The organism is Priestia taiwanensis (genome assembly GCF_014638355.1).
Lineage (GTDB): Bacteria > Bacillota > Bacilli > Bacillales > Bacillaceae_G > Priestia_D > Priestia_D taiwanensis.
In genome coordinates this window covers 1,587,016-1,817,701 of sequence record NZ_BMFK01000001.1, presented here as the reverse complement: position 1 = coordinate 1,817,701, position 230,686 = coordinate 1,587,016, and the positions used below count along the sequence as shown (strand labels likewise).

Genomic DNA, 230,686 nt, shown 5'->3' with positions numbered 1-230,686 from the left:
CATTCATTATGGTGAACGTCGCTCTTCGGACCATTAAAACGATTCGCCAAGATGCATTTGAGAAGTTACACACGTTGTCGGTGCGTTTCTTCGATCAACGTCCACACGGAGAATTAATGAGCCGTGTAACGAATGATATTGATAGTTTAAACAATGCATTAAGCCAAAGTGTCCTGCAAGTTATTAGTTCGCTTTTAACATTTGTGGGCGTTATTATTGCGATGGTTTCATTAAATATCACGCTTGCGGCTGTGTCATTATTCGTTGTCCCATTAATGGTATTCGCGACGAAACGAATTATTCAACATAGTAGCAGCAGCTTCGTGAAGCGTCAACGAGATTTAGGAGAACTAAATGGGTTCGTTGAAGAAGCGATTAACGGTGCAGAAATTAGTACGCTCTATAGTAAGGAAAAAGATATGGTTGAGAAGTTCCGTACGATTAACGAAGAACTTCGTCAATCAAGTATGCGGGCTGATACTTTCTCGTCATTCATTCCACCGACGATGAATTTTTTGAATAACGTAGGAATTGGTCTTGTTGTAGGAGTGGGAGCATTCATGGTGTTAAATGAATGGGCGACAGTCGGGATTGTTGCGGCGTTCATGAACTATTCCCGCCAATTCGCTCGTCCACTGAGCCAATTCGCAGTACTACTTAATACGATTCAATCAGCTGTTGCAGGTGGTGAACGTGTCTTTGAAATATTAGATGAAGTACCGGAGTTGAAGGATAAGAAGGGTGCTATTGAAGTAGACATGTTCAAAGGAGAAGTAGAATTTAATCGTGTAAATTTTGGTTATTCAGAAGAGAAACAAATCTTGAAAAATATCCATCTGCATGCAAAGCAAGGTGACACAGTTGCCCTCGTTGGTCATACTGGGTCAGGGAAGACGACGATTATTAATCTTTTAACTCGTTTCTATGATGTAAGTAATGGAGAAATTAGTATTGATGGTCGCAATATTAAAGACTACAAGATTCATAACCTCCGTAGTAAAATCGGTGTCGTTCTTCAAGATACGTATTTATTCTCTGGTACAATCATGGATAACATTCGTTACGGTCGATTAGATGCGACGGATGAAGAAGTAATTGCTGCTGCCAAGACCGCATGGGCACATAGCTTTATTAAACATCTACCAGATAAGTATTATACGGAAATTGCATCTGAAGGTACGAATTTAAGCCAAGGACAACGTCAACTTATCGCTATCTCCCGTGCTATCTTAGCAAATACAGATATTTTAATTTTAGACGAAGCAACATCCAACATCGATACACGTACGGAATTACACATCCAGCGTGGACTAAACAACTTGATGAAAGGAAAAACAAGCTTCGTCATTGCCCATCGCCTCAAAACAATCGAAAACGCCGATCAAATTCTTGTTATTGATGGCGGAGAAGTCATTGAAAGAGGCAACCATGATACATTAATGGATAGTCGTGGATATTATTACGGATTGTATACAAGTCAGTTTGGGATATAGAAAATGAGTCCTCTTTAGAGGGCTCATTTTTGTGTAGAAGAAGTTATTTTATCCTTTCTTTATAGAAAGAAGCGTGAATACACCTCTCTTTTTATAGTAATATATTTAGAAACTTTCAAAGATAAAGCCATAAACTCACTAAGGTCAGCGGATTTCTTGTTAGTTATATAATTAAAAACAATTTATCCGATATGAAAAGAAGGGATTTTGAAAACATTTGTCGAAATTAAATTGTGTGCGCTTTCAAAGTGTGATACATAGAAATGGAGGAGTTTAAAATGATAAAATCGCTAGTCCTAGGTGGTACAATCGCAACGAGTAGTCTATTCGGGATTACTCCAGTAGAATTACCAGAAATGAAATATACAGCAGAGGTATCCTCTCAACAAAAAGCACAATCACCACATATAACAAAACATTATGTACTTCCGACAAATAGTTCTTCTGAGAAAGAACCATTTTATGTCCATAAGGGACAGAAAATAACAATAAAGAAGAGCGGAGATACTTCTGTTTACTTTACACTTCATAACAAAAACGGTGAATTTATTGGACAGTACTCGTCTGCCATCACATACTATCCAAAAGAAGATGGAAATGTATACGTACAATTCCATGTCCCTTTCTTATATGAAGATCAAGTAAGATTCACAGTGGATTATACAATAAAATAATAGTATTTATCCTAAATAGAGAAAAAAAGCTCCTCAAGTAGAGGGGCTTTTTATTTTGCAAATAACAAAGAGTCATCAATCCAGAGCACACTGCTTTATCCACGTTATTGAACTATCCCACTGTGATAGAATTGAATTAGTATATAAAGTCGAAATTGGAACATTTGATAAGCCTTTATATGGTTGTGATGTAACGTGGTTAGAAGAGGATAAGGTTAACTTTACCAGAATATCTTAATTTCGATGTGTACTTAAGAGAAACTTAATGCTCTTTCTTTTAATAGTTCCAATTCTCCTTATTTAACAAAAATACTTTGGCACAACTTTGAAAGAAATATCACATGGTTATTTTATAAAAATGATACTTCTATCCCGTGCCTAAAAGTGGAGTATCCTTCCGCACATGCTTTCCTAGATAACAAAATGTTCATTGTACCCCGATGCTAGTCTTAATAGCAATGCTTAACAAATTAACTATTTTTATATCTGTGCCATCCTTTTGTTATAGCTTAATATGTGAAAGATGAAAATCCCAAAGATTATAAAACGCTTTCATTTACAAAAAATGTGAAAAATTATACTATTTTGTAGAAGGGGGAATGAAAGTGAACACAGAGTATATGATAGAGGAATTACATCGCATGGATATTCTTCCAGTGCGCCATTACAGAGTGAAGAAAATGTCTGGCACGACGGATAAGACAGTATATCGACTTACGAGCGTAGGACAACCGAGTTATGTATTTAAGAAGGATAATCCAAATGAGATTATCCATGTAGAGCGTTTCTTTCAGGCATATCAAAACATAGAGTTATTTTCGAAGTTAGGATATGTTGACCCAGAAAAGCGTTTTCTCGTGTATACACATATAGAGGGAACGACGCATATTCATTGTGGAAAGAAAATCAATTGGCTATCAGACTTAGTCACAAATTTTTTCAATCATTACAAGGAAGTAGAGGTTAATGAATCTTGGGGAAGCTTAGTAAGTCCAAGTTCATCTTGGCATGCCTTTTGTATGGAGAATATAGATTTTGCGCGTACGCGTATCCAACAACATTTAACAGATGAAGATTATAATAAAGTAAAAGACTTGGTAGATTGGTTAGCGCAATTTGAGCAAGAGGATAAAAAGTACTTAGTGCACGGAGATGTAGGTGTACATAATATGGTTTTCGATAATGAGCAGCTTGTTGGAGTAATTGATCCGGATGCATTAGTAGGAACGAGTATGTATGATTTCACTTATGCATTTTGTTCATCTCCAGATGACTTGAATGTAGAAACATTACTAGAAGCTGCGAACTTATTAAATCATGGACCAATTAACGAACAACGATTAATAGCGGAAGTGTTTGTAAGCTTATATGTGCGAATTGGTACATGTATAGCATGGCATCCGAGTGATTTAGAGGCTTATTTGGAAGTTTGGGAGTATTGGAAAGAGAAGATGAAGGGCTAAATAACATACATGAATGATAGGAGCACTGCTGACAGTTTGGTTGTTGGGAGTGCTTGTTTATTTACGAATGATTTATGATGATAATGGATGTGTTTGGCGGTAATGTAGATAGGGTTTTGAAATATATGGTATTATAAGAGGGGAGGGATGAGTGTGTTAACGGAACTATATAGGAATCGAATGAAATATGTTGCCAAGTTGGCAGTTATTTTTCTTCCAGTATTAATCGTTTTGTTTGTGGTTAGTACAGAGGAAAAGGATAAATATCTCATCGGAGCGATAATTGTTCTTATGTTGTTTCTATTCGTAGGAACGATTATAAGAGATTACTATAAAATGAAACATGTAAGTAGCTTAACGATTCCTGTTACTACTTCGCATGTAATGGACACAGAAAAACTTATTATGAAGCAAGCTGCATGGTGGTTCCCGCGGTATTGGTTATTCACGACAAAAGGAGAGTACCTTGGGGAAATAAGGCTATCTTCTATCCCATGGTATTGGCATGTGCTAGCCATCTATTTCAAAAAAGAGATTCCTAGATGGTTCCCATTTACAGCAGAACTGCGAGATCATGAAGGTAATAAGCTTGCATTTTTTACGAAGCAAGCAGGTTTCAAGCAAACAAACCTTACCTTTTTTAATAAAGAAGATAAAAAGATGGGAGAGTATATTCAGCACGATTTGAAAAGTGTAATGAACATATACGGAACATTAAACGATGCAGACGGTAAAGAAATACTGCAATCAAAGGTACATGGGAAATACGGTGATTTTCGTCTAGTAGACGCCGAGAATAAACACTTTGCAACGTTTAAGTATGGCATTTTCCCACTAGAATATTGGAAAGTTTTTGAAGATACATATAACCCAATAATAGAGATGAACATAGAGCGTACAGAAGAAGAAAAGGCACTTATGCTATTACTGATTTCGTGGTGGTTCATGAGTGTGGATGAACAATAGATGGGAGTAGGGATTTGTTAGATATAATAGCAGCATTAGATAGAAAACAAACAAAAAAAGTAGACGTACAGATAGCTGGAGAACATCTGATGGATGCACCACAAATAATGATAGAGTTAGTAGGAAGTTCTCTTCCCCGTTATATATTACTTACACCAAGTGGTGAATATCTTGGAGAAATAAAATTTCATTTTCCGTTAAGCTATGTGCATATGCTCGTTTGGCATGGTATTCACCTTTCGTTACCATTTCAAGCAACGTTATATGACCATCAAGGTAAAATGCTTGGATTTATGAAGAAAAAAGGATTTCTTACATCGAAGGGCTCATACTTTACTAACAATGGTGAGTTAATGGGTGAGTATCTTGGGAGCGGTTTATGGGACGGAAATCTAGTGGATGCCAATGGTAAAGAAATAATCTATACAGATTCAGGAAGCAATTATAGAAATACATATTTAGAAGATGCTTATGGTAATCAGGTTGTTTCTGTAAAGCGCAGTATTTCCGTAGAAGAGAATAAGAAGCTCTTCCCGGATGAAACAGTTATCGTAGAGTTTCATAAAGATCGTACAAAAGAGGAAAAATCGATGCTTTTAATGTCGTGGTGTACGGCGATGTGGATGTAGAAAAAAGGACAAACCCGAGAAGGTTTGTCTTTTTTTTATGCCTTATATTCCAAAAACTCAATTCGATTTCCAAACGGATCGTCGATAAATAATCTTTCGCGTCCTTCAATAGGAGGCTCTTCTTTAATGGTTAATCCTTGTTCTTCTAAATGCGTACGGAATGCTTGTAAATTCTCCACACAAAACGCCGGGTGTGCTTTCTTAGCTGGCTGGAAATTTTCTTCTACACCAATATGTAATTCTTGTGTCCCACAACGAAACCAACACCCACCACGTGCACGTAATTTCTCAGGTTTTGGAATCTCTTCAAAGCCTAATTTTCCTGTGAAGAATGCACGGATTTCTTTTTCCATTCCTTTTGGCGCCGCTAATTGTACATGGTCAATTCCAGTAAATACATAAGCCATACTATCACTCCCATTATCTTTCTTGTACTAATTATAAAATATTTTGAACATTTTGTTAAAATTTACAAAAAAGCTATCATTTTCACTATGTTCGCAGTGGAAATGAATAACAGACAAATAGAGATTCTTTTATAATAGAGTGGGAGGGGTTTTTATGTGGAAAAAGAAATCTGTAGATAAGCAAATTCAGAAAGAAGAGATTCTGATGAAAGATGAAAAGAGAGGAATACATGATTACGAAGACCACTTAACTGCTATTATTAAGCGTACCGGGGATGATGGCTCCATCGATCATCTAAAAGGAAAACCACTCAACTTAGATACAACCGCATCTTATAATTTAGAAAAACAAATGTATAAGACAATGAAGGACAACAACGTCTTACCACCATGGATTGAACTTGGAAAAGGAATAGACTTGCTAAAAGCAGAATTAAAAGAATGTAAGGATGAACAGAGAATCCGAGCATTGGTAGAAGACATTAATAAAAAAGTACGAAATCACAATTTAGCATGTCCGTATCCAGCACAGAAATCTGGTGTACGATTAGAGTGGTACGTAGAATAAGATTTGGTATATGATATTTCAGTAAAATTTGAGAAAGATAGAAAGGCCACACCATGCAAATCATCACACATTTCACATTAGAAGACTTTAAAGACATGCAAGAGTTAGAACGTAACTTCTATGATGACAATCATATTACGCCGTATGAAGAGGCGTATCGTTGGTACAAGGCATATCCGTATACGGTATGTGCACTGCGAGATAACAGTACAATCATCGGTTTCATCAATATGTTTCCGGTTAAAGAGCATATTTTTGAAGCGTTACGAGCAGGCACATTTAACGACCGTGAGTTACTGTTAGAGCATATCATCAACATCGATGAACCAATAGATGGGAAGATAAATATGTTCTTCTGCTGTGTTATTATTGACAAGGAGTACCGTAGAACAGATGCCTTAAGAATATTATTGCGAGAAAGCATTTGCTACTATAAGCACATTGAGCGACATATTGATTCTATTATTACGGATAATGTAACGGATAAAGGAGAAGCGTTCTCGAAGCGTCTTGGATTTACAAAAGTAACGGATAGCCAGTTTGACTCCATTATTTATATGGGAGATTATGCGGAGTTTGTCTGTGCGGTAACGGAATAGGGAAAAGAAAAAGCCAAATGCAGCAAAATGCTACATTTGGCTTTTTGTATAGTAAGCATATGTGACGTTAATTCGTGCAGCAATTTCAATATCGCGTGGGGAGATGGTTGTGCTTGCTTTTAACGTAGGGACTGATTCACTATAACTAATGGCGTGTGGAAGATTCGGTGGTTCTTCTTGAATTAAGACCGGAATTTGATGGATTGTCATCCCACTTGCAGTTGCGAGCGAAAATGCTTTTTCTCGTGCGTCTTGTACAGCAAGTGTTAAGGCACGTAAGTAGTAGGCTGCACTTTCCGTTGTACTAAAGGTTAAAGAGTGAGCGATATTTGCACCGTTTGACATAGCGATGTCATATACCTCTCCTGCTTTTTGGACATTTGGAACGGTAATTTCAAATGTTTGTTGTACTTCATAGCCGGCAATTTGTGAAGTACCATCTTTTAGTTCATATTTCGGTTGGATACGGTATGATTTCGTTTCAATTGCATCTTCGCTTAGACCGCTTCGTGTAAGGGCGGTACGCATTGCATTTGCTTTATCAGCATTTTCTTCTTGTGCTTTTTTTATGTTTTTGTTTTCTGTTAGTACTCCAACTGTTAAGGAAACGGTATCGGGGAGGACAGAAATTTTGCCTTCACCAATCACCATCATCGTACGATCATATTGTTTTGCTTGTGGGGATTGATATCCATATTGCATGCTTCTGACATCCTTTCGCTTTTAGTCTAGTTTATTCTACTTCGTAGTATTTCATGATGATGAGTTAAGGGTATAATAGAGGAAACGATATTTCGGGAGGTTAGCGAGATGAATTTACAAGAAATCATGATAGAGCTAGAAAAGTTAGGAACAGAACAGACGAAAAAAACATTTATGCGACACGGTGCACCAGAACCATTTTTTGGTGTGAAAATAGGTGATTTGAAAAAGCTAGTGAAGCATGTGAAGAAAAATCAAGAATTAGCGTTAGCGCTATATGGAACAGGTAATTCCGATGCAATGTATTTAGCAGGACTGTCCATTAATCCGAAGTTGATGACGAAGGAACAAGTACAAGGTTGGATACAGAAGGCAACGTGGTACATGTTAGGAGAGTATACAGTGGCTGGTGTTGCTGCAGAAAGTGATTATGCACTAGAACTAGCAAGAGAGTGGATACAATCAGAGGATGAAATAATCGCAATAGCTGGCTGGAGTACATATACAAATTACGTATCGATTACGAAAGACGAGAACCTTGATTTAGAAGAGATTAAGGAGTTACTACACCACGTTCAAGAAACGATTCATGAAGCACCAAATCGTGTGCGTTATACGATGAATGGTTTTGTTATTGGTGTTGGTGCATTCGTTGCACCGCTTTATGAACATGCAATGAATGTTGCAGAGAAGATTGGGAAAGTACATGTGGATATGGGAGCGACAGCATGTAAAGTACCACTTGCAACGGATTATCTTCATAAGATTGAAGCAAGAGGAACAATTGGAAAGAAGAAAAAAACGTGTATTTGTTAGGAGAGAGAGCAATAAGCTCTCTTTTTCTGTTTTTTTTGTCAAAAAATTAACAAAAAACAAACAAATATATTGACAAATTTTTCATGTTTCATTTAACATAGTGGGTGTAGTTTGTTAAGAATGAGTGATAGGGAGTGGTTAATGAAAGAGGCATCCTATTCTGTTATTTTTTATATGGTAAGGTAGTGGATATCGTTTGTTTATCTCTATGGAGTAGGGGATAGCAAGAAACGATTATTTTTATCAATTCAATTGAGAATGATAATCAATTAAGTTGATGAGGTTAGATGTGGAAGGATGTATAATGTTTTCTTTTTTTGATCATCATTGAGAATGATAATCATTAAAGGGGTTCATCTGTCCTGATTTATTGATAATAATTATCATTATCAATAAAATCTTGTTGATAAAGGAGGTTTTTACAAAGTGAAACGATTAAGAACATTGTATACGTATATGTTGGCAATTGTATGTATGATGGTGTTTACGTTAGCGCCAAGTGTCCAAGCTGCCGCCAAGCTAGAAGATGGAACGTATACAATTAACTACGTCATCAAAAAAGCGGATAAAGATTCTGTTTCAATGGCGAACGACTATTTTGAGAAGCCAGCGAAATTGTTTGTGAAAAATGGTGAAATGAAAGTTCATGTTCAAATGAATCATAGTGCGTGGATTACAGAGTTTAAAGGACCTGTTGGTGGTGGATTTGCTGATTCGAAAGTAGTGAGTGAAGACAAAAAAGCAGATAAGCGTACAGTAGAATTCAACGTAAAAGATCTGTCTCAACCTACGCCAGCACAAATTCATGTGACAGTTACATCGGTTAACTATGATCATGATTATACAATTCGTTTCGCCTTTGATGAGAAAAGTGCAAAACCAGTTGCAGGTACAAAAGCTGTAGCAGGTGAAGGAACGAAACAACCAAGTGCAAAAGCAGCTACAACGACAGGCGAATCAAAAACTCCAGTAGAAAATCCAGAAACAGGGGATTCGACGAATGTCATTGTATTTTCTGTCTTATTTGTAAGCTCACTTATTTTTTTAATAAGTAGTCAGAAATTTAGAAGAACGAATAAATCATAAGGGGAGAGTAACGTATGAACAAATTAATGAAATCTATGATGATGATGTGTGCACTTATGCTTTTAATGATAGGAATTGCTCAACCAGCAACAGCAAAGGCAGCAACATTACAAGATGGAACATACACATTGCCATTTACAGTGTTGCATGCAAGTAAAGACCAACCATCTAAAATGAATGATTATTTCGTTAGTCCAGGAACGTTGAAAGTGAAAGATGGAAAGAAATTCGTTTCATTTAAAGTGAAGAGTAGTAACCTTGTAACGGCTATTCAATTCGAGCGAAATGGTGTAATGGTTGATGCAACAGTCTTAAGTACGAACACAGCAGAGAATACAAGAGTAGTAGAATTTGAAGTTGGAGACTTATCGACACTATTAAAAGGAAAAGTAACGATTAAAATCCCAGTTATTAATTACTATTCGACATACGATATTCGCATGTCATTTGATACGTCCAACATACAATAGTCGTTAATTCATATAGAAACGGAGAGAAGTGCATGATGAGTAAATCATTAAAAGTAGTTATGTCATTCTTCTTTGTGACATTGTTAGCATTGGCGTCTGCTTGGTCACCAGCAGCGAAAGCATCTTCCACTTTATTAAACGGGGAGTATGGCATTCAGTTTAGCGTATTGAAAGATGGGACAGACCAAGTATCGATGATGAATCAATACGTAGATACTTCAGCAAAACTACATGTGCGAGATGGAAAGAAATATGCACATGTCACGCTGAAAAATAGCTCATGGATGCCATGGTTCAAAGTAGAACAAAATGGCAGCTTACAAGATGTGAAAGTAATTAGTGAAGATCCGTCAGCAGATAAGCGTGTAGTCGAATTTGAAGTAGAAGGAGACTTAGCAAGCAAAATTAATGCACAAATACGAGTAGATATTGACATGCTTAATTACCACAATACGTATAAAGTACAACTGAAATTTGATCCATCTACATTAGTGGAAGTAAATGTGCCAAAGCCGGATCCAACACCAAAGCCAGACCCGACACCGAAGCCGGATCCAACACCAAAGCCGGATCCAACACCGAAGCCAGATCCAACACCGAAGCCAGAGGTAACACCGAAGCCAGAGGTAACACCGAAGCCAGAGGTAACACCGAAGCCAAATGTAACACCGAAGCCAGATCCAACACCGAAGCCAGAGGTAACACCGAAGCCAGATCCGACATTGAATTCGAAACTAGATCCAAAGGCATTAAAAGATGGTAAGTATACGGTTGATTACAAAGTATTAAAAGACAAAACAGACCAAGTATCGATGATGAACCAATATGTAATAAGCCCAGCTGTATTGCAAGTAAAAGGCGGAAAGAAATACGCGCAAATTACATTGAAAAACAGCTCATGGATTACGTGGTTCCAAGTAGAACAGAACGGTAAATTAGTAGATGCGAAAGTAGTAAGCGAGGATAAAGCGAAAGATACGAGAGTAGTAGAGTTTGAAGTAACCGGCGAATTAGTAGATAAAGTGAACGCACGTATCAAAGTAGATATTCCACATTTGAACTATCACAATACATATGATGTACAAGTGAAGTTCGATGCAACGACGTTGAAAGCTTTCAATGGCACAACTCCACCAACGTCAGACAAGCCGTCATTTGATCGCAGTGGCGATGAAAAGAAAGAAACGCCAAAAGCAGTGGAAGTAAAAGGTGAAAACCCAAAAACAGCAGATTCGTCACAAATTACACTGTATGCAGGGTTATTTGTAGCTTCTATTCTTGGATTAGGTTGGAAGTTCAGAACGAAAAGATTATAAGAAGAAAGCATGACCCGTTCATTCCTCCATCCTTTATGAATGGACGGGAATGTTAATAGACAGTTCTCCCTCACTTAGTGAGAGCTAGGTGGGGGTATACTGTTTATTAATATAAAGAGCGATGTGGAAAGGGGAAGAGCAGTTGTGAAAAAATGGGGACGTATTATCACGTGTTTGCTTGTACTAATAGGGGTTGCTGGATGTGCAGAGCAGAAAGAAAGTACCGTAGCAGGAACAGAGCAGAAAGAGGAATCGAAGGAACGGATTGTTGCCACGACGGTTGCAGTGACGGAAATATTAGATGCCCTAGAAATTGATAATGTAGTCGGTATTCCGACAAGCTACAAACAATTGCCGAAGCGTTATGATGGCAAAACAGTTATAGGGAATCCGATGAAGCCGGATTTGGAAATAGTGAAGTCGCTTTCTCCGACGGATGTATTATCAGTGACGACATTGGAATATGACTTAGCTCCTTATTTCAAAGAAGCAAATGTTGATGCGACGTTTTTGAACTTAGAAAGTTTGAAGAATATGCAAGATGCTATTACGACATTAGGAGATACATATAATCGCAAAGAACAGGCGAAAGAACTTGTAGCAAAGTACGATAAAAAAATCGAAGAAATCCAGAAAAAAATAGAAGGAAAAGAGCGTCCTAGTGTGCTTATCTTATTAGGAGTACCAGGTAGTTATTTAGTTGCGACAGAAAATTCATACATAGGAGATCTTGTAAAGTCGCTAGGCGGTGTGAATATCGTTCAAGGAGAGAGTGTTGAGTATTTAGCTTCCAATACGGAGTATTTACAAAAAGCGAACCCGGATATTATTTTGCGAGCAGCACATGGTATGCCAGAAGAAGTAGTAGAGATGTTTAAGAAAGAGTTTAAGACGAATGATATATGGAAGCATTTCAATGCGGTGAAGAACGACCGCGTATATGACTTAGAAGAAAGAATTTTCCCAACGACAGCTAATCTAGCTGCAGAGGAAGCATTAGATGTGTTGATGAAGATGTTATATCCAGAATGAATAAAGGAAGAATACAATGAGTAGAAAAATTTGGAGTTTCATAATTGTTAGTAGTTTACTTGTAGGTGTGACGATTTTTTCAGCGATGAAAGGTAGCATTGAAGTGAGTGCAATGCAGTTGCTTCGGGGATTGTTCGTAGAATCGAATGAGCAAGTTGAAATTATTAAAGATTTACGTTTCCCGCGCATTATTATCGCGTTATTTGCAGGTGCTGCTCTAGCAGTATCTGGTGTTCTCTTTCAAGCTGTTATGCGTAATCCATTAGCGGACGCGGGGGTAATTGGGATTTCATCTGGTGCTGGGTTCATGGCGATGTTTGGAGTGACACTGTTCCCGCAGTTGTATTTTTGGTCACCGTTTTTTGCTTTTTTAGGTGGCGTACTTGCTTGCTTACTCGTCTATTCTTTCTCATGGAAGACGGGGTTGAATCCATTACGCATTATTCTTGTCGGTATTGCCATTAACGCAATGTTTACAGGGTTAAGTGAATCATTCGTGACGATTTGTAGTTATTTTATGAAAAGTATTAACAAAACATCGACATCGAATATTACGATGCGTACATGGACGGATGTAGAAGTTATCATGACGTATGGCACAATTGGTTTGCTCATTGCGTTGTTACTCGGAACAGTGTGTAATGTCTTAGCATTGCAAGACAAAACTGCAAGAAACCTCGGTTTTAATGTGAACGGATCGAGATTATTGATTTCCGCAGTGGCAGTGTTACTAGCATCTATTTCCACAGCGATTGCAGGGGTAATTGCTTTTGTCGGACTATTGGTTCCGCACATTGCAAGGCGGTTAGTTGGATCGAATCATCATGTCCTTATCCCTTTCTCTGCGCTAGCGGGGGCTTTGCTTATCGTGACTGCGGATACGCTTGGTAGATTACTTGTGCCACCGAATGAAATTCCAGCTTCTACAATTATGGCTGTCATTGGTGGACCGTTTTTAATATTCTTGCTTAGAAAGAGTGATCGTATCAATGGAAATTAAGAATGTTGTTTTTTCGTATGATAATGTAAGAGACCAGTTGAAAGATATAACAGTAGGAATTGAACAAGGAAAAGTGACGACGATTATTGGTCCGAATGGATGTGGAAAGTCGACACTGCTTAATGTGATGTCGCGAAATTATACGCCGCGTCAAGGAAGTATCATTTTGGATGGAAAAGAAATTAGTACGTATAAGGCAAAAGAGTTTGCGAAGAAGCTTGCAGTTGTTCATCAACAAAATGAAGCGCCGGCTGATATGACAGTGGAGAATTTAGTTAGTTTTGGTCGTTTGCCACATAAGAAAATGTTCAAACGCCCGAATGAAGACGATGAGCAGTCGATTGAATGGGCATTAGAGAAGACGAAACTCCAAGCAAAGCGGAAGATGGTGATCTCCGAATTATCAGGTGGCGAGAAACAACGTGTTTGGATTGCGATGATGTTAGCACAAAACACGCCTATTTTGTTTTTAGATGAACCAACAACGTTTCTCGATATGTATTATCAAATTGAAATACTAGATTTAGTGAAGCATTTGAATGAATTGCACGGGATGACAATTGTGATGGTACTTCATGATATTAACCAAGCAATTCGTTACAGTAATTCTATTATTATGATGAAAGACGGCGAAGTGAAAATGAAAGGACATCCAACAGATGTTATTACTGTCGAAGCGATGAAAGATATTTACGGGGTAGACGTCATAGTAAAGGAAGATGAAGAGGCAGGACGATACTTAGTACCGATGGGGATTTGATAGAAAGTGATACAAGAAAAGAAGAAGCGACCAATTATGCAGCGGGTTATCACGTTGCTTTGTATAGGGGTTTTTCTATACTCTGCATACGAACTAAGTAGTATTTTCTTAGGGTATTATCATAATCGCAACGTATTAGCAGAGGCGCAAGATGTGTATTATGAGAACATGGATACAGAGACGAAGGAAGAGGGAGGAATGCGCTCTTCATTTGTGCAGCTACAAAAATTGAATCCGGATATCGTAGGATGGATTACGGTAGAAGGAACGATGATTGATTATCCAATTTTGCAAGCGAAGGATAATGATTATTATTTATTCCGTAATTATAAAAAGGAAGATACGAAAGCAGGAAGTATTTTCATGGACTATCGTAACGATATAACAGTGCCTACGCGCCATACGATTTTATACGGTCATCGTATGAAGGATGGTTCGATGTTTGGTAACTTGAAGAATTACTTGCAGGAAGATTTTTTTCGCGAAAATCGTAACTTGTACTACGATAATTTATATGAAGGGTACGATTTAGAAGTTTTTTCTGTATATACAACGACGACGGAATTTTATTATATTCAGACGGATTTTCAGAACGATGAAGAGTACGGAGGTTTCTTACAACGTATACAACAACGTTCTCTCTTCGATGCAGGTGTGTCATTGACTCCGGCAGACCGCATCATTACGTTTTCTACATGTGACTATGATTTAGATCCGACAGAGGGAAGACTTGTTGTCCATGCGAAATTAGTAGAGCGTAAGTGAATAATAGAAGGAATGGTGTAAAAATAAGCTCACAGTCTCCTATCACTTTGAGCTTATTTTTATTGGACGAATGTAACACATATTTTCTTAGCATATTCGGTGTTTGCCTTGTTTTCGAGTACAGACAAATAAAAAATCGAGTACAAAATCTGTTACGACTTCATACTCGATCTTATGTGGTTATACTAACCCGAAGAACATAACAACTTGTGCGATTGTAAATGTCACACCAACCGCAATCGCTGTTGGGATAAGGAACGATAAGAACGTCCATTTCGGGCTTTTTGTTTCTTTGTAAATATTAAATAATGTTGTTCCGCATGGGTAATGAAGAAGCGAGAATAACATCATATTTAATGCCGTTAACCACGTCCAACCGTGATCTAAAAATAGTTGTTTGATGGCATTTAAATCATCGATTTCTGTTAGGGAACCGCTTGATAAGTAGCCCATTAATAAGATTGGGATAACAATTTCATTCGCAGGTAGACCGAGTAAGAATGCCATTAAAATGTATCCATCTAATCCTAATTGCTGTGCGAACGGATCAAGGAAACCAACGATATGGTCTAAGACGCTTGCATCACCAACCATCACATTCGCAAGTACCCACGTTGCTAGTGCAGCAGGTGCTGCAACGATAACAGCACGTTTCAGTACTGCTAATGTACGCTCTAGTGATGCACGTAAAATAGTATCAAGTACAAGTGGCTTGCGGTATGGTGGTAACTCTAATGTGTAGTGAGTTGGTACACCTTTTAATAACGTCTTCGATAAAACCCATGAAACAGTTAATGTCACAACTATTCCGAATAACACCATGCCAATGACAACAGCAGCAGCAACGAATGTTTGTGCACCTTCTGTGAACGAAGAAGCCATGAATAAGGATGCTAACAAAATAAGCGTTGGCCATCTTCCGTTACAAGGAACGAAGTTGTTCGTCAAAATCGCAAGCATTCGCTCACGTGGCGATTCAATAATACGTGTCGACATAATTGCCGCAGCGTTACATCCGAATCCCATTGCCATCGTTAATGCTTGTTTTCCATGTGCACCAGCACCCTTAAATAGACGGTCCATATTGAACGCAACACGAGGTAAATACCCAAAGTTCTCTAGTAATGCGAAGACCGGGAAGAAGATTGCCATTGGTGGCAACATAACGCTAATAACGGCCGTTACACCACGGTATAAACCAAGCACTAACACGCCGTGTAACCAGTCTGGTGCGTTAACTGCTGCAAATCCTGCCGTAATAGATGGTTCAAGATTACCGAAGAATGTTGCCAGCATTTCCGACGGGACATTGGCTCCGGCAATTGTAATGTAGAACACCATGCTAAGAAGTGCGAACATAATTGGGAAGCCCCAAAGAGGGGACGTCACGATTTTATCTAGCTTTTCGTATCGTACTTCGTGTTTTGTTTTTTCTTTTGTGATGACGTCGTTACAAATATGATGCGAGTTTTTATATAAGCTCGTTACAATCTCGTCTCCGATTTGGTCATTTGTTAGTTGATTTGCCTTTTGCATAAGGTCATCAAAGGCGTTATGCTTCAGCGACGATTGTCTGTCCACGAGTAGCAACCTCCTTCCTTGTTTTGTTCATATGTTTCTGTAATGTTTGGATGAATTGTACGTCGTTCTCAAGGAGACGAAGAGCGATGAAGCGAGATGGATAACGATCGCCAACAAGTGCTTTCACATCTTCCTCTAACACAGCAATTGTTGCTTCCGTTTCTTCCGTGTACGTAATAACCTTCGGTGTTGTCGTAATTTCATTGTTTGCCATGCGTTCAATTGTTTCTACTAATGTTGAAATACCAATTTTGTTTCTAGCAGACATGCATACGACTGGTACACCAAGGTGTGTAGATAATTTTACTTCATCAATTGTAATACCTTTTTTACTTGCTTCATCAATTAAATTAACACAGACAATGACGTTGCTCGTAATCTCTAATACTTGCAGGGCAAGGTTTAGGTTACGTGATAAGGAAGTTGCATCAACGACAACGAGCGTGATGTCTGGTTCTTCGAATAAAATATAATCTCTCGCAACTTCTTCATCTGCTGAGTTTGATAAGAGCGAGTACGTTCCTGGTAAATCGACAATTGTGTAAGTTGATTTGTTATGCGTATACGTACCTTCTGCTAAGCTAACCGTCTTACCAGTCCAGTTACCAGTATGTTGTTTTAACCCTGTTAATGTATTAAAAAGTGTGCTTTTTCCTGTATTCGGATTTCCTGCTAATGCAATTCGAATATGTGAATTCATTGTTCCTCACCTAGTTTTCTAGCGATAATTTGTGAACTTTCTTCTTTACGTAGTGCAATAGTTGTATTGTTTAGTTGAAACGCAATTGGGTCCCCGAGTGGGCTTCGTTGCAACACATGAACGAGTGCGCCCGGTACAAATCCAAGGTCCATTAAGCGGCGTCTCATCGTTCCTGTTATGTGCATTTCTTCAATTATTACTGTATCACCAAATTGTGTATCTGATAGTTTTATATATGTGGATGCATTCATTGTTGCACCATCCTTTATTTTTTGCTTAATGCTTAAAAAGTTTCCTTAATGCAACTTTCGTTATATTTATCATATGTATAATGAAGGAAACTGTCAATATCTTTCGTCCATTCCTTGGTGATAGAAGGGAGAAGTCATCGCAAAAAAGGAGCACCATTAAGGGTGCTCCTTGTCATTACTTAGTTATCGTCATCATCGTCGTCATTGTCATCTTGATCATCATCATGATTGTCGTTGTCGTCTTGGTCATCGTCATCATGATCATCATGATCATCGTTGTCATCATCGTCTTTGTCGTCATCATCATCATTTTGCTTTTTTACAACTGGTTGTTTATTGTTGTCATCACGATTATCATCATTGTGATTATTTTGTTGTTTCGTTGGTTGGATTGTTATCGCAGCTTTGTTATTCTTATCGTCCGTATCATCATCTTGTTTCACATGTGATTCACCAGTTTGTGCATTCACTGCAACTTCTTGCTCACCTTGTTTTGTTTCAACGTCTACTTCATATATTTGCACACCGTTTTCTTTTTCTAATTCCACTTCTTCTACTATGCCATTCACGTGTTGAAGTGCTTTTTGTTTCGCTTGCTCTTCTGTCGTCATGGCGTTAACACCGTACGTAACTCCACCAATTACTAAGCTTGCCGTTAATAACGTTACAATTGTTTTTTTCATTTTTTCTTCCCCCTAGTGATTTGTTACTTTTATCATAAAAAAAGAAGATGAAGAAAAAAGGAGAGAAAGATTAAAATTTGATGAGAAAATGAGAAAGTTCACCTTATAAATAGTTTGAAAATAAAGAAAAGTTAAATTACAATTAACTTGTACATGTAATAGCGTACGGAGAATAAAAAGAAGGGTGGAAGAAGCATGATTGAATTTCCAAAATGTGATGCTGAGCAGTTCTTTCAAACGTATAATATCGGAGCATTTGCAGTAAGTAAGGATGAGAAGCGACTTATATACGGTTCGAATATGAATGGGAAGCCGAATTTGTGGGCAATCGATTTGCCAAATACGTATCCATATCCACTTACGTATTGTAATCAAATGAGTAACTTTATTAAATTAGACTCAAACGGAAACTATATTTTACTGGGGCTTGATCATGATGGTGATGAGAATTATAAGATTCATGCTTTGCGTCCAGAGGGTGGTAAGCCATTTCCGTTAATGCCAGCTGAAAAAGGCGAGAAGCAATTTTTCTCTCATTTATCACAGGACGGAGAGCGCTTATATTATACGACAAGTCGTGACAATGAACAGTTCTTGAATGGAAGATGTTATAACTTGAAAACGAAGGAAGATACGCTTTTATATAGTGGAGATGGTGCAACTACTGGCTTAATGGCGGTAAGTGAAGATGAGAAGACATTTATTCTGCACAAGCAATTTAGTAACACATATTCGTTATCGTATGCACTACGGGATGGTGAAATGATTCCTTTAACACCTGTAAGTGAAGAGGAGTATGTGACAGAAGGGGTTCGTTTCATTGATAACGATACAGTTCTAGTCGTAACGGATTACGATGCTGACTTTGCGTACGTTGCATCGTTTAATTTACAGACGAGAGAGTTTAAAGTTGTCCAGAAGTTTGCGGCAGAGGGAGTAAACGGAGGCGAATATCACAAAGAATCAAAAAGCGCGTATATTATAACGAACAAAGGCGTAGAAGACCGCTTGTATCGCTTATCGTTAGAGGATGATTCTCTAGTGCCGATGTCATTGCCAGTTGATATTGTGAATCAGTTACATATTGCGAAGTCTGGTAATGTATATGTTTCAGGTCACAGTGCAGTTGCACCTTCAAATATTTTCATGCTAGAAAAAGATGCAAAAGAATGGAAGATGTTAACGAACAATTGTGTATTAGGGTTAGAGAGTGGTAGCTTATCTGATCCAGAAACTGTTATGTATGAATCATTTGACGGATTAGAAATTGAAGCACTCCTGTTCAAACCGAAAGAAGAAGTGGCGAATGGATATACGATTTTCTGGCCACACGGTGGACCACAGTGGGCGGAGCGTAAACAATTCCGTGCATTATTCCAATACATGACAGGACTTGGTTACACAGTATTTGCACCGAACTTCCGCGGTAGTACGTGCTACGGTTCGAAGTTTACGAAAGTAATTGAAGGTGACTGGGGAGAAGGGCCACGCCTTGATTGTGTAGCTGGTATTGAGTGGTTATTTGAACAAGGTATCTCAGACCGTGATAAATTATTCGTTGTAGGCGGTAGCTACGGCGGTTATATGACGTTGTTATTATCAGGTCGCCATTCGGAATACTTCCGTGCGTCTGTTGATATTTTCGGAGTAAGTAATTTGTTCACGTTTATTGAATCTGTTCCAGAGTTTTGGAAGCCAATGATGGAACGCTGGGTAGGCCATCCGGAGCGTGATAAGGAGAAGTTAATGGAAGACTCACCAATCACGTATTTAGACGGAATGGTGAAACCGATGCTTATTATTCAAGGTGCAAATGATCCTCGTGTTGTGAAAGCAGAGTCAGACCAAATGTACGAAGCGTTGAAAGCGAAAGGTCGCGATGTTGAATATATGGTATTAGAAGACGAAGGCCACGGCTTCTCGAAAAAAGAAAACGAAATCGCGGTGTATCGCCGCATCGCAGAATTCTTAGAGAAGCACCAACAGAAGGTGACAGAGTTACAAGTGTAAAAGATGCGTTTTTTCATAACTAGGCTACAGAAAATCCTCCTTGATTTAAAAGCAAGGGGGATTTTTTATGGGGGATTAGTGTGGCTATGAAATACATATTATTCGCTACGTATTGGGAAATGATAAATTCATGTACGTAACGGAAAGCGTCCCCTCGTAGTGCAGTATATAGGTCGTCTATGTTTTTCAGTGAAGCATGTGCCTATTGTAAGGAACGAATAAGGAGTGATACTAACAATGAAGACATTTTCACTATGCGTATTAGCAATGCTGGTCATTTGTCACACAGGAAAGGCATATGCAGTTGAGAGAGTTGTTACATCGCACATTATATCTGATGTATGGTATGATGATATCTTTTTAATTGCAGATAAGGTAGATAGTATGTCTACCAATAACTTTACTGTTCAAATAGGTAGTAGTGTTGGAGGTGCGTTATTGTATCATTTTCCAAATTGGTACAATATTAAATTTGCCCCTAAATTACATTATGAAGATATTAATAAGGATAAGCTAAAAGATGTAATAGTTGCATTGATTACCGATTCGGGAACGAGCATATCGACAAAAGAAATTCATGTATTAAATCAAGTGGAAGACCCTAATAGGAGATATGAAGAGGTTCCAGTTGAATCTATTCATGATGCTGTTGGGCGATTTGTAAAAATGGAACAAAAAGGAAATATCATTACTCTTTCAATTGGTGAAAAGAAATATGTCGTTGATTACGCGACCTTTGGTTATGCTACTCCTGTTGATTCTCCAGGAGCAGGATCAATAGAAGATTATACGCCTGAAAACGGTGTTCTGTATGGGAGTACAAATGTGTTTGTAACAATTCCTGAAGCACGTATTGGTAACTTGAAAGTTAAGTATCGGTGGGAAGGGAAAATGTATAAAGCTGAATCTGTTACCTTTGTACAAGAAAGGCCAAGGCATCGACTGAATAAATAGGAAATGACAAAGAAACATGGTTAAACCAACAAAAAAATAGGGTATAAAATCAACGACGATTTTATACCCTATTTGTGTTGCTTTTCGCTTTTTTATCGTTGAAAAGAGGCCTGAAAACGACGGAGCTTCACGTATTAGTTAATCTTAACACTTGTACGTTGACTAGCACTATTCATTAATTCATATTGGCGAACTTTTAACTTGAATAAGTGTAGTGGATTTGAATATGCTTCTAACGTTTCTTGCATTGTTTGGACAATATTATTACCTGTCGCAACGTTTGTTTCTGCTTCTTCAATTAATTCTTGTAAGAAAGCAAATGGTTGTTTGAAGAATAGGGCGATGTCACGATCTAGTGCTTTTTCAAATAGTTCAAATTGTGTAAAGAAGTCTGAGATAATGGCAGTAGTAACATCTTTATATTCTTCATTTTCCACGTATTGCTTATACTTGTTGTACATAATCGTTTTATTTGGTGATAATGTACCAAGAATTTTCCCAACGCCTTTTAAGAATAGTTGCGATGGGTTAGAGCGTAGTAAAATGTTTTGGTTCATAATTTGAACACGGCTTGTCATACGGTGTACGTCGCGTTGCCAGTCTTCGAGAATTTGGAAGTCACAGTGCAGGTTCATGCGCTCTTCTTCGTATAGTTCGTTAAATGTGTCACCCATTTCGTATAAATAAGAAGCGGCTTGGCCGAATTCATCTTGTGCTTCTTCAATCCAGTTTAGTAACGATTTCTGGAATTTCGGTAATGTTGTTTCTTGTAGGTACTCATGAATGCGTCCGTTCATTTCTTTGTTTAACTCAATATGAATTGTACCGAAGTCACTATCTTCTTTGATTGACATCGCACAGCTTTGTAAAAGTTGTGGAATGATAACAGATAGTTCAAATTCCATATCTTCTTTAATAGCCTTGTATGAATTCATAATTGTACTCATTTTTTCTTGTTCTGTATCTTGTAATCTAGCTGTGAAACCACGTAATTTCTCCGCCATATCTTCGTTCCACTCGATAGAATGAACAAGGTCTGTTTCGATTTGAACACGTGTCTCCATAACATTTTTCATCATGGAATGGATGAAGGCTAAGAATTTGTCTGTACGTTCTAGGTGAAGGTTACTTTCTACACGGATAGAACGGATGAACTGTGCTAATTCTTTCAGTTGTTGTGCATCACTATGTGTTGCAGAATACGAGAATACATGTGCATCCGGGAAGTACTCATAGATACGAGTTGTTGTATCCTTAATGACATCACGCATTTCTCTTTCCGTAGCAAGTGTATCTAGCTTGTTTAAGATGAAATGAACAGGCGTATTCTTATTTAATTCTTTTGCAATATCACATTCCATCTTTGTGAAAGGTACTTGTGCATCTAACACGAAAAGAATGCCATCAACTAGTGGTGCATACGTAAATGCAGTGTGATGACTGAATGTATCTTCGCTAAATCCTGGTGTATCAATAAATGTCACCGCTTCGTCTTGTAAGAAATCGCATGGTGTATTAAATTCAATGTACATATCTTCTACTCGTTCATCACGTTGCGTAGCAAGTGATGTGTAGAAATCATTCATTGTCGCTAGTGGACGAGTCTCTGTACGTGTTACTTCTGTTATTGTACGTTCATGTGCATCATTGAAAATAACGACAGAAGCTGTATCGTTGTCTAATACGTCTTCTTCTAAAATAGAGTTTATAAACGTTGATTTTCCGTTGCCATTTGTACCAGCGATTAAGAAGTTGCTTACATGTAAGTTGTTGAACTTATTCGCCCACACATCCCACTTATGTCCAAGTGGTAATTTGTATTTGTATGCCCATTTCGTAATGTCTTCGAATAGGTCAAGTGCATGCGTAAGTCCACGTGGATCTTCTTTGGCACTATACATAAGTTTCTCTGCATGTTCGACAGCTGATGGTTGAACATTCTCTGGGAACGCCTCATTCCATGCGATTATAGCGGCAGATACGAATAATGCTTGCTCCTTCGTTTGGATACGTAACCAGCTCGTTAAGAATGTCGGGATCATTTCGCATAAGTCTTGTACGTAGTAGTCACCGCCCATTAAGCGTGTATACGTGTCTTCATATAGACGAGAAACATCATTCCATTGATGAGTTGATTGAATCTCGACTTGTAAGAATAATGTATTAAACATCGTAATCCATGCTAAGTGGTTCTCGTTGTCATTATGGTTATTCCATAATGTACAAACTAGCTCTTCAAAGAATGCTTGGTCAATTGTTGATAAGACAAGTAAGCTCTCATAGAAATAATGAGGCGTATGAGAAGCTGTCCATCCTTTATGTACGTAAGTTTGCATTGTGTGGAACCACTCAATTGATTCTGTACGAAGTCCTTCTGAAATAGCAAGGTCTACTGCACTTTCTATATCTTCACGCTCTTCGTAGAAGTCACGCGCAAGTGTTGTAACATTGGAGTAATGTGGACTTACAGAAACAACTTCTTTCATTACTTTATCCGCAAGATCCATTTGTCCTTGTGATACATAAAGTAAGAATAGTTGAATGGAAACTTCAGCAGTAAGCGTTTCGTTATCTGAGGAGATAGATTTGTAGATTCGTTCAGCATCTTGTAAGGAATCTAGTTCAACATGAATATCGGCAATGTTTTTCTTTGCCCACTCTTGTAATTCGCCTTGTACTTTTTCCCACTTGAAAATGGCAGCCTCGAAGTCTTTGCTCTCGTGGTATAGTTCACCTTGCGCGAATCGAATAGGTGAAAGTGTCTCTACATCCGTCTCAGGCGTAGAAGCAAATGCCTCTCCTAATACGTCAATTGGTTGTTGTGTATTGTCTATCATGAAAGTTTCGTAATATTTTTTGTAAATTAATTTTAAATCTTGGCTCATGACAGTCTCCTTTCTTTTTTAAACTTATTTCTGATGTCGGTGTGCGTACATCTTACCCATTGTAACAAAAAAAGGCTACATAAACGTGACAATTTGTTATCAGTTTTATTTCAAATTAACAGTGTTTATATTAAAATTATTCACTTCATTAATAGTTTGAAAATATAAAATATTTAAATTATAATTGATTCTGTACAAGCAAGACGGAAACAGAAACAACAAAATGAAGGGTGGAGAAAGAGTGATTACTTTTCCAAGTCATGATGCAGAGCAGTTTCTAAATTCGTATGATATTGATACATTTGCGGTAAGTAAGGATGAGAAGCGCATTATTTTCAGCGCGAATATGAACGGGAAGCCGAATGTGTGGGCAATGGATGTACCAAATGCATACCCATATCCACTTACGTACTGTAACCAAATGAGCAGCTTCTTAAAATTTGATCCGAATGGACAGTTCATTTTAGCTGGTTTTGATAATGAAGGTGATGAGAACTATCAATTGTATGCTCTTCGTCCAGAAGGTGGAAAGCCGTTTGCTTTACTTCCGGCTGAGAAAGAGGTGAAACAATATTTCTCTCATCTATCAAAAGACGGCGAGCGTATGTATTACACGACAAGTAAAGATAATCAACGTTACATGAATATTCATTGTTATAACTTGCGTACGAAAGAAGACAAGTTGCTTCATGCTGGTGAAGAAGCAAGTACACATTTACTTGCGGTAAGTGAAGATGAGGAGACACTCATTATTGGTAAACATTTCAGCAACACATATTCATTATGTTATGTTATCCGCGGAGATGAAGTCATCTGCCTAACACCTGCAAGTGAACGTGAATATGTAACAGAAGGAGCTTGCTTTGTTGACAAGGATACAGTTCTGTTCGTCACAGATTATGAGGCAGATTTCCCGTATGTTGCTTCGTTTAACTTACAGACAAGAGAATTCAACGTAGTACAAGTATTTGAGCGAGAAGAAGTAGCTGGACTACAATTCCACAAAGAATCAAATAGCTGCTACGTATTAACGCATAAAGGGGTAGAGGATCGCTGTTACCGTTTATCATTAGACGATTACTCAGTAACGCAACTGTCATTGCCAATTGATGTAATGATTCAATCTTATATCGCAGAGTCTGGAAATATATATATCGCTGGGTATAGCGCGGTAGCTCCTGCAAATCTTTTCGTGTTGAAGAACGGTATGGATGAGTGGGAAATGCTCACAAATAACCGCATTTTAGGACTGAACAAAGAAGATTTATCAGACCCAGAAACGGTTACATACACATCGTTTGAGGGTTTGGAAATTGAAGCACTTCTATTCAAACCGAAAGCAGAAGTAGCGAACGGTCATACGGTCTTCTGGCCACACGGTGGACCACAGTGGGCAGAGCGCAAACAATTCCGTGCCATTTTCCAATATATTATTGGTCATGGTTATACATTATTTGCTCCGAATTTCCGAGGAAGTACGTGCTACGGAACGAGTTTCACGAAAGTAATCGAAGGAGATTGGGGAGAAGGACCACGCCTTGATTGTGTAGCAGGTATTGAGTGGTTGTTCGAACAAGGAATTGCAGAGCGTGATAAGTTATTCGTTCTCGGGCGTAGTTACGGTGGTTACATGTCGTTACTATTATCTGGACGCCACGCTGAGTACTTCCGTGCATCCATTGATATTTTTGGTGTGAGTAACTTATTCACATTCATCGAGTCGGTTCCGGAGCACTGGAAACCAACGATGGATCGTTGGGTAGGGAACCCAGAGCGTGATAGAGAGAAGTTAATTGCGGATTCCCCAGTGACATACTTGGATGGTATGGTGAAACCAATGCTTATTATCCAAGGGGAGAACGATCCACGTGTTGTCAAAGCAGAATCAGATCAAGTATACGAGGCATTAAAGAACAAAGGACGCGACGTAGAATACTTCGTGATGAAAGACGAAGGTCACGGCTTCTCACGAAAAGAAAATGAGTTAGCGGCATATAGCCGAATTGTAGAATTTTTAGCGAAGCATCAAGTGAAAGAAGTACGAGTATAAGAATATAAGCTACCTTTTCTCCTATGTGAGAAGGGGTAGCTTTTTTGTATATATTAAAAAAGGAAAAAATAATTTGAAAATATTGGATGTTAAAACTAAAATGGACATGTATCACAAAACAAAGTGGGAAGGTGGAAGAAAGATGATTGATTTTCCGAATCATGATGCGGAACAGTTTTTTCAGAACTATGACATCAATGGATTTGCGGTAAGCAAGGACGAAAAACGCCTTGTATTTAGTTCGAATATGAATGGCAAGCCTAACATATGGGCGATGGATATACCGAATATGTATCCATATCCATTAACGTACTGCAATCAAACGAGTAGTTTTATAAAATTTGATTCAGATGGGAAGTTCATCTTAACGGCATTTGATCATGAAGGAGACGAAAACTATCACATTCATGCCTTGCGACCAGAGGGAGGAAAGCCATTCCCGTTACTTCCTATTAATAATAAGGAAGATAAGCAATACTTCACCCATTTATCAGAGGATGGGGAGCGTATGTATTACACAACAAATAGAGAGAACGAGTTATATATGAATGCTAGATGTTATCATCTTAAGACGAAACAAGATGAACTAATTCATACTGGGACAGAAACGACAACGACGTTATTAGCCGTAAGCCAAGATGAAAAGACGTTTATTATTCAAAAAGATTTTAGCGCTACGTATTCGTTGTGCTATGTTTTACGTGATGTAGAGCTTATTTGTTTAACACCTGCAAGTGAAAAAGAATATGTAACACGTTTATGCCATTTTGTAGATAATGATACAGTGCTTTTTGTGACAGATTACGAGGCAGACTTTCCATATGTCGCATCGTTCCATATACCGACGAAAGAATTTAAGGTTGTACAGACATTTGAAAAAGAAGAAGCAGTAGGCATTTATGTGCAAAGAGAGACGAATAGTTGTTATGTGTTAACGCATAAAGGGGTGGAAGATCGTCTATATCATGTATCTATAGAAACAGGTGTATGTACATGTATTTCATTACCAGTCAATATGGTATACGATTTACATGTTGCAGATTCAGGGAATATATACGTGCTCGGACAAAGTGCTATTATTCCTGCGAATATATATGTAATGGGACATGATAGGAAAGAATGGAAGAGATTGACGAATAACAGTGTTCTAGGTTTGGAGAAAGAAAGTTTATCAAATCCAGAGACGATTACGTATGCGTCATATGATGATTTAGAAATAGAGGCACTTCTTTTCAAACCGAAGGGAGATGTTGCGAACGGCTACACAATCCTTTGGCCACATGGTGGGCCGCAATGGGCTGAGAGGAAACAATATATGGGGTTCTTCCAGTACATGGTTGGACTTGGGTATACCGTATTTGCACCGAATTTCCGAGGAAGTACATGTTACGGAAGTATATTTACCAAAATGGTAGAGCGCGACTGGGGAGGTGGCCCACGCCTTGATTGTATCGCTGGTCTGGAGTGGTTAATAGAGCAAGGGATTGCTGAACGAGATAAATTGTTCGTTGTCGGAGCGAGTTTTGGTGGCTATATGGCGTTGCTGCTAGCTGGACGACATGCTGAATATTTCCGAGCAACAGTTGATATATTTGGTCCAAGTGATTTATTCACAGCTATTGAAGGGGTGCCAGAACATTGGAAGCCGATGTTGGATCGTATGATAGGACATCCGGTGCGTGATAAGGAGAAGTTAATGGAAGACTCCCCAATTACGTATTTGGATGCAATGGTGAAGCCAATGTTTATTATTCAAGGAGCAAACGATGCACGCGTGCCACAAGCAGAATCAGACCGTATTTATCATGCGTTAAAAGAGAAAGATAGAGATGTAGAATATATGTTATTAAAAGATGAAGGACATGGATTTTCAAAGAAAGAAAATGAGATTGCGGTATATCGCCGAATCGCAGAGTTCTTAGCGAAGCATCAAGTGAAAGAAGTACGAGTATAAGAAAAAGCCTCTCTTAGTTAAGTAAGAGGGGCTTTTTCTCGTATATACCAAGTTAATGCAATGAAATAGCCAATAATAGGCGAAACGCCAAATCCCATTAAAGGCATTGGGAAGTTGCCAAGAAAAGTTGAAAGGATAATGACTGTTATATAGATTCCGAGACTTTGAGATAAGCGCTTGTCTGTTTCGGGTGGAAAGCATAGGAACGGCAACGGTAAAAGAAATAGTGATAGAACACCCGCAATTAACCAACCAGTCCCCATCTCTGCAACTAAGTAAAGAATATCTTCTACATGTGCTACTGGTGGTAAGTGATCGATAAATATCCATGATAAACTGATGAATAGAATAGTGACACCTAACATCATGAATCGTAACCATTTGTTAGAAGTCTTGTTCCATAATAAAATACTCATTGCGATAAGGAATGCTGATAGTTGGGATGCATCGGGATGAAGGAATAATAAAATAGCAATTCCAACTGTGATGCTAAACGGCATCCACCAATTTTGCCATTTCCATAACTGGATAAGCAGCAGTGGTATGAAGATGCTTGCTACATAAAGGTGTACCGGGCCAAGTGAAACCCAACGATGTACACCTTCCATCCCGCTATTTAGGAATGGCGCAATTAATAGATAGATAATAGCAGGAACCGTTTGTCGACCTGCTGTTTTATTAATGGATAGAATAAATGAAAAAACAAGTATTCCAACAAGTAAAATGACGATGTTTTGTCCCCATATACTAGGTGAGACATGATGAGCATTCATTGCAATCGCACCAATGATAATAGCAGGGAACATAATGAAATAAAGTGATAGTGAACGAAACATGTTTTGTTACAACCTCTCATACGAATAATCTATTTGCTTCTATTATTGTAGCATGGAAATAGTGTTCGGTCGGTTGCTAAAAGGTGGAGAAATTGTTTTTGTTGTATTTTACCAGTCTAGGAAAGAAATAAACGTTATTTTTCATCTATAATAGAAACAAGACGATGTTGAAAGGTGGTAGTGACGATGGCATATCATATGAGAGTAAGGGCAGGGGCTCTTATTGTAAAAGATGAGGCAGTTCTGTTAGTAGAGTTCAACGACGAGAATGGCTTACATTACAATTTACCAGCGGGTGGAGTAGACCCGAATGAAACAATTGTAGAAGCCGTGCGGAGAGAGGCGAAAGAGGAAGCTAGCATCGATATAGAAGTTGGCCCATTAGCATTCGTTTACGAGTATGCACCGAATATGAATGAGAATAAATATGGCCTAACACATTCTGTTGCACTAATCTTTGAAAGTACGATAAAAGATAACTGTGAGCCGAAGTTACCAGATGATCCAGATCCAAATCAAACGGATGTAAAATGGATAAAGTTATCGGAATTAAATGACATTGTTTTATATCCACGTATGCAAGATCATATCATTTCTTATATGAACACTAAGCGCAACATTACCATCATAGAGGAACATTTGTTAGAAGCATGACGATGATTCTTATTACGTTAGGTTTGGACACATTTATTTGATTTGTAGGAAAGGGTAGTAACTATGGTATTCATTATTCCACTAGCAATTATTCTAGTATTAGAACTTATTATTGAACCAATATTCAAAGTTAGACAGCGAACATTAAATAAAATTGGCATTTATCCAACTGTCATAGTGGCTATCATTACAACATTAATCATTTGGTTATGGCTAATTAAACATTATCCAGCTGTTAATGAACGGATTTTTACGTTTTCGATGATAGGGATTATGTTGCATTTTGTCCCCAAAAAATATGCGATAAAGAAGAGAGCAGGGTAAATATCCTTGCTCTTTTCTTTTACAGAATTATTAGTTATATATCTTTTGATTTTTCCATAAATTACTTGTATAATAATTTGTGAAATATTTCACAAATTATAGTTAGTTAGAAGAGTTAATGCGAAAAGGGAGAAGGGGGAGTAACGTGAAAAAAATGAAAGCAATAGTATATCTTTTGATGATTGCTTGTATCGGTGTAAGTGCAGCATATATCATGTATAAGCAAAGGAGTCCAGTTTCTCAAGACGCAGGGAATATAGATGATAAATCAAAGTCTAATTCCAATAAGGTAGGATTAGGATGGGAGTTAGGCTTATATGGCAAAGATAATAAAATAATAGATAATGGAAGCCGGTTGGCTGTGGAAGAAGGGGAAGTTAGCTCGAGATTATCTTTCTCTCACTATATGAATGATGAAAGAGAATATAAACTCATTGCGCTACATGATTTTAGGCAGTCCCCATTTGAGGTAGAGGGACAAACATACCAAAGTTATGACTTTCTAGCAAAAGCCGATGATACGGTTGATATCGATTTTATAGACACATTACAGGATAATACGAAAGAAGTTAGTTATTTAATTATCAAACAGCCACATGTTTTACTTGAAAAGTTTGAGAGTGAAGCGGTATCTTTAGGGAATCTATTGTCATTAAGATATCCTATTGAGGATAGGAACACCCCTACAGAAAACAGTTTATTGCCTTTTCTTATTTCAACTAAGGAGCCAATTGCTAGTGTATTTCTTAGTGAACAAGCGGAGGAATTAACTGCTTTAATGACAGCAAAAAGTGGACAAGAGGTATATTTGACGATTGGGAATCCAGGAAATGAGTCTGTTCAATATGCTTTAATTGCCTTTTTAGATTGGCAACAAGTACCGGTAATAAACAATGAAGTTGTCAATTATGTTACGGTTGAACCAGGCGAGAAAAAGATATATAAATTAACGTTACCTCGTGTAAGTACAAAAACAAATTATCAAGTAGTAGCTTTACCAGATCCGTATAAAGTGAGTAATTCTAATTATTCATCTCAGTCTGTAGAAGCTTCTTTAAGGACGGTGATCCAACCATTCTAAAGTGCAGTACGTAGTTAACTGTTGATAAATGGAATATGAATCACATGAAGTAAAAAGCAGGCTGAGTTCGCCTGTTTTTTACTTGTTGGAAAGTTCGTTTCGGATACAATCTCTCCATTTCTGGATATTTTCTATCGCATGCTCTTCACCGCCAGCATATATATCTTCAATCGTTATAGACCATAACCTTAACTTACGTGTTCTTTCCTCGGAGGGAAGTGGATTTGTGATTTTATCCATGTTTCGGACTAACTCACGATTTTTCTTAAGAATGTAAGCTGTGTCCCAATTGTTGTCATACGCATCCGTAAATAAGTTAACTAAATGATTATATCCTTCCTCTGTATAAGTAGAAGGATGTTGTATCATGTAACACGATACAAGCCAGAAGTGTAGAGCGTATAATTCTGGATCATGATGTTCCCAGACGAGCGGGAATCCGAATAACTCATAGCATGAAAGTCCATCTGTTTCTTTTGCTCCGCATTCGATACATCTTCCAGCTTGCATGATTGTAGTGTTGTCGACCAAGAAGAACACCTCCTATTTTCTAAAGTGTATAGTATGACGTAACGTGAAGGTCAACCCGAGTATTACTGATGTTCGTCATTGAAAAAAGTATTTCGATCAATTTCTGTTACGGTGGGTTCTGAATGGGAAATGACGTCAATGATGTGGTCTAAGCAAGGAATTTCGTAGTGGGTAAATGGTTGGTCAGGGAGAATCCATTCAGCGGAGGTACGTGATGTAACGAAATCTAAAGCTTTTGATTTTGTATAAATACGAAACGTCTTTCCTTCGCACACTTCTTCATTATCCGAAGGCATGAAGACTTCGTTGATAACGGTGTATGAAACATAGGAATAGAAATCTAGTTGAATGATTGGCAAATGTTCATCGGCCATTATTGGTGAGACATCTGTAATTGTTTGACCTGCCATCTCAATCGAGGTACGTTCTTTTGATGGATTGCATCTTTCTACAAAGATTCGTAATGAATTTGTGCTAGGCTCTGCAAGCGCAACGAAGTAAATCATGCAATCTAGTTCCATTAAATCGCGGTAATTCATGGACAATTCCTCCATTGTTTTATTTTATTAAACTAATTTTCAGTTGCGTTAACATAGATATAGTATTAGAAGTGGGCTAATAAGTAGTGAAATATAAAATTCCGCTTGTTCATACTTTCTTATAATCCGACGATTAAGTTCATTACGGATATGGTTGAATGGATGTTTATTATTAGTACAGCAACGTATGTGATTAAATTTATTGATACGAAAGCTTAAGTAGTTGATAGATTACAAATAAGGAAAAAGCAGAGTGGATTTATCTGCCTTTTTCTTGTTTATTCCCTTTTTTCGCTTCGTATACAGTCGAAGAAATACCGATACATAATATCGTTACAATTCCTACTAGTAGTACAAGTAACTTCGCAGTATCATTTTCAAGCACAAAGTTAAGAAGTGCGACAAGTATGACTGCTCCGTAAATAAAAGGTCTACGTTTTTCTGCAATGAACTTTAGCATGTACATTCTCCTTTATCATACAATCTGTTCTTTTATTATAAAGGATTTTTCGTTTATACAGAAGAAAACCTTCATCCGAAAAGGGATGAAGGTTTTCTGTTTTATTTCTCTAACACATATTTATAAATTGCATGTGCTACGCCGTTCTCATCATTTGTTAATGTCACAGCGTCGTATTTTGCTTTTAAATCAGGCTCGCCATTTTCCATGACAACGGAGAATCCTGCAACGTCTAACATTCCAACGTCATTGTAGTTGTCACCCATCGCGATTGTGTCTTCGATTGGGATATTGAAATGTTTTGCCACGGCTTTAATTCCGTTTCCTTTATGACCGTTTTTGTCCATAATTTCAACGTTGTTCCATAGGGAAGAAGTAACCATTAATTCTGGATGTGCCATTGTTTCTCGTAAGTGAGCTTGTTTATTCGTATCGAATGTTAACACGAAAAACTTATGTACGACAATTTCTTCGTCTTGAAGTAATTCTTCTACGTCATTTACATATGTCATTGTAATGGCATTTGGAATATCTTCAGTAAAGCGAATGAGTTCTTCAGGTGTACACTTCTCGTGTTTGAACTCGGCTTCGTCAAATTCTTTCTTCACTTTTTCAGACCAGTTATGCGTCGTGAAAATACCTTTGTTTGTATATAACTTGTAAGGAGCATGTTCTTGTTCTAATTGAGTCGCAATGTTGCGAACAACTTCGCGTGACATGCTAATTTCGCTGATGATTTCATTGTTGATAGACACGACAGCACCATTACTAGATGCAACTGGACAATCTAATCCACTTTCTGCTAAAAATGTCGTGATGTGTTCTTTCGCACGTCCTGAACAAATCATAACGATATGACCTGCATCTTGTGCGTCGTAAATAGCTTTTAAATTTTCTTCTGGAATCACATGCTTGGAGGATAATAATGTCCCGTCCATATCAAGTGCGATTAGTTTCATGGAATCACTTCTTTCATTAGTTTCATCGTTGTAAATAATAAATAGATATGTGAATTCGTTTACAAGTTATTATTGTATGCCTTTATGAGAGAAGATGCAACCGGTATACTTACATTAAATTAACGACAACACGACCACGGACGTTTCCTTTTAAAATAGAAGCAAGTGTATCTGGTACTTGTTCGAGAGTAATTTCTTGGACAATTGTAGTTGTTAAATAAGCAGGTTTTAAATCTGTAGCGATACGCTCCCAAAGGGGCTGACGTACTTCCATCGGGCAATAGACAGAGTCAATACCGAGAAGATTTACACCACGTAAAATGAATGGGAACACGCTACCTTGGAAACTAACTCCGCCAGTTAATCCGCTTACCGCAACTGCACCACCATATTTTGTTGTACTAAGAACATGAGCTAATGTGTTTCCACCAACGGGATCAACTGCCCCGGCCCAACGAGTCCGTCCTAGAGGTCGGATTTTCTCTGGACACACATCTTCACGTGATAAGATTTCTTTTGCACCTAATGTATGTAAATAGTCATGCTCATTCATTTTTCCTGTACTAGCAACGACATCGTAGCCTTTTTTGGCAAGCATGGAAACAGCAATACTTCCAACCCCACCAGTAGCTCCTGTCACTAACACGTCACCTTTTTCAGGTGTAACATGTGCATGTTCTAACTGTTGTACAGATAGTGCAGCAGTAAAGCCAGCTGTTCCTAATATCATCGCTTCTTTTAATGATAATCCTTTTGGCAATGGAACAACCCAGTCAGCGGGAACACGGATATATTCGCTATATCCTCCGAAATGAGATACTCCTAATTCGTAGCTTGTGACAATTACTTCATCACCAACGGTAAAACGCTCATCCGCTGATTCTTCAACAATTCCTGCTGCATCAATACCAGGAATGAATGGATAGCTTTGAACGATGTTTCCATTTGGGATGCTAGCGAGGCCATCTTTATAGTTAACACTTGAGTAATGAACGCGAATTGTCACATTACCATTTGGTAAATCGTCTTTTGTGATGTGGCGAATCTCTAGGTTCGTTTCATTGCTTTCTTTATTTACAAATAGTGCACGAAATGTATGCATAAAGAATTCCTCTTTTCTTTTTAGGGTTATCCTTATTATAAGAAGCACGATGTCATTGGTAAATGACTGTCAGCAAATCGTCATAAAAATACCTCATCTCGTATAAGAGATGAGGTATTGCATTAGCTTATTAATATGCCTTCAAAGACAATCTTACTTCCGCATGGTTCTACTTCTTTTTTACCGTTTACCGTTACTTCGTGGAAGACAGGTTCTTCCATGCGGCGGACGGGTGTGTAGCCTTCTGCTTTCATGCGGTCAAGGCAATCGGTAATTGTTTCATTTTCGTGTACTTCAAACTTTTGTTTCTTCTTCTTTGTCATGTAATCCTCCAGGTGTTATGCATCCATTGAGCGGACTGTTGTTTGTTCTTTCTTCATTTTAACAAGATATGCGAAAGAAACGAAGAGTAAAAATAAACTTGTTACCGCAAAAATGCTAACATCATCTGTATATTGAATGAATGTTCCTCCGAGAACAGGTCCTGTAATACTACCGATACTAAAGGCAATTCCGCATAAAATGTTCCCTGCTGGCAGCAAGTATTTCGGCAGTAAGTCTGTCATATAACCAAGTCCAAGCGAGAAGGAAGATCCAACCATCATTCCTGATACTATCATGCCACTAAGTGTGAGCCAATATGAATCGTTGCTAAAGGCAACAAATCCGAATGTGAACGTACTCACTGTATAACAAATTGCTAGCATCTTTCCTCGTCCATATCGATCGCTTAATATACCAAGTGGTACTTGTGTTAATAAGCCGCCAATTGAGAAGGAGGCAAGAATGATAGAGATTTGTTCAATTTCCATTCCTTGACGAAGTGCGAATACAGGGAAGTTACTGTTTAACATTCCTTCTAGTACACCATACATAAGTGGTGCAAGTAAGGCAATCCAAGCATAGCCAATTACTTTTTTGTAACGAGCGAAGCTAGAGTCATTTTTTGTTTCGTTTGTTTCTTCTGCTGGCTTTGAATTTTGCAGCGGAAGGAGTAGGAGCCATGCGAGCAAGCAAAGGACAGTTGAGATAACGAATGGGACGTTGTTTCCGAACTGGATAGTCGTTGCAACAATTGGACCAGATGCGAAGCCAAGTCCGTAGAAAAACCCGTACATCGATACGCTGCGACCGAGCTTCTCTTTCGGTGCGTTCGTCGTAATCCACGTTTGTGTTCCGACGTGTAACATATGATCGCCAATTCCAATAAGAAGACGGAGGGCAAACCAAATCCAAAATGAAAATACTTGTGTAAATAATAGAAATGATACCGTTACAATTCCAACACCGACGACAGTAATGGGCTTCACGCCGAAGCGACGCATCGGTTTTTCTAAGAAAGGTGATACACAAATAACACCGATATAAAGTGCTGTTGCGTGTAATCCGTTCAAGCTAGAGCTTACGTTTTGTTGTTCGAAAATAATAGCAATAACGGGAAGAAGCATTCCTTGTGATAATCCAGAAATAGCTACAACACTTGTCATGATCCAATATTGATACGCTTGTCGATTCACAAGAGCACCCCCTTTTGTCAAAAATATACCCAACCTCGACCTTACTATAAATAAGAAGAGATGGGAAGTAGCCACTATGAGATTAGACGACTAACCTATAGAGTGGAGACGAGGACATATAGTATAGAAGAAAAAGAAGAGCCCCCATACTCTTCTTTTTCTTTTCTTATTGAAAATGTTTCTGGATTTCTACAGAGTAGTCACCACGGATGATACCTTTTTCTGTGATGATAGCCGTAATAAGTTGACCTGGTGTGACATCGAATGCCGGATTGTATACATTCACACCAATTGGTGCAACACGTGTGCCGTGTACGTGTGTTACTTCTTTTTCATTTCGTTCTTCGATGACGATTTCATTGCCGTGTTCAAGTGTTAAATCGAACGTAGACGTAGGTGCTGCTACGTAGAACGGAATGTTGTAATGCTTCGCTAAAATTGCTAGCGAGAGCGTCCCGATTTTGTTTGCTGTGTCACCGTTTGCGACAACACGATCCGCACCAACGATGATAGCAGCAATGTTTTTCGATGCAATCGTATTTGCAGCCATGTTGTCGGTGATGAGTGTTACGTCTACTTCAGCTTGTTGTAATTCCCAAGCTGTTAGCCGAGCACCTTGTAGAACAGGACGTGTTTCACATGCGAAGGCGCGAAGTGTGATGCCACGTTCTTTCGCGATGTAAAACGGTGCAAGTGCTGTGCCGTAACGCGCTGTTGCGATACTACCAGCGTTGCAATGTGTCAAAATATTTGCGCCGTGTTCAAAAAGTGTGACGGCATGTTCTCCGATTTGGCGGCATACATCTTCGTCTTCTTTTTGAATAAGAAGTGCTTCACGTCGTAAAATTTCTCTCGTTTCTTCAATTGTTGTTGCTTCGTTAGACGCTTCCACAAGGCGGTCTAACGCCCAAAATAAATTTACCGCAGTAGGGCGTGAGCTTGCTAAGTAGTTGCGAGCTTTTTTGATTCCTACGTGTAGTGTTGTTAAGTGCTCTGTTTGAATTGCGTCCGCCGCAAGCACTAAGCCGAATGCTGCTGTAATACCAATTGCAGGTGCACCGCGTACTTTAAGGGATACGATTGCTTCCCATACATCTTGTAACGTATGAAGTTTCTCGTATTGAACCTTTCCAGGTAATAGTTGCTGATTTAATAAGACAATGTGATCCTTCTCTAGTAAGACAGAGCGAGGAATCGTTTCTAAGATACTCATGCATTCACCTCATTTTTAATGGTTTTGAATATTCTGTCATAAAATTGTGCATCAACTGTATTTACGTCATGTAAAAGAAGTGCTGTACCTAATTTTAAAGCTTGCTTCTTCGCATGAATGCGTCTTGTCTCGTCTTCTATACCATCTAAATCAGCAACATGTGCTAAGCCGATTGTACGACGAATTATTTCGCATCCTGCAAAGCCGACTGCTTCGCGGAAGATATTTGCAAGTACCGCAATGCGCCACGTATCAAGTGTCGTATATGCATCTACGCTATGTTGGTGCCAAAGCGCAGAGAATGTATCAGAGAATACGTTCCATGTTGTTTCGATATGCGTGAATAATACAGCTTGTCGTTCTTCTTCACGAGAAATTGCTTGAAGCAATAAGTTAGCGAAGAACTGACCGATATCGAAGCCAATTGGACCAAAGCATGCAAATTCAGGATCAATTACTTTCGTTTCTGTTTCGCTCGCGAAAATACTTCCTGTATGCAAGTCACCATGTAGAAGTGCTTCTTTGTGCGTCAAGAAGCTATATTTTAACTGAGCAACACGCTCTTTTAGGGAAACGTTGTTCCAAATTTGTTCTACGTCTTCTTGTAGTGCTGGTTCAAAATTGTTCGTTTCATACGGGCCAAACGGATCGGTGAATACAAGACCTTCTGTAATATCGCACAAGTCCGGATTACAGAACTGGCTATCTAGTTCACGCTTTTTCGATGCATGTAGACCGAAATCGGATGTAAAGAAAAGAGTATGTGCTAAGAATGTCCCGATGTGCGTCGATAGAAGAGGATAATCTTCACCGTCGATTAATCCTTTTCTTGCGATTGTTAAGTGACTTAAATCTTCCATGATTGTTACCGCTAAGTCATGGTCTTCGTGGAACACCTTTGGTACGAGGTGAGGAACGTATTGTCCTTGAATACGAAGTGCATGGCTTTCGATTTCGGCACGCTTTAGTGACAATGGCCAGCTTTCGCCAACGACTTTTGCGTACGGCAATGCTTGCTTGATAATGATGCTTCTTTCGAATCCTTTAATACGGAAGACAAGGTTTAAGTTTCCGTCTCCAATTTCTTCGCATGTAACATGTTCTTCTGCTGTGAAATAAGCTAGTTCTTTTGCGAGTGTAATCGCGCTTTCCTCTGTTAGTGGTGCATAGTTTTTGTTTGACATATTAGTATCCTCCTTATTTGTGGAGGTTTTTTCCGCATGAAAAAAACCTCTTTCATTTTCGTCGAAAGAGGTTTGAAGGTAGTCTTCGCCCCTCTTATCTACCAGAGAGACATGCTCTCTGTTGGAATTAGCACCGTGCCTTATAGGCGCAAATGTAGCGCCCCATTTTGCAATGGTATTACGGTCGGTTGCTGGGCTTCATCGGGCCAAATCCCTCCGCCAGCTCTTGATAAGAGAAAAATCATATGCAATTTTAAAAAGCGAGTATGTTGTGTATCCCATTGTCATTGTCGATTGACAGGAGATGAGAACTTTGTAAAAAGCTCTTGATTGGAACTATAGCAAGTTTATTGTCTGATTGTCAATAACTTTTCGAAAATTTTAAAAATAAAGTTCAGAACGCCTATCGGAAAAGACGGGAATACCTTTTCTCACATCATCAATTTTCGAGAAATCGAGTGTCCCGTAGAGAACTCCTTCTTGTTCGTCACCTTCTACGACAACCTCTCCCCACGGATCAATAATTAATGAGTGACCAGCGAAGGTGTTATTCGGGTCACTGCCAGCACGATTACATGCGACAACGTAACATTGATTTTCAATTGCACGGCTAATGAGTAATGTGCGCCAATGTGCTAAGCGAGGGAGTGGCCACTCTGCTACGACAAATAAGACAGTCGCGCCGTTTACCGTATGTGTACGAATCCATTCTGGGAATCGGATATCATAGCAAATGACACTTGCACACGGTACGTTATCAAGTTGGAATAGCCCTTGCTTATCGCCAGCTTGTAAGTATAGATGCTCGTTCATCAGTTGGAATAAGTGAGCTTTGCTATATTCGCCGGCGCATGTGCCGTCTTTTGCAAACGTGTAGAGCGTATTTGTTACACCGTCTTGATTTTTCTTCGCAATGGAACCACCAACGATGTGTACGTTATACGTCGTTGCCCATTTGCTTAGAAGATTTTTCGTGTCGTTTCCTTCTTCGTCTGCAAGGATATTGAGACGAGTTAAATCATAACCAGTTGTCCATAGTTCTGGTAGGACGAGAACGTCAGGTTTTTGTTTCATTGCTTCTTGAATAAATTGTTCAGCACGAGCAATGTTTGCATCTACATCACCGAACGCAATATCAAGTTGAATAAGGGCAATTTTCATGAGGGTGCCTCCTTTTTTCTTTACAAGTTTGTTTTCACGATATATCATGGTGCCATAAAATTTCAACAATTTTGACAAAAAAGAGGTGGGGAACATGGCGCAATTTCGTCAAACAAATGTGTTACAACAACTGCCAAAGCAGTTTTTTGCTTCACTCGTACAAAAAGTTAACGCGGTCGTACAAGAAGGCCACGATGTGATAAATCTCGGACAAGGAAATCCAGATCAACCAACACCAGAGCATATTGTGAAATCTTTACAAGATGCAGTGGCAGAACCAATTCATCATAAATATCCACCGTTTCGCGGTCACGTATCGCTAAAAGAAGCGGTCGCAACATTTTATGAAAGAGAGTACGGTGTGACGATTGATCCAGAGTCAGAAGTAGCGGTATTGTTCGGCGGAAAAGCTGGCTTAGTAGAATTACCACTTTGTTTCATCGAGGAAGAAGAGAGTATCCTCGTTCCAGACCCAGGTTATCCAGATTATTGGTCTGGTGTGGCATTAGCAAAAGCAAAGATGATTACGATGCCACTAGTGAAAGAAAATCAGTTTCTACCAGACTATGATGCGATTAGTGAGGAAGATGCGAAAAAGGCGAAGATGATGTTCCTTAACTATCCGAATAACCCAACAGGTGCGATTGCAACAAAGGAATTTTTTGAGGAGACAATCCAGTTTGCGAACAAATACGGCACGCTAGTTGTACATGATTTTGCATACGGTGCCATTGGTTTTGGTGGCAAGAAGCCAGTTAGTTTCTTACAGCAAGAGGGTGCCAAAGAAGTTGGGATTGAAATTTATACGTTGTCAAAGACATATAACATGGCAGGATGGCGCATTGCGTTTGCGGTTGGAAATGCAGAAGTAATTGAGGCAATTAATTTGCTGCAAGACCACATATACGTAAGTATTTTCGGTGGCATTCAAGAAGCGGCGAAGACAGCACTTCTATCATCACAACAATGCGTAGATAATCTAGTGGCGACCTACGAATCACGTCGCCAAGCATTAGTTGGTGCGTGTCATGAGATTGGCTGGGAAGTAGATGCACCGGATGGCTCCTTCTTTGCATGGTTACCAGTGCCAGAAGGATATACATCCCAAACATTTGCTGACTTATTACTTGAAAAAGCCCATGTTGCGGTAGCCCCTGGCGTTGGATTTGGAGAGCATGGGGAAGGATACGTACGTGTTGGATTGCTTCACACAGAGGACCGATTAAAAGAGGCGATTATTCGGATAAAAAAACTTGGTATTTTTGAAAAAAAGAATTGACAATGTGGAAAAAACATGTAAAAATCCAAGTAAGAAACATTTGTTGAAAGAAAATTACGAAAACTTCTTATCAAGAGTAGGCAGAGGGACGAGCCCGATGAAGCCCGGCAACCGACTTATTTTATAAGCACGGTGCTAATTCTCGCAGCAAATATGCTGGGAGATAAGGAGATGGTTGAGTATATCGAAACCTCTCCTTTTGGGAGAGGTTTTTTCGTGTAGAGAGGTGATCACATGGGAGGCGTAACCGCAACTTATCTCGTCCACGACGAGAAGCATCATTTAGTGAAGAAAGCGGAAGGAATTGCATTAGGCTTAACAATTGGTTCATGGACGGATTTACCAAGCTTGGAGCAACAGCAATTAAAGAAGCATAAAGGCACGATTATTAGCGTAGAGGAATTAGAAGAGGATCAATGGGTGAACACATATCTTGGCAAACGTGTGACACGAGGCATCTTAAAAATTCATTATCCAGCTGATAATTACAGCAACGATATTCCCGCTATTTTGACGACAGTGTTTGGGAAATTATCTTTAGACGGTGAAGTGAAGTTACTTGATCTTACGCTTACCGACGATATACGAGCGAATTATTTAGGACCACAATACGGTATTAACGGCATTCGTAATTTAGTCGGTGTCTACGATCGTCCGCTCTTAATGAGCATTTTCAAGGGTGTCATAGGAAGAAGTCTTGATGATATGAACGCTCAATTACGAGCGCAAGCACTTGGTGGTATCGATATTGTGAAGGATGACGAAATTTTATTCGATAATCCGTTAACACCATTTGAGAAACGCATTCGTACGTCAAAAGAAACGTTAACGAATGTGTACGAAGAGACAGGACATCGTACGTTATATGCAGTGAACTTATCAGGGCGTACGTTCGACTTGAAAGAAAAAGCGAAACGTGCGTTAGACGGCGGAGCGGATATTCTATTATTCAACGTATTTGCATATGGTTTGGATGTTCTTCAAAGCTTATCAGAGGACTGTGAATTACCAATTCCGATTATGGCGCATCCGGCATTTAGTGGGGCGCTCACACCATCTGAGTTTTACGGTGTATCATATCCGCTGTTGCTAGGAAAGCTATTACGTCTAGCAGGTGCAGACTTTTCTCTTTTCCCATCACCATACGGAAGCGTTGCGCTAAAGAGAGAAGAAACGTTACAAATTGCAGAGAAATTACGCGAAAAAGATACGTATGCAAGTACGTTCCCCGTTCCATCAGCGGGAATTCATCCTGGACTTGTCCCACTATTAATCAATGACTTCGGTATTGATTCTGTCATTAATGCAGGTGGTGGAGTTCACGGTCATCCCGACGGAGCGATTGGTGGAGGGAAAGCATTCCGCCGAGCAATTGATGCGACGTTACAAGGAATCCCATTAACAGAAGTAGATGATACACATGTACAGAAAGCATTGGCATTATGGGGGTGAGGAAATGAAGATTTTTTGTGATTTCGATGGTACGGTAACGGTGCGTGATAACATCGCGAGCATTATGAAACAGTTCGGTGACGAGCGTTGTGAACAATTGAAGAACGACGTTTTGTCTCAGCGCATATCCATACGTGAAGGTGTCGAGAAGATGTTCGCGCTTATCCCGTCCGCGAAGAAAGAAGAAATCATTCACTATTTACAAGAAACAGCGGAAATTTGTGAAGGCTTTGCGAGATTCATTGCTTTTGCGAATGTACAACGTATTCCTCTGTACATTATTAGTGGTGGCATGGACTTCTTCGTGTACCGATTGTTAGAAGGATTAATTGACGAACAAGATATTTACTGCAACGCGACAGATTTCACAAGCGAGTCTATTCACGTCCAGTGGCCAAATCCATGCGATGAATATTGTGCGACGCAAGGATGTGGTTTATGTAAGCCGTCTCTTATTCGAAAGTTAAGTACAGAAGGAGAAACAACGATTGTCATCGGTGATTCTATTACGGATTTAGAAGCAGCGAAACTTGCAGATGTTGTTTTCGCAAGAGACTACTTACAACAAAAATGCGAGGAACTGAATATCCCGCATATTCCATTTTCGACGTTTGATGATATCACAGCAGAATTACAAGTACGATTAGGAGTGACGAAACAATGAGTGTACTGTTCAAACGTTGGGAAGAAATCCGAGATGTGAAGCGAGTGCTGGCAGACCGAGACTGGTTTCCAGCGACGAGTGGAAACATCTCTATCAAAGTAAGCGACAATCCAGTATCGTTCCTCGTATCTGCGAGTGGAAAAGATAAAAGTAAAGAAACAGTAGAAGATTTCTTACTCGTTGACGCAAATGGAAAGGCGCTTCTTGAAACAGACTTGCGTCCATCAGCAGAAACACTTCTTCATATTGCTGTGTATAAGGAAAGCAGGGCAGGATGTGTTCTTCATGTTCATACTGTCGAGAATAATGTTATTTCAAGCTTATACGGGGAAGAAGGAGTTGTTCACTTTACCGATCAAGAAATTATTAAAGCATTAGGTATTTGGGAAGAAGATGGAGAAATCTCTGTGCCGATTATTCCGAATTATGCGGATATTCCGAAGCTAACAGAAGCATTCCGCCCGCATATTCAAGGTGATAGCGGGGCTGTACTCATTCGCCATCACGGTATTACTGTATGGGGTAGAGATGCATTTGAAGCGAAGCGGCATTTAGAAGCGTATGAGTTTCTATTCCGTTTTCATTTACAAAGTAGACAGTTTGCTAGTAAGTAGCTATTAAATAAACAATCGAAGGGAGAAAGATAAAATGGCATTTATTCGTATTCACGGAACAAACGAGCGTATTGAAAATCAAGAAGAGGTGCAAGCATTCCTTGACAAAGAAGGCGTAATCTATGAGCAATGGAACATTGGAAAATTATCAGAAGACTTACAAGAGAACTTCACATTAACAGATGAAAACAAAGGTCAGATTCTAGCATTATTTGACCAAGAAATTTCAGAAATCTCTGTTCGTCGTGGCTACAAAGCACAAGACGTTATCGTACTATCAGAGAATACACCAAACTTAGATCAATTATTAGTGAATTTTAAACAAGAGCATCACCATACAGATGATGAAGTACGCTTTATCGTAAGTGGTCACGGTATTTTCGCAATTCAAGGGCAAGATGATAATTTCTTTGATGTTGAATTAAGTCCAGGTGATTTAATTTCTGTACCACCGAATACACGTCATTATTTCCAATTGCAAGATGATCGCCGTGTTGTGGCAGTTCGTATTTTCGTTACGACAGAAGGTTGGGTACCAATCTATTAATGAATGAGCTTCTCTTTACCTTAAATCACTACTTATATGGTAATATATAGGTTGTTGTGATGGGTGAGGGGGAGGAAACATGAACATTCGAAATTCAATAAAAGCAGTTATTATCAAAGAAGATTCTGTATTATTGACAAAAAATCGTGGTGCATCAGGTGACTTTTATATTTTTCCAGGTGGCGGTCAAGATCATGGGGAAGTGATGCATGATACACTCCGAAGAGAATGTATGGAAGAACTAGGAGCAGAGATAGAAGTTGGGGAACTATTGTACGTACGTGAATATATTGGCAAAAACCATGAGTTTGCAGAAACAGATGCTCACGCACACCAAGTGGAATTTTATTTTCACTGTACGTTAAAGGATGATAAATTAGTGACACCAACTCAACCAGACCCAAAGCAAATTGGAGTAGAGTGGCTACGTATTGACCAATTGCAAGAATACGATGTATATCCAAAGAGATTAACAAACTATTTTATTAAAAAAACATCTTCCATCTATTTGGGTGATATAAATTAACGAAAATGTTGCTAATATTGAATGATATGATGAGAATTTCATGTACACATGTATGAATCTATAATCCCCACTGCGTTAGCGGTGGGTTTTCACTATAATTACGGTTAGAAAGTTATACTATTGACCTAGTACCCCTTCTCTATTTGTAGGTAAAATTAGGACATAAGTACCTTTTTCTACTACCCGAAACTATCAATTATATGGTAATATATAGAATGTTATAGTAAGGAAGGGGCGGAGAACATGAAAAGAGTAGATGTAGCATATGTGTGTTTGTTCAATGAAACGAAAGAAAAAGTACTAATGGTGAAGAATGCAGGACGTAATACATGGTCCTTACCAGGTGGGGCAGTGGAAGAGGGAGAAACGTTGCGCCATGCAGTCATTCGTGAAGCATTAGAAGAAACAGGCTTAGCTATTACACCAGGAAACATCATTGCAGTAGACGAAAAGAAGTTCATGGACAAAGGGCAGCATGCAATCTTCTTTATTTTCTCCGGTACTATTGCAGGTGGAGAACTTCGAATTCAAGATAATAATGAAATAGTAGATGTTGCATGGATTAATATAGATGAGGCAAAAGAGTTATGGCCATTTTATCCAAGTCGTATTCATGAGTTATATGATAATCCAGCACCATATACATATCACGGTGCAGTCTAATTAGTGGGAGGCTTGCATATGACAGAAGTGTTTCGAGCAAGAATAGAGGCAACAATTGGTTCTATTAAAACGATGGAAGTACTTGCCGAACAAGGCTGGACATCCGAAGTACGCCGTGTAATAACAGAAGAGCGCACCTATTTATTAAAGAGTGCGTTTAAATCAAAGTATAAAGCGTGGTTGAAGGCAGAAGCGAATGTCTTAAAGCAACAACTAACGGAACAATATGTCCCAGTACCGACATATTATAATTTTATAGAAGAGAAAGACAGTGCGCACCTTCTTATGTCATTTGAAAAAGGAATAACATTAACGAAGGCACTGCGAGAAGTAACTTCATTAGAAGGAAAGTATGCACTTATCCGAAGTTTTGGAGCGTTCCTACATCAGTTCCATGAGATGGATATACTCCTATCATGGCATCGGGAAGTCGGTTGGTTAGAAGAACAGATAGAAACAGCAGAGCACTATGTTGAGACAAAGCAAACAGATGGTAGTGCCAATTTACTAGCAACGCTAAAATCTACGAAGCTATCCCCTGTTCGCCAAACGATGATTCACGGCGACTATACAACCGATAACGTACTTGTTGTAGATGGTGAAGTGAAATTATTCATCGATGTAGCTGGTATGACAATTGGTGATCCGCGCTATGACGAGGCACTGGCAATTGGCAGTATTGGCAACGATGAAGATGCAAGAAAAGCATTTTATGAAGGATACACGCGCTACAAAGTGTCGGAGAAAGAATACAAGTATTTCAATGAAGGATTATATGAATTTTTTTAATAATAGGTAGAAGCATACATGAAGATTATTTCGTGTATGCTTTTTTGGGTTTGGAGAGTCCTGTAAACTAGCCAAAAAGGTATTACAGATATATTCGATAAGCATAGGTATTCTTTTCATCGTTGCAGGAAACGTGGATTTACCTATCGAATATTGTACCTATCACAGTGATAGGTAGGTGGAGGGATGCGAGCATTATTGGTGATTGATGTGCAAAATTGTATTGTGGATGCAGGGGAGTTTAAAGAAGAGCTTTCATTAATGGAGGAGACGATTAAAGATTTCAAAGCGGGAGATTGTCCTGTTATTTTCATGCAGCACTTTGATAAGGAGACAGAAAGTCCATTGCACAAAGATTCTGCTGGATCGGAGTTACATGCTTCTTTAAAAGAATATGCGGATTGCGTGATTGAGAAGGGTACACCGAGCTCTTTTTTTCATACTGAACTTGCAGATATGTTAGAAAAAGCAGGAGTGGATCACCTATTCATTACAGGATTCCAAACAGAGTTTTGTTGCATGTTCACGGCTATTGCGGCATTTGACCGTGGGTATAAAGTAACGTTCATTGAAAATGCGACAGGTACACCGAATACAGAGGAAACGTATGATATGCCAGGATTAAATGTGAAAGACTTTGTCGGAACCGTTCTCCATTGGTCGAATGTTATTGAAGTGTTAGATTACGAGGAATACGTAGATAAGTATAAGGCGGAGAATGTTGTGTAAGAGAAGGATGTTCACGCATCCTTTTTTTGTGTAGAGGAGTAGGTTATGTATACGAAACGAAAAGGTGTATACGCAGTTATTTTCCATGCAACAAATGACAAAGTAGCTGTTGTTCAAACAGAACGAGGGCATTGTTTTTTGCCTGGTGGTGGTCTAAATGGTGATGAAACGGAAGTAGACTGTTTGAGAAGAGAAGTAAGGGAAGAGACAGGATATGAGGTGTCTGTTCATTGTTTCATTGGTAAGGCAACACATCATTTCTATTCAATGACCAATGAACCAATTGAAAATGAAGGCACGTTTTACATAGCACAGTTGTTGTATCAAACAGGAGAACAAGTAGATGTAGATCATCTGCTCATATGGTTACGGGAAGATCAAGCAGAAAGACTACTTGTTCATGAACATCATCGTTGGGCAGTAAGAGAAGGATATAGGAGGAGAAGAATATGAACATATTAGTACTAGGTGGAACACGTTTCTTTGGAAAGAAATTAGTAGAATCCTTGCTTGAAGAAGGGCATAATGTGACAATCGCAACGCGTGGCAATACAGCAGATGATTTTGGGGACCGTGTAAAACGAGTGCGATTAGAGCGTACAAGTAGTGAATCATTGAAAGAAGTAGCGGATGCCGATGAGTGGGATGTTGTATATGATAATATTTGTTATAGCCCGAATGATGCGCTTTATGCATGTGAAGCATTTGCAGGTAAAGTAAAACGATATATTTTCACTTCAACATTAGCAGTCTATCCATTTGGCGCTACTCGGAACAAGGAAGAGGATTTTAATCCATTTACATACCCAATCAAATTCGGAAACAAATCGGACTTTGATTATGCAGAAGGTAAGAAACAATGTGAAGCGGTATTTTTCCAAAAAGCAACGTTCCCAGTATGTGCCGTGCGCTTTCCGATTGTACTTGGCGAGGATGACTACACGAGGCGACTAGAATTTCATAGCGAACGCATTGCACATGAGATGGAGATTGGGATGCCAAATATCGAGGCGATTATATCATTTATTCATTCAAATGAAGCAGCGACGTTCCTTTCTTGGTTAAAAGACGCATCGGTCGAGGGGCCAATTAATGCGTGTGCGGGCGGTGAGATTTCGCTAGCAGATTTACTGACAAGATTAGAAGAACAACTAGGAAAGAAAGCTATCGTTATTCAGGAGAGCACACCAGATAACCACTCTCCGTATGGCTTACCAGATTCATGGTACATGGAAACAATAAAGGCGAAAAATGCTGGATTTGTGTTTACAGAGTTAGAGGATTGGTTAGGAGCGTTAATTAGGAGATTATAATAAAGTAGCTGGGAAAGTTAGTAGGTTGCCGAAGAATCTCACAAATTAACTGTAACTTTTCATAAGCATTGAGAAACATGTTGCATTGAAATAAAAGTTGATAGAAGTGAAGTAACGAACCCTTATTTATTATCCAAAGTAAAAACTCCATTTTGATAAAACTTTAATCAAAATGGAGTTAATCTTGGTTACTAAGTATGAGAAACTTTGATTATTTCTAATGAGCGTTATGAAAGAGAAGCCCACTTTAGTCGAACAATAATATCTAAGAACGTCTAAGCTTTTTGTCTTCCCATTTTATGATAAAGAGACAAGATAATCCAAATAGCAGTTGGAAGTGCGATTGCTCCAATTACCATAGACGCTAAGAGGCGAATTGGACTGTCATGGACAAATAATAAAGTAATAACAGCAATTGAGAAGAGAAGAAATGGTATGGTTTTTAATAAATTAACTACTCCTTTTTTTTCTTTTTCCTTCCATTTGTTAGAGGATGCTGCGATTGTAGTCCACGCTGTTGGGACGGCAATTATACTGAAAATCACAGCTATTACATGAAGGAATGATTGTAAGGTACCTGAGCTTATCACTGCTCCAATCCATGTAAGTACTGTTATTAAACCTATCGGGATGGCTAGACTTTTCATGAAGCTATATAAACTCTCATACTTTTCAACCGATGTGTCACGATCACTATAAATCGGTTTTGTACCAGGATGTGCTCGGAATAAATGAATACCTCCTTTTGAGGCAATATGTGACCATCCAGAAGATGAAAAGAAGTAAAAGTATTCCTCTTCTTCCCCCTCTTTTAATAAATGATAATCTACACTGTAGATATAATCTGAGCTTTCTCCTTTTTCAAGCGTATACCCCATAAACTTAAAATCACTAACATGCCAACCTTTCAAAGAAAATCGGTGTAATTTTTCCATGTCCTTATCTTCAGAAAAGGCTAATCCACCTGACGTAATATACTTTGTTTGTCTCATGCTTCCCCCTCCTTCAATCCCGTTTCTGCTAATTGAATCATTAGCTTTCTTAGCTTCATGTCTTCTTCTAATACTTCTCTTCCTTTTTCAGTAAGCAGATATGTTTTACGCCTTGAATCCGATCCATCATGCAAATAAATCCACTCTTGTTTTAATAACTTTTTAATAATCGTGTACATTGAAGCAGGACCTATAGTAATTGCCCCTTTTGTTGTTTCTTCAATTAAGCTCATAATAGCGTAACCATGCCTTGGTTTAGTTAAAGCAGCCATAATATAAAACATTGAATCTGTTAATTGCTCAGTTATCTTCAACCAATCACCCTCTATATCAATTTTAGATATATCACATTGTGATATGTATATCTAAAAACAATATATCATAATGTGATATGTATGTACATAGATATATCATAATATGATATATTAATTTATCCAGTTTGGCTAAGTAAACCAAGCTTTAGAGGAGTGTTCTAAGAAAAAAAGGTGGGGAATAGCACGTATTCTATAGAGGTACTAGCCTCATCCGTTATGAAAAAGCAGCCTAATTGCATATACATCAAACCGAATAATAGGAAGAAAGAGTTGCTTCATCGAAGAGGCAACTCTTTTGTTATTATTTCTTATGTTCGATGGTTAAGATAAATCAACCGTCTTGTTCATTACAAACAGAGTGTAGTGCATATATCGACCATATTTTTAATTAAGAACTACTATTCTAGTTTGTTTCTATTCTTCCTCTCTTGTACTCGCCTATACCTCTATATTTTCACAGCATATACTAGAGTACGTTTGTTGATTAGTAGTAGAAGAAAAGGAGGATTCAGATGGAAGAAGTATTCAACAATGAGGCGGAGGTAGAGCAAGAATCAACCGATGAAGAGATAGTGAAACAAGAAGAGGGAAAAAAAGACGAAATAGAACAACAAGGAGCAGAAGCGGAAGTAGTAATTGCCCCGCAAAATTGTGAGATTGGACCATTGTCGCCAGAAGAACGAGTTAGCGAGGCACTTACTATTCGTATCGAAGCCGCACAAGCTCAAGCGGACATCACGCTGCCGAATCATCCGTGTAATGATGATGAAACACGTTATCCGAATAAGATTGCGAGCTACTCAAAGGGATTTCCGCATAACTATCTTGGTGAGGTAGATGTAACGGCATATGAAGCGTGGATTAATGCACTGAAATCTGGTGATTCACAAGCGTTTGAATCATTACCTATTAAAGGTGTAACAAAACTAAAGAACCCACAAGCTGCCTATGCATATAATTTAATCGGTGCGGATTCTCATCATCTTAGTATAGCACCGGCACCAGAATTTTCGAGTGCGTGGGAAGCTGCAGAGATGGGAGAATTATATTGGCAAGCGTTGACGCGTGATGTTCCGTTTGCGGAATATGATACAAATAAGTGGACACGTACAGCCGCTGCGGATTTATCGAAGTTCTCTGATTTCCGAGGGCCAAAAGGAAAAGATTGGGGCGTACAGCATCCATCTGTTCATACGAATAAACAGGTAGATGGTGCAAATCCCAATTTATTTACACAATCAGCACCTAATCCAGATGTGGAAGAGCGAGTAACGACAAAAACACTATTTCGTGGTACAACACAAGGAGATTTAATTGGGCCATACCTTTCCCAATTTCTATGTCAAAAAGTAGACTACGGTGCGGCATCATTCTTTCAAAAATATCATACAGCAGTACCGTATCGTGACTATATGACGTGCTACAGAAGTTGGTTACACATTCAAAATGGCGGAGCAGCAGGAAAGACGGTACTTGATTCGACTCCTCGTTATATTCGTAATAACCGTGATTTAGGAGAGTTTGTGCATAAAGATTTCTCTTATCAAGCATGCTTATCTGCTGGTTTAATGTTGCTTAGCTATGGACAAGAAGCACTAGCGCCAAGCAATCCGTATGTACATTCGAAGACACAGTATGGATTTGTGACTTTCGGTGGACCGCATATTCTTGATTTAGTTGGCAAAGCAGCCCAAGCAGCGTTAGAAGCAGCTTGGTACCAAAAGTTTCTTGTGCATCTTCGTCTTCGTCCAGAAGAATTTGGCGGACGCGTGCACAACGTAGTAAGAGGAAATGCATCGTATCCAATTAACCAAGAACTTCTTAGATCATACGCATTGGAAGTTGTCCAACATCGTTACGGTACGGCATTACTACCAATGGCATATGCAGAAGGGTGTCCAACACATACAGCCTATCCGTCAGGTCATGCATGTTTCGTAGGTGCAGGTGTGACGATGTTGAAAGCGTTTTTTAATGAAAACTTCATCATTCCAGACCCCGTCGTTGCGACGCAAAACGGTTTAGCATTATGTTCATATCGGGGCGCGAAGTTAACGGTTGGAAATGAATTGAATAAGCTTGCATCTAATGTTGCCCTAGGTCGCTGTGCAGCGGGCGTACATTGGCGCACAGATGCATCAGAAGGAATGAAGTTAGGAGAAGCAGTTGCAATTAGTATCTTACAAGATTTTAAGAACACATATAACGAAGATTTCTCTGGCTTCACATTTAAGAAGTTTGACGGAACGACAATTACGATTAAATAAGGAAAAGTTAGTAGCACTTAAAAGGAAGGGGGAAGTATCAACGTGGAAACACCAGCAAGAAGACCAAAACATCAGCGGAAGCTTGGTAAATACAAACGTCGATCCCAGAAAATTCAGGAGAAATTAGAAAAGTATGAGCAAGAAATTAAGCATGTTAGTGGAGAGAGTGAAACACCAAAACATCAGCGGAAATTAGGAAAATATCGACGCCTAGTACAAAAAATCCAGCAAAAAATAAATACGTATGAGCAGGGAATAAAAAGTGCAAGTGGAGAAGGAATAGTAAGAAAATCCAAAGAATCAAAATCTGAACGAAAAAAAAGGAAACATCATCGCCTGGCACAAAAACTTCGAGAAAAACTAGTAAAACATGAACAAAAAATTGGAAATATGGATAGAGAAAATGAAGCAGCGGCGAAAATCTCTGAACATGGCACGAAAGACAAAAAATATCAACGAAAAGCGGAGAAATATAAGCATAGAGCACAAAAGTTACGAAGAAAAATAGAAAAGTATGAACGGGAAATATAAAGTAGGGTGCATGATAGAAAGAAATTCAGTCTACTTTGCTATAGTGAGAGGAAGAGTCGAGCATGATGCTACGACTCTTCTTTCCGTAAGAAACTCCACCAAATCCAAATAAAGAAACAGTATATAACGGTAATACCGCCGAAATTCATGACGATTTCTAAGAAAGGTTTGGCAGACACAATACCTTGTATCGTGAACATGCCGATGGCGACAGAAAGAGGTTGGAATAGAAATAAGATGATGAAAGCAAGTTGTTTCTTGTCTAGCGGTTTATGACCGGCAATTTGAAGCAACTGTTTCATTACAAGGAACAACGCAAATAATAAGAGGAGAATGGTGCTAAATGATAGCAAGAATTGGATGTTCATCGAATAACCCCCTATTTCTTTTTCGTTAACTCTTCTATTTGTTTCATTTCTTCTTCGAATTTCTTTTGGCGCTCTGCATCCGTAAATAACATTGATTGGTTAATACCGTTTTTGACACCCCATTTGATGACAAAATATAAAGCAATAAGAAATAAGATAATACCTCCGATGGATAGTCCTGCGCTTTCCAACTTCACTCCCCCTTGTCTCTCTTTACTAAAAGAGTAACATAATTTTCCTTTTTAGACGAAAAAAAAGACGTGAAAATCCACGTCTTTCATTTCTTATAATCCTTCACCTTCATACGAGTCTAGTGGCGATACTTCGTTATTATCTTCTGTTACACGTACACCTGAAGTTAATAACCATTTCTTGTGTAAGTTCAGTAACATCGTACGTGCACTTTCTGGGCTATCTTCGCCTTCTTTGTTCTTCACTGGTGCGAATTCTTCGTCACGATTAACTTGTAAAATGGATGCACGTTCCGCAAATGGGAATACATCGAATAAGAATTGCTCTAGCTTATAGCCGTTTGGCTCTTCTGGTGTGAATGACTCACCTTGTTCATTTAACGTTTTAATTTTCTTATGTGCTAAATGGTATGCTAATGTACGGTGTGCATTTTCTACTAAGAAGTCTACATCGAACATGTGAATACCGATATTGGCATTTTCGAATAATAGATCATTCTTCTCGTTACGAGCTAACTTTAACTCATCATCTAAGTCTGAGTACTCTACGATAAATGGACGTCCGTCTTTCTCGCAAAGCATTCCTACTTTTTCATTTGGATCGATACGTGGAATACACTTATTACAAATCGGTGCACCTTCGATATCGGCAAAGCCAATTAACTTCGGATCTGCAACTTTTACTAACGCGTTATCGATGTTATTTAAGAATACCCATTTCACGCCGTTGTTTTTCATATCTTGTAAGAAGCCGTTAGCTAATAACGAGTTAAATACGCCACCGTTACCGTTTGGTGCTAACGAAATCGTTCCTTTATCCTCTAACATAATTTTTCCATCTGCATCAATCGCAGGGAATAAGTTTTGGTTAAAGAATGTTACTGCCGAACGGTCATACCCGAAGAAGTTGTGTTTCTCGAAGAAATCTTTCGTATCTTTCTCATTATGAGGGCTCGTCATAATGTACCAATGAATCGTGTTTCCAGCTTTTGCGTTAATGTTCATTAAGCGCTCTGCCTGTAAATGGAACAATGACTTATGAGATGGAAGACCGATATTGTACGTTCCTTTTGGACCGTCATGACCAAGACGGCTTCCTTGGCCACCTGCAACTAATACGATAGCTACTTTGTTTTCACGAAGAAGCTCCCAGCCACGTTCTAAGTATGTACCTTGTCCTTCTACGTCGATATCTTTCCAACGCTTATATGCGTTTGGTGTAAAAGTAGGATTCGTTTCTTCTTTATGAACAGGATTACGCACCGTATCAATCGCTTTCGTTACATCATCAAAGTTCAATGAATGAATTTGTTGCAATAATGCCTGCTGTGCTTCGGCTGTTAATTCGTTATAGTACGCTAATAAATGCTCTTGGTTATATGTTTGTAAAAGTGCTACTGTATTTTCATATGTATACATGTGATTTTCCTCCAAAATCGTTCAACTATCTTTCAAAGAAAAGACTTCTTGTATTGTATCACATCCAAAGAATTCAAGAAACATCGACACCATTAAGGTACCTTTTCGATATATTGATACTATAACGGAGGGGAGGAAAATGAACGCTTCTGTGCGTGTTTTAACGACGTTAAAAGGAGTTAACGGTGTATTAGAATTACTAATAGCTTTTCCATTTCTGATTGGATTATCATCTCTTGCGAAAATTTGGGAACTACTTGTTATCATGTTTTTCTTGCATATGCTCACGCTTTTACTGTTAATTATTACGAAACTATCCTACAAAACAGGTAGTTTATTAGGGTTACTCGCATCAATTGTCGGATTCATTCCATTCATCGGAATGTTGCTGCATATAAGCACGGCCGTGTTGAATTTGTCAGAGTGTTATCAGCTGCACAGGGGAAGAATGGATAGATGGTGAGTAGAGAGAAAAACAGAACCTTGTTTGGTTCTGTTTTTTTTGTTAGATACACAATATGGATTATTTACTGAACATAGATAAAATAATACATATTCTTCAAAAGTTGCTCTATGTACGTGCTTTCTATCATTTGCTACAATTTCAACTGATAATCATTATCAAATAAAATTGTTTCGGTTTCGAGGAGGAAATGACGTGAAAAAAATATGGATGTTCTTTGTCTTCGCACTTAGTCTATCAGTATTTGCGGTAGGTTGCTCAGACTCTAGCAAAGAAACAGGCTCTGAATCTGTAGGTGCATCTGAGAAGAAAGAGGCGAAAGAATCTATTTGGCCTAAAACATATGTAGATGCTTTAGGGAAAGAAGTGGTAATGAAAGAAGAGCCAAAGCGAGTAGTGTCTGTCATGCATTTATTGTATCCAGATGTGTTATTATCCCTTGATATTGTCCCTGTTGGAATTACGAATGCAGACAAGCAATTTAATAAATGGGAAGCATATCGGCCGTATGTAAATAAACATACATTTGTCGATGTTGGAGAACCTCGTAATCCGAATATCGAGAAAATTATTGAGTTGGAGCCGGATGTAATTCTAGCTGCAGCAGGTATTCATGATCAACTATATGATCAGTTATCAGCAATCGCGCCAGTTGTTTACTTCAATCAACGTGCGATGTCATTTGACCGTGAGTTAGGTATAAAGGAAATTTCGAAGTTCTTTGGAAAAGAAGCGAAGGGTGAGGAAGTATTAAAAGGTGTTGCGGACAAAATTGCAGATGGTCGTAAAACATTAGAGAAATTCGCAAGCAAAGGTGAAACAGTTGTATTCACGTCTATTAATCCAAAAGGTGGTTTCATGTTATATGGTGAAAACATTGCTCCAACAAATCCGAAAAATGGACTAGGATTAAAAGTCCCTAACGGATATCCAAAAGACGTAGCAAAGGATTTAAGTATGGAAGGAATGTCTGAATTAAATCCAGATCACTTATTTATTTTCTTAGATAAGAGTGGCCAAACAGTAGGAGAAGATACGCTAAAAGCATATGAAGCGAATGCTGTGTGGAAAGAAATTAACGCAGTGAAAAAGGGAAATATCTATATTGTTGATCGCTCGTTATTTGCACAAGATGCTCCAATTGCTACAAACTATGGAATTGACCAAGTAGTTACTATTTTAAAAGATAAATAAGACTGTGACGCTGTTAGTAGTTGGGACAGCGTCATCTTTTATAACTAGATGATGAGGTGAGAGAAATGGAAGCGAATGAACTTTTTGATGTTACGATAATTGGTGGTGGACCAGCAGGGTTATATGCCTCTTTTTATAGTGGTTTACGCGAAATGAAAACAAAAATAATAGAAAGCCAACCAATGCTTGGTGGTAAAGTGCATGTATATCCTGAGAAACTTATATGGGATGTCGGCGGTGTGACACCGATACCAGGTGCACAGTTAATTGAACAGTTGGTCGAACAAGCATTAACATTTAATCCATCTGTTTATGTAGATGAAAAAGTCATATCAATTTCTAAAAATGAAGCGAATAATTTTGTCTTACAAGCAGAGTCTGGAAACATACATTATTCAAAAACAGTTATTGTCGCCGTAGGAGGTGGCATTATTAACCCACAAAAAATTCAAATAGAAGGTGCAGAAGCATTCGAGACAACCAACCTGAACTATACCATTAAGTCTTATAAGAAGTTTATCGACAAAGTGGTTATCATTTCAGGTGGAGGAAATACAGCTGTTGATTGGGCGCTTGAGGTAGCTGAAGTAGCGAAGAAAGTATGCGTCGTGTACCGGAAAGATACGCTGAGCGCACACGAAGCTCAAGTGACAGAGTTGAAACATACAGGGATTACCTGTTATTTAAATTCAGAAATTACGAAATTAATTGCAAATAAAGAAGGCGAACTTATTGAATTTGTTGAGCTAACTAATATGGAAACGGGAGAAAGAATAAATGTAGAAGTAGATGAAGTAGTCATTAGCCATGGCTATGTGCGTGATAAAGCATTACTCGACAATAGTCCGCTTCCAATTGAACGGATGAATGAATATTTTATCGCAGGGAATACGTCTAGTGAATCGTCGGTACGAGGCTTATATGCAGCTGGAGACATTCTACACTATCAAGGAAAAGTTCATTTAATTGCAGCGGCATTCCACGATGCATTACATGCAGTTAATAAAGCGAAGCAATATGTAATGCCTGAAGCAAGAGAGGGAGGTATCGTTTCTTCTCACAATGATATTTTCAAAGAACGTAACCGTGATTTACGCAAAGTGATTTTTAAGTAAAGGAATAGACGTATGATACTCAAAACAGATGAAATAAAAGCAGAAATTCCATATACAGCGGGTCAAAAACATAAAAGAAATACACTCATTATCTTGACTGTGGGAATGGTACTGCTCCTATTTAGTATGTGTCTTTCTATTACAATTGGCGCTGCAGATATTAGCGTATCTGTTGTACTAGATGCACTTGTTCATTTTGACTCAAGTAATAAAGCACATAACATTATTTGGGAGCTTCGACTACCGAGAACAATTGGTGCAATGATTGTTGGTGCAAGCTTTGCGGTAGCTGGAGCAATGATGCAAGGGATGACACGTAATATTTTAGCAGAACCAGGACTACTCGGGTTAAATGCTGGTGGTGTATTTGCCTTAGCGTTATGTTTAGCATTTGCCCCCCATTTCTCTTATTTAACAATCGTGTGTATTGCATTTTTAGGAGCAGGACTAGGCGCGACTCTTGTATTTGGAATTGGTTCCATGTCGGCAGGAGGATTGACACCAATACGATTAGTATTAGCAGGAGCGGCTGTTACTGCATTATTAATTGCCCTAAGTGAAGGAGTCGCGTTATATTATGAAATTGGTCAAGATTTGGCATTTTGGTTTGCGGGCGGTGTCTCCGCAACAACGTGGGAACAGTTAGAGGTTATTGCACCATTCGTCATCATTGCGATGATTGCGTCTATTATGCTATCACGATCGATTACCCTTCTAAGTCTTGGAGAAGAAGTTGCCCTTGGGTTAGGACAAAAGACAAAGCGAATTAAATTTCTGGCTACAGTAGTTATCCTGATGTTAGCAGGAACGTCTGTCACTGTAGTAGGAGCGGTTGGATTTATTGGCTTAATTGTTCCTCATATGACACGAGCTTTAGTTGGTGTAGATTACCGTTATATTATTCCATGTTCAGCAGTTCTGGGTGGATTATTAGTAGTCTATGCAGATATCGCTGCGAGGTCTGTGAATCCACCATATGAAACACCATTAGGAGCACTTATTGCGGTACTTGGTGTCCCGTTCTTTTTATATTTAGCACAAAAAGAAAAGGGGGCATTGTAAATGGATATAAACTACGTATCACCCGTGGAGAAAAAGAGAAAAAGAAAAAATAGTTGGATAGCAGTTACCTTCGTTATTTTTCTTTTTGCCTCTTTTGTTGTCAGTATGAATACAGGATATATTCGATTAACACCGCTAGAAGTAGTTCAAACAATCATTGGAAACGGATCAGCGAAGCAAGAACTCATTTTGTTTACGATTCGTTTGCCACGTATTATTATCGCCATCTTAGTGGGTGCAGCGTTAGCCGTATCTGGCTGCATTCTGCAAGGAATGACTCGAAATGCGTTAGCAGATCCAGGGATTTTGGGTATAAATGCAGGAGCAGGCTTAGTTGTGATGCTGTTTGTTGCTTTTATGCCCACGCAAAATTTCAATACAGTTGTTATGTTACCGATTGCAGCGTGCTTAGGCGCAGCATTGACAGCCTTTCTTATTTATACACTCTCTTATAATAAAGAAAAGGGCTTTTCTCCTAAGAAGTTATTATTAACTGGGATTGCACTTGCGTCTGGTATTAGCGCGGTGACCATTATTTTGACGTTACGATTATCGCCAGAGCAATATCAGTTCATCGCGATTTGGATGGCGGGAGGAATATGGGGTGCTAGTTGGAACTTTGTGTTAGCACTATTACCGTTCATTGTCCTTCTTATTCCGTACGTTTGGCGTAAATCTCATGTACTAAACATATTAAATTTAGGAGATGCACTTGCAACTGGATTAGGAGCAACAATTAAAAAAGATCGATTCATTCTATTAGCGATAGCGGTTATTTTGGCTGGGTCGGCCGTTTCTGTTAGTGGAGGAATTGGTTTCGTTGGACTAATTGCACCGCATCTAGTACGACGTCTTGTAGGTCCAAAACATCAAGTAGTAATTCCGATCTCAGCACTAGTTGGAGGGTTCTTCGTTCTAGTAGCGGATACGATCGGCCGCTGGCTTATTCAACCTTCTGAAATTCCAGCAGGTATCGTGGTAGCAGTGATTGGTGCCCCGTATTTCTTATACTTATTAGCACGAACGAAAGTATCAAGTTAATGTATGACGCATATAGAAAGGATTTCTGTTATGACGACTCGATTAACAACAAAAGATTTAACAATTGGTTATAATAATCATATAATCATAGATAAATTGAACATAGCTATTCCAGATAAAAAAATCACCGCCTTAGTTGGAGCGAATGGTTCAGGTAAATCAACGATTTTAAAGACGATGGCGCGTGTTATGTCCCCGTTATCAGGACAGGTCTTATTAGACGGAGAACTCATTCATAGTAAGTCGACAAAAGAAGTGGCGAAAGAATTAGCAATCCTTCCGCAAAATCCGGTTTCACCAGATGGATTAACCGTTCAAGAGCTTGTTAGTTACGGACGTTATCCTCATCAAAGTGGATTTGGATCACTTACGAGGGAAGACCGACAAATGGTGAATTGGGCGATTGATGTGACGAATATGTTTGAATTTTATGATCGGCCTGTTGATCAATTGTCCGGTGGTCAACGACAACGTGCATGGATTGCGATGGCACTAGCTCAACAAACAGATATTTTATTTTTAGACGAACCAACAACGTTTTTAGATATGGCCCATCAACTAGAAGTGTTAAAATTATTAAAGAAGTTAAACGAAGAACAGGAACGAACAATTATTATGGTTGTCCATGATTTAACGCATGCAACCCGTTATGCAGATCATATTGTTGCTATAAAAAGTGGGCAGGTTGTGAATGCAGGCTCTGCCGAGATTGTCATCACAAAAGATGTACTACGAGAAGTATTTAAAATTGAGGCAGATATTATTATGGATCCGCATACAGGACGCCCACTTTGTCTACCATTCGATCTTGCAGGAAGTGGATAATCGATGTATAAATAAGGAGTTTTTCGTGATGAATATAAACCAACTAATCGATTTCTACACAATGGCCCCAATCACGTTTGTCGATGTTATCACAAATAAGTTTCTAGCGAAAAAATCGGAGAAACCGTTGAAAACAACGAAGAATGTGTGTGGCCTCATCTTTCCGCTATTAGGAACAGCAACGTTTGTTATTGATGGGGAAACATACAAAGCGAAGCCAGGTCATATTATTCATGCTGGGCCAGACTTAGATTTACAAGTAGAAGTAACGAGTGAAACGGCATTTGAATATGCCGTGATTCACTTTACATTAGCAGAGGAAGCAGTTACGAACTTTCCGTTATACACAAGCCATTTTGTAATCAAAGTAGGCGATAATATAAAACTAGCAGGTATGCTTAATCAGCTTATTCAACACTTTGTCATACCTGGAGGTTTTTCATTCTTGCAATCAAAAATGTTATTTTTGACGATTATAGAAGAACTACTTTTATCAAGCAAGAAACTTATATATAAGGAAGAATCGGAAAACATTGCTATCATTATCCGCTATATGCAACAAAGCTATCATACACAACTAACTGCTATTGATATTGCCAATCACTTCGGTATCGAGCGCCGCAAACTTACGTATTTATTTGAAAAACAAATGGGTATGACACCAAATGAATATTTAACAGATTTACGTATCCAAAAAGCCGGCGTACTTTTACGAACATCCGACCTTACGATGGCGGAAATAGCGGAGCGAGTAGGGTACACGGATTATTTCTATTTCAGTCGTGTTTTCAAAAAAGTGACAAGTCTTTCTCCATCTGATTTCCGAAAGCATATGAAAGAAGAAATGAGCAACGCTTAACTGTGGCGCCACTTCCATTGGAAGGGTGCTATTTTTTATGGGGAAAAACCGTGCACGTTCATTCGATTGACTACGTATATAGGATGTAGAGTGTTTTTATTGGGCAAAAGGAGCTGAGTATAGATGAGTGATTACATTGATCAAACACATCTTCAAATTTACAACAGCAACGTTTGGGCCTACGGTAATTCAAAGTGGCTAGGATATCCTATTTTGAAATATCCGTGTGATTTATTTCTATACCAAGAAATCTTGCATGAAGTACAGCCAGACATTATTATCGAATGCGGTACATTCAACGGCGGCAGCGCAATGTTCTTATGCTCAATATTAGAGTTGATTGGCAAAGGAAAAGTACTGTCTATTGATATTGATCCGCAACCGAATCTTCCGACGCATGAACGATTATCATACTTAAAAGCTTCTTCTACATCGATGCAAGCCCTGAAAGCAGCAAGAGAAATGATCACACTAGAAGACACAGTGCTAGTTATATTAGATTCTGATCATCGTAAACATCATGTATTAACGGAATTGAATCTTTATTATCCGCTCGTTACAAAGGGAAGTTATTTAATCGTTGAGGATACGAATATAAATGGTCATCCTGTTTCTCCTGATTTTGGTCCTGGTCCGATGGAAGCGGTGGAAGATTTTCTGCAAAGTAATACCAACTTTATCATTGATGAGGAGAAGCATAAATTTTTAATTACGTTTAACCCAAAGGGGTATTTAAAGAGGATAAAGTGATGATGTAAAAAGGCGGAAGTCCCGCCTTTTTTTGTCGAAAAAAATTGTTCCATATAAAGAGAAAAAGGAAGAGGTTTATGACAAAAAAAGTCGAAAAATAAGTCTAATAACAAAATAGAATAGGGGGAAAGTAATGAGTTATACATTAGCCGAAAAATTGGTAAAAACATACAACGTAAAACATGTCTACAACAATACGACAGGCGAGGAAGTAGAGATATGGTTTTCACTTCCGAAAGAATCAGATTCCCAGCAAAACATAATCTTCACAACACTCCCAGCACCAGATGAGAAAGACGAACATGCCTTTTTGAATACGGTCCATTATTACAAAGTAAAACCGAATGAAGAATTAACAGTCGCTTATCAATTTGACGGATATGAAGTGTCGTTAGTAGAAGGACAAGCGAATGATACAATCCGTTTGACAGACGAGGAAAAAGAATATTACTTACGTTCGACACCCCTTACTCCGGTTGATGAAGAGTTGTTACAGGAAGCGAAAGGCATCATCCAAGGAGAACAGGATGTTATTGAGATGAGTAGAAAACTGTATAACTATATTTTACAGAACTATCATTACTCGTTGAAATTTAAAGAAAGAGGAGCTCATAACTTCCGACAAAGTAAAAAGGGCGATTGTGGAGAATTTGCGTTCTTGTTCATTTCTTACTGCCGATCATTAGGAATTCCAAGTAGAGCGACGATAGGGGCTTGGGCAACCGGGAATACACAGGCCCATGCATGGTGCGAGTTCTTTTATGAAGGGGTTGGATGGATTCCAGTCGATATTAGTTCAGCTGCCATCTTAAGGCAACCTTTCCGAAGCTTTGGCCTTGTTTCCTCATACGGTATTTATACAAAGAAGGAAAAACACTTTGGTTCGATGGAGGGAAAACGAATTGTCTTTTCTATCGATACACACCGTCTTTTACGGCCTTCTTACATTAACAATACAAACTATGATAGTAATTATCCACGTTATAAAATTGGTGATCACATGCTTGCATGGGGACATGAGGCGATTGATGGTACAGCCCTATATATGCAACCTATGTACGTGAAATTCCATGAGAAAGTGAACAAGGTGACAGTGAAGTCTGGATTAGGCGAGTGGATTGTAACAGAACCACCAGTAAGTCAGTTTGTTCTATCAATGAAACAACTATCGTTTAAACTTGCCATACCGCTCGTCATTATATCTGCTTTAGTGAAAAGTTTCTTTGATGCTAACCCGATTTTCCCATGGCTTAGTGTTATTGCAAGTGTGTTGTTTATCGTATATATATCTATTAGTGTATTCAGACGTGAGTGGAATAGATACATGGTGCTACTAGCACTACTTGTTGTTCTTGGAACACTTGGAGGATTGTCAGACTTAGCGGTGACGTGGGGAAAATGAGGTTCCTTTTTGAGGAGCCTTTTTGTTTTTAGTAAAAAGATAGAATTCAGTTGTATAATGCAAATAAGGAGGAGAGTCATGAATATTCTATGGGACTTCGATGGAACAATTTTTGATACATATCCAGTCTTCGCAAGAATTATGAAACAAGTAATGGAAGAAGATATTTCCGAAGAGTACATTTACGCACAGCTTAAAACATCGTTTACACATGCAGTGAAACATTTTAATCTAGCAGACTCGCATATACAGCGTATCATTGCACGTACAAACGAAACACCAGCAGACCATTTCAAGCCGTTTAAAGGAGTAGAAGATATACTCAAAAGTGCCAATAAAAACGTTATTATGACGCATAGTACCCGAGCGGAAGTAATGAAAATCTTATGTTATTATGGCTGGGAACATTATTTTGTAGAAATCGTAACGATAGATGATGGGTTTCCGCGTAAACCACATGTCGCATCGTACGAATATTTACATAACAAGCATACAATTGATTTAGCGATTGGCGACCGTCTTATTGATATCATCCCCGCAAAAGAACTTGGCATAAAGACATGTTTGTTTCAGAATAATGAAGAAGGCGCAGATTATTATGTGGATTGTTATGAGGGGGAGAGATGGGATAATTAAATGTATCTCATTTGTGCTGTTTGATATAATATGTTGAAAAAAGTATGACAGCTTTGAAACATACAAATAATATTTGCATACATAAAAACAAAAAGAAAAGGAGTAATCATGAATAAAACAAACTTAAACTTTGATAACACATATACGAAGTTACCAAAAGTATTTTTTACACGTATAGATCCGACTACAGTGCATGAACCAGGGTTAGTTATTTTAAATAAAGAATTAGCCGAATCACTTGGCTTAGACGCCGAAGTCTTACAAAGTCAAGAAAGCATCAATGTATTCGCGGGAAACGAAATACCAGAAGGTGCATATCCAATCGCACAGGCATACGCTGGTCATCAATTCGGACACTTCAATATGTTGGGGGATGGCCGTGCGATTTTGTTAGGTGAGCATGTGACATCTAACGGGGAGCGCGTGGATATTCAGCTAAAAGGTGCAGGTCGTACGCCGTATTCTCGTGGGGGAGATGGTCGTGCTGCGCTTGGGCCAATGTTACGTGAGTACATTATTAGTGAAGCGATGCATGCGCTCCGTATTCCGACGACACGTAGTTTAGCTGTTGTGACGACAGGTGAATCGGTTTTCCGTATGGGAGAATTACCTGGTGCCATTTTGACACGTGTGGCAGCTAGTCATGTGCGTGTCGGTACGTTCCAATTTGCCGCGAAGTTTGGCGGAGTGCAGGCAGTTCAGACGTTAGCAGATTACATGATTGATCGTCATTATCCGCATGTAGCGGATGAAGAGGATAAATATTTCTCGTTATTTAAAGAAGTGATGCATCGTCAAGCACAGTTAATTGCGAAGTGGCAACTTGTGGGATTCATTCACGGTGTCATGAATACGGACAACATGACCATTAGTGGGGAAACAATTGATTACGGACCATGTGCGTTCATGGATGTGTATCATCCAGAAACAGTCTTTAGTTCAATTGATCAACAAGGTCGCTATGCGTATATGAATCAGCCATTTATTGGGGGATGGAACTTAGCACGTTTAGTCGAAACGTTATTGCCTCTGTTACATGAAGACGAGGAAAAAGCGCTTGAGCTAGCGCAAGCGGAGATTGCTAGCTTTACCGATGTATATCAATCATATTGGTATGCAGGAATGCGAGCGAAGTTAGGGTTATTCGGTGAAGAGGAAGAAGATACTGTACTTATTGATAGCCTTCTTACATTGATGCAAACGAACGAAGCAGATTACACAAATATATTCCGTGCGTTAACGCTTGGGAAATTAGAAGGAATGCCATTATTCGAAACACCAGCATTTAAAGCATGGTATGAGAACTGGCAAGCAAGAATGGATAGACAAGAAGAATCAAAAGAAGCATCAAACCAATTAATGAAAGAAAACAATCCGTCTATTATCCCTCGGAATCATCGTGTGGAAGAGGCGTTAGAAGCAGCTGAAGAACGAGGTGATTTCAGCGTGATGGAACGCTTGTTAGCGGTACTTGACGATCCGTACGCGTATTCACCAGAGCAAGAATCATATACGACAGTACCGAAATGTGCAGGATCTTATCAAACGTTTTGTGGTACGTGAAAAAAGGTACGTAGAAATATTCTACGTACCTTTTTTATTGAATAAAAACCTTATGGTAACCGAACATAAAAAGTCGTCGACTCGTTCGGTGTACTTGTTGCGTAAATTTTCCCTTTATGTTGTGTAACAATAGATTGTGCAATCGCTAAACCAAGTCCGTAACCGCCGTGCTTGCGGGAACGTGAAGAATCGGTACGGTAGAAGCGATCGAAGATCTTTTCTAGATGTTCTTGTTCGATACCTTCACCTGTATTCGTGACAGCTAGAACAGTATCGTTGTTGTGCTTTTTGAGTGTTACTGTGATGGAACCGTTAGGATTCGTGTATTTAATACTGTTATCCAATAAAATCATGATAACTTGTTTTATTTGTTCCATGTTACCGTGAACAGTTAAGCCAGAATCAATCTCGTAATCAAGCGTAAGGTCTTTTTCGAAAATAACAGCTTCCATTGTTAGAAGAACACTCTCGATAGCTTCACTTATGTTAAACGGAGCGAAAATCATACGTGATTGTGCATGATCCATTTCCGTTAAATAAAGCAAGTCGTTTGTTAATGTTTGCATTCTTCCTGTTTCCGATTTAATATGGTGCAGCCACTTTGATTGCTTACGAATGGTTTCTTCGCTATTGGCTAACAGAAGGTCTGTCGTTGTATGAATGACAGTTAATGGTGTTCTTAATTCATGCGAAGCATCAGCGATGAATTGTTTCTGTTTATGGAATGCTTCCTTAATTGGTGTAATGTGACGGTTGGCGAAAAATCGGCTCGTAAAGAAAATAACAATGAGCATGACGAATCCAACAGCAATAAATGTATAAATAAGATTAGTTAAGATTTTTAGCTGAGCGGTAATGTCTAGTGAGTAGATGGAATATCCTTCTTCTTGTTTCTCTATCATGAAAGCCCAGTCGTTTCCGTTTAACGTGAATCGTCCTGAATCTAAGCCACTTATGACAATGGTATCTTTCGCAGTCTTATAAAAGTCGTTTGTGAAATTACACATAGATTCCGAACGTAGTATGTTCCAGTTTTGATCTGTATGCAAGGCGAAAGAAAGGGATAAGCTCTGCCTTAAGGGAGAGTCTGTCTTCGTATTTGCTTTGTCAGCATTATGATAAAAGGTCGACATGCTATTTAGCTCCGTCTTGATATTCTTGTTCACGCTTTGATACATAATGAAGTAGATGGAAGCGAAAGCAGCCAACATAATGAGGGAGATAATCGCCATGTTTACAAGGAGGAATTGATTTCGAAGTTTCGTAAACATTACGTTGTCACCTCCAATATATATCCAACGCCTCTAATTGTATTAATCCGAATAGATGCCTGTAAGAAGGTTAGTTTTTTTCGTAGAAAAGAAATGTATACTTCGACGTTATTATGCTCTACATCGGAGTCTAATCCCCATAATTTCTCGATAATTTGCTCCTTCGAAGTCACTGTGTTTTTTCTTAAGATAAGTAATTCTAGTAACAGGCTTTCTTTTAAAATAAGCTTCAGTTCTTTGTCTTTACACGTTAGCTTGAGGCTACGTGTGTTCAATTCAATATCCCCAACGGTCACTGAATCTTCTGTAACGACTTCTCCTTTACGCCTTAAAGCAGCTCGTATTCTCGCTAATAACTCATCTGTTGAGAATGGTTTCGCTACGTAATCATCCGCACCGTAATCGAGTCCAGAAACTTTATCAGGAATATCTCCCTTCGCCGTTAATAGAATAATGGGTGTTGTGATTCCTTGCGTTCGAATTGTTTTTAATATTGTAATGCCGTCCATTTCAGGCAGCATGATATCAAGTAATATCAAATCATATATGCCACTCACAATATAGTCGAGTCCTGCTTGACCGTTATGGACAATATCGACAGAGTAATGTTGCTTCTTTAAAAGTTGGCCTAACGCTTCGGCCAGACCGATTTCGTCTTCTACAAGTAATATTCTCATGATTGATTCTCCTTTTCCTTATGATCATATAGCTATGTAGAATTTCTATTATAACAATTAAACCTTTAATGAACCTTAATAATGGTATGTTAACTCTTTTTCTTTTTTTCTTTGAACTATTTTATTTATTTTTTATCTGTATTTAAGATTTATTAAAGGTTTAGGTTTTACTATACAACTATGGAACGGCGACATGCCAGATCGATAGGAGGAGAAATAGTATGAAGAAGAAATACCTTATACCAGCAGTTGTAGCGTCAGTTGTGGTGATTGGAGCTGGAGGATATACAGCATTTAATAGTTATGTAGGAAATAATGTGCAGGTGGAATCGGTGCTAGATTCAACATCTAATGCAAGTGCAGCAACATCTGTATCTGCTGACAAATTAAACGGCAAGTGGGAAATTGCAGGCGAATCAAAAGTGTACTGGTCTGTTACAACGTCAAAAGAAACAGTTAACTTCGTGAATGAAAAAGTAACTGGAACATGGAATGTAGATATCAATAACCCAGCGACGATGACGGGTGAAGGAATCGTTGATATGAGCGCGTTAGATTCTGGTAATGCGACACGTGATGAGCATGTGAGGGATCGTGAAGATTTATTGGCAGTTAAGGATCACCCACAAGCAACGTTTGTGACGAAATCTTTCGCAGGTGTACCAAAGGAATGGAAAGAGGGAACAGCGGTACCACTTACAATTGAAGGAACTCTTAAAATAAAAGGACAAGAGAAAGACGTGAAGTTCGAGTCGGAAGCAATGTATAAAGGGGAACAATTATTGCTATCAGGTAAGACAAAAGTAACCTTTGCAGACTTCGGAATGAAGAGCCCACATACAATCGTTTTAGAGGCAGAAAATGATTTAGGGGTACAATTAGAGCTAGTGCTGAATAAGAAGTAAAAGATAGGAAGAAAAGGATAGATGAGCAGGGGAAATGCCTGTTTATCTATCCTTTTTTCATATTTGTCTGATCAGCTTTGGAATCCACTCTCGTATGCCAATCTACCTCGATACATTCTAAAAACTCATTGGCTAAAAGTGAATCTACCATTTCTTTGCTACCTCCGAAGAGAGAAAAGCTTAGATCATACTCTGTAGCGAGGCACCAATGTTTATTTTCTTCCCACCACCAACTTGGAGAACCTTCGGCGTGATCATCGTGTGAAAGGTCCAGAGCATCCGTTAGTTTCCCGTAATATAGTTGCTCTTCGTAATACTTTGGCACTTTCAACATTTCATAGTGGAAATAACAGTTCCCTGTCTTTGTGAATGGTTGTAAGACGGACACGATTTCTTTTATCGTTTCATCGTCGATATTTCCTTCTAATCCGCCTATTAAATATCTAGGACTGCTGTTGAATAGATGGATGAGAGAGTCAATACTAATTTCTTTCGTATAGTGAAGGTTATATTTTGTTGCTAAATCCTTCAATCTAATTCGTTCTCCTAATTCAATGATAACCCCTTCGAGTGGATCAAGATCACTCCATAACAGATTTTCATCTACAATCGTCTTATCGTGATGGATAGGATGAATGATTTTGCAATAATGGCTGTATCTTCTTGGAACGAGATTTGAAACACGACATCCAGTCCAGTTGTCAAAATCGATTTTTTCTGTTTCTTCTACAAGCCATTTTGTCGCGGAAAGTGTTGATAGCTTCTGCATAGCTTCACTCCTTTTCATTTCTGTAATATGGATGATTTCGAGATGTTTTCCCAAAATCCTTTTATTCATTGTAAAGAGAAAATGATAAACTCACAGATGGATGTAAAAGCTAAGTAGAAACAGTTCATTGTAATGGAGGAATAGAGATGGAGAGGAACAAGATATATGCTGTTATTCTTCTTAGTTTTGTTATCGCAATACTTTCGTACTCGTATACACCTACTATTAGTTTTGCTTTCATGTGTATCGGCATATTGCTTCTCTATGTGAAGCGAATGAAAGATTCGATTTTGCGAACGAACACGATCTTTGGACAAGTAGTATGGCTTATTGTATTTCCAATATTTTTCGCAGGATTAACACTTGGTATTGTGGAATTTATGTTTGTAGAAATGTTGGGAAGTGATACTACATTAAATTTATTTATGATATTCTTTTTCGTGTCATCATGGGGGATGGCAATGTACTGTTTTGAGTTGAGGAAATTGAAAGTAACGGTTCAAATTATTAATACAATTTTCATAAGTGGGTTAAGTTTGACGTTTCTTTCCTATTACAAGTTAGATGTATTGAAAGAAGTACTGACACCCGATATAATTGCGGAATTTATTTCGTACAATGTAGAAGTAGACGCGTTTATTGATATTATGATTAAAACAATTACGCTTCCATTTGTTCTTGCGGGGATGTGGTCGAATGTAGTGGTGGCGTATAGGGAATATCGAGGGGACAAATAAGGAGGATACTAAAATAGATAGAGGACCTGTTTTTACATTGGTCCGAAGTATTCAAATCGAGGTGGATGATATTACTAAAATTTCAAGAAAAGGTATTTAATTGATAATAATCTGTGATTTATTTGTAAATGTAAACCATAGGGAGTATTAGGATAATATGTTCCTATGGTTTACATTTTAAAGATATGTATTTTTATATATTATTGCGATTTTTTATCAAAAAATAAATTTAAATCAGTTTTATCTGTATCATCGGCTAAAGCATCATGTATATGATTATTTAATAATTGCATTTTTTGCTTTTCGAAAAACGGAACACTTATTAAATCAGTTTTTCCAGATTTTTCGATGTGTAATATTGTTTGAATTCCACTACCTGCAATTCCTACACCTAAAATTAGTAGTATTAAGCCAAATACAAAGCTATCACCTAAAGAACCAAATCCGATTAAAAACATTAATAGTCCTAAAATAATTGGTTTGATAAAGTACTTAGTAGATAGCATAGCCCCAGAAATATTTTTTAGAGGGATATTTTGTTGGTCTTTACCAGCAGGAATAAATCCTAAAAATGTGTTTGATAAGTTTGTTTTGACAAACCTATTGTCGACTTCTACTTTACCTTTTATCCAAAAGAATAACAGGCTAGTCGAAAATTGGATTTCTTTCATTTTTATCATCTCCTATTAATTTAATAAAATTACAATATTAACATACTATCACAAATTTTATAACATAGGTATAGGAAAATGGTTTAATAATCCTTTTTTAAAAATAGAAGGAGAAATGGGGGTTAATTGGTAATGAAATTACATATATTTACCATATGATGAAAAGGGGATAAAAGATAAGGATTTTTGCTATTTTCGATGAAAGTATATAATATGGTACTACTTTCATTTACCAATATATAACATGTTTAAGTGGTTGAATGTTTTGGGGATTCTTTTGTAATATGTTGGTGATAGTAGTTGTCTAGTACAATAAGTGTTGCGTACACATACCCATAAGAAAAAAACGCAGCGAATGTCATAATGATGAGGGATATGCCAGCGGTGAGAGCGTATTTCTATTGAAGGGTTCGTTCTTTTGTGGAAATAATCATGTTAAATCCTCCTAATTACACGAAAGTTAACTTTCATGTAATAGGAGGATAAGAATTGCTCATTGATTTAAGTTAAGAATCAGAATCATTTTTAAAAATTATATTTCCCCGGCCACAACATTTCCTTTATACATAACTGCTTGTAATTCCGTTCTTCTCGCAACAGCCTCTGCGGAACAACTAGCAGGAAGAAATACAACACTTGCTTGATCACCGATATTCGGCCAAATTCTCTTTCCTTCTCGGTTCAGTGGTGTCTTCCCACCGGTAATGAAACCAAGTGCTTGAGATAACGATAATTCGTCAATGTATCGGTATACTTCTGCCAAGCGTCCTACCAGTTCTAAGTTATCGCCCATACCAAATGGTGACCAGTGGTCGGTAATGCTATCGTTACCGAGCTCAACGTTTACGCCTTTTTCGTGTAGCATCGGAATTGGCATTGTAATGGCACCAGTTGGAACGGTAGATGTAACGGTCATGTCTAGTTCAGCGAAGCGCTCTGCCAGTTCTTCAGCTACTCCTCCTTGAACATTCGCAAAGCCGAATGCATGGCTTACTGTTACACGTCCTTGCCAGCCAGCTTCTTCTGTTAAGTCGGCAAGTCTGTTCATTGTGAAAATACCTAAAGAATCACGGTCATGAATATGAATATCGACACCTGCATCTGCTTCAACTGCAATGTCCATAATTGTATGTAGTGATTTTTCGATGTTCTCGTCGACAGTGGCTGGGTCAACACCACCTACGAGTGTTGCGCCTTGTTTCATTGCTTGTCTTACTAAAGCACTCACGTCAGAACGAAGTAGTCCGTGTTGTGGGAATGCAACAACTTCGTGTGAGAGCTTACCAGAGAATGTTTCCAGTGCTAACATCGTAGCTTCTAAGTTTTTCAGTCCTATTGTTGGATCGATATTGCAGTGTGTACGAATATGAGTGGAACCGAATCCAAGCATCATTGCGAGCATTTTCTCTGCACGTTCTTGTGCTGTTGGTAGTTGTTTTGGAAGTAGTTCGCATTCCTCTTCGATTCGCCCGAAAATACTTGTTACTGGTTTTACTGCTTTCCACGGTCCACCGTAGTATGTTTTATCAATATGGATGTGCATTTCCTTGAAGGAAGGTAGCATTAATAATCCTTTCGTATCGATAATCGGAAGGTTATTCGTTTGTGGTAATGCACCGTACACAATCTCCACAATTTTTCCGTCTTCCACCCGAATGTGAGAAAGTTCTGTTTCTGTCGCTACTACTCGGTTATTTTCATAGTGATAACTACTTTCTAAGCGGACATTTAGTAACCAATAGGCTAGACTCATCGTTTATTCACTCTTCCTTTCTAAGCTTCCTGAAGTAATGTTTCCTTTGTACATAACAGCAGGGCGTTTCGCGCGTCTTGCGACTACTTCTGCTGAACAGCTCGCATCTGCAAAGACAATGTTTGCTTCGTCACCAATTTTTGGCCACATACGTTCGCCAGTTTTCGTAAGAGGGGTAATACCGCCTGTAATAAATGAAAGAGATTGTGATAAAGCGTGTTCATCCACCCAGCGGTATCGTTCACAAAGACGGTATGCTTTCTCTAGCATGTCACCACTTCCAAAAGGTGCCCAAGAATCGTAGAATCCATCACACCCAAGTGCTACTGTCACACCTTTGTCCCGCAGTAATGGAACAGGTGGAATGACTCTATTAACTGGAGCAGTAGACATAATGGACATGCCTAACTCGGAAAGTTCATCTGCTATATCGGCAGCACGTTCATGTGGAATATCACCGAGAGAGAAGGCATGACTGACTGCTACGCGGTTGTGCCACTTCGCTTCACGTGTTAAAGCCGTTAATTGCTTAATCGTATACCATCCTACATGACCTGGGTCGTGTAAGTGCATATCAATATCCGCATTTGTCTCCACAGCAATATCCATCATTTCGTGTAAAGCCGCTTCAATGCGCTTATCAATACCAGCTGGATCAAGTCCACCGACGAGTGTAGCGCCTTCACGCATTGCTTGTCTCATTAAAGCCGGTACTTCATTGTGTAATAATCCGTGTTGCGGGAAAGCAACGATTTCATATGTAAGTTTGTCTTCGAACGTTGTAAGTGCTTGTTTAATAGCTTCTAAGTTTTTTAAACCTATGTATGGATCGATATTCACGTGTGTACGAACATGATTTACGCCTGCTTCAACGAATAATTGAAGCATAACTTCTGCTCGTTCTGGCATCGATTCAAGTAAAATAGGTAATTCTTGTGCTTCGAGTTGGAGTCGTTCGCTTAAACTTTTAACGGGTGTACATGATTTCCATGGCCCACCTAAATATGTTTTATCTAAATGGTTGTGCATTTCTTTAAAAGGCGGAAGTGCTAGCAGGCCGCGTGCATCTTTTACTTGTAAATGTGTTTCAATTGACTCTGTTGCGGGAATGATTTTCGTTATGTTTCCGTCTTCAATAAGAAGATGACAAAGTTCGGTATTCGTTCCAGTGACACGGCCATCTTCCACACGATAGCCACTTTCTAATCGTACATTTGTTAACCACATATTCGTTCCTCCTTATGTTAGTGAACCGGCAACGATCTTTCCTTTGTACATGACAACTGGTCGTTTTGCTCTTCTAGCAATTGCTTCTGCTGAGCAACTTGCTTCTACAAATACGATGTTTGCTTCGTCACCAACTTTTGGCCATATTTGATTCCCGTCTTTGTCTAACGGAGTTACGCCACCTGTAATGAATCCTAGTGTTTCTGCCAGTTCTCGTTCTGTTTTTCTTCCGAATCGTTCAGCCAAGCGTCCTGCACGCTCTAGAATATCCCCGTTTCCAAAAGGAGACCATGAATCGAAAATGTTATCACATGCCGCTGCGACTTGTACTTGTTTCGCATGTAGGAAGTTAACAGGTGGTACTGAGCCATTGAGTGGTACGCTTGTAATAATGGTTATGTCAAGTTCGGCAAGCATGTGCGCCATTTCCTCTGCCTGCTGTCCGGCCATATCTCCTAATGCGAATGCATGGCTTACTGCTACACGCCCTTGCCAGCCTGCATCTTCTGTTAGTTCTGCGAGGCGCTTAATTGTCGCAAGACCTAACTGTCCTCCGTCATGTAGGTGCAGATCGACATCTGCGTTTGCTTCGACTGCTAGCTCCATCATCTCGTGTAAGGATGCTTCCATATTTCCATCTACAGTAGCTGGGTCAACGCCACCTATTAGTCCAGCACCGTTCCGTAATGCCTCTCGAACGGATTCTTTGCAGTTATTACGGAGTAACCCATGTTGTGGAAAGGCTACAATTTCATGAGATAATTTACCTTCGTATGTTGCTAGCGCTTCTTGAATTGTTTCTAAATGGCGAATTCCTACTTCCTCATAAATATCGACGTGTGTACGAACGTGAGTTGAACCTGCTTGAAGTAATGTCTCAAGTAAATTTTCTGCGCGTTCTTTCATCGTAGTCGGTAAAGTCGGAAGCGTATTTTTTTCGATATCAAAACGCTCGAATAAACTAGAAGCAGGTTGTACAGCTCTCCATGGGTTACCGAGTAACGTTTTGTCTAAATGGCAGTGCTTTTCAATAAAAGAAGGAAGTGCTAGTAAATGCCGAGCATTCTTTTTTGGTAGTTCATCTATCAATGGTGTAGTAGAAGGTACAATTTGCGAAATAATACCGTTTACGATTAATAGATGACATTGTTCTATCGTTGTTTCGGTAATAAATCCTGACTCAAATTGATAGCCACTTTCTAAGTGGACATTCGTTAACCAGTATGTTTCGTGCATGTTGTTCTCGTCCTTTCACTATCAAATATTTAACTTCATTCACTATTGTTTCAAAAATATTCAGTTAATTCAAGTGAAGTGTTTTAACAAGGTGAAATAGCCGTTTTCTTTATGAATTCTTACACATATAACGAATGCTTTCTTCGTAATAATGAATGGAAAGGAGGAAGCACTGTATGAAGAAAGTGAAAATTCCTACGTTCTTTCATGAATTATTTGGTAGTCAGCAGTCAAAAAGTGAGTTTGTGCTCGTTATTGCCTTCACGATAGTCTCTACAAGTGTTGTTGGACTCTTTACATTGGATTATTGGGCGGGACTTCAGTGGTATCAACAACTTATTTTACTTTTGTTATATTTGGATATTGCGGGAGGGGTTATTGCGAACCTTACGTCTGGTACAGATCAGCATTATCACGAAAGGCCAAGAGCTAGATGGATTTTTATCGCCATTCATGTACAGCCACTTCTTTGTACCTTATTGTTAGGAAGTTCTACTTGGATATCAGTGGCAGTATGGTGTTATACAATTGTAGTCGCAAGTATTATTAATATCCTTCGAACAGCAAATTTTCATCGTACGCTCGCAGGATGTTTCGTAACGGTTAGCTTAATCGGATTGTTTTTTACTGGAAATGAGCTAGAAGAAGCGATTTTCATTCTCTACATGATGTATATGATCAAAGTGATTTACAGCTTTGCGGTGCATCATAACGGAAGTGTCCGATGAGGGTACAGGAGCAAGATTTTGAAGCGTGTAGTGATGTGTTGGAACAAGCATTTGTACATGACCCGTTGTTTCACTACTTATTCGATGGTAGATCAAATGGACGGATAAAGAAGTTCTTTCGCTTCGCCTTAGCGTATACGAATGTACGAGAGCAACTTGTTATTGGGCAAAAATCAGGTGAAGTGATACAAGGTGTCGCATGTATCGAAAGACCATCTTCGCCAACGAACATATCTATGCAGGTCAAAGTATTAAGACTATTCCTCGCATTTGCGTTTCAAATGAAGTGGTCTGCTTTTCTTAAAATTAACCACTATATGAAAACGACAAGTAAACGTCGACCGAAGGAAGCTCACTATTATTTAGGTTGTATTGGTGTGAATCCGAATGAACAGGGAAAAGGTATTGGGAGAAATCTATTAGAAGTAATTCATCGAATGGTGGATGAAGATTCTACTGCGGCTGGGATTGGGCTTGATACAGAAAATCTTCGTAATGTATCTCTTTATGAGAAGTTTGGATATGAAGTAGTCGGTGAAGATAAGTTAGGTGATATAACTATTTATTCGATGTTTCGGAAGAAGATGCGATGAGCAGAGTCAACATATGTTGGCTCTTTTTGAGTGGAGATAGATGAACAAGGAACAAGCATGGTCTTTGTCGAATTATATACTAATAAGGAGGGGGTCTGGTTATGGCTGTCATATTTAAACAAGTACAACAAACAGAAAAAGAGATTTTACGTAATTTGTATTCTTTTTACCTCCACGATCTTTCTCAGTTCACGTCATCCATTCAGATTGGGGAGGATGGGTCCTTCCATTATGAAGATTTGGAGATGTTTTGGGATACAGAGGGAATCACACCGTACTTTTTAAAAGTGGACGAGAGAATTGCTGGATTTCTTCTACTACTTGAACGCCCGTTTTTGACGAGAGAAAGTGACTTTAGCATTAACGATATATTTATATTGAATCAATATAAAGGTAAAGGATTCGGAAGACAAGCAGTAGAATGGTTGTTTAAGGAGAAGCGTGGGAAGTATGTCGTTGTTGAATTACAAGAAAATACACCTGCTGTTTCCTTTTGGAGAAAACTATATAACGACTTACAAATAGAAGTGAAAGAAGCAGAAGAAAATATTGACGGAGAGCGTTGTTTTGTACAGAGGTTTGAAGTGTAGGGAGGAGCGGCATGGATAAAAAAGAGTTAGAAGTATTACAGCAAAAGGTAGTACGATTACGAGCAGAAGGAAAGTATAAAGAAACAATTGAAGTGGGATATGAACTGCTTGAGCACGGGTTACGGTTAAATGATTATAAATCAATGTTGACGGCATATATTCATAACGCTATTTCTTTTTATTGTATTGGTGATATTGAGAAGACGTTTCAGAGTATTAGCGCGTACCAGGAGATTTGTAGTCAACGAGGCGATGACGATGATTGGCTGAGTTTATATAATGTATCCTTTTTCGTATATGAAATGAGAAAAGATACAGATAAGGCAAAAGCCACATTGTGGAAAAGTATTGATTTAGGGAAGAAATTAGGAAGATATAACATTGTCAGTAATGCATATAGTAATATGAGCCACGTCTATATGGTGGAAGAAGATTATGAGAATGCATGGAAGATGGCGAAATTAGGAATTGAAATGGCGATGTTACATACACCAAGAAGTGAGATTTTGGAGCTGAGGGTGAAATTGAACCTTGCGAAATCATATATTGGAATGAGTGATTTAGAAATATCGAAGGCACTCATTGATGAAATAATGCAGTCACCGCTTCTTCATTCATTTGTACGTGAGAAATCACAATGTTACGACTTACAAGGTATATGGTATGCGAAGCAACAACAGTACAAAGAAGCATTCGATTCGTTCACAACAGCAAAAGAGCTAGTAGAGGGATATAATGACGTATATTTACTAAAAACGATTCAAGAAGAGCGATGCAAGTTGTGTGAGTTAATGGGAGATGTGGAATTAGGATATGTTGTACAAAAAGAATATATTGCTTTATTGAAAGAGATTAGTGATCGGAAATTTGCTTTAGAAGCGTTAAGGTTAGACGTTAAACATAGTCTTTCTATGATGGAAAAGAAAGCGAATATAGATTCTTTAACAGGTGTGTATAGTCGGAGTTATGTAGAAGGAATAGCTAACGATTGGTTAAAACAAGCGTCTATTACAGGTGAATCAATTGTTTGTATCGTATTCGATATGGATAATTTTAAAGCATACAATGATGAATATGGTCACTTATTTGGCGATGAAATGATTAAACTAGTAGGGAAAGTTGGAGTAAGTATTCTCGGTAACGATGAAATAATTGGTCGTTATGGTGGGGATGAATTTATTATGCTATTAAAATATGCATCGCTTGAGTATGGTATGAAAAAAGCCGAACAATTAAAAGCAGCGCTTCAGAAGATTACAGTAGATAAAGAGGACAAGGCTATTACTATCCAAGTTAGTGTCGGTGTATCGGATAATGTAAGTGGAAGGGTTGCATTGTTTGAAGAGTTATTCCATGTAGCCGATACAGCGTTATATAGAGCGAAGAATAGCGGGAAAAATAGAATTTGTGCGAGTGTGTGAGAAAACAAGGGAACTTCTATGAGGATAGGGGTTTCTTTGTTTTTATTCTTCCTTTATGTAGGAGGTTGATAGTTTCTGAAGTGAAATGATACGTCATAAATTTAGACGGATGAACGCCCTCACTAGTCGCACCATCAAAACAACTTTCATTCTTCTTTTCCCTTTCAGCGATAATATAAATACTTCTAATATAATAATTGAGAGTGGTATTGGAACATGATGTATTATAATATGGTAAATAAGGGTATTTTTTACTGTTTGGATAATTAATACAAGTTGAGGGGGAATGAATGGTGCGCATTCAAGAACTTGCAAGTTTACTAGCAACGGCTACAGTAGTTGGTGATGGGCATACAAAAGTGACAGGTATTCAAATGGATTCTCGTAAGATACAGCAAGGTGATTTGTTCGTCTGTATAGGTGGAATAGATGGATTTTTGGAGGATAGACATCAATATGCGGAAGTTGCTGTGAAGGCCGGTGCAGCCGGACTTGTGGTGGAGCGTGATGTGGATGTAGATGTACCGAAAATTTTTGTACGTGATGCAAGGCATGCACTCGCGCTTTTTTCAGCGCATGTATATAACCATCCAAGCAAGGAACTTGGCGTTATTGGGATTACCGGAACGAACGGCAAGACGACGACGGCATACTTACTTGAGAAAATGATGGCGGATGGTGGTTTCCAAACAGGGATCATGGGAAGTATCGAGATGAAAATTGGCAAAGATGTGTTGCCAACAGATATTAATACACAAGAGCCACCGACGTTACAGAGAAGTTTAAGGAAGATGGTCGATGTTGGTACAGATTATTGCATGATGGAAGTAACATCGCAAGGCTTAGATATGGGGCGTGTAAAAGGTGTGCAGTTCAAAACGGCAGTGTTCACGAACTTGACACAAGATCATTTAGACTATCATGAAACGTTTGAAGCGTACCGTGCGGCAAAAGGGTTATTTTTCTCAAGATTAGGCAATATGTTTTCAGAACAGACGTATGCTGTTTTGAATGCAGATGATTCAGCATGGCGTTATTTTGCAGAGCAAACGATTGCTGAAGTGATTACATATGGTATCCACAACGAAGCTGATGTACGAGCGACGAACATAGAAGTAACAGCGAAAGGGTTGCGGTTTGATGTATCTACGTTCAAAGGCGATGCAACAATTACAATGCCTATGTTAGGTACATTCAACATATACAATGCGTTAGGGGCCATTGCGACGGCATTACTTGAAGGGATATCGTTGCAAACAATTCAACAAAGTTTAGCGAGTGTGCAACCTGTACGTGGGCGAATGGAAGTGGTAGAAGCAGGACAGGATTTCACCGTCATCGTCGATTATGCTCATACACCAGATGCGTTAGAAAATACGTTATCGACGATTAAAGAATTTGCGACAGGAAAAATTATTACCGTATTCGGTTGTGGTGGAAATCGTGATAAGTCGAAGCGGCCATTAATGGGGAGAATTGCGGGTTTATATAGCGATGAAATTCTCATCACGTCGGACAATCCACGGGATGAAGACCCATTAGAAATCTTGCATAACATTGAACAAGGAATAGAAGGAGAACACCTCTCATATGCATTAATTGTTGACCGAAAAGATGCAATTGAACAAGCGTTGAAACAAGCGCAGCTTGGTGATGTTGTCGTTATTGCAGGAAAAGGACATGAGACATATCAACTTATAAATGGGAAAACGATACACTTTGATGATCGAGAAATCGTTCGGCATGTGTTGGGAAAATGAGTTACACATATGTGAGCAAGAGGACATACGTTAACGTTGTATGAAAAAATGTAGAAAAAGACGAGGGAACATAGTATGAGAAAACTATTAATTATTACAGGGGCTATGATGTTATTTGCTACAGGATGTGGAAAGGGCGAGGAAGAGCCGAAAAAAGAACAAGAAGTATCCGCACCGTCTGAACAAGATAAGACAGAAGCAACATATAAAGAAAAATTTGAAAAAGTAGAAGCATTACGAGCAGAGAAAAAATTCGCAGAAGCGAAGAAAGAATTACAAGCAATTGTAACTGAAACGAAAGACAATGAGAAGCTGAAGACCTATCATCAACAAGCAGAAGAGAAACTTGCTGATATTACAAAAGAGGAAGGAACGCGAGTAGAGAAGAAAGTAGAAGAAACGAAGAAGCCAGATCCACAGAAGAAAAAAGAATCAGTGAAAAGTACAAAAGCAGAATATATCGCGAAATTAGATAAGATTGGTAAAGACTTAGATAAAGCTACAGAGAAGCTTGAGAGTGATACAAATGCAGACATGAGAGAAGCTGGTGACAAGAAAATAGCAGCTTGGGATAAAGCGTTGAATGAAATTTACGGCGCATTAAAGACCCAGCTTCCATCAAATGAAATGAAGGTACTACAAGAGGAACAGCGTAAATGGAATAAAGATAAAGAAGATCGAACAAAGAAAATTGCAAGTCAACCAGGAACAGCTTATCCAGTAGAAGCAAGATTCATATCCGCAGAGCTAACACAAAAGAGATGTTATGAACTAGTAGAGAAGTATATGAAATAAGTTTTGTCCATAAAAGGGAAAAGGCTAGTTTTGTCGAATGATAGAGAGTAACAGAATGTAGAGAGGAGAAATCTTATGTACGTTCGGAAATGCTCAAGGTGTCAAGAGAAAACATCGACGGTGTACGGTGGTAAGAAATTTGGAGAAGAATTTCTATGCGAGGAGTGTATTAAGAAAGCCGTAGAGGCTGGGGAGATAGAACTACCTTCTGAAAGCGATGAACCACCTAAATATACTATAATTAAAGTACTGAAAGTGGTTAATGTTCTCTATTTAGTTGTATCTCTTTTGGTTCAATTATCTATATTTTCTACGTTTTCATCTATGGCACATGATGTACCTCCTGAAATGGGAATGAGCGTATCAGTAAACGGGGTAATGGGAGGCGTTTCCGTATTAGCTCTTATACAGACGATACTTATTTTCTCTGTTGTTTGGGTATTTATTTTATTAGTTGAAACAGTAGTGAAGATCTATCATAAGATGAAATAAAGAAAGAGCTTCGGTGTACATTACCGAAGCTCTTTTCATATGCTTAGAAGTATTTACCTGAGTATGTGCTTCTTGGCATTGTATCAAAGTCGTATGCTTTTAAGCCTTCAACACCATCGACTACAGCATGGCATGACTGCGTTAACATTAAGTTTTGTGTATTAGCAGAGTTGTAGACAAGAATTACTGGCTTTTTCGTTGCAAATGCATAGCCGATTTCAAATGACGTACCTGTGTCATCATAGTTGTCTTGGATAATTGCGACAACGATGTCAGCCGTATCTAAATGTGTAATATCTGCTTCAAAAATATGTTGTGCCCATTCAGGCGTTTGCGGAGTGAAATCTGGTGTTTCTAATTTGCGTGGACTGAAGACGTTAAATGTTGGATTGCTTTCTAAAATGTGTTCCACTTGTTCGATGAAGACAATCTCTTTATCGTTGAAGAACGGGCTTGCTAAGTAAACATTTCGTTTGTTCATGTTGTTCAGCTCCTATGTATGGTAATGAAGAGACTATTATACGATACATGTAGCGCACAAGCAATGTTACGTGCATAAAAGGGACAACTTCTTAATAGGAATGAAGTAGAGTAATCAAAAGGAGGGAAAAAGATGAATAGAGAAGTTGTAGACCAGCTACAAGAGGTGAACAAACGAATGGAACGTGTAGAATTATTAATAGAGAAGCAAGCAAAGGAGAAACAATCTATGAGCTTCTTCTCAGAAGGGATTAGTTCGTTCGTTTTTGGTTTGTTCGTCTTAGGTCCAGTCATTGCCATTGCTTTCGTTATTGCACTTATGACAGCAAGTAGACTTGGAGTGGATTTATAAAATTCTTCTCTTTTCCTAAATAAGTAAAAAAAATAGCCGATAATACAGATGGCGCTTGATTTAGGAAAGGAGAGATACCATTGTCTCACCCAAAAGTCGATATGTTGAAAAGAATATACGACAAAAATCAGACAGAATTCGTAGAAAGTAGAGAAGGAATCAATCGAAATCTACAGATGGAAAGTGCTTATCATCATAATGCGTTTGAAGGAAACACGTTAACATACGCAGATGTGAGGCAAGTTGTGATGCATTCTTTAGCAGTTGGAAATAAAACATTGCGTGAACACTTTGAAATTATTAATTACATAAAAGCAATGAATTATTTATATCAACAGCCCAAGTTAAATGAACAAGTAGTAAAGCAAGTGCACCGTATTTTAGTTGAAAATATTGAAGAAGATGGTGGTGTGTATCGAACGAAGGATGTATCGATCTTCGCAGAGTATCATAAGCTACCTTCTCATCAGTTTTTGCCGACCGAAATGATTCGCTTGTTTGAATACTATGAGAATGCAGAGAAAGAACATCCGATAGATGCAGCGGTAACGTTTCATTGTCGCCTGCTTGAAATGCACCCGTTTGCACAAAAGAATGAATTGCTTGCAAAGCTAGTATTAAATTACCTTTTAATGGACGCATATTATCCATGTATTTTTATCCCAATGCACCAACAAAAAGAATATACAACTGCAATCGAGCGAGCTGTAATAGCGAAAGATTACACGCCAGCCATTCAACTTGTATCGAAGCAAGTTGAAGAAAACCTTGCAAAGCGTTTGCGTGTGGGATAAGCAGTAGAAAAAAAGGAATGGGCGTCCATTCCTTTTTTGCATTATTTATTGTATCCATGTTCTCCAAATGGCTGTAGTTTCTCTAGCCATTTCTCTTCAAGCTTTTCTAGTTCCTTTTTTAAGTTAGGATATTTTTCTTCATCTACCTTAATTGTTTCAACCATCTCAATAACAAATGCATCTTCTCCGTATTCATTCCATTCTCGTTGGAGTTCTTTGTTGTAGGATGCACCTGCTTTTAGCTCGAACCGTTTACCATTTAACGTTTTGATGTTACGTGTACTTCCGATAAAGATTTTTCCGTTCTTTGTGTTTTTAATTTGATAAATACCAGCTTCTGTTTTCATTTCTTTATATTGCATTTTTAATTCTGCTTTACGGTCCATTCTTTCTTCCTCCTTATTTCTTCAAAAAGTATTGGCTACCGTCACGATTACGATCTAAAAATCCGTACTCAATTAAATATCTTCGTACTGTTACGTAATCATTGTAGACCGCTTTAATGATTTCATTTACTTCTTTTTCGTGATAGGTTGCCTCACTATCAAAGCGCTTCACAATTTCACGTAAAACAATGATTTTATATTTTTCTTTCATAGCAAATGTTTTTAACATGCCATCTGAGAAGTATTTCGCAAGCACTTTATCACGCTCTTCCTCTGTAATGTTGTAGCGATCATCGACCATTGTTGCGTGTTTATGCACTGGGATAAATGTCGGAGCGTGTGTATCTTTTTCTTTTAGTAGTTCCATCATTGTTAAGAACACTTTCGCTTGACGTTCTTTCTCTTTTAATACGAATCGGTGATTTCGAATTGTTGAGGCACTACCAATTCCTGTATTTTCTTGAATATCCGCATCACTTTTTCCTTCATAAAAGAGGCGTAGTAAGTTGTTTTGATGTTCGGTTAATCCAGTTACTTTCTTATCTAATCCAATTAAATAATGAAACACGGATTCGTGTGTGCTCGTAATATGCATATGCATATATTTTCTAGCGTCGTACAATACGCCGTCTTCTTGATAGATGATGCCGTTCTCTGTTGTTTCTCCGCAAAGAAGGCATGTGTAATAGTCACCTTCTTGTTTGTATCCTTGCTTTAGTTCGTCAAGTGAAGCATTCCAAAATAATTGTGATACATCCATTTCTAAACACATCCTTAAATGTTTGGTTATTTATAGATATAATATTATTTTGTTTGGCAATTGTCAAACGTAAATAAAAAATGTTTGTTTGTAGGAAGGGATGCATGGACCTGTGTGGAAATGAAAAGAGGACAGGGGGTGTTGGAATGGGGAATGATTTTTACTGCGAGGAAGTATTTAGCGGAAAGACGAAGGTTGATATTGTGAAAGAAACAGAGCATGTACTAGCTTATTATCATACGAGACCGTTTTATGAGGTGCATATTGTGGTTGTACCGAAGAAGCATATTCTTTCGTTTACTAATATAGAGGAAGAAGATATGCCGATTGTATACGAGGTGATGAGCGTTATTCGAGAAGTAGCTACTGAGATGGAGAAGACATACGGAGCGTGCCGGATCATAACGAATTTAGGGGAGTATCAAGATTCGAAACATATGCATTTCCATGTTGTGTTTGGTGCGAAGAAATAAAGAAAAATTCATCTAATCTTCACATGATTTTTATTCCTTTTTTTAGGGTATATATGATACACTGTGAAAGAATGTAATTTTGATATACGATTGAGGAGAGATAGTAGAAATGTTGTGGGCGCGTTATAGGAATGGTATTGTTTTTCTGTTGTTTTTTTTGATGATGACTGGAGTTATGATGAGTATATCGTATATACAAGAGGATATAGCTGCCAATAAACTAGGCTTAGTGTTATATATAGACGTGTGCTTTTTCGTTTCATATTTAACAGCAGCGTGTTACGTGTTTTTTCGCAAGTTAATGCCAATCGTATTATCTTCGCCTTCCTATACGAGAAAAATCTCTAGCTCTATGGCGATTGGAACGATTATTGGTGTATGTGGATTAGTATCCTTAAATTAAGTTTTATTATCAGAAAAATAAAAACTAACAAACAAAAGCTATTTATGCATCTGTGTAAATAGCTTTTTTCGTAGGGGGAGAAGTAGGATGAAGTTGTATCATTATAGTGAAGAAGCATCGATTACCGAGTTTTATCCGCGTCCGGCGAAGCATTGGGATAATAAAGAGTACGTCTTTGCGATTGATGAAGAACATGCCTCTCATTATTATTTCCCACGCAATTGTCCACGTGTTATTTATTGGGAAGGGGAAGCAACGACACTTGAAGATATAAAGAAATTTTTTCCATATACAACAGCACGAAAAGTTATTGTTCTGGAGAATAAATGGTATGGTGAAATAAGAAAAGCACAACTCTATGAATATGAATTCCCTGTTGAATCGTTTTACCGTCTAGATGAAACGGCAGGGTATTACGTATCAGAAGAACATGTCTGTCCAGTATCAATGAAATCGGTAGGAGATTTATTAACGAAGTTAACTGAACGTGATATAGAAGTTCGATTCGTACCATCTTTATGGGAAATACGAGATGCCCTTATTGAATCAAGTGTCCAATTTTCAATTATTCGTATGAGCTATGCAACAGATCGGTGTGCTCAATCGGCTATTCATCGTCCGCTATCTACATATAAATAAAAGAAAGGTCCTTACCGGAAAAAAGAGGGTAAGGACCTTTCTATATATTAAGCTCGATATTGTTCGATTTTTTGTTGTAGGGCACGTATCGTTTCCATTAGTTGTTGCTTTGCTTCATCTGTCTCAGGTTCGTCTTCATGCATGTGGCAAAGAAGGCGATATTCGAGTTGTTTTCGATATTTATCGTCCTCATCTTCATGAGTATGTTCGGTATATTCTTTGTATGTGCCATCAAATGTTGTTGCTTTGCCGTCTTCAAGTGAAACAATTTTTGTTGCTAGTTTATCTGTAAAGTAGCGATCGTGTGATACGAAGACAATGGCACCTGGATAGAGATGCAGTGCTTCTTCGATTCGTTCTCTCGTCGTTAAATCTAAATAGTTTGTCGGTTCATCGAGGATGAGTAAGTTGGCCCCAGAAAAATATAACTTTACAAAAGCGACGCGACATCGTTCCCCCATGCTTAAATCTTTCATCCGTTTGTATACATCTTCTCGTCGGAATAAGAAGCAAGCAAGAATTGTGCGTGCTGCCGATTGTGTCATATTCGGTAAAGATAGTAAGGAATCGAGTATCGTTTCGTCCTCGTGTAACCCAGCTAGTTCTTGTGAAAAATATCCAATGTGACAGGTTGGATGATAATATATATCACCTGTCGTTGGTTCAAGATCGCCAGTTAGTAATTTGACAATCGTTGACTTTCCAGCTCCGTTTTGTCCGAGTAGGGCAATTTTTTCATGTCGATTCACGGTAAAGGAAATGTCTTTTAGTAAAGATATATCATATGCAAATGATATATCTTTTAATGTAATGAGCGTGTGTGCCTCGAACGATGCAGTGTGGAATTTCGCATGAATGCCAGCTTCGTTTTTGGGACGGTCAACGCGATTTTCTTCTAGTCGTTCGAGTGCTTTTTCTTTTGCTTTGTAGCGCGTCATATTTTTATTTGCTTTTTTCTTTGCAAATGGATTTCGTGTACTCGCACTGTTATGTGCTTTCGTGAACCATTGTCTGTACTGAGCGATTGCTTCTTGCAAGTGTTGACGCTCTTGTTCTTGCTTTTTGTAAAGAGTGAGCTGTGTTTCACGTTCGAATGTTTTCTGGCTGCGGTAGGCATCGTAATTTCCTTTGAACTTACGTGAACCATCTACATGTAGTTCGATAATGGCAGTTGCGACGCTGTTTAAGAACGAACGGTCATGCGAGATAAGGAGAACGGTGCCTTTATACTGTTTCAATACTTGTTCGATGTGTACAATCGTTTCATAATCAACATGGTTTGTTGGTTCGTCGAGAACGAGTATAGCGGGTTTTAGTGCTAATACGCCAGCTAATTGGACACGTGTTTTTTCACCGCCACTTAAAGAAGTGAATGGTTTCGTCCATAAATCATGCCCAATACCCATACGTGTTAATTCTTCCTGGACATGTTGTTCCCATTCATAACCGCCACTTTTTTCAAATAAATCGTAAGCATGCTGGTAAGTATCCATTGCTTGTTCATCTTGAGAAAGTGTTAAGTGCTGTTCGGCTTCGTTCAGTTTTTGTTTTGATCTCCAATACGTATTGTTTGCTTGCAAGGCCATCTCTTCAGCAGTTGTATCATTTTGGATAGTGAGGTGTTGCCTCACATATCCCCATTCATGCACGGGATGCTTACGATAAATAGTGCCATCGCTGCTTTCTAATTCCCCGCATAATAGATTTATTAATGTTGTTTTACCAATCCCATTTTTACCGATGATAGCAACTCGCTCATGCTGTTCAACCTCAATATTGACACCTTCAAAGAGTAACGTCCCATCAAATTCTTTTTTTATATTTGTTGCTTTTATCATAAACATAGTCATTCCTCCAGTTAAGGCACGAAAAACCTCTCATGCGTTTCGCATGAGAGGTTAGGGGACGACGATATGTATAACAAATAGGCAAATAAACGCATAGGTACGTTATTTGTCTTTCCGTTGAACATAGTGATAACATCCCTTATCTTTCCATAGCATACGAAACAAGCATGAGGGTGCTCATGCGAAAAAATTGTTCGTTTGTCATGTGAGTTAGATAAGGTTAATAATCATGTCGTTATCACCATGTTCCTTTCTTCATATTGCTTTTAGTATACGCTATTTTCAATGAATTGTAACTATTAATCGTTGAAAAGACGGAAAAACACCGGTAAATATGGTAATATATACATAATTGGATAAGGAGGGGGAACATTGATTGTAAAGCCATTACATGAAAAAAGAGCCATGTTGGGGGAAGGTCCAACATGGGATGATACAAATAATCGTTTATATTGGGTAGATTTCACAGGACAAGCTATATGTTTTTGGGACGAAGCGATAAATGAAGTAACCAGTGTTCCAACTTCACATAAAGTATCTGCATTTGCATTAGGTCATAATAAGCAACCGGTTGTTGCGACCGAAGCAGGCTTCCAACTATTAAATGTGGAAACAGGTGAATGTACAAAATTATTAGACCCAGAAGAAGAGAATGAGGCAAACCGTTTCAATGATGGAAAGGTAGATCCACACGGACGTTTTTGGGCTGGCTCGATTTCTGCAGACCGTTCACCAACTGCGGCACTTTATTGCATGTATGATACAGAAACGGTTATTACGAAATTGCGTGGTGTGTGTAATTCAAATGGATTAGCTTGGAGCCCTGATGCGAAGATGTTCTATCATATTGATACGACGATGTTGCAAGTATTCGCATATGATTATGAAAAAAAGAGTGGCGATATTACAAATCGTCACGTTGTGATAGATTTCAATGACCGAGGATTTGGAAAGCCAGATGGAATGACGATTGATATAGAAGGAAAGTTATGGATTGCGCACTGGGGTGGAGGAATGGTATCACGTTGGTGTCCATTAACAGGTGAACAATTGGCAGCGATTACAATTCCGACAGTGAATGTGACAAGCTGTACATTCGGCGGTATGAATCTTGATACGTTGTTCATCACAACTGCTCGTAATGAAGCAGATCAAGAAGATACAGAAGGTGGTAAAGTATTCATGGTGAAAGTAGGGGTACAAGGCTTACCGACGAACCGTTGTGTTTTCTAGAATGAGGTGATGCCGTGAAGGTTGCTAGAGGTAAATACATAGCAGAAGTAATTTTTTTGATGATTCTTTGCTTGTTCATTGATAATATTTCTAGTAGCAGTGATAACGTATTAGATACTATTATTTCCATGTCATATAAGTTCGTCATTATCATTTTGTTGTTTCGTTTGTATAAAAAGGTGAGACAGCAAAATAAAGAGCGAGAAAAAGAATGAAGTATAATGTAAACAGGGGAAAGCGTGCTATCTCTTAGTCAGAAGTATGACTTTGAGACGGCACGCTTTTTATTATTTTGAGGCAGCAGTTTCTTGCTTCGTTTTATCGTATTCATGTTCCCAGAAATCAGCGTTTTTAATCCCAAGTTCTTCTGGTTTGAATATAGGATCTTTTCCTTCTTTTTTCTGTTTCTCGTAGTCTTTTAGCGCGATGAGGGCTGGTTTTTGTAAAAGGAGAATAGCGATGATGTTTATCCAAGCCATGAGGCCGACACCAATATCACCAAGTGCCCAGGCTACTGCCGCTGTTTTTACGCAACCGTAGAAGACAACTCCTAAGAAGCAAATTTTTAAAAGATACATCATCCATGGACGATCTTTGTCACGATTTAAGTAAGCGATATTTGTTTCTGCGATATAATAGTAAGCCATAATGGTTGTGAATACGAAGAAGAATAATGACACAGCAACGAAAATGTTGCCAAAACCAGGGAAAACGGATTCTACGGCAGCTTGTGTATAGCCAGGACCAGGTTCTGCAGTACCCATGTTATTAACAAGGAGACCTTTCCCAGTTGCATCATATACGTTATACATGCCTGTGATAATCATCATAAATGCAGTTGCGGAACAAACAAATAATGTATCGATATAAATTGAAAACGCTTGCACGAATCCTTGTTTGGCTGGATGAGATACTTCTGCCGCTGCCGCTGCATGAGGGCCCGTTCCTTGTCCTGCTTCATTCGAGTAGATGCCTCGTTTTACCCCCCAAGAGATAGCGAGACCGATAATTCCACCGAAAGCCGATTCTAATGCAAAGGCGCTTTTTATAATTAACATAAATGCGTCTGGCAGCTTATCAATGTTCATTGCAACAATGACAATTGCTACTAACACGTAGCCAATTGCCATAAATGGTACAACAATTTGTGCGACACTAACGATACGCTTTACTCCACCAAAAATGATAAGTGCTAACGCAGTAATTAATAAAAATCCCGTTACAGATGTATTCATGCCAAACGCTGTACTTAAACTAGAAGCAATACTATTGGCTTGTACACCAGGAAGTAATAGGCCAGTGGCGAGGATGGTTGCGATAGCGAAAAGGATAGCATACCATTTCACACCTAAGCCACGTTCAATGTAATAAGCTGGCCCACCGCGGAATTGCCCTTTATGTTTGATTTTATAAATTTGAGCCAATGTAGACTCGACATAAGCTGATCCAGCTCCTAAGAAAGCAACTAACCACATCCAAAATACAGCTCCAGGGCCCCCGAAGGCGATTGCTGTTGCGACTCCGGCGATGTTTCCTGTACCGACACGACCAGAGAGTGATAGGGCTAATGCTTGGAAAGAGGAAACCCCGGCATCCGACTTCTCACCTTTGAAGGTAAGTTTCAACATCTCCTTAATATGTCTCACTTGCAAAAATCTTGTTCGGATAGAGAAATACAGACCAGTTCCTAAACATAAATAGACAAGCGCTGAACTCCAAATAATGCTATTTAACCAGTTAACAAAGTTTTCAAACATAAATTCCCTCCTTTTATCTGAATATACAGAAAATTATACAAGGACTTGTCTACGGATGACAATATTATTGTAAAAGAATAAGTAGAATGTAAAAAGAAAGAACTTCCGATTTAAGGAAGTTCTTTCTTTTATTTATTAAAGGATAAAGTGAAGAATTACTTGGGGGTGGAGGGACCCACACCCAAGTGTAGATCAGTGTGTTAGATTAGTCGCCATACCGAAGCTGTACCTGGTGTTTCATTTAGTGTCCACCATTTAGCTTCATATTTCTTACCTTCGAAGACTACTCGTTCGCCGCCTTCGTATGATTTAGTCGCATTCCAGTCTACTGTTGCAGTCGGAGTTACTAATTTCCATGCGTCTGATGTCGCTGGTTCATTACCTAGTGTCCACCATTTAGCTTCATATTCTAAACCGTTGAATAACACGCGATTACCTTTCACATATACTTTTGTACGATCCCATGCTGCTACTCCTGGATTTGTTGTAGATTGCTTCGTTTTCACAACAAGTGTATTACTTACTTCTGATACGTTCCCAGCAGCATCAACAGCTTTTACTGTGTATGAGTATTCTGTATTTGCTTGTAGGCCAGTATCTAATGCTGTTGTACCAGTTACTGTTTTTACTTTTACCCCGTTACGGTAAATCTCGTAATGCTTCACACCTACGTTATCAGTAGATGCATTCCACATTAAATCAACTGTCGTTTCTGTTTCTCCCATTGAATGTAGAGAAGTTGGTGCAGAAGGTGCAACTGTGTCTACTGCTGGAAGTTCTTTTGTCTTCACAGTAATAGGAGCACTTGCATTTGATTCGTTACCAGCATTATCAACAGCTTTTACCGTATATGTATATGCTGTATTCGCTGTTAAGAAGTTATCTGTTACTTTTGTATCTGTTACTGTTTGAATTTTTACCCCGTTACGGTAAACATCATAATGATGTACACCGATATTATCAGTAGATGCATTCCAAGCTAAGTCAATGCTAGTTGGTGTTTGTGCTGCTGATGCTACATTTGTTGGAACAGAAGGTGCAACTGTATCAGGTTGTACTGGACCTCCGTTTTGTAAATTTACATCAACAACTTGGTAGAAGGCATTTGGTGTATCTGCAATCTCCCATACGCCAAGAATAACATGATAGCCAGTGCGGTCTGTTGGTACATCAATTACATGTGAAACTTTCTTTGCGGGTTGTTTGTTACCACCGTCTACTTTTGAAATAAATTCTAAATCAGCACGTGTAAGCGGTTTATTTGGATCCCAGCCTTTTTTCGTGATGTAGTATTTCCATTCTGCTGTACTGTGTGCTGCTGTAAATGTCCATGCGAATGTGTTTTTTCCACCCGTCATGTTCACTTTGTGCCAGCGAGTTGCTGTTTGAACATCTAAATCTGGGAAATGTCCACCACCAGCAATTGAACCATCTGCTGGACCAGATTGTGGGAAGTTACCAATTCCTTCTACACTTTGTGGTTCATATTGAATCGGTCCACAATTTTTATTTAATCCTTGTTTACATAAAGATGAGCGTCCATTATCAATATATCCGTGTGCAGATGCATCGTTTGTGAATAATAAAGAACCAATAATACCGCATACAGCTAGTGGAGCAATCTTCAGTAGTTTTTTCTTCCAAGTCATCTTGTATCCTCCTTGTATAGTGGTCTTATAATCTTATTCTCTGAACAATTACAAGACTACACTTATTGTCATTTCACCCAAATTGTAACATGATAGAAAGAGAGAATAGTATAGGCGTCGAGTTTCATTTTTGTTCGATGAATTTCTTGTACTTTTGAAGGAGATGACGGTATATAATAAGTCCATTTCGCATGGGCATATAGAAATAGAACAGTCCAGATTCTCTATTTTATGTACAGGTATAATCCGATAAAGATGTAGCAAAAGGGATGGATGAATAGGATAATTATCCTTCATGCTAGATACTTGTGTAATTATGTACCCAAATTCGCTATAAAAATGGAAAAAATTCATAATTTATGTTATTATGCCCTAAAAGTACTAAAGTTGTTTTGCTAGAAAGAAGGGGATTACGATGGAACATATTCAAGTTGGAGATCACATTACATTCAAAAGAGATAAGGTTACATACAAAGCAACCGTTGTCCGTCATTATACGAACTCTGTGTTAGTAGAGGATATTACGCCTAGCTTAACAATTAACAATGACTCTGTAAAACGAACAGTTGTTGGATATAGTAATATTCTTAAACCGAAGAAATAAGAAGGAATGAGTACTTGTACAAGTACTCATTTTTTTTGAATATGTTAGGCTAATTATGTACATGATTAAGGTGCACCTACGAGTAGCGCAGAAGAAAATTCGTGCATGTCCGTGTCTTAAATTGAGACTGTTTTTGTTTAAATAATTTTTTAGGTAAGATGATAAGGTGGATATTGTACAAAGGGGTGGGGTAGGTGGAGAGGCTAATTGGAACAGATAGGAATGAGGATTCACCAAACAGAGAAATTACGAGAGCGGAGTTTGCGATGTTAGTAGCAAACGCATTGCAGTTACCATTACGTGAGGTGACGTTCTCGGATATTGGACAAATAGAAATTAGCCTGCAAGAAGGAATTAAAAAGGCAGCTAGTGCAGGAATTATAAAAGGTAGTGATGATGGTAAGTTTAATCCGACTAAGAAGGTCAGTCGCCAAGAGATGGCTGTTATCATTGATCATGCGATGGCATATAAGAAGATGAAATCGCCAGAAATAAATGTAATATTTACAGATAAAGCGTCAATTAAGTACCAAGATGCGGTAGGCAGAGTAGTTGGTGCGAAGCTTATGACGGGGATTGGTAATCAAATGTTTGATCCAGAAGGATTAGTAACAAGGAGAATGGCTACGGTTAGCTTGAACAACATGGTAGCGTATTTCGAGAACGGTGGTTTAATCCCGATACATTCATTAACTGGATCTAAAGCACCAATTGAATCACCAGAACCTTTCAAAGAAAAATAAGAAGTCCTTCACATCCACACTTCCTCATATATATGTAAAGGTAGTGGTGATTCACTGCCTTTCTTTCATCTCGGAGAAAGAAGGTGATTGGGACAAAAGCGACGGAAATATTAATCATGTTGTTAATTATTGTTGGAATTGTGAGTTGTAGTCGTCAGCAACAAGAAGAGCGCACAATGCCTGTTTTTTTCATGCATGACAAACGAGAGCAGTTGTACAATGAATATGTGTATGGAGTTGGTAGTGACGTTTCTTTTTGTCACTACTTTTCTTTCTGTCTGAAAATATATTCGAAACTTTTCTTGCTTTTTAGAAATATGTTAGTATAATAAGGGAACAAGAACATATACGAACAAGTCACGATAAGGACATGATTTATTTTTACGGTTTTCAGAGAGAGGAGCCTAGGCTGTGAGCTTCTTAACGCAGGGAAATAATTTACCACCTTTGAACTTCAATAGTGAACGAGCAATCTAGTAATTATTGACGGTAATAGCCGTTATGTATAACTTGAGCAACCTATTTGTATGGATATGTAGGTTGGAACAAGGGTGGAACCACGAACTTAACACTCGTCCCTTTTTTTATAGTAGGGATAAGTGTTTTTTTATTTGGTCAAAAATAATAAATAGCAAAAGTAATGATAAGGACATGAGTTGTTTTTTCGGTTTTCAGAGAGAGGAGCCTAGGCTGTGAGCTTCTTAACGCAGGGAAATAATTTACCACCTTTGAACTTCGGTAGTGAACGAACAATCTAGTAATTACTGACGGTATCAGCCGTTATCTGATCTTGAGCAGTCTTATTTATGCATGCGCATAAATGGATTAGAACAAGGGTGGAACCACGATTTTAACACTCGTCCCTTTTGATAGGGAGGAGTGTTTTTTTATTTTCAGATGGAAAGGGGGTGATAGAACAAACGTAAGGCGATAGTAGGTAAAAAGGAAACAATATATAGATATAAACTTTTTAAGGAGATGAGAAAAATGAAACAACCATTAAAATTTTCAGAACTAGTTGCAGTAGGATTAATGTTATTCGCCTTATTCTTTGGGGCAGGTAATATGATTTTTCCACCGGCATTAGGACAAGGTGCAGGGTCGGATATATGGATTGCCTTATTCGGCTTTATTGTGTCAGGTGTAGGTCTGCCGTTACTTGGTGTTATTGTCATTGCACTGCGTGGTGGAGATTTGAATGAATTAGCAGGACATATTCATCCGATATTTGCACTTGTATTCGGGTCAATTATTTATCTTTGTTTAGGCGTATTTGTAAGTGTGCCGAGAACAGCAACAGTAGCATATGAAATGGCAGTTGCTCCGTTCTTATCAGAATCATTAGCAAATCAATCAATGTTATTAGTTGCATTTTCTTTCATGTATTTCATTTTAACGTTTTATTTAGCGTTAAATCCATCTAAATTAATTGACCGCATAGGTAAATTATTAACTCCTATCTTATTATCAATTATTGTTATTATTGTGATTAAAGCACTTATGACACCGATGGGAGAGTTTGGTGAAGCGACAGAAGCGTATGCTAGTCCACTATTTAAAGGATTCATTGATGGATACTTCACGTTAGATGGTTTAGCAGCACTTGTATTTGGTAATGTTGTTATCGTTTCGTTACGTGAACGAGGTATTACAAATCAAAAGAGTATCGCAAAAATTACAATCTTCGCAGCATTTATTGCAGCAGCTGGTCTATTAGTAGTATACGTAGCGCTTGCATTCTTAGGGGCATCTAGTGTATCACTTGGAATGGGTGCAAATGGCGGTGTTATCTTAACAAATGTTGTGAATCACTTATTCGGTAACGTTGGTCTTATGTTACTTGGTGTAGCAATTGCATGTGCATGCTTAACAACTTCAGTTGGAATTGTGGCAGCGTGTGGTACATTCTTCTCAACAAGAGTATTCCCGAATGCTTCTTATAAGCAAGTTGTTCTTGTCTTCTGCATGGCAGCATTCTTCGTCGCAAACATTGGTTTAACACAGTTGAATGCAATGGCATTACCAATTTTAATTGCTATTTATCCTATTGGCATCGTACTAATCATGTTGTCGTTAGTAGAGCATTATGTTCGTGTTCCGGTATCGGTCTATGTGTGCGGTATGATTGGTGCATTCTTCATTAGTATTTTCGATGCGGTGAAAAGTGCAAACTTCAGTATCGGCAAAGCTGAATCACTATTAGCAAACATTCCGTTATTTGATGTTGGAATGGGATGGCTTGTACCAGCAATTATCGGTATGATAATTGGATACATGCTTTCTGTCATGAAGAAAACAGCGTAAAAAAAGTCCAAATGGGAGTATACCCGTTTGGACTTTTTACTTATTCTGGTTGCTGTGTATAGTAAGCATGAACGGTTAAGTAAATGAAGAAATCGAAAAACTCATTAATCTGTTCTTTAATGCCTGTATATTCACTTTCACTTGCAGCGTATTTTTCTAATAGGTTAATCATTTCTTTCGTTCCGACGTTCGTATTATAGATGAACTCAAGAATATCAACATCTGCTTCAAGACGCTGTAACGCAATTTTCTTGGCGATTTCTTCTAAATCGGTCAAGCCAATTTCGTTTTTTGTATAGGCGAGGAATAGGCAGTGAAGTTGGAGTGCGTTTTGAGCGATTTTATCTTTGTGAGGATCATGCGGCTGAACTTTAATATTTTTCATGATTTTATCAAGAAGCAAATCAGCATTCGCTGTTAATAGTGAAAAAAAGCAAGTGTTTGTTTCTTTCATGTTAGTAATTCCCTTCATTGTATTGATACATCTACCCCTTGTAGATAATAAGTCTCCAAATATCTTAGTATATAGTTGATTATTTTCTTTCGCAACTTATATGTCTTGTGCAGAGACATATTTCTATAGCTTGTATCGGTAACTTCCTACCGTTTGTTAAGTATTTTCATAAAATTAAGTAGATAGCTACTTAATTTTTTTCGAGAAGGGCATGAAGAAGAGGTTATACGACATAGAAAAAGCGAGAATATCAGGTAGGATAGAAAATTATTTTTCCCTTTTTTCGTGGGAATATTGCTATAATGAGAAATCATGGATAGGGGTGAAAGAGATGCAACTGTTTGTAACGGAAAAGGCAGAAGTGGCTATTAAGAAGTTATTTCCAGAAGAATCGACTGTGATTCGTGTTCGTACAGAATATAACGGTGGATGTAGTGTATATGTAATCGTCGATTTAGTTCGTGATGAACTGGTAGAAAGTGATGTTGTGTATGACAAGGATGGTATTGTTGTTTTAGTAAGTGATTATGGAAAAGAATACTTAGGTGAGAAAGTAACAATCGATTATGGTGTTGGATTTAGCGTTCGTACACCAAATGAAACAATTGTATACGGCTTATCAATTGCGAAATAAAAAGAAATCCCCCTTGTTCTGAACAAGGGGGATTTTCATCATGTATATTAGAAACGAGCGCCTGCTTCTTTTGCTTTTGCTGTTGCAGCAGCTTCGATTTCAGGTGCTTTCTCTGGCATAGCCGCTGTACCTTCAACGAAGATTGTTTCAACGTCATTAATACCGATGAATGCCATGATTTGGCGTAAGTATGCATCGCCGTGTGCCATGTTTGTGTTTGAGTAGATGCCACCAGTACCGTGAATGTGCACTACTTTTTTGCCTTCTAATAAGCCAACTGGACCATTCTCTGTGTATTTAAATGTTTTGCCTGCTACACATAGTGTGTCAAGGTAGCTCTTCACGCGACCTGGGAATGTGAAGTTAAACATTGGTGTTGCAAATACGATTTTGTCTGCTTCGATAAATTGATTCGATAATTGTCCCATTTGTCCAACTTTTGCTTGCTCATCAGCTGTTAAGCTTGTGAATTCTACACCACCAGCTAATTTTCCCCATGCGCTTAATACGTCTGCATCAATTTCTGGAACATCTGTTGCGAATAAGTTAATTGTTTCTACTACAGCTGTTGGATTAGCCTCTTTGTAAGATGCTACAAATGCGTCCGCCACGCGTAAACTGAATGATGCTTCCGTATTCTTTGGGTTACCTTGTACAACTAATAATTTTTCCATGTGAAAATTCCTCCGCTTTTTGTTTATTTTTAATTCGAGATATTTATTATAAAAATAGTTTGATGTAGAGATATGTGAATGTTTTTATCTCGAATTTAAGATTTTCTTGATGAATTTATCTTAACATCGAGATATTTTTTTTGCAACTATTTTTTTATGTTTTTTATATGGGGTGATGTCGAAAAAAATATCTGTATGGGACGAGGCTTTTTAGTAAGATAAAAACAGGAGGCCGAGAGATGATTTCGTATTTGAACGATTTACAATTATCACTGACCGAAATTACCTGTAGCAAAGGCGATACGAGTGCTAGAAAAGAACGGCATAAATATTTTTGCGGAAGATTGTACGTAGGTACAAAAAGAATTATAGTAGAAGGAAACAAAGAGAGAAAGAAGGCACGAACATGCTTCATTTTGAAAAACTAACAGAAGAAACAGTGTACATTGCAAGTGAGATGGTTAACTCCAATAAAGAATATAATGTATTAGAGAACGGTTGTGAGACACGAACAGAAGCGGAAATTCGTGAAGAGTTTTGCTCTGGTATTGGTGAACATTACTTCATTAAAGCGGACGATACATATATTGGTCTATTTTCATATTTAGACCGTCATGACAAAGATGGATATCCATGGATTGGTTTATTTATGATTCACGGTGATTACCAAGGGTATGGTTACGGAACGATGGCATATGTTGAATTAATGAACTGGTTAGAACAAAAAGGAAAGAAAGCACTTCGCCTAGCGGTTTTAAAAAACAACGAAAAAGGTCGTCGCTTCTGGGAAGGATTTAGTTTTACATATGTAGAAGAAAAAACAACGCCAAAGGGGCATGTTGTTGACGTATATGAAAAAACAATATAAGTGAGGAAATAAGGTGTGTTAGGTGAAATATTTGCGTTACTAAAGCTTATTTTCATGGCTATTAAAGGAAATGTATTGTTGGGAATACCTTTGTACGCATTTATCATTCCAATCGTCCTAGCAATCGGTATTATCATTTATTATAGAAGAAAGAAAAAGCGAGAAAAGAAAAATCAGTATAACCATCCTGCCAAGGTAGCAGGATGGTTTATTTTTTAGTATAGTAAGGTTTTTGCGCTAACGGGCTGAAATCCCAAATCTTCAGCCGGAAAACTCCTTTACGACAATTGCTCCAACGTCGTCTTCTTCTCACATTTATAACATATCGCATACACATCTTTCTCCTCTTCCTCCGCTTGAAGAGGGCGCGCACATGTGTGACACGAAACCCCAACGTAGTCAATATATGCTTGAAGCATGTTCTCTAACATACGAAGAATACTACCACAATGCGTACATTGGAGTCGGAAGTTTCCTTTGAACGAAGTAGCGGTACAGCGACTTGAACAGTATGGACATGTAATCCACGTCGTGACGTAGTCTTTCAACTTCATGTCACGGTTGCGGGTGAAGGAGACTTCTTGCTTATGTATAACATTACGTGTACCTGGTTGAATATCAAGGTATGTCAGCAATAAGTTCACGCTCGTTTTCCCTTTTGCAAAAGTAGTACCACCGTAGCAAATTTCCTCATAATCTACAATGACGCATTCCAATAACGTATCACGTTCGATGTAATCAAATGCTTGGAGCGGAATTGCTTGTTTAGACGGTGTTACAACTGTTGTGAGAAGTCCTTTTCGGTCAATCGCGCTCCAAATAGAAGGCGGGAGTGAAGAAGGGCTTGATGTACAAATTAGGATGTGTTTCGTCGCGTTGGCAATAAGCGTAAATAGCTTTCGTTCATCAGTTTTCCATACAGGTGTATGTGTATGCTTGCTCGTATGTTTCGTTAGTTTCGCCAATGTGTATGAAGAGGATAGACGAGCATGTGCAAATTTGTTATCCATTACTTGAATGAATTTACCTCTTGCTCGTGTTACCGCTACGTTAATAAGCCGTTCTTCATCTCGATTTGTGAACAACACACCTGGACGAATTTGTGGGAAACTATCGACCACATCAAAAAATATCATGTCTTTCTCCGACCCTTGGAATGTATGGACCGTTGCAGCAACGATATTTTTGGGGGTTTCGATATTTTCCTTAATAAGTGCGGATAGTAGACGAGCTTGTGCTTTATATGGCGTTACAATTCCAATTGACGTAATGCCGTTTTTCATTGCCTCGTGAAGAAGTTCCATCGTCATAAGTGCCGAGGCGATGTTAAAACGATCGCTTGTCGTTACGTCTTGTAAAGCGACATTTGGTAGACGCTGAATATCGACAAGTGATACTGCTTCACCAGGAAAGGGTGCAAGGTCCGCGATCGCTTGCTTTTCTTTCACAGACGGATGATTACTTACTTTATCATCATATACATGATGATTCGTAAAAGCTGAAATAGTAGGATGCATACGTCGTTGCTTCTTTAATAAGAGTAAGTGCGGGTGTTCTTCGTCATTTTCGACTGCTTGAACGATTTTTGCATGGTGGAAAATATCTTCCTTTAGCCAATGGTTTACGATTTTGTTGTCGGCTGTTGCAATTGGTGGAAGTTGTTTGAAATCCCCACACACGACGATGCGTTTTCCGTATGTTGTCGCAAAAGCGATTTGTGGGACATATGCCATGCTTGCCTCGTCAACGATAATTAAGTCGAAGTCTTTTTCTGCAAGCGATGTATCCATCGTAATTTTTGTTAATGTCGTACCGATTACAATTGCTTCATCTAAGATATTTTGTTCGAGCTTCTTTCGTTCTTTCTTCTGTTCGGAACGTTCTTTCTCGACATTTGCAATATTATATGGATTAATTTTCGTCTCTACCAATGAGGGCTCTAGGCTCTCCATATAACGGTTACATAATAATGTTGGATGGCGAAGCATCGCCGGCGTACTACTATAGCCGTAACGAATAATATGTCCTTCTTTCCATTCTTTCTCCATGATTTTTGCTACTTCTAGCATGATAACATCCACTGCAGCATTACTATGAGATAAGACAAGTACTTTTTTACGGCGACGATAATGTTCGGCGACGATATGTGCGAGTGTGTATGTCTTTCCTGTACCAGGTGGCCCCCAAATGTACGTTGTTTTGTTATACCATGCACGGTAGATGGCTTCTTTTAAGGAAGGCATCGTTTCATTTTGTGGGTGTTTTACTGCTGGTTTTCCGCTTAATAAGGCGTGTATACGCTTTTGCTTATCACGGGGTACATCATCGAAGCGTTCTGCAAGGGTAAGGAGTAGTTCCCACGGTGCACTCATTAATTGCGCTTCATGGACAGTAGTGCCGAGAGATGCTTGGATTTTCACTAATAGATGTGTACCGAGAGATGAGATGAGTTGACCGTCGTATTCTTGCTCATGGTGAATGAGACGAATTGGAATATCATCTCGAAGTGATAATTCGAACGGTGATTGGAATAAGTAATATGTATCTTCTCCGATGACAGCCATACGCTTGCCGTTTGTGAGAGGATAAATATGATTTCCATTTTCTTTTATTTCTTTCGCTTCTAGGCGTAGTGCTTTTTGCCATTGTTGTATGATTTTTTCTAGCATTTATGTTTCTCCTGTATATATGTTAAAATATAGAAAATTCTGATTAAAAGAGAGGGCGATTATGACAAAGCATGTTCAGCAAAAGGTCGAACAATTAAGGTCGTTGTTTCCGGAAGCAGTTATTGATGGGAAAATACAAGTCGATGTGCTTAAGGAGTTGCTTGGTGAACATACATATGATTTTACATGGAAAGGGAAGCGAGATGCAATGGCGTTAGCAGAAGAAGCTTCTGGATTTCAGTTTGTTCCATACGAAGAGGAAAGTAAAGAGTATGCAAAAACAAACAATCTATATATAGAAGGGGATAATATTGACGCACTGAAATTGCTTCGTGAAAAGTTAACGGGAAAAGTAAAAGTAATTTACATTGATCCGCCGTATAATACGGGCCAAGAGTTCGTATATGATGATTCATTCAAAGAAAAGAGAAGTGTATACAAGGATGACCCATATATTCATTCGAGTAGGTTACATACGAAATGGTTAAATATGATGTATCCACGTTTAAAGGTTGCGCGTGATTTGCTTCGTGAGGACGGGGTAATTTTCATGAGTATTGATTACCGTGAATTTGCTAATTTGAAGAAAATAAGTGATGAAATATTTGGTGAAGAGAACTTTATCGATGTATTCGTCTGGACGAAGACACGCACCGCTCCGTCTTTGTCTGGAAAGAGTAGAAAGACGGTGGAGTTTATACTTTGTTATGAGAAGAAACGAAATAATAGTCGCTATAAAGGCGAGCAAATTGAGAACGGAGATGCCCCGCTTTTAAACAGTGGTAACAACCGAAACATATTAACATTCCCAGCACACTCTGTTTTATTTCATGTAAAGGACAGGCTGTATGAAAAAGGGGACTATGAGAAAGTAAGATTAATAGAAGATGTATGTGTGCAAGGTGGATGGAATGAGAGTCCGCTCATTGCAGAAGGAGAATTTAAGTGGAATCAGCAAAAGTTAGATGAGGAAATAGCAAAAGGGACGTATTTTCTTGTGAAATCTAAGAAATTCTCGATTCGTTTTCAACGATTGTCTGCCGAAGGGAAAACGAAGCCGCCAACGAACTTTCTTTCGGAGTATCAATATGACATCGAACTAAATAGTACGGTTGGAATAGGTACGAATGAAACAGCGTATAAGGAACTAGCAGACTTACAGCTAGAGAAAGTCTTTCATTATCCGAAGCCCGTCTCACTCATTAAATACTTACTTCGTTTCGTTACAAAGAATGATGATATTGTGTTAGATTTCTTCTCGGGTTCAGGGACCACAGCGCATGCGGTTATGCTGTTGAATGCGGAGGACGGAGGGAAGCGTTCGTTCATTATGATTCAACAGCCAGAAGAAGTAGAGGAAAGTGCTAGTGCATATAAGCAAGGATTCGAGACGATTTGTGAGATTGGAAAAGAGCGGATTCGTCGTGCTGGTGAAGCGGTTCAACAAGTGACAGAAATAGACAATTTGGACGTTGGTTTTCAGGTATGGAGGATAGAAAATTCGCGAGATAAGTAGAATTTATGTAAAAAAATGTAATAAATTATTTACTTAATCTGAAAATTCTGATTAGATTGAAGTACTAGAATAGGGAGGAGAGAGGACATGGAACTTATTCAAATATTACGCAGTAACATTGGAAAAATAATTATCGGAAAAGAAGAGGTAATCAATCTAGTCATCACATCTATATTAAGTAAAGGTCACGTATTACTAGAAGATGTACCAGGAACAGGAAAGACTCTCTTAGCGAAAACATTAGCAAAAAGTATCGGAGGTAGCTTCCGCCGCATTCAATTTACGCCAGATATTTTGCCGAGTGATATTACGGGGATTGAATTCTTTAATCCGAAATCGATTGAATTTGAAAGTCGCCTAGGACCACTTATGGCAAATATCGTCTTAGCAGATGAAATTAACCGTGCGATGCCACGTACACAAGCAAGTTTGTTAGAGGCGATGGAGGAAAGGCAAATTACAATCGAGGCAACGACACATAAATTACCAGATCCGTTTTTCGTTATTGCAACGCAAAATCCAATTGAATCACAAGGAACATTCCCACTTCCAGAAGCACAATTAGACCGTTTCTTTATGAAGTTATCTGTTGGGTATCCAACGTTTGAAGAAGAGAAGGCGATGATGAATCGCTTTGTGACGAAAGAGCCGTATGCTGAGTTAGACGCTGTCGTTAGCGTGGAAGATATTCATCGTCTACAAGAAGAAGTAAAGTATGTGAAGATTCATGATGCGATTCAAGATTATATTTTACAAATCGTTCATCGTACGCGTAGTCATGAATACATTGAGCATGGTGTGAGCCCACGTGCAACGTTAGCGTTAATGAGAGGGATTCAAGCGAGAGCTTATATGAATAACCGTACATATTGTATTCCAGAAGATGTGCTACATCTGGTTCCATATGTTTTTTCACATCGTATAGTTTTGTCATTAGAAGGTTCACTACGCTCTAATCAAGAAGATATGATCCAAAGTATACTGGATGAAATTGATGTACCAGTGGAGATTAGCAAATGATAGATAAGCCAGTTGCTATGTATCATGGTAGTATGCAGATATTTACGCAGATGGTAATGCCATTTTTGCTTTTTTGTGCGATTTTTCTAAAATGGAATTTCCTTATAGGGATTGCTATTTGCTATTATTTATTTGTTTTGTGCACACACTTGTATCTTCAATATATTGTCCGTTATGTGTATGTAACAAATAAAAAGAAAAGTGTACATCTTTTTCCAGGAGAGGATGGAGAATTATCGCTACAAGTTGTTAATGGATCACCAGTACCGATTGTGAATGCGAAATATTCGTTTCATCTAGACGCCTCGATTAGTGTAGGAAATAAAGAGTATGAGAGATACATGTCACTTGGGCAAATGTATAGCAGCTCATTTATCCAAAAACCAAATCGCTGTAATGAATATGCAGTACCGCTATCTGTAAGCCAGCGAGGGGTATATAAATTAGAGAGAGTCAGTTTAATGGTGAATGATATATTTGGGGTTGCGACGGTTTATTATCCATCTATTCCAAGCTTATCATCGGAAATAGTTGTGTTTCCTATGTTGAAAGTTGTTCAGAATGTGCACCTTTTGCAGCAAGACGTATATGGTGTTGATGCAACAAGTCGTTCTATTTATTACGATGAATCAGCTGTTGTTGGTACAAAGAAATATGAACGAGAATCATTTCGTCATATCCACTGGAAGGCAACTGCCCGGCTTGGAGAACTACAGGCGAAACAATTTCAACCGGTCTATAATAAACGGTTCTCTGTCATTCTTTGTTTAACAGATTCTAAATGGAAGTGTATACAACCCAACGTAGAAGAATTGATTTCTTATACAGCGTTTATTTGTGAATATTTAACGAAGCAAAAAATTACATATGAAGTATTTATTAGTATTGATAAAGGGAATAGGCCATTTCATCTTCCAATGGGAGGAGGAAATATCCATTTTGCGCATGTGCTAGAGGCACTAGCACGTATTAAAAATAATTTCTCTTTACTCCTTACATCTCCGTTTCTTACGGAGTGTGCAAAACATGGAGAACAAAATTCGACTTACGTAATAATTGGAGCACACGAAGAGGAATGTAGGGGATGGACTTACCCTTACTATACGGTGAATCAATTAGGACAATTAATGAGGGGGGGCGGAAGATGAATTATATTTACCAAGTGCTAACATATGTTATTGCGTATATTAGTTTTGGACAAGTAGATAAGTTGGGAGTCTTTTTTGTCTTCTTATGTACCAGCCTTATTTTTTTGCATGTTATGAAGGGGATTATTAGTAGTCAGCCAAATGCTTTCTATGTTCTCTCCGTTGTTCAGTTTGCTACTATGTGGTATTTTCTTTCGTTGTCAATTCCGTCTCTTTTCTTTTTCACTATCTTATTCTATATCATGTATGGAGATATACGGAAAGAACGTTTTCACTACATAACGGCCTCGTTTTTCTTTTTATGTATTTCACTTTTAATTGATGGAAGTGAGGCATACCTATTATTGTTCTCACTGTTTGGTGTTCAGACTGTGTTGTATTTAATGATCACAAGTAAAACAATATATGAACGTAAGTGGAAGTTAATTAGCTTAGGATTTTTGTCTATTTGTACAATTAGTGTTGTTTATGCATTACCTATCATCCAAGCTATTACGAAAGTAATCTTTCAACAACTTGCAGCTGTATTTTTTTATCTTCTCTATTACATTATGTTATTTTTAGGACCAATCCTTCCTATTGAACCATTAGAAGCAACAGAAGAATTTAAAGATCAGTTCGGAAAAATGCAAGTAGGGGTGGAAGAAGATGCCGATCAAAAGGCGATATTTGAACGATCAGCAGAAATGGAGTATATTTCGATTATACTGACGGTTATTTTCATCGCATTAGTTGCATATTTCATCGTAAAAAAGATGAAGAAAAGCAAGAAAGAGCTTGCTCTTTCTTCCGGTACTAATTCGCTGAAGGAAACGGTTTATTATCAAAAGGAAATAAAACAACGCCCACCGAAAAATCCTATCCGTAACAAAGTGTTCCATTTAGAAAAAAATATGAAAAATTCCTATGCAAGACGAAAAGGTGAGACATTTGAGCAGTGGATGAATCGTCTAAGGGAAATACAAAAATTCCCTGAAGGTTCAGATGATATCGCCCATATTTATAACCGTGTTAGATACGGAGATGAAACGGCAAGCAAAGAAGAAGTGGCTCGTTTAAATGAGTTTTATAAGGAGATACGGAGGAGAGGAAAAGATGCTCGTGAGTGAGGGCATCTTTTTTTCATTGAGACACAACGATAGGTATACCATTTTGTGATAGTAAGACAGAGGATATGAAAAACAAGCATTGTTCATAATGATAGAGAAAAGTGGATTTTTGTAGGCAAATAGTCATGTTTTTACAGTGACTACAGACCAAATGAACGATTAATGATGAAATTATCAAAAAAGTTTTGCAAACCCGTTGACAAAAATGCGTTTATAATTGATAATGATAATTGTTCTCAGTTAAATAAAAAGTAGCTTGCCACTACTTTTTGAATACATAAAGCGAGGTGATGCGTACTCCTTTTCAGCCGGTACAAAGAAAGTTTAACAGCCTTACATTCTCACAAGAGGCATACGATAATCGTGTAACGGTGACGAAGGAAAACGTAAAAGGAAGAAAGAAGTCAGCAACAATGTGCGTACAATATGTGAAGGCCTGCCCAGCGTTTCACATGGAGTACATGTATGTTATTCGATTTCCAGATGTTCGTTTGCCCGGCGAATATCTCCTACAAGTAAGACAAGTTCAGATAACAATCTCCCTTATAATGAATAGATAGTTATGATACATGTTTGTTGCCCGCATACATGTTGACGTAACTACAAACTTTTTTAGATGTATGGCTGCTGGAACGGATAATTAGCAGCAGCCACTATGAAAAATCGATGAGTCCCCTCCTCATCGATTTTTTTCTGTTTTATGTACCTTTTTTGCTTATGGATATTATTTCCGATTTATTTTAATTATCTTTTTTATTGACTTTATCTTTATGTTCAGATAATATTGCAAGTGAATTGATGGTGATAATCATTATCAACTACTGAAGTGGGGAGTAAGAAAAATGAACAAAAAACGTAGTTTATTATTAATGCTAGTAGTAGCACTTATGTCATTATTCGCTGTAGCATGTACTTCTGATAAAGAAGATGCAAAAGCAGCAGACACAAAAACAGTTAAACACGCAAAAGGTGAAGTGGAAATTCCAGTAGAGCCAAAGCGTATCGTTGATTTATCAGGTTCAACAGAAGAATTAATTCTTTTAGACAAGAAGCCAATTACAACGGCGAACACATATAAAGAGAAAATCCAAAAGCATCTTGTTGGTGATTTAGAAGGTGTAGATCCACTAGGATGGTACTGGGGCGACAAAGTTGATATTGAGAAAGTAATGGAATACAAGCCAGATATGATTATCATCAACAACCGTCAAGTAAAGCTGTATGATCAATTAGCAAAAATTACACCAGCAACAGTTGTATTAGAGTCAGAATTAGATGATTGGCGCGGTAAGTTCAAAGAAGTTGCCCGCTTATTTGACAAAGAAGCAACAGCAGATGCATGGTTAAAAGACTACGATGCGAAAGCAGCAGAGCTTTCTACAAAAGTAAAAGAACAAACAAAAGATGAGAAGTTCATGTTCTTAGCAGTAGCAGCGAAGAACTACCGCGTATACGGTAACTTCGGATACGGTGATATTCTATTTAATGATTTAAAATTACCGAACATTGAGCGAAAAGATGTAGACAAGCCATACGATCAAATATCACTTGAAGGATTACACGCATTTAATCCGGATCACTTAGTAACAGTTAACTTCGGCGGAGATGCTGATAAGTTAAATGAAGAAATGAAGAAGAGTGTTATTTGGAACAATATCAATGCAGTGAAGAATAACAATGTGTACGAAATTGATAACGAAACATTCAACAGCAAAGGTTTCAATCCAATTGGTAAGATGAGTGCATTAGAAGATATTGAAAAAATGTTATTAAAGAAATAATAAGACGAACGAAACTGTCCATGGGTTATTAACTCGTGGACAGTTTTTTCATCATTAGTAGATGAAATGGGTGGAATCATTTTTAAATTTTCTAAAAATGTTACAAAAGTGTGAAGAGAATAATAATTTATTGAGTAAATAATGTAAAAATGGTGTCGTCATATTTTGACATCGTTCGATTTTCGTGTAGACTACTTTAATAGACTATATTGTTTTAGAGGTGGCAGTATGATTCAGAAGTTCGGGTTTTCTCAGTATGAAAGTAATGTGTACGAAGCGCTTGTATGTAGTGAAGAACCACTTGATACAACGCAAATTGTGAAGTATTCAGGTGTGCCAAAAGCAAAAGTGTATGAGATATTATCCCGTATGGCAGACAAAGGGATGATTATGGAATCGCTATCAGAGAAGAAGAAATGTTATAGTGCCTTACCATTGCCGTTAGTAATTGAAAAGTTAACAGCAGAATTTCAAGCGAATGTAGATGAGTTAAAAAGTAGTGTATCGAAGAAGAGGTATGCAGATGATCGTGTCTGGAGTTTGAAAGTTGATTCTTCCATTCAAGCACAATGTCATGAACTAATTGAAAAAGCGACAACATCTATTAAAATCTCATCATGGCATGATGACTTTATACAGTATGTTCCGGCTTTAGAAAGAAAACAACTTGATGGTGTGAAAGTAGAGGCACTTGTTGTTGGAAAAGTAGAAAGTAAATTATCGAACATTCATTTTTTAGTGCCGGCAGATGAGCACCACCTGCTAGAACGTTATCGATTAATGGTAATTGATGATAGTGAGATTATCTTCGCTGGGGTAGAGGAAGAAGCGTGGCAAGCAATTAAAACAGCGTCACCACCATTAGTAAAATTCTTTAGTGAATTCTTCTATCACGACTTAGCCCTTATGCAGATTACAGAGAAGTTCTCATGGCTCTTAATGGACAACGAGGAGATTAAAGAAACATTAATGAGATTACGTTATTAAGAGAGCTAAAAAAGGCTACACTCATATGCTGAGTGTAGCCTTTTTTAGCTCTCTTGAACTGAAAATCATTAACATAAGTCCGGCAAGGAAGATAGTCGCATGTAATGGGAGTAAGACAAATATACCAAAACCCCAGAAAATATCTGTATAATAACCAAAACTAATTGGACTAACGTGAAGAGCTAATTTGGTTTGTAGTTTCGTTCGATTGTGATAAGAGAAATCATCTGTTGTCACGTTGCCATCTGCAGAAATAGTATGCAAGGTAAAATGAATTGTATTTAGTGTATCTTTCCATGATAGGGATTCATCAGGTAACGTCGTTTTATTCACTAACACAACAAATTGTTCTTCTTCCGTTAGTTTGTCGTGAACTGTATAATAAACAACATTGTTTCTTAATTCATATAGGTTATTTGGATCTAAATAGACATTTTTGTTTATATCATGTACATAAGGAAAATCCTTTAGTATATGATATTGACTGTAATTAATAGTAATAGGACGAGTATCTAGCATATCAACACGTTCATTATTAATATAGACGTTAATGAAAGCTTGAACAAAATAATTATTGTCTGTGTTTTTTTGGATGTTTGGATTGACAGGAACAGCTACTGTTTGGATTTTCTGCTTATGAAAGTGCTGTGTACGTTTGGAATAGTCATCTTCCATGACGTTGTGAATGGTATATCGACTGTTTATGTATTTTTCATAGGCGAATATTTCTAATAGTAATGGTATAAAGAAAGTTAGTGAAATAGTGAACATGATTAAACCGACGAATAAAATAATCTTGTTTTTCATACAAATCCCCCTCTGTTTTTTATTGTAGTTTTTTTTCTATTTTCCCGCTACTTTTTTGTTTGTACCTGTTCGTGCATGATATGTAAGTATTTCTATTATTCTAGTATGCAGAGAAAAGCATAGAAAAAGAGGATGTTCCAATGGAAAGGAACATCCTCTTTCTTTTTAATTTGTCACAGTTTCTGAACTCGTGCTATTTCGTGTGAATGAGAATATAGCACATCCTAGTGCTGCGATAACGAATAGGCCACCAACCCATGCGTTGTAATATACAGAAGATTGTTCAATGACAAGTGCTCCGATTGAAGAACCGAAGGCGATACCAAGATGCATACATGATGCATTTAAACCTTGTTGAATTTCTGCTGATTCAGGAGCGGATTGGATTAAATAGTTTTGTTGTGCTGGAGAGATTGCCCAGCTTAATGAACTCCATAAAATCATAACTGCGAAGAAAATTGGTAAGGCAAACGATGACATTACCGGTAATGAGAAAATAACGAATACGAATGCAGTAACGATAAATAGAATACTTTTCTTTGAACCTAATGTATCTGCCATCCATCCACCGAATCCACCACCAGCAACAGCGGCGATACCGAAGATGAAGTATGCGATTGTTACCCATGTTGCGTCTAAATTCACAACATCTTTTAAGAATGGTGTTAAGTATGCATACAGTGTTAAGTGTCCAGTTAACATCAAGATAGAAATGAGGTGGGCACTAATAATCTTTGAATCTTTTAATGTTGCAAGTTGTTGGCGTAATGGTATTTGATTGGCTTTCGCTTCAATTTTTTCGATAAAGAAATGAATACCTATCATTGCTAAAACGGTTAAACCAGCGACCAAGAAGAATAGTGCTTTCCAATTGAAGGCATTTGTTAATACTAAGCCAATTGGTACCCCTAGTACTAACGAACCGCTAATTCCCATGAAGATAATACCAATCGCACGAGCGCGGTATGCTGGCGCGACGATGCTTGATGCGATCGTAATAGATAGAACGACTAATAACGATCCACTTGCAGCTGATACGACACGTGCTGCCATTAACATCATATAGCTTGTGCTAAGCGCCGCCAAAATGTTACCTAATAAGAAAACGAATAAGGAATACATATACAACTGTTTTCGTTCCATACGAGCTGTTGTGGCTAATAAAATTGGTGCCGCGATAGCAAATACGACGGAGAACACTGTAATCAGTTGTCCAGCTGAACTAACAGAAACGCCTAAATCATCTGCAATCGTATCGAGAATACCACCGATGATAAGTTCTACTGTACCGACAATAAAGGCCGAAATTGCTAAAATATATACTTTGAAATTCATGTTACATAATCCCTTCTTCATATAGTTACTACTGTAATGGTAACTTAAAATAAAGGGGATGACAACCAAAAATTAATCTCGTTCTTTCGACTTATTCATACTGTATTTCGTTTACAATCTTTTCTTTCATAGTTATAATTTGGAATAGTGTTTGTTTTTTGAATAAAGGGAGGGATAGAGTATGCATACCATATTGGATGTGAAAGAAATTGCCTCATTTATTGCTAGATTAAACAACGAAGAAGAACATAGTGTAGGTTATTGTGGAACAAATGAGGAAGAGATAATTGATACACTTACAAATGAGATGGATATCGAGAAATACTTTGTCACGATATATGAAAATGAGGAATTAATAGGTGTATTAGGATTAGATGTAGATGAAGAAGCGAAAGAAGCAGAAATATGGGGACCATTTGTCAAAGAAGACAAATGGCAAGAAGTAGCGATAATGATGTGGCAAGAGCTACTCGTAAAAATTCCAATCGATCTATCTACTTTCTACGGTTTCTACCATAAACAGAATAATAGAGCAACAGAATTCATGACCTCTTTAGAATTTACTAGAGGCGGAGAACATTCCATTTTAGAAGTACACAAAGATGAGTTTGTACAAGGTACATATTCTCATATTGTTGAAGAATTAAATGGGTATACAGCGGACTTTATTGCCCTTCATGATAGATGCTTTCCTTCTACTTATTATGATGGGAAAGAGATTACAGAGCGTGTGAATGAGAATCAGAATGTCTTTTTATATGTAGAGAATGATGTTGTACAAGGCTACGTATATGTAGAAGCAGATCCAGAGTTCAACGAAGGAAGCATTGAATTTATCGGTGTGCATCCAGATTCGCAAGGGAAAGGCATTGGATTACAATTAACGAAGCGAGCAATTGACTATTTATTCTCTTTTAATGGAATGGAAAGTGTTAGATTGTGTGTATCGCGTGAGAATGAAACGGCAATTAGATTATATGAACGAGCTGGGTTTAAGGAGAAGAAACAGCTTATTTCCTTTAGTAAGGAGACGTAAGGACAGGGGAATATGGGGCAACGGACACGCTTGTCCCTTTTGTATGTGGTAGAGAGGGGAGAGCAAAATGAATAAGTGGAAAGTAATGTTCCTTATGAGTTTATTTATAGCAATCGGATGTGGAATATATTCATTTGCTCAATACGGAACAATTTTATGCAAAGAGTATGTCTTGTTATTCCTTAGTGTTATCTTTTTATTTTGGGGACTAGCTGAATGGAAAGATAAAGAGAAGGAGATGGCATATATTTATTTTTGTACTTCGATTGTAAATGCTATGTATTCCCTTATAAATATAATTGTGTGAAGACCCCTGCTTTTTTAGGAAGTAGGGGGTTTTTTATGTTTGCTTTTTCTTGTAAGAACATGCCGACTGTCTATCTTTATATCATATACAAATCTCTCCTTTTCTACTAGATAATTTAGTGTCTATCATTCCATTTATTTGAAGTTTTTGGCTACCTGTAAAGGTAAATAAATTATTCTTTTAGCAATTAAGGCAATAAAGTGAAAATTGCCTATTTACTTATTGACGGATGGGCTATTTATTACTAGTATATTTATGTAGTGGGTGAAAATATTGTCATTTTATGAAAGCGATATTATTTTTGCCTCAGTAGAGGTTTTCGAGAATTTTATTTATAGGGGAGAGTTTATCGTATGTGGAAAAAACCAGCATTATCTATTGCATTAGCAACTTCATTAGTTGTACCAACAGTACTTGGAACGACAGACACAATTCAAGCAGCAGAAGAGCCAAAGTATATTGATGTACAATTTTTAGGTATTAACGACTTTCACGGATCGATTAAAAATGCAGCTTACTTAGCAGGAAGCTTTAATCAACGTGAAGCAGAAGCAACAGCTAAAGGGGCACATACGATTCGTGTGCATGCAGGAGACGCAGTAGGAGCGAGTCCAGCCGAATCATCATTATTACAAGATGAGCCTACAATGAAAATTTTAGACAAGATGAATTTCAAAGTTGGAGCACTTGGAAACCATGAGTTTGATGAAGGTCTTGGCGAGTTAAAGCGTCTATACTCTGGTGCCGAACAACATCCGAATGTAAAAGAATACACGCAAGGTACAAACTATAAGTATGACGGCATTAGCAAAGACTTCAAACATCTTGCGGCAAACGTAATTGACAAGAAAACTGGTCAGCCAGTATTTGATCCATATACAGTGAAAGAAATTGGTGGCGTGGAAGTTGGATTTATCGGTGTTGTAACGACTGAAACACCATCAGTTGTTATGCCAGAATTCGTAAAAGACTACGATTTCATCAGTGAAGCAGATGCGATTAATAAATATACGAAGGAATTAAAAGACAAAGGCGTAAAAGCGATTGTCGTGTTAGGTCACGTTGGTGCAGAAACGAATAAAACAACGAACGTAACGACTGGAGAATTTGCAGATATCGCACACAAGATTGATGATGAAGTAGATATTTTATTCGCTGCACATAGCCATAAGTATGCAAATGGTGTAGTAGACGGCAAATTAATTGTCCAATCTCAATCACATGCGAAAGCATTTGCTGATATCGATGCGAAGATAGACCCAGCGACGAAAGATTTCGTGAAAGGTGAAATGAAAGCAGAGATTGTTGATGTGACAAAAGAGAGCGTTACACCGGATGCGGAAATCCAAAAGATCGTTGATGAAGCAACTGAAATTACAAAGAAAGTAGCTGGTAAAGAGATTGCAAAAGCGGGATCTGCTAATCCGGTTGGTGAGCGTAAACCAGAAGGTGGCGAAAGCTCATTAGGTAACCTTATTACAGATGGACAACGTATTTTAACTGGTGCGGACTTTGCAATTACGAACTCAGGTGGTATTCGTGATTCATTAAACCCAACGAAAAATGAAAAAGGTGAAGACATCTTCACGTGGGGTTCTGCATATGCAGTACAACCTTTCGGTAACCAAGTAAAAACATATGAGCTTACTGGTCAACAAATTAAAGACGCATTAAACCAACAATGGCAAAATCCAGCTCGTGATATGTTCCTACAAATTTCTGGTTTCAAATATACATATACGAAAACAGATAAAGGTACACACGTTGTAGATATGTTCTTACCGGATGGTAAGAAAATGGATCTGAACCAAACATACAGCGTAGCGATGAACGAATTCTTAGCTGGCGGTGGAGATGCATTCACGAAGTTCAAAGAAGGTAGACTAATTGAGGGTAACAAAACGGATACAGAAATGTTCGTTGATTATATTACACAGTTAGGTCAACAAGGCAAAACAATTGCACCAACTATCGAAGGTCGTATTAAAGAAGTGAAAGCAGGCGAGACGAAGCCAGAGCCACCAACAACAGGTGGAGAGACAACAAATCCAGAGCCGCCAACAACAGGTGAAGAAGGAACAAAACCAAAGCCACCAACAACAGGTGAAGAAGGAACAAAGCCAGAACCACCAACAACTGAAGAAACGAAAGATACGGTGAAAGAAACAACAGATGAGAAAGAACTTCCAAACACAGCAACGAACATGTATAGCATGATGGCTGCTGGTGTAGCTACTCTTCTTGCAGGAACAGTAGTATTCTTCCGTCGTCGTAAGCAACAACAATAACAGAAAAAAAGTTCTGCCATATGGCAGAACTTTTTTTGTTAGAAATGTGACTGATAAGTAGGTTAAGCAGTCGGTAAAAGAAAGGAGTGGCTTTTAAAACCACTATCTATAACGGTAAATTCCTTCTCTTGAATAAATAAATTGCTAGTCCGTAGCAAGCTGTCCCAATTAAGAAGAAAATCAAGGCTGGCATCCAAATATCTTTCTCTCCACTAGCGATGCTTGCGCTATCGAATAATGTGAAAAGCGAAAATGACTTTAATACATCAAATGATTCATTTAAGTTCCCAAGGAAGTTGGCCATATAGAAGAATAGTGTAATGCCACCCGATAAAGCAAGTGCTCGCTTCTCATCGTTACAAATAGCCGAGAACAAGATGCTGTATCCACCGATTGCATAGAATAAGAGGAAGCCACCGGCATTTAGTTGGAAGTAACGATTTATATCTAAGTCACCTTTTTCTAATGTGAATGCGCCGAAATAACCAACGAGAAAGTTACTTACTAAGATACATGCTAATCCCGTTAAGAAAACGAATATCATTGTTGTGATAATTTTTACACGGCTTGTTGGGACAGAGAGGAGATAAGCCATGCTACCTGTATCGACTAAACGAGCGATAAGTTTTGTTGTCATTAAGATGGTGAAGATTGCTACGATAATTAAGAACATTAAGCTGAAATATTGAACCGAGAGAAATCCTTCCAGTGCAGATAGTGTATTCTCATTCATTCCAAATGCCGATAGCAATGCTTCTGGATATGCTTTTAACATTTGATTCATTGCTTCTTCATTTTCCAACACCATCGGATATATTTGAACAATCATCAACAGGAATAATGATGTGCCGACACTATAGCCTATAATGCCACCACGATTTTTTTTCATCATCGTTTTGTATAATGTCCAACTCATTTTACTCCCTCCTTTTGATAGTAATGCATAAATAGCTCTTCTAACTCTGTTTCCGCCATATGCAAGGAAGTGACATGTACATGTGCTAATTGCTTTAGAATATCGTTAATATTGTTCTGAACCGTAATTTCAACTGTTTGTTTATTTATTTTTTTGATATGAGGTAAGGTGAGAAGTGTATTCATATCATGTTCTGTTTGAACGGTAATGAGAAGACGCTGTTTCTGCTCTTTGCGTAATGCTTCCATATCATTTGTAATGATAATTTCGCCGTCTTTAATCATCGCTGCGCGGTCACATGTGCGTTCCATCTCTTGAAAGTAATGCGAGCTCATTAAGATTGTTTTCCCACGTTCTTTTTCTTCTAAAATAAGTTCGACGAATCGTTGTTGCATAAGTGGATCTAATCCAGAAGTAGGTTCATCTAAAATATAAATGGCAGGATCATGCATGAATGCTGCGACGATAGCAACTTTTTGTTTCATTCCTTTTGACATTTTACGAATTGGTGTTGTTGGATCGAACTCGAATCGCTCAACGAGCCTTTGTTGAATAGTGGTATTCCCGTCACCTCGTAAGTCTTGAAGCATGTGGAGAAAGCTCTTGCCAGTCATGCCTTCAATAAAGGCAATTTCTCCGGGTAAGTACCCGATATAGTTCTTTATCGCTGTTGCATCGCTCCAGCAATCAAGATTGTTAATTGTCGCTTTCCCACTTTGTGCTTTCATGAAGCCGAGTAAGTGACGCATCGTCGTCGATTTACCAGCACCGTTTGGTCCGATAAAGCCAAATACGTCCCCTTCTTTTACGGAAAACGTTACATCTTTAATTCCTCTTCAAGATTGGAAAATATGAGTTAAATTTGTTAACTCAATCATGTCTCCACCTCGTTTTTGAAATTTTATATAACTGATATTTCATAATTTTATCCTACGCTTTTTAGAAAAGTTTGTAAATAGGTTTTGAAATGATTTTTATTAGATATTTCAAAAATGTGATAAGATAAAAGAGAGGTGAAGTGAATGAACGGATTTGAAAGAAGGACGAACGAAAAGAAGAAGCATATTGAAGAGACGACAATGCCCTTTTTGAAAGAGGAATTAAATAATATTAAAATTGCAGATATTGCGAGGCAGGCAGGGGTATCGCAAGTATCACTTTATAATTATTATGGGAACAAAGTTGGGCTTGTCGCTTCAGCACTGAAGCGATTAATGAACATGAGGTTAGATGAAATCACTCATTTGCTTCGTAGTGAGAAGACGTTCGATCAAAAGTTGAGGGAACTTATTTTATGGAAGGCAAAGAGTACAACGTTATTTAATCCGACGACATTTAAGCATATATATGAAGCGAATACAGAGTTTCAATTGTATGTGGGGGAATATGCGTCACAAGTTGGTTATCCGTTATTTATGGAGTTAGTACAGCAAGGAAGAGAAGAAGGGTGTATTCGTCCGAACATCAAGGATGAAACATTGATTTTATACGTTCGTATCATGCAAAATGTCTTTATGACAACAGATGAAAACCTTCAACAAGCAACTGCCGTGGCGGAAGAATTCATGGATATGTTCTTCTATGGGGTTTTACGACAAGAAGAGTAAAGAAACACACGTATTTTTGGTATAATAGGGGTAATGTAGGAAGAGGGGAGTTAAGGGACATCATGAGAAAGTGGTTTGGTTTATTGTTAATGATTGGGGGAATTTCGTTGCTTGGGGTAGGTGGCTGGCAATATTTCAATACGAAACAAGCGGAGAAAGAATCACTCCAAGAAGCAAAAGAAATACTAGTAAAGACGGAAACGAAGCAAGAACGATCCGATTTCAAGCCGAAGCAAAATGAAACAGTTGGTATTTTGCGTATTCCAAAAATCGATGCAGAGTTGCCAATTGTAGAGGGTACAGATGAAAATGACTTGAAGAAAGGTGTCGGTCATTTTGCAACAACAGCATTTCCTGGAGATAAGGAGCAAATCTTGCTTTCAGGGCATCGAGACACTGTATTTCGTCGTTTCGGAGAATTAGAGGTTGGGGATACGTTCATTGTAGAGCTTCCGTACGGTACATTTACATATGAGATGCGTGATTCAAAGATTGTCCCAGCGAATGATACGTCCATTATTGGTTCCATCCAAGGAGAAGAAGTATTGAATATTTCAACGTGTTATCCGTTCCGCTTCGTTGGGGATGCACCAGATCGATATGTCGTGTACGCATATCCTGTGGATAAGGACACAACAAGATAGACAGAAAGTAGGAAAAGAAGCATGAAGAAGAAAGCAAAAGAACAAGCACCTGTTCAAGAACCAGAAAAGAAGGGATGGTTTGGCAGGAAGAAAGATCCGTCGCTAGCGCCTGTGTATGTACGTTTTGGAGCGATGATTATCGATTTATTTATTCTGTCCATTCTATATGGGGTGACAGTCTTCGCTGTAACAGGTAATTATAAAGACTTACTTGGACGCTTCGGTGCGTCAGTTGGTAATCCTACATATGATTTGCTTATTGCAACCGGTATATTAGCACTGTATTTCATTATTGTTCCATTCGTGTGGCGTGGTCGTACTGTTGGGAAGAAAATATTGAACATTCGTATTGCGAAATATCCAGATGGAAAGCTAGATTTTCAAACAATTATTATTCGTTTTGTTGGGAACATCGGTTTAAATATTGCACTTTTAGGAATACCAGCTATTGCGAACATTTACCTAGTATGGTTACGAAAAGACAAACGTGCGATTCATGACTTAATCGCAAAGACGAAAGTTGTGTACGATAAGAAATAGAGAGAAGCTAGCTCTTAAGTAGAGCTAGCTTCTTACGTAGAGGAGGTTTCTATGAATCAAAGGAGAGTAGAACTTATACTATATCTTGTAAAGTGGACAGTGTTAGCAAGTATTGTCGGAATTCTTGTTGGATCAGCTTCGGCTTTCTTCTTAGTAAGTCTCGAATGGGCAACTAGTATGCAACATACATATACATGGCTTTTATTTTTATTACCATTTGGCGGAGCTCTTGTTAGTTATACATACTGGAAATACGGACAGAATGCCTCTAAAGGAAACAATTTAATTATCGAACAAGCACAAGGGGAAGAAGAAAGTGTACCATTTCGAATGGCACCACTTGTATTAGGTGGAACAATTATCACGCATTTATTTGGTGGTTCTGCTGGCCGAGAAGGTACGGCTGTACAAATGGGTGGGGCATTTTCAGAGTTGGTTGCGAAAGTATGTAAGCTTGATAAGATAGACCGTAAAATTATCCTTATTTGTGGAATTAGTAGTGGATTTGGATCCGTATTTGGAACCCCACTTGCGGGAACGATTTTCGCACTTGAAGTATTAGCGATAGGAATGATTCGACATGAAGCGTTATTCCCAAGCTTCGTTGCGGCGTGTATTGGTAATATCGTAACGGTAGCATGGGGTGTTGGTCATCATCCTTACGACATTGGCGATGTTCCGGTGTTCTCTTGGTTACTCGTTATGAAAGTTGTGTTAGCAGCTATATTATTTGGTTTAACGAGTAGGGTGTTCAGTGGGTTAACGCATTGGATGAAGAGAGGCTTTGTGAAGTTGTTTGTACATCCTGTGTGGCGAAGTTTTGTCGGTGGTGTTCTATTTGTACTGTTAACGTTACTTATTGGAACAAGAGATTACACAGGGCTAGGCATTCCGTTAATAGATCAGGCATTTGACGGGACGGTTGCGACATTTGCTTTCTTAATGAAATTGTTCTTTACGGCACTGACGTTAGGGGCGGGTTATCAAGGTGGGGAAGTAACACCATTATTTGTTATTGGTTCTTCCCTTGGAAGTACGTTAGGAAGCTATTTAGACGTCTCGATTCCGTTTCTTGCGGCACTTGGATTTATCGGCGTATTTTGCAGCGCGACAAGTACACCAATTGCATGCTTTATTATGGGGATTGAGTTATTTGGTTCAGAAGCAGCGATATACTTCTTCCTTGTATGTATCATTAGTTATGTATGCTCAGGTCATACGGGGATTTATACATCGCAACAAATTGGTGTGAGTAAGCGAAAGGCTGTACGTGCAAAGGAGTATGATACAATTTATCCGATTAGGCAGAACAAATAGAAGCAATCAGTTCTTATATTTAGATGAGTAGATTTACATTCGGTAAAATCAAAAGGGTGAACATATTTTATATATAATATGTTCATTTTTTTATGTCTTTTTCTTAGTGTTTGTTTCTTTTAGATGCTTTCATCATAAAAATATCAGGATAATGAATGAAAGTAATTAGAGAATGATAGACTAAATCCTTCTTTTTTTAAACTATTTAAAGATAAGAAAGTATATAAGCTTGTAAAATGTTTAGCTCTACCGCCTCCTATTTCTCTTTCAAAGTGTGTCCCCGGTCACATTTTTTGCATGAATAATCTTGTATAGTCGTGTTAGGGACAAACTTTTCAACCTTATATTTTTTATAGCTAATCTTTAGTGAAAGGAACTTTTATGGTGGAAACAATAACGAAAGAACAGATTTTAGAAGAATTAGAATGTGTGATTGACCCGGAGCTTGGAGTGGACATTGTGAATCTTGGGCTTATATATGATGTGATATTCGTAAAGGTCCATCATGTGAAAGTTATAATGACGATGACATCGATGGGCTGTCCAATGGCCGGTCATATTATTGCAGATGTAAAAGAAACGTTGCTTCTTCATGTGCCTGTGTTGAAAGAAGTTGATGTGGACATCGTGTGGACGCCTGCATGGACAAAAGGTCACATGTCAAGGTTGGCAAAGATGGCGCTCGGACTGCATGCTTAATAGAAAGGAGAATGGAAGACAATGTCTTTTTACAAAACATTAACACCTTATTATGATGATATTTTTCCTACTAATGAAAAAACGTTAGCCTTTTTAGCCTCCCATTTCAAAGAAGGTGCCTCTGTGTTGGATGTAGGAGCCGGAACAGGGAATATGGCTATTTCTCTTGCACAGCAAGGATTCCAGATAACATCGATGGAGCCAGAAGAAAGCATGGCAGAACAAATTCAGATGAAAGCACAATCTCATCAGCTTCCAATCGTTGTCACAACGAATACGATGCAACAACTCGGTACGCTAGATGAAACATACCAAGGCATTTATTGTATTGGTAATACGCTTGCCCACTTACATGATGTGGAGGAAATACGCGCCTTTTTTCACCAAACGCTCGAAAGATTGCAACCGGAAGGCGTCTTTATTTTTCAAATTGTAAACTTCGATAAGAAAGATTTCTCCTTCCCGATTATTGAAAAAGATGACTTTTCATTTGAACGCCAGTATGAACGAGATGGCGAATATATGTTGTTCACGACAACACTTTCTACAAAAGAACGTGTACAAACGAATACAATTCCGTTGTATCCGACTACCGTTATGCAATTGCGACCAATGTTGGAAGCTTGCGGATTTGAGGCCGTAACTGCTTACGGGAACTTTTCCTTTAAAGCATATGATTGTAATGCCCCAGCCTTGATTATGGTGGCTAAGAAAGGGAAATGAATTTTGTCTTTTTCAGGAAAGTAAAGCTTGCAAGGCATTCCGATTGCAAATGCGTATTTGTCGAGCTGATACTGTAATATAGCCTTTCCTTTGGAAAAAGGAAAGCTTTCGACTAAGTGTTTCCCTTGATGTGCCGAGCATGGATGCAGCATCTGTTTTATTGATGGGCAGTTCGAAAGCTTCGTTCCCGCTATTTTGGCTGCATTGCAGAAGGAATGTAGCTAAGCGTTGCCCGACATCTTGGTTACTTAATTGGCTGAGTTGAAACTCTGCTTTTTCTAGCCTTTCGCTTAGCTGATTGAGCATGTTGAACTGTAAGCTCGGTATGTTAGTCAAAATATCTTTAAAGGTGTGCCCTTGCAGGATACAAACTTCGGTCAACTCGATGGCTTCAGCATTCGAGTTTAACGGACTACTGCGGAATAATGATAGCTCGCCAAAAAAGTCTCCAGCTTGAATGATGCGGACAACTTGTTCACGGCCATCCTCGGATATATGCGTTATTTTGACGGTGCCTTTATGGACGACAAATAAATGATTGTTTACATCACCAGCTAAAAAAATGACTTCTCCTTTTTTGTATGTCTTATGTGTCACGATATGAGACAGCTCCATTATTTCTTCGGTTTTTAACTGTTGAAAAATCGGCACAAAAGACAGGCAATATTTTTTATTGCACTGTAAACATTGCATTTTCTTTTTTACCTCCTTTATTTTTATGTCATCATGTCATGCTCATGCTATTTAGCAACTAAAGCAAGCGAATGGATTAGGTCTGTTCTTATTTTACTTGTTTGAAGTTCTTCTTGTTGTGATACAAATCACATTCATATCCTGACAGGTATGTTACAGTAATTATCACAATTATGAGTGAAATTGGTTTTGATAATATAGTTAATCCTGGAGTGTTGCAAACGACAATCGTAGTATTTTAACAGCATGGGTATAGGGACACACTTGAATTTATGTAATCGAAAGTGAAAAACGTATGATGTCTCTACAAATGATAAAACCAATCTTTACAGACTGTATAGATTGGTTTTATTTTTTTGCGAATTTCGCATCGTTAGTCAATTTATGTTGAAAATGATTTAGATGGTAGGAGTGATTCAGTCTGTAATCCCTTTATGTCTCGTTAAATTACGATATTCTCCGTGAATTACCAGCCACTTAAGGCGATTTTGACATATTGAACATTTTTGTAAGTAGAACGAAGCGAACACCTTTTTTCTGCATAGCTGGAATGAATTTATCAAGCGAATCGACTGTTCCTTGAAGTGGTACACCAGACGCAGAATGTTGGAGAAGTACGCTACCAGGAAATGATCCTCCCATAACTTTGTTTGCAATTTCATCTCCGCTGAGTCCTTTCCAGTCAAGTGTATCAACACTCCACTGCACAATCATCAGCTTCTTTTTTGTTGCCCAACTTAATTGTTCTTCGGTAATGGATCCATAAGGTGGTCGGACGAAGCGTGGGGAATAGCCAACTAAGTCTTTAATTAAGTTATTTGTTTTGTTAATCTGTTCTTTAAATTCTTCAAGAGAGAGCTTGGCATAGTTAGGGTGACTGTAAGAATGATTGGCGAGAAGATGTCCTTCATTCGCGATTCGCTTCACCATTTCAGGGTGTTTCTCAATATTTTGTCCGAGTAGAAAGAATGTTGCTTTTACGTTATATTTCTTCAACTTCTGTAAGAGCTGTGGTGTGAAACCAAGATCTGGCCCATCATCAAACGTAATCGCTACTTCCGCTTTGTTGTAAGGACCCGAAAATGCATAGGCATATTTCTCGACCCATGTAAAAGGTGTCCATGAGCCGCGTAGTTCATCCGTTGGCTGTGGTGTGCGTGTTGGATAAGGATAAGGTGTTTGATACTGGGGATAAGGAATGGGTGCATAGACTGGTGGTCCATATGGATACGTAGGTTGATAACGCATGTCTTGAGGATACGTATAATACATACGAGAAAGACCTCCTTCAAAAAGCTAATAATCTTCCTACATGTTTTATATGCGCCGCTTCTTGTCTATAGTAGATGTTTTTGAAAACTTGTTGGAGTGTGGGGGATTTGATAAATCCTACTAAAAAAAGAAGCCGAGGTATATACCTCAGCTTAAAGGGTCTTAATAAATCGTTCTAATCGGTCACACGCTTCTACTAACGTATCATAGCTATATGCATAGGAAATACGAATATGTCCTTCACCGTATGAAGAGAATGCAGAACCAGGAATAACAGCTACTCGTTCTTCTTCTACTAATTTTGTTGCAAAGTCGAAGGATGAAAGACCGAACTTTGAGATAGATGGGAATAGATAAAAGGCACCTGTTGGCTTTGGAACATCAAGCCCCATCTCTAGGAAACGCTTGTATACGAAATCACGGCGTTCTTCGTATGACTTTTTCATTTCTTTTGGTGTATCTCGTGCATTTGTTAATGCTTCTACGGCTGCATATTGAGAAATAGATGTCGCACACGAGACGTTATATTGATGTACTTTCAACATTTCTTGTGCTAGATAACTTGGTGCGAAGGCGAAACCAATGCGCCATCCTGTCATCGAGTGAGATTTCGATAAGCCGTTAATGACAATTGTTTTTTCATGCATTACTGGGTGAGTAGCAATAGATTGGTGTTCTTCACCGTACACAAGCTCACTATAAATTTCATCAGACACGACGAAAATGTCTTTGTCTTTTAATACATCAATGATGTCATCAAGCGTTTCTTTTGATAATGTCACACCGATTGGATTTGATGGATATGGCAGCACAACGCAACGGGTCTTCTCTGTGATAGCCGCTTCTAGTGCTTCTTTCGTTAACGTGAAGTTCGTTTCACGCGTATCGACATAGACTGGTGTTGCTCCGCATAGTCGAATAATTGGTTCATATCCAGGGTAAACAGGAGCAGGTAAAATGACTTCGCATCCTTCTTCTAAAATGGTACGGAAGCTAATATCAATTGCTTCACTAGCACCCATTGTAACGATTACTTCAGATGCTGGATCATATGTAAGGTGATAGCGGTCCGCTACAAACTCACACGCTGCTTTGCATAGCTCAGGTAAGCCAGCATTTGGTGTATAGATTGTTTTGTTATGATCAATAGCGCTTTTTCCGCTTTCTTTTACAGAAGGGGGTGTTGGATAATCCGGTTGTCCAATTGTAAGCGACAGGACATTATCAAATTTTGATACGTATGTCGCGAATTGGCGGATGCCACTAATTTGAGTTTCTTTCACAAGAGGATTAATAAGATGTTTCATCGTGTTCTTCCTTTCTATAGATGTGTATCGTTTTTTTCTATTTTATCATATGAACACATATAGCTGGAGGGGTTTGTCGACATAACACGAAAAAACAAGATATTTTTTTCAGAATATTTTGACTTAAAATGTTATAATTTAGGAAAATGTGTTGGTGGGTGAGGGACTGTGGGCGTTGTAAAGGACTTATTAATCCAATTAGCAATTGTTATTTTGCCAGTCTTTTTGTATGAAATGTTATGGATGAATCGGCACCATACGACGTTGCCGAAAGATAACAAAGTTATGTTGGCCGGGTTTTATATTTTCTCTGCGATTTTAAGTTTGTATTACTACGTATACAATGATTTTGACGGAGCAATTCATTTTTGTATGATTATTATTATTAACGCCTTTTTGTACGGTGGTTATGTGACGGGTGCTGTATTGTTATGGAGCGTTATTATGTATGCGATGTTATTTCATCCAAATCATATTAGTCCTGATAAAGTGATGATGTTTTCTTTCTTTATTATTCCAGCGTTATTACATAAAAGGTGGCAAACATTTACGAAAAATCGCCGGATTATTACGTCTTTTGTATTAGCGAGTATATACATTTCACTTAATGTTATGATTTTCCTTGTTTATTATGCAATTTATCCAGAGGCTTATTCACATCCAAATACGTTTTTGAATTATTCATTAATTATGGGGATGTTTGTGTTTACGACGACACTTCAAGTGTATTTGAAAGAATATATGCAGGAAAATGCAGTTATTCGTACGAAGACGCAACAATCAGAGAAGTTGAATGTTATTAGTGAACTAGCGGCAAGTGTAGCACACGAAGTTCGGAATCCACTTACCGTTGTACGCGGATTTATTCAATTGATGCAGCAAAATAAAGTAGATGGGAATGAAGAGTACTTTAAATTAGTGTTAACAGAACTTGACCGTGCAGAGAATATTATCTCTGATTACTTGAATTTAGCAAAACCTCAAATGGAAGAGAAGAAGCATATTCATTTAACGAGGCTCATTCATGAAATTACCACATTAATGTCTTCGTATGCGATGTTAAAGGGTGTCTTTTTGCAAGTATATGTAGACGATGATTTATATGTTGTTGGTGATGAAGTGAAATTAAAGCAAGCAATTGTAAACGTACTCAAAAATGGAATAGAAGCCATTACTGAAATGCGTGGTTATATCAAAATCAGTGCCACAAAAGAGCAAAATAAAATTGTTATTAAAGTAAAAGATACCGGAGATGGTATGACGAAAGATCAACTTCTTCGATTAGGACAACCTTTCTATTCGTTGAAAGAAAAAGGAACCGGTCTTGGATTAATGGTTACGTTCCGAATCATCGAATCACATGAAGGGATAATCGAATATTTTAGCGAAGAAGGGGACGGAACAGAAGTAGTTATTACGCTCCCAGCAGATAAAAAGAAATAGAGCATGTGATGTGCTATTAGCATATCGCATGCTCTATTTTTACGTTTTTTGTTGGATTGGGTTACCTTTTAAATCCGTTATTTTCTTTAGAGTAGAAGCTGAAATTCTCCATTTATTATCTTCTTTTACGAGGAAGTGTGTTGCGGTTGTAATATTATCTTGAAAATCTGGATTTGGCTTTTTGCTCACAGTTTTTTGGATGATTTCTACTGTAGCAGATGCTTCTGTAGATGTTGTAATCTTAATATCTGTAAATTCAACTTGCACATCAAAGGAATCAAATAACAGTTGTGTCATTTGTTTTGTTTGCTCAAGTAAAGCGGAAGATTGAGACATAGTACTCATATATGTATCAATGTCTTCTTTGTTATAGGCATCTTCATGGACTTTTAGCATTTCCTTTATCTCTGTTTCAATTGTTGCTTTGTCTTTTTCATCTTTTTTCTTGTCTATTGAGGAAGTATTTTCTTCTTTTGGAGTAGAAGTATTTTCATTTGCCTTTTCTGTACATCCGATAATACCAATGACTAATAGAATAAGTAGTGATAGTAGTCCCCATTTTTTTCGTATTGTCATTTCATATATCCTCCCATTATAGTTTTGGAATTACAATATAATTCTAAAACTTCTGTAAAATAAAGGCAAATATTTCTCTCTTCAAATAAAAATAAAAGCTATTCTCGATATGGACGAGATAGCTTTTATTTTTATTAGCCGAAAATTAAATTTCCAACGCAAAGAATAAAGATGATGGCGCTTGCAATTGCAGTCATAATTGCAAAGGATTTTGCTGTTTTTCGGTACACGATTAACTCAACTGCATATAATGCTAGCCAAATGCTAAGTGGAAGAAGTGCCCAAGCGATACGTTCTACTAAACCTTCTTCTTGTTGGCCGTTTAAGATGAGGAAAAACATTGAAATAATGGTGAGCCATTTGAATAATGATTGGATAATTTCAAAAGGTTTTTTCTGCATAGTAATGTGTTACCACCTTTCTCTGTGTACGCATATGTATTTTATTCTTGTAATCTATACTACTATATGTCTATTTTAATATATTTTGCTAAGAGCGAATAGAGATTATTTTAAGTTACCTCACATTTGTAGATAATATGAATATACTGATATATCAGGACAAGAGGGAGAGGAGCCGAGGACGATTAGTAACGTACAGAAAGTGAAGGCAAATGCGATAAGTACGTTAAGTGGCGGTATTAACATAGGAACGACAACAAATGTGACGGTATCGATCCAACGTTTTTTTGCCAGTGGTATTAATTTATCTCTTGGAACAACAACGATACAAGCGACAAGCTTTAAGAATGATAATGGTGTTACGCTTAGTGCGAATGGTTTACCTACATCACCAACATATGGATACTATAATGTGTATGTTAACGGCTTGCTGCAACCTGGGGGATCAGTAACACTTAGTTCGAATCAAGTGCAAATAAGCGGAAGTGCTCTTCTTAATACGAGCGTCCAAGTGATGGTTGTGAACTTTGGGGGAACAGCTTCTACATCTACTGCAACGAATAATTTAAGTGTTGCAACGACCATCTCGACGTAGTGTGAATATAGTAGATAAGAGAAGGGAGGAGAAGGTGATGAGCGCAGAATTAGAGAAACTAAAAATAAATGCGGCAAGTACAATAAGCGGGGGAATTAATGTAAGTACAACAACGAATGTGACGGTATCGATCCAACGTTTCTTTGCTAATGGAATTGCTCTATCTCTTGGAACAACAACGATACAAGCGACGAGTTTCAAAAACGACAACGGTGTGACACTTTCAGCAAATGGATTACCTTCTCCGCCAACGAATGGGTATTATAATGCATATTTGAACGGCATTTTACAACCTGCTGGGAATGTAACTTTAACAAATAGTAGTCTTGTTATAACGGGGACGGTTCTTACGCTGAGTACAAGTGCGCAATTAGAGGTTGTGAGTTTCGGAGGATCATCGACGTCTACAGCGACAAATAACTTAAGTGTATCGACAACACTTACAACATAATGATAAATAGAGCCTACTACGAAGGCTCTATTTGCTTTTCCTAGTAAAAAAGTATGTATTCTAAGGAAAAAAGCATAGGATTTCTAACAAAATAAGGAATCGTTATAGTATAATGTAAGGAATGAGGGGCTATGAATTAGTATGGAAAGGAGAAGATGAACGAATGAATCCAGAAAGAAAAGCAGCAGTGGAAGAATTAGCGAACAATTTTCGCTTTACTATCCGTCGATTTCGAACAGATATGAATCAAATGTTTGATTCGTACATACCGCTGAATGAATTTTTTGTGTTACGTATTTTGAAGCGAGACAAGCAACAAATGGTATCAAAAATCGCGAGCGAGTTAATCGTCTCAAATAGCCATATTACAGCGGTGACAGAGAAATTAATTAAGCGAGAGTTAGTAGAGCGTAATCGTTGTAATAATGATCGCCGTGTCGTCTATTTAGAAATTACAGAGGCGGGCATGAAGCTTGTGACAGAGATGGAAGAGCTGCAAGCGAATTATATGAGAGAGAGATTTGACTGCTATACGGATGAAGAGGTTCGTATCATGAATGATCTATTTAAGAAGATGACATAATTTATCAGCACAGGAAGCCAAAAAAGATAAGTAGGGATGTATATTCTATTTATCTTTTTTGGCTTCGCTTTGTTATGGTTGTTTCATAAACAGACTTCGTAAGCTTTTAACCCATGTACGTTCTTTCGCTGCAGCTACCGATCGTTTTGCTACTTGGAGCTCACGAATAATACGCATAAGTTGATCATCTCTTTTGTGAGAGTGTTTTGTTATCGTTTCTTCTATTGTAAGCAATCTATTGTCTTGACGCTTATGCTCATCTAACAGAAAATGATTTAGCTGAATAATTTCATTGTTTTGCTCTGCAATTTGGTTCATCTTGTGTAAAAATTCTTCCATTTTTTTTGCTTGCTCTTTCATTGTGATGCTCATATCGTGGGGAATTGGTGTAAGGGGCTTTGGAATGGCTTCTTCTAATAATTGTGCGACTAGTTCGTCAAGCTCAATTAGTGTTTCGCGTTGCTCGCGATGTATCTTCTGTAATAAGCGTACATCTTTCATTGTGTAGCAACGTTGTCCATTTGTGTTTTTTCGAATTTGGTAGCCTTGCATTTCAAGTATTCGACTGTATTCACGAATAAGAGTACTATCGATACCTATTTTTCTGGAAACATGACTAGTAGAGTAATTTCCTTCCATTGGCAGAACCTCCTGTATATAGCTTCATGCTATACACAATTCCATAAGGAGAGGAGAATTCCTTTAAGGGATTTTGTCGTATGTTGAAAATGTTTCAACATACGACATCGATGTACTACTATAGAACAATCGTATCTCTTGTCATTTGCTAATTCTTTCGTTAAGATAGTTTTCTGGGAAAATATTCTACAGAGGTATTGTGTGTAGAGGAAAGTTAGTAACCAATAGTATTACCATTCTATATTTCAAGATACAGCGACAGAGAAGTGGATGTTGAAGGGTGGGAAGAGAAGATTGTCACCATGCATAATAACAACTACGAACACCTATTATGTTATGACAATAGATTAATATGACGAAAAGTATAAAAATAAAAATAATATCTATCCTAGCATATACGCTTTTTGTATATGGATGGATTTTCTTTATTGATAACGATTTATATATGTGGACGGTAAGTATTGATTCACTTTGTATGATTGGCTCATTCGTTTGTACATTAGCTATATATAAGCGTTTGAAGACACATCAGTTGCAAAATGATTATTTTTGGCGGTTAGTTGGCATTATGGCATTTGGTATTACGATGGAGTTTGGACTAGAAACGATTTTCTCACTGCTATCCGTCGAGCATTTTCGTGTAATCCCATATATTTTATATATGTGTGTGTATGCATATATTATTTTGTGGATTAATTTCGATCAGCATGAGAAGAAACAGATGGTTCGCTTCATGTTAGATATTCTCGTTGTCTTTGTAACGGTATTTGCATTAGGTTACCAATTTTTCATTCATCCTTTATTAGATCAAGGTAAGATACATAAAGTGGATATAATTGGTGTTATTTACTTATTGTTAGATATTGGAATGTTATGTGCAATATTTGCTTGTTTCGTCCTAAAAATTTATAAAAAGCTTAGTCGTAATATTGTGCTACTATTAACAACTGCGTTTGTATTGCAATTGACGATGAATGGTATGAATATGTATGTTTTCTTTTTCCATGGCAAAAACATTTGGCACTATGTGAGTCCCGTTATCATGATAACAGGGATGCTATTGCTCCTTTGTGTAGAAATTCATATACAGGATGGGAAAAAGGGACAAGTTCAGTTGTTCTCATATGAACGTATTCAAAAAATGGAGTATATTTACTCTTATATTTTCTACTTCTTATGTAGTATTACTTTATTTGTTGCGTTTTTACATACAGGTGAGAAGTTAACAGTTAGTTCAATTAGTTTCGGTGTCGTCTTAATGATTATGTTAATGCGACAAATGTTAATCGTCATTGAAAAAGAAGAATTACTTCAAAATGTTCATCAAATGAACGGCGAGCTTCAAGAATTAGTACAAGAACGAACAAACAGATTAGAAGTAAGTGAAAATAGGGATAAATCATTGTTCCAAAACTATCCGAATCCTACTTTTTATTTAGATGTAAAAGGGAATATATTACAGAGGAACAAAGCGGCAGAAGAAATTACATCGAAAAAAATGAACAATATTAACGAGTTTATTGCAGAGAAGATGATGTTCCAAAATGAAGAGGATATTAATAATATTAACAATAAAATATTGAGTGGTTCACTGACGACCTTTGACTTTTCGATGTATGACAGTGAACTTCAGATTACTCGTTATTTCTCCATTACGTCTATTCCAATCCGTATTAAAAGGAAGTTAAAGGGGATGTACGTTATTTTGAAAGAAATAACGCAAACGATTGTTCAAGAGAAACAAATTTATGAGTTGGCTCATTATGACACGTTAACGAAATTAGCAAATAGACGTACGTTCGATGAAAAGTTAGCGGCGCACATTCGATTAGCAAATGAAGATGAGCATTCCGTAGCAGTGATGTTTATTGATTTAGACCGTTTCAAAATTGTTAATGATACACTGGGCCATCATGTTGGAGATGAATTGTTGAAAGAAGTAGCAAAACGCCTTCTATTAGCAGTGGATTCAAGTGCATTAGTTGCTAGGCTTGGTGGAGATGAATTTACAGTTCTCTTCTATAACTTTGAAGAAGAGGCGGATTTAGCAAGGATTTCAAAAAATATTTTAGCTGTATTTGAAAATCCAGTTATTATTCAACAGCAAGTGCTTAAAGTCACACTTAGCATAGGTGTTGCCATTCATGAGAAGGGAATGGACGGTGCGACATTAATGAAAAATGCTGATTCTGCGATGTATTATGTAAAAGCAAAGGGAAAGAACAATTATCAAATTTATGATGAATCGATTGCGTATCACTATCAACGTCAATTTAAAATTGAGAAAGATTTATATAAAGCAATTGAACATAACCAATTGACCCTGTATTATCAGCCGCAATATTGTATGAGAAAGAAGACATTTGTAGGGCTTGAAGCGCTAGTACGTTGGAAACATCCATCACTTGGCATTATATCCCCAGCCGATTTCATTCCAATTGCGGAAGAAACAGGTTTAATTGTGAACATGGGTGAGTGGATTATTAGAGAGTCTTGTAAGAGGATGAAAGAGTTGTTGAATAAGGGTTATAAAGTAACGAAGATGTGCGTTAACATTTCAAAGAAGCAATTAGAGAAAGAGGGCTTTGTGGAGAGGATAGCTACGATTTTTGAAGAAATAGGAATTGCTCCAACCTACATAGAATTTGAACTGACCGAGAGTATTTTATTAATTAGAGATAATGAGCTTCTCCAGAGGATGGAGAAATTAAAAAATCTCGGTATTAGTATTGCTATCGATGATTTTGGAACAGGCTATTCTTCGTTAAGTTACTTACCGAACTTTTCTTTCGATACGCTAAAGCTAGCACGCGAAATGATTGAAGGAATTGAAGAGAATGAGAAGCGTGCGACAGTTGTTGAAGCTGTATTAGATTTAGCACACTTGTTAGGATGTAAAACAATTGTCGAAGGGATAGAAACGGAAAGTCAGGCTACATATTTTCAAGACAAATGCCACTATATGCAAGGATATTATTTAAGTAAACCATTGCCACCAGAAGCAGTAGAAACATTTTTGGAAGAGTGTCATTTTGCTGTGAAGTAATGTATAAAGATAACAAAAAGAGGTGTACAACGTGAATGACTTAGCGTTGTATACCTCTTTTTTCATTATACGCACATATTTTGGAAATAATGATAAGTAGTGTGGGAAGGAGGGGGCATCGTGGTGAATATGCTCTGTATGTTGCTATTAATAACATGTATATTCCTTATTCATAAACGCTTAAAAAAAGAAAATGTGTACGTAGCTGATTTTGGAGGATTCGTAAGAATTATCTCACTGGGAATTATCGCAGCATTGACAGTTGAATTTCTTTTCTTACGTTTTGCTACTGATTATTTAAGAGTTATTTCATACATTTTATATAGTTGTTTATTTATAGTATTCGTTGTTCTTTTCATTCGTAAGATAATTATTGTGACGGAGAAGGAAGAGTTGATGCAATATACTTACGAAATGAATGAGCAATTTGAAGACCTTCTGTATGAACGAACGAAGGAGTGGAGAAGAAACGAGCATAACGACTACTCTTTCTTTCAGTATTTTCCAAATCCAATCGTTTATATCGATGTGGATGGGAATATTTTAAAGAGGAATAGTGCAGCAGAAAAAATGATTTTTGGTGACATGAAGCATATAAAAGAACTTCCTTTACATAAAGATTTTTTGCAAGGAGATAAGAAAGTTCAAGATCTTATTGAGAATGTGTTAAAAGGAGAACGTAGGAAATTTGATTTCTCTGTATATGACGTAGAGTTACGTACGACGAGATATTTCGAGGTTACCTCGATTCCCGTTCATATCCAAGCCAAATTAGATAGCATGTACGTGATGTTGAAAGAAACGACGAAAGCAATGGAACAAGAGAAACAAATTTATGAGTTAGCACATTATGACCCCTTGACGAAGCTGGCAAATAGACGAACATTTGATAAACAGTTAACAACACACCTTACATTAGCAGATGAAAAAGACCGGAATGTAGCGGTTATGTTTATTGATGTAGATCGTTTCAAAATGGTGAATGATACACTAGGTCATGATGTTGGAGATGAGTTATTGAAGGAAGTGTCGAGACGATTAGTAGTAGCAGTTACTTCAACAACATTGGTTGCTAGGCTTGGTGGGGATGAATTTACAATTTTGTTTTATGATTTTATGAACGAGAAAGAATTAATCAAAATGTCGGAAATAATTTTGGCGACATTTGATAAGCCAGTCATTTTGCAGGAACACGTGTTGAAAGTGACATTAAGTATAGGCATTGCTATTTATGAGAAAGGAATGGACAGTGCGACGTTAATGAAAAATGCCGATTCGGCGATGTATTATGTAAAAGCAAAAGGAAAGAACCACTATCAAATTTTTAATGAAGCAATTGCTCGACACTATCAATGCCAATTCACGATAGAGAAAGATTTATACAATGCTATTGAACATAATGAGTTGATACTATCTTATCAGCCATTATTTTCTTCAAGGCAATCTGCTTTTAGTTGTTTAGAAGCGTTCGTTTGTTGGAAACATCCATCGCTTGGTATTGTCTCATCTGCTGAGTTTATTCCGATTGCAGAAGAAACAGGTTTAATTGTGCCGATAGGGGAATGGGTTATTCGGGAGGCATGTAAGAAAATGAGAGACTTGCTTTCAAAAGGGTATCCTTTAATGAAAATGTTTGTGAGTATCTCACAAAAGCAATTAGAAAAAGACGATTTCTTAGAGAAGGTACAATCTATTCTTTCAGAAGTGAATATAGCAGCTACATATATAGAATTTGTAGTGATGGAGAGTACATTAGTTGCGAGGGAAGGCGCTTTGAAACATAAAATAGAAGCTCTTCGTCATCTCGGGATATGTATTACGATTGCTAATTTTGGGACGGGACATTCATCGTTAAGTTATTTACCGAACTTTTCGTTCGATACACTGAAGTTAGCTCGTGAACTTACTGAAGGAATGGAGGAGAATGATAAGCGTGCAACAGTTGTTGAAGCTGTATTGGAATTAGCATACTTGTTAGGATGTAAAACAATTGTTGAAGGAATAGAATCGGAGAATCAAGTAGAATATTTTCAACATAAATGTCATTACATGCAAGGTGAGTATTTAAGCAAACGATTATCATTAGAAGAAATAGAACGCTTTTTGCACGAACAATAAAACAAAAGATCCCCTGAGCAAAGGGGATCTTACATAATTCAGTCTATTCAGGTAAAGAGTAGTCTAGGTTTGTACGAATGAACGTGGAAGATGGTTTTTAATTTCACATAACATATAAGCTGCGAAATCCATTAATTCTTGTTGATGTAACTCGTTGTTTGTTATGGTTCCTTTGTACGCATGTAAACAGTGCTGAATTAATGGATAATACTTTGATAGTAGCATATTCAATCCCCATTCTCCTCCTTCTTTCTTAGAAGATACAACACCTTCTCGTAGGAAGAAGAGTACACGACATAGATTTAGTGTGAAGTACGTTGGTGATTGGATAATTTCTTTATACGCATTTTCCACATCAAAGAGAATAGATTGGATGTACAATTCTCTATTGATAGGAAGGAACACATTTTTAATTGCTTTTCCATATAACGTAACACCGCGATGATAGGTAACCATGACATGGGCTGCTAAGTCGACGTCATTAAATCCTCCACATATGTATGTTTCATCTGTTCGATACTTTTCCCGATGAAAATCAGAATAATGAAGTTCAAATGGTGTCGGATAGACGAAATTAGTAAGCGTAGACTGGAGTAGTATGCTGAACTCCATTCCACGCTTATTAGGCATTTTGTCGTGAAGTTCTAGCACTTGTTGAATAACACGTTTATTTGTTTCTAAGGATAGTTTTTCTTGCACAATGATTAACAAGTCAATATCACTTGTTTCTTCATGGAAGCAGCCCATTGCTAATGATCCATGTAAGTAAACGCCAATTAGGTTATTACCTATTTCTTCTGTAACTATGTCTACAAACTTTTCTACATAATAGTTCGTATCCAATGATAACAACTCCTATATTTATTTCGTGCGTACTGCGTCTTTTGGTAATAAGAACGTTAATAAGCCAAGTAGTGGTAAGAAACCAATTGCACTCATAACGGTAAATAAGCCACTCATATCAATTACTCCTCCGAGTAACACAGCCCCGATTGCACCTAAGCCAAACGCAAGTCCTGTAATTAAGCCAGATACTGTACCGACTTTTCCAGGGAATAAATATTGCCCATAAATAACGGTAATGGAGAAGCTAGATGAAAAGACGAATCCGATAATAAGCAAGAAGATGGATGCGATTACTAGTGGGACGTGCGGAAGCAAAATGGAAAATGGTGCTGTAATAATGAATGATAATATCATTACACGTCGCATGCCAAAGCGATCTGCTAACGGTCCACCGAAGAATGTTCCTAATGCCCCTGCAATTAAAAATAAAAATAAATAAAGTTGTGCATCTCCGAGCGATAAGGCGTATTGATCCATTAAGAAAAATTGATAGTATGTGCCGATGCCTGAACCATACCAAGAGCGAGCAAACACTAAGAAAATTAAAATAGAAATAAGGAAAATTGATTTCTTTTGTGTATTTGGATTAGTAGTTACTTGGCGTTTGCTCATTTGCTGAACAGTTGGTAATACGTCTTTGTACCATTTCGCAACGTACGTGAGAACACAGAAACCAATTAATGCAACAAGTGTGAACCAAATAGAACCGAATTGACCAAGTGGAATGAAGATAAGCAATGTCATTGCCGGTGCAAGGGCACTTCCTGTATTTCCCCCTACTTGAAAAATAGATTGTGCTAGTCCTTTGCGCGTACCTGCTGCCATATGTGCTACTTTCGATGATTCTGGATGGAAAATAGCCGAGCCCATTCCAATTAAAATCACAGAGAGGAGAACGACTCCGTATGTCGGCGCAAAGGCTAACGCAAGCATACCGAGTAAGGAGCAAAGCATCGCAATCGGTAGTAAATAAGGTTTTGGTTTTTTATCCGAATAGAAGCCGACAACTGGTTGTAAGACAGAAGAAGTCATGTTGAGGACGAAGGCAATCCATCCGATTTGTGTGTACGATAGCTGCAATGATTCTTTCATAATTGGAAAAATAGCGGGAATAACTGCTTGCATCGTATCGTTGAATAAGTGACATAAACTAATCGCAAATAAAATAGGGAATACCGTCTTTCGTGCGGTAATCGCTTGAATATTTGCTGACGTACTGGCCATAAAAAGACCCCTTTCCATTATTGTTGTCTTTCATTCTAGCACGACAACGAAAAGGGAAATAACAATTAGCTTGTGATTTGCTGAGCGATACGTATTCACCTTTTTTTCGGAAAAATCAAACTAATAATTTCACCAAACAATGGAAATTATGGTAAAATGATAGTAATTCGATAATCATAGAAATATAGAAATAAAGAAGGTGAAAAGCATGCAAGAAATATTCAAAGCACTTGCCGATCCATCACGTCGAGAGATTATTTTCCTTTTAATGGAGAAAGAACACGCTGTGAAAGAGATGAGTGAGAAGTTAAATATCCCGATGTCAACACTCAGTCATCACCTAGATATTCTGTATAATAGTGGTCTCGTGACAAAGCGAAAGAAAGGAACATTTATCATTTATGCTCCAGCTCTTTCCGTTCTGGATGAACTTGTCACATACGTCGTAAAATCATTCAAAAAAAAGGAAGTGACGGTGATGGATAATGAGTAAGCCGTATCGTATTCGAGATGAATGGAAGCAAACGTGGGTGCACATTACCATCCTCTGTATGAGTAGTTACGGAGCAATTCTTGTCCTGTTACGTGACCGCTTACCAGAACAAATTGCTATTCATTGGGGGCCGGATGATGTTGCTGATGGCTTTGCAGGATTTTGGGAAGGGTTAGTGTTATTTCCGTATGGATTCATGGTTCTCATGTTTTTAACGGTGTTGGTTGTCCCTAAGTTTGCAAAGAAAGGTCAGCTTAGTCCAAACAATTTAAAATCGTTACGACTTATAGCTAGTATTATGTCGCTAACAAATTTATTATTATTCTCCTACGTCGCGTTAAAAAATGCGGGTGGTATTGAGATGCAACCATCCAGCCTTGTGCTACTTATCGTTGGAAGTACAACACTTATCGGTGGAATCATTTTTCCGAAATTATCTCCGAATCCATACATCGGTATTCGTACGAAAGCATTGTTAGAAGATGAAGAGTTGTGGCGTAAAGTACATCGACTAAGTGCACCTATTTGGATAGGATTTGGGTTAATTGCAATTGTGGTAGCGCTTACTATTCCGTTGGCGCCAGCTGCACAATTAGTAATCTTGCTAGGGCCACTTGTAGTAACGGGAGTATTAATTCAAATTGTGAAGAAGAGAAGAACATGAACAAAACGCCGCTCACGTTCGTAGAGAAAAAAGCATTCATTACATTCTCAAGTATTATTACTATTTGTGGGGGATAATGGCAGTAAGATTCTTTGTAAACGAGTTCAATAGTTTCGTAGAAATTATAGAAGAGAATCGAGAACATCAGTAAAAGAATGGAAGATTAATGTTCCACGTAATTGCATGTGAAATTGTTTTGCATTTCTTTTTACATACGTTCATAAATACCGAAATGCTGAAAGGAAATAAGGCGATATCTAATGGAGTTCCGCCATACGTATTCATTGGTATGTTATTATTCTTCATCATTTGTAGCTTTCGTTTGAAATAAAATATAGAGAAGGGGGAGAAAGAAGTGAACAAACTACCACTTACTATAGCTGAAAAAATTGTTGTTGGCCTATCGATTGCATTAATCATTGGACTATTTGGATATGTAGGATATTCTTATCCATCTTTACCAGATACAATCCCGACTCACTATGATGTTTACGGTATAGCAGATAATTTTGGATCAAAAGGTTGGATATGGTTCGTACCTTGTATCATGCTTGCCATTTTCATCATGTTCGTCTTAATTGCACGTTTTGGGAAAACCTTTAATGCTCCTGTTGAAGTGACGGAGGAAAATAAGGAGCGATTATACTTGAATGGTCGTCTTCTTATTTACATGATGGCATTTGAAACAGTTGTTTTCTTTTGGTGGAACGAATTTACAGAGATACAAAGTATAAATGGAAATGGTGAAACGTTAGGAGCAGAATCTCTATTAGTTTTCGTAGGTATCTTCATCCTTACGATTATCTTTTTCGTTGTTCGAAGTCATCGTTTGAAATAGTCTTGCTGAGTAGTTGACGTAAGAATTATGCGACATATCAACCATATAACAGAACTGGTCTAATTAGTATACACACATCTACACGTTATCTTTTTCGCTCTATTGATATTTTTTCATCATAAGAAGTTTCTGTTTGAAATAATCACCAAGGGAGAGTGGACAGAAGATGAGAAAGATGGATTTAACGGTAGTAGAGAAGATTTTGATGACACTTTCATGTCTAGGAGTTGTATGGATGTTTTGGTATACGTTTTATATGTATCCATCTTTACCAGAAACGATACCAACGCATTATAACTTTCAAGGTGAGCCGGATGCTTACGGAGGTAAGGGGAATTTATGGTTTATTCCAATCGTTGCATGTTTCCTATTCGGATTGTTAACATTAATGGGTCGCTCCTCACATACTTTTCATTATCTTGTAGAATTGACAAATAAAAATCAAGAACACGTATACAAAAATGGTCGTCTTATGCTTCATGTTCTATCATTTGAGCTTATTACCTTTTTTGCATATGATACGTTTGCCATGCTAGAAGGTGCTACGGGAGACAGGTTATTTGAAGGAGGGTATGCTATCATCGTTCTCTTTATTGTTGTAGCTATAACACTTGTATTCTTTATGGTTCGCGCTATTCGTTTGAAAGAATGAGGGGGAGAGAAATTCATGAAGAAAGTACCGTTAAGCTTATTGGAGAAACTTTTAATTATGCTTTCTGGCTTAGGGATAATAGGGATGTTTGGCTATATGGTATATATGTACCCGTTGTTGCCAGAGACAATTCCTGTTCATTTCAATGCGTCAGGAGAGGCGGATGGGTTTGGTAGCAAGGGGAATCTATTTATATTACCATGTATCACGGCTGCTATATTTGTAGGCACAATGATAATAAGTCGCTTTCCGCATATGTTTAATCACCCTGTGAAAGTAACAGAAGAAAACAAAGAACGCCTATACAAAAATGGTCGTTTGATGCTTCATGTGATGAATGTTGAAATAGTACTTATTTTTGGTTATCTTGTATTTTCGACAATAGAAATTGTACAGGGGAATCAAGAATCGTTAGGAGCGCACTTCTTATGGATATTCCTCGGTCTAATAGGAGGATCGATAGCCTTTTTTATCATAAGAAGTTTTAGATTGAAGTAATCGTAATAAGAGACTTCAAACTTGATAAGTAAAGGAGCGAAGAAACATGACAAATCCACCTAAATCAACAGTAGAAAAAATATTATTTACCGCAAATAGTGTAGGAGTTATCGGAGCGCTCCTTTATGCTATTATCGCTTACTTTTCATTATCAGGTGAAATACCTACGCATTATAATTTTCAAGGTGAGCCAGACCAATTTGGAGACAAAGGATTCATCTTGTTTATCCCATGCATTGCACTATTTATTTTTCTTCTTTTTACAGGATTATCGCATTTTCCAGATGGGCTAACATATCCGAAAAATATGTCGGAAGAAGGAAAAGAGAAGATGTTTCGCTTTACTCGCTTGATGATGCAAGTATTAGCATTTGAAATTATTTCTTTCTTGTTGTACTTAACCGTAATGGACGTACAAATTGCACAAGATAACGCAAAAGGAATTGGAACATATACAGGATATTTGTTTATCGCTAGTGTCATTATCACTGTTATCGCCATAATGGTTACATGTAGAAAATTCAAATAAGCGTAGGGGAAGGGTGTAGAGTAGATGGTTAACGAAACGACAATGACGTGGATGTTAGTTGTGGCAGTATTCTCGTTCCTTGTACCAATCGTAGTACTCATTTTTCTAAAGAAAAAATATGATGCTTCTTTAAAAGTATTCTTTATTGGGATGCTGACGTTTTTCTTATTTGCGAGTGTGCTAGAAGGCTTCGTTCATAAAGTAGTGTTAGTTGATAATGAAGTAACGAAAGAGCTGTTTTCGAACCCGTGGTTATATATGGTATACGGTGGATTAATGGCAGGTATCTTTGAAGAAATTGGGCGGTATATGATGTTCAAATATACGCTTCGTGGGAGAGAAACATGGAAAGATGGTGTCACATTCGGGGCAGGGCATGGTGGCATCGAGATGATATTAATTACGGGGCTAGGCAGTATTACTTCTTACGTGTATGCGACGATGATTAATAACAATACATTTGATTCATTGATGACGACGTCCGAAATGATTGGACCGTTGCAAACAGTGAAGCAACAATTACTTGAAACAGAGTGGCATATGAGTGGGGTTGCGATAGTAGAGCGTACGATGGCATTGTTTCTTCAAATTGGATTATCTATTCTCGTTCTGTATGCGGTACGCTCTAAGAAATTCAAATATGTTCTATATGCAATTGGTGTTCATGCGATAATTAATTTCCCAGCAGCATTATATCAAAAAGGTGTCATTTCGAATATATGGATGTTGGAAGGGATTGTAACGTTAGTGGGCATCGCTTCGATTATATGGATTATAAAATCAAAGGCATTATTCAGAGGTGAGAATAATAAAATTTCTATCTAAACGAGGTATATTTGCGTGGATTGTGACGTGGGGGCTCGCGCTTTCCATGTTTGTTCTTCCTATTATTCTTTATACGGAAAATAGACCAACGGAAACAGATTTCTTCATTTCTTTATTTGTCTGTATTCCACTTGCAATTTTTTGCATCCTTGGATGGTTTGGTACGTATTACGTAGTGATGGACACGGAGTTGAAAGTATACGGTGGATTTATCCCAATGGGGAAAATTGATATTTCAACGATTACTTCTATTAGACGTACGAATAATCCACTAAGTGCCCCTGCCTTGTCATTTAAACGTTTAGAAATCACATATGGGAAGTGGGAGATGGCACTCGTGTCACCAGAAAATGAAACATACTTTGTACAGTTATTAAAAGAGAAAAATCCACATATTGTACTAGATGATAAATTGAGGTGAGGGAGATGAAGTTTCTAGCAAAATTAGGATGGTTCGTTTGTGTGCGTAACGGAGAGTGGTGACTCCTGCGGGAAAAGCGAGGAAAGTCAGACCCCGCAAGCCTTGCCCAGGAGGCTCGCTCTCGCCCGCGGAAAGTGTCCACTCGGAGTGTGGCGTATAGGTCAATCCTGCCTATTGGTTAAAAGATAAAAACTGAAAAATCGAATTTTTTGTAAAATAACATAATCGTTTGATAAGATGAAAAGCAGGAGGGGAATGTTATGGAAGAACTTGGCATATCCATGTTGCTTTTTTTAGTTGCAGTAGGAGTCTTGGCAGCATTCGTTGATGCAGTTGTTGGTGGGGGTGGGCTTATTGCGATTCCAGCGTTATTATTTGCGGGATTACCACCTGCAATGGTATTAGGTACGAATAAGTTAGCAGGAACGATGTGCTCTTTTACGAGTACAGTAGCGTTTATGAAATCAGGAAAGGTGAACAAGCGATTAGCGTTTGCGTTATTTCCGCTTGCATTCGTAGGCTCCTTATTCGGTGCTTACACCGTCCAACATATTTCTTCTGATTTTCTCAAACCATTAATGCTTGTTCTTTTAGTAGGGGTAACACTTTTTACTATTTTCAAAAAGAATTGGGGAGAGCAATCAACGTATAATGGTTTGTCGAAGCGTAAGTGGGTATTGTGTGGAGTTGTTGTCGTTGCAATTGGCTATTATGATGGTTTCTTCGGTCCTGGTACAGGATCATTTCTTATTTTTGCTTTCTTAACACTTGGATTAGACTTTGTAACAGCTGCAGGAAATGCGAAAGTATTAAACTTTGCAAGTAATATTTCTGGTCTGCTCATGTTTATGTATTTAGGTTCAGTAAATTATACATACGGTATTGTGATGGGATTAGCTATGATTGTCGGTGCACTAATTGGTTCGCACTTTGCGATGAAAAAAGGCGTGGGATACGTAAAAACCTTATTTATTGTCGTATCACTTTTATTAATTGGTAAAAATGCGTTAGATTACTTTGAGATTTTGTAAAGGCGTGTCGATACACGTCTTTTTCTATTTGGAGGAAACTATTGACAGATTATTCGTATAATGATGTATAATATGTTTAAACACTTAAACAGATGAAAGGAGTATGAAGATTGGATGCTAAAACATGTAATGACGAAGTAAGGGATGTCCTGCATCAACTACAGCCGAGTTTTCAAGCGTTAGGAGATCCTGTTCGTCAACAAATTGTGTCTCTTCTCATTGATAAAGAAAGTCTAAATGTGACGCAAATAGCAGAGCATATTCCAATGTCCCGTCCTACTGTCTCGCATCATTTGAAAATATTGCGCCAAGCTAGATTACTAGATGTACAGAAAAAAGGAACGGAAATGTATTATCGACTTGCTTTTGTAGAAGCAATTGGCTTGTTGAAAGAATTAGTGTTATTAGTAGAAAGTGAACATGGAGATATGTAGTTATATCTCTTTCTTTTTTGATTAATATGTTTAAATGTTTAAAAATATTAACGTTAACTAGGAGGATGAGTGATGGAGAAGAAAACAGTGTTAATTGTTGGAGGATACGGTGTTGTTGGAAGTCAAATTGCCCATATGTTGCATGAACGTTATCCGCAATTAGAATTTCTATTAGGAGGAAGAACAGCGAACAAAGAAGCACCTTTCATATCGGAGAGGGTGAAGTGTGTTGTTACAGATAATAAGAGTACAAATCCACTAGAGTTTATCGAAGAACCAATTGCCCTGGTCATTAATGCAGTAAATGATTCGTTAGACAATCTCTTGCGAGTGACACAAGAACAAGAAATTCCTCTTATTGATATTACTCGTTGGACAGAAAGAATGGAACACTCAATTGCGTGGTTAGAGAACAAAGAACTCCGTGCCCCAATAATTTTTTCTTCTGGCTGGATGGGAGGAACTGCTGCTCTTCTATCAAAACTGTTTGCACATAATCTTCAAGACGTTACGGTTAATATTCACGCTCTCTATTCTCTTCAAGATAAAGCAGGTCCTAATTCAATTGACTATATGAATCGTTTAACAACTCCATTTCATATCGCAAATAGAAAAGTATATCCGTTAAGTGATCCTCGCAAGGTGACGTTTGCAAATGGACATACAGCGAAATGTTATCGCATCGATACACCAGATCATCTTACTTTGCTACGCTTTCATACAATTACAGAAGCGAATTTCCGTATTACCTTTGACCATATCTTAATAAATTGGGGGCTTGTCGCACTTGTGAAGTCTAGAGTATGGAAGATGTTAAGCAACAAGGCACGCCAAAAGCTATTGTACAATCCAGGAGAAGGAGGTCCACATCGTCTTCTTATTGAACTAGATGGTGTGAATGAAAATGGGAAGAAAATAGGGCGAACGATTTCTGTAATAGATCCTCTTGGGCAGACACATTTAACGGCAGTTGGAGCAGTTGTGCAAGCGAAGTATTTACTAGAGAATGATATCCAGCCTCGTATATATTTTTCAGAAGATGTTGGATTATCGAAATCTACTATTTTACAAATCTATGATGAGTATGGTGTAACCATCAAATAGCAAATAGATGACGAGCTTCTAGTAAAGGAGCTCGTTTTTTCTATCTGTAATACTAGAATGAAAGAGAGCATGTTGTCATACATATGAAACAATAGGACGGTATAAAGGAGGAAATAATATGGGCTTTCTTTTTGTACAAGAGCATGCCCATCTGTACGGGCGATTAGTCGTTGCATTTATTTTTGGTGTTATCATTGGAATTGAACGGGCCAAACAAGGAAAGTTCGTTGGAGTGCGCACGCATGTATTAGTATGTTTAGGCTCGTGTTTAGTGATGGTTTTATCATTATTAAATGAAGGGCCGTACCGTGATCCAATGCGTCTAGCAGCTCAAGTAGTAAGTGGTATTACGTTCATCGGTGCGGGGGTGATATGGCGTGACCGTAACAATGTGAAGCACGGTTTGACGACAGCGGCGAATTTGTGGATTAGTTCGTGTCTTGGTTTAGTAATTGGTTACGGTCTATATGATATCGCAATTATTACGGGTGTATTAATGTTTATTACGATCCGTGTTTCCATGTATTTCGAGAAGAAGGGGATCGTTCCAGATAAGTCTACGTTAGGGAACGAAGAGGAGGAAGGCGATTAAGTGAAATAGGATACAAGCATCAGATTCTTCTTTCTACTACATACGGGTGTACAATGAAAGTATCTTCGAACAAAGGAAGTGTCTAGGATGAATAATAAGCAACGTATTGTTAGTCAGTTTGGACAAAATGCTCATAAGTATGTAACGAGTACGATTCATGCGAAGGGAAAAGACTTACCGTTACTAGTAGAAGTAGTGAAAGAGAACCGTCATGAACGATTGCTTGATATCGCTACAGGTGGAGGGCATGTTGTTCATACGTTAGCTCCTTTCTTCAACGAAGCGGTTGCCCTTGATTTAACGAAAGATATGCTCAAAAATGCTGAAGCTTTCATTCAAGAGAACGGACATGAGAATGTTTCATTTGTAGAAGGGGATGCGGAGAATTTACCGTTTGCGGATGCATCATTTGATACTGTTACGTGTCGGATTGCACCGCATCATTTTCCGCACGTGGATCGATTTGTTCACGAAGCATACCGTGTTGTCGAGAAAAATGGTTTATTTCTTTTAATCGATAACGTAGCTCCTGAGCGAGAAGAACTTGATGAATTTTATAACATAGTAGAGAAGCGACGAGATAGTAGTCACTTCCGAGCATGTAAGAAGACAGAATGGATTTCGATGATTGAGCGGACAGGGTTCCGGGTTGAATCCATTGTCACGTTCACGAAAACATTCCCATTCGAGTGGTGGTGTAGCATGACGAATCTACCTGAAGACGAGAAGAACGCATTGAATGAATATATGCTTTCTGCACCAGAAGCAATCCGCTCTTACTTCCAAGTAGAAATAGAAGATGGAAGTGTACAATCCTTTGATGCAGGAGCAATGTTTTTGGTGGCGAGGAAATAAAAATAGATGAATGTACTTTGTATGTAACTGGAGAGTCTATAATAGGCTCTCCTTTTTGAAGTTTGAGTTTATATGTGATGATGAATGATATAATAGATATTAGTGTAGAAAATCTTTAGAGAATCTTTAACTTTTCTTTCCTTCTATTTATCTTTTATATATATAATTGTTGGTACCAATTAATTTTCATTAGCAAAGGGACATAGAGTGGTTTTGGATGATACATTATGAGAAATAATATCGATATGGTAAGGATAAGTAAGAGGGAGGCATACGTATGGGGACGAGCATTTTAATTGTAGACGATGAGAAGGAGATTGGGCAGCTTATTTCCCTTTATTTACGAAATGAGGGATATACGATACATATGGCATTTGACGGGGAAGAAGCGTTAGAAATTGTTCATCGTGAACAGCCTACGATGATGATATTAGATATTATGATGCCTCGTATGGATGGAATGGAAGTATGTAAGTGTATAAGGGAATCTAGTGATATGCCAATCTTGATGCTAAGCGCAAAAGCAGAGGATATGGATAAAATAATGGGATTAATGACCGGCGCAGATGATTACATGATCAAGCCATTTAATCCGTTAGAGTTGGTTGCTAGGGTAAAAGCGTTACTAAGAAGATCTAATATGCAACGTGTATCTAATCCAGTAGTAGAAGATACGAGTATTTATATCAATTCTCTTGAAATCAATAAAAAGAATCATACAGTGACAGTTGATGGTAATCGTATCAAGTTAACATCGATTGAATTTGAGATTTTGTATTTATTAGCTTCGCATCCAGGACGTGTATTTAGTTCGGAGGAAATATTTGAGTTAGTGTGGAAAGATGTTGTTTGCGATTCGAATAAAACGGTGATGGTGCACATTAGTAATATTCGAGAAAAGTTAGAAAAAGCATTGAATGGTGAGAAGATTATTCATACCGTATGGGGGGTAGGATACAAAATTGAAAAATAACTTTTATCACGTTTTTCATCAAATTCCTACGTGGAAAAAATGCGTATATGTATTATTATCGATAATTTGTGCTATTGTGGCAGTGTATATACTTAAATTAATACTTGTCGGCTTCGCTGTTACATCTGTTACGTTCTATACGGTAACTACAGAAATTTCAGTAGCATATGGAAAGAGACATTTTGAGCGTCTTATTATGAATATCGAGTATGTATTATATTTCGTAGCATTCTGTCTCTTTATGGTAGTCTTTTATTTTAGGGAAAAAAGACAATACTTAAAAAAATATTTTCATCAGATTTTGGATGAAGTGAAATTTATCGATAATGTTAATCTTAATCATGAAATAAAGGTACTTCCTAATACGGAACTCGGCGAACTGGCGGAAGAAATCAATAGTATTGTGAAAAAATTGAAAGAATCCATTGAAGAGGAACGAAGAATTGAGCAAACAAAGAAAGATTTGATTACAAGTGTCTCGCATGATCTACGCACACCATTAACATCAATTATTGGATATATAAGTTTCATTCAGCAAGACAAGTATCGGGATGAAATAGAATTACGCTATTATATCGAAATTGTGCATGATAAAGTGTTACGCTTAAATCATTTAATGAATGATTTATTTGAGTATACTCGTTTTCAAAATAAGGGTATTAGCCTTAGCAAAGCTCCAATTAATATTACAGAGATGCTAAATCAATTAATCGTTCAATTCCGATTTGAAATAAAAGACGCCAATATGGAGTTTAGGCAATCCATCTACTCCTCTAAACTAATGGTGTTGGCAGACGGAGAAAAATTAGTAAGGGTATTTGAAAACTTAATTGTTAATGCAATTAAATATGGAAGTGACGGCTATTATCTTGATATTATAGCGTCCGAAGAGAATGGATTAGTCGAAATAGAATTCACAAATTACGGGAAAGAAATCCCTCCTTCTGATTTACATCATATATTTGATCGTTTCTACCGAGTTGAAAAATCTCGCTCTACAAATAGAGGTGGATCTGGACTTGGATTAGCTATCGCAAAGAGTATTATTGAGCTACATGAGGGAACCATTAGTGTATATAGTGATGTGGAAAGAACAACGTTCACAATTAAATTGAAATCAATGAAGGAAGAGACTTCTCGCTGAGAGGTTTCTTTTTTTGCTTTTCTTAAATACTCTTTAGAAAATCTTTAACTTTTCTTTCCTTTCCATTAAATAGTTTTGTTTACACTGTGTATACACAAGAAAATGGAGGGGTAGAAAATGAAAGTATATAAGAAATCTATTAGTTTGTTTGCTATTTTAATTCCTATATGTATTATTTTATTTTTTTTGGAGCCATATATTAAAGGAGCTCCTCTTCAAGCAGAAACGGCTATTTTAATGGATGCTAAGTCTGGAGAGATTCTTTATAGCAAAAATGAACATACTCCTCGTGCGCCTGCAAGTATGTCAAAAATGATGACGGAGTATATTGTACTTGAACAAATTCAACAAGGTAATCTGAAGTGGGACGAATTAGTTACAATTAGTAGGAATGCGTCACATACAGAAGGAGCAAGAATACCAGTTAAGGTTGGAGATCGACTTACCGTGAAAGATTTATTCCACGCGATGGTGTTGCCATCGGCTAATAACGCTACAGTTGCATTAGCTGAACACATTGCTAAAACGGAAGAGAATTTTACAGCAATGATGAATGCAAAGGCGAAGAAATTAAAGTTATCAAGCAAAACAAAATTTGTTAATTCGACAGGGTTAGCAAATGAATATGGGGAAGAAACAACAATGACCGCATTAGATGTAGCTACTTTGGCAAGGCAGTTACTAACGAATTTTCCAGATGTCGTGAACGTAACAAAACTTACTTCTTATAATATAAAATCACACGGGATTACGTTGAAAACAACGAATAAAATGTTAGATTCGTCGAATCAATCGTTATCTGTCCCTGGAATGGATGGCTTGAAAACTGGTTTTACAGATTCAGCGGGATATTGTTTTGCTGGCACGGCTATACAAGATGACAGAAGAGTGATATCTGTTGTAATGGGGACTAAAGATGATATAGAACGTTTTGAGGAAACAAAAAAATTATTCGCATATGGATTTAATCGTCCGAAGAAGTTGTAGTATATGTAATAAAAAGCAAGGTAGATTCCACTACCTTGCTTTTTGTTATTAATTCTCCGTCACTGTTTTTTGTACGGTTTGTTCTTGTGGTTGCTTCCCAGTGGATGCACGTGCTGTTCCCATGAAGGATACGGCAATTGCTGCGCATATAACTAGAACAAGTGACCATAAGAAGGTATCAGCAATCGAGCTAGATAGAACGTTAGTAATTTGTTCGAGAATAGGTGCTGGAATAGCTTCTCTTGCTTCAGAAGAGAGAAGTTCACGGCTACCGCCATCCATTCCCATTGGTGCACCACCTGATGATAGAGAACTTAATCCACTTGTAAGAAGATTCGTCTGTAATGTCCCGAAAATCGTAATACCAAGTGTCATACCGAGAGAACGGAAGAATGAGTTTGTTGATGTTGCTGTCCCACGTTGTGAGGCCGGTAATTCATGAACAGATGCCATACTCAGCAAGGAGAACGAGAAGCCTACGCCTACCCCAGTAAGAATCATGTATATCGTTAATAAGTGTTGCGGTGTTGTCGGTGTTAATGTGCTAAGGAAGTATATACCTATTGCAAAGAACATAACGGATACAGTCATTAAGCTACGGAAGCTTACTTTCGAAGCAAGAATTCCTCCTGCGGAACTTCCTACAACAGAACCGAGCATCATTGGCATTAAGACAAGTCCTGCGCTCGTTGCGGCACCACCATGTACTCCTTGCATATACATCGGAATGTACACTGCTGGAATGATAAATGCTGCTCCATAGAAGAAAGCGATAGCCTGGCTCGCAGCGAAGATAGGGCGCTTGAATAAACTAAAGGAAATGATTGGATCGGTAGCTTTTGTTTCTACATACAAGAATAATAGGAAAAACACACCGAATATAACGAATAAGCTAATTAACTGCCAAGAGTCCCATGCGTATTCTTTGCCACCAAGCTCTAATGCAAACATTAAGCTAACGACGGCGATGACGAGTGTACTAGCACCATACCAATCAATTTTTTGTTTTTTAAATGTAAGCGACTCTTTATAGAAGCGAGTAACGAAGAATAAAGATAAGATACCAAGTGGAATGTTAATGTAGAAAATCCATTGCCAACTAATATACTCCGTAATATAAGCTCCAAGTAGTGGACCTGATACACTTGAAATACCAAATACAGCTCCAAATAATCCTGTCATTTTCCCGCGTTTCTCAGGTGGGAATAGGTCGAAGATAATTGTGAAGGCAATTGGCATTAATGCTCCGCCCCCAATACCTTGAATTGCACGATAAATACTCAGTGATACAATACTATCTGCTAATCCACATAACATACTTCCAAGTAAAAAGATAAGTAATCCGAATACGTAAAACTTTTTACGGCCATACATATCAGATAGTTTTCCGAAGATAGGCATACCAGCCATCGTGGTAACCATATAGGCAGCAGTAACCCATGCGTATTGTTCAATTCCGCCAAGCTCAGATACAATTGTTGGCATTGCGGCTGCGACAATTGTGTTGTCCATTGCCCCCATTAAAATACCAAGCAACAAACCAGCTACGACAAGTGGGATTTTACTTTCTTTCGATACCATTGCGACAACTCCTTTCATATATAGGTTAAAATGTATATATTCATTATAAGCTAGTTTCCTTCATCATACGTAGCTAGTTTTAGAGAAATTTCGCGCGATGTTCAAAGGATTTTTGAAAGAAAAAGGCGAATAATGTTTCATAGAGAAAAGAGAGAGTAGGATGAAAAAGATGAAAAAAGCATTAATAAACATAGATTATACGATTGATTTCGTTGCGGAGAAAGGTGCATTAACGTGTGGTGAGCCGGGACAACGTATTGAAGAAGAGGTTGTACGCGTAACAGAACAATTTGTCGAGGCAGGGGATTTCGTTGTGTTCGCAATCGACAAACATGTAGAAGGAGATACACATCATCCAGAATCAATGTTGTTTCCTCCACACAACATTGCAGGTACAGAAGGAAGAGAGTTATATGGGAAGCTAGAAGTACTGTATCAACAAACGAAACAGAAAAGCAATGTATATTACATGGATAAAACGAGATATAGTGCCTTTGCTGGAACAGATTTAGAAATGAAGTTGCGTGAACGTGGTATTACAGAAGTACATCTCATTGGTGTATGCACAGATATATGTGTTCTCCACACTGCTGTTGATGCATACAATAAAGGATTCAATATTGTTGTATACCAAGAGGCAGTAGCGTCTTTTAATCAAGCAGGACATGAATGGGCATTGTCACACTTCCGTTCATGCTTGAATGCAGAAGTTAATTAATACATAAGGGGATAGAAAGTCGAATTCGCTGCAAGACGAAAATGAGAGGAGTGTAAGTAGATGGATATTGTCAAATTTCTAAAAGAACGTGTTACGTTGTTTAGCCCAGGACTAGATAGATGTATGAACGGAGAGAATGTAACAGTTGGAGGGATTGTTACAAGTATTTTAGATATTGGCTCGCTCTTACCACTTACGGAAGATGGCAAGGAACAAGAGGGTGTCTATATTTGTCTGGATGACCGGCTTGGTAGTATAACAGTTGTACTCTCCACAGAATCATTTCGTCTTTTGCAGTCGATTACTCCTATTAAACAAGGCTCTCTTTTATTAGTAGAGGGTAATGTTCATCTTCTTAATACGTCTCATACATGGTTGGAAGAAGATGGTTCAGAAGTTCGTGTGGACAATGTCATAGAGAAGACAAAGTATATCGTTTGTACGAGCATTCAGCTATGTTCGGATGACGAGAGAGAAATACAAAAATTTTGAAAAACCTTTTATTTTTGGATATTTCATTTTAATATAATAGAGAGATTATTTATACGATAAGGAGAGCAGCATGGTAGAGGGGAAAAATGAAGAAAGAACTATCAACCATACGGAAGATAATGATCAAGAAGTAGTACAGCACGAAGTAGAAAGTGTCCCGAATGTAGCAACAGAAGAGGAAATAGAAGCAAAAAAAGCACACCTTCACGAAGAAGAACGCCAAAGACATAAAGATATACTATTGTTCGTCGATCGTAATCCATTATACTATGAACGAAAATGGGGAGTGAAAGAGGATCCAAGTAAAGGGATTAGCTGGAACTTTGCAGCGTTCTTCTTAACGGCATATTGGTTCGCGTATCGTAAAATGTATAGATGGATGTTTGCTGTTGTAGGATTATACATTCTATTAGAGGCTAGCTTGTTTGGATTAGCTATCGTTACGGAATTAAGTTTGAAAGTAAATTTAGCAATGAGTATTGTTATAACGATAGCAATAAGTGTACTTACTGGATTGTATGGAAATACATTGTATTATAGACATGTCCAGCAGAAAGTGAAGAAAATAGAACAATACTCATCATTTACATCTGATATGAAGCCGTTCTTATTAGCGAGAACAGGTGGAGTTAATAAATGGGCAATTGTTGGAGTAGCATCCATGTATATTGTTGTATTCGGTGGAGTTGCTATGTATCTAGGAGCGACTGAATATGAGAATACTGTTGTTTACGATGTTCAAACATCTGATATTGGGATAGAGTTAGAGAATATGTATTCAAATGTTCAGTGGGAATACAAAAATAGTATGAATTGGGATGAAGATTTAGTTGTTTTCTCAGGTGTGAATCGACAAAATAATGAACGTGTTGAAATCACTTTTTCTTATATAACGGTATCATTGGACGAGTATGAATTATCTATTGGAGAGATTGCAGTCAATGACCGCTTGTTATCTGGCTTTGAAGTAGACGAATTTATGCGCTGGATTCTAGGTGACAATTGGATGGAAGAAGATTTATTCAAAGATAAAAGCACACCAGCTACTATTATGTAAAGAATAGTAGCCGTGATGTTGTTTTCTTAAAACAGCATCACGGTTTTTTTTCGTTGTTTTAGTCAATACTTGTTCATAGTAATATTCTGAATAATTTTGATATAATAACAAGATAAGTTAGATGGTAGGAGGAATGAAGATGGAATCTATTTGGTTCTATGTGATGATAGTAGCAGGAGTATTTCTATTTCTTGCTAGTATGTGGAACGTATTTATTTTACGAAAGCAACGAAGGCATGAGATACACGGAGATTTCGGAGAGCGTATTGCATCATTTTCTAGTTCACGGTCGGCAAAGTTTGGAATGATTGGTGCACAAGTTGTCTTAGTTATCCTTTTATATACACTTGTGAGTCGTATGAACAAATCACAAGTTGCGTTGGAAAAGGCGACGAATGCAGATATTCGTGCGATATTAGAACAGACAATAACGATGGATATAGGAATGATTGTTTTAGTTGTCGGTATCTGCTTCTTGTATGGGACAAAAGTAGTTCGAGCATTTAAGACAGTTACGATTTATGAGAAAGGCATTATTAATAGAGGGGCTTTTTCTTCTTTCTATGCAATTGGTAATATAAAAGGCGATGCGTATAGTGTATATATGCATTTTCCAGAAGCACGCCTGAAGAAACAAATGCCGGTTAGCATCAGTTCTAAAGAGGCGAAGGGGTTTTTAGAAAAGGCAACGAGTGCAAAGCAAATGTTTGAGAAAAGCAAGAAAAACAAATAAGAAAGCAGCCAGCTGGCTGCTTTCTTATTTGTTTTATTTTTCTAACAGTACTTCTAAGCGATTTACTTGTGTAGCAACTGTATCAAGTGTAGCAACAGAAGTTTCATTGCGACGATTTTCTTCTTCGACACTTGCTAGTACTTCTTCCGTTGCAGCAGATGTTTGTTGAATGACGCTAGATGCATGCGTTACGTCTTGGACAATATCAGATGTTCTTCGTTGGAAATTCTCTTGATGTTGTGCGATTTCTGCCATCAATCGATTAATCGTTTGAATAAATGAACCAAGGTTGTTCACGTTGGCTAATACGTTCGTTAACATTTCGTTACACTCTTCTTGTACACGTTCGCTATTCTTCGTTTGTTCTTCTACTTTACTTGTTTGGTTCGCAAATTCTTTCAAGATACTTTGAATGCGACTTGCTGAACGATTGGATTCATCAGCAAGCTTTAGTACTTCATTTGCTACCACTGCGAAGCCTTTTCCGTGCTCCCCTGCACGAGCTGCTTCAATATTTGCATTTAAGGCAAGTAAGCTCGTTTGTTTTGAGATGTTTGTAATAATATCAACAATTTCATTAATTTTCTTTGAGTGTTCTTGTATTTCTTTAAATGTATGAGCAGATTGTGACATAATATCATTTAACCTTCCCATATTTTTCTCAAAGTTATGTAATGTGTCAACGCTTACTTTTGAAGCCTCCAGACTTTCATCAACATTTGCGGAGGCATTATGTATTTGTGAAATAATCTGTGCCATGTTTGTTTCCATATTGTTTAATACTTCTACAGAGCGAGACATCATTTCAGCTTGTGATTGTGTACCGCTTGCGACTTCTTGGAATGCACTATTAATTTCGTACATTGATGCGCTTGATGTTGTAATGTTTAGCTTTAAGTGACCGAAATGTTGGTTGAGTGTCATAACCGTTTCTTCGATTAACTTCTGTGATGCTTCTAGTTCTTCCGCTTTTTTCATGACTGCTTCTTTTTCATTATTTAAATGTGCAAGTAAGTTCTTTCCAATCTTTGTTACTCCCCACATTGCTGTTGTAATCATTAACTGTAAGACTGCGAAGTTCACAGCTTCTGTACCATCTGTATAAGCGAAAAATTGCTCTGGCCAGTTAAGGCAAAGGATGAATGCTAGAATACTAGAAAATCCACCAAGCATAAATGTTAGACGACCATTTAAATAAATAAGTGAAATCGCGATCGTAAAGTACACCATATGGAACATCGCTGGTGTTTCATTAAATGTTTGAATCATGATATACGACATAAGGAGCGTTAAGAATGTCATGATGTACTTATAAATATGTACGGCTTTAGGGACGAATTGTAGGGCAAATCCAGCCCCAAAGACAGAGAGGCCGCAAAGCCAAAATGGTAATGCTGTCATTGTAAATGCATATCCGTAATAGCTAATAGCAGCTACTCCGAGCATAAAACTACAAATACAAATAAATAATAGTAGATTATTCTTCTGTGACTCCTGATCTAAATTTGTAAAGCATTTTTGGCGTAACCAGTTCATTAATAAGTCCCTTCCTTAAATCAAATTTTATTTTGGGAGAAAAATATACACTTCAACAAGTTAAATGGTATATTTTGTTTTTTTCTATAGAACAATATTTTACCATATATATGTTGATAAGGCTTGTATTTGCTTTCCCATATAATTTCATCGGCATAATAAGCAGCTATTTCAATTGTTTTGACTTGAAAACATTTTTATGTGACGAAAATGTAAGGAAGATGTAAGGAGAAGAAATAGTTTCATTAATGTTTTTTAAGCATAATAGCAATAGTGATTGTAATTGGAGGTATTATTAAGATGAAACGTATATTAGGATTATTTGCTGTACTTATGATGTTCGTTATTGTAACAAGTGGATGTGGTCAAATGATGGACCGTGTGAATCCGTTTATTGATATGGATGAGTATTATGTATTGTTAAAAGAGGATGGGAAGAAGCTTGACGAAAAACAATGGGAGTACGAGTTAACGGGCTATAATAAAGATGGAGACAAACAAGAGTTTGTGTTATTAACATCACGTGATTTACGAAAAGACGCGTATTTAAAAGTATTCGTGAAGGGCAGAAATGGTAAATCATTTGTCGAAGTACAAGAGAATGAAGTGCCGGAAAAAGCATTAGCCATAATTAAGAAATAATGAAACGAAGAAGCTACCTTGAATGAAAAGGTAGCTTCGTTTTTTAATAATCTGTTTTTAGCTCACCAGTTTTGTATTTGTTGCCTGGAAAAAATCGTAGTAAGTCACTATAAATAATATTGTCGGAGTACTCGAGTTCGGCTTTCGATTGATGAATATACGGTGTACAACTCCCCATCTCTGTTTCTTCTCCTGTCTTTTTGTCATAGCATACACCTTTCGTATAGATGAGGTCTTTCGTGATGAAGCTATCGTCACGGAGAATGATGAATTCCTCGCGCTTCTTCGCGAATAGTTGTTGTCCGAAATGAAAATCTTTGTTGCTGCTGATGCCAAGTAAATGAAGAATAGTCGGCTTCACATCAATTTCCCCGCTTACAGTTGGAATAACCTTTCCTTTTTTTTCCGGGATATGAACGAAGAGAGGAACTCGTTGTAATTGAATATGGTCAAATGGTGTAATCGATTCTTTATCTAAGTATGCTGCCATTGCTTTATTGTGATTTTCTGAAATCCCGTAATGATCGCCGTATAAAATAATGACAGAATTGTCGTATAACCCTGCATCTTTTAAGTCTTGAATAAATTGTTCAAGTGCCTCGTCCATATAGCGTACAGTTTGGAAGTAACGGTTCAATGTTTGGTCATTCGAGTCATAAGGTGGTAGCATTTGTTCTTCTTCAGGTAAATCGAACGGATAGTGATTCGTTAATGTAATAAGTTTCGTATAGAACGGTTGTTGCAACGACGTTAAATAAGGGATGGATTGTTTGAAAAACTCTTTGTCTTTGAGTCCCCATTGTGTAGACGTTTCAGGTGTTGTTTCGTAATCGCCATTATGGAAGTAACGGTCATATCCAAAAGCTGGATAAATGACATCACGGTTCCAGAAGCTTTTATTATTGGCATGAAAAACAGCAGAATAATAGCCATTTGGCTTTAATAGTTCAGGTAAGGCAACATATTCGTTGTTTGGATGAGTGAAGAAGACAGCTCCTCGGTCTAGTGGATATAATGAGTTTTCAATAAGAAATTCGGCATCAGATGTTTTTCCTTGTCCTGTTTGATGATAAAAGTTAGGAAAGGAATAGCTTTGTTTGGCGAATTTATTTAGGAAAGGTGTTATTTCTTGTCCGTTTATTTTTTGATTTAGAAGGAAACTTTGTGTTGATTCCATCGATACCATAATAATATTTTTTCCTTTTGCAATGCCGAAGAAAGAGTCGTTCTCCACTTCTGGATATTTTGCACTTATGTAATTTTCGACTTCCGTTAATTTGTTTCCATCTGCAAGGGCGCGCTGAACAGAGGTCTTTGATTGAAGAATAGCGTCATACAGATGATACGTGTATAGACCAAGGTTTTTTACGAGCATCTCACGATCGAATGAACGTGTTAGTAGTTGTGGGCGTTGTATTTCAGCGAGCGTTAAATTAACGAGAAAGATACATATGCAAGTGATGAAATACATGTTTTTTTTAGGGCGAGAAACAGGTCCTGTATAGATGAACGACGGCACTTTCCATATGACGAAGAGGAGAATGATAACGTCTGCGAACGCAATGAGTATTTTGTAGTCGATTAGTTGCTGGATACTAGCGCCTAAATCTCCGAAGTTGTTTGTTTGAAATAAAACAGGCAATGTAATAAAGTCATCGAAAAATGTATAGAAGAGAATGTTACTAGAAAGAAGGAGGGATAAGGAAATACTCACAAATAAGATGAATCTTGTTCTCTTTTTCCCCTCTAGAAACAAGCTAATACCTACTAAAAACAATACCGAGCTCAAAGGACTAAGGAAAAGAATGAATTCCTGCATTGTATTTTCAATTTTGAAATGGAATGAAAGTTTGTAGACGATATATGTTTTTAGCCAAATAAGTATAGCAACAAACAGAATGAATCGTAGTTGGTTTGGTGATGCCTCCTTCACGACATATCCTCCTTCGTACAGAAAATGTTCCTTGCAACCGAGTTGTCCATTCGAAAAATGGACGTGTTGTAATCAGTATATAAAGGAAGGGGAGAAGATATGAAGAAAAAGGATGAAACTTTTAGTCAGTTTATCGTAAATAGTGAGTGGAGAATTATGCCGAGCAGCGGGGAAATCAACAAAGTGGATGGTAATATTCTTCCAAAAAGCGAACAACAAAAAAAGTGACCACCTATGCGATGGCCACTTTTTATTATGCTAAATGATTCTGGTCTTTTTTTGTTTCTTGTACGTCATCACGTTGCCAGCACTCGACATTATCAAGGCCAGGTACTGTGTCAGCATAGAAGACAGGGTCTTTACCAGCTTTCATTTGGCGTGTGAAGTCTTTCAGTACAGCGAAAGCAGTTTTGCTCATTAACGTAATTGCAAGTAAATTCACTAACGCCATCAAGCCCATGAATAAGTCTGCCATATCCCATACAAATTGTAGGGCAGCAATAGAACCTAAGACAATCATTGCAATAACAGCAATACGGTATACATACGACCAACGTTTATGAATATTTAAAAATTCAATGTTTGTTTCGCCGTAATAATAGTTACCAATTAACGAGCTAAATACGAATAAGAAAATCGTGAATGTTAAGAATGCGCTTGCCCATCCACCTAATTGTTCTTGTAACGTAATTTGTGTTAATTCAATTCCTGTTAATCCAGATGTAGCATATAAGTCCGAGCACAGAATCATAAATGCCGTAGCACTACAAATGATAATTGTCGTTGTAAATACACCTAACGTTTGAATTAATCCTTGTTTTACTGGGTGAGATACTTCCGCTGTTGCAGCTGCATTTGGCGCAGATCCCATACCAGCTTCATTCGAGAATAATCCACGTTGAATACCAAGCATAAGGGCAGCGCCCATACCGCCACCAGCAAATTCGCGGAAGCCGAATGCATTTGCCATAATTGTTTCAAATACTGCTGGAAGTAACGTAATGTTCTTAAACATAACGAATAGTGCAACACCAACGTATGCAATTGCCATAATTGGTACGATTATTTCTGTGAAGCGAGCGATACGATTAATACCACCAACCACAACTACTGTGAATAGTAGCGCTAATAAAATACCTGTTATTTTTGTATCTATACTGTATGCGTTTTGTAGTGCGGCACTTACTGTATTAGCTTGTACTGCATTGAATACAAGACCGTATGTAATAGTAATAAGAATAGAGAAAATAATCCCCAGCCAACGTTTATTTAGTCCTTGTTCCATATAGTAAGCAGGACCGCCACGGTATCCGCCATTATCACGGATTTTGTATACTTGTCCAAGTGTACTCTCAATGAAACCAGTGGCTGCTCCAATCAGAGCGATAACCCACATCCAGAAGATAGCACCAGGCCCTCCAGTTGTAATAGCGATTGCGACACCCGCAATTGTTCCTGTTCCTACACGAGAAGCAATACTAATACAGAATGCTTGGAACGATGATACGCCAGATGACTCTTTTTGCTTTGATTCTCCTAATAAACGGAACATTTCCTTTATGTAACGGAATTGAACGAAATTTGTTCGTAGTGTGAAAAACACACCTAATGCAAGAAGAACGGCGATAAGGACGTATTTCCAAAGAACACTGTTCGCTGCAATAATAAAATCATGAATATTTCCCATAATGTTCCTCCTCTTTTTTATTGTTTTCCTTGTTCATGCAAAACTAAACTACATATGCTGATTTGTAAAACCAAGTGAGTGGTTATGTTGGTAGGACAAATAAAGTGTTAGTGAAAGAAGCATGTTAAATGAATATATATGTATAGTTGCCCGAATAAGGAGCACATAAATGAACCTTATTTGATTCGTATATGTGCAGATTATTCTTATAATATAAGGATAAAACTAAACGATAGTTCTTATTATAATAAGAATACTCTTGTTATTTCAAGGTTTTTCACATGAGAGTAGAGGTAAGTTACCTCATTTCTCCTTTATTATATGGCATTCCATTTATCTCTAGTCATGTATTATAAAAGCTTGCAATAGAAGGATTTAGACAGTATTTATAAGTGGAGAATGTGTTATGAATTTTAGTACAAAAACTTTTTTGAGGAAATATATAGACAAATAAATAACCATCTTCTATAATTAGCTTCTAAACAATGTATAAATATTCAATGGAATAATGAATATAGATAGATATCGGGGTGAGAGCGATTAACAACAAACTAGGACTACCTTCTTTAATCGGGGTAGTAGTTGGGGCCATGATTGGCGGGGGATTATTTAACCTTCCGAGTGATATGGCAGCAGGTGCACATAGCGGTGCTGTACTAATCGGTTGGGTGATTACAGGTATAGGAATGATAGCGCTAGCGCTATGTTTTCAAAACTTAGCAGTGAAGAAGCCGGAGCTTGATGGCGGTGTGTATAGTTATGCACGAGCGGGATTTGGAGAGTATGTAGGCTTCAATAGTGCCTTCGGTTATTGGTTATCGGCTTTCTTAGGAACGATTGCTAGTTTCACATTATTATTTAATTCATTAAGTTATTTCTTCCCAATCTTTGGAGAGGGTAATAATATGGCGTCAATGATTGGCGCTTCGGCTCTATTATGGACGTATCATTTTCTTGTATTACGTGGAATGAAAGAAGCAACGCTCGTTAATTTAGTAACAACGATTGCGAAATTAATTCCAGTTGTGCTTTTCATTATTGTTATGGTTATTGCATTCAACATGAAGACATTTACATTTGAGTTCTTCGGACCAGGTGAATTCAGTTGGAGCTCGTTGTTTGAACAGACAAGAAGCACGATGCTTGTTACACTGTGGGTATTCATCGGTGTAGAAGGTGCAGTCGTATTATCAGGTCGAGCGAAAAATAAGAAAGATGTTGGTCGTGCGACGGTTATCGGATTATTAGGTACGTTAGCAATTTATATCATGATTTCGATGTTATCACTTGGTGTTATGCCAAAAGAAGAGCTAGCAAGCTTGAAGTCTCCGTCAACAGCGTATGTGTTAGAGTATGTTGTTGGGCCGTGGGGAGCAATCTTAATTAATGTTGGATTAATTATTTCATTAGTTGGTACCTTACTTGGTTGGACAATCTTAGCATGTGAAATTCCGTATGTCGCATCTAAAGACAAGTTATTTCCGAAAATGTTCAATAAGGTAAATAAGAATGAAAGTCCAAGCGCTTCGTTATGGGTAACGAGTGGGATTATGCAAATTTTCTTCGTCTTAATTGCAGTTACATCGTCGACTTACCAAGCGTTATATTCAATGGCAAGTACAGCGATGCTACTCCCATACTTATTCTCTGCGCTGTATCAAGTGAAAATAACAGTGAATCGTGACGGATACAATCAAAATGAAGTAACAAGAAAACAACTTATTATCGGTATTATTGCATCGGTGTATGCTGCATGGCTTATTTATGCTGCAGGATTAACGTACTTACTAAGTGTAACAACGCTATACTTCATCGGACTTGTTTTCTACTGGAAAGCGAAGAAAGAGTCGAATGAGCGAATGTTTACGAAGTATGAAGCAATGTTAGCGCTTATCATTGTTGTTGCAGCTGTAACAACAGTGTATTTAATCACTACAGGTCAAATGTACCTGTAAAGGAAAACGTCTAGAAAGGTGAAACACCTTCCTAGGCGTTTTGTAGTTTTTTGGGTAAAATGTTAAAAGTTATGGACAATGTTCGACAAATTGGGGATAATAGTCGATAGAATTCAAAAGAGGAGAGTAGAAGTATGATGAGTAGAAAAAGCAACATGAAGAAATCATTGACATGGGTACATTATACCATGATGTTCATCCTCCCACTTATGACAGTTGGATTAATGGAAGGATTACATCGTCGTTCTATTGGTGCATTTCTTCATTGGATGGTAGACAGACCGGTAGAGTTTTTCTTTACGTACGTATTTGTATGGAGTGCGTGTGCAATGTTTATGGCATTTTCGGCGCAAGGATACTTCATTGGAAGTGCAGTTGTCACATTGCTATTGGCCACCTTTGCATACGGTAGTTCAGTTAAAGCAGAATTTCGTGGTGAGCCAGTTATTCCGACAGACTTTTGGATGTTGAAAGAGGCGATGGCGGTAAGTATGTACGTGCCCCTTATGACGTGGATTTTAGCAGCACTTGCAATTGTCGGTGTCGCTATTGGAGTTTTCTTTATTTCGAAATGGGGAAAAGGGAGGACTGTACCGAAGTGGGTACGTATTGTAATGCCAGTGCTGGCAGTTGTAGTAATGATTCTTTTCTTTATGGAAGATAAAGTGAAGTTACGTGAACAGGCAGGACTTCGTTTTATTTCATTTGAACAACAAACGAACTATAATCAAAACGGTTTAGCTTTAGCGTTCATTGATAACTTGCAATATTTACACATTTCAGAACCTGAGAATTACACAGAAGATACGGTAAAAGAGCTTGTTGATAAGCGAGCGAAAAGTCAGGTTGCTACAACAGCATTAGCTGGTAGTGGGGAAGAGAAGAAGCCAAATGTCATTGTTGTGATGAGTGAAGCATTTTTCGATCCAACATATTTGCCGAATGTAACCTACAGTGAAAATCCACTTCCGAACTTCCACCGCTTGCAGGATGAGCATATTGGTGGGAAAGTGAATGTATCTGTATTTGGTGGAGGAACAGCAAATAGTGAGTTCGAAGCGTTGACAGGCATGTCGACGAAATATACACCAGCAGGGGGAATACCGTACATTCATTATGTCAATAAAGAAACACCATCCATCGCATGGCAATTTAGACAAGCTGGTTATGATACGTCTGCGATGACGACATACCACAACTGGTTCTATCGATTAAAGGACGTATACAAATATTTTGGATTTAATCGCTTAGAAGGTATGGAATTCTATGCAGAGCCAGAAATGGATGGATATTATATTAAAGATAAAGAATTGATGAAGAAAATAACAAATCAAGTAGCTGACACAGAAGAACCTGCGTTTATTTATGCAGTAACGATGCAAGGTCACGGTCCATATGATAATATGCCGAAGAAAGATAAGATAAAGGTTAATGCCGAGTTACCAGACAATCAGTTAGAACAACTTAGTTATTTCGCAAATACGATGAATGAAATAGATGCATCTATTAAGCAATTAACAGATGATTTGCAAGCGTTAGATGAACCAACAATTGTCTTATTCTTCGGTGATCACTTGCCTTCGCTTGGTGGTGTATTTGAAGGTACTAAATTCAATACAGGTGGCACACCGTTTGAAGATTACATGAGAATGTATCATACACCGTTATTAATATGGGATAACTATTCGGGTGAAAAAGGCGAGTTGTCAATGAGTGCGCCATTCATTGGACCTTACTTATTAGACCGTGCTGGTGTAGAAGGAAATAACTTAACAAATTATTTAGCAGGCTTATTTAAAGAAGGTCATCGTTACATTTTAGCAGAGCAGTGGTTTAATGAAATTAAATTCCCGAAAGAAGTAATAGATGAATATAGGCTATTGCAATATGATATGTTATTTGGAGAACGTTATGGTGTAACAAAAAAAGATATTCCTGTAACGGAAGGTTTCAAACAAGGGTACAAAGGTCCGGAAATTAGCACGATTGCTAAAGATGGGGACAAACTAGTAATTACTGGGACAGTGTTCACTGAAAAATGTCGTGTACAAGTAAATGGAAAAGATATACAGACAACATATGTGAACCCTACAACGTTAGAAATCGAGGCGAAGAGTGCGGCAGATGGCGATAAAGTTAAGATTCAACTGTACGACTCTCGAGATGCGAACATTTACACAAGTGCAGAATATACCTTTTAAGGAAAAGTAGTCTGATGTTTTCAGACTACTTTTTTATTTTTCAATAGGTATGTAGACTGCTATAATGAAAGTTATTCGAGAGGAATATTTCTATCAATCTGTTAGAGGTGGAGAACTAACAGCTGATATAATCTATACTGACAAAGCAAAGGAGCGTGTCTAAATGTTATTTAAAAAGAAACAACAAGAGAAAAAGCAACGCTCACCATATTTATTTGTATTCTTATTACCACTGATTACGATGCTACTAGTTGAACTGATTCAGCGCGGTGGCTCGGTTGTAAGTTTGGGAATATGGTTAGGTATTCATCCGAAAGAGTGGTTAGTAACATACGTATTAATATTTGGTGTGTTTTCGATTTTTTTATTAATTTCCGTTCGTGCTTACATGGTAGCGGGAATTATATTAAGTATTCCACTTTGTGGATTTGCAGCAGGGAGTGCCATTAAGCAAGCGTTCCGTGGCGAGCCGTTACTTCCAGCAGATTTCTTATTAACGACAGAAGCTGGTGAAGTAACATCCTATGTTCCGACATTTGTATGGATTCTTATTCCAATTATCCTTATTCTTGTCGTGATGGCAGTTCGTTATGTATGGAAAACAATGGGCGATAAGAAAATCCATTTTGGCATTCGCGCAGCGTTAGGAATTCTAGGGCTTGTATCGGTATTCCTATTAGTGAACGAAGAGAAATATGATATTCAAGGTAAATTAGGCTTAGGATTCGTTTCATACGATCAACGTGCAAGTTACGAATCAGCAGGTCTATATTTAGCGTTTATTGACAACATTAAACATTTACATGTGCCAGAACCAGCGGGGTACAATAAAGAAACAATTGAGAATTTAGTACCACAGACAGCAGTACAGGAAGTAGTGAAGAAAGCTCCTGATACACCAGACGGAAGACAACCAAACGTTATTGTTGTGATGAGTGAAGCATTCTCTGATCCGACAGAATTACCAGGCGTAACGTATAGTGAAGATCCACTTCCAAACTTCCATGCTCTTCAAAAAGAGCATCTATCAGGAAAGATGAACGTATCTGTATTCGGAGGCGGAACAGCAAACTCTGAATTCGAAGTTATTACAGGTATGTCAGCGAAATATGTGCCAAGTGGAGTAATGCCTTACATTCATTATGTGAATCGTCCGTTACCATCAATCGCATGGCAATTTAGAGAAGCTGGCTACGACGCAACAGCAATGACACCGTGGCATAGCTGGTTCTATAAAATTAAAGATGTATATAAAAACTTAGGATTTAACCGTCTTGATAGCCTTGAGTTCTACCAAGATCCAGAGACAGCTGGCGGTTATGTGAAAGATAAAGAATTAGTACCACGTATTGCAGATCAAGTGAAGAATCAAGAGAAGCCAGCATTTATTTACGCTGTAACGATGGAAGGACATGGTCCGTATCCAGATAATAAAGATATCGGGGATATTACAGCAGAAGGCTTAAAAACAGAATCATCGAAGAATATTGTAGAATATTTCGCTAATACAATGCATTCTGTTGATCAATCCATTAAACAATTAACAGACGAATTAAGTGCAATTGACGAACCGACAATTGTTGTATACTTCGGTGACCACCGTCCTTCATTAGGTGCTGGTGAAAAAGTATATGATGAAGTAGGTATGGGTGAGAAACCAGGCGACTATGCATCATATAAAGAAATGTACAATACACCAATGCTTATTTGGGACAATTACTCTGGACAAAAAGGCGATTTATCATTAACGACATCGTTCTTAGGTCAATATTTATTAGACCGTGCAGGAGTAGAAGGGAATACAATGTCGAACTTCTTACACGAACAATATGTAAATGGTGTGAATTTCTTACCATCAGAACGTTGGTTAGATGCAGAGAACTTCTCACGTGAGAAGATGGACGAGTACAAAATGTTGCAGTACGATATTTTACACGGAAATCAATATGCCGTACCATCAGCTCAACTTCCGAATCCAGAAGGTTTCCATTTAGGAATTAAAGGTCCGGAAATTGAGAAGATAGAAGAGAAAGATGGTAATATCATTGTTACTGGTAGCATGTTCACGAAAGACACGAAAGTAGTAATTGACGGTAAAGAAGTAGATACAACGTATGAGAACCCAACGACGCTAACAGTTAGTGCAAGTAAGGTAGATAGTGGAAAGCATGCGGTAACACTGCATCTACTCGATTCACAAAAGATTAAAATTTTCACAAGTAAGCCATATTCATACGAAAAATAAGAAAAAGCAAGTTGTCCTAGTGACAACTTGCTTTTTTACATTTGACGTGGATTACGTTTTGTCTATCTAAAGCGCTGTCAATTATCGTAGGAATAAAAATAATCATATGAAATGAGAACATAATTATTACGTATTGACACGTTATTATATAGAAAAAAGGAGTAATCGTTTTGTTCTTGCACGTATTAAAACAGCTATTGACCGAGTAACATGACAAGCTGCCAACTAGAAATTGCGAATGGAAGTAATGCTACGAATTTCAACCAGCTTTTCTTTGTTACGAATCCAATTACTAATAATACTACCCCGATGATGAAAAGAATCATAATTTGCATGAACGTCATGGTGGTTCCCCCTCCACATCTTTTCGTATATATTCTTTTTCTATTTCCACATCACAAAATTTATTCGTTAGTAAATTTCTGCCCCGGAATTAATGTGGAAAAATAAATATATACTACTCTTTTTGTAACATATATTTGGTTAAGTGGGAAATAAAACGCATTCCTGAGTGAGAATAGTTATCAACTAGTTGTTGTTATGCTACAATGAAAACGAAACTAAATAGGTGGGAGTGGGATAGATGAGTTTTCGAATCGAAAGAGACACGCTTGGAGAGGTGAAAGTTCCTTCGGATAAATTATGGGGAGCACAAACGCAAAGAAGTAAAGAGAATTTCGTGATTGGAACAGAAGTAATGCCCGTAGAGATCATCAAAGCATTTAGTTTATTAAAGAAGGGTACAGCAATTGCGAACTATAAGCTAGGAAAGTTATCTGAAGCAAAGATGGAAGCAATCGTTCAAGCAGCTGACGAAATTTACGAAGGAAAATGGGATGAGCAATTCCCGTTAGTTGTATGGCAAACAGGAAGTGGTACACAGTCGAATATGAATGTGAACGAAGTCATTGCAAGAAGAGGAAATCAACTTCTGAAAGAGAAAGGAAAAGAAGAGGTTATTCATCCAAATGATGATGTGAATATGTCACAAAGTTCGAATGATACGTTCCCAACAGCTCTTCACGTTGCAGCAGTAATAATTGTAGAAGACTATGTAATGCCGTCCTTAAGCCGATTGAAAGAAACATTCAAGAAGAAGGCGACTGAGTTTTCTGATATAATAAAAATAGGTCGTACGCATTTACAAGATGCGACGCCACTTACGTTAGGACAAGAAATTAGTGCATGGGAGCAAATGCTAAACAAGAATGAGCGTATGATTATAAGCAGTGTAGAATATATGAAAGAATTGGCAATTGGTGGAACAGCTGTAGGAACAGGCTTGAACGCACATCCGAAATTTGGAGACATGGTTGCTGAAGAAATTAGTACATATACAAACAAGACATTTACATCAGCGGTAAATAAGTTTCATGCATTAACGAGTCATGACGAAGTAGTTTTTGCGCACGGTGCATTGAAAGCGTTGGCAACAGATCTGATGAAAATTGCGAATGATGTACGTTGGTTAGCAAGTGGACCAAGAAGTGGTATTAGTGAAATTATTATTCCGGAAAATGAACCGGGAAGCTCTATTATGCCCGGTAAAGTGAATCCAACGCAAAGTGAAGCATTAACCATGGTCGTTGCGCAAGTGCTAGGGAATGACACAGCAATTGGTTTTGCTGCTAGTCAAGGAAACTTCCAGTTGAACGTATTTAAGCCAGTTATTATTTATAATTTTTTACAATCTGCACGCTTACTAGCAGATGCGATGGATTGCTTCAACGACAAATGTGCGATTGGGATTGAACCGAACTATACTCAATTAGAGAACAATTTACAACGTTCTTTAATGCTTGTAACAGCACTTAATCCATACATCGGTTATGAGAATGCTGCAAAAATAGCAAAGCTCGCTCACAAAGAAGGACTAACGCTAAAGGAAGCAGCACTTCAAACAGGGTTACTGACGGAAGAACAATTCGATGAATATGTTGACCCGTCCAAAATGCTTCATCCAAGTGCTGACTAACAGTAGGGATGGGATTACATGGCTTTAAAAGTGGAATATTTTACGTTCCAGCGAATTTTTGGAAGCGTTAGTTTGTTTCTCTATGTAGGATTGACGCTATCGATTGTGCTCGATGGGGGATTAACTAACTGGCAAGTAGTTCAAACTGTTGTGACAGTAGGGATTATTTCGCTTCTTTTACGAGGGAAGTATGAGCCGTCGGAAGAATATTTAAAAGTGAAACAAGGAATGTTCAGCTTTAACCTCTATTATAAAGATATTTCAAAAATTGTTGATCATACGAGAGTAGATGAACAAGGAAAGAAAAAAGGGGTAAATAAAGTTGAGATTTTCTATGGGGAAAATAATAATTATATTATGCTAACGCCACGTAACAAGGAAAAATTAGACCTTGTATTTGAAGAATATTGTCCACAGATTACAGTTAAACGAGTGGCGGTGTAACGAGTTTAAAAGGTATCCATCATCATGCAGATGGATACCTTTTTATTTTTTCTAGAAGGGATGGAAATTAGTGTTGACAATACAAGAGAAGAAGCGTACATTTATATATATTGTTTAACTTTATTAAATATTAATATACTAAATGAAATAGATAGCACCTATCAAATATATAAAGACTGGGCATGGGGAGTTTTTTAGTAAGTGTGAATGCGGTGTTAGAGGAGGAAAAAGAATGGGTGAGCAAGCGTTACAGCAGCCACGACAGGAGAAGCGTGGTTTATTAATTGCTGGTTTATTAATTGCGATGTTATTCGCAGCGCTAGATGGTACGATTGTTAGTACAGCGATGCCTCGTATTGTTGGGGAACTTGGTGGTTTAAGTATGATGGCATGGTTAACAACATCTTACATGTTAACGTCTACAGCTGTCGTACCAATAGCGGGGAAATTAGCGGATTTACTTGGACGTAAAGTAGTATACGTTGCAGGTATTGCGATTTTTATTATCGGTTCTGCATTATGTGGAATGGCACAAGATATGATGCAATTAATCATTTTCCGTGGTATTCAAGGTATTGGTGGCGGTATTATGATGCCGATGGCAATGATTATTATTGGGGATATTTTTACAGGGAAAGAACGTGCGAAGTGGCAAGGTGTATTCGGTGGAATATATGGCCTAGCTTCAGTTATTGGTCCGCAAGTTGGTGGATGGATTGTAGATACGCTTGATTGGAGATGGGTGTTCTACATTAACTTACCAGTTGGTATTCTAGCGGCAGTTGTTATTTCGATGGGATTACAAGGTCATACGAAGAAGGATCATGTGAAGTTCGATATTGCGGGTATGTTCACGATGATTGTTGGGGTTGTAAGTTTATTACTTGCGTTAACGTTCGGTGGAGTAGATTATCCATGGGGTTCGTGGCAAATTATTAGCTTATTTGCGCTAGCGGCTATTTTCTTAGTAGCATTTGTTGTTGTTGAGACAAAAACGGAAGAACCGATTTTACCGATGCATTTATTCAAAAATAAAGCATTCGTGACAATCAACGCTGTTGGTTTCTTAATGAGTATTGGAATGTTCGGCGCGATTATGTTCGTACCGTTATTTATGCAAGGTGTTGTCGGAGTAAGTGCGACAGAATCTGGTACAATTATGACGCCAATGATGATTTCACTCGTTATTGCGAGTATTATCGGTGGGCGAATTGTTGTGAGAATTGGGGTTAAACCACAAATTATCGTCGGTTTAGTAACAGTTGCAACGGCATTTTATCTCTTATCGACAATGGACATTAACACGACAAAAATGACGACTACAACATATATGATTGTACTTGGTCTAGGATTAGGCCTTGTGATGCCGACATTAACATTGGCGCTTCAAGAAGTATTCTCTAAGAAAGAGCTGGGGGTTGTAACATCTTCTAGCCAGTTCTTCCGTCAAATTGGTGGAACGTTAGGGATGACAGTACTTGGTGCAGTGATGAATGCAAGGTCAACGAATTTATTAACGGATAAATTAGTACCGTTCTTAAATACGATGCCAAAAGAAATGAATACGCAAATGTCTGAAATGATTCATACGAATCCACAAGGATTATATTCAATGCTATTAAATCCAGACTTATTAAGTACGATGCCGCCATCTGTGATAGAACATGTCGTTCCAATTGTGAAAGATGCAATGGTTGGTTCTATTCATAGTGTATTCCTTGTTGGGCTATGCGTTGTGGCAATTGCTGCGGTTATTGCGGTCTTCTTGCGTAATATTCGTTTGTCGGATCGTAAAAAGGATGAAGTAGAAAAAGAAGAATCAGTTGTTTCATAAATGATAAAGCCGTAACTCCATCAAGGGTTACGGTTTTTTGTGGTAAAATAATGAAAAAGGAGGGGGTTATATGCAAAGAATTATTGAACAAGGTGGAAAATATACATATATGGAATATATCGTTGTAGTCATCGCTTCTTCGTTGATGTTAAGAAAACATAGCCGTATGGAAGAGCTTCGACTGCAAATAAAAGAAGAGTTAAGAACGAAGAATCGTAAAAATTGAAAACATACTGATAGCAACTAATAAAAAATGAAAAGGATGCCTTGTGAATGTTCACAGGCATCCTTTATTTGTAACGGGCAAATTATTTTTCTACTTTCATCGGAGAGTATCCTTTTTCTTTCAGCATAGCCACCATACCGTCTTTGCCGATAACGTGTGCTGCACCGACAGCAACGAAATACGTTTTGTCCGTTTTTAAGTATTCTTCCACTTTCTTTGTCATGTTGATATTACGGTCATAGACAACAGATTTGTATTGTTCTTCGTTTGATGATTCAATGATTTCTTTCATTAGAGCTTCTTCGTTACCTTCTAGATAATTCGCTGCAAATTCTTTTACTTCTGCAATCGCTTCTTCTTTTGATTTGATTTTCATTAATTCTTGTTCAGCTTCGTTTTTTGTATACTGATTATAGAGCAATTCTAGTTGGGAATCCATCGTTTCTAATGCTACATGTTTTTTCTCTGTCTTTTTTGCTTCTTCTGTGAAGTAGGAGTCTAACCCGAAATCCGGTGAATAGCCAGCTGCCATATAGCTCATTTGTGTAAAGGTAATACCAATCATTTCTGGATTCATGATTTTCAGCATATTGTAATCAATTCCGTACTCTTCAGCGCGCTTTTTAATATGTGTCGCAGTTTCAGGAGAAATATGGCTTTCAACCGTTTCGCCATTCTTGTACATAAAATCAAGAAGTTTATTTTCCATGTTAGCCTCTTCAATAATTTCTGTCACTAACGTATCAGATGATGTAAATGCGTCATTTACGAATGATGGAAGTGGATAATATTCTGGTTTTCCAAGATGTTTTGTTCCGAATAAATACACTGTAGCATCTCCGTGTTTCACTTCCCATAAGAGTGGTTTGAGAGAGGAAGTTGCGCTTTTCTCCTCGGTCTCTTGTTTTTTTGCAGGTTCTTTGGGTGTGCTTGTTTCTTTCGGTTCGCTTGAACAACCAACTGCTAATAATAAAATAGTAAACAAACTAAATAGTAGTTTTATTATATGCTTCATTAATAGATATCCCCCTTTTTAATTACAAGATGTTATATTCAGAATAATCCACATTCCCTTTATTTACAAATACTAGTTTTTATTTCTTTTTTCATCTTGTATCACTACATATGTCGTGATACGATGTATATAGAGGTGATAACCGTGGATAAAGAGATTTTAAAAGGAAGTATTGATATCTTGCTTTTGACAATTATTTCGAAATACGATACGTACGGATATGAAATTATTCAAGAGTTGAAGAAGCAGAGTGGGGATGAATATAACATGAGTCAAGGAACACTGTATCCTGCTCTGAAAAGAATGGAACAAAAAGAGTTTATCGAGTCGTATTGGGGAGAATCAGAAACAGGGATGCGCCGGAAGTTTTATCGTATTACTACAAATGGCAAAACAGAATTAGAGCGTAAGTTGAAATCGTGGGAGCAAATCACGAATTTAATTAATATGTGTGGTAAAGGGGCTTTGGCATGAAAGAATTAGAAGTGTACATACAAAAGGTACTTAGCGAACTAAGTGTAACGAAGAAAGAGCGACAAGAGTTATACGATGAAATGTACGATCATTTGTATAGCTTGTATATGGAGAATTTGAGTAATGGAATGAATGAGGAAGGAGCTGTGAGTGCCGCTGTTAGTGATTTTGGAGAAAGTAAATTTATTGGAAAAGAGTTGGGAAAATCAATTTCTCCGGATGAAAAATATGTAAAAATTGCATTAGGTCTATACTCAGTATGGATGATTTATTTATTGTTCATCTATAATCGTCCAATGAATGGATGGTCAAGGGTGGTAGAGACAATTGAGTATATTGGGATTGGTCATTATATTAATCTTGTTCCATTTCAGTCAATTTATGCATATGTTTCAGGATTTACAAACTATAATCTTAGTACATGGATGATGAATATCGTTGGCAATATTGTTGTATTCATTCCATTTGGATCATTGTTGCCGTTATTATCTAAGAAATATATGAAAACAAAGAAACTTATCATGACATGTACATTAAGTTTGTTAGTAGTAGAAGGGCTGCAATTAGCGACGATGCGCGGTATATTTGATATTGATGATATTATTTTAAATATGACTGGTATTTTAATAGGCTTTGCGATGTGGGGTATGATAAAGAGATATACTCCACTGAAGCAAGTAAAAGAATAAGTATGAGAAACTGTTAGATTGGGAGTCTAGCAGTTTTCTTTTTATTATCGCAAAAAAAATCAAAAAATTCCAATATACGTATGATACAGTGGTACTTAGAAGGAGGAGATGAGAGTGTACAAAGAGTACGATCGACTAACGAAGAAAGCAATTTGATATATCGAAGAACATATGATGGAAGAGATTGATCTAGAACAAGTCGCAAATCATTGTGCTATGTCAATGTATCATTTTCATCGAATCTTCCAACAGGTGAGTGGAATGAGTGTGGCAGAGTATATAAGGAAGAGGCGATTGACGTATGCCGCGAAGCAACTGGTGGAAACAGACATACGTATTATTGAGATTGCTTTTATGTTTCATTTCTCGTCACAAGAAGCATTTACACGTGCCTTTAAGGCGATGTTTCATTTGACGCCAAAGAAATATCGAACGTTTTTTCGAACATTTTATATGGAGGAGGAGAGAGTGATGGAAGAGCAGACTGGATATCAACAAGGGTGGATTGAAAGTGGGAGTCATCCAGATGATTATACGATAGGTATTGATAAGGAAACGGCACATCAAGGAAGAGCATCTGCGTATATTAAGTCAAATGGTAGTGAAGCATACGGTTTTGCGACGTATATGCAAATGTTTAGGGCGCATACGCATCGTGGGAAACGTCTCCGCATGTCGGCATTTTTGAAGACGGAAGAGGCGAAGACAGGGGCAACGCTTTGGATGCGTGTCGATGACAAACAAGGGGAAGTACTTCAGTTTGATAATATGGAAACACGTAAAGTAAGAGGTGCAACAGAGTGGAACACATATTCAGTTGTATTAGATATACCGGAAGAGTCCGAGTGTATTGTATTTGGTGTTATGTTGCAAGGACCTGGTCATGTGTGGGCAGATAGCTTCCGTTTTGATGAGGTAGATGATAAAGTACCGACTACAAATATATTAGAAACGATGATGGATAATTTGCTAGATGAGCCTATTAATCTATCGTTTGATGAATGAGAGAAGTCGAATTGCCATAATTCGATTTTTTTCTTTTAGATATAAAAAAGAAGCTAAATCATTATGATTTAGCTTCTGGACAATTATGCTATTTTCTCATTTGGGCTACTGTGTTTCTTCTCGGACTCAGCGACTGCTAGAGCACATACAGCATCACCTGTAATGTTAACAGCTGTACGAGTCATGTCTAGTAAGCGGTCAACACCCATGATAAGAGCAATACCTTCTACTGGTAGGTTAACTTGGTCTAATACCATTGCTAACATGATTAGACCAACGCCTGGAACACCAGCTGTACCGATACTAGCTAATACGGCAGTAAGAACGACCATAATTAGTTGTTCGAATGTTAATGTAACACCATATACTTGAGCAATGAAAATTGTCGCAACACCTTGCATGATAGCTGTACCATCCATGTTGATTGTTGCGCCTAATGGTTGAACAAATGAGCTAATACTGCGTGGTACGCCTAATTTTTCTTGCGCAGTTTTCATTGCGACTGGTAACGAAGCACTACTACTTGATGTACTGAAACCAATCGTCATAACAGGGAAGAAGTTTTTAAAGAACCATACAGGGCTCTTCTTCGCTAATAATTTCACAGCGCCACCGTATACGATAACTGTGTGTAAAAATAGTGCAATAAGGATTGTAACCATGTATAACGCCATTTTGCCCATTGCATCAAATCCTTGTTTACCAATTGCGCTTGCAATTAAAGCAAATGTACCATATGGTGCAGTCTTCATTACGACTGTAACGAGGTAAAGCATAATGTTATTGCCTTCTTCGATGAAGTTGTAGAATGTTGGTGATTTCTCACGTAACATTGCTAATGCGAAACCTACTAATACGGCGAAGAAAATAATTGCTAACATATCACCATTAACCATTGCTTGAATCGGGTTATCAGGAACGATATTTAGGAATGTGTCTACCACGCTTGGTGGTTCTCCTTTTGGTTCGTACGCCTGGCTAGCGGCAGTATCGATTGATCCGACTTTTCCTGGAGATAATACAAGTGCAAGTGCCATTGCTAACATAATAGCGAGTGCAGTTGTTACTAAGAAGAATGAAATGGCTTTGCCACCGATTCTTCCTAATTTCTTCGGGTCACCGATACCAGCAGCACCAAGAGCAATTGAGAAAAATACAATAGGTACGACAAGCATCTTAATTAATTTGATGAATAGTTTTCCGACAGGGTCAAACACATATTGATTGAGTGGTGTAAACAAATGTGGTGCGAATAAGTTCAGTGCTAATCCGACGATCGCCCCGAAAAGTAATGCGAGTAAAATATTTCTTGTTTGTTTCAAGTAGACCTCCACCTTTCTCTGTTGTATACAATACGAGCACCTATTTATGATAGGTGCTCGCCCTGTTATATAATAGTTTAGTATATGAAGAATTTACACGTCTACTTTCTAGCTTGTGAAGCGTTGAATTAGTAGAGTTCCATATACTGATCGCGTTCCCATTGGTGAACTTGTGTGCGGAACATATCCCACTCAATTTCTTTTGCTTCAATGAAGTTCTCTAATAAGTGAGAACCTAACGCGTTGCAAATAACTTCATTTGATTTTAATTGTTCTAATGCCATTGATAGAGTAGCAGGTAAGTCTACGATACCAACTTCTTCACGCTCTTCTTTTGTCATCACGTAAATGTTACGGTCAACAGCAGGAGGTGGAGTTAATTGGTTCTTAATTCCGTCTAATCCAGCTGCAAGAAGTGTTGCTAATGCTAAGTATGGGTTAGCTGCTGGGTCTACACTACGTACTTCTACACGAGTACTCATGCCACGAGAAGCTGGGATACGTACTAATGGGCTACGGTTTTGACCTGACCATGCTACGTAACAAGGAGCTTCGTAACCAGGTACTAGACGCTTATATGAGTTAACTGTTGGGTTACAAATCGCTGTAAAGCTAGGTGCATGCTTAATTGTACCTGCGATAAATTGTAAGGCAGTTTCACTTAATTGTCCTGGTGCTTTTTCATCGAAAAATGCATTCTCGCCATCTTTGAATAATGATACGTTGCAGTGCATTCCAGATCCGTTCACGCCGAATAATGGTTTTGGCATGAATGTTGCGTGTAAGCCGTGCTTACGTGCGATTGTTTTAACAACAAGTTTGAACGTTTGGATTTGGTCACATGCTTTGATAACATCAGCGTATTTGAAATCAATTTCGTGTTGCCCTGGTGCTACTTCGTGGTGAGAAGCTTCTACTTCAAAGCCCATTTCTTCTAATTCTAATACGATATCACGACGGCAGTTTTCTCCTAAGTCTGTCGGTGCTAAATCGAAATATCCACCTTTGTCATTTAACTCTAAAGTTGGGTTTCCTTTTTCATCTACTTTAAATAAGAAGAATTCTGGTTCAGGACCTAAGTTGAAAGAAGTGAATCCAAGGTCTTTCATTTCTTGAACGATGCGTTTTAAGTTTGCGCGTGGATCACCTTCAAATGGTGTACCATCTGGCTTGTAGATATCACAGATTAATCGAGCAACTTTTCCTTTTTCGGCAGTCCAAGGGAATACTACCCATGTGTCTACGTCTGGGTATAAGTACATATCAGACTCTTCAATACGAACGAAACCTTCAATAGAAGATCCATCAAACATCATTTTGTTGTCTAATGCTTTTTCTAATTGGCTTACTGGAATTTCAACGTTTTTGATAGCTCCTAGTAAATCTGTGAACTGCAAACGGATGAACTTTACATTTTCTTCTTTAACTAAGCGGAAAATATCCTCTTTTGAGTATTTTGACATAAGTGAAAACCCCTCCACGTAAATAAGTTGTATTCTTTAATATAGTTTGATTTTATATCGTGTTAGATTAGTTGTCAACATTATGTTAGGTTTTCTAACATTAAAATTTTTCCACTATTCATAACGATATGTATAAAAAGAAAAATCCCTCACTAATGAGGGATTTTTGAAAGAGTGTATTTAAATATTCTTCAATTGTTTCGACGACATTTGTAAATGGATCGAAGTATGTTCCTTCTTGAATGAGCTCATTTAACGTTTCATGAACGAGAGGTGGATCATCAGTAATAATACCGTCTACCCCCATTTTCAAAAAGGTATACATGCTGTCATATTCATTAACGGTCCATACGTATAATGGTTTGCGTAGCGCTTTAGCTGTATGAACAACGTCTTTTGTAACTAAGTATTCTTCTAAGACGAAGAAGTCACCTTCTAGTGCCTGTAAATTAGCAGCACTTGCATATAAGATATATCCTACTTGAAGGTGGGGATTCGCTTTTTTTATTTTAGGAACAAGTTCGTAGTGTAGTGTTTGAACAATACATTCATTCTCGAAGTTATTACGCTTTATTGTCTCTATCAATTTTTCAACGATTTGGTTTTCATGGCCATGCAATTTGACCTCGATGTTTAGTTTAATCTTTCCTTTAGTAAACTTCATCATTTCATCTAGTGTACTAATTTTACCAGTGAAGCCATCTTGTTGTAGCGTTAATGCTTGTAGCTCCGCTGTTGTTTTTTCATAGACGTGGCCGTTCGTATTTGCTAGTCGAGCTAATTTTGTATCGTGAATAACAACTAGTTCACCGTCCTTCGCTTGCAGGATATCAATTTCTGCATAATCAGACTGTGTATTAATTGCTCCTTGGACAGCTTCTAATGTATTTTCGACACCTGTATTAATATAGCCGCGATGTGCGATTGTTAATGGTTTGTTATAAATAGGTGCGATCAATGCTGTTGTTGTAATAGTAATAAGAAAGAACGTGATAACAGATACATACACAAAAATAAGTTTGTATCTATGCTTTTTGAAAAAGCTTTTATGTTTCATTTCAAGAAAATCAAGAATATGTTCATCTAGCGTAATATCACTCGGATTTACCTTTTGAACGTATATACGTGTCACAATGATAAGGAAGAACGGTGTTGTAATAAATCCGATAATGAATAAAAAGTTAGCGTATAAAATTGCTAAGATTGATTTTGCTATTACTTCTATTGTACTACCAGCCGTTACATATACCTCAAAGATATAGGCAATGCCAGCGATGATAAAGCCAATCGCAAGCAAAGAAAGAAGGAAGACAAGAAATAGAACAAAGCAAATTTTGATTAGCTTCCAGTAGTCGTGATTTACAATTTTTGCACTTTTGTTTGCTGCATGGCGGAATGCTTTTCCTTCTAGCACCATAATTGGTATGGCGAATATCCAACGAATATTCAAGTAGAAGAGAATAGCGAGTAAGGCATAGTATGCCATCTTCCAATGAAACGTCTTATAAATTTCTCCTGTAATGAATTTCGGAATCTCAATAGATGGTAGTAACGATGAGCTAAAGCCGATATTCATAAATGGGAGAATGAATAATAAGAAGAATGCGAATGCAGGGAAACAGAACGAGAGGAAGATTGGCAACCTTGAAATGGTTTTCTTAAAGGCAGAGCGAATTTTTACTTTCCGTCCTGTATGGGCATAGTATGCCATGATAATAAGAACCGAAAACTCGAAAAATATAAAGAGCATGGACATTGGTAAACTAATAAGTAAGAACAAGATACCGTACTTACTAATGAAGAAAGCGAATAATTCTTCGTTCGTCGCGTTGCTATATCCTCCTAGTGCAAGCAATTGATAGAAAGTCGCTTGTAAAAATGGGATAAATAGAAAAACAGTTGCTAGTTTATAGAAAACTTCAAACCCGAGAATACGCCAGAAAGAGGCGTGAATCGTCTTGATTGAATATATCATTAACTTTGTTGCAGATAAATGTTGAGTATGCATACAAGTGTATAGTTCCTCCGTATGTTTGTTTCGCTCATTGTATCAGAAGTAGGAGAGATATTCCACTAGCACAAAAGCCGATCTATATTTGTATAGATGTGTGTTAGTATAGGCAATTTGTGAATATAATGAAACAATATATCGTGTTTTTTTTTAGGAACTATCTATACTTTCTAATAGTTCTTTAGTATATAATATAGAGTAAGTAATTATCTGAATATTTTTAATCAAAACTTTTTTATAATGAAAAAAGAAGGGATGTAGAAACAATGTAAAACAATATAGAAGGGGGTAAGCATATGCATGTGTTTGGTGAAATGATGATGAATGTACTTGTTTTTATGGGTGGGATTTGGATTTTATATTCTATCGCAAAGCAGGCGCATGTTACGGGTTGGTTCATAGGGAATAAAGTAACGAATCATTTGCTCCGCCTTGATAAGCGCAAATACAAATTGCTACAAGATGTTATGCTATCGTCAGGAAATGGAGATGTTCATTGTATGGATGCAATTATTGTCTCTCCGTACGGTATATTTCTTCTTGGGCAACAACGTGTGTACGGTACGATTAGCGGTTATGAAGATGGAGAAGTGTGGCAAGTAAAAGGAGAGAAACAAAAGCACGAGATTCCAAATCCACTGTTTGTGAATAACGAAAGAATAAAAGCAATGCAGAAGCTTCTCCGGCGTTACCCTTTTATTCCGTATATTTCTATTGTTACGTTCGATGACAAAGTAAAAATAAGGAATATGAATGTACATTCTCCTCACACGCATGTTATTCGTGCGAATCAATTGTTGCGTACTATCTATCAGTATCGCAAAATTGTGTTATCTACAAGTGAGATGAATGAAATATGTATGCGACTAGCTTCTAGTCATATTAATCATCAAAAAATTTGTTAGACAGAACTTATTTTATTTTTATTCGGTATATGTGAAGGTTACTCATGTGATGAATGGGTAGCCTTTATTTTATGGGAAGCTAGAGGGAGTGATAAAAAAGCGAGGAAATTAGGAAGACATGGTAAACACCAACATAAACGTAAGAAAAAGAGCGTAACTCCTGCCGAAGCAGGAATTACGCTCTTAGTCGTCTTCTGATATGTAGTTAAGGGCAACGCCTGCACGATCATCTACTTCTTCGTGAGAAGCTAAATCGCCAAGTGATAACATGCCTACTAGTTGACCGTGTTCCACTACTGGTAAGCGGCGAATTTGATGGCGTGCCATTAATTCCGTTGCCTTATCGACGGAATCATCTGGTGATACACAAATGAGTTCTTGGGACATAACATGTGTGATTTGGTTGGAACCAGGATGTTTTTCGGCGATACCACGTACGACTAAATCGCGGTCGGTCACAAGTCCAATTAATTGCCCATGTTCGACAACGGGAATAACACCAACATCTAAATCTTTCATTTTGACAGCTGCTTCGTATACATTATCGAGTGGTGTGCAATAGTCAATATTTGTACTCATAAAGTCGCGTACTTGTAACATTGTCATTCCTCCTTTGAATGTTAGTATGTGTAAAAGATAGTGTAAGTATGATTCGGTTAAATTGATTTAATAATCTGTTAACTATAAAATGGAATTATCAAATGAAGAAGGACGTATGCCAATGTTAGCGCTAATTGCAGTAACTTTATGTAGAAGAAATGGGGAGTCGAACTAATACTGCAACTCCTTATATACGAAAAGGAGAGAGAAGGATGAAAGTAAAACAAGCTTTTTTGACCGGTACAAAAGTAAAACTACGTAAAATAACTGAAAGTGATTATCCGCCATACATAAAAATGGAAGGTGATATGGAAACGAGATTATTAGCGGACGATGACCTTCCATTTCCACCGACAGAAGAGGATCATAAAACATTTTTAAAAGGTATTAGCTCGAAAAAAGACGAGTATATGTTCGTTGTGGAGACGCTCGATACACATACATTTATCGGTACAATTGGTTTATTTCGTACAAATTGGAAGAATGGGACGTGTTACGTTGGTATTACACTTAGCTCAGACTATCAAGGGAAAGGCTATGGAACAGATGCAATGAACGTGTTAGTGGATTATATTTTTACGTATATTAATTTGAATAAAGTGAAATTAGAAGTATTTTCTTCTAATGAAAGGGCCATTCGTTCATATGAAAAATGTGGATTTAAAAAAGAAGGTACGTTACGTGAAGAGATTTTCCGGTACGGGGCATTTCAAGATATAACAGTGATGGGGATTTTACGAGGTGAGTGGGAGAATCGATCATAATAAAAAGAGTGTATTAGGAGTTGTCCTAATACACTCTTTTCTATTTAATGTGCTAGGAATATTAGCTGATACGCAAATAATACCGCAAATATATACACGAGAGGATGTACTGCACGTGCTTGTCCTTTTACGAGTTTCATAATTGGATACGCGATGAACCCTAATGCGATTCCGTTTGCAATGCTTGACGTTAGTGGCATGCTCACAATTACTAAGAACGCAGGGAACGCTTCGTCAAATTCGTTCCAATCAATTTGACTAATACTACGAATCATGAAGCTACCAACGATAATTAATGATGGAGCTGTAATTGCTGATACACCAGAAATTGCACCTACTAATGGGCTGAATAAAGCAGTGATTAAGAAAAGTGCAACAACGGTAATTCCTGTTAGACCAGTTCGTCCACCAGCAGCAACACCCGCAGATGACTCGACAGAAGCAGCAGTCGGACTTGTCCCGAACATTGCACCAACTGTCGTTCCAATTGAATCGGCTAAGAAGGCGCTACCTGCTTTTTCTAACTTGTTGTTCTTTAATAAACCAGCTTGTTTCACAATTCCAAGTAATGCGCCTGTTGTGTCAAATAACATAACAAGTAAGAACGAGAACACAACGCCGTATAGACCGTAGTTAATCACATCTGAGAAAGCTTCAATCGGATTTAGCACAATCATTCCTTCTGGTAATGTTGGAATAGCCACAATCTGATCTGTAAATGTTAATTGTCCTGTGAAGAATGCGATAACGCCTGTAATAATCATACCGAAGAATAATGCACCGTTAATATTTAATGCCATTAAGGCAATCGTTACGATTAGACCAACTAGTGCTAGTGCAACAGATGGTTCACGGAAATCTCCAAGTGCGACTAAGTTCGTCGGATGATCTGCAACGATACCTGATAGACGAAGTCCGATGAATGCAATGAATAATCCGATACCAGCGGCAATTGCATGCTTTAAGTTTTCTGGAATTGCTTCAATTAATTTCGTACGAAACGATGTTAAAGATAGTAATAAGAAAATAATACCTGTTACAAAGACAGCAGAGAAAGCAATCATAAAGGAAATATCATCGTTTGCTTTTACAACTGAATACGTGAAGTAAGCATTTAAACCCATCGCAGGACCGATAATAATTGGATAATTGGCGAAGAAGGCCATGAATAGTGTTCCGATAACAGTTGCGATAATGGTTGCCGTGAAACTTTGTTCAAACGGTACGCCAGCATCTGCTAGAATCATTGGATTGATGACGATAATGTACGCCATTGTTAAAAACGTTGTAATACCAGCCATGATTTCTTGTTTCACCGATGTATTACGTTCTTGAAGATTAAACATATAAGCATTCCTTTCTGTGTTGAGATACAACGTTATTTTTAGTATGCACAAGCTGTGAGAGTTTTTCCCACATAGAGAAATTGCAACAGTCAGTCATTTCTGTGTATTTTTCTAACTAGTTTACAATGAACAAACTCAAATGAAGGTATTCGATCTTGACCGACAGATGTGATTGACTTCTATGCACTGCGCTACGAGTGGACGCTTTCCGCGGGCGAGAGTGTGAGCCTCCTCGGCAAGCCTGCGGGGTCTCCCTTTCCTCGCAGAAGTAGCCACTCTTCGCTTCGTGCATGACATGACCTTCTTTTCACATCATTTGGTGCTGAATTTTTCTTTCGATGATATAGAAAAATATTGGAGTAGTTTTGCTCATTATAAACATAAAAAAATCCTTCAATGTATTGCTTCTATACAGAAAAAGCAATACATTGAAGGACTCAGAAAGTCGTTGCTTTTTCTCATAGTCTAGTAAGTGTTGGTAACTAGGTAGAAACTCTCGACCCATCTTGTCGAGTATATATGAGAATATGTGTGAAATATTAAGATACATCATAGCAACCAATAAAGGTTCCGTCAATAAAAGTTGATAAAGTCTGTTTTTTCAGATTCGTTAGCATGTAAAACGTTTTACTTTTTTCGGTATTTTGTAGAATAAATTAACCGAAAAAGAAATCAAGAACATTAGATCCAGTTGAGCTTTTTTTGTTGTACAGTTCAGAATATCCGCAGTTTTTGCAGGAAACAACTTTGAATTGGTTATGTTGGATGTCGAATAGTTTACTAAGACCAGTACCTGTTGTTGCAATTTCTTTCACAGTAGCTTCTGTATGACCGCATTTAATACATCCTTTTGCCATTTCTATCATCCTCCATTTATAAAAATATCTCTATACTAATATTATACAAGAAAAGGGAAAAATAGATAATTATTTCTTTCTGTACCGACACAGAATCCTTATTTTTCGTGTGTTCTGGTTACAGGAGGAACAACTATTCTCACAATCATTGTAGAAAAATGAATAATATAAATTGATTGATAAATTATTTTTTCAGTGCTATACTGATATCGAAAATAACATATTGATAGTGATTACATATGCTAGGGGGGCTGGTTGAGCCAGCTGAGATAAAGACCGTATTTGTCTTTGACCCTTATAACCTGATCTAGATGATGCTAGCGTAGGGAAGCTGTACACGTGAAACGCACGTACAATTTCCTTATGAGATTGTACGTTTTTTGTATTCACTATGTGCTACTAGGGGTGCTGTATAGGCTGAGAAATACCCTTATAACCTGATCTAGGTAATACTAGCGAAGGGAAGTGGCGATAGCTTATATACTTAGTGTATGTATAAGTTACCCCACTTTGCCTTTTAAAGTGGGTTTTTTTGTTATTATTTCAAAAATAAGGTTCATTACTGAAAGTGGGAGATTTCACAGAATCACTCGTATCCGCGGAAAGCGCAGACTCGGAGTGTAATGTTGTCAACACCGTCTTGTCGTGATGAACCAAAAAATTAGGAGGAATAGAAGATGAAATTTTGTGATCGTTTATTTGAGGCAGCTAAACCAATTTGGGATCAATACCATGAGCATCCATTTGTAACAGGAATTGGTGATGGAACACTTGATATTGAGAAATTCCGTTTTTATATGATTCAAGATTATATGTATTTACTAGACTATGCGAAAGTAGCGGCATTAGGTGTCATTAAAGCAGATGACGAGAAAGTAATGGGACACTTCGCGCAAATTACACAAGGTATTTTAAATGAAGAGATTAGTGTACACAAATCATACATGAAGCGTCTTGGGATTAAAGAAGAAGACGTAAAAGAAACGAAAGCATCTTCTGTTAACTTAGCCTACACGCATTATATGTTAGCTGTATCACACGGTGGAACGATTGCAGAATTAGTTGCTGCTATTCTTCCTTGCGCATGGAGTTACTGGGAAATTGGCAAGAAATTAGATGAGAATCCAGATGCACGTCATCATGAATTCTACGGACCGTGGGTAACATGTTATTCATCAGATGAGTTCGCACAGGCAGCTATTTGGTTAATCGATTATATGAATGAATTAGCAGAAGGAAAGTCAGAGAAAGAGTTAGCTAGATTAGAAGAAATCTTCTTGTATACAAGCCGATTCGAGTACTTATTCTGGGATATGTCATTTAACAAGGAGATGTGGAGCTTTGAAGAAACGCGACGTATTGAAGTTTGATGATGTGACCTTTTCTTACGGAAAAGGCGATACCATCCTTCAAAACTTTTCGCTACAAGTGAAAGAGGAAGAATTTGTGGGCATTGTTGGGCCGAGTGGATGTGGAAAAAGTACACTATTTCGCTTACTAACAGGATTAGAAGAAGTAACAGATGGTGCTATACATACAGACGGAAGAATCGGATACATGCCACAAAAAGATTTATTATTACCATGGCGGACGGTAGCTGCGAATGCAGCTATCCCGCTTGAAATACAAGGAGTACCGAAGAAAAAAGCAGAAGTACGCGTAATGGAGTTATTAGAAGAGTTTGGCTTAAAAGGATACGAACATAAATATCCATCTGATTTATCTGGTGGTATGAGACAGCGGGTTTCGTTTTTACGGACGTTCTTAACAGGTGCGGATATTCTTCTTTTAGATGAACCGTTTAGTGCACTCGATGCATTTACGAAGCGACATATGCAAGAGTGGTTGCTTGAACAGTATCACAAATGGAAGAAGACGATTTTGTTCATTACTCATGATGTGGAAGAGGCATTATTCTTATCGACGAAACTATGTGTATTATCGGAGAAGCCAATTCGAGAAACGAAGGAATTAATCGTGCCACTTTCGTATCCAAGGAAACGTACAGATCTTCATTTGCCACAAATCTTGCAGATGGAGGAGCAATTAATGAAAGAGTTAGGGGATATGGTGAAGATATGAAGAAGTATATTCCAGCTATTAGTACAGGCGCAATTTTCCTTATCGTATGGGAAGTTGTTGCGATTCTTATCGATGCAATGTACATTCTTCCGTCCCCGTCTAGTATTGTAAAGAAGATTTGGGAGTTACGTGACATTTTGTTCACCGTACATTTACCCGCGACATTTTCGGTCATCATGATTGGTATGGCTATTTCCATTGCCTTAGGTGTAGCACTAGCAATGTTGATGAGTATGCATCCAGTTATTGAACGAGCATTTTATCCACTTCTGGTCGCATCGCAGACAATTCCAATTACGGCTTTAGCTCCGTTATTTGTGCTTTGGTTTGGATATACGATTTGGAGCAAAGTGTTAGTGACGGTGTTAATTACATTTTTCCCAATTGCGGTAAATGTGTACGATGGATTCCGTTCTACGAAGCGTGAGACAGAAGAGTTATTTGTGACGTTTGGAGCGTCGAAGAAAGATATTTTCCTTAAATTACGATTGCCTTCTGCATTACCGTACTTTTTCTCGGCCCTCAAAATTGCGATGCCATTAAGTGTTATTGGAGCCGCAATTGGAGAATGGTTAGGAGCGCAGTCAGGGTTAGGTTATTTTAGTAAGCGTATGATGACACAATTAGACGGAGCAGGTGTATTTGCACCAATTGTTCTTCTATCTGTAATCGCTATTATATTTGTCCTTATTGTTTCATTAATTGAAAAGAAGACAACAAGATGGAGGAAAGAAGTATGAAAAAACTGCTTGTATGTATGTTATGTATCGTCGTTGCGTTAGCAGGATGTACGAATAAAGAAGATGCAGCAAAAACAAACGGAGAAGAGTTAGAAGAAGTAAGTATCGTTCTGGACTGGTATCCAAATGCAATTCATAGCTTCATTTATGCAGCAGAAGAAAAGGGATATTTCAAAGAAGAAGGAATTAAAGTAAATATTCAATTCCCAGCAAATCCGACAGACCCATTAACGTTACCAGCAGCAGGCCAAGCGACGTTAGGTATTTATTATCAACCAGACTTGATTTCAGCAATCGCGAATGAAAATGTACCAATTAAAGCAGTAGGAACGCTTGTACATAAACCATTGAACCGAATTATTTCTTTAAAAGAATCAAACATTACGTCGCCAAAAGATTTAGAAGGAAAAAAAGTTGGTTTCTCAGGTACACCGTTAAGTGAAGCATACATTAAGCAAATGGTGAAAAATGACGGCGGTGACCCAAGCAAAGTAGAAATTATTGATGTTGGGTTTGAATTATTATCTTCCATTACGGCGAAGAAAGTAGATGCAACGACAGGTGGATTAATTAATCATGAAGTACCAGTTATGCGTCATCAAGGATTAAATCCAAACTACTTTAATCCAGCTGACTACGGTATTCCAGATTACTACGAAATGGTCTTTGTAGCAGGAAATAAAACAATTAAAGAAGACAAAGCAAAGTTACAAAAGTTCTTTAGAGCCGCACAAAAGGGAATGGATTACATGAAGTCAAATCCAGAAGATGCGCTCCAAATCTTACTAGATAACCAACAAAAAGATAGCTTCCCGTTAACGAAAGAAGTAGAGAAGGAAAGTATGGATATTTTACTACCGTTAATGGACAGCGAAGAAGAGGCATTCTTAAGCCAAACGAAAGAAGTTTGGGATATGAAAGCGAACTGGTTGAAAGACAATGGGCTTATTAAAGAAGTACCAAATGCAGAAGACGTGTTCGTGAACATCATGGAGTAAGGAAAATGGATGTGCATCTTATCTCAAATGGAAGGCAGCCTTTTTCCGAATTAACAAAGATTGCGATGGAAGTAGAGTCATATATCGATTTTCTGCATATTCGAGAGCGAGAAAAAACTGCCCAGGAAATAATTGATGGAATTGTGATGTTGCGAAGAGCTGGTTTTCCACTTTCAAAACTTGTGATGAATGATCGTATTGATATTGCACTTGTGACAAGTATTACGAATATTCACTTAGGATATCGAAGTATCCCTGTTGAGTATGTGAAGCATCATTTCCCGTTCTTGCGCGTTGGTTGTTCTGTTCATTCATTAGACGAGGCAAGAAGCGCCGAACAAAAAGGAGCAGATTATGTGATGTATGGTCATCTTTTTGCAACGAATTCAAAGCCAAATCTTCCACCAAGAGGGATAGAAGAAATCGAGGCAATCATCAAACAATTATCGGTTCCAATTGTTGGGGTTGGTGGAATCACACCAGCGAATTGCACTCTTGTGCGAGACGCTGGTATCGCTGTTATGTCAGGTATTTTAGAAGTGGATAATCCGCTTGAACAAGCCAAGCTTTATAAGGGAGCGAAGGGAAATGAATGAGACGTATGATGTCATCGTTGTTGGTGGGGGTGTCATAGGCACTTCAATTGCTCATTACGTATCGAAAATGAACAAACGAGTAGTAGTGCTGGAAAAAAACACAATTGCATCCGGCGCATCATCTGCCGCAGCAGGTCTACTTGGTGTGCAAGCAGAATGGGATACGTATGATCCATTGTATGATTTAGCACGTAAAAGTTTGCGGATGTTTTCCTCTCTTGCGACTGAGTTACGTACAGCAACAGGAGTAGATATCGGCTACCGTGAGAATGGCATTTACAAAATTGCGTGTACAAAAGAGGAAGTAGAACGTTTACGCGAAACGATGCAATGGCAACAACAAGCTGGCGAAGAAGCAGAGTGGTTAAGCGGCGAAGAACTACGAGTTCGCGAGCCATCTGTTTCGGATGAAGTGATTGCAGCTGTTTATTATCCGACGGATGGTCACGTACTAGCACCGGAATTAACGAGAGGATTTATGCTATCGGCTGCTAGAAATGGTGCAGATATAAGAGAATATACAGACGTTTACGGCTTACTCATCGACAACGGCAAAGTGATGGGTGTTGAAACGAATCACGGTACATTTTATGGTAAGCAAGTCGTTATTACGGCGGGAGCGTGGAGTACATCATTCATGAAAGTATTCCATGAATCATACGGAACCTATCCAGTAAAAGGAGTATGTGTAGCTGTTCGCAATGAACGGCCGTTGCTTAATGTACCGTTATTTAAAGAAGGATTTTATATCGTACCGAAGCCAGACGGTCGTTATATTATCGGCGCGACAGTCGTTCCACGTTCATTCGATCAGCGTGTTGAGTCGGGAGCGATAGCAGAGTTACTAACGAAAGCAAAAGCACTCGTACCAGAAATGGAACAAGCGATGTGGGATAAGGCGTGGGCAGGATTACGTCCACAGTCTGAAACGAATTATCCGTATATCGGTAAGCACGATGACATAGAAGGATTGTATGCATGTACAGGACATTACCGAAATGGTATTTTACTAAGTCCAATATCTGGCTATATGATGGCGGAATTATTAGACGGAAATGAATCGTACAACTTACTGGAAAGGGGAATGTATCTTGAATCTACAAATTAATGGAAATGATACGGAAGTACCAAGCAATATTGAGAATGCTGCTAATCTATTAACGCACTTAAAGCTAGAAAATAAGATTGTTATTGTTGAAGTAAACGGCGCGATTATTGAAAAAGGGAAACACGGCGAAGCTCCGATTATGGATGGAGATAAAGTAGAGATTGTACATTTCGTAGGAGGCGGTTAATATGTTGAAAATTGGAAAATATGAATTCTCATCTCGTTTATTATTAGGAACAGGAAAATACCCAAACTTTGATATTCAAAAGCAAGCAGTAGAAGTGTCAGAATCAGAAATTTTAACGTTTGCGATTCGTCGTATGAACGTATTTGAAGAGAGCCAACCGAACTTTTTAGAGAAGTTAGATTTAGAGAAATATACGTTACTACCAAATACAGCAGGCGCAAGCACGGCAGAAGAAGCAATTCGTATCGCACGTCTAGCGAAAGCGTCTGGACTTTGCGACATGATCAAAGTCGAAGTAATCGGTGATAGTAAGACGTTATTACCAGATCCATTTGAGACATATGAGGCGTGTAAAGTGTTATTAGAAGAAGGATTTACTGTGCTTCCATACGTATCGGACGATGTATTATTAGCGAAGCGTCTACAAGAACTAGGTGTTCATGCGGTAATGCCAGGTGCATCGCCGATTGGTTCAGGGCTTGGTATCGTTAATCCGTTAAATCTATCATTTATTATCGAACAAGCGACAGTACCAATTATTGTCGATGCAGGAATCGGTAGTCCAGCAGACGCGGCATATGCGATGGAATTAGGTGCAGACGGTGTGTTATTAAATACAGCTGTATCAGGAGCGAATGACCCAGTGAAGATGGCTGAAGCGATGAAACTAGCAATTATTTCTGGTCGACTTGGTTACGAGGCAGGTCGAATCGCGAGAAAACGTTATGCAACAGCAAGTAGTCCATTAGAAGGAATGAGTGTTCTTGAATAGCCGTTACTCTAGACAAATCTTATTTCCTCCAATTGGAGAGAGTGGACAACGAGCACTTAAGCAGAAGCACGTCCTTATAATCGGAGCAGGAGCACTTGGTAGTAGTAATGCTGAGGTACTCGTTCGCGCCGGTGTTGGTAAGGTGACCATCGTTGATCGTGATTATGTTGATTGGAGTAATTTACAACGCCAACAATTATATGAAGAAGCAGATGTCGTAAATCAATTACCAAAAGCAATTGCGGCAAAGCAACGATTAACAGCTATTAATGCCGATGTCCATGTAGAAGCGTACGTATTAGATGCAACAGTGGAAGAGCTAACACGTCTTATGGAAGATGTCGACCTAGTCATTGATGCCACCGATAATTTTGACACGCGCCTTCTCGTGAACGATTTGTCAATGAAATACTGTGTGCCGTGGATATACGGAGCATGCGTTGGAAGCTATGGATTGTCATATGTAATAGTGCCGGGTGAAACACCTTGTCTCTCATGCTTATTAGAAAGTATACCACTTGGCGGGATGACGTGTGATACAGTTGGGATTATTTCACCAGCTGTTCAAATGGTTGTTGCGCACCAAACGACAGAAGCGCTCAAAATTTTAACTAGTAATACAGAAGCGTTATCACGTAAGCTAGTAAGCTTTGATTTATGGAAGAACGAATTTTCTCGTCTTGATGTCCAACGTTGTAAAAATTCAAACTGTGCATCATGCGGAGAAAATCCAACGTATCCCTTTTTAGCAGAGGAAAATCAAACGAAATCAACAGTCTTATGTGGGCGAGACACAGTACAAATGCGTTTGCCAAATAAAGACGTAGATTTAGAGCATTACGCACATGCATTACGTGAACAAGCAACTGTAACAGCAAATCCGTATTTATTATCATTCATGATTGAGGAGTATCGTCTCGTTTTATTTAAAGATGGCCGTGTCTTAATACACGGTACGAAAGATATAACAAAGGCCAAAACATTGTATCATCGATTTTTTGGATAAGGGAGGAACAAAAATGGGAGTGAAAAAAGCATTAACAATTGCCGGATCAGATTGTGGCGGTGGTGCTGGTATTCAAGCGGATATTAAAACATTTCAAGAATTAGAAGTGTACGGCATGAGTGCTATTACAGCAATTACAGCCCAAAATACACTAGGCGTACAAGGTGTATACCCAATGTCACTAGAAGCAATTGAAGAACAATTGAACTCAATTGGAGCAGATTTAACACCAGAGGCATTAAAGACAGGTATGCTATTTAATAGTGAGATTATTACACTAGTAGCTCGTAAAATAAACGAATTTGGCTGGGGGCGTGTTGTCGTTGATCCAGTCATGATTGCAAAAGGTGGTGCTACACTACTTCAACAAGAAGCAGTTGAAGCACTTCGTACACATTTATTGCCACTAGCGTATGTCGTTACGCCAAATGTTCCAGAAGCGGAAGTATTAGCAGAGATGAAAATTGAATCGTTAGACGATTACAAAGAAGCGGCAGAGCGTATTCGTGCGCTTGGTCCAACATACGTTGTGATGAAAGGTGGGCACGCAACGTATCAAGGCGATACAATTATTGATTACGTATATGACGGAAGTGAGTTTGTTGCCTTTGAGAGCAAGCGTGTTGAATCAATTCAAACACACGGTAGCGGCTGCACATTCGCAGCAGCATTAACGGCAGAATTAGCGAAAGGAAATAGTGTAAATGTTGCGATGCGTCGTGTAAAGCAGTTCATCCAATCCGCAATTGAAAATGAACTGAATATCGGAAGTGGTCATGGCCCAACGAACCACTTTGCACATCGATTGGTGCACGTGAAATAAAAAAAAGCGTAGAAGCAGGTGCTTCTACGCTTTTTTATACTACTCGCAACTGATAATAATACAGCTTCTTCAAACGTAAAATACTGTACAAAAATGGCACAAGTGACGCCACAAGGCCGATAATTTCTGCAGTGACTAGTAGTGTTGACCAGTTGTTTACTAAACTAATACTAATCGCAAAAACCCATGCAATGCTAAATAACGCATAGAAGAATAAAAGTAATACTAACTTATTTTCCATATAGTCACGTTTGCCGCGTAAATTTTTCATGTAGAATAAAGACCAAATGAATAAGACCGATGAGAAAGTAATGTATGTATAAAACAACGTTGTTGAGTCTGAGAAGAGTTGGAATAACATGTGCCAAATGAATTGGATGCCTAACCACGCACAAAACATAATAACAAAAGCAAAGTCAAATTTAATAAGACACTTTTTAACCATTCTTGTACCCCTTTCTAAAAAACGTTCACAAAATGTTCATAATTTAATTATACCCATTATATAGGGAAATTCAAAAAATATACACATTTTTTGTAAGCGAATTCAAAAAAGGAGGAACGGAAGGATAAGAGTAGTTGATAAATATCTAAAAAGTTGATGGAATGGGGGAGATAACAAAAGGTTACCAATCATTAAATGGTAACCTTCCTTATTATTTGGTTCATCATAAAAGACGGACGGATTCACACTGCACTCCGAGTGGAGGCTTCCCGCAGGAGTCGCCACTCTCCGCTCCGTGTATGAAACATACTCCGCTTATAAAAAATCATCTTTATGTTATCGTGATGAACCTATTATTTATTAAAAGTATAAATGAAATGTATCTGGGTCTTTTCCTGTACGTGTATTTGTATGTAAGCTATCAATTAACAGCATATCTTCATCCGTTAAAGCAAAGTCAAAAATCTCACTGTTTTCTTTAATACGTGCAGGTGTGACAGACTTCGGAATAATGATAACATCATGCTGTAAGTGCCAGCGAAGGACAATTTGAGCAGGAGTCTTGTTGTATTTCGTTGCTAATGTTTGTACAATATCATTTTGTAATACTTCACCGCCTCGCATCAATGGGCTCCACGCTTCGACTTGAATATCTTGTTCCGTGCAGAAGTGTCGAACATCTACTTGTGACAGACGAGGGTGCATTTCAATTTGGTTAATGACTGGCTTCACGGTACAGTTAGCAAGCAATTTCTCTAAGTGATGTGTATGGAAGTTACAGACACCAATGGCACGTACCAATCCTTCTTCGTATAACTTCTCCATGGCACGGTATGTATCCAAGAACTTTTCTTGAACTGGCCAGTGGATTAAGTATAAGTCAATATAAGAAAGACCTAGCTTCTTCAAACTTTCGTAAAAAGCATCGATAGTGGACGTGTAGCCGTGATCTGTGTTCCATATTTTCGTTGTAATAAATAGTTCTTCGCGTGGGATGCCGGACTCACGAATTGCTTCACCAACACCCTGTTCGTTTCCATATAAAGAGGCAGTATCGATACTACGATAGCCGAGCTGTAGCGCTGTTTTAATAGCGTTTTTTACTTCATTGCCTTCTTGGGCTTTGTATACACCAAGTCCGAGAATAGGCATCTTAATACCGTTATATAGTGTTGTTGTGGATGTTATATTCATATTGTGAGCTCCTTTCACTTTGAAAACCCTTACTTTTCTATTCTACTATAAGTATGAAACCTTTTCTATTAGTCTCTTTTTCCAACGACTAAAGCTAGCTCAGACAGGCAGAGCTAGCTTTAGTTTACGTAAAGAAAGAGCTTGTCTCTATTTTACGCATGGATGCATGGTTTCTTTGATTTACTCTTCTTTTTTCTTTTTGCAGGAGCTATGGGTAAGCCACATGAGATAAGCGAAAGAGATAACATTTGTGAAGTTAACCATTTGTTCATTTTCAATTAGATTGTAGCCAAGGGAGTTCAGAAGAAGGTTGAGTGATGTCATGAAACCAGCTGAATAACGAATAAAATCAATTTTGTTATTCATTTTCTCACATCCTTTACGATATATAGTATGTGAAGCAAAAGACATACGTCTGGATGTTTTAACTAAGTCGTATGATGTTTTTTTGTTGTATAGTATTTTCAAATAGTAGCTACTCACCTTATAATAGTAGATACTAGGGATGAATACAGTTCAATACAGAGAGGAATTAAAGTAATGAATAACGGTATTTTGTTAGATACAGGGACGAATGAATTAGAGATTGTTGAATTTATTGTTGGAAATGTAAAGTTTGGGATTAATGTTATTAAAGTGAGAGAAATTATTAACCCACTACCAATTACGCCAATTCCACAAGCACATCGCAATGTAGAGGGAATTATTGAATTACGTGGTGAAGTGTTGCCAGTTGTAAATGTTGCAACGGCGTTAGGAATGCCACCGTCAACACAACCAGAGTATGATAAATATATTGTGACTGAGTTCAACCAAGTGAAAATTGTCTTCCACGTACATAATGTGACGCAAATTCACCGTATTTCATGGACGCAGATTGAGAAACCGAATGAAATGTATCAAGGATTAGAAACGCAAATCACAGGCGTGGTGAAGTTTGACGGAGAGATGATTCTGTTACTAGATTTCGAGAAAATGATTGTTGATATTAATCCAGAAACATCGATTAAATTCTCAAGCTTAAAGCGTCTTGGTGAGCGTGAGCGTTCGGATAAGCATGTAATGGTTGTTGAAGATTCGCCATTACTTCGTAAGTTATTAGAAGAAACGTTAACAGAAGCGGGTTATGCGAATTGTACATTTTATGAGAATGGTAGAGAGGCGCTTGATTACTTATTACAAGTTGTCGAGCAAGGGAAAGATATCAAGGAATTCGTTCAGTTAGTTATTACAGATATTGAAATGCCACAAATGGATGGACATCATTTAACAAAACGAATTAAAGAGCATGATCGTCTAAAGGAATTACCTGTGTTAATCTTCTCTTCATTAATTACAGGAGACTTACGTCATAAAGGTGAAATGGTCGGAGCAAATGCGCAAGTAAGTAAGCCACAAATTGTGGAACTTATTGAGTTAATTGACCAAAATATTTTATAAATGTAATAAAAAACATGACAATTTCGTATAAAGAAATTGTCATGTTTTTTTATTGGCACAGTTATGTCCTTACATTGTTTCAGAGTATATCGGATGTTATGATTAAAAAGATACTTGTACGTGAACGTTTAGAGAACAGACCATGCTAGTTTCATTGTTTTGTAACTTTATTTTTACTATTAGGAGTGTCATCTCTAGTATGATGGTAAATAGATGTGTTTCAAATATGAAGATCAGCATAGGATATAGCGTAGAAAGGAAAGATGAGTAGATGAATGTGTCACGAATGAATAAGAATGCTGACAAGATTCGTATGATAAAGCGTACATGCGTTATTATAGGAATCTTAGCGGTATTTACTGGGATTTTCTTTGCAGGAAAGGCCTTCTTTTCGCCTGCCAAAGGAGTAGCAAAGGTAGAACAAACGTTGCAACTTGCAACGGAACTTCCAGTGCAAGGTTTAGGAAAATCTGCACCGCAAGAATATAACGGTCAAGTAAGAAAAGTAGCGTATTTAACGTTTGATGATGGACCAAGTAAGTTATTACCAAAGTTTTTAGAAGTATTAAAGAAGCATGATGCAAAAGGAACATTCTTCTTCGTTGGAGGAAACTTAGCAAAGAAAGATTTAGCTCCATATGTGAAGCAAACGGTTGAAGAGGGGCACTACGCAGGTGCACATAGTATGACACATAAATACGGTAAGTTGTATAACCAAAATGAATTTGTTGATGAGATGAAAGAAGCATTAAAGATGATTGATGAGATTACGGGGAAAAATCCGAAATTAGTCCGTCCGCCATATGGATCAACGCCAGGATTACATGAACAACTGCGTAATGAAACAGCAGAAGCAGGAATTAAAGTATGGGACTGGACAATTGACTCTAATGACTGGAGATTGAAAGGAAATCCTCAGGGAATTGTTGAGCAAGTAATGAAGGGTGCAGACGAGAATGTAGAAGTTATTCTATTACATGAACACCAGCAGTCATTAGATGCACTGGAGCCAATTATTATTCAATTGAAAGAAAAAGGATATGAGCTTGTAGCATACGATGAAAAAGCCCATTTCCCAGTGAACTTCTGGAAAGACGAACGCTTATAAGAGAACGATGGAAATTCGTTTGAGGAGGAATTGCTTTGAAATATTGGAAGGTAGTAGTGACAGCGATGATAAGCACAGTGTTACTAACAGGGTGCTTCGGGGCGACAGCGGAAGAAGAGTTATTTACTGCGTTTGAGGATGCTGCGAAGAAGGAAACGGATTTGCAAAAAGCAGCGGAAAATTTATCATCATTAGAAAAGCAGGATGAAGAATTATATAGTAAGATTTTAGCAGATGCAAAGAAAAGTAGCGACTCTGTACAAGGTATGCTAGATGAAGCACTAAAAGGCGTGGATGAGCGTGAGAAGCTAATAGAAGAAGAGAAGAAAATCTTGGCAGAAGCACATAAAGCTAGTGAGAAAGTGAAAAATATGACAACTAGTTTAGAAAAGAAAGAAGTACGTGAACAAGCGAAAGAAGTGCACAACACATATAACAAGCGTTATGAAACATTCTCTACGTTAGTGGCAGCATACAAAGAAGCGTTAGTATTAGAGAAAGAGTTGTACACAATGTTAAAAGGGGATAATGTACAGTTAAAAGCGGTGAGTGACAAAGTAACAGCATTAAATGAAAAATATCGTGCGGTAAATGAAGCGAATACATCATTTAACGAGTTAACGAAGAAGTTTAATGACGGAAAAGCAACATTATATAAAGCGATGGACCTAAAAATAAAAGAATAAATAGAATAAAAACCCCTCCTGTATTATCGTGTGAATACAGGAGGGGTTTTTACATTAATAACGCCTAACCGACGTATAGCCACCGCTTAAATAAGAATTCTCTAGGAATGGAAGTCTTTTTTGTTTTTTTACAACTGGTTCCGCTTTCAAATCGTCAATACCAGTATAATTTTGCAAAATTTTCTTCGCAAGAGAAAGGCGCATAATTGTTTTTGGATTTCGATATGTTGTATTTAAATCGCCTAAATGAGGCAACAGCTTGAAGTCTTCTTTTGAAGGGGGAATATGGAAAAAATATTCTCCAGCTTGAACTAATACATCAGATCGTTGCTGACATAGCTTTGGCTTATTGGAAAAATGAAGACCAACCTTTTTTGCTTTACCTTCTTCTAGTAATTTTTGTATCGTTTTTTTCTTTAGTAAGTATAAGTATTTCGGATTTGGTGCAGATTTTGCATGACGATTCACAATAAAGATCGCTTGAGTAATTTCTTCAATACATTCATTATTTGTAGGCAAATTTTGTTCTTGGATCATAATTGCCCTCCTCTCAATATAATAGATACGATTGCAACATAGAAAATAAATAAAAGAATAGGATAAAGAAGAGGTACAAATGAATGCGTTCTCACAAAAGCGAGCGTTTTATACCTAATATGTATTATACATCTTTCTTTGTTGTATTACAAATTATCCCATGAATAGACAATTTTTTGAATAGCTTACCCGAAAATGGAAGAATTCGCGCGTAATTTGTAGTTTTTTATGAAGAAAAAGTGCCGTTGAATCGGACACTTTTTCTACGTATATGTTAATAAAAATAAGGTGGCGCACCGCAACAAGGTGGAGGAGGCGGTGGTGGTGGATATCCGTATGGTGGGTATCCGTAGTATGGACGTGGGCCAAATAATAATCCCCCTGCAACTAACCCTCCTGCGAGTCCTCCGAGAAATGGGAGGAAGGGAAGGAAGCGTTGATCCTGAGGAACATAATCATGCTGATAAGGTGCAGTGCGGTAATTATATTCATAAGGTGGTACGGTATGGTACATAAGTGCATTGACCTCCTTTCTGCTTTTCTTCATAGTTTATGGTTAATTTTCTTAATGGAGCGTGTACAGGTCGAGAAGTAAAAGTTTGCAAGGATAGAATTTTTGTATTGTGTTAAATCATGGTATATTAATATAAAAAGCTTGTTGATTGAAAGAAGGACGGGGTATGCACATATGAATGAGACGAAGAATAAAAATTTGATGCATTCAACAGCACAATCACTGTATCTTAATGAAGATTTCATTGAAAGTATGGAAGAAATTGTTTTTATTGTAAAGGTGGAGGGACCGAACTTATTTAGCTATCAATTTGCCAATTCCATTGCAGTGAAATATTTGAATTTAGGGGAAGATTATATAGGGAAGACGTTTCATGAAGTGCAAAATGAAGAAGTAGCAAATAAGCTACAAGCAAACCATGAACAAGTAGTAAAAAAGAAGGCGAATATTCATTTTTCAGAAGAAATTCAGCTTGTAAGTGGGGAAATGATGTATGGGGAAACGACACTTAATCCTGTAGTGGACGAGGAGCAAGTATGTCGTTACATATTAACTGTTATTCGTGATATGACAAGTAGACGTTTCGAGAAAGATTTACTAAACCAAAGCTTACTTCGGTATCGTTCACTAATTGATTATAATATGGACGCAATTTTGACGGTTGATTGTAGAGGTATTATTACTCAAACAAATCCAGCAACGACAATGATGTTCGGATACGAGGATGATAGCTTACTTGGTACATCTATTTTTGAATTAATTCATCAGTCGTCAATAGAATCATTTCGTATGATGTTAAACAATACGCTATTTGGACAGCCGGCTGTTATGAATACGTGTCAATTTATTCATGCAGATAAGACAGAGCGTATTATGAATGTACGCTTTGTACCAATTATGATTGATGATACAGTTGATGAATTCTACTTAATGGCTCGTGATGTAACGGAGGAAAAGCAAAAAGAAAAGACAATTGAATATTTGGCGTATTATGATGCACTGACTGGATTTTATAATCGTGCTTGTTTTATAGAGGATATTAAAGAGGTATTTGAAATAGCAAAAGAGCAAAAGCAGACATTTGCTCTTATGTATATGGATTTAGATCGTTTGAAATTTGTGAACGATTCGTTAGGCCATGATGCAGGGGATATGATTTTAAAAGAACTCGCAGCTAGGTTTAAGAAAATTGTAAGTAAGAATCCTAATTTGGCCGCCTATCGCCAAGGCGGGGACGAATTTATCATTCTTAGTAGAGATACAAACAAAGAGCAAGTAGAACTTCTTGCTAAAGAGTTAGTAGAAGCGATGAGAGAGCCGTTTCATTGTATGGGAGAACGGTTAAACATGACCTTAAGTATTGGAATTAGCATGTACCCGGAGAACGGAACGGATGTAGAAATGCTTGTGAAAAAAGCAGATATTGCACTTTATGATATTAAACATAAGCAACATCGTAAACAGACATATACGTTCTACTATGAAGAATGTCAACAAACTGCCCTGCATGTCTTTAATATTGAAAGGTACTTGCGCCGTGCTGTTGAAAATAATGAATTTGTTCTTCATTATCAACCACAATTAAACGTGGAAACAGGAGAATTAATTGGGCTAGAAGCGCTTATTCGCTGGAATAGTAAAGAGTTAGGAATGGTTCCACCTGGTGAATTCATTCCCATTGCGGAAGAAGCAGAATGCATAATTGAAATAGGCAATTGGGTTATTGCTAATGTATGTCAACAAATAAAGGAATGGAACGATCAAAACTATTGCATTAAGCAAGTAGCAATTAATCTATCGCCGTTGCAAGTGGAGACACTTGATATTGTGGAAACAATTGAACATCATTTACACATAAATGGATTGTCACCAAGCCAGCTTGTAATTGAAATTACAGAGAGTGCAATGAAGAATCGAACGAGAACAGCGGCTGTTCTCTGGAAATTGAAAGAGCTTGGTGTCGGTATTTCTATCGATGATTTTGGAACGGGCTATTCCTCACTTAGTTATTTAGCTGCTTTCCCAATTGATATGCTGAAGATTGACCGTTCGTTCATTCAAGAAGTTGGCAAAGAGAAGAAAGAGGAAGCTATTACAACAACCATTATTTATATGGCGAAAATATTAGGATTAGAAGTAATTGCAGAAGGGGTCGAAGAACAAAGCCAAGTAGATTTCTTAAAGAAGCAAGAGTGTATGAAAGCACAAGGATTTTATTTCAGTAGACCTGTGCCAAGTGAAGAAATTGTTAAGTTATTCTTCACGAATAAAGACTAGTAAAAAGAAGGCGGTCAAGATGAACCGCCTTCTTTTTTTATTGCAGCTAAAAAGGTAGAACTTACTTTTGCTATCACAATGTTTGTCGTATATTTTGTAGTGACTTGACGAAAGGTAGTATTACATGCAATACGTAGTTGTTCAGAAATGTAAAAGGACTGATCAAATTGGGATTTTACCTTTTAGAATTTAGCACTTGGATGGAACCACTTGCACAATTTGTGTTTTGGTATCCTTTTGTCATGGCTTTATTTTGGATTGCTGGTGCCTTTCTTTTTAGTACTACAAGAGAAAAGCATGAAGACCTGGATTACAAGGAAAGAGAATGGCCATTAATTAGCGTGTTGATTCCTTGTTACAACGAAGAAGATACAGTTGCCGAAACAATTAAATATTTGGATCGGCTCCATTATCCCCATGTAGAAATTATCGCTGTGAATGATGGAAGTAGTGATAAAACAGGCGAAATCTTAGTAGCTCTTGCTTCTACCTATGAACGCCTTCGTGTCATTGACTGTCATGAAAATCGTGGAAAAGCAAATGCATTACATATGGCTGCGCATGCTGCAAAATCAGAATATTTACTATGCGTTGACTCAGATGCTTTCTTAGATCAAGATGCACCGTACTATTTAGTTCGTCATTTCTTAATGCGAGGAGAGCGGCTAGGTGCAGTAACAGGAAATCCGCGTATTCGAAACAGGGATACACTTCTAAGCCGGATGCAACTAGTGGAGTATTCTTCTATTATCGGTTCTATTAAACGAACGCAGCGAATTATCGGGAAAATCATGACTGTTTCTGGCGTGATTGTTATGTTTCGTAAAAAGGCGCTGATTTCGGTTGGACTATGGGACCGCGACATGATTACAGAAGATATTGCAGTTTCGTGGAAATTACAAAAGAAGTTTTGGGATATTCGCTATGAACCACGTGCAATATGTTGGATGTTAGTACCAGAATCATTATCAGGTATTTGGAATCAACGTGTACGCTGGTCACAAGGTGGTCAAGAAGTAGTATTACGTCATTTTGATATTTTTAAGTCGTGGCGTCAACGTCGAATTTGGCCTATTTATCTTGAACAAGTAATTAGCGTCATTTGGGCATATGCGTGGCTCATTGTCACGATTTACTTAGTGGTTACCGCAGATACTGTTCAAAAAATGCTTATTTGGTTCGCTTATAACTCGTTTGCGTTAGTGTTTGTTAGCCATATTCAGTTGCTTATTTCGCTGCGGAATGATTCAAGATATGACAAAGTATTGCGTTACTATATATGGGCAGCTTGGTACCCTGCAATATACTGGATGATTAATACATTTGTTGTTATAGCAGCTACTCCAAAAGCTATCTCTTCACGTTTGAAAGGAGGATATGCAACATGGACTTCACCAGACAGGGGAAACAGAAGGAGCAGCCTGTAACACATTCTTATGACTTTGAAAATGAAATTCTCGTTAAAACGAAACATTCCTTTATTCGGAAAATAATTGCACTCTTATTCACACTAATTTTTTGGTTGTACACGATTGTTATTTTTTGGTTCTTTTTGAGTGCCCTTTTTAATATTTACGATCCATATATGGCTATTGTGAAAATCGCTTTTAATGTGACAAATGCTAATATTCGTGAGCTCTTACTTCTTAGTTTTGTTTTATTTCTTGTATCAACAGCAATGCTTTTTATATGGCGGACATATAACAAAAAAAGATTTGGTTCATTAACACGAAGAAGCATGCCGACTCATACAACGATGAAAGATTGGTTAGCGTTAGACTTAATGGATGAATCGGATATTAACATGCTTCAAACGAATAAAGTAACAGTATTCTACACAAATCCAGTAAAGGAACTTCAAGAAAAAGATGGGAAGTAAAATGGTGAGGGTCTTGATCGTACTAATCGTGCTAACCGGATTAGTATGGAAAATATGGAGCTTGCCTACTGGACCTAGAAGTGTTATCCCGGACTATACAACACTTTCAAAAGAAAATGTATGTCTCGGGTTAAATTATCATCGTGTATATTCACCTAATCTTTGGTATAAAACAGTGGAGATTCTTACTGGTGCAAAAGAATTAGTGCTCTATAATGTGTATGCAGATGAATTTGCGTACCAAATGAAGTGGTTAAAAGATCAAGGTGCATTTTTTGCGAATCAACAAGATTTATACGAATTTAGACAAGGAAGAGCAATTCCTGATAAGTGCGTGTGGATTTCGTTTGATGATGGTGATCACAGTATATACCACAATGCTTTTCCCGTGTTAAAACAATATAATATTCCATTCACGATGTATATCATTACAGGTCATGTAGGGGAAGTGTTTCAAAACTTCAAGTTATCTCCGTGGGAGCAATTACGGGAGATGAAACAGACTGGTTTAGCTGACTTTGGAGGTCATACACATGACATGCATTATTTAAAGGATGGACAAGCTGTTTTTTTAAACGAAGGATACGCAGAGGCATTTCGAATGGATTTAAGAAAAAGTAAGCAAATGATTAAACAAGAATTAGAGGCAGACGATACGACTATTGCTTATCCATTTGGTGGAACGAGTGAAACGATGACGGAAATTGTCCAACAGGAAGGACTTACGCAAGCGTTTATTTTAAGTCCGAATCCAATCACGCCATATAATTCCGTTTTTGATACAAATCGTTATTTACTTGATAAAGAAATATTTGATTTATTTGTGAAACCATATATTGAACAGCGAAATAAAAAAAGGTAGAAGATAACTATCTTCTACCTTTTCAGCAAACAAATGAAATACCGATGTAATTTGTTTTTTGCAACCACTAAAGTACTAAATCACATTGAATCAATAAGTCTGTCACATCCATACAGGTACGCAGTTTTAGGATTGTTTCAATGTAAAGATTGTTAACTCAGGCATACATAGGAATCGGCACGGCACATGTACAGTACCAATCCCACGATTGACGTATAGTTTCATACGTGTAGACGAATGAGGGATGGTATAAAATCCTTCAACGTATTTTTGGCCAAGTGGAGGTGTAATAACAGGACCATAAAAAGGTACTTGTACTTGTCCACCGTGGCTATGCCCAGATAATTGTAGGTCGATTGGATAGCCTTTTACACGATCTGCAATATCTGGTTCATGGATAAGAAGGAGATTAAAGTCTTGCTTATTCATACTCTCTAATGTTTGTTCAATTTTTGGTTTGCCAAGCATGAAGTCATCGAGCCCAGCTACATTAATCGAACTTCCAGATGAGTGAGAAATACGTACTGTTTCATCTACTAATAAGCGAAAATCTGCATCTTCCATAATTTGACGATACTTTTGTGTACCGTATCCACCGTGATCATGATTTCCATAAATGGAAAATTTCCCGAGAGGGGCATGAATTTTCTTCAAAATAGGTGCTACGTCGTCAGCTTCCTTGTACGTTTGGAAATTATCAATTAAATCACCACTAAATATGACGATATCTGGTTTCTGTTCATTAATTGTTTCGACGAGTTTATCTAGTTGGTGAAGCGTATAATAATCACTTAAGTGTGTATCGCTAAATTGAAGAATTTTCACTCCATTAAAAGTTGGAGGGAGGTAGGTAGATAAGATATCGTGTTCAACGATGTCAAGTAATATCGGCTCAATCTTTCGGGCATAGGCATAACCAAACAACGAGCTAGCTAATGAGAAAAGAGAAAATTGAATAGATCTCTTTAAAAAAATCCGACGAGAAACTTTTTTTGTCATAATAATCCAACCTATATTAATATATTAGGCTTCATTATAGCATTTTTTTTTGCCATATGTCGTGCAAATGTGTGGTTATTTTTGGTAATATAAAAAAGAAAGGATTCATCGCTGTAGTATGGATGGATTTTTCTAAAAAATGAATGATGTTTCATTCATGAAATAGGGAGAGAGGTTCTTGTGGGAATAGCAAGGAGACTCATCCTTTTCGTGGAATTATCATCTTCGTTTTTGTGATGAAAAAAGAAAGCGTTTTATTTAAAGGGGGAGAATCGCGTGAAAGGTAAAGTAGTAATCGTTACAGGTGGTTCAAGTGGTATGGGGAAAGGAATGGCAGCGAAGTTTGCGAAAGAAGGCGCGAACGTTGTTATTACAGGAAGAACGCTGGAGAAGTTAGAAGAAACGAAGAAGGAAATTGAGCAGTTTGAGAATCAAGTGTTAGTTGTACAAATGGATGTACGTAACCCAGAGCATGTTGAACACATGGTAAAAAAAGTTGACGAAACATTCGGACGTATCGATGCGCTTGTGAACAATGCGGCAGGAAATTTTATTTGTCCAGCTGAGGATCTATCTGTAAATGGATGGAATTCAGTTATTAATATTGTATTAAACGGTACATTCTACTGTAGTAGTGCAGTTGGAAAGTATATGATTGAAAAAGGTATTAAAGGTAGCATGATTAATATGGTAGCTACATATGCATGGGATGCTGGCCCAGGTGTTATTCATTCTGCTTGTGCGAAAGCAGGTGTCTTAACAATGACACGAACATTAGCAGTAGAGTGGGGACGAAAATACGGTATCCGTGTCAATGCTATTGCGCCAGGTCCGATCGAACGTACTGGCGGAGCAGATAAGTTGTTCACGTCAGAAGCGGCAGCGAAGCGTACACTACAAAGTGTACCGCTTGGAAGACTTGGTACGCCAGAAGAGATTGCAGGTCTTGCGTACTATTTATTATCAGATGATGCAGCATATATTAACGGTGAATGTATTACAATGGATGGCGGTCAATCATTGCATCAATATCCATTCTAATTCGTAGTAATTATTCATGAAAGCATTGCTTTGTGGGTATGATAAGAGCGTCCTATTTTTGTTACTAAGGAGGTTTTATCATGAGAAGGTCCCTACTAGCAATGCTTCTTCTAATTGCGCTTCCGATGCTGGCACAGGCTGCTGGACAAGTATCTGGTACGAATACACCGACGTCTGTCTGGACGTATGTTGTACAACAAGGGGATACGATGCATACAATTGCTGCGAAAAAGAAGTGTTCATTAGGAAAATTAATGGAAGCAAATCGTCACGTGAAAGATCCGAACGGCTTAAAGCCTGGTGAAAAGATTACTTTGCCACCACCGGATAGTATGGAGAATTTTGAGAAACAAGTGTTAGCGTTAACGAATAAAGAGCGTGAGCGTAATGGATTGAAACCATTAAGTGGTAGTGATGCGACGTTAAATCGCTGTGCACATGTGAAGGCAGCTGATATGCGTGATGCGAATTATTTCTCTCATACTTCACCAACATACGGAAGTCCATTTGATATGTTACGTCAATTTGGCGTTCAGTACAGGCAAGCGGCTGAAAATATTGCAGCTGGACAACAAACAGCAGAAGAAGTTGTGAAGTCGTGGATGCAGTCATCGGGGCACCGTGCGAATATTTTGAATGCAAGTTACACACATATTGGTATCGGTTATGCGAAAGGCGGTAGCCAGAACTGTTACTGGGCACAACAATTTATTAGTAAGTAAGCTTGGGGTACATTGCCTCAAGCTTTTTTATTTTTGTCATATAGAGGACACATTCAAATGATATAGTGACGGATGTAACAGAGTGAGGTGTTTGTTCATGGAAAAAGTAACTATTGTATTATGTATCGTCGTCTATTTGGCACTATATTTTATTGAAAGCATGGATAATAAATAAGATGAATATACAAGATAGAAAAATATCACGTCGTACATTTTTAAAAAAATCTGCCTATATATCAGCAGCTTCGCTTGTATCTACGAGTATTCCGTATACATATGCAAAGAAAGTAGAGCCAACGCTTATACAAGTGAGGGAAGTAGGTATTTCTATTCCAACTCTACCTGCCGATCTTCAAGGGAAGCGAATTGTCCAATTTAGTGACGTGCATGTAGGAGAATACTATTCAATAGAGCAATTAGAAGAAGCTGTTCGTATCATTAACAAACAAGAAGCAGATTTTGTCATGTTTACAGGTGATTTGATTGATCATTTTGGTCAATATAAAGAAGTGAAGAAACTAGCGCCCGCATTAGCAAAAGTACAAGCAAAGCTTGGAAAGTTTGCGATATATGGAAATCATGATCACGGTGGCGGTGGAAGTCGCGCATATAAAGAAATAATGAAAGAAGCAGGATTTGATTTACTCATAAATGATAAACGGAACGTAGCTATTTCATCAGATACGACCATAAATATTGTTGGATTGGATGATTTATTGCTTGGAAATATGGAAATAGAGAAGACCTTGAAGCCGATACGAGCAGAAGAGTTTACAATCGTATTAGCTCATGAACCAGATGTTGCGGATAAAGTAAAGGAATACGAAGTCGATCTTCAATTATCAGGTCATAGCCACGGCGGGCAAATTCAACTTCCGTTCATTGGGCCACTCGTTACTCCGACATATGCGGAGAAGTACGTAGACGGCTTATATACACTTGGAGGAGCGAAGCAAGCCTTTTATCTGTATGTCAATAGAGGTCTTGGTACGACAAGATTGCCATTTCGTTTTTTATGTAAACCAGAGATTACGGTCTTAACGTTGAAGAAAGGAGAAAAGAGATGAATGTTTTAATTGCCGATGATGAAGTATACATGTTGAAAATTTTGCAAGCGTATTTCGAAAAAGCAGGATTTCGAACGTTTTTAGCAAAAGACGGGGAAGAGGCTCTTGCTATCTTCTACGAAGAAACAGTTGATTTAGCTATTTTAGATTGGATGATGCCTTATAAGAGTGGAATGGAAGTATGCAAAGAGATAAAGCGTAGTCGAGATGTGAAAGTTTTGATTTTGACAGCGAAAGGCGAACATGAGGATGAATGCCACGCGCTAGAAGCAGGTGCGGATGAGTATGTTCGAAAGCCGTTTGATCCGCAAGTACTCCTCCTCCGAGCGAAGAAATTAATTCAGCGGACAGATTGTGTGTATATTCGAAATATGCGCATTGATTTCACAGGAAAAAAAGTATGGTTGCATGATATGGATGTACAGATAACGAATAAAGAATTTCAATTACTGAAAATATTATATGAGCACAAAGGACAGATTTTAACTCGTGACACGCTATTAGACCGCATATGGGGTTTCGATTACGAGGGAGATGAACGGACGGTAGATACACATATTAAACGACTGCGAGAAAAGATAGGCGCTCATTGGATTAAGACACATCGTAATATGGGCTATAGCTTTGAGGAGAATCATGAATAAATTAAGTAGGAAGTTAACGATTTATGTCGTGACGGTTGTATGTGTTGTTATGTTGTTATCCCTTTTCGTGACGACCTTCCTTGTACCTCAATATGTCCTATATGAGCAAGAACGGGAACTTGAAACAATTACAGAAGAATTGCGAGAAATGTCTGTTCAAGAGATTATTGAACAAATTCCTCAAATCGAAGAGAAGTATAATGTAACAATCGTCTATGAGGATTCTGATATGGATTTAGATACACTAAATGACCATTTACGTCGTGCTCTTGCAAAGAAAAGAATTACGTTGAATAAGTTTTGGTTAACAGAGCAGAAGCTTGAGCAAGTAGAACGGGATGGAGTAGAAAGTGAATTATATGACCAAGGGAAATTAAAATCGAATTTTCTTGTGACATTTATGAAAAAAGACGATACGCTCTTTGTATTTGGCAAATCGATTGCACATGTAACGGATACGATTCGAACAGTGAACAAATTAAATATATACATTGCGCTAGGGGGATTTGTCCTTGCGATATTTTTATCGGCCATTTTCTCAAAGCGTATTGTTTCTCCAATTGGAGAATTAAGGAATGTAGCGAAAGATATCTCTGAACTTAAATTTTCTAAAGTGTCGATTCAAACAAAAGATGAGATAGAGGAATTAGCAGCAAGTATTAATGAAATGAGCGAGAAGTTACAGAAGGCTCATCAAGAATTGGAGCAACGAAATGCTAATTTACGTCGTTTCTTAGCCGATATCTCTCATGAGTTAAAAACACCACTTGCGCTAGTCAAGGCGTATATAGCGGGTATACATGATGGATTGGATGATGGTACGTATTTACGTATTATTCAAAAGCAGACAGATGATATGGCATTATTAGTAGAAGAATTACTTCAATTTTCTAAGCTACAAACAGAGAAGCATGAGATGAAAAAATGTAACATAGATACATTGCTTCGACAGGTTATTAAGAAATATGATATTGCCGTAGAGAAGCAGCAATTAGTCGTGCACACCGAAAGAAAACCGGATAATGGTAATTATGATGTAATAGGCGACCCACACCGCCTGATGACAGTATTAGACAATCTCGTTAGTAATGCAGTGAAATATAGTACGAACAATTATATTAATGTTACGTTAGAAGATCGAGTAGATGCTTGTTTCTTCTCTATTACAAATGGAGTAAGCTGGACAGATGGTGTGGATATAGATAGAATTTGGGAACCATTTTATGTATTGGAAACATCTCGCAATAAAGAAATGAGCGGAACAGGCCTTGGGTTATCCATTGTCGCAGAAATATTGAAGAAGCATGGTGCGTCTTATGGGCATCGTATGCATGAAGGAGAGTTAGAATTGTACTTCATATTACCCCGGAAATAGCTATTTATGTAAGATAAACAAAGGGATGGAGATAACCTCTATCTAGTTGTGAATAATTTGTAGTGGTTTTTTTAAACGAAAAAAACTATAATGAACTGATGAACCATATTATAAAAGGATAAGATAATTGTTAATTTTATAGATAAAGGAGTAAGAAAAAGATGAATAGAGGAACATCAACACGAGCGAAACAACGAAAATACGTAAGACGTCGTATCTTCGCGCTTGTATTTATGCTGTTACTTGTAGGTGGCATTGGATACGCTGCTAATCTAGCATTTAAAGCATCCTCAGCGGTAGGAAATGCTGCAATGGATTTAGGGAAATCAGGTTTACGTGATGAAGATGTGAGTCCTGTCACACATAATGTATCTGTTTTAATAATGGGCGTAGATGAAAGTGAGAAGCGTTCAAAAGAATATGGTGAGGCGGTACGTACAGATGCATTATTATTAGCAACTTTTAATAAAGATGATAAATCAGTGAAACTAGTAAGTATCCCGCGTGATACGTACACATATATTCCAGTTGAAAATAAGAAAGACAAAATTACGCACGCTCATGCTACTGGTGCAGTAAAGTATGGTGGTGAAGAAGGTGGTCCGAAAGCGACACGAGAAGCAGTGGAAGGACTATTTAACATCCCAGTTGATTATTTTGTGAAATTCAACTTCGAATCGTTCATCAAAATTGTTGATGCTTTAGGTGGTATTGAAGTAGATGTACCAGTAGAGTTCACCGAACAAGATAGTAACGATGTACCAGATGCGATTCATGTAAAGAAAGGTCTTCAAACATTAAATGGTGAGCAAGCGTTAGCGTTAGCACGTACACGTCATATAGATAGTGATATTATGCGAGGTCAACGTCAGCAATTAGTTATTGAAGCAATTGTGAAGAAGTTAGCGAGTGTAGGATCTGTTACGAAAGTGGGTACAATTATTGACTCGATTGATGGACAGTTTAAGACGAATTTAACATTCAATAACATGTTATCATTCTATAAATATGGTATCGGAGCTACGATTGAGAAGCTACAAGTCGTAGGAGAAGATAAATATATTGGTGGTGTATATTACTACGTGCCAGAGAAACAGAAGTTAAGCGAGTTAACACGTCAGCTACGTATGCATCTAGGAATGAGTCCAACATTTGTTCCTAAATATAAACAAAATGAACAGAGATAAATAAAGTATCAGAAAGTAAGTTCCACAGTGTGAGAGCTTACTTTTTTTTGTGTAAATATGTAAGTAGATATACAATTGTAACGAATTGTAACGAAATTGTAACGGCTTTTTATGCATAAAAGAGTATAATTAAATAATATATCGAATAGATATTTGTGATTTTGCAATAATTTTCGATGAGAAAAGAATAAAACGGATACTATATAATATGTCTATTTTTATTTTTTTGTAATATTATTCTGAATTTTAGGGAGAGTTACTCTTTTTTATTTATCGGAGAGTATACAAGGAGGCAATACACAGCATGAATCGGAAGGTATCTGTAGGCCAAAACAGGCGGAAAGTAAAAACACGCCGTATGGTCGTGATAATTGTATTATTAATGTTAGTGTTGGGTGGTGTTGGCTACGGTGGATATCTTGTATATAAAGCATCGTCAGCAGTAAAAAATGCCGAGCAAACGTTAGGCAGAGGTGGTAAATCAGATTTACGAGACAGTGAAGTAAAGCCAGTGGAAAATCATGTATCTGTTTTATTAATGGGAGTAGATGAGAGTCCTTCACGCGCAAAAGAACAAGGGAACGCTGTTCATACAGATGCTCTAATGTTAGCGACGTTTAATACAGATGATAAAACAGTGAAATTAGTAAGTATTCCACGTGATATGTATACATATATCCCTATTAGTAGTAAGGTGGATAAAATCACGCATGCTCATAGTGAAGGACAAGTGAGAAAAGGAAAAGATGGTGGCCCAGATGCAACTGTTAATGCAGTGGAGGGACTATTAAATATACCGGTTGATTATTACTTGAAATTCAATTTTGCTTCGTTCATCGATATTGTGAATGAACTAGGAGGAATTGAAATCGACGTACCGGCTGATATTGTAGAACAAGATAGTAGTGGTATAGCGAATGCTATTCGCTTGGAGAAAGGTATACAAACATTAAATGGGGAAGAAGCGTTAGCGTTAGCACGTACACGTCATATGGATAGTGATGCGATGCGTGGCCAACGTCAGCAGTTAGTATTAGAAGCAATTGTAAAGAAAGCAGCAAGTGTTGGAAGTGTAACGGAAATTGGAGATATTATTGATGTTATTGATGGGAACTTCAAGACAAACTTATCATTGAATGATATGATGGCTTTCTACAAATATGGCATCGGTGCATCAATTGAGAAATTACAAATTGAAGGACAAGATGCATATATTCGAAATGGTTCAAAGAAGCAAGCTTATTCTACGTATCATGAAGGAACAACATATTATTATCTGCCAGACAAAGAGAATTTAGATAAGATTACAAAAGAGTTGCGTATTCATTTGGGATTAAGTGAGCGTTATTCACAGAAGTATACACAAAATAACGAAGTGATAAAAGTTACAAAGACAGACTAATAAATACACAAAAAAGTTCTAGAATTCTAGAACTTTTTTGTGTATTTAGAGATATTTTGTAGCCGAATAGTACACATCTAATAAAAAAAGAACATTGAATGGTATATAATATTGTGGATTTTTGTAATAAAATGTAATTAAGCTGTAACCAATTTTTATGCATAAAAGGCTATCATGAAAGAAGGTGAAAAATAGCTATTATTTCTTTTTGGGTGATGTGGGAGAGAATAGATAGTAGTAGTACCTAGTCTATTACTTCTTTATGTAGTTATTATTTACTTGAATTTAGATATAAGGATTTATAGAAGGGGAATGGGAAAACATGAAGCAAAGAAAATCTTCTCGTCAACGACGAAGACAGATGCAGATGGGCCGTATGATAGCGGTAGTTGTATTGGTGTTACTGTTAGGAGGCGTTGGCTACGGGGCGTATATTGTATATAAAGCATCATCGACAGTTGGGGATGCAAATCAAACATTAAGCAGAGGAGGAAAGTCTGCTTTAAGAGATAGTGAAGTAAATCCGTTAAAAGATCATATTTCTGTTCTTATTATGGGGGTAGATGAGAGTGAGAAGCGAAAGGAAGTACAGGGAGAAGCTGTTCAGGCGGATGCATTATTATTAGCTACATTTAATCAAGATGATAAGACGGTGAAATTAGTTAGTATTCCTCGTGATACGTATACATATATTCCATTAACGAAGAAGATGGATAAAATTAATCACGCTCATAGTGCTGGACAAGCGAAAAATGGAAAAGATGGTGGACCTAACGTACTTATTGATGCAGTAGAAGGCTTACTACATGTACCAGTAGATTTCTTTGTGAAATTTAACTTTGCGGCTTTTATGGAGATTGTTGATGAAATTGGGGGCATTGAAGTAGACGTGCCAACGGATATTACAGAGCAAAATAGTAGTGATCAAGAAGGGGCTATTCGCTTGAAAAAGGGTGTTCAAACATTAAATGGTGAAGAAGCGTTGGCGTTTGCACGCACACGCCATATGGACAGTGATGCGATGCGTGGTCAACGTCAACAATTAGTAGTAGAAGCAATTATTAAAAAAGTTGCAAGTGTTGGAAGTGTGACCAAAATAGAAGGTTTGATTGACGCGATGGATGGTAATTTTAAGACAAATTTAACATTTAATGAGTTAATTTCTTTTTATAAATATGGAATGAGTGCATCAATTGAGAAGTTACAAATAGCAGGTCAAGATGCTTATATTAATTCAAAGAAAGAAGCAATAGAGACAAATCAAAAGAAACGAAAAGGTTATACGTATTATTATCTTCCTGACAAAAAGAGTTTAGATGAAACGACACGAACATTGTTAAAGCATTTAGGTAAGGATGAAAAATATAAACACCGATATCCACAAAATAATGAAGTAATTAAAGTAATGCCAGAGAAATAATGGTGAAGAGCTCTAAGTAATTCGTATGAAGTACGAAGGAGAAGTTGAAAAAAGAGTGTATGAAGATGCAGCCTTTTCACGGTATCAATCAGTGAAAAGGCTGTTACATTTTTCGTGGATTCTTCTAGGGTAATTAGTAAAAATAGTCTATACAAACGTCCTTTCTCTGCACTTTAATGGAAAAAATCTATTTTCTGACTATTTATCGAGGCGACTTTGTTGTACGATATAGATAGTCTGGTTAAGAAAAAGGAGTGGATAGGATGGAGAACAAAATACCTTTTCGCGTATTAATGGGTCCTGGTCCAAGTGATGTACATCCACGAGTTCTACGAGCAATGTCGACACCTTTACTTGGACACTTGGATCCTGCTTTTCTTACAATTATGAATGAAACGATGGATTTATTACGTTACGTTTTTCAGACGGAGAACAAACTGACTGTTGCAATGAGTGGAACAGGAAGTGCAGGAATGGAAACTGTCTTCGTTAATCTTGTGGAACGAGGAGATAAAGTTATTATTGGAGTCAACGGATTGTTTGGTACACGTATGGTTGATGTTGCCAAAAGATGCGGTGCAGAAGTAATCGAAGTTCATGCGGAATGGGGAAGTATTATTGATTGTACTGCCGTAGAAGAGGCATTGAAGCAACATGGTGATGTCAAACTAGTTGCAGTTGTTCATGCAGAAACATCCACTGGAGTACGTCAGCCACTAGAACAATTAAGTGAGCTTGTTCATATGTACGGAGCACTATTCGTATGTGATATGGTAACATCATTAGGAGGTATTCCTACAAATATCGATGAATATAACATTGATGCTGCATACAGCGGCACACAAAAGTGTCTATCAGCCCCACCATCATTATCTCCAGTAACATTTAGCGAACGTGCTCTTCACGTCATGGCAACAAGAAAAACGCCTGTACAGAGTTGGTATTTAGATTTATCGATGATCCAAAGTTATTGGGGAGAAGAGCGTTTCTACCATCATACAGCCCCAATTTCAAGTATTTATGCATTAAATGAGGCACTACAAATGATAAAAGAAGAAACACTTGAAGCTGTTATTAGCCGTCACACATATTTTGGAAAGGAACTTCAGCGGGGATTAGAGAATCTTGGATTATCTTTATTAGTTGAAGAGGGGTATCGATTACCACAGCTTACGTCTGTTTGTATCCCAGATAAGGTGGATGACGTAGTATTTCGTAAGCGCCTGCTTGAGAAATATGGCATTGAGATAGGCGGAGGCTTAGATAGTTTAAAAGGAAAGATATGGCGCATTGGCTTAATGGGCTATAATGCGAAGCAAACAAATGTAGCACTTATTCTAGCAGCATTTAAAGATGTACTAACAGAACAAGGAATTACTTGTAAATAACGTTCATCCACGATAGAGATATGATAAGGGGGCTTGAACAATGGATGCATTAGAAATTATGGCGAATTTAGATAGGGTAGTCCCTTATTACCAACCGGTTTTTAGTGCGGATGACCACGAAGTAATAGGATATGAAGTATTAGGATATATGGAGATAGACGGAGAGAATGTCAGCATCGGGCATTTTTTCTTAGATGAATCTGTTCCAGAAGACTTTCGTATGGAAGTAGATGCAATCGTATTAGAGAAGGCAATAGAAGATTATATGCAGACGGATCAATCATTCTATTTATTTATTAATCGTAATCCCAACCTTCTTGAATATGATGAGAAAGAAATGTTCTTAGAGCAATTGCTACGTTATGAAGAGCAAGGGCTCCGTTTAACGAATATTATTATCCAGCTAACAGAGCATCATTTTACAGGTGATTTAAAAAGCTTGCGACATTTACTCACATACTATCGTACGTACGGAATGAAATTAGCAGTGGATCATATTGGAAAAGGGAATAGTAATATTCGCCGTGTTGGAATGTTGGCACCTGATATTTTCAAAGTAGATTTAGTTTCGTTAGATAAGGAACAGAATACACCAGCGTATCAAGATACGTTATCATCGTTACCATTTCTCGCTCGTAAAATGGGAGCGACTATTTTGTATGAAGGAATTGATCAATTTTATCATTTACAATATGCATGGAAAAACGGTGGTAGGTATTATCAAGGAAGATATTTACATGCAGCGAGCCCGTCTTTCATGGACAAATATTCATTGAAAGATCGTTTGCGTCAAGAATGTCATACATTTATTGTTCATGAGAAGAAGAAATTACAAGCGATTCAAAGTTACAGCGATACGTTAAATGAACGATTAAATACGTTCATGATGCGAATGAAGAAAATAGATGATTATAATAAATTCCTTCAAGTACTAGCAAAGGAATTCTCGGATGTCAGTTTTCGCATGTATGTATGCGATGAAGATGGCTTCCAAAAGTCAGCAAACATTGAAAAAGAGGCAGATGGTGATTGGGTATTGTATCCAAGCTATATGATGAAGAACTGGAGCTGGCGACCATACTTTTTAGAAAATATTATGAAGATGCGTGTGAACAAAAAAGGTAGACTGTCAGATTTGTATACAGATATTAAAAGTGGAGAAACGATTCGAACGTTCTCGTATCCAACAGATGACAATGACTACATTTTTATGGATATTCCGTATGATTATTTGTATAAGACGGAAGGATTATTGCGCTAATTAGGAAAAGTTAGAGAGAAATGTCTCTCTAGCTTTTTGCATTTTATAGGGCTTTTTGAAAGAAAGAGTGGAATACCGTTGATTTAGAAAGATTGCTGTCTAGAGGTGTTGCTATTTTACGAATGATTATTCATCGTTTCTGTTCTAAACGTTGTTACAATAAGGACAAGGAAAACAAACGGAAGGGATGGGATGTGTATGGAAAGAAAAGCAATTCCTTTATTAGCTGGGATATTGTTACTCATTTTTGTCTTTGCATTTGTTTCGTTTTCAGAGGCACAGGAGGGAACAACGATTAATAGGGACGAAGCATTGAAAGTTGTGAAAAGCGGAATAGCAGCAGAAAAAGAAGTAGTGAAAAAGAAGTTAGATGTAGCGAATGCGGAGAAGGCATTAAGTCCGCATTTGACTTCTACAAGCTTACAAGCATTTCTTGATGATAACATCCCTCAAAGCGATTCTAAGTCATACTCACGAGATAATTTAATGAATTACACACCGGATTTTAGCTATGATAACAAGACGAAAGCGGTATACGATAAAGAACATGGATTAGTGTACGTATATGAGCAAATCAAAGGTAAGTATTACGTGATTATGCTTATGAAAGAGAGAGATATGTGGAAAATAACAGGATATAATGTGAACACGAAGTTATTACCTGAAATTGAACGATTACAAGAATACGGAGCAGTATTGAAATAAGGAAGGACACGATGTCCTTCCTTATTCTTTTATTCCGAGTAATTCCTGTAACTTTTCGATGTTAAATCCAGCTACAACTATACTGTCAACGACAACAGTTGGGGTAGAGAATGAGTCATACTCATGTACCATACGATTTCTTGCTATTGTATCTTTCTTTACGTCAAACTCTTCATACGAAACGCCATGGTGTTGTAGAAATTGTTTTACGATTGTGCATGGTGGGCATTCTGGTTGTGTATATAACTCGACCTTCATAATGTACGTCATCCTTTCTTAGTGGAGTGTTTATTTATCATATCGATAAATAAAGAAATTGTATAGAGGAAAGAAGGAGAGCAGAGGGGTTTTATAGGCATATTATACCCAAATAATTACTAATAGAAGGTACATAGTATAGGTGGGACAATTATGAGCTAGTACATTGTTTTCATTTTTCATGAACAAATCATCAATCACACTATAAAAGAATAGAAACGATGCTATAATAAACAATGTTTTAGCGAGAGGAAAAGATAGGTTTTGATTGATTTTGGTAAATGTTTTAGAGGTATAAATCTACTAGGGGAGTGAGTACATATCGATGAAGAAAATTCAAACAAAGATGATGTTAATGTTTACTGTATTAATTGCTATTGTCATTATTAGTATACAATCGATAGTGTTTTTGAAAGTAAATGAAAAATTACAAGATAATATTAATAAAGAATCCAACTTAATTGTGGAGAATGTATCAGAGGACTTTTTCTATATTTTAGATACAATTAGATTAGATTTAAATCGTTATGCGAAGACAGATATGATTTTAAGCTTTTTTGACGCATCAAATAAAGATGAAGTGAAAGAAGAAATATTAGATGATTTTGAAGTATATATAAGCGAATATACAAATATTTCTGCCCTTTATATGGGAACGAAGGATAAGGAATTTATTACGTCGTTCAATAGAGGGGAGAGTCAACCAGAGGGATATGATCCTACTTCACGAGATTGGTATAAAGAAGCAGCAGCAGCTAAAGGAGAAGTTGTCTGGAGTAAGCCTTATGAATCGGCTTCCTCGAAACAATTAGTTATAACTGGTTCAAAAGCAATTATGTCATCAGATAATAAAGAAGTGTTAGGAGTACTTGCGTTTAATTTTGCTTTAGATGAGATTCAAAAACAAATCGACAGCATGGAAATATCACATGATGGCCAAGTCTTTATTGTCGATCAAAATAAGATGGCAGTAGCATATCCAGAGAAAAATGGTCAGGATGTATCCAATGAACCAATTGTACAAGCGTTAACGAGTAATGTGGATAAGCAATATTCTAGTACATTATCTGGAAAAGAAATGGAAGTTTATTATACAACATTAGAGAAGTTTAACTTGGATGTTGGGGTCATGTACCCAGTTGAAAAGATTAAAGAAGATTTAGACTCATTAAAGAAAAACGTATACATAATGAGTATTATTGCGATAATCCTTACAGTTATTGTAGTTTATGTCATTGCAAGACGAATAGCCAAGCCAATTGCAAATCTTAGTCTAGAGGTACAAAAATTTGCAGAGGGAGATTTAACGGTTCAATTAGAAAGTAAAACAACAGATGAAGTTGGACAGCTAACGAAACATTTTAATGAAATGGTCTTACAAATGAATGAAATGGTTCGTACAATTCAATTGAATGTAGCAAATGTAGAAGAGTCTTCACAGCAAGTATCGAATTTAACAGAAGAAACGACGGCATCGAGTAAAGAGATTGCAAGTGCAATGGATAGTGTAGCAAAAAATGCAACACACCAAGCGAATGAAATTGAGGGCATATTAACCCGTATGGAAGATATGTCAGAATCCGTTTCGGAAGTGAATAATTCGATGAATGCGATGGCGCAACTATCTTCGGAAGTAGATTCTTCATCAAACGACGGAATAAATCGATTACAGCAATTAAGACATACGTCACGTGAATCTACTACACAATTAGAAGAAGTAGAAGTGGTTATGTCTAATTTAGTAGAGCGAGTAGCTACAATTAGTGATGTAATGGCAACGATTCGCTCTATTTCAGAGCAAACGAACTTACTTGCTTTAAATGCAAGTATTGAAGCTGCTAGAGCAGGAGAGCATGGCAAAGGGTTCGCGGTAGTAGCGACAGAAGTAAGGAAGTTAGCGGAGCAATCGAGAGAAGCGACAGATCATGTTGGGAATACAATAAAAGGTATTCAAGAAGAGACAGAGCGAGCTGTTGAGGCAATGAATCAAACACGTCAAATGGCAAATGAACAACAACAATCTGTGATGAACACAGAAAGTGCATTTAATTCTATTACATCTGCAGCAGATAAGCTTGCACAATCTGTGAAGCAAGTAACAGTTGAAATGGAGAATATAGCGAAAGATCAAGAAACGTTTGGCCAAATTATCCAAGTCTTTGCAGCTGGTAGTGAAGAAACAGCAGCTGCATCAGAAGAGGTAAATGCATCAATAGATGAGCAGTTAACGTACTTACAACACGTTGCAACAACATCTGACGATTTACAGATAAATAGTCAAAAGGTAAGAGAATTAGTACAACATTTTCGTGTGAAGAGGGAAGAAGAATAAAAGGAAAAGTAAAAACTGTAGGGAAGTATACCCTACAGTTTTTTGTGCTACTAGGGTCCTGTTTTCTATATAGTAAAGGAATATACGGTTTAATGATTTATAGTACTTTAAGTATTGATATACCTATATACAACTGTTGTAGTTCTTTAAGTAAACTGATACCCTTTAAATATGAAAGAAAATAGATGGACAAAGATAAATGGATCGTTAATTATCATTTTGTAGTTTTTCTCGATAAAGAAGAGACATCTTTTTAAAAATTGGGGTTTAAGAGAGATTTAAAGAATTTTTTTCGAGTCCATGGTCACGTGCCTATTTCGTCAGAGCAATACATAAAAGCACCGAATAGCTTTAAAGGCTAGGTTATTCTGTCCGCAGGTGCTAGTGGAGGGAAACATGCTAAAGAATCTTCTGTATTCTTTATTAAAATTATTAATGATAGTTCTATGTATATTTATCCTTATGAAGATTTGGGGATTTGTTATATGGATAAATGACATGCCAGTGGATAAATGGATAGCTTCAACTAGTGTATTTGTTGTTCCGCTATTTACGCACTTCTTCCTACAAAAGAGACAAGTTAAACTCAGAAAAATCATACTGATTAATGTGTTTTTGGTAATTATTCACGTAGGGTGGCTATGGTCAACAAAAAACCATCCATATTATTATGTGTATATTGAAGGAAACAAAGATTTATCACCTTCGTATTTGGTTCATGAAAGTTCAAATGTCAAACATACGATTGAATATGAAACAGGCGCTAGCTATGATGTGTTTTCATCCAAATATACCTTGTTTAAATCGATTAATCCTATTCTTTTTAGAAAAGACAGTGTTAGAGAGTATGAGCCGGGCCTTATTAAATTCCATTCATCAGACAATTTTAGTATAAAGAAAGGAGAAAACGAATCAATCTATATAGATACAAAATACAAAGATATACTAGTTAAATAGAGATAACCAACAAAAAAGCGTAGCCACTCCTAATGTTTATTACAGCTAGGTCGCCATGGCGTCTTTATCATGTGAGGAAGGTTGTCCACAGGGTATGTAGAGATTCAATTAGGAGTGAGTCCTAGCCACATAATCTTGTAAAGGTTATGTGGCTAGTGAAGAGGCTAGAATGTAAAATACGTATGTAATAGAGTTTTTTGTGATTTTGTATAGACGCTTTGTTTTTTGTTATATGCAAGATGAATATTACTTGCAGGGAAAAGGTGAGCGCACACTAGGCTCACCTTTTTCTTTTATTCTTCTTTTTTGTCTTCTGTGCGGTTCACAACGGTTTGCTTGTACAATTGGTTTCCGTATACGGCAATACCGACAGCGGCGATTGCATTGAGAAATGCTTCTGCTGTAAAGCCGTCTCTAATAAAGAAATAAACACCGCTAAAGAAGAGCAAAATCCACGGAATAGACCAGTCTGGGATTTGTTTTACGGATTTGAGCATCGTTCCTAAGATGAGGAGAAGAGGAACGAGCATCATTGCTTCTGGATATAATTGAACGTCCATAGTATCCCTCCTTTTTGAGAAAAAGTGTGTATCAAAATAATATATGAGAGAGATGGACAAGGTGTGCAGAAAGAGCGGGAGTAGAGGGGGTTTTTGTTTAATAAAAAATCCCCTATGCTTGTAAGCATAAGGGAGAAGAATTATTTATCACCGAAGATTTCAGCTTCTAATCGTTTACCAGTTGGTGTTGCTGCTAAGCCACCTTCTGCTGTTTCACGAAGTGCAGATGGCATTGTTTGACCGATACGGAACATGGCATCAATTACTTCGTCACATGGAATACGACTCCAAATACCTGCTAGAGCCATATCAGCTGCGATCATTGCATTTGATGCACCAGCTGCATTACGCTTTACACAAGGTACCTCTACAAGTCCAGCTACTGGATCACATACTAGACCTAGCATGTTCTTTAAGGCAATTGCCATTGCTTCAGCAGCTTGCTGTGGTGTACCGCCAGCCATCTCTACTGTTGCTGCTGCTGCCATTGCGCTTGCGCTACCAACTTCGGCTTGGCAACCACCAGCTGCACCAGAAATTGATGCGTTGTTTGCTACAACAAGACCGAATGCGCCAGCTGTGAATAAGAATTGAATCATTTCTTCACGAGTCGGATTTAATTTATCTTTTACTGCAAATAGTACGCCTGGTACTGTACCAGCTGAACCAGCAGTTGGTGTTGCACAAATTGTACCCATTGCTGCATTTACTTCATTCGTTGCAACGGCTTTACTTACCGCGTCTAAAATTGTGTGACCTGATAAGCCTTTGCCGCTGTCAATGTATTTCTTCATTAATACAGCATCGCCGCCAGTTAAGCCAGTTACAGACTTAACACCTTTTAAACCACGCTCTACTGCATCTTCCATCGTTTTTAAGTTCTTTTCCATACCAACGAAAATTTCTTCACGAGAGCGTTTTGTCACGCGCATTTCTTGCTCAATCATAACTTCTGCGATTTTAACGCCTTTTTCTTCTGCTAGTGCTACTAGCTCTGCTACATTACGAAACATAGTATCATTCCTTTATCTTCACTTTGTTGTTGTTTTAGTTTTCAATTGTTGTTACTTGTAAAATGTTTGGAAGTGTTTGGATTTCTGCGATTAGCTCATCGCTTACAAGCTCATCTGATTCAATGATCATGATTGCTTTTTTTCCTTTTTCTTTACGTGCCACTTCCATGTGACCGATATTTACTTGATTCTCAGCAAGTGTCTTCGTTACATTTGCAACAGCACCGTAACGGTCATGATGTAAAATAACAAGAGCTGGATTAGTACCCGTTAATTTTAATGCAAAGCCATTTAACTCAATAATCTCCATTTTACCACCACCGATGGAAATACCGACAACTTCTAGCTCATCTTCGCCATCTGTTAGTAGTAATTTTGCAGTGTTTGGGTGTGGGGATGTAGCTTCTTCTTCGACGAAAGTAACTTCCATTCCTGCTTCTTTCGCAAGTTCAAGCGATTGTGGGATACGTAAATCGTCTGTATCGAAATCTAACAGACCGCCAATGATTGCAACGTCTGTGCCGTGTCCTTTGTATGTTTTTGCGAATGATTCATATAAAGAAACAACTACTTTCTTTGGTTGTTTATTAAATAGTTGACGAGCAACACGTCCAATACGAGCAGCACCTGCTGTATGTGAACTAGAAGGTCCAATCATGACTGGGCCAATTATATCGAATACTGTTTTATACTTCATTGTTTTCCTCCTGTAGTGTTAGTATATGTTGTAAGAACAAGAAGAGAGCAGAACGAAATGTTCTGCTTCTTCGAATTACAATTATTTATTATGCAGCTTGTTCACTTGTTCCACGAATTTCAGCAACTGTACGAATCTTGTAATTTTTAAAGATTAATGAACCGATGTAACCAGCGATGATACCGGAAATTGCAATGGCAACAGCGCAGATTGTTACGGTCGTTGCATCATTAAATCCATACATAACCATTAATCCAGCGATTGGAGTAGCTGTTCCTGTAGCATTATTAATTAAACCAAATTGTGATACGATTACCCCTGCCATCGCACCACCCATGAAGTTTGTAATATATACAGGAATTGGATTAGCTGAGATTAAGTCAGCTTGTGTTAATGGTTCAATTGCAACAGCGATTGTTGTACGCTTATCACCGAACTTCATACGCTTAAAGAATACATAGTTCATGAATGAAGAACTTGTTACAGCTAATGCACCGATTGCCATTGGCATGCCCGTTAAACCAATCATTGCTGTTAGTGCCATCGAGCTAAGTGGAGCCGTTGCAACAACTGTAATAACGCCGCCAAGGATAATTCCCATGATAATTGGGCTATCAGCAGAAGCAGATTCTAAAATTCCACCAATTTGAAGAAGTGTGCCTTTAATAATTGGGTCTGTTACTTGCGCGATGTAACGAGTAAGAGGCGCTGCAATTACGATACATGCGATTAAGTCTAAGCCCTCTGGAACACGCTTCACGATTTGCTTAATAACGAATGATACTAAGTAACCAGCGAAAAATCCTGGCAATAGACCAAATTTGGCAACGGATGCTCCCATTAACATTGCGTATACAGGTGATACCCCCATTGCAAGTCCGACTAATGTCGCACCAGCAACACCACCTAGACTACCAGCCGATGTACCAACTTCTCCTAAAAATTCAAAGCCGAATAAATCGCCACCAACATATAATTGGAATGCTTCTACTAGGAAACTAGCAACAGCTGCGTTTGCTAGTGCTCCCATTGCTTTCATACCATTAGGAGCTTTGAAACTGAATAATGAAAATAAAGATAGTACTAATAATAATAATAAAGTCCCTTTTAAAATCTCCATCCCTTGTTTTCTCCTTTAGATATGCAATCTTTTCTATTCCCCTTTTAATATGAAATAGAACGTGAAATAGTAATTCGGATTTTAGTATATCGCAAAAAAAAGTTGTTTCGATTATTTTTATTTTTTTGGCAATTTAGAAAAAAACTGTTACATGTTATTTACGTTAACTGTTGTGTTTATGTTGGTTATTATTGATGGTTTTGGTGAATAAAAGAATGAGCGTATAAGTGTAGAATTTCTATAGGTTGTAAGCGGATTGGTGATGTACGCGTTTTCAAAAAATAAGAGGGTAATGATGAAAAATAAAAAACTGTACTAGTGATTTTTCAATTTACACTAGTACAGTTTTTTATTTTTTTATTATATAAATTATAGCCTTACTTTTTAACAACTAATACATCGCACTTCGCGAGGCGAGTAATGCTTTCTGATACACTACCAATGAAGAGACGTTCAACTGCATTTGTTCCATGTGCTCCGCAAACAATTAAATCAACATTAAATTTAATGGCGACATCTTTTGGAATGACACTTTTTGCAGAACCGTATGCTAAATATGTTTCTACTTCAATCTCAGCTTCTGTTGCTCTATCTTTGTAGGCAGATAATATTTCTTCTCCATATGAAACGAGGCTTTCGTGAAAAGTTGGGTTGTACACGTTACCTGTATAGACACCTAAGTCTGCAACGTGTGTGATAACTAACTTGGCATTGTTGCGCTTTGCAACTTGTATTGCTTTAGCGAGTGCACGTTCAGCTTCTTCAGAACCGTCTACCGCTACTAATACTGTCTTATAAGCTAACTCCATCGTAATCCCTCCCACTTGTACCTTACATCTTTATTGTACGAAGGATAGGGAAAGAATGAAATACTTTAGACGATTCTGTCACAAAAATGCCTCTTTTCAATTGAAAAGAGGCATTCGATGTTTCTATTCTGTTACCATTTCTTTTAAAGTAGGGAAGATGTTTATATATTCCCATGCGCCTTCGTTGCCTACAACGATATATACAGGCAAGGCTTCTTCTGTTTTGTTCACGCAAATGGAGTTTTCTAAACCTTTCACATATCCGATGACAACCATATCATCGCCAATTGATGGACGCTCTGCTTTTTTTGTGTTTTCTTCCGTGAATAAAACAACTGGCATTGTGATAGAGCCTTCTTCTGTTTGGAAATCAACATCAATTTCCGTTACGTATGCCTCTGTTAATATGTTTAAAATTTGTTGTTCTGTCATTTTGTCGTCTCCTTGTTTATTCCCTTATTTTTAATAAAGAAGGGAGTCATATCTCGTTAGTATATACGTTAATACTTACTTATACAAGATGAACGCGTTTGTGGTTATGTGAAAAGAAATAAAAGTGCGATAGATAAGATACTGTATAAAGCAGAGCCTTGAAGAACTGGTGAGAAAGTAGTAGAAGTGGTTTCTGGTTCATCGACAATACCAGCTTTTGATGGAATTTCATATTGAATGTTATATAGCGGAATATTTCCTTGAACAGTTAGCCAAAAAATACCGATGATGAGCGCGATACTGACGAAGAAAGAAATACTCGTATAGCTCCATCCGGTTAGCAGAGCAATTAGAATAGTAAGAAACACCTCCGTTAATATTGTGAAACCAATAACATAAAAAGACTTCATAATGATCCTCCTTTTAGTGGTTATTCCCTCTTAGCTTTATTATAGTGAGACGGTGTTAAGGGAATATTAACTCACTTTAACAACGATATTAATGTATGCTACAAAGTATGCTAAAAACATAGTTCTTTTTCTTATTTTTTGTGAATTTTTTGTAAAAAGTTACGAAAGGCTTGTGATTTGGCAAAGAAAACGGACGAAATGTCGAGGAGAATTGTCGAAACATTGTGGATTATTGATAGAAAAGTGGTTTTTCATTGTCATTCGAGCGGAGAACGATTATTCTAGTAAAAGGGGCATTTTCTAGGTGCGATTTTTCATTTCGTATGGATAGAATGTCAATGTATGCAAAAGCTAGTGATAAGCAAAAAGATAGAAGAAAGGAGAGATTTTTTATGTCTCTGCTACAAGGAATTATTACTCGTCTGGAGAACTTGAAAGAACAAGCGACAACGAGCGGTGAAGTTTCTCAACGTTTCTTCGAAGTTGAAGGTGTACGTATGTGCAGCGTAAAGTACTTTGATAAAACGGAAACATTCGAATTAGAAGTATATCAACAAGGTGAGAAGCCACAAACATATCAATACGACAACATCGATTTAGTTGCAATCGAAATTTATGATATGATTTCATAATACATGTACATATAAAAACACCCCACTTGTTCAAGTGGGGTGTTTTTATATGTACATAACTCTTGTTTTTAAGAATACAATATAGTGCCACGTAGTTATTTAATGCAGAGGGGAGGACAAATCGTGAGTGACGAGATGTTTTACAATTTATCGATGTGTAATATGTCATTTGAGGATGTGTTTGGGCAAATATGTACGTTTATGAAAAAAGACCCTAGACAAAACTATCGCTTATCGATTGGAACAGATTCTAAGGTTCACACACGATTCACACGCTTCATTACTGCTATCCATATTCATCGTATCGGAAATGGTGCATGGGGGTGCTTACGTCCAATTGTGATAAAACGAGAAGTGATGAGTTTACGAGAGAAGATTCATTTAGAAACGATGTATAGCCAAGAGATTGCGTATTTATTTACACCAGAACGAACGAGTGAATTAATTGAAATTATCTATCCATATAAGAAAGAAGGAGGTAATTTCACGATGGAGATACACCTTGATATTGGACAGTATGGATTAACGAGAGAATTCATTCAAGAAGCAACATCGCGTATTACGGCAATGGGAATTACTGCGAAAATTAAACCAGATGCTTATGCTGCTTCTAGTTATGCAAATCGCTATACGAGATAACAGTGGAGTATGTATTATTTGTTCCGCTCATTCTTCTTAGTAAGATAGAAGACTATGATAAGGGTGAGCGGGAATATGGTATATTTTGTTTCTGCGAGAGAAACGAAGAGAAGACAAGCTGCTTTTATGGTATGATAAGGGGGTGAGTTTACACGAATGGGGGAGCCAATGTGATTCATCTTCATCATAAAGATTTCTTATCATATAAAATAAGAGACTTACTTATTTCATCTGAGAAAGTGGCACACGTACAAGTAAAGCATAGCCTAGAGCATGCATTATTAATATTAGTGAAATCAGGATATTCCGCTATTCCGGTATTGGATCCGAAATATCAACTAAAAGGATTAATTAGTACAGCTCGCATTTTAGATTCGATTCTTGGATTAGAACGCATTGAATATGAACGTTTAGAGCATATGAGGGTGGAAGAGGTCATGATGACGGATATTCCTCGCCTTCATGTGAATGATTCTGTCGTGAAAGGATTAGAATTGACAATTGATCATCCTTTCGTATGTGTACAGAATGAAGAAGGGTGTTTTGAGGGAATCTTAACAAGACGAGCTCTATTAAAGAAATTAAATCAACTTGTTTTATTATTAACGAATATGAGATAAAGCGATGTGCGAATGATAATATTTTTTGGATGGAAATGCATTTAAGGGCTTGTCGTTCGCACATACGTTTGTTAGAGTAGTATATATTGTGATCTAGAGGAGGATGTACATAATGGATGCAAAGCAAATTATTGAATTTATTCAAAAGAGTGAAAAGAAAACACCAGTGAAAGTATATATTAAAGGGGATATGGCAAAGGTTGAATTCCCGGAAGCGGTACAAGCATTCATAGAAGCGAATACAGGGGTTGTATTTGGTGAGTGGAATGCAGTGAAAGAAGCGTTAGAAGCAAACGAAGCGCATATCACAGACTATGTGGTAGAAAACGACCGTCGCAACTCAGCGATTCCTTTATTTGATATGAAAGGCGTAAATGCTCGTATTGAGCCAGGCGCAATCATTCGTGACCAAGTAGAAATCGGTAACAACGCTGTTATCATGATGGGTGCGGTATTAAACATCGGTGCGGTAATCGGTGAAGGTACAATGATCGACATGAACGCAGTACTTGGTGGACGTGCAACAGTAGGTAAGAACTGTCACGTAGGTGCAGGTGCAGTATTAGCAGGCGTTATCGAGCCACCTTCTGCACAACCAGTTATTTTAGAAGATAACGTATTAATCGGAGCAAACGCAGTAGTTCTTGAAGGCGTGAAAATTGGTGAAGGCGCAGTAGTTGCAGCTGGAGCAGTTGTAGTAGAAGATGTACCAGCACATACAGTAGTTGCAGGTACACCAGCTCGCGTAATCAAAACGATCGATGAGAAAACAAAGTCAAAAACAGAAATCGTACAAGCATTACGTGAATTATAAGAAGATGTGAACAAGGTTAGGAGGGGTACCTCCTAACCTTTTCTTATGGAATGCTAGAAAGTAGTATACTTCTTTCAAACCTTTTTGTACAATACAGGAAAAGACGACATAGGAGGAAGAGGATGAAAAGTTATGTAGACATTCGTCGTGACTTACACCGTATTCCAGAGCTTGGTTTTAAGGAGTATAAGACACAAGCCTATTTATTAGATTACTTGAAAAGCATCGCGACGGAATATATGGAAATTAAAACATGGAAGACAGGTATTTTCGTTCGAATTGCGGGAAAGAGTCCAACGAAAACAATTGGATATCGTGCAGATATTGACGCATTGCCAATCACAGAAGATACAGGATATGACTTCACATCGACACATGAAGGATTAATGCATGCATGTGGACATGATTTACATATGACTATTGCGCTTGGTATTGTGACAGAATTGGCAGAAGAGCGTATTGATGATGATGTTGTGTTCCTTTTTCAGCCCGCGGAGGAAGGGCCAGGTGGAGCATTACCAATGATTCAAAGTAAAGAATTTGAGGCGTGGAAACCGGATATGATTGTTGGTCTTCATATTGCACCGGAATATTCAGTTGGTACTATCGCAACAAAGGAAGGGTTGCTTTTTGCGAACACATCAGAATTATTCATTGATTTAAAAGGAAAAGGTGGACATGCTGCATTTCCACATCATGCAAATGATATGGTTGTAGCAGCTAGTTATCTTGTGATGCAATTGCAATCCATTGTAGCACGCAACGTAGACCCACTCGATAGTGCGGTTATTACGATTGGAAAAATTACTGGTGGAACAGTACAGAATGTCATTGCAGAAACAGCTCGATTAGAAGGCACGATTCGTACGTTATCTGTTACATCGATGAAGAAGGTAAAAGAGCGTATCGAAGCAGTTGTGAAGGGGATTGAAGCTAGTTTTCAGTGCGAGGCAGTTATTGATTACGGTGCGATGTACCATCAAGTGTATAACAATGAGGTGCTAACGAGAGAGTTTATGGAGTATGTGGAAGCGTCGGAGATGAACCTTATTGAATGTAAGGAAGCGATGACTGGAGAAGATTTCGGGTATATGATCAAAGACATCCCAGGCTTTATGTTCTGGCTTGGCGTAGACTCGGATTATGGATTACATCATGCGAAGTTAATGCCTAGTGAAGGTGCAATAGAGAAAGCTATTTCGTTCTTAGTGACGTATATGCGCTGGAAGGGTAATAAATAAAAAAGTAGATGCACGTATGTTTATGTACGTGCATCTACTTTTTCTGTATATACATAACTATCTGCTTGTAATGGAAGTTCAATTACAGGTTGATAGCGAACACATTTACCGTTCTCGAATGTCGTATGAACGAGGCCGATTGATGTAATTGTCACTTCGATTGGTGAAAATTGTTCGCTGCAATAAGCAAAGGCGTCCTTTAGTTCTCTTTGAGTTAAATTATTTGCTAATGTACAGTGCGGTACCCAGTTTTGCGGGTTGTATAAAGAATGCTCTATATCAGCAAAAGAACGACATACAGAGTGATAGGATGTATGCATGTTCAATAGCTCTATTGTGACTGTCGGTGCGAGAAATAGCGTCCCACCTGGGGGGAATGAACTAAGTGCACTAAATAAAATTGGCAATGGCCTTGTCATTTGGCAAAATGTTTGGATATAAATTGGAATTCTATGTAGTGGCAATTTATGATATGTTGCAAGTGTGACGTGCGGTCGTATTCCTTTGACGTGTTGCGCATGTATTGGTAATCTTTTCGATGCTAACTTCTGTGACAGTTGTTCTATTTTTGCTTCACTCTTCTCATCAAATAATGCAACAACAGCGTACATATTTATTCACTCCTTCGACAAGTATCGTAATTTTAGTATACAGAAAATTATCTGATTATTGCAATGATAATGAAAAAAGAGCGACTTGTTATTGCAAGACGCTCAGTTCACTTGTTAAAAAAGTATTCCGCTTTTCAATAAACGCAAGGATATGATCAATTTCCTCGTGAAATGAATGTGTCTCATATTTCAAACGTGGATCACGATGCAAATGAGGTTGCACAACTGATGAAATACGATCAATTTCAGAGCGGATAAAGGACGGAGTAAACCGCTCTTTCAATGTCGCTTCAAGTAGCTTGTAGTAACGTTTTCGAATTAAAGGTACTTGTAAGAGCCGCTCGGTTAAAATGTTACGCCCACAAATAGAAATATAATCATGAGGTAACGGATTTCCATTATATTTCCTTCCCCATGTGCCGTCATAATCCCATGGAATAAGACTAAATAATTTACTATCGTTATCACGATATAGTGCATAGTTATGTGTAAAGCCATCGGCGTTTTGTGTACAAACAATACCAACGAGCCAACGTAAATAATGTTCAACGTGAAGAACGGAATAGATTTGTCGTTCAAACTCCTGCTTTGTAGTCGTATTGATTGTAGACAAAAAATCGATTACATGTTTATCGTCCTCTTCTGTACCATGCTTTCGTATATATCCGTCTAGTAAGAGGTTTTTGTCTGGATGAAGGGAGAAATCAGCGCGGTGATTAATGGCGTAATAGATGGGGCCTTTTGCCAATCGACGATTTCGTAAAAAATTCTCGTCAACAGATTCTAATTGCAAATAGAGTCCCTTTGGCTTTTGATTAATGGTGATGTTAGCGTAGGTTGAGGAAGGTGATAGGATGCCAAGTATTGAGAAGAAATCAAGGGCGAGTTTGTTCCTCATTAGAGATGGGTCGTTGTATTCTGCATTTAAATGGATGGTATGAACGTTCTCAAGAGGTGATTTATCTTCTAAGAAGACAGAATAGGAACGTTTCTTCATTTTGCGTGTATAAGCACCTCGATAAGACATAGATACAGGGTATTGCTTTCGACGGTATGACAGAATGGCAGGGGTTGGGTTATCATGCCAAAGTCCTTTTGCAAATTCAGAATGATGCACAGAGTGAATAAAGAAATCGTATGAAGAGACAGAGAGCTTTTGAAACATATATGCTCATCCTTTCGTGGTGTCATTTCATCCATGTCATCATATGATGAAAAAGGTAAGAGTGACACTTAACAGGAATTCGGAAGATGTTGGGTGAATATTGTTAATAAAGTATATATTTATTGAGAGGAGGAGGTGAACGATTCGTGGAAGAAGAGAAGCTTAGCCGGGCTCAGCATCGAAGAAAGAGGAAAAAAGTTTTTATCCCTATTTTACTTCTACTTACCCTCATCGTTGGTGTAGTTGCATTCACTGCGATGTCATCACAATTTACTACGTATGCAGCACCGAAAAAAGCACAAACAATCTTGTATAAAGAAAAAAATAAACAGTACGATGCCCAAGCTGTACAGTCACTTGCAAAGAATAAACAAGAAAATATACAGCCAGTGGCAAAGAATAAACAAGATGAGACGAAAAATGTACAATCGGTGACGAAAAATAAACAAGATGAGACGAAAACTGCAAAACCGGCGGCGAAAAATAAACAGGATGATGCAAAAGCTGTAGAAGGTAATGTACCGCAACAACTTCTAATTGTAAGTCGTAAGCAGAATAAACTTTATTTCTATGAAAATGGTAAACTAGCTCGTACATTCTCTGTAGCAACAGGGAAATCAAGTACGCAAACTCCAGATGGTGTATTCCCGATTGTAAATAAAATTAAAAATCGACCATATTACACAAAAAATATTCCAGGAGGAGATCCGCGAAATCCACTTGGAGATCGATGGATGGGATTGGATGTAAATGGAACAAAAGGAACAACGTATGCGATTCACGGTAATAATAACCCAGCAGCAATCGGACGGTATACAACATTAGGGTGTGTTCGCATGCATAATAAAGATATTCATTGGTTATTTGATCGTCTTCAAGTTGGGACGAAAGTAATTGTGACTAATTCGAAAGAACCGATAGAGACAGTAGCGTTAGCAAAAGGATTTAAACTGTATGCTGCTAAATAGGGGGAAGAGGGTGTGCCGGAATGGTATGCCTTTTTTGTATGGAGGGAGTTATTTATATTTTTATTGGTTTTCTTTTTCTTTTTTGTCTAAGGTTTGTGTATAATAAGGATATATGTTGAAAAAGGGATAAATAGGGAATTATATTGTTTTTTAGATTGATATATTCTTAGATGTGTAGGGTCTTGGGGGATGGAAGTGAAGTATCTTTGAAATAATTGTCTTTTTCTATTAATACTTACATGATTGGAACCGATATAACAAGTAAAGATGGTTTTATCTCTTGGCGTATTTAGGAAAGGATAGCGATTCTTTTATACGAATTAAGAGAGAAAATAGATTTTTAGTAAGGAGAGTTTGGCATGAAATATAAAGTTTTGGGAATCACAGGTGCAGCAATTGTTGGTTCTATCATGTTAGCAGATTCAGCCGAGGCATCTCAGAATCAAGGTGTGGTAACGGCAGATGTGTTGAATATCCGTTCAGGATCCGATGTATCTCATAGTATTATTGGGAAAGCTTACAATGGCCAAGTAGTAACAATTGTTGGAGAAGTCAATGGCTGGTATAAAGTCAATCATCAAGGAAAAGTAGGTTATGTGAGTGGTGCGTATATTAAGACGCAAGGATCATCATCAAATGTAAGCCAAGGAACAACAGGTGTTTACAAAGTTACAGCCGATGTATTGAATGTTCGTTCAGGATCTGGCACGTCGCATCGTATAATTGGAAAAGCACATCAAGGACAAGTATTAGAGGTTACTGGTCAAGAGAATGGTTGGTACAAAGTAAATTATAATGGCCAAACAGGATATGTTAGTGCTGAGTACTTGCAAAAAGCAGGTGAGCAACCAAAACCACCAACATCAGGAAATGTATCTGGAGCGTATACTGTAACTGCAAGTGCATTGAATGTCCGTTCAGGACCTAATACGTCTCATGGCGTAATTGGAAAGACGTATAAAGGCCAAACTGTAACAGTTACAGGTCAAGAGAACGGTTGGTACAAAATAAACTACAATGGTAAAACAGGCTATGTTAGTGCTGATTATTTGCAAAAAGCAGGGGAACAGCCAACACAACCACCAAAACCACCAACATCAGGAAATGTATCGGGCGCGTATACTGTGACTGCAAGTTCACTTAATGTACGTCAAGGACCAAGTATATCTTCTAGCAAAATTGGTACAGTATATAATAGGCAACAAGTAAACGTACTAGAATCAGAGAATGGTTGGTACAAAATTTCCTATAACGGTAAAACAGGCTATGTTTCAAGTGAATATTTGGTGAAAAGTACAGGAACAACTCCTGAAGTAACGCCACCTAGTGACGCAGCCAAGGCTAGTGCTATGATTAATTATGCGAAAACGTTGTTAGGAGTACCTTATGTGTTTGGGGGATCTTCGCCAAGTACAGGTATAGACTGTAGTGGTTTTATTTACCATGTATTAAATAAAACTGGAACAAAGATTGGACGTACAAATGTAGAAGGTTATTGGAATGATTCAAGAAATTTTGTGAAAATTACTAAGCCACAACCAGGAGATATTATTTTCTTCCAAAATACATATCGCCGTGGTCCGTCTCATATCGGAATTATAATTGATAATGCAGGTAATTTTATCCACGCGAACGAGCCACGTGTAAAAATTGATAGTATGAATAATAGTTATTACAAGTCAAAATTCTTAGGATTTAAACGAATTAAATAAATAAAAAAAACCGAGGCAGTATTACTGGCCTCGGTTTTCTTATTTTATCCTCGTGGTAATGCTTGTAATCGATTGGAATTCAGGAACACTAATGCTTCAATTGCTTGTCTATTAAAGATTTCGACCTCAATAGGTAATAAGAATTTATGTACTTCTTCTAATGCGGTTTTCAATGCCACTTTTTTGACATTTTCTGTTGATAGCTTCGGAAGATGC

Annotated in this window: 242 protein-coding genes, 1 pseudogene, 5 riboswitches and 2 other annotated features (2 of these 250 running past the window's edge); of the genes and pseudogenes, 163 read left to right on the top strand and 80 right to left on the bottom strand. The window is 37.8% G+C overall.

The genetic code is table 11. The features are described from left to right. The 6 genes from IEV41_RS09380 to IEV41_RS09355 form a co-directional block, all read left to right on the top strand. On the top strand, window positions 1-1,493 hold the 3' portion of the coding sequence (locus tag IEV41_RS09380) for an ABC transporter ATP-binding protein (RefSeq protein ID WP_229722224.1). Its footprint begins 283 nt before the window's first position; the window shows 1,493 of its 1,776 coding nt (coding positions 284-1,776); its start codon lies off the left edge, out of view; it ends in the stop codon at window positions 1,491-1,493. Between the two features lie 278 nt (window positions 1,494-1,771). After that, the gene (locus IEV41_RS09375; protein WP_188388125.1) at window positions 1,772-2,167 is read left to right on the top strand and encodes a hypothetical protein; all 396 of its coding nucleotides are present in this window, start codon (window positions 1,772-1,774) and stop codon (window positions 2,165-2,167) included. 55 nt (window positions 2,168-2,222) lie between these two features. Continuing rightward, window positions 2,223-2,405: a hypothetical protein gene (locus IEV41_RS09370; protein ID WP_188388124.1), complete on the top strand. Its 183-nt coding sequence runs from the start codon at window positions 2,223-2,225 to the stop codon at window positions 2,403-2,405. 367 nt (window positions 2,406-2,772) lie between these two features. Continuing rightward, entirely contained in the window at window positions 2,773-3,630 is an 858-nt protein-coding gene (locus tag IEV41_RS09365; protein ID WP_188388123.1) for a phosphotransferase, read from the top strand. 147 nt (window positions 3,631-3,777) lie between these two features. After that, window positions 3,778-4,596, top strand: coding sequence for a hypothetical protein (locus IEV41_RS09360; protein ID WP_188388122.1), 819 nt, complete (start codon window positions 3,778-3,780; stop codon window positions 4,594-4,596). Window positions 4,597-4,610: 14 nt separating this feature from the next. Then, a complete protein-coding gene (locus IEV41_RS09355; protein ID WP_188388121.1) occupies window positions 4,611-5,225 on the top strand; it encodes a hypothetical protein in 615 nt (204 codons plus the stop codon). 35 nt (window positions 5,226-5,260) lie between these two features. On the opposite strand, the gene IEV41_RS09350 is transcribed toward IEV41_RS09355, so the two are convergent. Further along, on the bottom strand, window positions 5,261-5,632 hold the full coding sequence (locus IEV41_RS09350) for a VOC family protein (protein WP_188388120.1): 372 nt from the start codon (window positions 5,630-5,632) through the stop codon (window positions 5,261-5,263). A gap of 154 nt (window positions 5,633-5,786) precedes the next feature. On the opposite strand from IEV41_RS09350, the gene IEV41_RS09345 reads away from it, so the two are divergent. Beyond that, a complete protein-coding gene (locus IEV41_RS09345; protein ID WP_188388119.1) occupies window positions 5,787-6,200 on the top strand; it encodes a DnaJ family domain-containing protein in 414 nt (137 codons plus the stop codon). Window positions 6,201-6,253: 53 nt separating this feature from the next. Next, window positions 6,254-6,799, top strand: a complete 546-nt coding sequence (locus IEV41_RS09340) for a hypothetical protein (RefSeq protein ID WP_188388118.1) — start codon at window positions 6,254-6,256, stop codon at window positions 6,797-6,799. Window positions 6,800-6,829: 30 nt separating this feature from the next. Here IEV41_RS09340 and IEV41_RS09335 read toward each other — a convergent pair whose 3' ends face one another. Then, entirely contained in the window at window positions 6,830-7,501 is a 672-nt protein-coding gene (locus tag IEV41_RS09335) for an SIMPL domain-containing protein (protein WP_188388117.1), read from the bottom strand. A gap of 108 nt (window positions 7,502-7,609) precedes the next feature. Here IEV41_RS09335 and IEV41_RS09330 point away from each other — a divergent pair, with 108 nt between their 5' ends. The 8 genes from IEV41_RS09330 (at window position 7,610) to srtB (ending at window position 14,746) form a co-directional block, all read left to right on the top strand. After that, entirely contained in the window at window positions 7,610-8,317 is a 708-nt protein-coding gene (locus IEV41_RS09330) for a DNA alkylation repair protein (RefSeq protein ID WP_188388116.1), read from the top strand. A 426-nt stretch (window positions 8,318-8,743) separates the two neighbouring features. Further along, window positions 8,744-9,403, top strand: a complete 660-nt coding sequence (gene isdC, locus IEV41_RS09325; protein WP_188388115.1) for a heme uptake protein IsdC — start codon at window positions 8,744-8,746, stop codon at window positions 9,401-9,403. 14 nt (window positions 9,404-9,417) lie between these two features. After that, complete coding sequence (locus tag IEV41_RS09320; protein WP_188388114.1) at window positions 9,418-9,873, top strand: NEAT domain-containing protein; 456 nt, start codon at window positions 9,418-9,420, stop codon at window positions 9,871-9,873. A gap of 32 nt (window positions 9,874-9,905) precedes the next feature. Beyond that, complete coding sequence (locus tag IEV41_RS09315; protein ID WP_188388113.1) at window positions 9,906-11,189, top strand: NEAT domain-containing protein; 1,284 nt, start codon at window positions 9,906-9,908, stop codon at window positions 11,187-11,189. A 144-nt stretch (window positions 11,190-11,333) separates the two neighbouring features. After that, entirely contained in the window at window positions 11,334-12,221 is an 888-nt protein-coding gene (isdE, locus tag IEV41_RS09310; protein ID WP_188388112.1) for a heme ABC transporter substrate-binding protein IsdE, read from the top strand. 16 nt (window positions 12,222-12,237) lie between these two features. After that, window positions 12,238-13,221 carry a FecCD family ABC transporter permease gene (locus IEV41_RS09305; RefSeq protein WP_188388111.1) on the top strand — a complete coding sequence of 328 codons (984 nt, stop codon included), beginning with the start codon at window positions 12,238-12,240 and terminating at the stop codon, window positions 13,219-13,221. Continuing rightward, on the top strand, window positions 13,211-13,981 hold the full coding sequence (locus IEV41_RS09300) for an ABC transporter ATP-binding protein (protein WP_188388110.1): 771 nt from the start codon (window positions 13,211-13,213) through the stop codon (window positions 13,979-13,981). Before IEV41_RS09305 ends, IEV41_RS09300 begins: the two co-directional genes overlap by 11 nt. A 36-nt stretch (window positions 13,982-14,017) precedes the next feature. Beyond that, window positions 14,018-14,746 (top strand): class B sortase, encoded by a 729-nt coding sequence (srtB, locus tag IEV41_RS09295; RefSeq protein ID WP_188388741.1) that lies wholly within the window; start codon window positions 14,018-14,020, stop codon window positions 14,744-14,746. Window positions 14,747-14,926: 180 nt separating this feature from the next. Here srtB and IEV41_RS09290 read toward each other — a convergent pair whose 3' ends face one another. The 4 genes from IEV41_RS09290 to IEV41_RS09275 form a co-directional block, all read right to left on the bottom strand. Continuing rightward, window positions 14,927-16,327 carry a nucleoside recognition domain-containing protein gene (locus IEV41_RS09290; RefSeq protein ID WP_373284181.1) on the bottom strand — a complete coding sequence of 467 codons (1,401 nt, stop codon included), beginning with the start codon at window positions 16,325-16,327 and terminating at the stop codon, window positions 14,927-14,929. Further along, window positions 16,299-17,027 carry a FeoB small GTPase domain-containing protein gene (locus tag IEV41_RS09285; protein WP_188388109.1) on the bottom strand — a complete coding sequence of 243 codons (729 nt, stop codon included), beginning with the start codon at window positions 17,025-17,027 and terminating at the stop codon, window positions 16,299-16,301. The genes IEV41_RS09290 and IEV41_RS09285 overlap by 29 nt, the downstream gene beginning before the upstream one ends. Beyond that, the gene (locus tag IEV41_RS09280) at window positions 17,024-17,278 is read right to left on the bottom strand and encodes a FeoA family protein (protein ID WP_188388108.1); all 255 of its coding nucleotides are present in this window, start codon (window positions 17,276-17,278) and stop codon (window positions 17,024-17,026) included. Before IEV41_RS09280 ends, IEV41_RS09285 begins: the two co-directional genes overlap by 4 nt. 179 nt (window positions 17,279-17,457) lie before the next feature. Next, window positions 17,458-17,961, bottom strand: coding sequence for a PepSY domain-containing protein (locus IEV41_RS09275; RefSeq protein WP_188388107.1), 504 nt, complete (start codon window positions 17,959-17,961; stop codon window positions 17,458-17,460). A gap of 195 nt (window positions 17,962-18,156) precedes the next feature. Here IEV41_RS09275 and IEV41_RS09270 point away from each other — a divergent pair, with 195 nt between their 5' ends. Continuing rightward, window positions 18,157-19,971 (top strand): S9 family peptidase, encoded by a 1,815-nt coding sequence (locus tag IEV41_RS09270; protein ID WP_188388106.1) that lies wholly within the window; start codon window positions 18,157-18,159, stop codon window positions 19,969-19,971. Window positions 19,972-20,208: 237 nt separating this feature from the next. Further along, complete coding sequence (locus IEV41_RS09265; protein ID WP_188388105.1) at window positions 20,209-20,925, top strand: hypothetical protein; 717 nt, start codon at window positions 20,209-20,211, stop codon at window positions 20,923-20,925. A gap of 134 nt (window positions 20,926-21,059) precedes the next feature. Here the strand turns inward: IEV41_RS09265 and IEV41_RS09260 are convergent, their stop codons facing one another. Beyond that, window positions 21,060-23,810 (bottom strand): dynamin family protein, encoded by a 2,751-nt coding sequence (locus tag IEV41_RS09260; RefSeq protein ID WP_188388104.1) that lies wholly within the window; start codon window positions 23,808-23,810, stop codon window positions 21,060-21,062. A gap of 241 nt (window positions 23,811-24,051) precedes the next feature. On the opposite strand from IEV41_RS09260, the gene IEV41_RS09255 reads away from it, so the two are divergent. Then, entirely contained in the window at window positions 24,052-25,860 is a 1,809-nt protein-coding gene (locus tag IEV41_RS09255; RefSeq protein ID WP_188388103.1) for a S9 family peptidase, read from the top strand. Between the two features lie 142 nt (window positions 25,861-26,002). Beyond that, window positions 26,003-27,814 (top strand): S9 family peptidase, encoded by a 1,812-nt coding sequence (locus IEV41_RS09250; RefSeq protein WP_188388102.1) that lies wholly within the window; start codon window positions 26,003-26,005, stop codon window positions 27,812-27,814. Window positions 27,815-27,831: 17 nt separating this feature from the next. Here the strand turns inward: IEV41_RS09250 and IEV41_RS09245 are convergent, their stop codons facing one another. Beyond that, the gene (locus tag IEV41_RS09245) at window positions 27,832-28,650 is read right to left on the bottom strand and encodes a hypothetical protein (RefSeq protein ID WP_205181469.1); all 819 of its coding nucleotides are present in this window, start codon (window positions 28,648-28,650) and stop codon (window positions 27,832-27,834) included. Between the two features lie 186 nt (window positions 28,651-28,836). Here IEV41_RS09245 and IEV41_RS09240 point away from each other — a divergent pair, with 186 nt between their 5' ends. From IEV41_RS09240 to IEV41_RS09230, 3 genes are all read left to right on the top strand, one after another. Next, the gene (locus IEV41_RS09240; RefSeq protein ID WP_188388101.1) at window positions 28,837-29,304 is read left to right on the top strand and encodes an NUDIX domain-containing protein; all 468 of its coding nucleotides are present in this window, start codon (window positions 28,837-28,839) and stop codon (window positions 29,302-29,304) included. A 63-nt stretch (window positions 29,305-29,367) separates the two neighbouring features. Continuing rightward, window positions 29,368-29,628: a hypothetical protein gene (locus IEV41_RS09235; protein ID WP_188388100.1), complete on the top strand. Its 261-nt coding sequence runs from the start codon at window positions 29,368-29,370 to the stop codon at window positions 29,626-29,628. Window positions 29,629-29,773: 145 nt separating this feature from the next. Then, a complete protein-coding gene (locus tag IEV41_RS09230; RefSeq protein WP_188388099.1) occupies window positions 29,774-30,709 on the top strand; it encodes a hypothetical protein in 936 nt (311 codons plus the stop codon). Window positions 30,710-30,787: 78 nt separating this feature from the next. Here the strand turns inward: IEV41_RS09230 and IEV41_RS09225 are convergent, their stop codons facing one another. From IEV41_RS09225 to IEV41_RS09180, 10 genes are all read right to left on the bottom strand, one after another. Further along, on the bottom strand, window positions 30,788-31,240 hold the full coding sequence (locus tag IEV41_RS09225; protein WP_188388098.1) for a DUF5946 family protein: 453 nt from the start codon (window positions 31,238-31,240) through the stop codon (window positions 30,788-30,790). A gap of 62 nt (window positions 31,241-31,302) precedes the next feature. Then, a complete protein-coding gene (locus tag IEV41_RS09220) occupies window positions 31,303-31,779 on the bottom strand; it encodes a hypothetical protein (protein ID WP_188388097.1) in 477 nt (158 codons plus the stop codon). A gap of 259 nt (window positions 31,780-32,038) precedes the next feature. Next, a complete protein-coding gene (locus IEV41_RS09215) occupies window positions 32,039-32,239 on the bottom strand; it encodes a hypothetical protein (RefSeq protein ID WP_188388096.1) in 201 nt (66 codons plus the stop codon). Window positions 32,240-32,340: 101 nt separating this feature from the next. Then, on the bottom strand, window positions 32,341-33,198 hold the full coding sequence (locus tag IEV41_RS09210; RefSeq protein ID WP_188388095.1) for a Cof-type HAD-IIB family hydrolase: 858 nt from the start codon (window positions 33,196-33,198) through the stop codon (window positions 32,341-32,343). A 109-nt stretch (window positions 33,199-33,307) separates the two neighbouring features. Next, window positions 33,308-34,300, bottom strand: coding sequence for an NADPH:quinone oxidoreductase family protein (locus tag IEV41_RS09205; protein WP_188388094.1), 993 nt, complete (start codon window positions 34,298-34,300; stop codon window positions 33,308-33,310). 122 nt (window positions 34,301-34,422) lie between these two features. Continuing rightward, on the bottom strand, window positions 34,423-34,623 hold the full coding sequence (locus IEV41_RS09200) for an NETI motif-containing protein (RefSeq protein ID WP_188388093.1): 201 nt from the start codon (window positions 34,621-34,623) through the stop codon (window positions 34,423-34,425). 15 nt (window positions 34,624-34,638) lie between these two features. Then, window positions 34,639-35,817, bottom strand: a complete 1,179-nt coding sequence (locus tag IEV41_RS09195; RefSeq protein WP_268235134.1) for an MFS transporter — start codon at window positions 35,815-35,817, stop codon at window positions 34,639-34,641. A gap of 166 nt (window positions 35,818-35,983) precedes the next feature. Further along, window positions 35,984-37,030, bottom strand: a complete 1,047-nt coding sequence (gene mtnA, locus IEV41_RS09190; RefSeq protein WP_188388092.1) for an S-methyl-5-thioribose-1-phosphate isomerase — start codon at window positions 37,028-37,030, stop codon at window positions 35,984-35,986. After that, window positions 37,027-38,214, bottom strand: a complete 1,188-nt coding sequence (mtnK, locus tag IEV41_RS09185; RefSeq protein WP_188388091.1) for an S-methyl-5-thioribose kinase — start codon at window positions 38,212-38,214, stop codon at window positions 37,027-37,029. Before mtnK ends, mtnA begins: the two co-directional genes overlap by 4 nt. Window positions 38,215-38,305: 91 nt before the next feature. Further along, window positions 38,306-38,450, bottom strand: a riboswitch (SAM riboswitch). Between the two features lie 145 nt (window positions 38,451-38,595). Next, window positions 38,596-39,375 carry a carbon-nitrogen family hydrolase gene (locus IEV41_RS09180; protein WP_188388090.1) on the bottom strand — a complete coding sequence of 260 codons (780 nt, stop codon included), beginning with the start codon at window positions 39,373-39,375 and terminating at the stop codon, window positions 38,596-38,598. Between the two features lie 94 nt (window positions 39,376-39,469). Between IEV41_RS09180 and IEV41_RS09175 the strand changes: the two genes are divergently transcribed. The 11 genes from IEV41_RS09175 to IEV41_RS09125 all read left to right on the top strand — a co-directional run bounded on the left by IEV41_RS09175 (window position 39,470) and on the right by IEV41_RS09125 (window position 47,951). Then, window positions 39,470-40,654 carry a pyridoxal phosphate-dependent aminotransferase gene (locus IEV41_RS09175; protein ID WP_188388089.1) on the top strand — a complete coding sequence of 395 codons (1,185 nt, stop codon included), beginning with the start codon at window positions 39,470-39,472 and terminating at the stop codon, window positions 40,652-40,654. Between the two features lie 64 nt (window positions 40,655-40,718). Then, a riboswitch (SAM riboswitch) is annotated at window positions 40,719-40,824 on the top strand. Window positions 40,825-40,888: 64 nt separating this feature from the next. Continuing rightward, window positions 40,889-42,106 (top strand): 2,3-diketo-5-methylthiopentyl-1-phosphate enolase, encoded by a 1,218-nt coding sequence (gene mtnW, locus IEV41_RS09170; RefSeq protein ID WP_188388088.1) that lies wholly within the window; start codon window positions 40,889-40,891, stop codon window positions 42,104-42,106. Between the two features lie 4 nt (window positions 42,107-42,110). Next, window positions 42,111-42,770 (top strand): 2-hydroxy-3-keto-5-methylthiopentenyl-1-phosphate phosphatase, encoded by a 660-nt coding sequence (locus tag IEV41_RS09165; RefSeq protein WP_188388087.1) that lies wholly within the window; start codon window positions 42,111-42,113, stop codon window positions 42,768-42,770. Beyond that, on the top strand, window positions 42,767-43,384 hold the full coding sequence (locus IEV41_RS09160) for a methylthioribulose 1-phosphate dehydratase (protein WP_188388086.1): 618 nt from the start codon (window positions 42,767-42,769) through the stop codon (window positions 43,382-43,384). The genes IEV41_RS09165 and IEV41_RS09160 overlap by 4 nt, the downstream gene beginning before the upstream one ends. 34 nt (window positions 43,385-43,418) lie before the next feature. Then, window positions 43,419-43,931: an acireductone dioxygenase gene (mtnD, locus tag IEV41_RS09155; protein ID WP_188388085.1), complete on the top strand. Its 513-nt coding sequence runs from the start codon at window positions 43,419-43,421 to the stop codon at window positions 43,929-43,931. Between the two features lie 79 nt (window positions 43,932-44,010). Further along, window positions 44,011-44,457, top strand: a complete 447-nt coding sequence (locus IEV41_RS09150) for an NUDIX domain-containing protein (protein WP_188388084.1) — start codon at window positions 44,011-44,013, stop codon at window positions 44,455-44,457. A 243-nt stretch (window positions 44,458-44,700) separates the two neighbouring features. Beyond that, window positions 44,701-45,120, top strand: a complete 420-nt coding sequence (locus tag IEV41_RS09145) for an NUDIX hydrolase (RefSeq protein ID WP_188388083.1) — start codon at window positions 44,701-44,703, stop codon at window positions 45,118-45,120. A gap of 18 nt (window positions 45,121-45,138) precedes the next feature. After that, window positions 45,139-45,909, top strand: coding sequence for an aminoglycoside phosphotransferase family protein (locus tag IEV41_RS09140; protein WP_188388082.1), 771 nt, complete (start codon window positions 45,139-45,141; stop codon window positions 45,907-45,909). Window positions 45,910-46,095: 186 nt separating this feature from the next. Continuing rightward, on the top strand, window positions 46,096-46,638 hold the full coding sequence (locus tag IEV41_RS09135; protein ID WP_188388081.1) for an isochorismatase family protein: 543 nt from the start codon (window positions 46,096-46,098) through the stop codon (window positions 46,636-46,638). 45 nt (window positions 46,639-46,683) lie between these two features. Further along, on the top strand, window positions 46,684-47,091 hold the full coding sequence (locus IEV41_RS09130; RefSeq protein ID WP_188388080.1) for an NUDIX domain-containing protein: 408 nt from the start codon (window positions 46,684-46,686) through the stop codon (window positions 47,089-47,091). Continuing rightward, complete coding sequence (locus tag IEV41_RS09125; protein WP_188388079.1) at window positions 47,088-47,951, top strand: NAD-dependent epimerase/dehydratase family protein; 864 nt, start codon at window positions 47,088-47,090, stop codon at window positions 47,949-47,951. The genes IEV41_RS09130 and IEV41_RS09125 overlap by 4 nt, the downstream gene beginning before the upstream one ends. Before the next feature lie 275 nt (window positions 47,952-48,226). On the opposite strand, the gene IEV41_RS09120 is transcribed toward IEV41_RS09125, so the two are convergent. Both IEV41_RS09120 and IEV41_RS09115 read right to left on the bottom strand, forming a co-directional pair. Then, window positions 48,227-48,943, bottom strand: a complete 717-nt coding sequence (locus tag IEV41_RS09120) for a DUF2812 domain-containing protein (protein ID WP_188388078.1) — start codon at window positions 48,941-48,943, stop codon at window positions 48,227-48,229. Then, window positions 48,940-49,257 carry a PadR family transcriptional regulator gene (locus IEV41_RS09115; RefSeq protein ID WP_188388077.1) on the bottom strand — a complete coding sequence of 106 codons (318 nt, stop codon included), beginning with the start codon at window positions 49,255-49,257 and terminating at the stop codon, window positions 48,940-48,942. The genes IEV41_RS09120 and IEV41_RS09115 overlap by 4 nt, the downstream gene beginning before the upstream one ends. 512 nt (window positions 49,258-49,769) lie before the next feature. Between IEV41_RS09115 and IEV41_RS09110 the strand changes: the two genes are divergently transcribed. Beyond that, window positions 49,770-51,524 carry a vanadium-dependent haloperoxidase gene (locus IEV41_RS09110; protein ID WP_188388076.1) on the top strand — a complete coding sequence of 585 codons (1,755 nt, stop codon included), beginning with the start codon at window positions 49,770-49,772 and terminating at the stop codon, window positions 51,522-51,524. Window positions 51,525-51,566: 42 nt separating this feature from the next. Continuing rightward, on the top strand, window positions 51,567-52,055 hold the full coding sequence (locus IEV41_RS09105) for a hypothetical protein (RefSeq protein WP_188388075.1): 489 nt from the start codon (window positions 51,567-51,569) through the stop codon (window positions 52,053-52,055). Between the two features lie 68 nt (window positions 52,056-52,123). Here the strand turns inward: IEV41_RS09105 and IEV41_RS09100 are convergent, their stop codons facing one another. From IEV41_RS09100 to IEV41_RS09090, 3 genes are all read right to left on the bottom strand, one after another. Then, complete coding sequence (locus tag IEV41_RS09100; RefSeq protein WP_188388074.1) at window positions 52,124-52,423, bottom strand: hypothetical protein; 300 nt, start codon at window positions 52,421-52,423, stop codon at window positions 52,124-52,126. Between the two features lie 11 nt (window positions 52,424-52,434). Further along, the gene (locus tag IEV41_RS09095; protein ID WP_188388073.1) at window positions 52,435-52,614 is read right to left on the bottom strand and encodes a DUF6019 family protein; all 180 of its coding nucleotides are present in this window, start codon (window positions 52,612-52,614) and stop codon (window positions 52,435-52,437) included. 93 nt (window positions 52,615-52,707) lie between these two features. Continuing rightward, a complete protein-coding gene (locus tag IEV41_RS09090) occupies window positions 52,708-54,033 on the bottom strand; it encodes a UDPGP type 1 family protein (protein ID WP_188388072.1) in 1,326 nt (441 codons plus the stop codon). A 139-nt stretch (window positions 54,034-54,172) separates the two neighbouring features. On the opposite strand from IEV41_RS09090, the gene IEV41_RS09085 reads away from it, so the two are divergent. The 11 genes from IEV41_RS09085 (at window position 54,173) to IEV41_RS09035 (ending at window position 64,943) form a co-directional block, all read left to right on the top strand. Next, the gene (locus tag IEV41_RS09085; protein ID WP_188388071.1) at window positions 54,173-54,496 is read left to right on the top strand and encodes a hypothetical protein; all 324 of its coding nucleotides are present in this window, start codon (window positions 54,173-54,175) and stop codon (window positions 54,494-54,496) included. 195 nt (window positions 54,497-54,691) lie between these two features. Continuing rightward, the gene (locus IEV41_RS09080; RefSeq protein ID WP_188388070.1) at window positions 54,692-55,690 is read left to right on the top strand and encodes an ABC transporter substrate-binding protein; all 999 of its coding nucleotides are present in this window, start codon (window positions 54,692-54,694) and stop codon (window positions 55,688-55,690) included. A gap of 65 nt (window positions 55,691-55,755) precedes the next feature. After that, window positions 55,756-56,805, top strand: coding sequence for an NAD(P)/FAD-dependent oxidoreductase (locus IEV41_RS09075; protein WP_188388069.1), 1,050 nt, complete (start codon window positions 55,756-55,758; stop codon window positions 56,803-56,805). A 12-nt stretch (window positions 56,806-56,817) separates the two neighbouring features. Continuing rightward, window positions 56,818-57,867, top strand: a complete 1,050-nt coding sequence (locus tag IEV41_RS09070) for a FecCD family ABC transporter permease (protein WP_188388068.1) — start codon at window positions 56,818-56,820, stop codon at window positions 57,865-57,867. Further along, window positions 57,868-58,908 (top strand): FecCD family ABC transporter permease, encoded by a 1,041-nt coding sequence (locus tag IEV41_RS09065; RefSeq protein ID WP_188388067.1) that lies wholly within the window; start codon window positions 57,868-57,870, stop codon window positions 58,906-58,908. A 30-nt stretch (window positions 58,909-58,938) separates the two neighbouring features. After that, window positions 58,939-59,733 carry an ABC transporter ATP-binding protein gene (locus IEV41_RS09060; RefSeq protein WP_188388066.1) on the top strand — a complete coding sequence of 265 codons (795 nt, stop codon included), beginning with the start codon at window positions 58,939-58,941 and terminating at the stop codon, window positions 59,731-59,733. A 28-nt stretch (window positions 59,734-59,761) separates the two neighbouring features. Continuing rightward, the gene (locus tag IEV41_RS09055; protein WP_188388065.1) at window positions 59,762-60,592 is read left to right on the top strand and encodes a helix-turn-helix domain-containing protein; all 831 of its coding nucleotides are present in this window, start codon (window positions 59,762-59,764) and stop codon (window positions 60,590-60,592) included. A 123-nt stretch (window positions 60,593-60,715) separates the two neighbouring features. Continuing rightward, window positions 60,716-61,342 (top strand): CmcI family methyltransferase, encoded by a 627-nt coding sequence (locus IEV41_RS09050; RefSeq protein ID WP_188388064.1) that lies wholly within the window; start codon window positions 60,716-60,718, stop codon window positions 61,340-61,342. 133 nt (window positions 61,343-61,475) lie between these two features. Then, window positions 61,476-62,744, top strand: a complete 1,269-nt coding sequence (locus IEV41_RS09045; RefSeq protein WP_188388063.1) for a transglutaminase-like domain-containing protein — start codon at window positions 61,476-61,478, stop codon at window positions 62,742-62,744. Window positions 62,745-62,822: 78 nt separating this feature from the next. Then, entirely contained in the window at window positions 62,823-63,380 is a 558-nt protein-coding gene (locus IEV41_RS09040; RefSeq protein ID WP_188388062.1) for an HAD-IA family hydrolase, read from the top strand. Between the two features lie 108 nt (window positions 63,381-63,488). Continuing rightward, window positions 63,489-64,943 carry a protein adenylyltransferase SelO gene (locus tag IEV41_RS09035; protein ID WP_188388061.1) on the top strand — a complete coding sequence of 485 codons (1,455 nt, stop codon included), beginning with the start codon at window positions 63,489-63,491 and terminating at the stop codon, window positions 64,941-64,943. A gap of 50 nt (window positions 64,944-64,993) precedes the next feature. Here IEV41_RS09035 and IEV41_RS09030 read toward each other — a convergent pair whose 3' ends face one another. Both IEV41_RS09030 and IEV41_RS09025 read right to left on the bottom strand, forming a co-directional pair. Further along, window positions 64,994-66,214 carry a sensor histidine kinase gene (locus IEV41_RS09030; RefSeq protein WP_188388060.1) on the bottom strand — a complete coding sequence of 407 codons (1,221 nt, stop codon included), beginning with the start codon at window positions 66,212-66,214 and terminating at the stop codon, window positions 64,994-64,996. Beyond that, complete coding sequence (locus IEV41_RS09025; protein WP_188388059.1) at window positions 66,214-66,891, bottom strand: response regulator transcription factor; 678 nt, start codon at window positions 66,889-66,891, stop codon at window positions 66,214-66,216. Before IEV41_RS09025 ends, IEV41_RS09030 begins: the two co-directional genes overlap by 1 nt. Before the next feature lie 221 nt (window positions 66,892-67,112). Here IEV41_RS09025 and IEV41_RS09020 point away from each other — a divergent pair, with 221 nt between their 5' ends. Next, window positions 67,113-67,796, top strand: a complete 684-nt coding sequence (locus IEV41_RS09020; protein WP_188388058.1) for a YceI family protein — start codon at window positions 67,113-67,115, stop codon at window positions 67,794-67,796. A gap of 46 nt (window positions 67,797-67,842) precedes the next feature. On the opposite strand, the gene IEV41_RS09015 is transcribed toward IEV41_RS09020, so the two are convergent. Further along, the gene (locus IEV41_RS09015; protein WP_188388057.1) at window positions 67,843-68,565 is read right to left on the bottom strand and encodes a hypothetical protein; all 723 of its coding nucleotides are present in this window, start codon (window positions 68,563-68,565) and stop codon (window positions 67,843-67,845) included. Between the two features lie 146 nt (window positions 68,566-68,711). Here IEV41_RS09015 and IEV41_RS09010 point away from each other — a divergent pair, with 146 nt between their 5' ends. Further along, window positions 68,712-69,302: a hypothetical protein gene (locus IEV41_RS09010; protein WP_188388056.1), complete on the top strand. Its 591-nt coding sequence runs from the start codon at window positions 68,712-68,714 to the stop codon at window positions 69,300-69,302. 200 nt (window positions 69,303-69,502) lie between these two features. Here IEV41_RS09010 and IEV41_RS09005 read toward each other — a convergent pair whose 3' ends face one another. The 4 genes from IEV41_RS09005 to IEV41_RS08990 all read right to left on the bottom strand — a co-directional run bounded on the left by IEV41_RS09005 (window position 69,503) and on the right by IEV41_RS08990 (window position 74,189). After that, window positions 69,503-69,973 (bottom strand): hypothetical protein, encoded by a 471-nt coding sequence (locus tag IEV41_RS09005; protein WP_188388055.1) that lies wholly within the window; start codon window positions 69,971-69,973, stop codon window positions 69,503-69,505. 532 nt (window positions 69,974-70,505) lie between these two features. Further along, window positions 70,506-71,726, bottom strand: coding sequence for an amidohydrolase family protein (locus tag IEV41_RS09000; RefSeq protein WP_188388054.1), 1,221 nt, complete (start codon window positions 71,724-71,726; stop codon window positions 70,506-70,508). A gap of 3 nt (window positions 71,727-71,729) precedes the next feature. Beyond that, window positions 71,730-72,953 (bottom strand): amidohydrolase family protein, encoded by a 1,224-nt coding sequence (locus IEV41_RS08995; protein WP_188388053.1) that lies wholly within the window; start codon window positions 72,951-72,953, stop codon window positions 71,730-71,732. A 12-nt stretch (window positions 72,954-72,965) separates the two neighbouring features. Continuing rightward, on the bottom strand, window positions 72,966-74,189 hold the full coding sequence (locus IEV41_RS08990; protein ID WP_188388052.1) for an amidohydrolase: 1,224 nt from the start codon (window positions 74,187-74,189) through the stop codon (window positions 72,966-72,968). 176 nt (window positions 74,190-74,365) lie between these two features. Between IEV41_RS08990 and IEV41_RS08985 the strand changes: the two genes are divergently transcribed. From IEV41_RS08985 to IEV41_RS08955, 7 genes are all read left to right on the top strand, one after another. Then, window positions 74,366-74,917 (top strand): hypothetical protein, encoded by a 552-nt coding sequence (locus IEV41_RS08985; RefSeq protein WP_188388051.1) that lies wholly within the window; start codon window positions 74,366-74,368, stop codon window positions 74,915-74,917. Then, on the top strand, window positions 74,914-75,510 hold the full coding sequence (locus IEV41_RS08980) for a GNAT family N-acetyltransferase (RefSeq protein WP_188388050.1): 597 nt from the start codon (window positions 74,914-74,916) through the stop codon (window positions 75,508-75,510). Before IEV41_RS08985 ends, IEV41_RS08980 begins: the two co-directional genes overlap by 4 nt. 101 nt (window positions 75,511-75,611) lie before the next feature. Continuing rightward, the gene (locus tag IEV41_RS08975; RefSeq protein ID WP_188388049.1) at window positions 75,612-76,100 is read left to right on the top strand and encodes a GNAT family N-acetyltransferase; all 489 of its coding nucleotides are present in this window, start codon (window positions 75,612-75,614) and stop codon (window positions 76,098-76,100) included. An 11-nt stretch (window positions 76,101-76,111) separates the two neighbouring features. After that, a complete protein-coding gene (locus IEV41_RS08970; protein WP_188388048.1) occupies window positions 76,112-77,521 on the top strand; it encodes a GGDEF domain-containing protein in 1,410 nt (469 codons plus the stop codon). A 293-nt stretch (window positions 77,522-77,814) separates the two neighbouring features. Next, the gene (locus IEV41_RS08965) at window positions 77,815-79,281 is read left to right on the top strand and encodes a UDP-N-acetylmuramoyl-L-alanyl-D-glutamate--2,6-diaminopimelate ligase (RefSeq protein ID WP_188388737.1); all 1,467 of its coding nucleotides are present in this window, start codon (window positions 77,815-77,817) and stop codon (window positions 79,279-79,281) included. Between the two features lie 75 nt (window positions 79,282-79,356). Beyond that, complete coding sequence (locus IEV41_RS08960) at window positions 79,357-80,076, top strand: lysozyme inhibitor LprI family protein (RefSeq protein ID WP_188388047.1); 720 nt, start codon at window positions 79,357-79,359, stop codon at window positions 80,074-80,076. Between the two features lie 75 nt (window positions 80,077-80,151). Then, entirely contained in the window at window positions 80,152-80,568 is a 417-nt protein-coding gene (locus IEV41_RS08955) for a DUF3980 domain-containing protein (protein ID WP_188388046.1), read from the top strand. Between the two features lie 43 nt (window positions 80,569-80,611). Here IEV41_RS08955 and IEV41_RS08950 read toward each other — a convergent pair whose 3' ends face one another. Further along, window positions 80,612-81,049, bottom strand: coding sequence for a nucleoside 2-deoxyribosyltransferase (locus IEV41_RS08950; RefSeq protein ID WP_188388045.1), 438 nt, complete (start codon window positions 81,047-81,049; stop codon window positions 80,612-80,614). Between the two features lie 132 nt (window positions 81,050-81,181). Here IEV41_RS08950 and IEV41_RS08945 point away from each other — a divergent pair, with 132 nt between their 5' ends. Both IEV41_RS08945 and IEV41_RS08940 read left to right on the top strand, forming a co-directional pair. Next, window positions 81,182-81,400, top strand: a complete 219-nt coding sequence (locus tag IEV41_RS08945) for a hypothetical protein (RefSeq protein WP_188388044.1) — start codon at window positions 81,182-81,184, stop codon at window positions 81,398-81,400. An 80-nt stretch (window positions 81,401-81,480) separates the two neighbouring features. Then, window positions 81,481-82,194 carry a Fic family protein gene (locus tag IEV41_RS08940; RefSeq protein WP_188388043.1) on the top strand — a complete coding sequence of 238 codons (714 nt, stop codon included), beginning with the start codon at window positions 81,481-81,483 and terminating at the stop codon, window positions 82,192-82,194. A gap of 41 nt (window positions 82,195-82,235) precedes the next feature. Here IEV41_RS08940 and IEV41_RS08935 read toward each other — a convergent pair whose 3' ends face one another. Together IEV41_RS08935 and IEV41_RS08930 are read right to left on the bottom strand one after the other, a co-directional pair. Then, window positions 82,236-82,580 (bottom strand): GIY-YIG nuclease family protein, encoded by a 345-nt coding sequence (locus tag IEV41_RS08935; RefSeq protein WP_188388042.1) that lies wholly within the window; start codon window positions 82,578-82,580, stop codon window positions 82,236-82,238. A gap of 13 nt (window positions 82,581-82,593) precedes the next feature. Next, window positions 82,594-83,340 (bottom strand): DUF2087 domain-containing protein, encoded by a 747-nt coding sequence (locus tag IEV41_RS08930; RefSeq protein WP_188388041.1) that lies wholly within the window; start codon window positions 83,338-83,340, stop codon window positions 82,594-82,596. Between the two features lie 146 nt (window positions 83,341-83,486). Here IEV41_RS08930 and IEV41_RS08925 point away from each other — a divergent pair, with 146 nt between their 5' ends. From IEV41_RS08925 to IEV41_RS08915, 3 genes are all read left to right on the top strand, one after another. Next, complete coding sequence (locus IEV41_RS08925; RefSeq protein WP_188388040.1) at window positions 83,487-83,813, top strand: HIT domain-containing protein; 327 nt, start codon at window positions 83,487-83,489, stop codon at window positions 83,811-83,813. Between the two features lie 109 nt (window positions 83,814-83,922). Further along, window positions 83,923-84,216 carry a hypothetical protein gene (locus IEV41_RS08920; RefSeq protein ID WP_188388039.1) on the top strand — a complete coding sequence of 98 codons (294 nt, stop codon included), beginning with the start codon at window positions 83,923-83,925 and terminating at the stop codon, window positions 84,214-84,216. Window positions 84,217-84,303: 87 nt separating this feature from the next. Then, a complete protein-coding gene (locus IEV41_RS08915) occupies window positions 84,304-84,855 on the top strand; it encodes a DUF6886 family protein (protein WP_188388038.1) in 552 nt (183 codons plus the stop codon). Window positions 84,856-84,902: 47 nt separating this feature from the next. On the opposite strand, the gene abc-f is transcribed toward IEV41_RS08915, so the two are convergent. Beyond that, a complete protein-coding gene (gene abc-f / locus IEV41_RS08910; protein ID WP_229722182.1) occupies window positions 84,903-86,699 on the bottom strand; it encodes a ribosomal protection-like ABC-F family protein in 1,797 nt (598 codons plus the stop codon). A gap of 375 nt (window positions 86,700-87,074) precedes the next feature. On the opposite strand from abc-f, the gene IEV41_RS08905 reads away from it, so the two are divergent. Beyond that, window positions 87,075-87,935, top strand: coding sequence for an SMP-30/gluconolactonase/LRE family protein (locus IEV41_RS08905; RefSeq protein ID WP_188388036.1), 861 nt, complete (start codon window positions 87,075-87,077; stop codon window positions 87,933-87,935). A gap of 14 nt (window positions 87,936-87,949) precedes the next feature. After that, window positions 87,950-88,150, top strand: a complete 201-nt coding sequence (locus IEV41_RS08900; protein WP_188388035.1) for a hypothetical protein — start codon at window positions 87,950-87,952, stop codon at window positions 88,148-88,150. Between the two features lie 72 nt (window positions 88,151-88,222). On the opposite strand, the gene IEV41_RS08895 is transcribed toward IEV41_RS08900, so the two are convergent. Together IEV41_RS08895 and IEV41_RS08890 are read right to left on the bottom strand one after the other, a co-directional pair. Continuing rightward, window positions 88,223-89,692, bottom strand: a complete 1,470-nt coding sequence (locus IEV41_RS08895) for an alanine/glycine:cation symporter family protein (RefSeq protein ID WP_188388034.1) — start codon at window positions 89,690-89,692, stop codon at window positions 88,223-88,225. A 200-nt stretch (window positions 89,693-89,892) separates the two neighbouring features. Then, a complete protein-coding gene (locus IEV41_RS08890) occupies window positions 89,893-91,341 on the bottom strand; it encodes a lytic polysaccharide monooxygenase (protein WP_188388033.1) in 1,449 nt (482 codons plus the stop codon). A 415-nt stretch (window positions 91,342-91,756) separates the two neighbouring features. On the opposite strand from IEV41_RS08890, the gene IEV41_RS08885 reads away from it, so the two are divergent. The 4 genes from IEV41_RS08885 to brnQ all read left to right on the top strand — a co-directional run bounded on the left by IEV41_RS08885 (window position 91,757) and on the right by brnQ (window position 94,992). Then, complete coding sequence (locus IEV41_RS08885) at window positions 91,757-91,945, top strand: DUF2187 family protein (RefSeq protein ID WP_188388032.1); 189 nt, start codon at window positions 91,757-91,759, stop codon at window positions 91,943-91,945. Between the two features lie 194 nt (window positions 91,946-92,139). After that, a complete protein-coding gene (locus tag IEV41_RS08880; protein ID WP_188388031.1) occupies window positions 92,140-92,688 on the top strand; it encodes an S-layer homology domain-containing protein in 549 nt (182 codons plus the stop codon). Between the two features lie 83 nt (window positions 92,689-92,771). After that, the gene (locus tag IEV41_RS08875) at window positions 92,772-93,017 is read left to right on the top strand and encodes a hypothetical protein (protein ID WP_188388030.1); all 246 of its coding nucleotides are present in this window, start codon (window positions 92,772-92,774) and stop codon (window positions 93,015-93,017) included. A 21-nt stretch (window positions 93,018-93,038) separates the two neighbouring features. Continuing rightward, window positions 93,039-93,271, top strand: a binding site (T-box leader). A gap of 48 nt (window positions 93,272-93,319) precedes the next feature. Further along, window positions 93,320-93,556, top strand: a binding site (T-box leader). 119 nt (window positions 93,557-93,675) lie between these two features. Then, the gene (brnQ, locus tag IEV41_RS08870) at window positions 93,676-94,992 is read left to right on the top strand and encodes a branched-chain amino acid transport system II carrier protein (protein ID WP_188388029.1); all 1,317 of its coding nucleotides are present in this window, start codon (window positions 93,676-93,678) and stop codon (window positions 94,990-94,992) included. A 40-nt stretch (window positions 94,993-95,032) separates the two neighbouring features. Here the strand turns inward: brnQ and IEV41_RS08865 are convergent, their stop codons facing one another. Then, window positions 95,033-95,446, bottom strand: coding sequence for a histidine kinase N-terminal domain-containing protein (locus IEV41_RS08865; protein WP_188388028.1), 414 nt, complete (start codon window positions 95,444-95,446; stop codon window positions 95,033-95,035). Window positions 95,447-95,777: 331 nt separating this feature from the next. Here IEV41_RS08865 and IEV41_RS08860 point away from each other — a divergent pair, with 331 nt between their 5' ends. Next, window positions 95,778-96,080, top strand: a complete 303-nt coding sequence (locus IEV41_RS08860) for an iron-sulfur cluster biosynthesis family protein (protein ID WP_188388027.1) — start codon at window positions 95,778-95,780, stop codon at window positions 96,078-96,080. 47 nt (window positions 96,081-96,127) lie between these two features. Here the strand turns inward: IEV41_RS08860 and IEV41_RS08855 are convergent, their stop codons facing one another. After that, entirely contained in the window at window positions 96,128-96,754 is a 627-nt protein-coding gene (locus IEV41_RS08855) for an NAD(P)H-dependent oxidoreductase (RefSeq protein ID WP_188388026.1), read from the bottom strand. Window positions 96,755-96,993: 239 nt separating this feature from the next. On the opposite strand from IEV41_RS08855, the gene IEV41_RS08850 reads away from it, so the two are divergent. From IEV41_RS08850 to IEV41_RS08840, 3 genes are read left to right on the top strand one after another with little or no spacing between them, the layout of a single operon-like run. Beyond that, entirely contained in the window at window positions 96,994-97,182 is a 189-nt protein-coding gene (locus tag IEV41_RS08850; RefSeq protein ID WP_188388025.1) for a hypothetical protein, read from the top strand. Further along, complete coding sequence (locus IEV41_RS08845) at window positions 97,161-97,622, top strand: GNAT family N-acetyltransferase (protein ID WP_188388024.1); 462 nt, start codon at window positions 97,161-97,163, stop codon at window positions 97,620-97,622. The genes IEV41_RS08850 and IEV41_RS08845 overlap by 22 nt, the downstream gene beginning before the upstream one ends. Window positions 97,623-97,637: 15 nt before the next feature. Continuing rightward, the gene (locus IEV41_RS08840; protein ID WP_188388023.1) at window positions 97,638-97,841 is read left to right on the top strand and encodes a hypothetical protein; all 204 of its coding nucleotides are present in this window, start codon (window positions 97,638-97,640) and stop codon (window positions 97,839-97,841) included. Window positions 97,842-97,900: 59 nt separating this feature from the next. Here IEV41_RS08840 and IEV41_RS08835 read toward each other — a convergent pair whose 3' ends face one another. Continuing rightward, window positions 97,901-100,291: a DEAD/DEAH box helicase gene (locus IEV41_RS08835; RefSeq protein ID WP_188388022.1), complete on the bottom strand. Its 2,391-nt coding sequence runs from the start codon at window positions 100,289-100,291 to the stop codon at window positions 97,901-97,903. Between the two features lie 61 nt (window positions 100,292-100,352). Here IEV41_RS08835 and IEV41_RS08830 point away from each other — a divergent pair, with 61 nt between their 5' ends. From IEV41_RS08830 to IEV41_RS08805, 6 genes are all read left to right on the top strand, one after another. Next, window positions 100,353-101,807: a site-specific DNA-methyltransferase gene (locus tag IEV41_RS08830; protein WP_188388021.1), complete on the top strand. Its 1,455-nt coding sequence runs from the start codon at window positions 100,353-100,355 to the stop codon at window positions 101,805-101,807. 87 nt (window positions 101,808-101,894) lie between these two features. After that, window positions 101,895-102,827, top strand: a complete 933-nt coding sequence (locus IEV41_RS08825) for an AAA family ATPase (RefSeq protein ID WP_188388020.1) — start codon at window positions 101,895-101,897, stop codon at window positions 102,825-102,827. Then, window positions 102,824-103,975 (top strand): DUF58 domain-containing protein, encoded by a 1,152-nt coding sequence (locus IEV41_RS08820; RefSeq protein ID WP_188388019.1) that lies wholly within the window; start codon window positions 102,824-102,826, stop codon window positions 103,973-103,975. Before IEV41_RS08825 ends, IEV41_RS08820 begins: the two co-directional genes overlap by 4 nt. Then, window positions 103,972-105,084 carry a hypothetical protein gene (locus IEV41_RS08815; RefSeq protein WP_188388018.1) on the top strand — a complete coding sequence of 371 codons (1,113 nt, stop codon included), beginning with the start codon at window positions 103,972-103,974 and terminating at the stop codon, window positions 105,082-105,084. The genes IEV41_RS08820 and IEV41_RS08815 overlap by 4 nt, the downstream gene beginning before the upstream one ends. Window positions 105,085-105,926: 842 nt before the next feature. Continuing rightward, window positions 105,927-106,865, top strand: coding sequence for an ABC transporter substrate-binding protein (locus IEV41_RS08810; protein WP_188388017.1), 939 nt, complete (start codon window positions 105,927-105,929; stop codon window positions 106,863-106,865). Window positions 106,866-107,093: 228 nt separating this feature from the next. Beyond that, complete coding sequence (locus tag IEV41_RS08805; RefSeq protein ID WP_188388016.1) at window positions 107,094-107,852, top strand: TrmB family transcriptional regulator; 759 nt, start codon at window positions 107,094-107,096, stop codon at window positions 107,850-107,852. Window positions 107,853-107,873: 21 nt separating this feature from the next. Here IEV41_RS08805 and IEV41_RS08800 read toward each other — a convergent pair whose 3' ends face one another. Next, the gene (locus IEV41_RS08800; RefSeq protein ID WP_188388015.1) at window positions 107,874-108,659 is read right to left on the bottom strand and encodes a PH domain-containing protein; all 786 of its coding nucleotides are present in this window, start codon (window positions 108,657-108,659) and stop codon (window positions 107,874-107,876) included. 165 nt (window positions 108,660-108,824) lie between these two features. Continuing rightward, a complete protein-coding gene (locus tag IEV41_RS08795) occupies window positions 108,825-109,994 on the bottom strand; it encodes an MFS transporter (protein ID WP_188388014.1) in 1,170 nt (389 codons plus the stop codon). 181 nt (window positions 109,995-110,175) lie between these two features. Here IEV41_RS08795 and IEV41_RS08790 point away from each other — a divergent pair, with 181 nt between their 5' ends. The 3 genes from IEV41_RS08790 (at window position 110,176) to IEV41_RS08780 (ending at window position 113,625) form a co-directional block, all read left to right on the top strand. Further along, window positions 110,176-111,030 carry a GNAT family N-acetyltransferase gene (locus tag IEV41_RS08790; protein WP_188388013.1) on the top strand — a complete coding sequence of 285 codons (855 nt, stop codon included), beginning with the start codon at window positions 110,176-110,178 and terminating at the stop codon, window positions 111,028-111,030. Window positions 111,031-111,097: 67 nt separating this feature from the next. Beyond that, window positions 111,098-111,337 (top strand): hypothetical protein, encoded by a 240-nt coding sequence (locus tag IEV41_RS08785; protein WP_188388012.1) that lies wholly within the window; start codon window positions 111,098-111,100, stop codon window positions 111,335-111,337. Between the two features lie 353 nt (window positions 111,338-111,690). After that, window positions 111,691-113,625, top strand: coding sequence for a 5'-nucleotidase C-terminal domain-containing protein (locus IEV41_RS08780; protein ID WP_188388011.1), 1,935 nt, complete (start codon window positions 111,691-111,693; stop codon window positions 113,623-113,625). A 106-nt stretch (window positions 113,626-113,731) separates the two neighbouring features. On the opposite strand, the gene IEV41_RS08775 is transcribed toward IEV41_RS08780, so the two are convergent. Continuing rightward, window positions 113,732-114,541 carry an ABC transporter permease gene (locus IEV41_RS08775; protein ID WP_188388010.1) on the bottom strand — a complete coding sequence of 270 codons (810 nt, stop codon included), beginning with the start codon at window positions 114,539-114,541 and terminating at the stop codon, window positions 113,732-113,734. Continuing rightward, complete coding sequence (locus IEV41_RS08770) at window positions 114,538-115,371, bottom strand: ABC transporter ATP-binding protein (protein WP_229722223.1); 834 nt, start codon at window positions 115,369-115,371, stop codon at window positions 114,538-114,540. The genes IEV41_RS08775 and IEV41_RS08770 overlap by 4 nt, the downstream gene beginning before the upstream one ends. A gap of 192 nt (window positions 115,372-115,563) precedes the next feature. Between IEV41_RS08770 and IEV41_RS08765 the strand changes: the two genes are divergently transcribed. The 6 genes from IEV41_RS08765 (at window position 115,564) to IEV41_RS08740 (ending at window position 120,071) form a co-directional block, all read left to right on the top strand. After that, on the top strand, window positions 115,564-116,148 hold the full coding sequence (locus tag IEV41_RS08765; protein ID WP_188388009.1) for a TetR/AcrR family transcriptional regulator: 585 nt from the start codon (window positions 115,564-115,566) through the stop codon (window positions 116,146-116,148). 62 nt (window positions 116,149-116,210) lie between these two features. Continuing rightward, on the top strand, window positions 116,211-116,792 hold the full coding sequence (gene srtD, locus IEV41_RS08760) for a class D sortase, LPxTATN-specific (protein ID WP_188388008.1): 582 nt from the start codon (window positions 116,211-116,213) through the stop codon (window positions 116,790-116,792). 21 nt (window positions 116,793-116,813) lie between these two features. After that, on the top strand, window positions 116,814-117,332 hold the full coding sequence (locus tag IEV41_RS08755) for an RDD family protein (protein WP_188388007.1): 519 nt from the start codon (window positions 116,814-116,816) through the stop codon (window positions 117,330-117,332). A gap of 51 nt (window positions 117,333-117,383) precedes the next feature. After that, complete coding sequence (locus tag IEV41_RS08750; RefSeq protein WP_188388006.1) at window positions 117,384-118,649, top strand: voltage-gated chloride channel family protein; 1,266 nt, start codon at window positions 117,384-117,386, stop codon at window positions 118,647-118,649. A 381-nt stretch (window positions 118,650-119,030) separates the two neighbouring features. Next, complete coding sequence (locus IEV41_RS08745; RefSeq protein WP_188388005.1) at window positions 119,031-119,348, top strand: metal-sulfur cluster assembly factor; 318 nt, start codon at window positions 119,031-119,033, stop codon at window positions 119,346-119,348. A gap of 21 nt (window positions 119,349-119,369) precedes the next feature. Further along, entirely contained in the window at window positions 119,370-120,071 is a 702-nt protein-coding gene (locus IEV41_RS08740; RefSeq protein WP_188388004.1) for a class I SAM-dependent methyltransferase, read from the top strand. Between the two features lie 12 nt (window positions 120,072-120,083). Here the strand turns inward: IEV41_RS08740 and IEV41_RS08735 are convergent, their stop codons facing one another. The 3 genes from IEV41_RS08735 to IEV41_RS08725 all read right to left on the bottom strand — a co-directional run bounded on the left by IEV41_RS08735 (window position 120,084) and on the right by IEV41_RS08725 (window position 123,343). Beyond that, on the bottom strand, window positions 120,084-120,764 hold the full coding sequence (locus IEV41_RS08735; protein ID WP_188388003.1) for a Crp/Fnr family transcriptional regulator: 681 nt from the start codon (window positions 120,762-120,764) through the stop codon (window positions 120,084-120,086). 477 nt (window positions 120,765-121,241) lie between these two features. Further along, window positions 121,242-122,036 carry a peptidoglycan-N-acetylglucosamine deacetylase gene (locus IEV41_RS08730; protein ID WP_188388002.1) on the bottom strand — a complete coding sequence of 265 codons (795 nt, stop codon included), beginning with the start codon at window positions 122,034-122,036 and terminating at the stop codon, window positions 121,242-121,244. A 152-nt stretch (window positions 122,037-122,188) separates the two neighbouring features. Further along, window positions 122,189-123,343, bottom strand: coding sequence for an aminotransferase A (locus IEV41_RS08725; RefSeq protein WP_188388001.1), 1,155 nt, complete (start codon window positions 123,341-123,343; stop codon window positions 122,189-122,191). Window positions 123,344-123,511: 168 nt separating this feature from the next. On the opposite strand from IEV41_RS08725, the gene IEV41_RS08720 reads away from it, so the two are divergent. Beyond that, on the top strand, window positions 123,512-124,786 hold the full coding sequence (locus tag IEV41_RS08720; RefSeq protein WP_188388000.1) for an ATP-binding protein: 1,275 nt from the start codon (window positions 123,512-123,514) through the stop codon (window positions 124,784-124,786). 39 nt (window positions 124,787-124,825) lie between these two features. On the opposite strand, the gene IEV41_RS08715 is transcribed toward IEV41_RS08720, so the two are convergent. Next, window positions 124,826-125,362 (bottom strand): Cif family virulence factor, encoded by a 537-nt coding sequence (locus IEV41_RS08715; protein ID WP_188387999.1) that lies wholly within the window; start codon window positions 125,360-125,362, stop codon window positions 124,826-124,828. 134 nt (window positions 125,363-125,496) lie between these two features. After that, window positions 125,497-125,763 carry a hypothetical protein gene (locus IEV41_RS08710; protein WP_188387998.1) on the bottom strand — a complete coding sequence of 89 codons (267 nt, stop codon included), beginning with the start codon at window positions 125,761-125,763 and terminating at the stop codon, window positions 125,497-125,499. Between the two features lie 202 nt (window positions 125,764-125,965). Here IEV41_RS08710 and IEV41_RS08705 point away from each other — a divergent pair, with 202 nt between their 5' ends. From IEV41_RS08705 to IEV41_RS08695, 3 genes are all read left to right on the top strand, one after another. Next, window positions 125,966-126,358 carry a DUF4183 domain-containing protein gene (locus IEV41_RS08705; RefSeq protein WP_188387997.1) on the top strand — a complete coding sequence of 131 codons (393 nt, stop codon included), beginning with the start codon at window positions 125,966-125,968 and terminating at the stop codon, window positions 126,356-126,358. Window positions 126,359-126,395: 37 nt separating this feature from the next. Then, complete coding sequence (locus tag IEV41_RS08700; protein WP_188387996.1) at window positions 126,396-126,809, top strand: DUF4183 domain-containing protein; 414 nt, start codon at window positions 126,396-126,398, stop codon at window positions 126,807-126,809. Between the two features lie 163 nt (window positions 126,810-126,972). Continuing rightward, a complete protein-coding gene (locus tag IEV41_RS08695; protein ID WP_188387995.1) occupies window positions 126,973-127,392 on the top strand; it encodes a MarR family winged helix-turn-helix transcriptional regulator in 420 nt (139 codons plus the stop codon). Window positions 127,393-127,464: 72 nt separating this feature from the next. Here IEV41_RS08695 and IEV41_RS08690 read toward each other — a convergent pair whose 3' ends face one another. Beyond that, a complete protein-coding gene (locus tag IEV41_RS08690) occupies window positions 127,465-128,031 on the bottom strand; it encodes a DUF3967 domain-containing protein (protein WP_188387994.1) in 567 nt (188 codons plus the stop codon). Between the two features lie 352 nt (window positions 128,032-128,383). Between IEV41_RS08690 and IEV41_RS08685 the strand changes: the two genes are divergently transcribed. Beyond that, window positions 128,384-131,077 (top strand): sensor domain-containing protein, encoded by a 2,694-nt coding sequence (locus tag IEV41_RS08685; RefSeq protein ID WP_188387993.1) that lies wholly within the window; start codon window positions 128,384-128,386, stop codon window positions 131,075-131,077. Between the two features lie 129 nt (window positions 131,078-131,206). After that, a complete protein-coding gene (locus IEV41_RS08680) occupies window positions 131,207-133,195 on the top strand; it encodes a putative bifunctional diguanylate cyclase/phosphodiesterase (RefSeq protein WP_229722222.1) in 1,989 nt (662 codons plus the stop codon). Window positions 133,196-133,258: 63 nt separating this feature from the next. On the opposite strand, the gene IEV41_RS08675 is transcribed toward IEV41_RS08680, so the two are convergent. Together IEV41_RS08675 and IEV41_RS08670 are read right to left on the bottom strand one after the other, a co-directional pair. Then, a complete protein-coding gene (locus IEV41_RS08675; protein WP_229722181.1) occupies window positions 133,259-134,038 on the bottom strand; it encodes an aminoglycoside adenylyltransferase domain-containing protein in 780 nt (259 codons plus the stop codon). Window positions 134,039-134,056: 18 nt separating this feature from the next. Continuing rightward, window positions 134,057-135,265, bottom strand: a complete 1,209-nt coding sequence (locus tag IEV41_RS08670; protein ID WP_188387990.1) for an MFS transporter — start codon at window positions 135,263-135,265, stop codon at window positions 134,057-134,059. Window positions 135,266-135,473: 208 nt separating this feature from the next. Here IEV41_RS08670 and IEV41_RS08665 point away from each other — a divergent pair, with 208 nt between their 5' ends. From IEV41_RS08665 to IEV41_RS08590, 16 genes are all read left to right on the top strand, one after another. Then, window positions 135,474-135,758: an ArsR/SmtB family transcription factor gene (locus IEV41_RS08665; RefSeq protein WP_188387989.1), complete on the top strand. Its 285-nt coding sequence runs from the start codon at window positions 135,474-135,476 to the stop codon at window positions 135,756-135,758. Then, window positions 135,751-136,422 carry an SdpI family protein gene (locus IEV41_RS08660; protein WP_188387988.1) on the top strand — a complete coding sequence of 224 codons (672 nt, stop codon included), beginning with the start codon at window positions 135,751-135,753 and terminating at the stop codon, window positions 136,420-136,422. The genes IEV41_RS08665 and IEV41_RS08660 overlap by 8 nt, the downstream gene beginning before the upstream one ends. Before the next feature lie 355 nt (window positions 136,423-136,777). Further along, window positions 136,778-137,260: a DUF1648 domain-containing protein gene (locus IEV41_RS08655; RefSeq protein ID WP_188387987.1), complete on the top strand. Its 483-nt coding sequence runs from the start codon at window positions 136,778-136,780 to the stop codon at window positions 137,258-137,260. 166 nt (window positions 137,261-137,426) lie between these two features. Then, window positions 137,427-137,912 (top strand): DUF1648 domain-containing protein, encoded by a 486-nt coding sequence (locus IEV41_RS08650; protein ID WP_188387986.1) that lies wholly within the window; start codon window positions 137,427-137,429, stop codon window positions 137,910-137,912. 15 nt (window positions 137,913-137,927) lie between these two features. Then, window positions 137,928-138,410: a DUF1648 domain-containing protein gene (locus IEV41_RS08645; RefSeq protein ID WP_188387985.1), complete on the top strand. Its 483-nt coding sequence runs from the start codon at window positions 137,928-137,930 to the stop codon at window positions 138,408-138,410. Between the two features lie 46 nt (window positions 138,411-138,456). After that, window positions 138,457-138,939, top strand: a complete 483-nt coding sequence (locus IEV41_RS08640) for a DUF1648 domain-containing protein (RefSeq protein ID WP_188387984.1) — start codon at window positions 138,457-138,459, stop codon at window positions 138,937-138,939. 24 nt (window positions 138,940-138,963) lie between these two features. Continuing rightward, on the top strand, window positions 138,964-139,764 hold the full coding sequence (locus IEV41_RS08635; RefSeq protein WP_188387983.1) for a YhfC family intramembrane metalloprotease: 801 nt from the start codon (window positions 138,964-138,966) through the stop codon (window positions 139,762-139,764). Between the two features lie 46 nt (window positions 139,765-139,810). Continuing rightward, a complete protein-coding gene (locus tag IEV41_RS08630) occupies window positions 139,811-140,185 on the top strand; it encodes a PH domain-containing protein (RefSeq protein WP_188387982.1) in 375 nt (124 codons plus the stop codon). Between the two features lie 260 nt (window positions 140,186-140,445). Further along, entirely contained in the window at window positions 140,446-141,216 is a 771-nt protein-coding gene (locus IEV41_RS08625; RefSeq protein WP_188387981.1) for a TSUP family transporter, read from the top strand. 110 nt (window positions 141,217-141,326) lie between these two features. Next, window positions 141,327-141,650, top strand: a complete 324-nt coding sequence (locus IEV41_RS08620; RefSeq protein WP_188387980.1) for an ArsR/SmtB family transcription factor — start codon at window positions 141,327-141,329, stop codon at window positions 141,648-141,650. Between the two features lie 72 nt (window positions 141,651-141,722). Continuing rightward, on the top strand, window positions 141,723-142,754 hold the full coding sequence (locus IEV41_RS08615) for a saccharopine dehydrogenase family protein (RefSeq protein WP_188387979.1): 1,032 nt from the start codon (window positions 141,723-141,725) through the stop codon (window positions 142,752-142,754). A gap of 118 nt (window positions 142,755-142,872) precedes the next feature. Further along, window positions 142,873-143,346, top strand: coding sequence for an MgtC/SapB family protein (locus IEV41_RS08610; protein WP_188387978.1), 474 nt, complete (start codon window positions 142,873-142,875; stop codon window positions 143,344-143,346). Between the two features lie 87 nt (window positions 143,347-143,433). Then, the gene (locus tag IEV41_RS08605) at window positions 143,434-144,201 is read left to right on the top strand and encodes a class I SAM-dependent methyltransferase (RefSeq protein ID WP_188387977.1); all 768 of its coding nucleotides are present in this window, start codon (window positions 143,434-143,436) and stop codon (window positions 144,199-144,201) included. Window positions 144,202-144,478: 277 nt separating this feature from the next. Then, window positions 144,479-145,174 carry a response regulator transcription factor gene (locus IEV41_RS08600; RefSeq protein WP_188387976.1) on the top strand — a complete coding sequence of 232 codons (696 nt, stop codon included), beginning with the start codon at window positions 144,479-144,481 and terminating at the stop codon, window positions 145,172-145,174. Next, complete coding sequence (locus IEV41_RS08595) at window positions 145,164-146,318, top strand: sensor histidine kinase (RefSeq protein ID WP_188387975.1); 1,155 nt, start codon at window positions 145,164-145,166, stop codon at window positions 146,316-146,318. The genes IEV41_RS08600 and IEV41_RS08595 overlap by 11 nt, the downstream gene beginning before the upstream one ends. Window positions 146,319-146,435: 117 nt before the next feature. Then, entirely contained in the window at window positions 146,436-147,305 is an 870-nt protein-coding gene (locus IEV41_RS08590) for a D-alanyl-D-alanine carboxypeptidase family protein (protein ID WP_188387974.1), read from the top strand. Window positions 147,306-147,353: 48 nt separating this feature from the next. On the opposite strand, the gene IEV41_RS08585 is transcribed toward IEV41_RS08590, so the two are convergent. Then, a complete protein-coding gene (locus IEV41_RS08585) occupies window positions 147,354-148,886 on the bottom strand; it encodes an MDR family MFS transporter (protein WP_188387973.1) in 1,533 nt (510 codons plus the stop codon). Window positions 148,887-149,055: 169 nt separating this feature from the next. On the opposite strand from IEV41_RS08585, the gene IEV41_RS08580 reads away from it, so the two are divergent. The 4 genes from IEV41_RS08580 (at window position 149,056) to IEV41_RS08565 (ending at window position 151,886) form a co-directional block, all read left to right on the top strand. After that, window positions 149,056-149,604: a cysteine hydrolase family protein gene (locus IEV41_RS08580; protein ID WP_188388736.1), complete on the top strand. Its 549-nt coding sequence runs from the start codon at window positions 149,056-149,058 to the stop codon at window positions 149,602-149,604. A 60-nt stretch (window positions 149,605-149,664) separates the two neighbouring features. Next, on the top strand, window positions 149,665-150,096 hold the full coding sequence (locus tag IEV41_RS08575) for a hypothetical protein (protein ID WP_188387972.1): 432 nt from the start codon (window positions 149,665-149,667) through the stop codon (window positions 150,094-150,096). 70 nt (window positions 150,097-150,166) lie between these two features. Beyond that, window positions 150,167-151,153: a DUF2628 domain-containing protein gene (locus IEV41_RS08570; RefSeq protein WP_188387971.1), complete on the top strand. Its 987-nt coding sequence runs from the start codon at window positions 150,167-150,169 to the stop codon at window positions 151,151-151,153. Between the two features lie 139 nt (window positions 151,154-151,292). Beyond that, window positions 151,293-151,886, top strand: coding sequence for a hypothetical protein (locus IEV41_RS08565; RefSeq protein ID WP_188387970.1), 594 nt, complete (start codon window positions 151,293-151,295; stop codon window positions 151,884-151,886). Window positions 151,887-151,919: 33 nt separating this feature from the next. Here the strand turns inward: IEV41_RS08565 and IEV41_RS08560 are convergent, their stop codons facing one another. Continuing rightward, complete coding sequence (locus IEV41_RS08560; protein ID WP_188387969.1) at window positions 151,920-153,422, bottom strand: DUF4077 domain-containing protein; 1,503 nt, start codon at window positions 153,420-153,422, stop codon at window positions 151,920-151,922. A gap of 300 nt (window positions 153,423-153,722) precedes the next feature. Between IEV41_RS08560 and IEV41_RS08555 the strand changes: the two genes are divergently transcribed. Next, window positions 153,723-154,064 (top strand): YxeA family protein, encoded by a 342-nt coding sequence (locus IEV41_RS08555; protein ID WP_188387968.1) that lies wholly within the window; start codon window positions 153,723-153,725, stop codon window positions 154,062-154,064. A 43-nt stretch (window positions 154,065-154,107) separates the two neighbouring features. Here the strand turns inward: IEV41_RS08555 and IEV41_RS08550 are convergent, their stop codons facing one another. Next, complete coding sequence (locus IEV41_RS08550) at window positions 154,108-155,997, bottom strand: LTA synthase family protein (protein ID WP_229722180.1); 1,890 nt, start codon at window positions 155,995-155,997, stop codon at window positions 154,108-154,110. 99 nt (window positions 155,998-156,096) lie between these two features. Here IEV41_RS08550 and IEV41_RS20170 point away from each other — a divergent pair, with 99 nt between their 5' ends. Beyond that, entirely contained in the window at window positions 156,097-156,225 is a 129-nt protein-coding gene (locus tag IEV41_RS20170) for a hypothetical protein (RefSeq protein ID WP_268235133.1), read from the top strand. A gap of 25 nt (window positions 156,226-156,250) precedes the next feature. Here IEV41_RS20170 and IEV41_RS08545 read toward each other — a convergent pair whose 3' ends face one another. After that, on the bottom strand, window positions 156,251-157,684 hold the full coding sequence (locus IEV41_RS08545) for an alanine/glycine:cation symporter family protein (protein WP_188387967.1): 1,434 nt from the start codon (window positions 157,682-157,684) through the stop codon (window positions 156,251-156,253). 518 nt (window positions 157,685-158,202) lie between these two features. Between IEV41_RS08545 and arcD the strand changes: the two genes are divergently transcribed. The 3 genes from arcD to IEV41_RS08530 all read left to right on the top strand — a co-directional run bounded on the left by arcD (window position 158,203) and on the right by IEV41_RS08530 (window position 164,085). Beyond that, entirely contained in the window at window positions 158,203-159,639 is a 1,437-nt protein-coding gene (arcD, locus tag IEV41_RS08540; RefSeq protein WP_205181484.1) for an arginine-ornithine antiporter, read from the top strand. 134 nt (window positions 159,640-159,773) lie between these two features. Continuing rightward, a complete protein-coding gene (locus IEV41_RS08535) occupies window positions 159,774-161,840 on the top strand; it encodes an LTA synthase family protein (protein WP_188387965.1) in 2,067 nt (688 codons plus the stop codon). 163 nt (window positions 161,841-162,003) lie between these two features. Beyond that, window positions 162,004-164,085 (top strand): LTA synthase family protein, encoded by a 2,082-nt coding sequence (locus tag IEV41_RS08530; RefSeq protein ID WP_188387964.1) that lies wholly within the window; start codon window positions 162,004-162,006, stop codon window positions 164,083-164,085. 194 nt (window positions 164,086-164,279) lie between these two features. Here the strand turns inward: IEV41_RS08530 and IEV41_RS08525 are convergent, their stop codons facing one another. Beyond that, on the bottom strand, window positions 164,280-164,429 hold the full coding sequence (locus IEV41_RS08525; RefSeq protein ID WP_188387963.1) for a hypothetical protein: 150 nt from the start codon (window positions 164,427-164,429) through the stop codon (window positions 164,280-164,282). 239 nt (window positions 164,430-164,668) lie between these two features. Here IEV41_RS08525 and fumC point away from each other — a divergent pair, with 239 nt between their 5' ends. From fumC to IEV41_RS08505, 4 genes are all read left to right on the top strand, one after another. Then, a complete protein-coding gene (gene fumC, locus IEV41_RS08520) occupies window positions 164,669-166,060 on the top strand; it encodes a class II fumarate hydratase (protein WP_188387962.1) in 1,392 nt (463 codons plus the stop codon). A gap of 18 nt (window positions 166,061-166,078) precedes the next feature. Beyond that, entirely contained in the window at window positions 166,079-166,504 is a 426-nt protein-coding gene (locus tag IEV41_RS08515; protein ID WP_188387961.1) for a PH domain-containing protein, read from the top strand. A gap of 232 nt (window positions 166,505-166,736) precedes the next feature. Further along, window positions 166,737-168,338, top strand: coding sequence for an MDR family MFS transporter (locus tag IEV41_RS08510; RefSeq protein WP_188387960.1), 1,602 nt, complete (start codon window positions 166,737-166,739; stop codon window positions 168,336-168,338). Between the two features lie 70 nt (window positions 168,339-168,408). Next, window positions 168,409-168,564, top strand: coding sequence for a hypothetical protein (locus IEV41_RS08505; RefSeq protein WP_188387959.1), 156 nt, complete (start codon window positions 168,409-168,411; stop codon window positions 168,562-168,564). A gap of 82 nt (window positions 168,565-168,646) precedes the next feature. On the opposite strand, the gene IEV41_RS08500 is transcribed toward IEV41_RS08505, so the two are convergent. After that, window positions 168,647-169,579 (bottom strand): TraB/GumN family protein, encoded by a 933-nt coding sequence (locus IEV41_RS08500; protein ID WP_188387958.1) that lies wholly within the window; start codon window positions 169,577-169,579, stop codon window positions 168,647-168,649. A gap of 144 nt (window positions 169,580-169,723) precedes the next feature. Between IEV41_RS08500 and IEV41_RS08495 the strand changes: the two genes are divergently transcribed. From IEV41_RS08495 to IEV41_RS08485, 3 genes are all read left to right on the top strand, one after another. Continuing rightward, window positions 169,724-170,053 carry a PadR family transcriptional regulator gene (locus IEV41_RS08495; protein WP_188387957.1) on the top strand — a complete coding sequence of 110 codons (330 nt, stop codon included), beginning with the start codon at window positions 169,724-169,726 and terminating at the stop codon, window positions 170,051-170,053. Next, window positions 170,050-170,742 carry a VanZ family protein gene (locus tag IEV41_RS08490; RefSeq protein WP_188387956.1) on the top strand — a complete coding sequence of 231 codons (693 nt, stop codon included), beginning with the start codon at window positions 170,050-170,052 and terminating at the stop codon, window positions 170,740-170,742. The genes IEV41_RS08495 and IEV41_RS08490 overlap by 4 nt, the downstream gene beginning before the upstream one ends. A gap of 171 nt (window positions 170,743-170,913) precedes the next feature. Beyond that, window positions 170,914-171,747 carry a helix-turn-helix transcriptional regulator gene (locus tag IEV41_RS08485; RefSeq protein WP_229722179.1) on the top strand — a complete coding sequence of 278 codons (834 nt, stop codon included), beginning with the start codon at window positions 170,914-170,916 and terminating at the stop codon, window positions 171,745-171,747. An 83-nt stretch (window positions 171,748-171,830) separates the two neighbouring features. Here IEV41_RS08485 and IEV41_RS08480 read toward each other — a convergent pair whose 3' ends face one another. The 3 genes from IEV41_RS08480 to IEV41_RS08470 all read right to left on the bottom strand — a co-directional run bounded on the left by IEV41_RS08480 (window position 171,831) and on the right by IEV41_RS08470 (window position 176,540). Beyond that, window positions 171,831-173,069, bottom strand: coding sequence for a dicarboxylate/amino acid:cation symporter (locus IEV41_RS08480; RefSeq protein ID WP_188387955.1), 1,239 nt, complete (start codon window positions 173,067-173,069; stop codon window positions 171,831-171,833). A gap of 128 nt (window positions 173,070-173,197) precedes the next feature. Continuing rightward, window positions 173,198-174,532 carry a type I glutamate--ammonia ligase gene (glnA, locus tag IEV41_RS08475; protein ID WP_188387954.1) on the bottom strand — a complete coding sequence of 445 codons (1,335 nt, stop codon included), beginning with the start codon at window positions 174,530-174,532 and terminating at the stop codon, window positions 173,198-173,200. A gap of 118 nt (window positions 174,533-174,650) precedes the next feature. Further along, on the bottom strand, window positions 174,651-176,540 hold the full coding sequence (locus tag IEV41_RS08470) for a glycerophosphoryl diester phosphodiesterase membrane domain-containing protein (protein WP_188387953.1): 1,890 nt from the start codon (window positions 176,538-176,540) through the stop codon (window positions 174,651-174,653). A gap of 299 nt (window positions 176,541-176,839) precedes the next feature. Here IEV41_RS08470 and IEV41_RS08465 point away from each other — a divergent pair, with 299 nt between their 5' ends. Next, window positions 176,840-177,448, top strand: a complete 609-nt coding sequence (locus IEV41_RS08465) for a nuclease-related domain-containing protein (RefSeq protein WP_188387952.1) — start codon at window positions 176,840-176,842, stop codon at window positions 177,446-177,448. A 183-nt stretch (window positions 177,449-177,631) separates the two neighbouring features. Here IEV41_RS08465 and IEV41_RS08460 read toward each other — a convergent pair whose 3' ends face one another. After that, window positions 177,632-178,048 (bottom strand): CBS domain-containing protein, encoded by a 417-nt coding sequence (locus IEV41_RS08460; RefSeq protein WP_188387951.1) that lies wholly within the window; start codon window positions 178,046-178,048, stop codon window positions 177,632-177,634. Window positions 178,049-178,260: 212 nt separating this feature from the next. On the opposite strand from IEV41_RS08460, the gene IEV41_RS08455 reads away from it, so the two are divergent. After that, a complete protein-coding gene (locus IEV41_RS08455) occupies window positions 178,261-178,812 on the top strand; it encodes a GNAT family N-acetyltransferase (RefSeq protein ID WP_188387950.1) in 552 nt (183 codons plus the stop codon). A gap of 44 nt (window positions 178,813-178,856) precedes the next feature. Here the strand turns inward: IEV41_RS08455 and IEV41_RS08450 are convergent, their stop codons facing one another. After that, entirely contained in the window at window positions 178,857-180,158 is a 1,302-nt protein-coding gene (locus IEV41_RS08450; RefSeq protein ID WP_188387949.1) for an NCS2 family permease, read from the bottom strand. 441 nt (window positions 180,159-180,599) lie between these two features. Then, window positions 180,600-180,701: riboswitch (purine riboswitch) on the bottom strand. Window positions 180,702-180,814: 113 nt separating this feature from the next. Beyond that, window positions 180,815-181,015, bottom strand: a complete 201-nt coding sequence (locus IEV41_RS08445) for a zinc ribbon domain-containing protein (protein ID WP_188387948.1) — start codon at window positions 181,013-181,015, stop codon at window positions 180,815-180,817. 234 nt (window positions 181,016-181,249) lie between these two features. Further along, window positions 181,250-181,361: riboswitch (TPP riboswitch) on the top strand. A gap of 45 nt (window positions 181,362-181,406) precedes the next feature. Beyond that, window positions 181,407-181,496: riboswitch (TPP riboswitch) on the top strand. Between the two features lie 196 nt (window positions 181,497-181,692). Between IEV41_RS08445 and tenA the strand changes: the two genes are divergently transcribed. The 10 genes from tenA to thiD are packed head-to-tail and all read left to right on the top strand — an operon-like array spanning window position 181,693 to window position 189,327. Further along, on the top strand, window positions 181,693-182,385 hold the full coding sequence (gene tenA / locus IEV41_RS08440; RefSeq protein WP_188387947.1) for a thiaminase II: 693 nt from the start codon (window positions 181,693-181,695) through the stop codon (window positions 182,383-182,385). Beyond that, window positions 182,357-183,097, top strand: coding sequence for an ABC transporter ATP-binding protein (locus IEV41_RS08435; protein ID WP_188387946.1), 741 nt, complete (start codon window positions 182,357-182,359; stop codon window positions 183,095-183,097). Before tenA ends, IEV41_RS08435 begins: the two co-directional genes overlap by 29 nt. Continuing rightward, window positions 183,094-183,837, top strand: coding sequence for an ABC transporter permease (locus IEV41_RS08430; protein ID WP_188387945.1), 744 nt, complete (start codon window positions 183,094-183,096; stop codon window positions 183,835-183,837). The genes IEV41_RS08435 and IEV41_RS08430 overlap by 4 nt, the downstream gene beginning before the upstream one ends. After that, window positions 183,834-184,835 carry an ABC transporter substrate-binding protein gene (locus IEV41_RS08425; RefSeq protein WP_373284175.1) on the top strand — a complete coding sequence of 334 codons (1,002 nt, stop codon included), beginning with the start codon at window positions 183,834-183,836 and terminating at the stop codon, window positions 184,833-184,835. Before IEV41_RS08430 ends, IEV41_RS08425 begins: the two co-directional genes overlap by 4 nt. Window positions 184,836-184,840: 5 nt before the next feature. Next, window positions 184,841-185,431 carry a thiazole tautomerase TenI gene (tenI, locus tag IEV41_RS08420; protein ID WP_188387943.1) on the top strand — a complete coding sequence of 197 codons (591 nt, stop codon included), beginning with the start codon at window positions 184,841-184,843 and terminating at the stop codon, window positions 185,429-185,431. Continuing rightward, on the top strand, window positions 185,424-186,539 hold the full coding sequence (gene thiO, locus IEV41_RS08415; protein WP_188387942.1) for a glycine oxidase ThiO: 1,116 nt from the start codon (window positions 185,424-185,426) through the stop codon (window positions 186,537-186,539). The genes tenI and thiO overlap by 8 nt, the downstream gene beginning before the upstream one ends. Then, window positions 186,523-186,726, top strand: coding sequence for a sulfur carrier protein ThiS (thiS, locus tag IEV41_RS08410; protein WP_188387941.1), 204 nt, complete (start codon window positions 186,523-186,525; stop codon window positions 186,724-186,726). Before thiO ends, thiS begins: the two co-directional genes overlap by 17 nt. A gap of 1 nt (window position 186,727) precedes the next feature. Continuing rightward, window positions 186,728-187,498, top strand: a complete 771-nt coding sequence (locus tag IEV41_RS08405; protein WP_188387940.1) for a thiazole synthase — start codon at window positions 186,728-186,730, stop codon at window positions 187,496-187,498. After that, window positions 187,491-188,504 (top strand): thiazole biosynthesis adenylyltransferase ThiF, encoded by a 1,014-nt coding sequence (locus tag IEV41_RS08400; protein WP_188387939.1) that lies wholly within the window; start codon window positions 187,491-187,493, stop codon window positions 188,502-188,504. Before IEV41_RS08405 ends, IEV41_RS08400 begins: the two co-directional genes overlap by 8 nt. Window positions 188,505-188,517: 13 nt before the next feature. After that, entirely contained in the window at window positions 188,518-189,327 is an 810-nt protein-coding gene (gene thiD, locus IEV41_RS08395) for a bifunctional hydroxymethylpyrimidine kinase/phosphomethylpyrimidine kinase (RefSeq protein WP_188387938.1), read from the top strand. Window positions 189,328-189,361: 34 nt separating this feature from the next. On the opposite strand, the gene IEV41_RS08390 is transcribed toward thiD, so the two are convergent. From IEV41_RS08390 to IEV41_RS08380, 3 genes are all read right to left on the bottom strand, one after another. Then, a complete protein-coding gene (locus IEV41_RS08390) occupies window positions 189,362-189,772 on the bottom strand; it encodes a hypothetical protein (RefSeq protein WP_188387937.1) in 411 nt (136 codons plus the stop codon). A gap of 360 nt (window positions 189,773-190,132) precedes the next feature. Then, the gene (locus IEV41_RS08385) at window positions 190,133-190,966 is read right to left on the bottom strand and encodes an aldo/keto reductase (protein WP_188387936.1); all 834 of its coding nucleotides are present in this window, start codon (window positions 190,964-190,966) and stop codon (window positions 190,133-190,135) included. Between the two features lie 180 nt (window positions 190,967-191,146). Further along, window positions 191,147-191,332, bottom strand: coding sequence for a hypothetical protein (locus tag IEV41_RS08380; RefSeq protein WP_188387935.1), 186 nt, complete (start codon window positions 191,330-191,332; stop codon window positions 191,147-191,149). A gap of 174 nt (window positions 191,333-191,506) precedes the next feature. Here IEV41_RS08380 and IEV41_RS08375 point away from each other — a divergent pair, with 174 nt between their 5' ends. The 3 genes from IEV41_RS08375 to IEV41_RS08365 all read left to right on the top strand — a co-directional run bounded on the left by IEV41_RS08375 (window position 191,507) and on the right by IEV41_RS08365 (window position 194,200). Further along, window positions 191,507-192,406: a chemotaxis protein gene (locus IEV41_RS08375; protein WP_188387934.1), complete on the top strand. Its 900-nt coding sequence runs from the start codon at window positions 191,507-191,509 to the stop codon at window positions 192,404-192,406. A gap of 271 nt (window positions 192,407-192,677) precedes the next feature. Next, entirely contained in the window at window positions 192,678-193,514 is an 837-nt protein-coding gene (locus IEV41_RS08370) for a polysaccharide deacetylase family protein (RefSeq protein WP_229722178.1), read from the top strand. 35 nt (window positions 193,515-193,549) lie between these two features. Further along, window positions 193,550-194,200, top strand: coding sequence for a YkyA family protein (locus tag IEV41_RS08365; protein WP_188387933.1), 651 nt, complete (start codon window positions 193,550-193,552; stop codon window positions 194,198-194,200). Window positions 194,201-194,254: 54 nt separating this feature from the next. Here the strand turns inward: IEV41_RS08365 and IEV41_RS08360 are convergent, their stop codons facing one another. Then, window positions 194,255-194,737 (bottom strand): YkyB family protein, encoded by a 483-nt coding sequence (locus tag IEV41_RS08360; protein WP_188387932.1) that lies wholly within the window; start codon window positions 194,735-194,737, stop codon window positions 194,255-194,257. Window positions 194,738-195,011: 274 nt separating this feature from the next. Next, window positions 195,012-195,251: a hypothetical protein gene (locus tag IEV41_RS08355; protein ID WP_188387931.1), complete on the bottom strand. Its 240-nt coding sequence runs from the start codon at window positions 195,249-195,251 to the stop codon at window positions 195,012-195,014. 174 nt (window positions 195,252-195,425) lie between these two features. Here IEV41_RS08355 and IEV41_RS08350 point away from each other — a divergent pair, with 174 nt between their 5' ends. The 4 genes from IEV41_RS08350 to IEV41_RS08335 all read left to right on the top strand — a co-directional run bounded on the left by IEV41_RS08350 (window position 195,426) and on the right by IEV41_RS08335 (window position 200,269). Further along, window positions 195,426-197,528 (top strand): EAL domain-containing protein, encoded by a 2,103-nt coding sequence (locus IEV41_RS08350; protein ID WP_188387930.1) that lies wholly within the window; start codon window positions 195,426-195,428, stop codon window positions 197,526-197,528. A gap of 167 nt (window positions 197,529-197,695) precedes the next feature. After that, complete coding sequence (gene pgaC / locus IEV41_RS08345) at window positions 197,696-198,955, top strand: poly-beta-1,6-N-acetyl-D-glucosamine synthase (protein WP_229722177.1); 1,260 nt, start codon at window positions 197,696-197,698, stop codon at window positions 198,953-198,955. Next, window positions 198,913-199,407, top strand: a complete 495-nt coding sequence (pgaD, locus tag IEV41_RS08340) for a poly-beta-1,6-N-acetyl-D-glucosamine biosynthesis protein PgaD (RefSeq protein WP_188387929.1) — start codon at window positions 198,913-198,915, stop codon at window positions 199,405-199,407. The genes pgaC and pgaD overlap by 43 nt, the downstream gene beginning before the upstream one ends. Before the next feature lies 1 nt (window position 199,408). Continuing rightward, window positions 199,409-200,269, top strand: coding sequence for a polysaccharide deacetylase family protein (locus IEV41_RS08335; protein WP_188387928.1), 861 nt, complete (start codon window positions 199,409-199,411; stop codon window positions 200,267-200,269). A gap of 126 nt (window positions 200,270-200,395) precedes the next feature. Here IEV41_RS08335 and IEV41_RS08330 read toward each other — a convergent pair whose 3' ends face one another. Next, window positions 200,396-201,268: a metallophosphoesterase gene (locus IEV41_RS08330; RefSeq protein WP_188387927.1), complete on the bottom strand. Its 873-nt coding sequence runs from the start codon at window positions 201,266-201,268 to the stop codon at window positions 200,396-200,398. A gap of 276 nt (window positions 201,269-201,544) precedes the next feature. Between IEV41_RS08330 and fadH the strand changes: the two genes are divergently transcribed. The 11 genes and pseudogenes from fadH (at window position 201,545) to IEV41_RS08275 (ending at window position 213,480) form a co-directional block, all read left to right on the top strand. Next, on the top strand, window positions 201,545-202,309 hold the full coding sequence (fadH, locus tag IEV41_RS08325) for a 2,4-dienoyl-CoA reductase (RefSeq protein WP_188387926.1): 765 nt from the start codon (window positions 201,545-201,547) through the stop codon (window positions 202,307-202,309). Window positions 202,310-202,389: 80 nt separating this feature from the next. Continuing rightward, a complete protein-coding gene (locus IEV41_RS08320) occupies window positions 202,390-203,031 on the top strand; it encodes a CAP domain-containing protein (RefSeq protein WP_188387925.1) in 642 nt (213 codons plus the stop codon). Between the two features lie 176 nt (window positions 203,032-203,207). Next, the gene (locus tag IEV41_RS08315; protein WP_188387924.1) at window positions 203,208-204,098 is read left to right on the top strand and encodes a metallophosphoesterase; all 891 of its coding nucleotides are present in this window, start codon (window positions 203,208-203,210) and stop codon (window positions 204,096-204,098) included. Then, window positions 204,095-204,742 (top strand): response regulator transcription factor, encoded by a 648-nt coding sequence (locus tag IEV41_RS08310; protein WP_188387923.1) that lies wholly within the window; start codon window positions 204,095-204,097, stop codon window positions 204,740-204,742. The genes IEV41_RS08315 and IEV41_RS08310 overlap by 4 nt, the downstream gene beginning before the upstream one ends. After that, window positions 204,735-206,117: a HAMP domain-containing sensor histidine kinase gene (locus tag IEV41_RS08305; protein ID WP_188387922.1), complete on the top strand. Its 1,383-nt coding sequence runs from the start codon at window positions 204,735-204,737 to the stop codon at window positions 206,115-206,117. Before IEV41_RS08310 ends, IEV41_RS08305 begins: the two co-directional genes overlap by 8 nt. Window positions 206,118-206,278: 161 nt before the next feature. Beyond that, window positions 206,279-207,259: pseudogene (locus IEV41_RS08300) on the top strand (LCP family protein); the annotation flags it as partial. A 349-nt stretch (window positions 207,260-207,608) separates the two neighbouring features. Then, window positions 207,609-208,706: an LCP family protein gene (locus IEV41_RS08295; protein ID WP_188387920.1), complete on the top strand. Its 1,098-nt coding sequence runs from the start codon at window positions 207,609-207,611 to the stop codon at window positions 208,704-208,706. Between the two features lie 322 nt (window positions 208,707-209,028). After that, entirely contained in the window at window positions 209,029-210,126 is a 1,098-nt protein-coding gene (locus tag IEV41_RS08290) for an LCP family protein (RefSeq protein ID WP_188387919.1), read from the top strand. A gap of 263 nt (window positions 210,127-210,389) precedes the next feature. After that, complete coding sequence (locus tag IEV41_RS08285; RefSeq protein WP_188387918.1) at window positions 210,390-211,514, top strand: pyridoxal-phosphate-dependent aminotransferase family protein; 1,125 nt, start codon at window positions 210,390-210,392, stop codon at window positions 211,512-211,514. 40 nt (window positions 211,515-211,554) lie between these two features. Continuing rightward, window positions 211,555-212,775 carry an EAL domain-containing protein gene (locus tag IEV41_RS08280; RefSeq protein WP_188387917.1) on the top strand — a complete coding sequence of 407 codons (1,221 nt, stop codon included), beginning with the start codon at window positions 211,555-211,557 and terminating at the stop codon, window positions 212,773-212,775. Window positions 212,776-212,973: 198 nt separating this feature from the next. Further along, the gene (locus IEV41_RS08275; protein ID WP_188387916.1) at window positions 212,974-213,480 is read left to right on the top strand and encodes a DUF3993 domain-containing protein; all 507 of its coding nucleotides are present in this window, start codon (window positions 212,974-212,976) and stop codon (window positions 213,478-213,480) included. 21 nt (window positions 213,481-213,501) lie between these two features. On the opposite strand, the gene IEV41_RS08270 is transcribed toward IEV41_RS08275, so the two are convergent. Next, window positions 213,502-213,741: a glutaredoxin domain-containing protein gene (locus IEV41_RS08270; RefSeq protein ID WP_188388732.1), complete on the bottom strand. Its 240-nt coding sequence runs from the start codon at window positions 213,739-213,741 to the stop codon at window positions 213,502-213,504. Between the two features lie 322 nt (window positions 213,742-214,063). On the opposite strand from IEV41_RS08270, the gene IEV41_RS08265 reads away from it, so the two are divergent. After that, window positions 214,064-216,070, top strand: coding sequence for a methyl-accepting chemotaxis protein (locus IEV41_RS08265; RefSeq protein ID WP_188387915.1), 2,007 nt, complete (start codon window positions 214,064-214,066; stop codon window positions 216,068-216,070). A 396-nt stretch (window positions 216,071-216,466) separates the two neighbouring features. Further along, window positions 216,467-217,027 (top strand): hypothetical protein, encoded by a 561-nt coding sequence (locus tag IEV41_RS08260; RefSeq protein WP_188387914.1) that lies wholly within the window; start codon window positions 216,467-216,469, stop codon window positions 217,025-217,027. Window positions 217,028-217,320: 293 nt separating this feature from the next. Here the strand turns inward: IEV41_RS08260 and IEV41_RS08255 are convergent, their stop codons facing one another. The 7 genes from IEV41_RS08255 to IEV41_RS08225 all read right to left on the bottom strand — a co-directional run bounded on the left by IEV41_RS08255 (window position 217,321) and on the right by IEV41_RS08225 (window position 222,068). Further along, window positions 217,321-217,587, bottom strand: a complete 267-nt coding sequence (locus IEV41_RS08255) for a phage holin family protein (RefSeq protein WP_188387913.1) — start codon at window positions 217,585-217,587, stop codon at window positions 217,321-217,323. 140 nt (window positions 217,588-217,727) lie between these two features. Continuing rightward, the gene (gene sdaAA, locus IEV41_RS08250; protein ID WP_188387912.1) at window positions 217,728-218,600 is read right to left on the bottom strand and encodes an L-serine ammonia-lyase, iron-sulfur-dependent, subunit alpha; all 873 of its coding nucleotides are present in this window, start codon (window positions 218,598-218,600) and stop codon (window positions 217,728-217,730) included. 34 nt (window positions 218,601-218,634) lie between these two features. Beyond that, the gene (sdaAB, locus tag IEV41_RS08245) at window positions 218,635-219,297 is read right to left on the bottom strand and encodes an L-serine ammonia-lyase, iron-sulfur-dependent subunit beta (RefSeq protein ID WP_188387911.1); all 663 of its coding nucleotides are present in this window, start codon (window positions 219,295-219,297) and stop codon (window positions 218,635-218,637) included. 88 nt (window positions 219,298-219,385) lie between these two features. Further along, window positions 219,386-220,417 carry a PTS sugar transporter subunit IIC gene (locus tag IEV41_RS08240; RefSeq protein ID WP_188387910.1) on the bottom strand — a complete coding sequence of 344 codons (1,032 nt, stop codon included), beginning with the start codon at window positions 220,415-220,417 and terminating at the stop codon, window positions 219,386-219,388. A gap of 377 nt (window positions 220,418-220,794) precedes the next feature. Beyond that, on the bottom strand, window positions 220,795-221,226 hold the full coding sequence (locus IEV41_RS08235) for a universal stress protein (protein ID WP_188387909.1): 432 nt from the start codon (window positions 221,224-221,226) through the stop codon (window positions 220,795-220,797). 123 nt (window positions 221,227-221,349) lie between these two features. Further along, window positions 221,350-221,658, bottom strand: coding sequence for a hypothetical protein (locus IEV41_RS08230; protein ID WP_188387908.1), 309 nt, complete (start codon window positions 221,656-221,658; stop codon window positions 221,350-221,352). 104 nt (window positions 221,659-221,762) lie between these two features. Further along, window positions 221,763-222,068, bottom strand: a complete 306-nt coding sequence (locus IEV41_RS08225; RefSeq protein WP_188387907.1) for a hypothetical protein — start codon at window positions 222,066-222,068, stop codon at window positions 221,763-221,765. A gap of 392 nt (window positions 222,069-222,460) precedes the next feature. Between IEV41_RS08225 and IEV41_RS08220 the strand changes: the two genes are divergently transcribed. The 5 genes from IEV41_RS08220 to IEV41_RS08200 all read left to right on the top strand — a co-directional run bounded on the left by IEV41_RS08220 (window position 222,461) and on the right by IEV41_RS08200 (window position 226,014). Then, window positions 222,461-222,700, top strand: coding sequence for a YkuJ family protein (locus IEV41_RS08220; protein ID WP_188387906.1), 240 nt, complete (start codon window positions 222,461-222,463; stop codon window positions 222,698-222,700). Window positions 222,701-222,802: 102 nt separating this feature from the next. After that, window positions 222,803-223,339, top strand: a complete 537-nt coding sequence (locus IEV41_RS08215) for a ribonuclease H-like YkuK family protein (protein ID WP_373284205.1) — start codon at window positions 222,803-222,805, stop codon at window positions 223,337-223,339. Between the two features lie 170 nt (window positions 223,340-223,509). After that, complete coding sequence (gene cbpB / locus IEV41_RS08210) at window positions 223,510-223,959, top strand: cyclic-di-AMP-binding protein CbpB (protein ID WP_188387905.1); 450 nt, start codon at window positions 223,510-223,512, stop codon at window positions 223,957-223,959. 103 nt (window positions 223,960-224,062) lie between these two features. Further along, window positions 224,063-224,773 carry a 2,3,4,5-tetrahydropyridine-2,6-dicarboxylate N-acetyltransferase gene (gene dapD / locus IEV41_RS08205; protein WP_188387904.1) on the top strand — a complete coding sequence of 237 codons (711 nt, stop codon included), beginning with the start codon at window positions 224,063-224,065 and terminating at the stop codon, window positions 224,771-224,773. A gap of 122 nt (window positions 224,774-224,895) precedes the next feature. After that, window positions 224,896-226,014 (top strand): N-acetyldiaminopimelate deacetylase, encoded by a 1,119-nt coding sequence (locus tag IEV41_RS08200; protein WP_188387903.1) that lies wholly within the window; start codon window positions 224,896-224,898, stop codon window positions 226,012-226,014. Window positions 226,015-226,034: 20 nt separating this feature from the next. Here IEV41_RS08200 and IEV41_RS08195 read toward each other — a convergent pair whose 3' ends face one another. Continuing rightward, entirely contained in the window at window positions 226,035-226,625 is a 591-nt protein-coding gene (locus IEV41_RS08195) for a 2'-5' RNA ligase family protein (protein WP_188387902.1), read from the bottom strand. An 88-nt stretch (window positions 226,626-226,713) separates the two neighbouring features. Continuing rightward, a complete protein-coding gene (locus IEV41_RS08190; protein ID WP_188387901.1) occupies window positions 226,714-227,790 on the bottom strand; it encodes a CotH kinase family protein in 1,077 nt (358 codons plus the stop codon). Window positions 227,791-227,936: 146 nt separating this feature from the next. Between IEV41_RS08190 and IEV41_RS08185 the strand changes: the two genes are divergently transcribed. Further along, window positions 227,937-228,758, top strand: a complete 822-nt coding sequence (locus IEV41_RS08185) for a L,D-transpeptidase (protein WP_229722176.1) — start codon at window positions 227,937-227,939, stop codon at window positions 228,756-228,758. A gap of 359 nt (window positions 228,759-229,117) precedes the next feature. After that, window positions 229,118-230,470: a C40 family peptidase gene (locus IEV41_RS08180; protein ID WP_188387900.1), complete on the top strand. Its 1,353-nt coding sequence runs from the start codon at window positions 229,118-229,120 to the stop codon at window positions 230,468-230,470. Window positions 230,471-230,514: 44 nt separating this feature from the next. On the opposite strand, the gene IEV41_RS08175 is transcribed toward IEV41_RS08180, so the two are convergent. After that, a protein-coding gene (locus IEV41_RS08175) for a hypothetical protein (protein ID WP_188387899.1) crosses the window boundary here: on the bottom strand, window positions 230,515-230,686 show its end. It continues 296 nt past the right edge of the window; only the last 172 of its 468 coding nucleotides appear in the window; its start codon lies off the right edge, out of view; it ends in the stop codon at window positions 230,515-230,517.

What these genes read in the sequence shown, in the direction of transcription:
- IEV41_RS09375 (WP_188388125.1), top strand. Translation starts at nt 1,772, where the DNA reads ATGATAAAATCGCTAGTCCTAGGTGGTACAATCGCAACGAGTAGTCTA.
- IEV41_RS09360 (WP_188388122.1), top strand. Translation starts at nt 3,778, where the DNA reads ATGAGTGTGTTAACGGAACTATATAGGAATCGAATGAAATATGTTGCC.
- IEV41_RS09350 (WP_188388120.1), bottom strand. Translation starts at nt 5,632, where the DNA reads ATGGCTTATGTATTTACTGGAATTGACCATGTACAATTAGCGGCGCCA.
- IEV41_RS09345 (WP_188388119.1), top strand. Translation starts at nt 5,787, where the DNA reads ATGTGGAAAAAGAAATCTGTAGATAAGCAAATTCAGAAAGAAGAGATT.
- IEV41_RS09340 (WP_188388118.1), top strand. Translation starts at nt 6,254, where the DNA reads ATGCAAATCATCACACATTTCACATTAGAAGACTTTAAAGACATGCAA.
- IEV41_RS09335 (WP_188388117.1), bottom strand. Translation starts at nt 7,501, where the DNA reads ATGCAATATGGATATCAATCCCCACAAGCAAAACAATATGATCGTACG.
- IEV41_RS09330 (WP_188388116.1), top strand. Translation starts at nt 7,610, where the DNA reads ATGAATTTACAAGAAATCATGATAGAGCTAGAAAAGTTAGGAACAGAA.
- IEV41_RS09320 (WP_188388114.1), top strand. Translation starts at nt 9,418, where the DNA reads ATGAACAAATTAATGAAATCTATGATGATGATGTGTGCACTTATGCTT.
- IEV41_RS09315 (WP_188388113.1), top strand. Translation starts at nt 9,906, where the DNA reads ATGATGAGTAAATCATTAAAAGTAGTTATGTCATTCTTCTTTGTGACA.
- IEV41_RS09305 (WP_188388111.1), top strand. Translation starts at nt 12,238, where the DNA reads ATGAGTAGAAAAATTTGGAGTTTCATAATTGTTAGTAGTTTACTTGTA.
- IEV41_RS09300 (WP_188388110.1), top strand. Translation starts at nt 13,211, where the DNA reads ATGGAAATTAAGAATGTTGTTTTTTCGTATGATAATGTAAGAGACCAG.
- srtB (WP_188388741.1), top strand. Translation starts at nt 14,018, where the DNA reads ATGCAGCGGGTTATCACGTTGCTTTGTATAGGGGTTTTTCTATACTCT.
- IEV41_RS09285 (WP_188388109.1), bottom strand. Translation starts at nt 17,027, where the DNA reads ATGAATTCACATATTCGAATTGCATTAGCAGGAAATCCGAATACAGGA.
- IEV41_RS09280 (WP_188388108.1), bottom strand. Translation starts at nt 17,278, where the DNA reads ATGAATGCATCCACATATATAAAACTATCAGATACACAATTTGGTGAT.
- IEV41_RS09275 (WP_188388107.1), bottom strand. Translation starts at nt 17,961, where the DNA reads ATGAAAAAAACAATTGTAACGTTATTAACGGCAAGCTTAGTAATTGGT.
- IEV41_RS09270 (WP_188388106.1), top strand. Translation starts at nt 18,157, where the DNA reads ATGATTGAATTTCCAAAATGTGATGCTGAGCAGTTCTTTCAAACGTAT.
- IEV41_RS09265 (WP_188388105.1), top strand. Translation starts at nt 20,209, where the DNA reads ATGAAGACATTTTCACTATGCGTATTAGCAATGCTGGTCATTTGTCAC.
- IEV41_RS09260 (WP_188388104.1), bottom strand. Translation starts at nt 23,810, where the DNA reads ATGAGCCAAGATTTAAAATTAATTTACAAAAAATATTACGAAACTTTC.
- IEV41_RS09250 (WP_188388102.1), top strand. Translation starts at nt 26,003, where the DNA reads ATGATTGATTTTCCGAATCATGATGCGGAACAGTTTTTTCAGAACTAT.
- IEV41_RS09245 (WP_205181469.1), bottom strand. Translation starts at nt 28,650, where the DNA reads ATGTTTCGTTCACTATCACTTTATTTCATTATGTTCCCTGCTATTATC.
- IEV41_RS09240 (WP_188388101.1), top strand. Translation starts at nt 28,837, where the DNA reads ATGGCATATCATATGAGAGTAAGGGCAGGGGCTCTTATTGTAAAAGAT.
- IEV41_RS09235 (WP_188388100.1), top strand. Translation starts at nt 29,368, where the DNA reads ATGGTATTCATTATTCCACTAGCAATTATTCTAGTATTAGAACTTATT.
- IEV41_RS09220 (WP_188388097.1), bottom strand. Translation starts at nt 31,779, where the DNA reads ATGAATTACCGCGATTTAATGGAACTAGATTGCATGATTTACTTCGTT.
- IEV41_RS09215 (WP_188388096.1), bottom strand. Translation starts at nt 32,239, where the DNA reads ATGCTAAAGTTCATTGCAGAAAAACGTAGACCTTTTATTTACGGAGCA.
- IEV41_RS09210 (WP_188388095.1), bottom strand. Translation starts at nt 33,198, where the DNA reads ATGAAACTAATCGCACTTGATATGGACGGGACATTATTATCCTCCAAG.
- IEV41_RS09205 (WP_188388094.1), bottom strand. Translation starts at nt 34,300, where the DNA reads ATGCATACATTTCGTGCACTATTTGTAAATAAAGAAAGCAATGAAACG.
- IEV41_RS09200 (WP_188388093.1), bottom strand. Translation starts at nt 34,623, where the DNA reads ATGACAAAGAAGAAGAAACAAAAGTTTGAAGTACACGAAAATGAAACA.
- mtnA (WP_188388092.1), bottom strand. Translation starts at nt 37,030, where the DNA reads ATGAGTATCTTAGAAACGATTCCTCGCTCTGTCTTACTAGAGAAGGAT.
- mtnK (WP_188388091.1), bottom strand. Translation starts at nt 38,214, where the DNA reads ATGTCAAACAAAAACTATGCACCACTAACAGAGGAAAGCGCGATTACA.
- IEV41_RS09180 (WP_188388090.1), bottom strand. Translation starts at nt 39,375, where the DNA reads ATGAAAATTGCCCTTATTCAACTTGATATTGCGTTCGGTGATGTAGAT.
- IEV41_RS09175 (WP_188388089.1), top strand. Translation starts at nt 39,470, where the DNA reads ATGGCGCAATTTCGTCAAACAAATGTGTTACAACAACTGCCAAAGCAG.
- mtnW (WP_188388088.1), top strand. Translation starts at nt 40,889, where the DNA reads ATGGGAGGCGTAACCGCAACTTATCTCGTCCACGACGAGAAGCATCAT.
- IEV41_RS09165 (WP_188388087.1), top strand. Translation starts at nt 42,111, where the DNA reads ATGAAGATTTTTTGTGATTTCGATGGTACGGTAACGGTGCGTGATAAC.
- IEV41_RS09160 (WP_188388086.1), top strand. Translation starts at nt 42,767, where the DNA reads ATGAGTGTACTGTTCAAACGTTGGGAAGAAATCCGAGATGTGAAGCGA.
- mtnD (WP_188388085.1), top strand. Translation starts at nt 43,419, where the DNA reads ATGGCATTTATTCGTATTCACGGAACAAACGAGCGTATTGAAAATCAA.
- IEV41_RS09150 (WP_188388084.1), top strand. Translation starts at nt 44,011, where the DNA reads ATGAACATTCGAAATTCAATAAAAGCAGTTATTATCAAAGAAGATTCT.
- IEV41_RS09145 (WP_188388083.1), top strand. Translation starts at nt 44,701, where the DNA reads ATGAAAAGAGTAGATGTAGCATATGTGTGTTTGTTCAATGAAACGAAA.
- IEV41_RS09140 (WP_188388082.1), top strand. Translation starts at nt 45,139, where the DNA reads ATGACAGAAGTGTTTCGAGCAAGAATAGAGGCAACAATTGGTTCTATT.
- IEV41_RS09135 (WP_188388081.1), top strand. Translation starts at nt 46,096, where the DNA reads ATGCGAGCATTATTGGTGATTGATGTGCAAAATTGTATTGTGGATGCA.
- IEV41_RS09130 (WP_188388080.1), top strand. Translation starts at nt 46,684, where the DNA reads ATGTATACGAAACGAAAAGGTGTATACGCAGTTATTTTCCATGCAACA.
- IEV41_RS09125 (WP_188388079.1), top strand. Translation starts at nt 47,088, where the DNA reads ATGAACATATTAGTACTAGGTGGAACACGTTTCTTTGGAAAGAAATTA.
- IEV41_RS09120 (WP_188388078.1), bottom strand. Translation starts at nt 48,943, where the DNA reads ATGAGACAAACAAAGTATATTACGTCAGGTGGATTAGCCTTTTCTGAA.
- IEV41_RS09110 (WP_188388076.1), top strand. Translation starts at nt 49,770, where the DNA reads ATGGAAGAAGTATTCAACAATGAGGCGGAGGTAGAGCAAGAATCAACC.
- IEV41_RS09100 (WP_188388074.1), bottom strand. Translation starts at nt 52,423, where the DNA reads ATGAACATCCAATTCTTGCTATCATTTAGCACCATTCTCCTCTTATTA.
- IEV41_RS09090 (WP_188388072.1), bottom strand. Translation starts at nt 54,033, where the DNA reads ATGTATACATATGAAAATACAGTAGCACTTTTACAAACATATAACCAA.
- IEV41_RS09085 (WP_188388071.1), top strand. Translation starts at nt 54,173, where the DNA reads ATGAACGCTTCTGTGCGTGTTTTAACGACGTTAAAAGGAGTTAACGGT.
- IEV41_RS09075 (WP_188388069.1), top strand. Translation starts at nt 55,756, where the DNA reads ATGGAAGCGAATGAACTTTTTGATGTTACGATAATTGGTGGTGGACCA.
- IEV41_RS09070 (WP_188388068.1), top strand. Translation starts at nt 56,818, where the DNA reads ATGATACTCAAAACAGATGAAATAAAAGCAGAAATTCCATATACAGCG.
- IEV41_RS09065 (WP_188388067.1), top strand. Translation starts at nt 57,868, where the DNA reads ATGGATATAAACTACGTATCACCCGTGGAGAAAAAGAGAAAAAGAAAA.
- IEV41_RS09060 (WP_188388066.1), top strand. Translation starts at nt 58,939, where the DNA reads ATGACGACTCGATTAACAACAAAAGATTTAACAATTGGTTATAATAAT.
- IEV41_RS09055 (WP_188388065.1), top strand. Translation starts at nt 59,762, where the DNA reads ATGAATATAAACCAACTAATCGATTTCTACACAATGGCCCCAATCACG.
- IEV41_RS09050 (WP_188388064.1), top strand. Translation starts at nt 60,716, where the DNA reads ATGAGTGATTACATTGATCAAACACATCTTCAAATTTACAACAGCAAC.
- IEV41_RS09045 (WP_188388063.1), top strand. Translation starts at nt 61,476, where the DNA reads ATGAGTTATACATTAGCCGAAAAATTGGTAAAAACATACAACGTAAAA.
- IEV41_RS09040 (WP_188388062.1), top strand. Translation starts at nt 62,823, where the DNA reads ATGAATATTCTATGGGACTTCGATGGAACAATTTTTGATACATATCCA.
- IEV41_RS09035 (WP_188388061.1), top strand. Translation starts at nt 63,489, where the DNA reads ATGAATAAAACAAACTTAAACTTTGATAACACATATACGAAGTTACCA.
- IEV41_RS09030 (WP_188388060.1), bottom strand. Translation starts at nt 66,214, where the DNA reads ATGTTTACGAAACTTCGAAATCAATTCCTCCTTGTAAACATGGCGATT.
- IEV41_RS09025 (WP_188388059.1), bottom strand. Translation starts at nt 66,891, where the DNA reads ATGAGAATATTACTTGTAGAAGACGAAATCGGTCTGGCCGAAGCGTTA.
- IEV41_RS09020 (WP_188388058.1), top strand. Translation starts at nt 67,113, where the DNA reads ATGAAGAAGAAATACCTTATACCAGCAGTTGTAGCGTCAGTTGTGGTG.
- IEV41_RS09015 (WP_188388057.1), bottom strand. Translation starts at nt 68,565, where the DNA reads ATGCAGAAGCTATCAACACTTTCCGCGACAAAATGGCTTGTAGAAGAA.
- IEV41_RS09010 (WP_188388056.1), top strand. Translation starts at nt 68,712, where the DNA reads ATGGAGAGGAACAAGATATATGCTGTTATTCTTCTTAGTTTTGTTATC.
- IEV41_RS09005 (WP_188388055.1), bottom strand. Translation starts at nt 69,973, where the DNA reads ATGAAAGAAATCCAATTTTCGACTAGCCTGTTATTCTTTTGGATAAAA.
- IEV41_RS09000 (WP_188388054.1), bottom strand. Translation starts at nt 71,726, where the DNA reads ATGAGTCTAGCCTATTGGTTACTAAATGTCCGCTTAGAAAGTAGTTAT.
- IEV41_RS08995 (WP_188388053.1), bottom strand. Translation starts at nt 72,953, where the DNA reads ATGTGGTTAACAAATGTACGATTAGAAAGTGGCTATCGTGTGGAAGAT.
- IEV41_RS08990 (WP_188388052.1), bottom strand. Translation starts at nt 74,189, where the DNA reads ATGCACGAAACATACTGGTTAACGAATGTCCACTTAGAAAGTGGCTAT.
- IEV41_RS08985 (WP_188388051.1), top strand. Translation starts at nt 74,366, where the DNA reads ATGAAGAAAGTGAAAATTCCTACGTTCTTTCATGAATTATTTGGTAGT.
- IEV41_RS08980 (WP_188388050.1), top strand. Translation starts at nt 74,914, where the DNA reads ATGAGGGTACAGGAGCAAGATTTTGAAGCGTGTAGTGATGTGTTGGAA.
- IEV41_RS08975 (WP_188388049.1), top strand. Translation starts at nt 75,612, where the DNA reads ATGGCTGTCATATTTAAACAAGTACAACAAACAGAAAAAGAGATTTTA.
- IEV41_RS08970 (WP_188388048.1), top strand. Translation starts at nt 76,112, where the DNA reads ATGGATAAAAAAGAGTTAGAAGTATTACAGCAAAAGGTAGTACGATTA.
- IEV41_RS08960 (WP_188388047.1), top strand. Translation starts at nt 79,357, where the DNA reads ATGAGAAAACTATTAATTATTACAGGGGCTATGATGTTATTTGCTACA.
- IEV41_RS08955 (WP_188388046.1), top strand. Translation starts at nt 80,152, where the DNA reads ATGTACGTTCGGAAATGCTCAAGGTGTCAAGAGAAAACATCGACGGTG.
- IEV41_RS08950 (WP_188388045.1), bottom strand. Translation starts at nt 81,049, where the DNA reads ATGAACAAACGAAATGTTTACTTAGCAAGCCCGTTCTTCAACGATAAA.
- IEV41_RS08945 (WP_188388044.1), top strand. Translation starts at nt 81,182, where the DNA reads ATGAATAGAGAAGTTGTAGACCAGCTACAAGAGGTGAACAAACGAATG.
- IEV41_RS08935 (WP_188388042.1), bottom strand. Translation starts at nt 82,580, where the DNA reads ATGGACCGTAAAGCAGAATTAAAAATGCAATATAAAGAAATGAAAACA.
- IEV41_RS08930 (WP_188388041.1), bottom strand. Translation starts at nt 83,340, where the DNA reads ATGGATGTATCACAATTATTTTGGAATGCTTCACTTGACGAACTAAAG.
- IEV41_RS08925 (WP_188388040.1), top strand. Translation starts at nt 83,487, where the DNA reads ATGGGGAATGATTTTTACTGCGAGGAAGTATTTAGCGGAAAGACGAAG.
- IEV41_RS08920 (WP_188388039.1), top strand. Translation starts at nt 83,923, where the DNA reads ATGTTGTGGGCGCGTTATAGGAATGGTATTGTTTTTCTGTTGTTTTTT.
- IEV41_RS08915 (WP_188388038.1), top strand. Translation starts at nt 84,304, where the DNA reads ATGAAGTTGTATCATTATAGTGAAGAAGCATCGATTACCGAGTTTTAT.
- abc-f (WP_229722182.1), bottom strand. Translation starts at nt 86,699, where the DNA reads ATGTTTATGATAAAAGCAACAAATATAAAAAAAGAATTTGATGGGACG.
- IEV41_RS08895 (WP_188388034.1), bottom strand. Translation starts at nt 89,692, where the DNA reads ATGTTTGAAAACTTTGTTAACTGGTTAAATAGCATTATTTGGAGTTCA.
- IEV41_RS08890 (WP_188388033.1), bottom strand. Translation starts at nt 91,341, where the DNA reads ATGACTTGGAAGAAAAAACTACTGAAGATTGCTCCACTAGCTGTATGC.
- IEV41_RS08885 (WP_188388032.1), top strand. Translation starts at nt 91,757, where the DNA reads ATGGAACATATTCAAGTTGGAGATCACATTACATTCAAAAGAGATAAG.
- brnQ (WP_188388029.1), top strand. Translation starts at nt 93,676, where the DNA reads ATGAAACAACCATTAAAATTTTCAGAACTAGTTGCAGTAGGATTAATG.
- IEV41_RS08865 (WP_188388028.1), bottom strand. Translation starts at nt 95,446, where the DNA reads ATGAAAGAAACAAACACTTGCTTTTTTTCACTATTAACAGCGAATGCT.
- IEV41_RS08860 (WP_188388027.1), top strand. Translation starts at nt 95,778, where the DNA reads ATGCAACTGTTTGTAACGGAAAAGGCAGAAGTGGCTATTAAGAAGTTA.
- IEV41_RS08855 (WP_188388026.1), bottom strand. Translation starts at nt 96,754, where the DNA reads ATGGAAAAATTATTAGTTGTACAAGGTAACCCAAAGAATACGGAAGCA.
- IEV41_RS08850 (WP_188388025.1), top strand. Translation starts at nt 96,994, where the DNA reads ATGATTTCGTATTTGAACGATTTACAATTATCACTGACCGAAATTACC.
- IEV41_RS08845 (WP_188388024.1), top strand. Translation starts at nt 97,161, where the DNA reads ATGCTTCATTTTGAAAAACTAACAGAAGAAACAGTGTACATTGCAAGT.
- IEV41_RS08835 (WP_188388022.1), bottom strand. Translation starts at nt 100,291, where the DNA reads ATGCTAGAAAAAATCATACAACAATGGCAAAAAGCACTACGCCTAGAA.
- IEV41_RS08830 (WP_188388021.1), top strand. Translation starts at nt 100,353, where the DNA reads ATGACAAAGCATGTTCAGCAAAAGGTCGAACAATTAAGGTCGTTGTTT.
- IEV41_RS08825 (WP_188388020.1), top strand. Translation starts at nt 101,895, where the DNA reads ATGGAACTTATTCAAATATTACGCAGTAACATTGGAAAAATAATTATC.
- IEV41_RS08820 (WP_188388019.1), top strand. Translation starts at nt 102,824, where the DNA reads ATGATAGATAAGCCAGTTGCTATGTATCATGGTAGTATGCAGATATTT.
- IEV41_RS08815 (WP_188388018.1), top strand. Translation starts at nt 103,972, where the DNA reads ATGAATTATATTTACCAAGTGCTAACATATGTTATTGCGTATATTAGT.
- IEV41_RS08810 (WP_188388017.1), top strand. Translation starts at nt 105,927, where the DNA reads ATGAACAAAAAACGTAGTTTATTATTAATGCTAGTAGTAGCACTTATG.
- IEV41_RS08805 (WP_188388016.1), top strand. Translation starts at nt 107,094, where the DNA reads ATGATTCAGAAGTTCGGGTTTTCTCAGTATGAAAGTAATGTGTACGAA.
- IEV41_RS08800 (WP_188388015.1), bottom strand. Translation starts at nt 108,659, where the DNA reads ATGAAAAACAAGATTATTTTATTCGTCGGTTTAATCATGTTCACTATT.
- IEV41_RS08795 (WP_188388014.1), bottom strand. Translation starts at nt 109,994, where the DNA reads ATGAATTTCAAAGTATATATTTTAGCAATTTCGGCCTTTATTGTCGGT.
- IEV41_RS08790 (WP_188388013.1), top strand. Translation starts at nt 110,176, where the DNA reads ATGCATACCATATTGGATGTGAAAGAAATTGCCTCATTTATTGCTAGA.
- IEV41_RS08785 (WP_188388012.1), top strand. Translation starts at nt 111,098, where the DNA reads ATGAATAAGTGGAAAGTAATGTTCCTTATGAGTTTATTTATAGCAATC.
- IEV41_RS08780 (WP_188388011.1), top strand. Translation starts at nt 111,691, where the DNA reads ATGTGGAAAAAACCAGCATTATCTATTGCATTAGCAACTTCATTAGTT.
- IEV41_RS08775 (WP_188388010.1), bottom strand. Translation starts at nt 114,541, where the DNA reads ATGAGTTGGACATTATACAAAACGATGATGAAAAAAAATCGTGGTGGC.
- IEV41_RS08765 (WP_188388009.1), top strand. Translation starts at nt 115,564, where the DNA reads ATGAACGGATTTGAAAGAAGGACGAACGAAAAGAAGAAGCATATTGAA.
- srtD (WP_188388008.1), top strand. Translation starts at nt 116,211, where the DNA reads ATGAGAAAGTGGTTTGGTTTATTGTTAATGATTGGGGGAATTTCGTTG.
- IEV41_RS08755 (WP_188388007.1), top strand. Translation starts at nt 116,814, where the DNA reads ATGAAGAAGAAAGCAAAAGAACAAGCACCTGTTCAAGAACCAGAAAAG.
- IEV41_RS08750 (WP_188388006.1), top strand. Translation starts at nt 117,384, where the DNA reads ATGAATCAAAGGAGAGTAGAACTTATACTATATCTTGTAAAGTGGACA.
- IEV41_RS08745 (WP_188388005.1), top strand. Translation starts at nt 119,031, where the DNA reads ATGGTGGAAACAATAACGAAAGAACAGATTTTAGAAGAATTAGAATGT.
- IEV41_RS08740 (WP_188388004.1), top strand. Translation starts at nt 119,370, where the DNA reads ATGTCTTTTTACAAAACATTAACACCTTATTATGATGATATTTTTCCT.
- IEV41_RS08735 (WP_188388003.1), bottom strand. Translation starts at nt 120,764, where the DNA reads ATGCAATGTTTACAGTGCAATAAAAAATATTGCCTGTCTTTTGTGCCG.
- IEV41_RS08730 (WP_188388002.1), bottom strand. Translation starts at nt 122,036, where the DNA reads ATGTATTATACGTATCCTCAAGACATGCGTTATCAACCTACGTATCCA.
- IEV41_RS08725 (WP_188388001.1), bottom strand. Translation starts at nt 123,343, where the DNA reads ATGAAACATCTTATTAATCCTCTTGTGAAAGAAACTCAAATTAGTGGC.
- IEV41_RS08715 (WP_188387999.1), bottom strand. Translation starts at nt 125,362, where the DNA reads ATGACAATACGAAAAAAATGGGGACTACTATCACTACTTATTCTATTA.
- IEV41_RS08710 (WP_188387998.1), bottom strand. Translation starts at nt 125,763, where the DNA reads ATGCAGAAAAAACCTTTTGAAATTATCCAATCATTATTCAAATGGCTC.
- IEV41_RS08700 (WP_188387996.1), top strand. Translation starts at nt 126,396, where the DNA reads ATGAGCGCAGAATTAGAGAAACTAAAAATAAATGCGGCAAGTACAATA.
- IEV41_RS08695 (WP_188387995.1), top strand. Translation starts at nt 126,973, where the DNA reads ATGAATCCAGAAAGAAAAGCAGCAGTGGAAGAATTAGCGAACAATTTT.
- IEV41_RS08690 (WP_188387994.1), bottom strand. Translation starts at nt 128,031, where the DNA reads ATGGAAGGAAATTACTCTACTAGTCATGTTTCCAGAAAAATAGGTATC.
- IEV41_RS08685 (WP_188387993.1), top strand. Translation starts at nt 128,384, where the DNA reads ATGACGAAAAGTATAAAAATAAAAATAATATCTATCCTAGCATATACG.
- IEV41_RS08680 (WP_229722222.1), top strand. Translation starts at nt 131,207, where the DNA reads ATGCTCTGTATGTTGCTATTAATAACATGTATATTCCTTATTCATAAA.
- IEV41_RS08670 (WP_188387990.1), bottom strand. Translation starts at nt 135,265, where the DNA reads ATGGCCAGTACGTCAGCAAATATTCAAGCGATTACCGCACGAAAGACG.
- IEV41_RS08665 (WP_188387989.1), top strand. Translation starts at nt 135,474, where the DNA reads ATGCAAGAAATATTCAAAGCACTTGCCGATCCATCACGTCGAGAGATT.
- IEV41_RS08660 (WP_188387988.1), top strand. Translation starts at nt 135,751, where the DNA reads ATGAGTAAGCCGTATCGTATTCGAGATGAATGGAAGCAAACGTGGGTG.
- IEV41_RS08650 (WP_188387986.1), top strand. Translation starts at nt 137,427, where the DNA reads ATGAGAAAGATGGATTTAACGGTAGTAGAGAAGATTTTGATGACACTT.
- IEV41_RS08645 (WP_188387985.1), top strand. Translation starts at nt 137,928, where the DNA reads ATGAAGAAAGTACCGTTAAGCTTATTGGAGAAACTTTTAATTATGCTT.
- IEV41_RS08640 (WP_188387984.1), top strand. Translation starts at nt 138,457, where the DNA reads ATGACAAATCCACCTAAATCAACAGTAGAAAAAATATTATTTACCGCA.
- IEV41_RS08635 (WP_188387983.1), top strand. Translation starts at nt 138,964, where the DNA reads ATGGTTAACGAAACGACAATGACGTGGATGTTAGTTGTGGCAGTATTC.
- IEV41_RS08630 (WP_188387982.1), top strand. Translation starts at nt 139,811, where the DNA reads ATGTTTGTTCTTCCTATTATTCTTTATACGGAAAATAGACCAACGGAA.
- IEV41_RS08625 (WP_188387981.1), top strand. Translation starts at nt 140,446, where the DNA reads ATGGAAGAACTTGGCATATCCATGTTGCTTTTTTTAGTTGCAGTAGGA.
- IEV41_RS08615 (WP_188387979.1), top strand. Translation starts at nt 141,723, where the DNA reads ATGGAGAAGAAAACAGTGTTAATTGTTGGAGGATACGGTGTTGTTGGA.
- IEV41_RS08610 (WP_188387978.1), top strand. Translation starts at nt 142,873, where the DNA reads ATGGGCTTTCTTTTTGTACAAGAGCATGCCCATCTGTACGGGCGATTA.
- IEV41_RS08605 (WP_188387977.1), top strand. Translation starts at nt 143,434, where the DNA reads ATGAATAATAAGCAACGTATTGTTAGTCAGTTTGGACAAAATGCTCAT.
- IEV41_RS08600 (WP_188387976.1), top strand. Translation starts at nt 144,479, where the DNA reads ATGGGGACGAGCATTTTAATTGTAGACGATGAGAAGGAGATTGGGCAG.
- IEV41_RS08590 (WP_188387974.1), top strand. Translation starts at nt 146,436, where the DNA reads ATGAAAGTATATAAGAAATCTATTAGTTTGTTTGCTATTTTAATTCCT.
- IEV41_RS08585 (WP_188387973.1), bottom strand. Translation starts at nt 148,886, where the DNA reads ATGGTATCGAAAGAAAGTAAAATCCCACTTGTCGTAGCTGGTTTGTTG.
- IEV41_RS08580 (WP_188388736.1), top strand. Translation starts at nt 149,056, where the DNA reads ATGAAAAAAGCATTAATAAACATAGATTATACGATTGATTTCGTTGCG.
- IEV41_RS08575 (WP_188387972.1), top strand. Translation starts at nt 149,665, where the DNA reads ATGGATATTGTCAAATTTCTAAAAGAACGTGTTACGTTGTTTAGCCCA.
- IEV41_RS08570 (WP_188387971.1), top strand. Translation starts at nt 150,167, where the DNA reads ATGGTAGAGGGGAAAAATGAAGAAAGAACTATCAACCATACGGAAGAT.
- IEV41_RS08565 (WP_188387970.1), top strand. Translation starts at nt 151,293, where the DNA reads ATGGAATCTATTTGGTTCTATGTGATGATAGTAGCAGGAGTATTTCTA.
- IEV41_RS08560 (WP_188387969.1), bottom strand. Translation starts at nt 153,422, where the DNA reads ATGAACTGGTTACGCCAAAAATGCTTTACAAATTTAGATCAGGAGTCA.
- IEV41_RS08555 (WP_188387968.1), top strand. Translation starts at nt 153,723, where the DNA reads ATGAAACGTATATTAGGATTATTTGCTGTACTTATGATGTTCGTTATT.
- IEV41_RS20170 (WP_268235133.1), top strand. Translation starts at nt 156,097, where the DNA reads ATGAAGAAAAAGGATGAAACTTTTAGTCAGTTTATCGTAAATAGTGAG.
- IEV41_RS08545 (WP_188387967.1), bottom strand. Translation starts at nt 157,684, where the DNA reads ATGGGAAATATTCATGATTTTATTATTGCAGCGAACAGTGTTCTTTGG.
- IEV41_RS08535 (WP_188387965.1), top strand. Translation starts at nt 159,774, where the DNA reads ATGATGAGTAGAAAAAGCAACATGAAGAAATCATTGACATGGGTACAT.
- IEV41_RS08530 (WP_188387964.1), top strand. Translation starts at nt 162,004, where the DNA reads ATGTTATTTAAAAAGAAACAACAAGAGAAAAAGCAACGCTCACCATAT.
- IEV41_RS08525 (WP_188387963.1), bottom strand. Translation starts at nt 164,429, where the DNA reads ATGACGTTCATGCAAATTATGATTCTTTTCATCATCGGGGTAGTATTA.
- fumC (WP_188387962.1), top strand. Translation starts at nt 164,669, where the DNA reads ATGAGTTTTCGAATCGAAAGAGACACGCTTGGAGAGGTGAAAGTTCCT.
- IEV41_RS08515 (WP_188387961.1), top strand. Translation starts at nt 166,079, where the DNA reads ATGGCTTTAAAAGTGGAATATTTTACGTTCCAGCGAATTTTTGGAAGC.
- IEV41_RS08510 (WP_188387960.1), top strand. Translation starts at nt 166,737, where the DNA reads ATGGGTGAGCAAGCGTTACAGCAGCCACGACAGGAGAAGCGTGGTTTA.
- IEV41_RS08505 (WP_188387959.1), top strand. Translation starts at nt 168,409, where the DNA reads ATGCAAAGAATTATTGAACAAGGTGGAAAATATACATATATGGAATAT.
- IEV41_RS08500 (WP_188387958.1), bottom strand. Translation starts at nt 169,579, where the DNA reads ATGAAGCATATAATAAAACTACTATTTAGTTTGTTTACTATTTTATTA.
- IEV41_RS08490 (WP_188387956.1), top strand. Translation starts at nt 170,050, where the DNA reads ATGAAAGAATTAGAAGTGTACATACAAAAGGTACTTAGCGAACTAAGT.
- IEV41_RS08485 (WP_229722179.1), top strand. Translation starts at nt 170,914, where the DNA reads ATGATGGAAGAGATTGATCTAGAACAAGTCGCAAATCATTGTGCTATG.
- glnA (WP_188387954.1), bottom strand. Translation starts at nt 174,532, where the DNA reads ATGTCAAAATACTCAAAAGAGGATATTTTCCGCTTAGTTAAAGAAGAA.
- IEV41_RS08470 (WP_188387953.1), bottom strand. Translation starts at nt 176,540, where the DNA reads ATGCATACTCAACATTTATCTGCAACAAAGTTAATGATATATTCAATC.
- IEV41_RS08465 (WP_188387952.1), top strand. Translation starts at nt 176,840, where the DNA reads ATGCATGTGTTTGGTGAAATGATGATGAATGTACTTGTTTTTATGGGT.
- IEV41_RS08460 (WP_188387951.1), bottom strand. Translation starts at nt 178,048, where the DNA reads ATGTTACAAGTACGCGACTTTATGAGTACAAATATTGACTATTGCACA.
- IEV41_RS08455 (WP_188387950.1), top strand. Translation starts at nt 178,261, where the DNA reads ATGAAAGTAAAACAAGCTTTTTTGACCGGTACAAAAGTAAAACTACGT.
- IEV41_RS08450 (WP_188387949.1), bottom strand. Translation starts at nt 180,158, where the DNA reads ATGTTTAATCTTCAAGAACGTAATACATCGGTGAAACAAGAAATCATG.
- IEV41_RS08445 (WP_188387948.1), bottom strand. Translation starts at nt 181,015, where the DNA reads ATGGCAAAAGGATGTATTAAATGCGGTCATACAGAAGCTACTGTGAAA.
- tenA (WP_188387947.1), top strand. Translation starts at nt 181,693, where the DNA reads ATGAAATTTTGTGATCGTTTATTTGAGGCAGCTAAACCAATTTGGGAT.
- IEV41_RS08430 (WP_188387945.1), top strand. Translation starts at nt 183,094, where the DNA reads ATGAAGAAGTATATTCCAGCTATTAGTACAGGCGCAATTTTCCTTATC.
- IEV41_RS08425 (WP_373284175.1), top strand. Translation starts at nt 183,834, where the DNA reads ATGAAAAAACTGCTTGTATGTATGTTATGTATCGTCGTTGCGTTAGCA.
- tenI (WP_188387943.1), top strand. Translation starts at nt 184,841, where the DNA reads ATGGATGTGCATCTTATCTCAAATGGAAGGCAGCCTTTTTCCGAATTA.
- thiO (WP_188387942.1), top strand. Translation starts at nt 185,424, where the DNA reads ATGAATGAGACGTATGATGTCATCGTTGTTGGTGGGGGTGTCATAGGC.
- IEV41_RS08405 (WP_188387940.1), top strand. Translation starts at nt 186,728, where the DNA reads ATGTTGAAAATTGGAAAATATGAATTCTCATCTCGTTTATTATTAGGA.
- thiD (WP_188387938.1), top strand. Translation starts at nt 188,518, where the DNA reads ATGGGAGTGAAAAAAGCATTAACAATTGCCGGATCAGATTGTGGCGGT.
- IEV41_RS08390 (WP_188387937.1), bottom strand. Translation starts at nt 189,772, where the DNA reads ATGGTTAAAAAGTGTCTTATTAAATTTGACTTTGCTTTTGTTATTATG.
- IEV41_RS08385 (WP_188387936.1), bottom strand. Translation starts at nt 190,966, where the DNA reads ATGAATATAACATCCACAACAACACTATATAACGGTATTAAGATGCCT.
- IEV41_RS08380 (WP_188387935.1), bottom strand. Translation starts at nt 191,332, where the DNA reads ATGAATAACAAAATTGATTTTATTCGTTATTCAGCTGGTTTCATGACA.
- IEV41_RS08375 (WP_188387934.1), top strand. Translation starts at nt 191,507, where the DNA reads ATGAATAACGGTATTTTGTTAGATACAGGGACGAATGAATTAGAGATT.
- IEV41_RS08370 (WP_229722178.1), top strand. Translation starts at nt 192,678, where the DNA reads ATGAATGTGTCACGAATGAATAAGAATGCTGACAAGATTCGTATGATA.
- IEV41_RS08360 (WP_188387932.1), bottom strand. Translation starts at nt 194,737, where the DNA reads ATGATCCAAGAACAAAATTTGCCTACAAATAATGAATGTATTGAAGAA.
- IEV41_RS08355 (WP_188387931.1), bottom strand. Translation starts at nt 195,251, where the DNA reads ATGTACCATACCGTACCACCTTATGAATATAATTACCGCACTGCACCT.
- IEV41_RS08350 (WP_188387930.1), top strand. Translation starts at nt 195,426, where the DNA reads ATGAATGAGACGAAGAATAAAAATTTGATGCATTCAACAGCACAATCA.
- pgaD (WP_188387929.1), top strand. Translation starts at nt 198,913, where the DNA reads ATGGACTTCACCAGACAGGGGAAACAGAAGGAGCAGCCTGTAACACAT.
- IEV41_RS08335 (WP_188387928.1), top strand. Translation starts at nt 199,409, where the DNA reads ATGGTGAGGGTCTTGATCGTACTAATCGTGCTAACCGGATTAGTATGG.
- IEV41_RS08330 (WP_188387927.1), bottom strand. Translation starts at nt 201,268, where the DNA reads ATGACAAAAAAAGTTTCTCGTCGGATTTTTTTAAAGAGATCTATTCAA.
- IEV41_RS08320 (WP_188387925.1), top strand. Translation starts at nt 202,390, where the DNA reads ATGAGAAGGTCCCTACTAGCAATGCTTCTTCTAATTGCGCTTCCGATG.
- IEV41_RS08315 (WP_188387924.1), top strand. Translation starts at nt 203,208, where the DNA reads ATGAATATACAAGATAGAAAAATATCACGTCGTACATTTTTAAAAAAA.
- IEV41_RS08310 (WP_188387923.1), top strand. Translation starts at nt 204,095, where the DNA reads ATGAATGTTTTAATTGCCGATGATGAAGTATACATGTTGAAAATTTTG.
- IEV41_RS08305 (WP_188387922.1), top strand. Translation starts at nt 204,735, where the DNA reads ATGAATAAATTAAGTAGGAAGTTAACGATTTATGTCGTGACGGTTGTA.
- IEV41_RS08295 (WP_188387920.1), top strand. Translation starts at nt 207,609, where the DNA reads ATGAATCGGAAGGTATCTGTAGGCCAAAACAGGCGGAAAGTAAAAACA.
- IEV41_RS08290 (WP_188387919.1), top strand. Translation starts at nt 209,029, where the DNA reads ATGAAGCAAAGAAAATCTTCTCGTCAACGACGAAGACAGATGCAGATG.
- IEV41_RS08285 (WP_188387918.1), top strand. Translation starts at nt 210,390, where the DNA reads ATGGAGAACAAAATACCTTTTCGCGTATTAATGGGTCCTGGTCCAAGT.
- IEV41_RS08280 (WP_188387917.1), top strand. Translation starts at nt 211,555, where the DNA reads ATGGATGCATTAGAAATTATGGCGAATTTAGATAGGGTAGTCCCTTAT.
- IEV41_RS08275 (WP_188387916.1), top strand. Translation starts at nt 212,974, where the DNA reads ATGGAAAGAAAAGCAATTCCTTTATTAGCTGGGATATTGTTACTCATT.
- IEV41_RS08265 (WP_188387915.1), top strand. Translation starts at nt 214,064, where the DNA reads ATGAAGAAAATTCAAACAAAGATGATGTTAATGTTTACTGTATTAATT.
- IEV41_RS08260 (WP_188387914.1), top strand. Translation starts at nt 216,467, where the DNA reads ATGCTAAAGAATCTTCTGTATTCTTTATTAAAATTATTAATGATAGTT.
- IEV41_RS08255 (WP_188387913.1), bottom strand. Translation starts at nt 217,587, where the DNA reads ATGGACGTTCAATTATATCCAGAAGCAATGATGCTCGTTCCTCTTCTC.
- sdaAA (WP_188387912.1), bottom strand. Translation starts at nt 218,600, where the DNA reads ATGTTTCGTAATGTAGCAGAGCTAGTAGCACTAGCAGAAGAAAAAGGC.
- sdaAB (WP_188387911.1), bottom strand. Translation starts at nt 219,297, where the DNA reads ATGAAGTATAAAACAGTATTCGATATAATTGGCCCAGTCATGATTGGA.
- IEV41_RS08240 (WP_188387910.1), bottom strand. Translation starts at nt 220,417, where the DNA reads ATGGAGATTTTAAAAGGGACTTTATTATTATTATTAGTACTATCTTTA.
- IEV41_RS08235 (WP_188387909.1), bottom strand. Translation starts at nt 221,226, where the DNA reads ATGGAGTTAGCTTATAAGACAGTATTAGTAGCGGTAGACGGTTCTGAA.
- IEV41_RS08230 (WP_188387908.1), bottom strand. Translation starts at nt 221,658, where the DNA reads ATGACAGAACAACAAATTTTAAACATATTAACAGAGGCATACGTAACG.
- IEV41_RS08225 (WP_188387907.1), bottom strand. Translation starts at nt 222,068, where the DNA reads ATGAAGTCTTTTTATGTTATTGGTTTCACAATATTAACGGAGGTGTTT.
- IEV41_RS08220 (WP_188387906.1), top strand. Translation starts at nt 222,461, where the DNA reads ATGTCTCTGCTACAAGGAATTATTACTCGTCTGGAGAACTTGAAAGAA.
- IEV41_RS08215 (WP_373284205.1), top strand. Translation starts at nt 222,803, where the DNA reads ATGCAGAGGGGAGGACAAATCGTGAGTGACGAGATGTTTTACAATTTA.
- dapD (WP_188387904.1), top strand. Translation starts at nt 224,063, where the DNA reads ATGTACATAATGGATGCAAAGCAAATTATTGAATTTATTCAAAAGAGT.
- IEV41_RS08200 (WP_188387903.1), top strand. Translation starts at nt 224,896, where the DNA reads ATGAAAAGTTATGTAGACATTCGTCGTGACTTACACCGTATTCCAGAG.
- IEV41_RS08195 (WP_188387902.1), bottom strand. Translation starts at nt 226,625, where the DNA reads ATGTACGCTGTTGTTGCATTATTTGATGAGAAGAGTGAAGCAAAAATA.
- IEV41_RS08190 (WP_188387901.1), bottom strand. Translation starts at nt 227,790, where the DNA reads ATGTTTCAAAAGCTCTCTGTCTCTTCATACGATTTCTTTATTCACTCT.
- IEV41_RS08180 (WP_188387900.1), top strand. Translation starts at nt 229,118, where the DNA reads ATGAAATATAAAGTTTTGGGAATCACAGGTGCAGCAATTGTTGGTTCT.